Raw genomic sequence first — 230,686 nt, 5'->3', positions numbered from 1 at the left:
GATGATGTTCAAGAAGAGCGTTTTGAGAAGCTTAAAAAATGGCGCAAAGAAAAAGCCAAAGAGCTCGATGCTCCGGCCTTTGTGGTTTTCAGTGATCAGACTTTAAAACATCTGGCGATTAAAAATCCACGCAGTCTTGATGAAATGCGCTCCGTGTACGGCATTGGTGATGCCAAGCTTGAAAAGTTTGGCTGGGATGTTTTGGCCGAACTGACTTAAGCCTTTTTAGAAAGCAAAGAAGTCAGTTTCTCGGGCTGAAGGTTTTCAATAAACTCACAGACGATAGCACTTTTGCTGACTTTTAAAACGGTGGCGGGCAGATACTGATCCTGAATTTTGATAAGCACTGCAATCTTTGCAGGAAGATCCGCGACTGAAAACGGCGTGAACATCACAAAACCTTTTTCCGAAATTTTATAAATATGGCCAAAGATCACGCCATTTCCAAACTCCAGGGATGCAGGTAAGTTGGTGGCTTTATAGTTTTCTTTGTCAGACTTAAAAACAGAACGAAATAGCTTTACCATCGGAGCAATTTTCGTCCCCAATGCGGCCAAACATCAAGTCCCGTTCTTCAACGTAAAAGGTTTTTCTGTTCGGTGTAAACGAGCAAACGGATTGTTATATATCACTTTCGGTCTCACGAATTGATACTTTAAAAGACAAGTACCAAGTTGTCGGATGGCTGACATAATTCTTTTATGGAAACTCTTTTCTCTAAAGACCATATTGTCAAAACCCTGAAAGAAGCGCTGGAAGCGCATCCGCAAATCCAAGCAGCTTGGCTTGGTGGTTCTACGGCAACCGGATTTGAAGACGATCTTTCCGATACGGACATCGTTGCGATTTGTGAAAATCCTGGCATCGTTTTTCAGCAAATTGAAAAGGCACTGCCTGTTATTTCCTCCGTGAGCCATGTTTGGAAAGTCGAAGATTCCCCTTGGAAAAACTTTGCGCAAAAATTTTATGTTTTTGATGAGGGGCCTGAAACTTACTATATCGATGCCGGTGTTTTTCAAAGTTTGAATCCTCAAGACTATCAGGAGTTTTTCAATACGGATCGGCACGGAGACCCCGTCATTCTTTTTGATAAAAAGAATATTTTAAAAGAGGCTTCGAAGGCGCCCAAATATGAAACGCCTAAGAACCTGGATTTTAAAAACTGGATCGCCCGTTTTGAAGTCCTGTACCGCACTTTTTTGAAAGAAGCGGAGCGCGGAAAATTCATCGATAGTTTTATTTTTTATCAGCGTTTGGTGACGATGTGGGTGCAACTGCAAAGGCATTTGAAAACTCCACAGAAGCATGATTTTGGCATGCGCTATATCTATCGTGATTTTGAATTGTCAGAAGCAAAACTGATTGAAAAGTATTTGCAAGGAACAGATATCAAAACCTTCAAAGAGCAGGCGGCGGATATTCGGGCACGTGTTTTAACTCTGCAAAAAGAACAAGGATTGTAAAAAATGAAAGTTCTCGTTATCGGTGGCACAAGATATTTTGGAAAAAGATTGGTTCATTCTTTAATCAACGAAGGACATGAAATCTGGATAGTCTCTCGCGGGCAAGTGGAAGACGATTTCGGCGCCAAAGTGCATCGTCTAAAGGCAGATCGTAACAATAAGTCAGAGCTTGTTAAAGCTGTCGACAGACTTAAGTTCGATGTCGTGGTTGATCAAGTGTGCATGAATGCGGAACAAGCGAAGGCCGCTGTTGAGATCTTTGCGGAGAAGACTCCGTTCTACATTATGACTTCGACAATGTCCGTTTACAATTGGGGCGCAAATCTTCGTGAAGAAGAAGTGAATCCGTTCATGTACCACGCGCAAACTCCAAAAAACCCGATGGAAGAATACGCCGAAGGAAAAAGATCCGCAGAAAATGTTTTCGCGAATCAAAACTTTTTTAAATGGGCCTTTGCGCGTTTCCCTGTCGTTGTCGGCGAAGACGACTATACTTTGCGATTGTATAATCAAGTGAAGAGAGTCAAAGAGGGTTCTCCAATTTATTATCCGAACTTAGAAGCGCGTTTTTCATTTATCACTTCTGAAGATGCCGCAAGATCTTTGCTGTGGTTGATTCATGGAAGACGCGAAGGAATTTTCAATTTTGCATCAGAAGATGTTTTAAAACTCGGTGATCTCGTTGGAATGATTGAAAAGATGACTGGTAAAAAAGCCAACCTTTTAAAGGAACCCTCAGAAGAAGCTTGGTCTCCGTTTGGCATTCCTTCGGATTGGTTTATGAACGTCGAGAAAGCCAAAGCCGAAGGATTTCAAGCAAAGCCCCTCAAAGAGTGGATGGGGCCGCTTCTGCAGAAAATGAATTAAATATTATTTAAGTATTCGCCGATTTTCATAATAGTTTGCGTGGGGATTTCGTGTCCTCCACGGAAACTTTGCAAAGAGCCTTTCATTCCGGCTTGCGTGAGCAAAGTTTCAAGCTGGCGAGCTTGTTTGATTCCTAAAACAGGGTCCATTTCGCCATGACTTTGGAAGAAACGTTGGCCAGCGCGATTTGGAGCTAATTTTTTCCACTCTTCTTGGTGCAAAAGAGTTCCCGACATAATCACAAGACCTTTGGGAGTTTCCGGTGCACGCAAATAAAGTTCTGTGGCGAGCATGGCTCCCTGACTAAAACCGCCTAAAACAATTTGATTCCAAGGAACTTTAAGCTGACGGATCATTTCCATGGCAGCATCGTAAGCTTTCGGAAGACCTTTCGGCGTATCATTGCTGAAGTCGCGGTGTTCCCCACGCTCTGCAGCTCGCTGGATTTCCATCATATCAATCGTCCACCATGCGCGTCCCATCCAAGCGGGGCCAATAGGAACTTCCAAAATTCCATTCGGGAAAAGCCAGTTGTATGTTTGCTTGGTGGAGATCATTTCTCCTAAAGAAAACAGGTCATTGCAGTCGGCGCCAAAGCCGTGAAAAAAGAGCACCCAAGGCGCGTTATCGTCATTATTTATTTCTTGGCAATGTATCTTTCCGAGTTGTCTCATAACTCAGTCATACGCTATTCTTTCTAGCGAGTCTATGAAGCTAAACCAATTATTTTCTGTCTTTTCTGGCCTTCCTGAAGAGTCTCTTCCGCAAGATGTAGAGCTCTCTGGGATTTTTAACGATGCGCGCATGGTTGTGCCGGGATCGGTTTTTGTTGCAATTCGCGGCAGCAAGCTTGATGGACATAGTTTTATTCACGATGCGATCGCCAAAGGAGCGGCAGCTCTTGTTGTCGAAGATCGCACTACGGTTCCTACAGAGTTTTCTGGTTTTGTTTTGCAAGTTCCTAATACGCGCGAGGCTTTGGATATTTTAGCGAGTCGGTTTTATCTCGATCCAGGCCAGGAACTTTTCTGTGTCGGTGTGACGGGAACCAACGGAAAAACTTCTGTGACTTACATGACAGAAGCGATTTTAAACGAGGGCCGTATTCCTACCGGAGTGATCGGAACTGTGAATCATCATTTAGGCGATAAAGTTTGGCCTTCGGAGATGACAACACCGGATCCCATCTTTTTGCAAAAGCGTTTACGTGAGTTTCGTTCTGAGGGAGCACTGGCCGTGGCGATGGAAGTCTCCTCACACGCTTTGGATCAGAAGCGCGTTGATAGTGTTCCCTTTAACACCGTGATCTTTACAAATCTCACACGCGATCATCTCGATTATCACGGCACCATGGATCACTATCTTGAAGCCAAGCAAAGGCTTTTCACGGATCTTTTGTGGAAGACGGAAAAGCGTCCTTGTTACGCCATAATCAACACGGCAGATAAATATGGCCGCCGATTGCGCGTGGCAGACCCGGCAGTTCTTTGGACTTATGGAGCCAGTGATTCTGACATTCGCTATGAAATTCTAAAAATGGATTTCGCGCTGACGCATTTTAAAGTGCAAACTCCCTTGGGAGAAGGTGAAGTTCATCTGCCGATGTCAGGAATTCACAACGTGATGAATGCATTAGCGGCTTTGGGCGCAGGGCTTTCTGCGGGATTGCCTTTGTCAGTTTGTATTTCGGCGCTTAATAAATTCACCGGAGTGCCAGGACGTTTGCAGTCTGTTCCGAACGATCAAAATCTTTCTATTTTTGTGGATTATGCGCATTCTCCGGATGCTCTGGAAAATGTTCTAACGGCGATTCGCACTGTGCGTGAGAATTTAAAATCTTCTGCACGCATCTGGACAATCTTTGGTTGCGGCGGAGATCGCGATAAAGGCAAGCGTCCTTTGATGGCACAGATGTCTTTAAAATACTCTGACCAAGTCGTGATCACTTCGGACAATCCGCGCACCGAAGATCCGCAAGCGATTATCAAAGATATTTTGGTTGGAGTCGCGGGGGCTGATAAAGCCAAGACTTCCGTGATCGTGGATCGCAAGGAAGCCATTCATCAAACTATTCAAAAAGCTCAACCTGGCGATGTCATTCTCATCGCAGGCAAAGGGCACGAAGATTATCAGATTATAGGCAAAGACAAATTTCCTTTTAGCGACGTGAAAGTGGCAGAAGAGGCTTTGCAAGGGAGATAAAAACAATGAGAGCCATGGACGTGCAAACCATTGTCAGGGCCACGGGAGCACAAACGCTCAGCCTTGTTGAAAAGAATTTTGCGGGAATCGGAACAGATACACGCGCGGATTTAAAAGGACAGCTTTTTATTCCTCTAAAAGGGGACGCTTTTGATGCGCATCAGTTTTTAGAAAAGGCAGTTCAACAAGGGGCCACAGGTCTTCTTGTGCACGAAGAAAACGAGCAAGTGCAAAAGCTGAAGGGCCAAGTCACGATTCTGAAAGTGCCTGATACTTTGAAAGCTTTGCAGCGTTTGGGGACTTGGGCTCGTCGTGAATCTCACGCAAAAGTTTTAGGAATCACAGGTTCTAACGGAAAAACCACGACAAAAGAGTTTACAGCTGCTTTGTTAGGAACGACATTGAACGTTCACTACAACAAAGGAAGCTTTAACAATCATTGGGGTGTTCCGTTTACACTTTTGCAACTGCCACCAACTAAAGATGTGGCGATTGTTGAAATGGGAATGAATCATGCGGGCGAGCTCACAGAGTTGGTTCACATTGCAGAGCCTGACGTTGTTGTCTGCACGATGGTGGGACGCGCACACATGGAATTTTTTGGCACGATTGAAAAAGTCGCTGAAGCCAAAGAAGAAATTTACGAAGCAGCTGGTCCAAACACCATTCGCATCTATAATCTCGACAATGAGCAAACTCATAATATGTATGTGAAGGCTTGTGAAAAGTATGATCATTCAAAACTCATGACGTTTTCTTCCGAAGATCCTCGTGCCGATGTGCACTTGATGATCAGTTCCATGACGATGAGTGAACTTTCCGTGAAAGGAAAGATCGGCGGTAAAGAAGGTGCTGCCGTCGTGCAAGTGTTTGGTTCACAAAACTTAACGAATCTTATGGCGGCGGCGTCTTTGGGGCTTGCGGCAGGAATGACTCCAGAGGAAATCTGGAAAGGCCTTCCTGAATGTAAAACAAATTGGGGACGCAATCAGCTTGTGCATCTAAAATCCGGCGCACAGATGATCTTTGATGCTTACAATGCCAATCCCGACAGTATGAAAGCTTTGATCGACAATATGAAACTTCTCACAGTGTCTGGTCGTAAAGTCGGTGTTTTTGGGCAAATGCGTGAACTGGGTTCTGCTTCCGCATCTTTGCATGAAGAACTGGGAACGTGGGTCGGCGCTGCGGGTTTTGATAAAGTTTATTTTATCGGTGATGACTATGAAGCGTTCTCTCGCGGTTTGAGCAAAGTGGGATATCAAAATCCCACTTTGATCGAAAAAGACTTTAAGGACGCTTCCGGACAGGATCTAGCACAATATCTGAAAGCGGGGGATATTGCGGTGGTAAAAGCCTCACGAGGGACAAAGCTTGAACGCTTCGTTTTTCCTTGTGAGCCTTTGGACTTTTCGGAGAAACAGTAGATGTCGAAGTACGCGGAGTTTTAAAAGACTCCGGCGTACTTGCAAAGAGAGCTAGGTACATAAGCCTACTCCCATCTGTGTTGGAATTTTTCGATCTTATCAATCAATTCTTTTTTCTGTTCCGGTGTCAGAGTCTTATGAAGAGCTGCCACCTTATTCAGATATTTATCGATTTTAGAATTCATACGTTCTTGGCGAGCTTTGATGTGCTCTTTGATTTTGGCTTTATCAAGATCGTCGGCCAGAATCATGCTTTTGAAATCGTCTTTCATCGACTTGCGCAGATTTTTTTCTTCAGCAAAATCTTTCTTAAGTTCTGAAGTGATATCTGTGAGCAAAGCTTTTTGTTGAGCATTAAAATCAAGTTTATCAGCGATTTTCTCACTGATCGCGGTCATGCGTTCTTCAGGACTTTTATGGCAACCAGCTAGGAAGCCGACACTGCCAATCGCAAAAAGAATTCCTAAAACCTTGGGCCATCTTCTTCTGTAATGATGGTGGTGATGGTGATGATGTCTCATAATTATATCCTCCGTAGTGGTTGATTTCTGAAATCAGTGTAGGTGATTTGGGAGCCAAGGTGGTTTCTGAGGTGTTAATGATTGTAACAAATTGTAACTGCTTGATTATCTTGGGAAAAAGCCTTTAGCGCCAAGAGCTTTTGGATTATGATGGGCCTATGAATCGCATACTTCTGATCGATGACGATCAAAAATTAGGTGAACTTCTAAAGCAGTATTTCAATCAGTTTGAACTGCAGATCGTGCAATCAATATTGCCATCAGAAGGTTTGCAACTTCTTAAGAAAGATAAAATCGATGCGATTATTTTGGATGTGATGTTGCCGGAGATGGACGGCTTTGAGGTTTGTAAAAAAATTCGCAGTTTTAGTGAAGTGCCGATCTTAATGCTCACAGCGCGTGGAGAAACTTCCGACAAGGTTCTTGGTCTTGAGTTGGGTGTTGACGATTATCTACCAAAACCTTTTGAAGCTCGCGAGTTGGTTGCAAGAATTAAAAGCCTGATTCGTCGTTCAAAAAAATCCTCTTCGTCTTCTTCAGGAAAATTAAAATCAGGCAGTCTGCTTTTAGATACGCAGTTGCGAGCGGCTTTCCTTGAGGGTCAGAATTTAAATCTCAGTACCCATGAGTATGAACTTTTAAAACTGCTGATGTCGCATCCCGGGCAAAGTCTTTCTCGCGATCGTATTATGGATGATCTGCGCGGCGTGGATTGGGAAGCTTACAATCGCAGTATCGATGTGGCGATCAGTCGTCTTCGTCAAAAACTTAAAGACCCAGCGAGGTTGCCTGTGTTTTTAAGAACCGTATGGGGTGAAGGATACTGCTTTATTGCTCCTGTGGAGGAAGTTCTGTGAGAACACATCATCGTCATCGTGACGCTTACAAACACCATCATAAGAAACATCGCCTAAAGAAAAAGCTTCTTTTCCGGATCTTCTTTACGTTTATGCTGACGGCTGTTCTTATCATTGGCGGCCTTGGCTGGTTGGTTCATTCTTTAAAACCCGATCATGGTTTTTCTCCAGTGGCAGAAAAGAATGCGGTTTTTTATCTTTCAGCTCTTCAGCAAAAGTTAAATTCTTCGCTGAATGAAAAAGGCATCGAAGATCTGTATAAAGATCTAAATCTTTATGTCCGTGTCGAAGGATTTGAAAACTTAGCAGATCAAAAAGGACTTCCTAGTTTTTCTGAGATAGAAAAAGAAGATGAACATTATTCTCCCAAGGTGGCCGTTGGAAAACATCACGAATATTTCTTTGCGGAACTTAAAGGGGCGTCGCCACGTACAGCGTGGTTTGTCTCAGCCAAAGAAATCCCTCGCGGTTTTGCGTTTCCATTCGTGGCTGTGGCTGGATTTATTTTCTTAATTCTGATCATGAGCTTTTTGACGATTCGTTGGATGATGTCGCCGATCAAAGTTCTTATGACAGGTGTAAAGAGAATCTCGATGGGGGATTTAAAATACCGCATTAAAACTCGCCAGGGCGGGGAGTTCCAAGTTCTTGGTGAAGCATTTAATAATATGGCTGACGGACTTGAGAAAATGGTTGCCGCGAAAGAACAGCTTCTAAGAGACGTCAGTCACGAGCTGCGCAGTCCCTTAACTCGCGTGGGTGTGGCCGTTGATTTATTAAAAGACGAAACAATCAAGGGATCTATTAAAGATGACCTTAAAAAGATGGACGAACTTGTTTCGGAAATTTTGGAATCCTACCGCTTGCGTGAGGGAGCTTCGTCATTAAAAAAATCTCCGACAGATTTAACGGAACTTGTGACTCACGTGGTGGAGGATTATAAAGACTCCGCTCCTGGAGTTCGTCTAGAAAATCCTGAAAATGTGTCGATCGTGATTGATCCAATGCAAATCGAGCGTGTGCTAAGAAATTTAATTGAGAATGCGATTAAATATGCAAAACCTCAATCTGCACCGATTGTCGTGACGTTGAATTTAGAAAAAGGCGACTGCGTTCTAAGAGTGAAAGACGACGGTGTCGGTATTGCCGAAAAAGATTTGCCGCACATCTTTGAGCCTTTCTATCGCGCTGATGCTGCGAGATCGCCTGGAAAATCAGGGTTTGGATTAGGACTTGCGATTGCAAAAACAATTGTTGAGGCTCACGGCGGCCATATCTTTGCGACAAGCCAAATAGGCCAAGGCTCTGAGTTCACAATTCATTTACCATTAGAGTAAAGAAAGCGCGGGCTTGTCACCCGCGCTGATTGAAGAAATTAAGCTGGAAGATCAAAAAGAATCATTTCTGAATCTTCTGAAGCAGTGATAGCGGCAGTTGAGATGTCAGTAGCTGCGATCGCATCACCGGTTTGAATTGCCTCACCATTGACTTGCACAGAGCCCTTCACAAGTTGCAGCCAAAGCTTACGACCTGCAGGAACTTTAAAGTCTAAATCTTCGGATTTTTTAAGACGGGAAATATACACATTGGCATCTTGGTTGATATCAATGGAACCATTCACTCCGTCTTTAGAAATCACATGCACAAGCTTTTGCGAGTTTAATTCTTTCTCGAAGGACTTCTGACCATAGCCAGGTTTCACTCCGCGTTTTTCCGGCGTGATCCAGATTTGGAAGAAATGCGTTTCATCCTTATCTTGATCGTTGTACTCCGAGTGCATGACTCCTGTACCGGCACTCATGCGTTGCACTTCACCCGGTTTAATCACCGTGACATTTCCCATGGAGTCTCTATGGCGAAGGCCACCGGAGATCACATAAGAAATGATTTCCATATCTCTATGTGGATGAGTGTCGAATCCCGTGCCGCCGGCGATGCGGTCTTCATTGATCACACGCAAAGGGCCAAAGCCCATGTGTTGGGGATCGTAATACTCAGCGAAAGAAAAAGTGTGGCGGGATTTAAGCCATCCATGTTCCGCAAGGCCTCTGTCGTTGGATTTTCTGATTGTAAGCATAAAAGCCTCCTGATGAATCTAGTATCGGCTTTTTCCGTATTGAAAGAAATTATTTAGTTTCTATGTTCTATATAAATTATATTAATATAGTTTAAGGGTTTTCAGAGGGAGGTCTGTTTTGACCATAGATCAGCTTGAGACGTTAGAAATGATCGTAGAAAAGGGCAGTTTTAAGGCGGCCTCGGAACATTTACACAAGACGCAGCCAAGTTTGAGTGTCGCTATTAAAAAGCTCGAAGAAGAATTTGATCTGCAGCTTTTTAACCGCGAAGAGTATCGGCCAAAGCTTACTCCGGAAGGTTTGGTTTTTTACAACTGGGCGAAGCAATGTCTTTATTCGTTTCGAGAACTCAAGACCGTCGGAACAGAATTGGGATCCAAAAAAGTTGAACCCTTTTTAACGATTGTTTTAGATCCGTTAGTCCGTTTTGAAGTTTTAACAGGGATTTTTCAAGAGACAGTTTTAAGCAAGCATCCCACCGAAATGACTTTTCGTTCTGAGATCATGACCGTCGGAGAAGAGTTGTTGCTTTCTGGTGAGGCAGATTTTTCCATCTCTACAAAGTCCTCTGATAACGACAAAATTGAGAGTGTGCCTTTTGATCGAATTGAAATGATTCCGGTGATTGCAAAAACTTTGGCAAAAAAGCATCCGGGCCTGACGTACAAATCTTTAAAGACCTGTCCTCAAGTGATCGTTCTTTCGCAAGGTGATAAGAGCAGTCTTCTTAAGGATGCAAAAGGTTTCGTGGCGGATTCCAAAAAATGTTTTGTGACGGATCACAGTTTGAAACACAAAATGATCGTCAATGGTTTTGGTTGGGGACGGCTTGCACGCAATGAAGTTGAAACCGATCTAAAAAAAGGTCATTTGGTAGAGATTCGCGACGAAAATATAAAACCTTTTACGTTGGATCTACATATCATGCGCATTAAGCACAAACCTATGGGGCCTATGGCGCGCGCCGTGTGGGAACAGCTTTTACAGAATGCGACTTTGAAGAATTCTAAGAAATCTGGGAAAAGAAATTAGATTTTGATTTCCAAGTACTGGCGTTGAACTTCCGCAACGCCATACTTGCGCTCAAGTCGGCGCACGATAAAGTGCCCTCGTGCCATATCTTGAAAGTGATTCATAAAGATAACGTTAATACCAGCGCCACCCAATGCGCCGATGAAAGGCATCATCTGTGCCGCCACTTTTTCCGTAACGACCAATTGAAATCGAGAAGCAATGCTCGCAAGAAGCCGGACAAGAAGAGGCGCGCTTTCATTGGCAATACCTCTTTCAATAAAAACTTTTGCGGCATCCGTAAACGTTTTTGCTAAAGCCGCGCGAGTCATCAGATATCCCGATCCTGCCGCGTCATCCGAGGTCGAATATCCACCAAAGGCAAAAACTTCCAGGCAAGCAAACTTTGTTTCGGGATCGCTGATGTCTTCACCTTCACTTTGCGCAATATCAATAATCGAACGCATGATCAGTGTTGTAGAAATTGGAAGTTCTACGGCCAAAGCTAACGGCCCAAAAAATCCACCAAGCCCGCCAGTGCCAGCCACCATCGCCTTGTGCGCAAAGTTGTTCGACTCTTTGCCATGGTTTTTTTCCATCGTAGAAGCAGCGACTTCAAAAGCCACATGAATAGATTTCTCCGTCGCCTTATGAACAGTTGACTGAATTTTCTTAGGCAAAAGAGTCAGACCCTTCTCAACCGGAGCTCCCACCTTCGCCGCAATCCGCGCCGTGAGACTCGGCTTCTCAAGAAGCTCATTCGCCATTCGCAAAAATTGAAGATCTACTGCATCCATAAGCTTTATTATATGAAAATATAAGGCTAAGGTCCAACAATTGCGCTCACGTTGCTCCAATGGCTGACTCGATGTAAAATAACAATATATTTAGTTCGTAGGAGGGCGTGTGCAGTTCAAAAACGCAAAGTGGTTCGTTGTAGGTTTATTTTTGATTTCCGGAAGTATTTCCTCTGCAGCTTCGTTCACTCTTTCTAAAGGTGCGGGCTATCAGCTTGAACCTCTTTATGGTTATGAAACTGTCTATCGCGATTATCCATCTCCGCATCTCAATACACGCTTGATGTACGGTGCGCGTCTCACGGCGGGAACGGATTTGATTTCCGGGGAACTTGAATACACGAAAGCCTCTGACACGGAGGACTTCTCAACAGCTCCTGAAAAAATCAGAACGGAAGATGAAAAATTAAAACTCGGTGTGCGCTCGACATATCGATTTAATAATTTTTTCTTCGCGACGGGGCGACTTGGTGGACAAGCGACAAAAGAAATCCGCAAAGAAACTTCAGGTGGAGTTGAGACCACCAAAGAAGAACCCGTTAAATACAATCCTTATGCAGGTGCGTCTCTTGGTGTGAAGTTGGGGCCTATCTCAGTGAATGTCAGCTCGACTGTGATTTTCAGAGACGGCGCTGATATGTCAAAGAATGACTATCAAAATACCGTCTCTGTCGGAGTGGGTTACTAAATTCCGGCTTGGCCAACCAAGTAGGCGGCTCGTTGCAAAGCGGGATTGGTAAAGATCTCGCTCAAACTCCAAGTCATCGTGTCGTCATCACGTTTTAAGATTTGATCTAAAAGAACCAACAAATCTTCCGAAGTAACAATACCGACAACTTCGTCATTTTTCGTAATCAAGAAGGCCGAAACTTTTTCTTCAATCATTGCGTCGACAACATCTCGAATAGGCGTTTCGATGCTGAAAGTTTTTATGGGCGAGCTCATCAACTGCTGAACCTTTGTTTCTGGTCCCGGAGTTCTAAGCAAGTCTCTGTCTGAAAGCATTCCGACGATATACTCTTCCTCTGCATCCATCACCGGCAAATGACGAATCCAATAATTCGTCATCAAACGATAAGCCTCAGCTGCCGTCGCATCCTGACTGACGGTTACAATTTTTCGAGTCATATGATCTTTAAGAGCCATTTTCATGGAGCCTCCTTTACACTGTGATTCTACCACTTTGCGAGAGGCTGAACATGACCTCTGTCATATCTCACAATTTTCAAAAATACTTAATAAAATCAATGACTTATTAACTTTTCCTTGCATTTACAAAAGCAGATGTGCTAAACCCTTTAAGTTCCTAGCAAATTTAAATTTATAGGTCACAACAGGGGATCATCGCAGCATGCTTTATCAATGGCTTTATTCGATGGCGGATCAGTTTTCGCCACTGAACGTTTTTCGGTACATCACCGTTCGTACTTTCATCTCATTTTTCACAGCGTTTTTGTTGTGCTGGATGTGGGGTCCTCACTTCATTAAACGTTTGCAGATGAAACACTTTGGTCAAAGTATTCGTGATGACGGCCCTCAAACTCACAAGAAAAAAGCCGGAACGCCAACAATGGGTGGAGGTCTGATTCTTCTTTCCACTTTGATCCCATGTTTGTTGTGGGTGGATATGATGAATCCTTTGGTGTGGGCAGTGCTCATCATCACTTGGGGGTTTGGTTTGATCGGTTACATGGATGACTGGCTCAAAGTGAGTAAGAAAAATTCCAAAGGACTTTCCGGAAAAATCCGTTTGGCTGGAGAGTTTCTTATCAGTGGAGCTGTGATCGGATACCTTGTTCATTTCCACGGACTTAGCACTGCTGTGACAATTCCATTTGTGAAGTCGGTGTCTTTGGATATCGGTTACTTCTATATTCTATTCGGTGCTCTTGTTGTTGTTGGAACCGCCAACGCCGTGAATTTGACAGACGGTTTGGACGGTCTCGCAATTGTGCCAGTGATGATCTCGGCTGCGACCTTGGGACTTTTTGCTTATGTGACAGGTCACTATTCGATCGCCTCTTACTTGCAAATTCCTCACGTCGTCGGTGCGGGAGAGTTAACTCCAGTCGCAGCAACCATTGTTGCCGCAGGTATGGGGTTCTTATGGTTTAATGCCTATCCCGCGCAAGTGTTCATGGGGGACGTCGGTTCACTTTCCTTGGGTGGATTTCTAGGAACGATGGCGGTGATCACTCAAAATGAACTTTTGATGGTTGTCTTAGGCGGTGTTTTCGTGGTGGAAGCATTGTCCGTTATCACACAGGTGATTTCGTTTAAAATGACGGGGAAAAGGGTCTTTAAAATGGCGCCGATTCATCACCACTTTGAATTAGGCGGTTTAACAGAAACAAAGATCATTGTGCGTTTCTGGATTATTTCTATTTTATTAGCTGTATTAAGTCTTGCGACTCTGAAGTTGAGGTAACAAATGTATAAAGAGTTTAGTGAATTAAAAGATAAAAGAATTCTTGTCGTCGGTCTTGGTAAAACAGGTGCGTCTTTGGCGCACTTTCTTACTAAGCACGGCGCTCAAGTGACGGTGACGGATCACAAATCCAAGCCAGAGCTTTCAACTCAGTTGGAGCAATTAGGTGATTTGCCAATCAAGTTTGAATTGGGTGGTCACAGTCCAAAAACTTTCATTGCTCAAGACTTGGTGATTTTGTCTCCGGGTGTTCCAAGCAATTTGAAAATCTTTGATTACGCACGTTCTCAAGGAATCAAAATCACGGGAGAGTTTGAATTCTCTGCGGGATTCATTAAAGAGCCGATCATTGGTCTTACTGGAACAAACGGCAAAACGACTGTGGCGAAAATCACAGAGGCGATCCTGAAAGAATCCGGTATTAAAACTTGGGTCGGTGGCGCGAATGAAAAGCCATTGGTTGATTACTTGCGTTCAGATGAAAAAGCGCAAGTGGTGATCGCGGAAGTTTCAAGCTTCATGCTTGAGCATTGCGATACTTTCAATCCAATGAATATCGTTTTCACAAACTTGGCTGAAAACCATTTGGATCGTTATCGCTCAATGGAAGAATACGTGAATGCAAAAAGACGTATCTTCAAAAACACAAACCAAGCGACAACAAGCATCTTGAATGCTGATGACAACGCGGTTGTTGAATTGGCGCGTGATCCAGCGGTTCAACGTGGACGTATTTTCTACTTCTCCCGCAAGCCAGCTTTGGAACCACAAATCATGAACATCGGTGGTGCCGTGAATATCGGAGACGAAATCCGCGTGCGCACAGGTCCAGAGATTGAAAGCTTCACAATCAAGAACATGAAAATGCGCGGTAAGCATTCTGTTGAAAACGTGATGGCAGCGATCTTGGCATCACGCGAGCACGGTGCGACTCGTGAAGCGGTTCAGAAAGTGATCGATACTTTCACAGGTCTTCCTCATCGTATTGAATACGTGCGCAAAGTCGGCGGAGTTTTGTTCTACAACGACTCTAAGGCGACAAACGTGCACGCAGTTCTTCGCGCATTGGACACTTTCGATGAAAACGTGATTTTGATCGCCGGTGGTAAAGACACGAACTTGAACTACGAACCTCTTCGCAACGCCGTTAAGAGAAAGGTCAAGACCTTGATCTTAGTCGGGGAAGCGAAAGAGAGAATCAACCGCGACCTTGGTGATTTCTCTGAAACGTTCTTGATCGGAACTTTTGAAGAAGCGGTCTTGATCGCTTACCAAAAGTCGAGAATCGGTGACACAGTTTTGTTGTCTCCAGGTTGTTCGTCTTTTGACATGTTTGACAGTTTCGAAGAACGCGGCGATTATTTTAAAGAAATCGTGAGAAAGTTTCATTGATCGGCGAAAGCCGGTCCAATCAGACCGCCCAAGAGGGGCGGTCTTTTTCAATGCCAGGAGGGCCTCCCGTGTCTCAACGTCTTTTTATTCTTTTAACATCTTCTGTTCTTTTGCTTTCCGGATGTTCTTCTGCGTTTAAAGCTCGCCAAGAACAACGTGAAAAATTGGCAGCTAGCACAGGCATGTACTGTGAGTTTGTTAGCGGAGATCTTTTTCCGGATTTGGATGTTGAGTTGAACATGCAGATGGCTCGTCGCTGTGACTCGAACAAAAACTTTTCTATCACAAACTACAAGAACTCTTCGGATCAAACCGGCGTGATTTACTGCTGCTCAACAGCGGGACGTCGTGCAGCAGTGGCTCCGAAGAAGCCGATGACACCAGTAAACAAGCCTGAAGTGACTCAAGATGCAGATGCAGAAGTGATTTCCGAATAGTCCAGTCTTGTCAGTAGCATTGGACGATAAAAAGGACTTCTGAATATACTAAAGTTCGGGAGTCCTACTATGTTGAGATATTTGTCTAGCAGCTTGTTTTTAGCCATCATCACTCTTTTAGGGATCGGCCTCGTTCAAGTTTACTCTTCCAGTTTTATTTTCGCGATTGAGTCCTACGGTGATGGACTTTTCTTTTTTAAGCGACAATTGATTTTTGCGTTAGTAGCGTTTGCGGTTTTGATCGGTACGATTCACATCCCGTTTCGTTATATCGAAAAATACGGATGGGCTTTGTGGTTTGTAGCGACACTCGGTGTGCTTGCGACGTATGTTCCTGGCTTGGGTGTACGAGTTGGGGGAGCATTGCGCTGGATTCAACTTCCTCTGGGAATCCGTTTTGAGCCCGGTGAACTTCTTAAAATTTCTTTCAGTGTGTGGTTTGCAAGTCTCTTGGTAAGAAGAGAAAATCTTCTTTCCAAATTGAAGTGGCATTGGCTGCTTATTGCAATGGTGGCACCACTGGGGCTTTTGTTAAAACAACCTGACTTCGGAACTTTCGCAATCATCCTGATGGTTGGCGTGACTTTGCTTTTCGCTTTTGGTCTTCAGTGGAAATATATCATTGCGGCTCTTGGTGTTTTGATTCCTGCATTTTATTTCTTGGTCATGACAGTTCCTTATCGTCGTGCGCGTGTTCTTGCGTTCTTAGATCCATGGTCTGATCCCGCACAAAAAGGCTTTCAAGTGATTCAAAGTATGCTGAGCTTTCACTCGGGTGGATTGACAGGTGTGGGCCTAGGGCAAGGCCAAGGAAAGTTGTTCTTTCTTCCAGAGGCACACACGGATTTTACGTTGGCAGTATTCGGTGAAGAGATGGGTTTCATCGGTTTTATGATGTTACTGGCTCTTTATGGTTTTGTCGTTTTCCGTGGAATTCAAATCGCAGTGAAAGCTGAGGAGCCTTTTAAAAAAGCAATGGCTTTGGGTTTGTCAGTGACTTTTGGTCTGAGTGTCTTTATCAATGCAGGTGTGGTGATGGGACTTCTGCCAACGAAAGGTTTAACACTGCCTTTTCTCAGTTACGGCGGAAGCTCTTTGGTTTCACTTTGTTTTATGTTTGGTTTGATCCTCAATATTGAAAATTCATTTGAGGAAGATAAGTTTTCCCGCCGCTTCGGCTCGCGTTGGACAACATCGAAGGTGAAGAATTCATGATTAAAAGAACAATTGTGATCGCAGGTGGAGGTACCGGCGGACACATTTATCCGGGCATAGCGATTGCCCGTGCGATTCAAAAAGTAGATCCTACTGTTGAAGTCCATTTTGTTGGAACGGCCATGGGCCTAGAATCCAAGATCGTGCCTCGCGAAGGTTTCCCTTTGCACTTGATCGAATCCGGAAAGCTCAATGTCAAAAGTCCTATCGAAAGAATCAAAACTCTTTTAAAAATTCCTGTGGGTCTTTGGCAGTCTGTCCGTTTGTTAGGGCAATTAAAGCCGCTTTACGTAATTGGTGTTGGAGGTTATGCCTCGGGGCCTTTTGTGTTGGCAGCCAGCACCATTGGTTTTAACACAGCGATCTGGGAACCCAACGCCATGCCGGGAATGGCAAATCGTCTTTTAGCTCGCTTCGTTGATAAGTGTTTTGTGGTTTTTGCAGAAGCTAAAAAATATCTTAAAAATGATCAGGTGACTCAAGTCGGAATGCCCGTGCGTGAAGAAATTGAAAATGCAGTTCACGAGTCCCATAAAGATGAGAAATTTCATCTTTTGTCTTTTGGCGGCAGCCAAGGATCTCGCGTTATCAATTACTGTTTGAACGAAGCCATTATGTCTGGTGGTGATTGGGTTAAAGATCTTTCTGTTGTTCATCAGTTAGGCAAGTGGGATTACGAAACTGTGACTGCCAAATATCAAGGGGCGCCTTGCGAGGTCGAGCCTCATGAGTTCATTTATGACATGCCAAAGTACTATAAATGGGCGGATATCATCGTCAGTCGGGGGGGGGCTAGTTCTATTGCCGAGGCCGCCGCTTTTGGTATCATTCCGATCATCATTCCTCTTCCGGCAGCTGACAATCATCAGCAAAAGAATGCGGAGAGTTTGGTTGCGAAAAATGCAGGGCGCATGATCTTGCAGAAAGATTTAACTCCGGCTAGGTTGATCTCTGAGATCCAATCGCTGCGCAATGATAAAGAATTGCGTGAGCAGATGGTCAAAAATATAAAGTCTTTTTATATTCCTCAAGCGGCGACAACAATCGCAAAGGAAATATTGCAATGAAATTACAACACGCCAAATTTCATTTCGTAGGTATCGGCGGTATCGGTATGTGTGGTCTTGCGGAACTGCTTCACAATATCGGCGCAAAAGTTTCTGGCAGTGACATCTCTGAAAATGCAAATACGGAACGACTGAAAGAGTTGGGCGTTAAAGTTTTTAAAGGTCACGCCTCTTCCAATGTCGGTGATGCCGACGTCGTTGTTTACTCAAGTGCGATTCAATACGGAAATCCGGAAATCTCTGAAGCTCGCGCAAGACAAATCCCCTTGATCCCTCGTGCAGAAGCGCTGGCGGAAATTATGCGCATTAAACGCGGTATCGCGGTGGCGGGAACTCACGGAAAAACAACGACAACATCCATGACTTCAGCGATTTTCTTGGAGGCGGGTTTAAGTCCAACAATCGTCGTCGGTGGTCGTTTTGAACTTATTAAATCCACAGCGATGTTGGGTTCCGGAGAATGGCTTGTTGCTGAAGCCGATGAATCTGATGGAAGTTTCCATAAACTTTCTCCAGAAATTGCCATCATCACCAACGTGGACTCTGATCACTTAGATCACTTTAAAACTTTTGAAAACCTGCAAAAGAACTTCTATGACTTTGCTTTGAAAGTTCCATTCTATGGCAAAGTGATTGCGTGCGGCGATGATCCGATCATTCGCCAAATTTTTGAAAATTTCCCTAAGCGTATTTTATTCTACGGATTTGATGAAAAGAATGATTTAGTTCTTAGCGGTGAGCAAGGAAGTTATTCTTTGTATCGCAGTGACCGTTTGTTGGGCACAAGACATCTTGTGGGTGAATTCCAGCTTAAAGTTCCTGGCCGTCACAATGCTTTGAATGCGGTGGCTGCCATTTGCGCCGGTGTTGCCGCAGGAATTCCATTTGCAACATGCGCTAAAGGTTTGCAACGCTTTGAAGGCGTTGACCGTCGCTTCCACTTTAAAGGTGAAAAACGCGGTATCAAAGTTTATGACGACTACGGGCACCATCCCACAGAAGTGCGCGCAGTTCTTCAGGCGTTTCGAGAAAAATATCCAAAACAGCGTTTGGTGGTTTTCTTCCAACCGCATCGTTATTCCAGAACTCAACATTGCTGGCATGATTTCACAACGGCTTTCAAAGAAGCGGATGAAGTTTTGCTCACAGATATTTACGCGGCCGGAGAAGCTCCAATTCCTGGAGTGAGCAGCGAAAAGCTTGCCCAAGAGATGAAGCACGAGCGTGCACAGTATTTCTTGCGTGACGACAAAGCGACTCAAAAAGTTTTGGGTTTGCTTAAAGAGGGCGATGTGTTTGTCACCCTCGGCGCAGGAGACGGCTGGAAGCTCGGCCTTGATGTTTTAAATCAATTATAAAAGGGCTACTGGATTCTGTTCATGCAGTTCCAGTTGGCCTTAAATCTATTGCCTTGAATTTTCATCGAAGAAGCAAGAGCCAGACATTCAGAGCGACTGAGCTGGCTTTGATTTGCAAGCTTACTCCAACAATACCACCGAACATCATCGGAGTTTTCAGGATCGATATTTCTATCGGCGGCTTCAAGGCATGCCCCTAAATGAATTTCGCCAGTAAAGCGGGTCAAACACTGCCAATCCATTCCAGTTACACTTTGCGTTTCAAATTCGCGCGCGATCTGATGGCATTTTAAGGGCGAATCAATCTCCGTTTCAAATTCATTGTGGCAATACCAACGGTATCCATCGCGACCTTCTGCTGTCGATTTCTGTTTAGCTTCGTACAAACATGTCTGTACCCGAGGGCTCAATCTTTCCGAAGAAAGGGGTAGCTTTAAGAAGTAAGCCATATCTATGCGATCCCGGCGGGGCCATGAAGCTGACATATTGGCGATTGTGATTTTGTCATTCCAGCTGATACGTGAAGATAAAGCGCGAATAGCTTCACGACGCAATGATGAGTCCTGACTTGCAGTCATAGACTTTAGAACGTTTTCTATGTCTTCATCGTAACTTCCAAAACATTGACTGAGTCGTGGAAGAAACGGATTTCCTTCTGCAGAGGCACGAATCCAAGCGCCATGAAGTTCCGTGTTTTGCAGAAGATCTTTCATCGCACAAAATTGATCCGTCACTATGAAGTTTAGACCCGAAGCAAGCCTTTGACGCAGAAGTCTTTCTTGTTGGTCTTGTTTCACGACCGACGGAATAAGCCCAAGGCTTGCTTGTAAATCTAAAAACTGAAATTTCATTTTTAGCGGCAAAGATTTAGCCACGCCAATTTCTTCGAAGAAGCTTTGAAAATTTTGTCGAGCTTCGGTTGATGTTGTGACAGCTTCCTGAAGCAGGTGAAGAAATGAAGGGTTTTTGGTCGCTTCTAATAAAGGCTCGTAATATTTTTTTAAATTTGTTTTCTTGGATAAAAAGACGATGGCTTCTTTGTTTTGATCCTGATTTTGTGAATACGTCTTACAAGTTAAAGCGCGATAGTTGGGATCAACATCTTTAGCTGGCTGAACCATGCGGTAACTTGTTCCAGCAAAAACTTGTTTCAATCGATTCGTATCGGGGCCTTTATTAAAAAACACATCTTTGCTTGTGTTCTTTAACGATTGGCGAAGCAGGGGAGCAGCGACTTTGCCCAACGGGCCCGTGCTTGAAAAGCCATGCAGTCTTTCTACACCTTGAAAGGCGGAAGAAAAAATCTGACTGATGCTCATTCCATATTCCGAGTATCGAGCAAAAGCCACGCGCTCGGCGAGGTCACGGGGGAAACCATTGTGGATAAGAACTTCGACGTATTCTTCGATAGATCTTTTGTCTGGAGCTTTGGTAGACAGAGTGTTGCAGCCCATAAGAAAAACATCTTTAGGATGACTTAAAATTCCTGGACAAGAATTTTCGCAGCTCAATTTCTCAATTTCTTTTAAATCCAAAGTGGTGCTAACGCCTTCACCAAAAAACACACCACCAAAATGACCGGAGACAAGCAGGACGTCACATTGAATTCCAGACTGGCAAGCGCGAGCGAGCCATGAAGGATCCTTGTTCTCTGGAACAAGTTCCGTGATCTCTACATCCTGACCACCATACATATTTTTAAGAACTTCTTTTTCATCACTGGAGTTTAAAGTCATCGTGCAAATGCGCTTCGGCGCAGCCCCAGCGGAAAGAGCTGTAAAAATGAGAAGTCCTAAAATCGAAGCCATGAGTCTGATCATAGTCTTCTTTAGTGCAAGTTCGTATCCACGCTAGTGAATTGTAGAGCGCAGTTGGTGATCCATTCCTTTAACACGTGACGAAAAAGGCAGGTGAAGTCTCATTTTGAGACGCCTTTGTCTGGACTTCACCTTTGAATGCTTTTTAGAATACTAACAAACAAAGAAGGATTTTAAGGATGAAAAAATTTGTTTTAGTTGCGGGTCTTTTATTTCTGACAAGTTGTCAAACACCGAAAGAAAGTTCGTCGGTGATTCGTACGGCGAAAGAGCGTGACGATCATAGCACGGCAGAGGCCTTTGGGACTCAATTCGCGATCTCCACACAAGGTCGCTACGCTAGTAAAGCGGCCGAAGAAATTTTTGCTCAAGGTGGAAATATTATTGATGCCACGGTGGCGGCTTCATTTACGGTGTCTGTTGAAAGACCGCAGTCTACAGGAATTGGCGGCGGCGGATTTCTGCTTTTCCATGAAGCAAAAACAGGAAAGACTTACGCGATTGATTTTCGCGAAAGGGCCCCGCTGCGTGCGACTAAAAACATGTACGTGGGAAAAGATGGCAAGGCCAATACAGATCTATCACAGAACGGTGTCTTAGCTGTTGCAGTTCCAGGAATGGTGGCAGGACTTATCGAAATTCATAAAAAGTTTGGGTCCTTACCTCTTGAAAAAGTCGTGCAGCCCGCGATTCATTTGGCGGAAAATGGATTTCCCATTTATGAAGAATTTCATAAAGCCTTGGAAAATCGTGTCGAACAAATTCGTAAAGACCCTTCAGCAAAAGCGATCTTCCTCGATGCTTCAGGCAATGTTCCGGCTATTGGAACTGTGCTTGTGCAAAAAGACCTAGCGAAGACTTTGCAGCTTATCGCTAAAAAAGGAAAAGACGGTTTTTACAAGGGTTTCGTGGCGAAATCCATCGTCGATCTTTCTAAAAAGGAAAAAGGTTTAATCTCTTACAAAGATCTTTCTTCATACCAAGTGAAATGGCGTAAACCCGTTGAAGGAAACTTCGACGGCTACGAAGTCATTTCAATGCCGCCTCCAAGTTCGGGTGGAGTGCATGTTATTCAATTTTTGGATTTTCTTGAAAACGATCATCTCGCAAAACAAGGTTTTTTATCTAAAAACTCCATTCACCTGGCATCCTCTGCTTTGCAATCGTCATTCGCAGATCGCGCAAAATATTTGGGTGATCCGGATTTCACAAAAGTTCCTGTGCAGGGTTTGATTTCTCCGAAATATATTGAATCACGTCGCAAAGAAGTGCGCTTGGATCACGCAAGAAAACTTTCAGAAGTCGAAGCGGGAAATCCGGCTCCTTATGAATCCACAGAGACAACGCATATTTCACTGATGGATGACAAAGGAAATGCTGTAAGCACAACTCAAACGATCAATGGCTGGATGGGTTCGGGCGTTGTGGCTCCTGGAACAGGTGTTGTGCTTAACAATGAAATGGATGATTTCTCAGCCCAAGAGGGAAGTTCGAACTTGTTTGGTGCCATTGGTGGAAAACCCAATGCCATTGCTCCAAGGAAAACTCCACTTAGTAGCATGTCGCCAACAATTTTGATGAAAGACAACAAGCCTTTCATGGCTGTGGGTGCGCCGGGTGGAACACGCATTATCAGCTGTGTAGCGCAGACGATCTTAAACTACGTCGAATTCAAATTACCTCTTTACGATGCGGTGACAGCAATCCGCTATCATCATCAATGGCAACCGGATGTTCTTTACATCGATCCGCCGGGACCTTCCGCGGAAGTTTTAAAAGGACTTAAAGAAATGGGTTATGACGTAAAAATTGAACCTGTTCCGTGTTATGTGATGGCAGTAGCCAAAGAAGGCGATAAGCTTCATGGTGTCGCAGACCCGAGAGATATCGGAATCAGTATTGCAAAATAAATCAAAACAAAAAAGGCCGAGTGAAAACCCGGCCTTTTTATTTTAATTCATACGTAAAGCTTACGATGCATCATTCAGTGGTAAGAGGTCTTCATGATTTGTCGAAGGACGGTTTTGCGCCTGCACTTTCGGAATTGAAGGTGGAGGGGTTTTCGTCTTCGGCGTCATTTTGGTAGCTGTTTTTGTGGCGACTTCGTTGTTGTCACTGCGTTTGCCTTCAACAATCAAAATCAAATCTTGAACCATCGAGTGCATTTGTTGTGAGCGCTCTGAAAGAACTTCCGCATTCGAAGCACATTCGCCAGCAGCCGAAGCATTGTTTTGTGTCACGCGATCTAATTCATTGATCGACATATTGATCGAATTAACACCTTGAGCTTGCTCGGAGCTTGCCGTTGAAATTTCGATATTCAACGCTGTCAGTTTTTCGATTTGCTGAACGATTTCATTAAGCATCGCGCCGCTTGCTTGCACAACTTCATGGCCATTTTCAATTTTATCTACGCTGTCTTTGATAAGACCCGAAATTTCTTTGGCTGAGGTTGCACTTCGTTGCGCCAAAGCGCGGACGGCTTCGGCAACAACCGCGAATCCTTTGCCTTGTTCTCCGGCGCGAGCCGCTTCAACTGCAGCATTTAAAGCCAAAAGATTTGTTTGAAAGGCGATATCGTCGATAACGGTGATGATTTCTTCGATTTTTTTAGAACTTTTTGCGATTTCGTCCATGGAAAGAATCAGTTTCTCAACTTCCTCTTTGCCTGTGCGGGCTTTTCCTTGGGCGCGTTCTGCAAGGTTTCTTGCTTCGTTCGTGTGTTCAGCATTGAGCTTAATCATGCTCGACATTTCTTCTGTTGCTGAAGTCGTTTGTTGAATTGAGGCAGCGGCAGTAGCTGCGGCATTATTAAGATCTTGAGATGATTTCGTGATCTCGACACTTGCGTGTGCAACGCCAGTTCCAGTGTCTTGCAGCTTTTCTGCAATACCAGAAAGAGCTCTCATTGGTTTACTCAAGAACATAAACGCTAGAAATAAAGCGATGAATGAAAGACCTGTGGACCAACCGATAATGTACCAAGTGGCATTCATGGCTGCGGCTTTTACTTCTGCTTTGCTAGAGATCACGGCAAAACCGCCGTGCAGTTTTCCATCAGACCAATTTTCCATCGGATAACCTAGAATGTCTTTGCCATTCTTCCAAGGAGACGTCGCTGGATCACCATGGCAACTAAAGCAACCTTGCGAGGCCGTTAGACGGACCGGACGATACACAATTGTTTCAGTGTCTGTGGACACCATTTGCTCTTGCAGTTTTGGATCGGCTTCAAACTTTTTAAGAATTTCTAATTCTTGGGCTGTCGCGCGATTGTTAGGGTTGCGTGGCTCGTCAGAGAAGATGCGGAAAGTGTAGCCTTCTTCCTTTGCGCCCTCTGCGCCCACTTTCATCGCGGCAAAGATAGGGACTTGTTTTAAGATAGTGAGCTTCGCTTCTTTGGGGAGATTTCCGTCAGGATGTGTTGTTGTTGCTTTTTCAATGCTGGCTTCGAGGCCACCTTGGGAAGCTATGTAAGAACGAACAGCTTCCAAACGAGAAAGAATGGCTCTTGATTTTTCAATGAGTTGTTGTTCGCCTTGCCCAGAGATACGTGCAGAAGAGACAAAGACTGCGGCTGCGGTACAAATAACACAGGCGAAAACAATGCTCGCCATAACTTTCGTGTTGAACTTCATAATGTTAACGCTCCTTATTGATGTATCTCTTATCGAACCTGTGTTCGTGATACATTCGTTATAATGGTGCAATTGTCGGAGCGGTATTTATGAGTCTTCATCGGCCAAACGAGTGATTTGGAGTCTAAAATAAAAAATAATTGAAAATAAAATGACAGGCCGAGGACTTCGTAATTTTTCTGGATCAAGAAAATGAATAAGTTTTAATGCAGTTTCTGTTTATAAACTCTTATTTTCGAACGACTTTGGTCTTGTTTTGCGGACACCATTTCAAAGTTTGTTCGGATCTTGATAGTCTAAAATTCACGGCAGCAAAGGATTTGCGGAAAGATATTCAGTGAAGAAGCTCGTTTTACAACTCATCTTTGGATTTATTGTTCTTCCTGTTTCTGTAGCGGGAACTCTTTATTATCTGAACAAAAACGGATTCTTTAATATCAGCAAAGTCGAAGTCATTTTAGAAAATCCTCCTGTGGGCCAAGAGCAATTTTTAAAACCAAATGTCGATGCTCTTGAGGTGGCACTTGCAAAGTACAAAGGGATTTCTCTTTGGAATATCAAGCTTAAACAAATCTCGCGCGAAGTTTCTTCACAAAATTGGGTTGAAGGTTTGAACATCAAACGCAGTTGGCCTGCAACTTTGTCTGTGCGCGTGCGCCCGCATGAAGTGAAACTTCTCTTCATGTCGAAGAATGGAAAATTAGTTCCTATTATTAAAGATGGAAGTTTTTTAGATCCGATTGAATCCAAAGAAGCTCCCGATGTGGCTCTGTTAGAAGGTGAAACTTTTCTGAAGAAAACAGAGCTCAGAAAAAAAGCAGTGGATGTGATTGAACAAATTCCTGCTGAAGGATCGTTCAGTAAAAAAACAATTTCTGAAATTCGTTATGACAACAAAGAAGGTTTTTGGATGACCTTGATCAAAACCGGTGTGCAAGTAAAAATGGGTGAAGATCAAGTGGCACTAAAGGCTGCACGTGTAAGTCAGGTCGTAGATTATCTCGACTCCCGCCAGTTTGACGCTCGCGTCATAGATGCGAATCTGTCAAAGAAAGTCCTTGTCAGGTTGCGTAAGGATCCCTAAGCTTAAGTCTGGAGGACCGATTAAAGTCGAGCACATTTGGCTCGAATACCTTTTAAAATGATTTTAATTGGTGGTCCTACAACATAAGTTTAAGCATCCGTGAGGACTTAAGGATGAGTACATCAAAACCGAAAGCACCGGTATTGGCTGGCTTGGACATTGGTTCTACCAAAGTTTCATTCGTTATTGGAACAGTCAATCCCGACGGAAAAATCGAAGTTGCCGGCGTGGGCAGAGCCCCAAACACAGGCATTCGCCAAGGCGTTGTGGTCAATATTGAAGCCACAACCGAGTCTATTAAAAAAGCAAAAGAAGAAGCAGAACTGATGTCAGGCTACTCCATCTCTGAAGTATGGGTGGGAGTTGCTGGGACACATATTTCCTCTTTCGATTCCAAAGGCATGGTCGCAATTAAGAATCGCGAAGTCACTGCTTCTGAAATTGATCGCGTGATTGAAGCAGCAAAAGCGGTGGCAGTTCCTGCGGATCGCACAGTTCTTCACGTTCTTCCAAGAGAATTCAAAGTCGACGGACAAGATGGGATCACAGATCCTATCGGCATGTCGGGCATTCGTCTAGAAGCCAACGTGCACATCGTGACAGGCAGTCAAAGTGCCATCAACAACACAGTTAAATGCGTAGAAAAAGCAGGTCTTAAAATTGCCGGCCTTGTGCTGGGTCAATTGGCTTCTGCAACAGCCGTTATTTCTAACGACGAAAAAAATCTCGGCGTGTGTGTTGTCGACATGGGCGGCGGCGCTTGCAACGCTTTGTATTTTGTGAACGGAAGTGTGGCGCATTCATCGACAATTCCGGTGGGCGGTCAACACTTCACTCATGACGTGGCTGTAGGACTTAGAACTCCACAGTTTGCGGCAGAGTCTTTAAAAATTAAACATGGTTGCGCAATGGCTTCCATGGTGAATGAAAACGAAACTATCGAAGTCGAAGGTGTCGGCGGCAGAAAAGCCCGCGTGATTCCTCGTAAAGACTTGGCCGATGTTATTGAGGCCCGTGCAGAGGAAACTCTGAACTTGGTTGCCAATGACATTCGCATGAGTGGCGTGATGCCGATGTTGGGATCGGGAATTGTTCTTACAGGTGGCGCGAGTCAACTTGATGGCTTGGTGGAGATGGGTGAGTTTATTTTTGATATTCCGGTTCGCAGAGGTGCGCCTCGTGAAATCGGAGGGCTTACGGATGTTGTGAAGTCTGGAGAATTCTCAGCAGCTGTTGGATTGTTGTTGTACGCTTTGGGGCAAAAGAAAGATTTGCTTCATCACAATCAACAACAAGAAGTCAATATTGGTGAGTCGCTCGACGGTATCACTAAGAAGATCAAAGATTTTTTTGGACAGATTTTTTAATTTTACTCGGTGAGGGCTGGAGGCCCTTGATTCTGTGGGGAGGATCGAATGTTTGAATTAGAAGAAAATATCAATATAGGTGCAAACATTAAGGTAGTTGGCGTTGGCGGCGGCGGAAGTAATGCTGTTTCAACAATGATCGAATCCAACATGGCTGGTGTTGAATTCATCGTAGCAAATACAGACATCCAAGCTTTGAATGCAAATAAAGCGTCTAACAAAATTCAGTTGGGCCTTGATTTGACAAAAGGTCTTGGCGCAGGTGCAAACCCAGATGTGGGCCGCAGAGCTGCGATTGAATCTTACAATGAAATTGTTGAGAAATTGGAAGGCGCGGACATGGTGTTCGTCACTGCGGGTATGGGTGGCGGAACAGGGACAGGTGGCGCTCCGATTGTTGCGAAGATTGCGCGCGAACTTGGCGCATTGACAATCGGTGTAGTCACTAAGCCCTTCCTGTTTGAAGGTAAAAAACGCGGCAAGCACGCTGAAGGCGGTTTGTCTGAACTTAAAGACAATGTTGATACATTGATCGTGATCCCGAACCAAAAACTTCTTTCTGTAGCGGCAGAGAAAACTCCTCTTCTTGAGACATTCAAGAAAGCGGACGAAGTTCTTTTGCAAGCGGTAAAAGGGATCTCTGACCTTATCAATATCCGTGGTTTGATCAACTTGGACTTTGCGGATATCCGTACGGTGATGTCTTCTAAAGGTATCGCGATCATGGGGACTGGTTCTGCAAAAGGTGACAACCGTGCGGTAGAAGCAGCAACGGCAGCGATTTCTTCTCCTCTTCTTGAGAACGTAAAAATCGATGGCGCGACCGGCATCATCATCAACGTGACTGCAAGCTCAAGCTTGTCATTGTACGAAGTGAACGAAGCAACAACTTTGATCACGGAAGCGGCTCATGAAGATGCAGAAATCATCTTCGGTGCAGTTATCGACGACAACATGGGTGATGAAGTTCGAGTAACTGTGATCGCAACGGGTTTTGATTCTCACGACGTGAAACTTGTGAACGACATGGCACAAGTAAATCAAATGCAAAATTTCTTAAACCAACAAGCGGCTCAGTTTGGTGGTATGAATATGCAACAACAAATGATGCAAATGCCGCAGATGCCTCAAATGCCACAGATGCCTGTGATGCCGCAAATGCCTCAGTACCCACAAATGCCAGCGATGCCGACAATGCCTCAGATGCCACAAATGGCACCTGTTGAATTGCCACCGATCGCGGCTGTGCAATCTCAAGTGATGAATTTTACCCAACCTCCACAACAGGAGGTACCCCAGGTAACTGAGACTGTTGTTGTTCCACCAGTAGCTCCAGTGACTCCGCAAATGGCGCAACAAGCAGCACAAAACGTGATGCCACAAGCTCCGGTTCAACAATCGACTCCAGAAGTTGCAACACCAATTCAACCGCAAGTTGAAGCAGCTTCTCCTCGTGATTTGTTGCTGGCTAAAGCTCGTGCTTTCAAAGAAAGCCAAGAGTTGAAAGCTCGCCACAACAATCCAGAGCAATTGTCCATGAACGTAGATCATGAACAACAATCTTTGGAAGAGGCTCGTCGTATGGCGCGCGAGGTTCTTAGCTCTCCATTCTCTTCTCAAAACTTGGAAGTTCCTGCCTTCATCCGCAAGAAACAAGGTTTTGATTTGAAACAAGACTAGTGGAAGCCTGGTTCTTATCCGACATTCACTTAAAAACCGCAGAAGAGCGCAACGGACAAATCCTGTTGCGCTTTTTGCGTTCTTTGCGGGAGAAAAATCCGCAGGACATTCATCTTTTCCTTTTAGGTGACATCTTCGATCTTTGGGTCGGAGGCCACACTTATTTTGCCAGAAAATTTCAACCCCTCATGGATGCGCTTCGTGATCTCAAACAAGCCGGTGCGAAGATCACTTACATTGAAGGCAATCATGATGTGCACGTTGAAGGGTTCTTTCAAAAAAAGTTGGGCATCGAAGTTTTTGTCGAAGCTCAATATTATCTGATCGACGGCCTGCGCGTGCGTTTAGAGCACGGAGATCTGATTAACCTCAATGATGAAAAGTACTTGAAGTATCGCAGCATCATTCGTAATCCATTCATTAAACCCCTTGGAAACATTCTTCCAGGTCAGTTTTGGGATCATATCGGGAACAAAGCGAGCAAGAAAAGCCGCGCACGCAGCGGTCACTACCGCGTTTCCAATGAAGGACCGTTGATTGAAATGGTTCGTTCCCATGCGATCAAGGCTTATAAAGAAAAACCTTTTGATATGATCATCTCAGGGCACATGCACGTGTTTGATGATCACGTTGTCGAAGTGGATGGACACAAGGTTCGTTCGATCAACCTCGGCTCATGGTTTGAAGAGAAGGTCAAAGTCTTCTGCATCCGCCACGGCCACGGGGAATGGGTCTATATCTAATTATTTTTGATCTACTCTAAAAGAGGAATGCCGAGGTCGTTGAATTTTTGAACGCGACGGTTGTAGAGATCTACGACGTAAATATTTCCGTAGGAATCGCCCGCAATGTCGACGGGAACTGTGAATTGGCCGATGGCGGATCCTAGCTGGCCGAAGCTTGTGATGTAATTGCCGCCGCTGTCGTATTTGTCTACTTGGTTGGTGCTATAATTGGTTGCAAAGATGAAACCTGCTTCATTGGCGTAAACACCATAGCTCGGGCCATTTCCAAAGCTAAAAAGGAAGTTGCCTGCGGCATCGTATTTTAAAATTTTACTGAGCGAGACATCGGCCACAAAAATATTTCCGTCTTTATCAACGAAAAGGTTCACAGGTTGAGAGAGTTGTCCGGGGCCTCCGGAATTTCCGATCTCTTTTATGAAAGCACCTGTTTTATCCATCTTCTGCACCCGGTGATTGTTGATCTCCACGACGTAGATGTTGTCATCTTTGTCGATATGAATGCCGCCGGGACCATCGAGCTGTCCCGGTCCACTTCCTACAGTGGCAAGGGTCAGAAGGTAAGTGCCATCGGCGGAAAATTTCAAAATCTTATTTTGATTGGTATCTACCACAAAAATATTGCCGTCAGAATCAACGGCTGAATCAAATGCATATTGCAGTTGTCCAGGACCGGCGGCATTACTGCCAACTGTCGTCAGGTAATTTCCTTGAGGGTCAAACTTCACAACTCCTTGAGGTTTGGTGTTGTCGGGGGACTGTGCGACGTAGAAATTATTTTGTGAATCAATCCAGAGTCCCGTCGGCTGAGCCAAAACTTTTTCAGACTCTGGATAATCGGCAAATGATTTTTGATAGACACCGTTTTTATCCCAAAGTTCAATACGTTTTTTATCACCGTCAGCAATGTAAATTGAATCATTCGCATCAAAGAAAATAGAATAAGCAACTCCAATGGCATCATGTCCACCGGTATCACCTTTATATGTCGCTATATATGTGCCAGTGGAAGAAAATTTAATAATTTCTTTACGTGAGGCTTCGGAGATATAAATGTTTCCTAAGGAATCGACACTCACGCGGGCTGGTTGTTGTAATTGGCCGACACCGTTTCCCGCGACTCCAAATTTCATAGAGAAGGTTCCGGAAGAATTAAATTTTTGCACGCGGTGATTATTATAATCGGTTACAAAAACATTCAAACTGTCATCAACATACAACCCATAGGGACACTTTATTTGACCGTCACCCGTGCCCCAGCCTAAGCCAATATTTTTGTTGAATGTGCCATTGGGATTAAAAACTTGTACGCGGTTGTTACCGCAATCGGCAATATAAATAAGTCCGTTCTTATCTATGGTGAGATCTGTAGGTGAATCCAATTGTCCATTGGCGAACCCTGAAGAGCCGACTTTGCTTTGAAAGTTTCCATTACGGTCGAAAACTTTATAAGAATTCCCGGCGAGGACATAGATCAGATTGTTGTGAAGAACAGCCCGCACCGGATTTTGAAGTTGGTTGTCAGCAGTTCCGTTAGCCCCAAAACCGAGAACTAATTCATCCGTGGCAGGATCATACTCTTGAACGCCCATACTCGTTTCATTCGCATTTGTAACAAGCAAATGACCTTCTGGGGTTAACTCAACACTGAGGGGAAATGCGAAAGAATATTTCGTTTTATTAGCTAAAGGGAAATGTCCAGGAAGAGGACCAACGGGACCTGGATCGTTACTCGGTGGAGCTTGTATGGGAGCCAGAGAATCCAGCGGCAGCTCCGCTAGATTCATATCAAGAGTGCACCCCGTAAGAAGGAGCATTCCGAAAAGCAATTGGAAAAACCTGTCTACGTTCATGAATTCCCTAAGTTTATTCATGATCTTTTTCGGTTTTTAACAAGCTGGGCTAAAGCTATTCCAATAGAATCCGCATGAAATCTCAAAATGAGACGCTGGATATTAGCGTTCTGTCACCTTTGCACAGTAGTACTTGTTTATTGCGACCTTTAACTGAGGTTCGTTCTCACAAAGGGATTCATTCAATGCTTGACCGCGAAGGCGCGCATCACTGAGCACCATCACCATTTTTAAATATGTTGGAGTAAGAGTCTCGCGGATTTTAAGGACGACATCGCGATAAGGTTTGCCGGGATTTCCCGCTTCATAACCACGAGCGCACAGTTCTTTTTCAACAGACTCTGGCACAGAAGAATAAGTTCCGGCCCACAAACCCCAGAGGCCCGCAAGATAACCAGTGCGGTCTTCGCCGACAGTGCAGTGGAAGTACAAGCTTTTATTTTTTTGAACGGCCTGTTCAATGGTGCGCAATGCTTGAATGGTCATCGTGCAGGCACTTTTAAAATCGTGCAGATCTTTCCAAGGAAAGGAAACATGAGTGATGGAGCGTGGGGAGATTCCTAATTTTTGAAGAGCTTCTTGTTCTTTTAAAACTTCACCTTTGGTATCGGTTTTAAAAATCAAAAACTCGGTGACGCCAAGACTGATCAGCTCTTGCATTTGTTTTTGGTTGGCTGGCGCTTTTCCGCGAATCACTTGCGCCTCGCCAGATTTGTAAATGATGTGGGCGTTAGAGATAGAACTTCCTTCAACAGCCGCAAAAGAAAGTGAAGAAGCTAGTAAAATAAAAGAAAGAAGAAGTGTTTTCATGAAGAGCTTTTTATAGCAAATCTTCACAAAAACAAAATGGGCTTGATAAAAAATAATATTCTCTCAAGGAATAATATCGATTTCATTATTCCCTGAAAGGCATTTTATTCGTTTTGAGAGCTATTCTGTGAAGTTTTTGAAGTTCTCAAGGGAAGCGGAATCCAAAACGGATTTTGAGTCTTGTAAGGGTTCCTTGATGCGCAAGACTTTTCCTTTACGCAAGTAAACCATTTCAATGGTCTTTTCATTCTTACGAGCCGCTTCGCGAACGGCTTCCTTAAGATCCAGCATGCTGTGCACGCGTTTACCGCGGACCAACTTTAAAACATCGCCAGCGCGAACCTTAGTTTTAGTGTTCTTGGCATTTTCCACACCAAGAGCCGCACCATCAGCAAGGTCTGTCAAAGACGGAGCAAAAAGGACATTGATGTCTTTTCTTTGAGCCGTAGGGTAACAAAATCCCACCGTACGATAAGCTTGAACTTTTCCATCGGGAGACGGCGCTGATTCCGTAGAGCTATCAAAGTATTTAAATCCGCGCTTCAAGCAGGTTTCACCTACCACGCGACCGACATAAGAAATCACATAACGAGGTTTGGTGCCTTCTTTAATATTAGAGTGAACGTAGAACATGTCGTTATACTTTGTGTCCTCAAGACGAAATCCAAAATCGGACTGGGATTGTTGTTCTTTAAACTCCGTCGTTGTAGCGCAAGCGACTAAAGAAAAACATGTAATAGCAAATAAAATTTTCGACACACGAACCTCACTTGTGGACATCTTTTTATTACACGTGTTTTTGCTCTTAGAGCCAACTATTTTCCCATGAAGGTCTTGTGTCTAAAATAGTCGTTGTCCTTAAGTGAAGGAGCTTTCTAAAATAATTTCTCGGAGGCCTTATGAAGAAACTGTGTTTGCTGCTTTTGTCTCTCCCATGCTTTGGATGGTCCCAGAATAAACTTATTCATGGGAATAACGAATTCGCTTTTGATCTCTACAAAAAAGTCGCAGCCAAAGACGGAAATGTGTTCTTTTCGCCGTACAGTATTTCCGCCGCGTTGGCGATGACCAGTGCTGGCGCTAAAGGCAAGACACTTCAAGAAATGAACAAGGTTTTGTATCTGTCGGCTAAGGCTCACGATGAGTTTCAGTCTCTAGAAAAAGATATCAATGCAGCAGAAGGTTACAAACTCACCGTAGCAAATAGCGTATGGGTTGAAAAATCAGACTCTTTCAAAGAGCCGTTTCAAGAAATTGTAAAAACGAAATACAACGCTCACTTTGAAGCTTTGGACTTTAAAAATCAGCCAGATCCATCACGCCTTATCATCAACAAATGGGTGGAGCAAAAAACTCAAGATAAGATCAAGGATCTTTTACCTCCGGGCTCTATCAAAGGCGGAGAAACGGATTACACGGGTCTGGTGCTTGCCAATGCAATTTACTTTAAAGGAGATTGGCAAGCAAAGTTTAAAAAAGAAAACACATCAGACCGTGAATTTCACGTTTCGGCTAAAGAGACTCAGAAAACTTCTTTTATGAATATCAAAAGTCGTTTTCATTATGCGGAGGATGAGAAATTCCAGGTTTTGGAAATGCCCTATGAAGGTGGCGATGTTTCGATGGTGGTCTTTTTACCTCGCAAGGGAAAAGATCTTCATAAACTTATGCCGAAGTTTGACAGCAAATATTTTGCGAAGATCTTACAAAAGATCACAGACAGCCCGACGTCTGACGTGATTGTGGCATTGCCAAAGTTCAAGCATGAATTAAGTTTGGAACTAAAACCGGTTCTGCAAAAAATGGGTATGCCATTGGCGTTCACTCGAAAAGCAGACTTTACGTCCATTCGTGATCTGAAACCTGGAGAGTCTCTTTTCATCGATCAGGTTTATCACAAAGCTTTTGTGGCGGTGGATGAAAAAGGAACTGAAGCGGCGGCGGCAACGGCTGTTGTTATGTCAACCTTAGGAGCCGCGCTGCCCATGAAGGTTTATGAATTTATCGCCGATCATCCATTTATGTACGCGATCTATCATAAAAAATCCGGATCTATTTTATTCCTCGGGCGCTACGCTAAACCGTAGTTCTTGAAGGTCAATGAACCGACGTGCCACCAGCCAGAGAAGAAGAGAAGATAGGCGATGACTCCAGCGATCAATCCTGCAACCAACAGGATGATCACGGATTTTAAGAAGACCTTCATCGGCTCCGGAACTTCTTCCTCACCCTGGTCTTTTTTGTCTTCTGGAATGGTTTCCATAAAGAACTCCTTCAATTTAATTTTATTCGGAGTTTCAGACTTGTAAACCGATAGCGTGTCGATGTGCTTGAAAACATGAAAGGCTTCAGAAAAACAAAAGGCTCTCTTATCGAGAGCCTTTTGTAGGTGATCAAAACAATTTATTAAGAGCTTAGAAATTCATTGTGTAACCAATAAGACCTTGAACGCCTGACATTGTTGTTCTTAAGTCTGTGCCGTTTCTTTCAACTTCTTTGCTGCCGCCACACTGATCAATACCTGGAATATCGGTGCCAGTTGAACAGTTACCACCTGAAGAGATATTTCTTTCAATTGGTAGATAGCGAAGATTTCCTTCGACAGTTAAGCAGTGAGAGTCAGTGAAGCAAAAATCCACACCGATACCACCCATCGCACCAAACGCACTCCCTTTGAAGTCGAGATTTTTAGAGCCAGCAGTGATGGAGCCATTTAAGCTTCCGTATCCAAGACCTGTTTGCATATAGAATTTAATGAATGAATTCTCAAGAGGATAAATACGGAAAATAGGGAAGACTGTGTAACCGTTTAGATTGTATTCGTAATTTCCACCAGGGCCTGAGCCATCTGTTTTCTGCATAAAGTAAGAAGGACGGAATACAAACGCATACATCGTACCGCTAAAACGGTAACTCCAGTTGGCGTAAAATTCCCAAGCACTACCTAAATTTTTAACATTGGCGCCGGCGGCCACAGCATCATCAATCGCACCATTTAAATCATTTTGTCCCGCGGAAACAGTGGAGATACCGATACCTAATGCCATGTCTCCAGAAAGTCCGCGTCCGCCACCAAAACGTCTTTGCGCTTGAGCATCTTGTGCAGAGAGCACAGAAAAAAGAAGAACTGTCGAAAGAAAAAGACTTACTTTATTAAAAGTCCTCATGAGAATCCTCCTGATCCAAATAGACTCGCATCCTACGTTCTCTATTAGAGTCCTGTAATAAAGGTTCGTATTCAATACTCATTATAACCTTTTTGGACAAAGGACGGGACCTTCTTTGGTCGTGGGTTTATTATGAGACATTTTATTCTCTCTATGGGATGCTGCTTTTATGAAACATCTTGTAGAAAAGACACTCTCCACTCGTCAAATCTTCCGAGGCCGCTTTTTAAAAGTTGAACAGGATCAGGTGCAGGCTCCTGATGGAAAAACCTACGTTCGCGAATACATTTTGCATCCAGGCGCGGCAATGATGATTCCGCTTCTACCGAATGGAAACGTCGTGATGATTCATCAGTATCGTCACGCTGTAAAACAGGTCTTCTTAGAATTTCCTGCAGGAAAGCGCGATCACGGTGAGGAAACGATTTTAACGGCGCAGCGGGAGCTCAAAGAAGAAACTGGATATGAAGCCAAGGACTGGAAATTCCTGACCACAATTCATCCGGTGATTGGTTACTCTAATGAGCATATTGATTTGTACTTAGCGCGTGAATTGACTCTCGCTCAGCGGCAATTGGATCATGGCGAATTTATTGAGGTCGTCGAAGTAAAACCCGATGAACTTATGAAATATGTTCGTGAAGGAAAAGTTAGCGATGTGAAAACCCAGATCGGGGCTTTTTGGCTTGATAAAATCCTGCGCGGGGAGTGGAATTAAGAGGCAAGGAGCCTCTTATGCACATTCAATCCAAAGACAGTTTCAGAACGAAAGAAAAGCTTCACGTAGGAAATAAAAATTACTCAATCTTTAACCTACAGAAAATCTCGCATCCAAATATCAAAAAACTCCCGATCTCACTTAAAGTTCTTTTAGAAAATCTTTTGCGGCACGAAGATGGTCTTCATGTTGTGAAAGAAGATATCGACGCTATTTTAAGTCTTGATAAAAAATCCTTAAGCCGCGAAATTTCATTTTTTCCAGCGCGCGTATTGATGCAAGACTTCACCGGTGTTCCCGCCGTCGTCGATCTTGCAGCGATGCGAGACGCGATGAAAGCATTGGGCGGAGATCCGAAAAAAATCAATCCCCTGGTTCCCGTGGATCTCGTGATCGACCACTCCGTCATGGTCGATTCATTTGCCACTCCAAAATCATTTGATGAAAACGTGAAGATGGAATTTGAAAGAAATCACGAGCGTTATGTCTTCCTTAAATGGGGGCAGAGCGCATTCCAAAATTTCAAAGTCGTTCCTCCGGGTACAGGCATTTGCCATCAGGTCAATCTTGAATACTTGGGAAAAACAGTGTGGCATGCAAAAACAGATCAAGGTGAGATGGCTTTCCCGGATACTCTTGTCGGTACAGACAGTCATACAACGATGATCAACGGTCTTTCTGTTTTAGGTTGGGGTGTTGGTGGTATCGAAGCAGAAGCGGTGATGTTGGGCCAACCTTTGAGCATGTTGATTCCTGAAGTTGTAGGCTTCCGTCTTGAAGGAAAATTAAGAGAAGGCGCAACTGCGACAGATCTTGTTTTAGTGATCACACAAATGCTTCGTAAAAAAGGCGTGGTAGGTAAGTTTGTTGAATTCTACGGACCCGGTTTAGGATCCATGGCTTTAGCGGATCGTGCAACAATCGCTAACATGGCGCCAGAATATGGCGCGACTTGCGGATTCTTCCCGGTAGATGAAGAAACGCTTAAGTATCTTCGTCTTTCGGGCCGAGATGCCGACACGGTTTCTCTTGTTGAAAATTACGCGAAAACAACGGGCCTATGGCGCTCTGAAGAAGATGAAAAGCATTTCGCCTTCAATGACACTCTTCATTTAGATCTTTCTACCGTAGAGCCTTCCTTGGCAGGACCGAAGCGCCCGCAAGACCGCGTGCTTTTGAGCAACGCCAAAGAGGATTTTAAAAATCAATTGGTCGCAGGATTTCAAGTCGGCCGAGATAAAACAGCAAAAGATCACTCTTCTATTGCTGTTGAAGGTTCTAGCTATTCTGTAGGTCACGGTGACGTGGTGATCGCAGCGATTACAAGTTGCACGAACACATCGAATCCTTCCGTGATGATCGGTGCGGGCCTCGTGGCAAAGAAAGCCGTTGAAAAAGGTTTGCAAGTGAAACCTTGGGTTAAAACCTCCTTGGCTCCAGGATCGCAAGTCGTGACTGATTATTTAGAAAAATCGGGAATGCAAAAATATCTTGATGAATTAGGTTTTAATTTAGTCGGCTACGGTTGCACGACTTGTATCGGAAACTCAGGACCACTTCCTACGCCGATTGCAAATGCAGTTGAAAAAGGAAATTTAGTTGTCGCTTCAGTTCTTTCTGGAAATAGAAACTTTGAAGGTCGTATTAATCCTCATGTGAAAGCAAATTATCTGGCCTCGCCAATGCTTGTGGTGGCTCACGCACTCGCAGGAAGCATGGAAATTGATATCACGAAAGAGGCCTTGGGAAATGATACCCATGGAAAGCCTGTGTATTTGAAAGATATTTGGCCGACCAATCAAGAAATCCAAGACTTGGTGAATAAAACGGTTGAAACAAAAATGTTTGATTCTCGTTATGGCAATGTCTTTGCGGGTACCGAAGATTGGAAAAAAATCCAAACAACTTCCTCACAAACTTATTCGTGGGAGCAGAGCACTTACATCAAAAATCCTCCGTACTTTGAGGGTATGACTAAAACGCCTGAGAAACTGCATGACGTGCGTGACGGAAGAATTTTGGCCATCCTGGGTGACTCGATCACGACGGACCATATTTCTCCTGCCGGAAGTATTAAAAAAGATTCTCCCGCTGGAAAATATCTTATGGCTCACGGTGTGGAACCAAAAGATTTCAATTCGTATGGATCTCGCCGTGGAAATGATGACGTGATGGTGCGCGGAACTTTTGCGAACATTCGTATCAAGAATGAAATGCTTCAGGGTGTGGAAGGTGGAATGACGAAGCATATTCCTTCCGGAGAAGTGCTTTCCATTTACGATGCTTCTGTGAAGTATCAACAAGCCAACACACCTCTGGTCGTGGTTGCGGGTAAAGAATATGGAACAGGGTCGTCTCGTGACTGGGCCGCCAAGGGCACGCGCCTTTTGGGAGTCAAAGCGGTCATTGCAGAAAGCTTTGAGCGTATTCACCGTTCCAACTTGATCGGCATGGGCGTCTTGCCTTTGCAATTCCACGAGGGAACCAATCGCAAAACTTTAAACTTGGATGGCACTGAAACAATCAGTATTGCCGGTATTGAAGCTGGAATGAAACCACAACAAGATTTAAAAATCGTGATCACAAGAGCCAATGGCCAAAAAGAAGAAGCTGTCGTGCGCTCGCGCATCGACACCGCCGTCGAACTGGAGTACTACAAAAACGGCGGCATTCTTCACTATGTCCTACGCAAGTTAACATAACAGCAATAATCACAAATCCTCCTCTCATCCGGGGAGGATTGGTCTCTGTCGAACTTCTAAGCAGAAGTGCCACTTCCCGGTTCTTTCAAGAATTTCTTTAAACTAAAAAGCGCTTAGCTTTCCCAATAGCATGCTTGGACTTGGCAACAGAATTGCTCAAGGAATTTCGTCTATTTATATTAATGACCGATATGGGAGCTCTTATGAACGTAGTGAAGTATGGTGCCCTGGCGTTGACTTTGGTGATGAGCCAAACAGCCTCTGCCTCTTTTTGGGGTAAAGTCAAAAACGCCTTTAATGATTGCAAATATGACGAGACTGAATATCAACAGGTCTATCAATTTGAAAAAGAAACTACAGCGAAGTTGGATGAACACTTCACAGGTCGTTTCACTGAACAAGATTTCACGGATAAACCTTGGATGAAAGACTTTCGCTACGTGATCGTGGTGAACAAAGCTTCTCGTGGAGCTACGGCGCAAACGATGCGCGTTTATGAAAGCGGTCTCTTGATTCATCAAACGAAAGTTTCTACAGGTCGTGAGAACTTAGAACTGCGCCGTAAAAACAAAGTTTGTACGGGAGCACCTCCAAAATCTTATTGGTCACAAACACCAACGGGATTCTACACGCCGAAGTATCTTTCTAAAGATCACAAATCAAGCTCGTGGGATTCTGATATGCCATTTGCGATCTTCTTTGATCTCGACAATGGCTTAGCTCTTCACGAAGTGTATCCAAAGTATAAAGAATACTTGGGAAGCCGCGCTTCTGGCGGTTGCATCCGTCAAGATAAGGAAACAGCGGCTGCGATGTTTGAACGTGTTCAAGCGACAGAAGGCGCAACAGTTCCAATGGTGAATATCGATGGAACTCCAGTTTTGGATGAACAAGGTCGAGTGAAGTACGCGAACCAACAATTCTGGACAAGCGCACGCACAGGTGAAACTGTGAAGTTTAATACATTCAGCGCTTTGATTATTGTTGAAGACGTAAAAGAATAGCGGAAAAAAGACGAAATTAGTTTTAGGGTCGCAGGTTCTTAGACTTGCGACCCTTTTTTATTCTACTGGCCATTAACCATCAAAATAAACGCATATTCCGTGGCTGTATCTTTAAGCTGATCAAATCTTCCCGAAGCTCCGCCGTGACCTGATTCCATATCTGTTTTTAATAAAATCACAGAGTCACCTTTGTTGTTCTCACGCAGCTTAGAAACCCATTTCGCCGGTTCCCAGTATTGAACTTGAGAATCATGCAAGCCTGTCGTCACTAAAGTATTCGGATAAGCTTGCGGCTTCACGTTGTCGTAAGGGGAGTAAGACTTGATATAGTCATAAGCTGTTTTGTCGTTCGGATTTCCCCATTCGTCATATTCGGAAGTCGTGAGAGGAATACTTTCATCAAGCATCGTTGTGATAACATCAACAAACGGAACTTGCGCCACAATGCCGTGGTAAAGATCAGGACGCATATTCATGATCGCACCCATCAAAAGACCGCCAGCACTTCCACCCATAGCGTAAACGCGTTTGGGATCGGCGTATTTCGCTTTCACCAGAGCATCTGTGCAGTCGATGAAATCATAGAACGTATTTTTCTTTTTCAAAGTGCGACCGTTGTCATACCAGTCGCGACCCATTTCCGAGCCCCCGCGAATGTGCGCTTTTGCATAAATAAATCCACGATCCACCAAACTGAAGACGTCACTGCTAAACCAAGGGTCCATATTTGCACCGTAGGAACCGTAACCATAAATCAACATCGGTGCCGTTCCATCGAGCTTTTTATCTTTCTTCATAATTAAAGACACCGGAACTTGCGTGCCATCGCGAACGGTAAAGAAAACTCTTTCAGTGCGATACAAGTTGGCGTCATAGTTCGGAACTTCGTGGGTTTTCTTAAGCTCCTGCTGATGTGTCTTCATATTGATATCGTAAACCGAAGGTGGTCGGCGCATAGATTCATAATCAAAGCGCACCCACTCTGTATCGTACTCACGGTTGTCGCCAATGGAAGCTAAATAACTTTCATCAGCAAACGGAATATAATAAGAATGTTGTCCTTGGCGATCTGTGATCTGAATTTGTGTCAGTCCGTTTTTCCTTTCTTCAAGAACGAGATAGTTCTTAAAGACTGTGACATCTTGCAAATAAGTGTCTGGGCGGTGAGAAATCAGCTCTTTCCAGTCCTTAACTTGGGTGTGACCGATTTCTGCTGTCATCAACTTGTAGTTCTTCGCATTTTTATTGGAAATGATATAGAACTTGTCGCCACCGTCCGTCACAGAATACTCGTGTTCTCTTTCTCGGGGAGCAAACACCTTAAATGTATCATAAGGTTTGTTGGCATCCAGATACATCACTTCGGTCGTCAGTGTGCTTTGCGTACCGATATAGATGTATTTTTCTGAAAGAGATTTATAAACATAAGTGGAGAACGTGTCGTCCTTTTCATAATAGACCAGATCTTTCTTGTGCGTTTTTAAGCTGTAACGATAAATCTTTTCTGAGCGCAAAGTTTCTGGATGCTGTTCAGAATAAAAAATAGTTTCACTGTCATTGGCCCACACAACATTCGGACGAACATTTTCAATTTTATTCGGAAGCATCTTGCCGGTTTTTAAATCTTTAAAATATATCGTAAAGAAACGGCGACCGACCGTATCGACAGAGAAAGCCATCAGCTGTTGATTTGGACTTACCACAGGACCCGTGGACTGGTAAAAGCTGTGACCTTTCGCAAGTTCAGGAACATTGATCAGAATCTCTTCGGTTCCTTGCAAAGAACCTTTTCGACGGGTGAAGAGGGGATATTGTTGTCCGATTTCATAGCGACCTTGATAGTAATAATCACCGTCTTTAACGGGAGCCGAGGATTCATCTTCCTTTACGCGAGATTTGAGTTCTTGGAAAAGTTTTTCTTCTAAAGACTGAACCGGTTTCATCACTTCGGCCGTGTAAGCATTTTCTTTGTTTAGATAATCAATAACTTGAGGATTTTCTCTTTCGCGCAACCAGAAGTAATCGTCTTTGCGCAGGTCTTCGTGTTTGTTAAGTGTGACTGTTTTCTTTTGCGGCTTTGGATACTCGTGTGGAAACTTATGCATGCAAGAAACTCCCAAAAATAAAAAAGCATAAATAAATCTTTTCATGGGAGAAAGGCTAACACGAATCGCGGTCCCTGACACTAAAGAGGGACCGCGACTTAGGTCGAGTTAAGGACGGGCTTCGCGCGATGAAGAGGGACGGGCTGTTTTATCTTGTTGGGAGGTGGCTTTATTGAATTCTTCCAAGAACGTTGTTCTTGCGAACTCTTCAATCGAAGTTGCCGTGGTGTTGATTTTATCTCTTTGTAAAGTTCCCGCGATGGTTCCATTTGTAAAGGCTTCGGACATTTCATTATAAGCATCCGCCCAATCTTCCGAAAGTCCCGCACCGATAAAATAATTTCTCATTTCGGCCGGAGGAACTTCGACGTATTCCAATTCAGGTTTTCTGATGGTCTGTCCCAGAACGCGAATAACTTCATCAAACGTCAAATCGCGCTCCCCTAAAAGGTACTCAATATTGCGAGTTTTAAAATCCGGGTTCATCAATAAGAACGCCGCCCGCGCAGCAATGTCTCTTGTTGCCACCATAGGAAGAGGAATGTCTCCGGGAATGGTGCCGTAAAAACGATTCGTAGAAAGAATCGTGGGGATTCCGGTAAGAAGATTTTCCATAAAGTACGCGGGACGTAAATGCACGATATCGGCCTTTGTAACTTCATCCAAGCGTTGTTCTTGATCGTGAAGTCCTAAGACGGGTCCGGTGCCGCTTTCAAGGTCAGCGCCCACGCTGCTGAGGTTCACGATTTTCTTAACTCCAGCTTCCTCAATGGCCTCGGCAATAACTTCGCCGAATTTGTTTTGGAAGTAGCGCGCTTCGGGAGCGCTGACATTGGGTGGAATCATTGTAAAAACCGCGGAACAGCCTCGCATGGCATCTGATAAAACAGCCACGCTGTTGGCGTCACCCTCAACAAACTCGGCTCCTCGGAAGGCTTCTTTGTTGGGAAAGTGTCTGGCGTTGACTCGAACTTTTTGTCCGTTGGCTAAAAGGTGACTGACGATTTTAGAGCCAACATGGCCAGTAGCCCCCATAACGAGAATCATAAAAAAACCTCCTTGTGATCTTCCCATGGTAGGACTGAAGCAAGGAGGTCATGTACTTACAACTTATTAATTTAAGATTACGCCTTGGCGTCTGCCAAAAGTTGTTCTGCGTGAGCAACTGATGTTTTAGAAATCTTCTCACCGCTGATTAAACGCGCAATCTCTTGCACGCGATCTTTGGTTTTGAGTTCTGACACAAGCATCGACACAGAATCTTTTTGCGGAGATTTCTGAATAAAGAAGTGAATGTCACCAAAAGCCGCGACTTGTGGGAGATGCGTGACGCAAACCACTTGTTGTCCTTTAGCAATGGTCTTTAATTTTCTTCCGACTTTTTCAGCCGTTTCACCAGAAACTCCTGTATCGACTTCGTCAAAAAGATACGTGCGAGGTTGATTTGTAGAACCGACAACACGTTTTAATGACAACAAGATACGGCTTAACTCTCCACCGGAAGCAAACTTAGCCAAAGGACGTTTTACGTCTTTAGCAGAAGTCTGGCTTAAGAACTCAACGTCACTAATGCCTGTTGAAGAAAGCTCTGTCATTTTCTCAACGTTCACGTGGAAAGTAACACCTTTCATGTTCAGTTCAGCAAGCTCTGCATTCACGCTGTCTGCTAGAAGGTCAGCGCCTTTCATGCGGCGTTTGTGAAGATCTGCACCCAAAGCTTCAAGTTCTTTTAAGATAACCGCTGCTTCTTTTTTCAAAGATTCGATCTTCGTTTCTGAATTTTGCAAATTGGAGATTTCAATTTCCATCTCCATCAAAGCCTTCAAAATATCATCAACGCTTGTGCCGTATTTCTTTTGCAGCTTACGAAGATCGCTTAGGCGTCCTTCGGCTTCTTCAAGACGTTGCGGATCTGAATCAATTTTCGAAGCGTACTGACGAAGTTCGTAAACACTTTCATCAATCAAAGCTTTGGCTTGTTCTAAGTTATCAAGTTTTGCTGCGATTTGCGGATCAACACCGGAAAGCTCAAGACCTTTTTTAAGAACAGCGTTCAAACGGCTGATCGCGGAATCGTCATCTGTGTAAAGAGCGGCCTCGGCTTGGTCCACGAAAGAACCAATGCGCGAAGAGTTTTTAAGTTTCTTCACTTCAACTTCAAGTTCTTGGTCTTCCCCCGGAGAAAGATCCAAGTTCGCAATCTCGTCACGTTGATAAATCAAGAAATCCAAACGCTGCGCTTTTTGTTTGGCATCGCTTTCAAGTTTTTTGATTTCTTCAAAGATACCGTAATAGCGCGTGTATTTTTCCGTGAACAACAAACGCTTATCCCAAGTTCCTGAATACTGATCCAAAAGATCCAAGTGATAAGCTTTAGACATCAAGTTGCGGTTTTCATGCTGTCCCGTCATTTCAATGAGCGGTGCAGAGTGACCGGCTAACTCTACTAAAGGAGCCACGATGTCGCGTAAGCTATTCAAGGTGCTTAAGCTGCCGTTAAGATAAACTTTCGATTTGTCTCCAGCACTTAAAACGCGACGAACGATCAAAGTGTCTTCATCCACTTCAATGCCCATGTCCTTAAGATTTTCCATAATGTCAGGACGGCGGCTGATATCAAACGAACCTTCAATCGTCGCTTGAGAAGCGCCTGTACGAATCGTATCGCTAGAACCTTTACCGCCCATTAAAAGTGACAAGCTTTTTAGTAAAACGGATTTTCCCGCACCAGTTTCACCACTCAAGATGTTCAAACCATCTTTGAAAGTGATGTGCAAGTTTTCGATAATCGCAAAATTCGAAACCTTAAGCTCAAGCAACATAGTAACCCCTCAGAAGGTACGCCGTACCTTTTTGAAATGCAGCGCAAAATTAATTTCGATCCCCAAATTTAAGTTTCTCACGAAGAAGATGGAAGTAATTGTGATTTGCCTCGCGCACCATCCAATGATCGTAGCAAGAACGCGTCAAAATCACTTCGTCATCTGCTGTAAGTTCTGTAACCTTTTGTCCATCCATGATGAAATGCGCTTTTTGCGTTTTTCCATCAAGCTTAAACGAAAGTTCGCGGTCATCAGGGAAGATCAAAGGACGAGACGTCAAACTGTGCGGCGCCACAGGTGTTACGACAAACACCGGAGACTCAGGGTGAAGAATCGGTCCCCCCGCAGCCAGGTTGTACGCTGTTGATCCCGAAGGACTTGCCACGATAAAACCGTCGGCTTTAACTTCACTCACTAAAAACTTTTCTGAATAAATCGCTGTGTTGATCAATTGGCTCATTGAGCCTCTTTCGATCACAAAGTCATTCAGAGCGTGATACTCGCCCCGGACTTTTCCTTTACGCAAAATTTTTGCGAAAAGCATGGAGCGCGGACGAAGAACCATTTTTCCGGCCAAAGTTTTTTCAAGAATATCAAAAACAGATTCGGCATTATGGGCTGTCAAGAATCCCAAGAAGCCCATATTAAAACCGAGCAAAGGAACACTGCGGCCCTCAAGCAAACGAACGCCGCGCAAGTAAGTTCCATCACCGCCAAGGACGATCACAAGTTTGATCTCGTCCATTTGCTTTTTCGTTTTAGCGGCCTTCGTACCAGGGATCACTTTTTGTTCTGGAGCCGTATAGACTGCAAAACCGTGATCCTTCAAGTAGTCAGCAACTTTCTTAGCCATCGTCACAGCCTGAGCTGTTTCTAAGCGATAAACTAAAGCAATGCTGCTGCCTTCTTCGAGAACTAGTTTATCTTTTGCCATTTTGCCCATTAAATAAGTCCGTCACGTCTCAAAAGTGCATTTGGATCTGGCTCACGACCACGGAACTTTTTGTAAAGATCCATCGGGTGCTCAGTTCCGCCGCGGCTCAGGATATTGTCTTTGAACTTCTGAGCCACTTCGTGATTGAAGAGACCTTTTTCTTTGAAGTATTCAAAGGCATCAGCATCCAAAACTTCCGCCCATTTGTAAGAGTAATAACCTGCAGAGTAACCACCTGCAAAGATGTGGCTGAAGCTGCAAGAGTTATTTGCGCCTTCCACCTTAGGGAAGAGACGAGTTTCGGCCGTGGCCTTTTCCTCAAACGCATCCACGTCTTTGATTGTCGAAGGATCTGTGGAGTGCCATGCCATATCCATCATACCGAATTGAAGCTGACGGCAAGACATGTAACCCGCTTGGAATTTTTGTGAAGCTTTAAGCTTCGCAATCAAATCCGCAGGCATTGCTTCGTTTGTTTCATAGTGACGGGCAAAAAGATCCAAACCTTCTTTTTCTCCCACCCAGTTTTCCATGATTTGTGATGGAAGCTCTACGAAATCCCAATAAACATTCGTACCGCTCAAAGACGGATACGTGCACTCAGAAAGCATGCCGTGCAAAGCGTGGCCGAATTCATGGAACAAAGTGCGAACTTCGTCGTAAGTCAAAAGCGAAGGCTTCGTTGGAGTCGGCTTCGTAAAGTTACATACGATGCTCACGTGGGGACGCTTCATATCGCCGTTGATCAGGCCCTGGCCACGGAATTGAGTCATCCATGCGCCGCCTTTTTTCGTCTCGCGAGGGAAGAAGTCTGTGTAGAAAAGACCCATGTATTTGCCAGAAGCTTCTTCGTAAATTTCATACGCTTTTACTTCTGGATGGTAGACCGGGATCTCTTTGTTTTCTTTGAACGTCAAACCGTAAAGTTTTTTCGCGTGAGCAAAAACACCATCCACAACTTTTTCAAGTTGGAAGTACGGACGAAGATCTTCTTCATTGAAAGAATATTTTTCTTCTTTGAGTTTTTCAGAGTAGTAACCGAAGTCCCAAGGCTTGATATCAGTCACGCCATCTAATTTTTTTGCGAATTCAGTGACTTCTGCCAAATCTCTTTTTCCCGCGTCTTTGGAAGCCTTCAAAAGTTTTGTCAAAAACTCTGTCACTGTTTCAGGATTTTTCGCCATACGCTCTGCCAAAACAAAATCAGCATGAGTTTTGAAACCCAAAAGTTTAGCGCGTTTGTCGCGAAGCTGTACGATCTTTAAAACCGTGTCTTGGTTGTCAAAGTCGCCTTTGTAAGCACGGGAAGCGTAAGCTCTCCACATTTTTTCGCGAAGTGGACGGCTTTTCGCATAAGTCATGAAGGGCAGGTAGCTTGGGATGGAAAGAGTGAAGAGCCATTTGCCTTTTTGGCCTTTGGCTTCGGCCATCGCCGCCGCTCCTTCAAGGATGCTTTCTGGAAGACCTTCGACGTCTTCTTTTTTATCCAAGAACATTTCAAAAGCATTTGTCGCTTTCAAAACATTTTCAGAGAACTTCGGTCCAAGAACAGAAAGCTCTTGGTCGATGTGACGAAGAGTCTCTTTGTCTTTTTCATTCAAAAGCGCACCGTTGCGAGTGAAAGATAAATAAGTTTTTTCAAGCAAGCGAGTTTGCTCTTTGTTTAAGTTCAAAGAAGTACGCTTATCGTAAACAGCTTTCACGCGTTTAAAGATCTCATCATCCAAAGAAACGTCAGAAGCAAAAGCCGTGAGCTTTGGATAAATTTCTTTCGCCAAAGCTTGCAAAGACTCATCCGCATTGGCCACTTCCAGATTGCCGTAGATACCGGCGATTCTTTCTGGAAGCTCGGAAGCCGCTTCTAAAGCCGCGATCGTGTTTTCAAAATCAGGGGCTGCCGTATTGCTTTTGATTTTTGCCACGTTTTCTTTGGCAAGCTTAATGGCTTCATCAAGAGCAGGAACGTAATGCTCCACTTTGATCAAATCAAAGGGTGTCGCCTGGTCTTTGTTTGTGAAGGGTTTTAAGAGAGGATTTGTCGTATTCATGAGGGACCTCCAAGAGAGTTAAACAACTCTTCTTTTCTTTCATGAACCCGCCGGAAAATCAAAAGGTACCTGCTTCCCTTTGTGTCGATTCGGGGCGCGTCGCTTCCGAATCGACACAAAGGGAAGCAGGTACCTAAAAGGAAAGGGCCCTTGGTGGTTTTATCCGTCCAAGGGCCCGTGATATTGCGGCGTATTATTCCGTCAAAAGACGGTCGAGGAGAGCCGCTCTCGCTCTTTTAGTAATTTACGCAAACTCCAAGATTTGATCCGGAAAAGACAGGACGGCACGTCGCCCCTGCGCCGCACGTATTTCCCTGATCCAACAAACAGCTCTGAGTGAGGGTTCTCGAGCATTGTCCGTTAGTGCCACCTGGAATGTTTGAATATTGAGGATAATTGATCGTGGTTTGTGGAGCGGCAGTTGTGTAGCCCCAGCCATATTGCCACGTGAAGAACCAGCCTTGGTAAGGCTGAAGAAGTTGCGTGTTCACGCAACCAAGTCCCATAGTCGCATTGTAAATCGGTTGATAACCCGCGGGACAATTACAGAAACCATATTGATTGAAGTAGTTCGTGTAATCGTAAGCGTAGTTATACATTCCCGGATAAGGAATGAAACCGTAGTACTGGGTGTACCCAGTGTTATTGCAATACGCTTGACCGTTGATGCAACTCATTCCCAGCGGTGTTGTCACCGTGGTTGTCGTCGCACCATTGTCATTCCCTTGGCAGGCTGCCAAGAAAAGCGCAAAAATGAAAAACACCAGCCTTTTCATCGGGGGGCTCCTTCATAAAAAAATCATTCAACAAAGAGACAGAATCCAAGTTCTATGCCTTATGAGGAATTCTCCTGGAGCCCTTATATTCGAGAACAAGGGCAATTTTTCCATTCGAGGTGCCCCTTTTGGTCACCCTGCGCCGCAAAAGGATAGGCAGCGAAAACCGTATTTTGAAGTTTTTAGGGGTTGGCAGTCAGCACCTTTGTCTTTACCCTTAAAGAGTATGATTCGAAGGGAGTCGATCATGAAGTACATGGGATGTTTGATGGCCTTTCTTTTGGCCGTGCCCGCAATCGCAGCGGTGCCTGCACAAAAAAACAAGCCGACAGCGGCTGCAAAAATTCTTTCTGGCGAAGGTGTGAGCTTTGGCGGTCTTGCTGGAACGGGTTTCACAATGATGGATCTTCGTCGCACAGCGGACACAAAGAAAAAAATTGAGCGTGTGGTGATTGATGTCGGCGACATGAACGGCGGATTGGTTCGCGGTTGGCCGGGATACTACTATGCGGAGCTAAAAAAGAATCCACAGCGCCTGGTTATTGATTTCGCACAAATGCCAAATGCAAACATTGATCAAACGCAAATCGCATCTCGCTTCAAAGGTTCGATGGCGGTGATGAAGTCTTCCATGAGCTTAGATCCTGTCGACAGTTCTTTGAATCTGACTTTGGATTTAAAACCCAACACAAAAGTGCGCATGTACCAAGTGGCTGGCAAAAAAACGACGAGCAAAGTCGTTATTGATTTGATCACGGAGTAAAAGGCGATGTTTCGCTTTTTGCTTCCGCTCCTGATTTTAATTTCTTCTAGTGCTCAGGCGCGCGTTTTTGATATCAACAAAGAAACATTCGCGGCGTATTTCGCGGTCTCTGGTGGAGGTTCCCAAATCGGAACTTCCGCCGTGGACGGTGAAAGCGGCAGCGGTATTAGTTTCAGTGGCGGCTCCAAATACAATTACACCGGAGAGTTCGGATTTCTTTACTCTCGTCGTTTTGCAAGTCTTCGTTTTGGATTTGAAATTTTAAAACCGTCAGCGCTGGAGTCAACAGCCAGCAACGGAACGTCGGATTTGTATTCTGCAAAAAGTGATATCTTGGGTTACGTTCCCAAACTCACTTTAGAAGTGAACGTACACGGAACCAACGACAATCGTTCTTTTATTTCTCTGACGGCGGGCTCTGCCAGTGTCACGATGAAAAATGATTACGTTCTGACAGCAGCCGGGCAAGCCGCGTATGCGGGAGTGGCCGATCACAGTGTGGAAGCCAAAGGATCAGGAACTTTGTTGGCCGCTTCTTTGGGGTATGAAGGCATCATGACGGACACAACAACTGTTGTTGTTGAGTTTGGTTATCGACAATTGAAAATCGACAATTTGAAATACTCTAAAGATGTCACAACTTTTTCTGGTGCAAAAACCAGTGGAGATTCCGTGCTGACGTCCTCGGGTAACCAAAGAGATTTGGATTTTTCCGGCGGATTCATCTCGATTGGATTTCGCTTCTATATGTAGTGTCCAAATGGGGCCGTCTGAGCCCCTGGACAAAAGTCTTTCAGACGAGAATGTGCGCAAAAATAAACCAAAATTAAGATATCCTGGCTGAGCTTCAAGGAGTGACCAGCATGAGCGTTTTGTATCGTCTGAAGGGGCTTGAATATTCTTATCTTTGGAATAAACAACAAGTTCCCGTTCTTAAAGGCATTGATCTTGAGTTAGAAAAAGGCTGCTTCACTTGCATCGTCGGTCCTTCCGGAACTGGAAAGACAACTCTTTTAAATCTTTTAGGATTGATTGATACTCCTTCCAGCGGTCATATCGAATTTTCCGGCGAAGACGTCACTCACTTAAATGAAAATGAAAAAGAACAAGTTCGTTTGCATAAAGTCGGATTTATCTTTCAGGCCTTTTATTTGATTCCGACTTTGACGGTTTTAGAAAATACGTCGTACTTTTTGCCTTCTTTAGGGTACACGCACGCAAACGCGCAAAAAACGGCGATGGAGACTTTGGATCTTTTAGGTCTTGCAGATCATGCGAAGAAAAAACCTTTGGAATTATCCGGTGGTCAACGTCAGCGTGTAGCAATTGCCCGTGCGATTGCAAAAAAACCCGAAGTGGTTTTGGCGGACGAACCAACGGCGAATTTGGATTCTGTCACGGCTGAGAAAACCATTAATGCTTTTAAAGAATTGCAGAAAGCTGAAAACACCAGCTTTATTTTTTCGACCCACGATTCTCATCTGGTCAGTTTTGCAAAATCCGTTTATCGCATGAAAGACGGACAAATCGAGGGGAGAGCGTAATGTTGGAACTTATCAAAATCGCGTGGCGCAATCTTTTTAGAAATCCTCGCAGAACGCTCGCAAGTCTTTGCACGGTGGCTTTAGGAGCTGCTGGTCTTTTGATTTATCAGGGATTTAATACCGGAGTTATGAATCAATATCGTGAAGGTGTGATTCACGGTTATTATGGACACGGCCAAGTGTTTCCACCGAATTACTACGGTAAGGTGCACGAGCAACCTTGGAAACTTTGGTTTGAAAATCCTGAAACCGTGGAAGAACAAATACGTTCTTCTTCCGAAGTCGTGCAAGTTTTCCCGCGCGTGAGCTTTTATTCTTTCATCGTTAAAGGTGGCATCACTCTGGGTGGTAAAGGGGAGGGTGTGATCCCTGAGCGTGAAAACACGTTCTTTACTTCAATGAACTTTATCGCGGGAACCGATCTGCAACATCCTGATCAGATTATTTTAGGTAAAGGTTTGGCAGAAAGTATTGATGCGAAGGTTGGCGACACCGTGACGTTGCTAACACAAACAGTGAAGGGGCAATTGAACGGAGCGGATCTCACTGTGGCCGGGATTTTCTTTACCGGAAAGAAAGTGATTGATGACTCTTTCTATCGTGTGGATTTAAAACAGGCGCAACAACTCTTAGATACAAACCGTATTGAGATGTTCTCTTTAGCAACAAAAGGCGTTGGAGTTTGGGAGAAAGCCGAAAAGGAAATTCGCACGGCCAATCCTCAGCTAGATCCGATTCGTTTTGAAATTCTTGATAAAAACTATTATCAAAACTCAGTGGATTTTCTGCATGCGCAATTCACTTTCATTCGTTCTATCATCCTCGTGATCGTTGCGATGGGAATCTTTAATGTGATCTCTGTGGGACTTCTTGAAAGAGCGGGAGAGATGGGGGCTTTGCGAGCTAACGGTGAAAAACGCAGCCGTCTTTTTAGAATTCTTTTGGTTGAAAACAGTCTTTTGGGAATTTTGGGTGGCTTCTTGGGAATTTGTCTTGCGGTTTTGATCGATAAAACCTTGCTGGTGAAAGGTATTCCGATGCCACCAGCTCCGGGAATCACGCGGCAGTTTGTCGTGTTCTTGGATATTATGCCAAGCCACTACACTCAAGCCTTGTTGTTACCTATGATCGCGACGGTGCTAGCGAGTTTGTATCCAACAATCAAACTTTTGAAAAAATCTATTCCGGAACTTCTGCGCTCGACTTAGTTATTCGAGCGACATTGTTCCATCGGATTTAAATTTCTTTACATTGTTATTAAACTGATCGGCGACGAAGATGTCGCCGTTGCTGTCAGCGTAGATTCCGAAGGGCTGGCGGAAGTCTACATTTGTGAATTCAGAAATGTAGTCGCCGTTACTTTCATAAACTAAGATTTTATTTCCTGTGGCGTTGGCAACATAAATGCGCCCTGTATTTGGGTCGGCAGTGACTCCCAATGCCGTTCCGCTAATAGTTCCAGGTCCTGCATCACCAAAGGTGTCAATCACGGTGCCACTTGCATTGAGACGTTTTCCAATCGAAGTTGCGCCGTTAAAATCCATGATTAAAATACTTCCGTCAGGTTGACAGGAAACCCCAATAGGAATGGTGTATTGTCCTGCCGCAAATGAAGTGGGAACTCCCGTTGAAAGAGGAAGTTTGATCAATCCTCCTCCGCCTGCGTCGGCGATAAAAAGAGTGTCGTCTTTATCAATGGAAAGACCATAAGGTGTGGTGGCCGAGGGTACAGCCAGAAAGCCCTGAGCATTTCCATTGAAATCAAATTTAAAAACTTTGCCGCCGTTCATGAAGTCAGTCACGTAGATGGTGTTGTCGCTAGAAATAGCAATCGCTGTGTAGTAGGAACCTGACGTATTTCCAAATGTCGTTTGCCATTCACCTTTGGCATTGAACTTATGAATGCCATTGCCGGAACTTACAAAGAAAAAACCATCCTGAGACCGCGTGACACTGAAAGGATTTGAAATCAGCTTTTTATACTCTTTATGAAAAGCTCCGTCGGCGGCGTTGTAAAGAACTAAACTGTCGCGATATGCAAGATAGTAAAAGCCGTTGTACCTGGTGACGGACATAGTATTGCTATCGTACGGGGCTGATCCTCGTTCTGTTCCGTCGCGTGACCATTTCGGAGTGCCACTTCCGTCAAAGGCGGTGAACCGTCCCTCAGTACCCATCCGCTCCGTCAATACAAAACTTCCGTCAGCTTCACGCATGAGACCAGTGACGATTCCATTGGCAATATTCCTGGGCCAAGTGAATTTGGAATTAAAAGAGCCATTCGCGTTAAACTTTTGCAGACGGTTTGTCCATACGTCTACGACATAAACGGTTCCATCCGTTTCTACAAAAAAGGAATGTGTGCCATTGATTTCTCCGTCATTAGATCCTTGAATAGAACCATACGTCGTTTGTAGCACTCCGGCAGCATTGTATTTACGAATCTGGCTGAATGCGGAAATATAGATAGAGCCATCAGCCGCAACATAAGGATTTTCAGGGAATGCCACGGCTCCGCCGCCTTCGTCTGTGTACGTGATCACTTCGCCAAGAAAATTACCATTCATATCGAATTTTCTAACAAAGCGTGTGTCGTTGGGATTCGGATCATAGGAGCCGGTAATATAGATGATGCTGTTGCTATCAACTGTGAGTCCGGTAATTTGTGATACACCCGTAGGAGTGAATCTTTTGAGAAGAACTCCGGCATCTGTCGTGACGTAAATTTCATCGCTAAAAGAAACAAAGACGAAGCGACCCGCAGGGCCCGCTGTGATGTAGTTTTTAAATTCACCTGTAAAGGCAGGATCGCCTAAAGGGAATTGGCCTTTGAGAGTGGTCTTACCGGGCGATTCAGAGTTGAGATTTTTAGATCCTCCGAACATTTCTGCGTTGATGGAGCAGGCAGATAAAGCGAAGGAAAGGATAATCATTGTGAGGAAATTCAGCGACGTTCCGTTAGTCATTCATACTCTCTAGTTCGGGTTCTTACAATTTTTCGGGAAATTGCGAGAACCCCTAGAGAGTTGAGAGCCTTATTATGAGGTCCCTCTATTTTTATTGTTTCCGGCATGTTCCGGAAGCGCGTTAACTTCTCAAGCTGAGATGAATATATGAACTATTCGTCAGACTTTTCGACGTGGCTTTCAATGGCCTTCTTTGCCACGGTACCCGTAATACCGACCCATTCAGGAAGAAAAAACATAAAGAAGAGATACACGATCACAGAAAAAATCGACACGGCACCAATACCAAGGATGATCCAGCTTTCCATAGGTCACCTGCCTTTCACTGCTCATTATAAGGCGAAGATAGTGAAAGGGGTAGAGACTCACTTCTTGAAGGATAGCACAAACTTCCCATTTTATTTCCAAAACGAAGAATTATTGCTAGAATCGGGCAGGAGAAAAGTCATGCCTGTTCAGAATCCAAACAAATTAAAACTCCACCCTATGCACGCCTTTGGCGTCGTTGGAAATCTGCAAACGCCACTTCGAATTCAAAGATTTGAAGATCGTTTTGAACCTCTTGTGCCATTTCCGCACAAACACAGTTTTTATCATTTGGTCATCGTGACAGCAGGGCGCGGATGGCATGAGATCGACTTTCAAAGATATCCCATCGAGAAAGGCCGCGTATTTTTGATGAAACCGGCTCAGGTGCATTCGTGGGTCGTAGATAAAAACTCCAAGGGATTTGTGATTGAATTTGAGGAGGATATTTTAAGTTCGTTACCGGTCTATGCACCGAAGATAAAACATCTGCTTAAAAACCTGTCGGATAGTTTTTTGGTAAAATCCAAAACGGATTTGTTGAACTTGCAAAATCACTGTGAGTCCTTACTTAAGGAATATGAAGAAAAACAACGCGACTATGAAATGGCGCTTTCTCTATCTTTGTTTTTGCTGCTGATCGAATTTTCGCGATGGAGTGAATTAAAAGAATCTGCGATGTCACAAGTGGAAGGATTCGCGACAAAATATTTAAATCTCGTTGAAGACAACTATCGCGTGGAGCATGAAGTGGAATTCTATGCGAAGAAACTGGGGATGACTGCGAAAGCTTTAACGATGAAGATAACGCGAATGACAGGGCGTTCGGCGCGTGCTTTGATTCAAGAGCGTTTGATTTTGGAAAGCAAACGGCTCTTAGCCTATTCGGATTTGTCTATCACCGAAATTGCAGATGCATTGGGTTATCAAGACGCCAATTATTTTTCGCGGTTTTTCCGAATGAAAACGCAGAAAACTCCCGCTGCGTTTCGGCAATACGCAAAGAAAGTAACTTAAAAACTTCGCAATATTTCCTGGTAAATGACTTCGAAAAAGATCTGAGTGTGGTGTCACTGCAAATCGTCAACTCCCTAGACAGCGGTGCCAAAGTGACGATTTACGCAGCATTCTAGAGCGCCAGTTCTAATTTGTTCATGTTTCATCCTGAGTCGTGGTAGGTACGGTACTTGCTCTTCCGAACTATCGGAGTCAAAAAATTTATGAGAGTGTCCGTTCTTATTAACTCAAAAGCAGGTTCTGTGAATGCAGAACTCATTGAAGCGAAGGTGCGTGAATCTTTATTCCGCTGTGACCTTCGTTTCTGCCGTCCGCAGACGCTGACGGAGATGTGTGACTTCCTGCATGAGGAAAGAGAACAAAAAACGGATGCAATCATTATTTGTGGTGGTGATGGCACGATCAATGTGGCCTTGCAATGTCTGATGAAATGTCAGGATCTCACTCAAATTCCGCCGATCACTATTGTTCGTTCGGGAACTGCTAATGACTTGGCTCATGAAATTGGCGTGTCTCACCGTATTGATCACGCCGTTCGCAATATCTTTGAAGGTGTTGTTAAAAACATCGATGTCATCGAAATCGGTTCTGGAGATCTTAAGAAGTACATGCTGACAAACGGAGGTCTTGGACTTCCGGCGATGGCGGCGGAACTCGCTAATAAATTCAGATCCAATCTGCAAAATCTGGCGAGCTGTCCGAAAACGGCTAAAGCCTTCCGCTTCCTTGCAGAGAAAAGTTATTACGCCGTTAAAAAAATGGGACCAAGTGTGTATTCCATGATGACCGCAGAAGCGATTCGTACTTGGAATCCAGACGGGTGGGGTCTAGAAATTTCCATCCCCGGTAAAGTGAACGTAGAAACATCCTCTCCCATCGTATTGATCAACAATCAACAGAGCATTGGTGCGAGCTTTTTGCCGGCGCCATACACTTCAAATACCGATGGAACTGTGAATCTGCTTCTTTCGGAATCACGAAACGCTCCTGAACACACATTGGCAGCTTTGCACATTCGTCGTGGCAGTGTAGAAAAATCGCCGATTTTCAAATCATTTGAACTTAAAGAGTTCAGACTAAAGAGCCAGAACCCAGGTCGTTCTTTGACTTTTTTTGGGGATGGCGAGATCCTGCTCAGAGATGTTCAGGAGATTTCTGTTCGCTGCATACACCGCGGACTTCCTGTCATGGTAAGACAATAACTGGAGGTCTTCGTTGACCAGACCGCGCATCCTTGTAACCGGAGGCACAGGTTTTCTCGGGAAAAAAGTCATTCCTCTTCTTCGTGAAAAATTCGAAGTGGACGTGCTTTCCCGATCGGGCAAGACAGAAGTCCAGGGCGATCTAACTCAGTGGAATGCGGGACTCGATTTCGATTTCCTCAAAAATAAAAAATATTCTTTGTTTCTGCATATGGCGGGTCTTTATGACCTGACAGCTTCGAAGGTCGATTGTTACCAACACAATATCTCGACCATGGGCACAGCACTGAAAGTCGCTGAAGCTTTGAACATTCCTTTTTTCTTAAATACAAGCACGGTCGCTGCCGGAGTGAACTCAAGTCTCACTTCTGTAAAACCATTTGATTTGAATTTTTCAAAACCATTTCCTGATGCGTATTCTGAATCCAAAGCGTTAGGAGAGCAGGTTCTGCACAACTGGCCCGTACAAAACGTCAAAGGCCGTATCAATCTTCGCTTGGGAGTTTTGGTTGGCGACACGAAAACAGGAAGCATCGAACGTATCGATGGGCCTTATTATGCCGCTGAAGCTTTTAAGAAAATTAGAACGGTGATTGAATCTTTCCCTACAGCTGTGCCTCTTCCAGGAAATCCCAATGTGCGTTTGCCATTAGTTCCTGTGGATAAAGCGGCGGCGGCGATTGTGAAATTCTGCGAGTGGACATTGGCAGACAAGCCACAAGGGTATCTGAGCTATCACGTCACACCGACTTACGGACTTGGTGCAAAAGATTTTTATATTTCGGCACTGAAAAACCAAGCTATTCCCCACAAGGGTGTCGTCTTGGTTGATCAGATTTCTGAGGCATTGATTTTAAAAGTTTCGAAATTCCTCGCAAAGTTTCCTGAAGAAGAATTGTATTATCTGATGAACTTCCCAATCTATGACACGCAAACGACGCGTGAAATCCTAGGGGAGAACTGGTGTCCTGAGTTTAAAGAATACGAACAAACTTTCTGGAGCGGTTATGAAAAATTCGTATCGGATCGCTGAGATTAGTTTTGGTCGTCCTCATTGGGATACGGCTTATGAATTTGATTTCGAAGGAAAACACTTCGAAGTTCAAAGATTCAGTGCGAATTTTTCCGTTGAGACCGTTCGTCGTTTGATTGAAACCCTTCGCAACCAAGTCGATGCTTTTGCATTAACAAGTTTGCCACCCGTGATTAAACTTGATCAGAAAAGCTACGTGCATCGGCAATATTTGGAAATCATGGGCATTCCTTCTCCAGTGCCTTTGTGTGATGGAACGGGCTTGCGTGAAATCGCCAATATCAATTCATTGGTGAAACATATTGAAGCAGGGAGTATTCAGCCTGAGCGCGGCGTGTTTTTCCCATCGGCGGTTTTTTCTACGGAGCTTGAAGAATACATCCGCGATCGTTACCGCAAGTCGGTTTACATTGGCGATGCGTATTCTCTTTTGGGTGTGCCTTGGTTGATTCAACCTTTTCCGGGACTGATGACTCTTTCGAAATTGGTCCTTAATGTCGCCAACTTTAAAGATCTTCGTAAGAACACACCGCTGGCTGAAACAAAGCTCCAAAAAATGAGTCGCTCAACTTTGGCGGCGCAAGTTGAAAACATTCAGTATGTTTTCTGCGATCTTCCTTTCCTTTTGCTTTTTGATACCGCAACAGAGTTTGTGCGCGGAAAAGACTTGGTGATTTGGTCTTCGCATCCGTTGATGGAAGAGGAAGCGCGCAAATTTTCTCCAAGAAGCATCATAAATCTGTTCCCTGAAAGCTATCGTATTCATCCGTACATGAATTATTCGGTTTTGGATGCGACTTTGCGTTTGTCCCATGGAAGAACGGCACCACTTTCTATTGAAGAGTGGGAACAACTCATCACTGAAGACACCGAGATTCGCCAAACAGCACGCAAATACGTGATGACGAAGAAAACTTCCACGCAGATGAAGATTTCTCAAGGGATGAACAACGTTAAAAGTAAAGTTCTGCGTCGTGAAGAACCTGACTTTGCTTTCGTCGTTCACGCTCTTTCACATCGAGATATTCTGCGTGCGCCGGGCTTATCGATGTTTAAGCACATGCCTAAAGAGTGGAATGATCCATTTGATCGCATGTTCGCAAAAACGCCGAGTTTCGTTTACGGTCATATTAAAAATATTATCAGCGAAGAAACCGGACAACAGATCAACGGTATTATTTATGCTTTACCGGCGACTCCGAAGGTTCTAAAAACCACGGACCCTGAAGTGATTTATAAAAAGATCGAAAGCATTTGTTACGACGCCGCCAATCGCGGTGCAAAAATGATCGGTCTTGGCGCCTATACAAAAATTGTGGGCGATCAGGGAATTACCATCAATCAAAACAGTCCCATTCCGGTCACTACAGGAAACAGCTTAAGTGCTTCGGCCACTTTGTGGGGATTAAACGACGTCGTTAAAAAAATGGGTCTTCTTAAGAATGATCCAGAGACAGGTTTGGTTGATGGAATGGCCATGGTCATTGGCGCCACGGGCTCCATTGGTCAAGTGTCAGCAAAACTTTTAGGCCTTGTCTTTAAAAAAGTCTGCCTTGTTGCTCCTCGTATGGAGCGTCTGTTGGAACTCAAAGCAGCTATCGAGAAAATGTCTCCAAAGTGTGAAATCATCGTTACGACAGACGCCAACGAACTGGCCGGTGAAGCGGACGTTCTTGTGACAGCGACTTCGGCGATAGATCACAAAATTGTTGATGTGATGAAATTAAAACCGGGAGCCGTGGTTTGTGACTGCTCTCGTCCTTTGGATTTTGACATTGATGATGCAAAAAAACGTCCCGATGTTTTAATCATTGAATCCGGCGAACTTGTTTTGCCGGGTCCCGTTCAGCTCACGTGTGATATTGGTCTTCCGGGGAACACGGTCTATGCTTGTTTGGCAGAGACAGCTCTTTTAACTTTGGAAAAACGATACGAAGCTTTCACTATGGGACGCGATATAGAGTGGGACAAGGTGAAGCAGATTTATAAAATGGCTCAACGTCATGGGGTTCAATTGGCGGAGATCCAAGGACACACAGGTATTATTACCGATAAAGAAATTGAACTCACAAGACAGCTGGCATTATCAAAAAGAAAAAAATAGGGAGATGTCATGAAGACGTTTTTACTTTTGTGCGCGTTTGCGTTCTCCGTCCAAGCAGGGGCTCAGGAAAATCCGGAAGAGTGGCTAAAGAAGGCCGACAATATTCGCAATCCTTCCGCGTCTTATGAAATGAAAATCAAAGTTGAAACTTCTGAAAATACCTCTGTGTTTCAAGTGTATTTAAAAGGACAAGATAAAACCTTGATTGTGACCAAAGAGCCTGCGCGCGATAAAGGCCGCAATATGTTGATGCTCGATCGTGATTTTCATGCCTATGTGCCGAACTTAAAGCGTTCGATGCGTTTGTCTTTGGCGCAAAAACTTTCGGGCCAAGTGGCTAACGGGGATATTTCAAGAACTCGCTGGTACGGGGATTATACCGTCACAAAAGAAGGTGAAACGGCAAGTGAAGTGCAGCTTCTTTTAAAAGGCAATAAAGACAATCTCACTTATGCCTGGATTCGTTTGTGGCTTAAAAAAGGCTCATTTGAACCCTTGCGTGCAGAGTATTTGGGTCTGAATGGTAAGACGGTTCTAAAGCGTGCTAGTTTTGAAGATTATAAAAATATTGCAGGTGCTATGCGCCCGGGCACTTTGAAAATCGAAGATACCAATAAACAAGTCAGTTACATCCGTATCCTGGGGATGAATAAAAAAGACTACCCGGATTCCTTCTTTACAGTTCGTAATATGGAAAGCATGAAGTAGTGCGTTTCGGCGTTCTTCTTTTTCTTTTATTGAATACGGTCATTGCGCGCGCAGACCTCACGGGTGCTGCACGCTATGACTATATACAAGGAAAAGAAGAGGAGCTTGCCAATCGTTTGGTGGTGAAATCCAAACTAAACTCCAATGTCGGACCTTTTGGAATTTTCGTGGAGGGTTTTGGCGAGTTCGAGGGCAATGAAGATCAGGCTTTCATTCGCAGATCTCCTTCGCGCGGATATCTGCAAGAAGCTTATTTCGAATTTAAATTAGAATCGTTTTTTGTTCGTGTCGGAAGGCAAGCATTGCGTTGGAGCGAAAGTTGGACCTTGCCGTCATTAGATGTGTGGACGGGCCGTCGTTTTAATCGTTTGTTTTTTGATCCTCTTTCAGATCAGTTAACACATTCTACGGGAGCCTCTTTTTCTTATGCGAAAGAAAACTTCTCGGTGGAATTAGTTGGCATTGGAGAGCTTGCAGAAAATTTCTATCCGGTTCCCATTCCTGAAACGGAAAATGAAAAGAACACAAGCTTCGGAGGCCGTGTGAAATGGAATATGGGGGGCTTTGGCTTTTCGGCCATGAGCGCTCAAGTCCTTAAGAAATATTATTATGGTCTTTCAGGAAACTACGCTTTTGATACCGCCGTGCCGAAGTTTGAAGTGGGTTATATGAATGACACCACTCCGAATTTGCCAGTCAAACGCGATCAAATGTTTGCAAATATTGGCTGTGATTTATTTTTAGGAAATTGGATCATCTTGCCGCAGATCAGTTATTTTGAAGTCAACGGGCTTACTGAAAACGAAGCGCAAACGGCGTTTTATATGACGGCGCAGTGGAATCCCAATCGTCATGATATCCAAATGCAGGTTTATCAAAATCCTAAGAGTGAGGACGCTTTTGTGAGCGCCAGCTATGGATACAATCTCACAGATTATTTTACGGCATCGGCTTTTGTGCAAAATTATGAAGGCAAACAAGGCCTTTACAAAATCTACGAAGACATCACCGGGGGACTTGTGATGGGTGTGCGTTTTGAATTAACCGGCAATCTAGCATTTTAAGGAGTACGTGTGGCAAAAGAATACTTTTCAGATTTGAATTACACTTTGTCGAACGAAGACACACGCATCGAGTTTGACCTTTTACCCGAAGGCGCGGAACGAGTTTTCAGTATTGCGGGTTCGGGCGCACGCTGTTTGCCTTTGATTGCGAAAAATCCCAAATACTTAGACGTCATCGATATGTCGGTGAGTCAGCTTTATTTATGTGAACTGCGTTTGCAGGCGATGAAGACGCTCACTTACGAAGAATATCTTTTTTTGATGGGATATCGGGGAGCTCTTCAAGGTGGCAGTGATTCCGGCGATGACAGAGAGGTTTTATTTAATAAGCTGACATTGTCTGCAGAGGCGAAGTCCTACTGGGTTGAGCGTAAAGAAGGCTGGAAACCACACGGTTTTATTCTGCTCGGCCGTTGGGAATCTCACTTTCAAAAATTGGGATACTTATTTAGAGAAGTTCTGCAATGCGATTTCAGCAAAGTCTTTGAGGCTCAATCACTTAACGAACAAGTTGAGCTTTATGAAAAATACTGGCCAAAAATTCGCTGGAACAGTTTTATTCGTGTCGCGGCCAGCGAGTACGTTTTTAATAAGTTTTTATATAAAGGACATTTCTCTGGAAAGTCCGAGCATAAGACCGAGCAGCGTTCTCCATCGCAATTTATTATGGAAGAATTTAGTCGCATCTTTAAAACGCAATTGGTGCGCAAAAACTATTTCATGCAGATTTTGTTTTTAGGAAGAATTGCTTACGAAGAAGGCCTTCCGCTGGAAGCACATCAACATGTCGTTGAGGCCGTTAAAAAATCGAAAACCGAAATACGTTATTTAAACGGAAATCTTTTAGAGCATTTGCCGCAACATCCGTACGATTTCATCTCTTTGTCAGACACGATTTCTTATCTGGATGGCAAAGATGCCAATCAGATTTTGCAGAAACTTTCGAAAGAAACCAAATCCGGAAGCCAAATGGTGATTCGTTCTTTCATGCGCGCCCCGACTGCTATTGATGTGACGGGGTGGAAAGCCCTTGCTGACAAAGATCAGTGGGCGCAAAACAAAGACGGCACCGGTGTTTATCAATTTCATATCTTCATGAAGAGCTAGCCGAACAGAGGGCTGCCTTAAAAAGCAGTCCACTTTTTTGCAAACGTAGTAAACAATGACGAGTGTACAGGGAGCTTTATGAAACTTGCCGTTGTGTCTTTTGTCTTTTTCATTTCATCTTTTTCGGTAGCTGCCACGAAAGTGTCGCAAAATCTTTCTCCCAATGGAGGAGAGAGCGAAATACTTTTAGGTGTGGCGTACCTTTATCAAAAAGCGGGTGTTGATACCATTGGAGAAGCAAAGTTAAATGGTTACGCCGTAATCGGTAGCTATTACTACGGCACAACGGATGAACATGCCTTTGGTGTCACGCTGGGCTACGCTTCGTCAGAGACGAAAATGGACTACGTCTCGGCGACAGATATTACCACAAAATCAAAGGGTCTTACGGATATAAGAGTAGGCTATAAGGGAACTTATGGTCGTGATAACATCACATTTTTCACCAATATGGCTTTATCTCTACCAACAGAAAAAAGAAAATTTAACGAGGACAAAAATGAGGATAATGTTTCAACAGGACGTATCACTCCTCATGTCGAAGCGGGCTTGGTGAATGCTAAAGAAAATGTGTCTTTCGGAGCGCTTGTGGCTTTGGACTTTCCTTTTGAAGGTGATGCTGAAAATACAGAAAGTGGAATGACGACGGCGGGTAAATCGTCAGGCGGAAGCAAAGTTAAATTAGCGACTTTCGTGGAATTTAACAATATCGCTCATCCTAATATTGAACTGAGTTACAACTCCACAGATTCTACGACTTATAAATTTGGTACCACAACACGAAGATATTCTGACATCAAGATGGCTTCTTTAAATGTCTCCGGTCGTTTTGAAATAGTTCCTGGTTTTGAGTTGCTCCCGGAAGCCCAATACAACCGTCTTATGAACAAGCAAGACCTACAAATCGATACTTACGAAGATTATGGTTTTGGCCTCGCAGGTCGCTTTGTATTCTAGAGTTGTAACATAATTGAGACAGAGTTCGTCTCATCCTTAGTACTATTTAAGAGTCTCATTTTGAAACTCAAGGGCCCTTTAAAAAATACCGATATTTAAAGGGTCATGAACAAATGGGACGTTCGTAAAATCAACATTTTAGCGCCACTTTTACTATTTCTTGTCGGATGTTCTGACACGACTCCCTCGGTTTCTATCCTTCGTTCGATTGATGGCTTTGATTTTGTGACCACGAATGTGGTGACAGCAAGCATGCACTCCGTTCCTTTGCAGGCGAATTGCTCTGCGTTTGTTGGACAAGTGGAAATGAGTTTTGATGGCGGAGCCACATGGTTGCAACCCACAGCTTATGATCCTTCGGCAAAATCGAAATGTGAAAACGGCGCGTTTACCGTGACACTTTCAAATACGAAATCTCCGTGGAGTGGAATGAGTTTTACGAATGGCCAAGTGGTCTCTGTAAAGTTTCGTGCGCTTCCACGTATTGGCAGTTGGATTTACCGCACGGTGAATGTGAAGTATTCACCTTCGACACCGATCAGCCAAGAAGTTCTCGCAGGCTCACAAACGCAAACGGGAACAGGATTGATTTTGCACGGACGCGTGCGTTCGCAAGATCAACACATAGCTAATGGCGGTGGCTTTACTCTTAAAGGAAGGATTACTCAATGAAGTTAATTCTTTCTTTGTTCACCATGATCTTAGTTTCTCAAGCACAAGCGGTAGCACCGTCACCAGGTTCTCTTTTTACTTATGAAGGTGTGTTGACAGACTCCAGCGGTACGCCGATTACGACGGCACAAACTGTGACCTTCCAAGTGATCTATGGCTCTTCTTGTATTGTGTATGAAGAAACACAAACAGTCCCTCCAGGATCACAAGGCGAGTTCAGTGTAGTTGTCGGATCAGGATCAAGGACAGACACAACAACAAATACGGCTGCTCGTATTTTCGCTTCTTCTGGAAGTATCGAGTGTAGCGGGGCAAGCCCCGTCAGTGTGAGTGGTTTTGCGACAAGATCCTTGCACATCAAAGTGGGCTCGACGGATCTCACGCCGGATGTTGTGATTGGTAATATTCCGTTTGCCATCAACTCTCAAAAGCTAGCGGATAAGGGGCCTTCTGATTTTGTTCAGATAAATGGCACGGTCACGCAAACGGGAATCGAATCTGTTTTAAATATTTTCTCGACGCCTTCAACGAATGGACAAATTCTCATTGCCAACGGAGCCACTTACCAACCTGGTAATATCATCGCGGGTTCCGGTATCGCAGTGACTAGTGGTGCAGGATCTATTACGATCGCTGCGACAGGTAGCGGAGGTGGTGGCACAGTGACGAATGTGACAGCCAACGCTCCTTTGACTGTTACGAACGGAGCTACGACCCCGGCATTGAATCTTCCCAAAGCAGGTGCTGGAGCTGATGGTTATCTCAGTGCAGGCGATTGGAACTTATTTAATTTGAAATTAGGTACGGCTCTGTCTACCGGAAATGTTTGGGTGGGTAGCCCTGGAGGAGTGGCCACTGAAGTGCCTGTCTCTGGTGATGCCACTCTGACATCTTCAGGTGCGCTGTCGCTCACGAATGTGGGAACGCCCGGCAGTTACTATAAAGTGACAACCGATGCAAAAGGTCGGGTGACTGCGGGGGTGAATGCTCTTGCAGTAAGTGACATTCCAAATTTGGATTGGTCAAAAATCACGAGTGGAAAACCTACGACGTTGGCGGGTTACGGAATTACGGATGGAATTGAAAATTACGGTGGCACTCCGGGAATTAAATCTGGAACCGACACGTCAAAAGGTGCGGCGGGCACGGCGGGTCGATTGTATGTTGCAACGGACACGCAAAAAATCTATCGAGATAACGGTTCTACTTGGGATCTTCTAAGTTCCGGCGCAGCCAGTGGTGTAACGAGCGTCGGCACTGGGACGGGATTAACGGGCGGAACAATCACTTCTACTGGAGTTATCTCTCTTACAAATACTGCGGTGACACCAGGAAGCTACGGTTCTGCTACGCAAATTCCTACATTCACTGTGGATGCTCAAGGTCGCTTGACGGCGGCTTCGCAAATAACACTCGGTGGAGTCTCTCCAGGTGGAACAGCCGGTGGAGATCTTTCAGGATCATATCCAAATCCTTCCGTGGTTAAAATTCAAGGCAAGGATGTGAATGCAACCGCGCCGACCGCGGGGCAGGTTTTGCGATATAATGGAACGAACTGGTCTCCCACAGTTTTAAATTTAGCTTCTGACATTACAGGAACATTGGCCGTTTCAAACGGTGGTACAGGAGCGACAACGCCGACGGCCGCTCAAGTAAATTTGGGTTTGGGAAGCGCCGCAGTTAAAAACATAGGTTCAGTTTCGGGCAGTGTGCCTGTGATTGGTGTAAGCGGCATTACGAATAACTCAATGTGTACATCAGACGGAACGGGCTCTGTTATTTGTAACACGGCTATGCCTGTGAGTTCTCAGTGGGTCACGTCGGGTGCTAATGTGTCTTATACCGGTGGCAATGTGGGAATCGGAACAAATAATCCCGCAGTTCCTTTAGATGTGACAGGCACGACGCCTGTTGCGTTAAGCGTGAAAAGTTCCTCAACGCTGTTTTCCGGAATGAATATCGTCGATAGCGCAGGAACATCTGTTTACTCTTTGAGATCTTACAGCACGGGAAGTTCCTCTCCGGCTTCTGGGTCGTTTGCCATCGTGAATGGACCTAATCCAAGACTTGTCATTGATCCGGCTGGTAACTTGGGCCTTGGCACGAACACTCCGGGACAACCCCTTGCGATTTGGAATGAATTTACCGGCACTACAGGCGGTTATGGTGCAAATATCGATTTACGAACCTACGGTGGCGCCTCTGTTATTTATGGTGCTGGCTCTGGCGGGACGCGAGCCGCGCCGAATGCTCTTGCCCCGGACAACACCCTCTTGATTCTTTCGGGAGACGGATACGATGGCGCCAATTGGCCAAGTCAAAAAGCCACCATCAAGTTTAAAGCCGCTGGGAGTTGGGGGGGATCGAGTACTCCGACTTATATGACATTTAGTACGACGCCGATTGGTAGCACAAACCAGGCAGAAAGAATGCGTATTGATTCAAATGGTAATGTGGGAATCGGTATAACGAGTCCGGGTTATACGCTTCATGTGAATGGTCCTGCTGCGGGAACATCGGCATGGCAAACAACGTCCGATAGACGATATAAAAAGAACATTGAGGTATTGCCAGGAGCCTTGGCGAAAATTCTTCGACTCAGAGGTGTTTCGTTCCAATGGAGACAAGAAGATTTTCCATCTATGAAATTCATGGATGGTAATGACATCGGTGTTATTGCTCAGGAAGTAGAAGCTGTTTATCCAGAAGCAGTGACAACAGGAACTAACGGTTATAAAACGGTTGGCTATAGTAAGCTCGTTGCACCGCTGATCGAATCAACTAAAGAACTTTATGGCATGTGCAAAGCCAATGAAGAACAAGTTAAAATGCTTGAAAGAAAAATTGCGTCTTTGGAAGAAGCGGACAGCAAAAAAGAAAATCGCATCCGGACTCTTGAGAATGAAAATGAAGAATTGAAAAAAGATCTCAAGATGATCAAAGAAAAGTTAGGTCTTCAATAATTAGAATCTCGCTCTGAGACTCTCTCATCTCATACTCGAACGTTGCTCCCAGGTTTCTTTAATAATTTTTACAGTTTTGTTAAAATTATAAGTAGAGATTAAGAGGGACGTTGTATGGGAAAATCACTATTTATCGCGGCACTTCTATTTTCTTTGTCTGTGCAGGCAAAGAATCAACAAGATGACATTCGTTATAGAAAAGGAATGTTAAAAAAGATTTCCTGTTCTTTCTCCGGAATTAGCCGCACGAATACGGGTTCCTCTATAGGTTCGATAGATTTTCCTGCAGATCCGGCAAATACCGTGTGTGATCCTCTTTCAAATAATTCCAGTTCCTCTCCTGAAATGGGTCTTTTAGGTAAGCTTATTCTGCGTACGCCTGAAATGGGTGCGAAGGTGAACAGCGTTTTGGATTACTACAACAAAGGCCAGAAGCTGGATCAGAATTTGTATTTCGCTGACGTCAACGTTCCTACGCGTCCGTTTACAGAGGGATTTTCTGCGCAAAATGGCGATGTGCTCACGGATTCTCAGGGCAACAAGCTGATCGAAAACTTTGCGATAGAATATACTTCCGTCTTAAAACTCACAGACGCTGATAAAGAAGGTGATTATGAAATCGCGACGTTGTCGGATGATGGCTCCCGCGTTTTTATTAAAGAAGGTGATAAGTGGAATGAGTTGATCAACAACGACGGCAACCATTCGACTCGCATGGGCTGCCCTTATCGTACGATCAATTTAAAAAAAGATTCTGAAGTGCCCTTAAAAATTCTTTACTATCAGGGACCTCGCTATCACATCGCCAACGTTCTTATTTGGAAACTTCATAAAAAAGCGCACTCATGGAAAGAACCTTCGCATCACTCGCTTTGTGGTATTTCGACCAATAACTTTTTCTTTAACTCTAGCAATGGCAAAAGAATGCCGGCTATGACTATTCTTGAGAAGAGTGGTTGGAACGTTGTAGCTCCGGGCAATTTCAAAATGCCTGAAAGACAGCAGAATCCTTGCGTTGAAGAAAAATTGGCTATCAGCGATTTCCAAGTGACTTCCGCCGTGGCGCCGAATGCCACAATCACGTGGAAAACCACAGTTCCCGCAAGTAGTCAGCTGCATATCGTGAATATCTACACAGGAGAAGAGATCTTCACTCAGGTGGATAATAATCTTCTCACAGATCACACAGTGGAAATTTCCGGACTTGTTCACGGTATCTATTATCAAGTGCGTGCGATTTCGAAAGATGCAAAAGGCAATGAGGCTATGACCGCATTTATCAATTTGCTGCCATAGATTTTTCACTAATTCCGTCTCAGAAGTGTACACAGTTTTGACACTTCTGAGACGTCATTGAAGTCTTTTCACAAGCGAAGCCCAAAAATGTCGCTGATTCTTTAGGTCTTATTGCGGCTGTGATATGAATGCCCCCACTTTAATTTACAAGTGGGGTTGTATGAACCTAAAGCTTTTAGCAGGAGCCTTCCTTATCGTAGCGGGGGCTTGGTCTCAACACAGTAAAGCCTATTTTATCGCTTCAGAGCCGGCGCAGATTCGCGCAGGTGTTCCTACGGATGTCTTCGTCGCAGGCTTCGGTAACGATCAAGGCACGCAGTTTTTGAAAGCCGCGATCTTAGCCGCAAAGGTGTCTCGCGATCGTTTCCCACAAAGACAAAGAGTCATTATCAGTGCGGTGAACGAGTCGTTTGAAAATGAGAAAAACATGCTGGCGTCAGCAGGTTTTGGTTTCCGCAAAGCCGACAAAGACGACCTTGAAAAAGGGCGTTTGGTTTTAGCTCTCCAGTATTTGAATTCACCTGTGACATCGTTACAGTTCTTTGGTCACGCCAACACTTACAACGGTTTCCGTTTGCAATCTAAGACGGACCGCTTAGATCAAGAAGATGCAGAGTTTCCACAGATCGGAAGCGTACTAGCTCCGAATGCCTTCGTTGTTTTCCATTCTTGCAACTCAGGATGGCTTTTGGCTCCCGCGGCTGCAAAAATGTGGCGTCGTCCGGTGTTTGGAAGTTTCAATGCCGCCGATTTCCAAGAAATGATGACAGATGGCAAGTGGTATTATCATGATGTCGGCCAATATCCAGAAGGCTATAGCCGTATTGGAAATACGACGCGTATCACTCGTGGTAGCATTGAGTGCACAAGTCTTAAATGCATGCGTTTAAAACCTGTGAACGCCGCTTATCAAGATAGCTTCGGTAAATTCAGCAAAGGTTTGGGTTTCTATAAGGTGTTTTCAACAGTGGACAGCTTGATTCCTCAAGCTTTGATTCATTACACACTTTTAGTTCCTTCTATCACACCACTTTCTTTGCAATCTTCACGTGAAGAAGTTCTTTCCGTTGTAAAAGACTGGATGTGCCCAGGTGATAAGAGCGGGAACAGAAGAAATGCATGTGCGCAGGCTATTGATAATAAAACATTTGAATCCAACCGCACGCTTAATTTCTTCCAAGGCGATGCCGTAGCTTGTACAAATACGACGTGCTTCACGACGATAAAATGCAACGCCTTTAAAGCGATTGTTGGTGCTGTTCCATGTAAGACCAAAGAGTTGGATGATCAGCCTTCAACAGTTTTCAGTGATCAGATGAAGCAGATCATGAAGGGTCTTGATCAGTTCGAAAAAGGCCAATTGTCACTTTAGTTTGTAATTAAAGATGAAATGAAAAAGGGAGCTTTGAGCTCCCATTTTTTATTCTGTCAAAATGCGGATTTCGCCCTTTCCGGCGTCGATTCGCACGCGTTGTCCGGTTTTTAGTTTTGTCATTAGTCCTCCGGAGACCCCAACAATCGTCGGAAGTCCCAATTCGCGGGCTACAACGGCCGAGTGAGAAAGCAGACTTCCGCGCTCAATGAGAAGTCCTGAACAAGAAGGGTAAAGTGGAACCCATCCTGGATCGGTTCTGCCTGTAACGAGAATTTCTCCGTTCAATCCTTCTGCATCCTTCATGTTGTTTACAACACGAACGACACCTTCAATCACACCTGGGCAGCACGGAACTCCGTAAAGCACGTTGGGATCGTCAGATTGCGGAATTTCTCCGCGGAGCAAATCGCCGTCGGTAAGAACTTGCGGGAATTTGCACGCCACACCGGCCGCACCGAAACTCATAAAGCGATCCGGTGGTGGAAGAGATTCTTCATAACCTTTGAACTCTTCTTTACGAAGTTCAATGATTTTACGAAGCTCTAAGGAAACGGCACGACCTTCAATGAAGGCCATGATTTCTTCAACAGTGAGGAGGAAGATATCGCGTTCATTTTCTAGCTGACCCAAGCGAGTGAGTTGGTAGCCGATGCCTCTGAATAGATGGCGGGCGATACCGAAAATCTTGGTACGGGCAAAGCGCAGGTTCTCACGGTTGCGAACCGCTTTGCGGGCTTGATTTAGGATTCTAAAATAGAACCAGCGTTTAAATCCCGAAAGCTTTTGATTTACAAGAGCTTCAGCTTTATGGCGGATTTCAAGCTCGCGCTTTTCCATCTCTTCGATGTCGTAAGATTTCATGCGCACGTAGCTTTGAATGGCACCAATCGCAAAAGTCGGATCGTCGTGAAGATCTTGCGCTTCAAGTTTTAGTTCATTGATACAGCGGAAGCCATATTTGTCCAGGAAGTCGTCGACCTTGGCTTTAAACTCGGGATGATTTCCTTCAGTGAGTGTTTTCCAAGCGACATCAATCGGTGTTGCCAAAATCCATTCGCGTAAAGCGGGATTTCCTTTATCAACCCAAGCTGCGATTCTCATCAAAGTTTTTGTCGGCTCTGTGGATTCCAGATCACCTTGACCGCAAAGAAGGTCGTTTTGCAAAGAAGCTCCGTCATTGCCTTCAGCCACCCATTTTTCTGTGAGTTTTTTAAGAAGACCAAAGAAGACCATGCAAAGGTAGTCATTGATGATGGGCGCCTTCCAGTTTCGCAAAACTTCGCCATCTAAATATTCATAGAACTCACGCAGTTCATTCAAAGACATACTGCGGAAGTTCTTTTTGCGGGCGTCATTGTAGGTCGCTGTGAAATGAGTTTGGAATTCAGTCACAATGCTGTTGATACGTAAAAAGCGCCACAACGTCATCGTCAAAAGCCATGCCTTATGAGGAGGCGAATAACGCACCGGTGTTTTCATAAAATCAAACAGATGGGCAAACTCAGGTTTTAATCCTTGTTTAACCCCCATCATTGTTTCCATGAAAGCCTTATTGTCACTAGATCCTGGAAGCATCAAGATCAGCTTGTACCAATTGATCAAGTTATAATAGATATTCCCGCGAATCAGACCCAGCATATTGCGGAACATCTTTTCATTTTTATCAATCAAAGATTGCGGAACACCGATCACTTCGCAGAATTGAATATACACTTGACGATAAGCTTGGCTCGCAAAGCTGAACGTCAGTGGGGACGTTACACCCGAATAACTTTCAATAATGTTTGAGTTATCCCAAAGAGTGGCTTCGCTGCCATTGATGTGCGCATCGAAGAATTCTTCAGGCGGCAATGAAGTGATAGGGCGGGTTTGCACGCAGTAAAGCTTGCCGTTTTCAAAAGCCCATTCACAATCTTGAGGCGCTTCGAATTTCTTTTCTAATTCCAATGTAAGCTTAGAAACTTCTTTTACCTGAGTGTCTGTCAATGATGAAGCTTTGACTAAGTTTGCTTCGACGTGTGTTTTCACCAATCCACCTTCAGGGGCTTGGCGAAGGGCCTCGGGTTTATCTACGATATGAGGTTTAAAAGTAAGATCATTACGATGAACTTCATAGTGGTCGGCATCAAGCTCACCGCTCACGAGACCTTCTCCAAGTCCCCAGACGGAACTCACCAAAAGATGATCGCGGTCCAAAGCTTTGATTGGATTTCTAGAGAATGCCACACCCGCTGCGTCAGCATTCACCATTTTTTGAATGATAACGCCCATCGAAATTCCTTTGATTCCGATGTTTCGCTCAATACGGTAGGCAAGAGCTCTCTCTGAAAAAGCGGAAGCCCAGCATTTTTTTAAAGACAATGAAATCGCATCCATTCCTTTTTGAAAAAGATAGGACGAAAATTGCCCGGCAAAAGAGTTCTGTGCCGAGTCTTCATCAAGGCCACTGGATCGCACAGCTACGAACTGAGTAGTGAGCTGCGTTCTTGTAAGATTGGATTCAATTTCTTTAATTAAGGCCAAGGGAATCTGCGCCTTCAAAAAAGCGGCTTCGATATTCTCGGCACTTTTTCCTAACTGAGTCGGATCAATCAGACTGTCGGGATTTAAAGAGTTTGAAGAGATAAATTCTTCATAAGCTTCTGCACTGACGCAGAACCATTCCGGAACCGGAACTCCTTTTTGAGTGAGGCGAGCCATATTATAGGCTTTTCCTCCACCGGATTTTTTGAATACATCAAGAGTGTCTTCAGAAGTAAAAATTCGTTTCATATTAACCTCTTGTTAGCCAAAGGCTGAGTGGAATGACATATAAACTAATAAGCAGACACAGAGTTCCTGCAGTTTCGACAAGTTTGAACTTTGCTTCGTTTGTCATAAAGGCAAACCAAGATAGAAGCAACAAAGCGGAGCCCGCGATAAGACCAAATAAAACAACTTGTTCTTTCATCAAAATCGCCGCGATCCAGCTTACAAGCTGCAGGAAGATAAGAATAACCGCGACACCTTTTCTGCCATAGACAGACAAATAAGTTTTTAGAATAGGATGCGCCTTTGGATCCATTTTACGTGCGACTTCGTAAGTAAAGAAGCATCCCAAGATCACAAAGCCCGCAAGGTAAGCCAAATCCGAGTGAATGGCTTCAGGATTTAAAGAAGCTGCGGCATAGACTAAAAGCAAAACGATAATAATCTGATGAGTGCACGCATAAAGAAACGGTTTATTCGCAAGACTTTCACCGACGAAGAACTCTTTATACATCAAATAAAGATACAGAACGATCAAGGCGTAAGTAATGGCCGAAGCACCATTTAACAAAAAAGAAAGTCCGGCAAAGGCCCACATCACTATAAGCCCAGCATTAACGACTTTTTTCATCGCAGCAACACTGACAAGTCCGCGAGGTAAAGGGCGCTGCGGATGAGCCACCACATCCTTTGAATAATCTTTCAGTTCGTCCATCAAACGAAGTTCAATAAAGAAAAAAAGCAAACCGACAAAAGGAATGAGAAGTTTCCACGTCCACGGCGTTTGCATCACCGCTTTTGCTGTCATGACAAAGCCGCCAACAATCAGCGCATAAGAGGCCAAAGGCAAACGTTCTTTTATAAAACTAAGCCACGCTGTCATACTGTTTTACTCCCGCAAAATATCCTAATAAAGAAAGTCCCGCCATCAGAAGACCCAACTGAGGAATCCATTGTTGTTGAATAAAATAAGCACCTAAAGGGGGGCATAAAACTTGGGCCAAGGATTGAAGAGAATTAGAAAACCCCAACGCCAACCCTTCTTCTGATTTGTGCAAGCTTTTGGTGAGTCGGCTGGTCACCGTCGGACGAATCAAAGAGTTGCCAATTCCAAAAACTCCGCAAGCCACAAAAAATATAAAAACATTTTGGGAAAGACCAACACCGACGTAGCCCAGCAATGTAAGAATGAAACCTGTAGAACTTAGATTTTTATCGCCAAAACGTTTTTCCAGTTTCGGAAGCATAAAACCTTGAATAACGATGCCGATGACCCCGAGAGCTCCGAAAAGATAACCGATTTCAGACGGGCCGTATTTTTCTCCATGACTGTTGGTAAAGCGCATTTCCATGATGAGGCCCAAGCCCGAAATCAGAAAAGCAAACGAACAGAAAAAGAAAATAAACTGTAAAAAACACTGGCGAGGACGTGGTTGAAGAATAAACTTTTTGACAACGCTTCCTAACGCCGGACCTTTTCCTTTTGATGGAAGACCTTTGGGAAGCAGGACGGTTGTTAGCAAAATACTGACGCAAGAAAGCGCGAAGCTAGAATAAATCGGCACAGACCAATTGATTTTCGCCAAAGCTCCTGAAATAGCAGGGCCTATGGTTAAAGCGAGACCAAAAACCGCACCGAAAAGACCGAAAGCTTTGGTTCTGTTTTCATCCGCTGTGGAATCCGAAATCATGGCCTGTACCAAGGATAAATTTCCAGCGCCAATGCCCGAAAGAATGCGTGCAAAGAAAACAAACCCAACAGTTTGCGCTGAAGCGAGAAAGAAAAATCCGCTCGCCAAAAAGAACTGACTTAAAAGTAACAAAGTCTTTCGACCAAAACGGTCTGAAAGACGGCCTAATACAGGACTGAAAATGATTTGCATCGCTGCATAGGAAGCGGTGATGACTCCGGTTTCAAAGACGCTGGCTCCCAATTTGATCGCAAAGAACGGCAAAAGCGGAATGATCATCATCATTCCGAGGATGTCGACAAAGACAATCAAAAGAAGGGGAGTCAGACTTTTCCAATTCATCGCGGTGTGATTTTAATGTCCATCGTCGGGCCTGGCCATAAAGACCAAGTCGGTTTTGGTTTGATTTGCGAAAAATTCGTGATCTCAAATTTATATCTTTGTACAATGCGACTCATCGCAAAAGTCATTTCCATAAATGCAAACTGAAAACCGATGCATTTACGGGGACCACCACCGAACGGAATGTAAACTTGTTGATGGCGTCCTTTAAGGTTCTCCGGTAAAAAGCGATCGGGATTAAATGTCATTGCATTTTCCCAGAAATCACCTCGACGGTGCGCCACCCATACTCCTAAAAATACCGTAGAATCTTTTGGAATGGTGTAACCGCCAATCACGTCTTCTTCAAGGTTGTCGCGAGACATGATGTAGTTTTGAGGATAAAGGCGTAAAGTCTCCTCAATCACACGTTTGATGTAATTAAGATTTTGCAAATCCATAAAACCAGGTGAGCGACCTTGCAAAGCCGTATCGACTTCGGCTACGGCCTTTTGATAAATATCCTGATGGGCAAAAAGATTATAAAGAGTCCAGCTCATTGTGTTGCCGCTGGTATCTGTACCGCCCAAGAACATCGTCAAAACTTCATCGCGAAGTTGTTTGTCGGTCATTCTTGCGCCTGTTTCAGGATCTTCAGCATAGACAAGCATTGAAAGCAAAGTGCCTGAGGGATTTTCTCTTTGTCGTTCTTCGCGAATCATGCGGTAAACGACGCTGTCTAAGAATTCCATGGCCTTTTTAAATTTAATATTGGAAGGCAAAGGCAAAGATTCGGAAATATCCAAGGGATTCAGAGTACGATCGACAGTGAATTGAAGTGCGTATTTGAAAGCCTCAATGATGTCATTGATTTCTTTTTCAGGAACTTGAGAACCTAAAAGAGCGCGAGCCACGATTTCCATCGCAAGTCGTTGGAATTCTGTGGTGGCTTCAATCAGTTCGCCTTTTTTTCTTTTTTCATCCCAACGATCCAGCATTTTATCGACGTTGTGAACCATCAGTTCCGAAAGTCCGCTTAAGGCTTCGCGATGTAAATGCGGATTCATTTTACGACGTTGTGTCAGCCATTCTTCGCCTTCACTGGTAGCAAGACCTTTTCCAAGATAGCCGCTGGCTTTTTCAAAGGTGCGACCTTTCCAGTACTTTTTGTGGTGGCTTACCAAAACCTGCTGAAACAAATCAGGGTGAAAAATGATGTAGCTCGTGCGCACACCAAAGGGAAGCTTGACGATCTCGCCGTACTTGCGGTGAGTTTCTTCAAGATACTCCAGGCGATTCCAGATAAGTTTGTGAGTGTTCGCCGCAAATTCTAAAAATGAAGGTCCTGGTACTTTGCTCATAACGTTCCTTACAAGTCCTTTTTGTAAAGTGTGTATTCATGCGTCCACAGGTGTTTCTGTTTTTTACCGTAGGACTCGCTTTGATTTCCGGCCTTCACCAGGGCGGAAATAGTTTTTTCCAACCCCTTTGGTACAGCGGTGATAAGACAGTGGTGAAGCATGGCGTTTGAAAGACCATTTCCTCTTGCAACAGGATCAATGCCGACTGTTTTAAGGACGAAATAATCTTTTTCGATGACATTGAAAAAGTAACCAACATCTTCTCCACTCGGTGAGACTGCAAAAACAGCATGCTCTAAATTTTCTTTCTTAGCCAGAGGAACATAGAATTCTTTGAAATAGTCTAGGGGCACAGGCTCAAAGAGAAAATTCTTTTGAAAAGCCGCCATCGTAATACGGTGAAGAGAAGGAATATCTTTTTGCAGCATTTGTTCTGCGATCAAGGGTCTGAACGAAAAACCTTTTTGCAAAGCTTTTTCGTAGTCCGCCTTTGTACTCTCGAAAAGATCTTTCAGACCTGTGTATCCATTGGAGTGATAAGAAGCATAGTTTTGAAAACCAAACGATTCAAAATATTCAGAATAAGCACGAGGATGGTTTGGCTCCCAAGAAAAAACTTGTGGATCTTTCCAATCCGTGCGGAATCGGTAGGGAAGCCACGTGTTTAAATTCACAGGTCCTACCGCCGCTTTAACACCTTTTGAACGCAACCAGGAACTGGCTTTCTCTAAAAGAGAGTGCGCCGTTGATTTATCTTTTGCTTCAAAGAAACCAAGATAACCGTGATCTTTATAGAATGGCGATAAGTTCGCACCAATACGTCCAATGACGTTGTCATTCTCTGTGGCAATCCAGAATTCGCAAGGGAATGGTAATGGTCGACCGAGCAGAGCTTGAGTCCAAACTTCTGGCGCCATACCGAAGGCCTCTTCTGTTGTGCGCAAGAGAGAAGGTGCTTTCGCGAACAAAGAGTCAAACGCCGATTTATCTGATGTTTCAGAGCGAGCTAAAATTTTAAAGGTCATGAAGACCTGCCTTTTTTAAACTTTGTAAACGGTCAATACGGGCACGGTGTCTTCTGTCGCGAATAATTTTAGCTTCGTGCACGGCTTGAATGACCGGGAATGTTTTTTTAATATCCAATTCTTTGCCAATCAAATTTTCTCCGACTAAGCAAAGACCGGTTCGAGTTTTATGAAGAAACGCTTTGCTGGATTTTAAAAATGCGTAGACTTGTTGCTCAAGTTCAAAATCTTCCAAAGATTGCTGACTTCGGCCGGAGTACCACCAGCCTTTTTCATCAGAGACAATACGGTCACCCATTGAATGCCAAACATGTCCTTCTGAGTCTCTACGCTTGTTCTTTTTGTTTTCTTCCGCATTGCCAATGTATTCAGGGCAAACATGAGGGCCTGTCACCCAAAGGCCTGTGTCTTCAAATTTTGATTGAATATCAGATGCCGGATGACCGACGAAAAGCGTTTGGAAATATCCTTTCCCTTCAGAAAAAGAAACAGCTTTACGTGCATCTGCGTGAGCGACGGGTTCAGCTTCACTGCTTCCGTAAAGATGCTGAAACTGAGACTCGGGCCAACGTTTGAAAGCCTCTTTAAAAATCCATGTGTCCGTCAGTGCTCCACCGACATGAATGGATTTAAGCTCTGGTAAAACATTTTGATATTTGAAAAGCTCTAACAAAAATGCAGGGCCCGTTGTCAGGGTCACAGGTTGCTGCTCTTTGGGAAGGGCAAAGATGTGTTCAAGCTGGCTCTTCTTCCACTTCGGATTTACAATCACCGAGGTGCGGCCCGCTGCCAGATTCGCTAAAGCAAAGTTAGCAAATAAAGTCATATCGGGTCCTTCATGTTTTGAAAGTCCAAGGGAATGATCGAGAGCATGATATTGGTCAATGAGGTAGCCTTGATTGCGGCGCACGCCTTTGGGTTTTCCCGTAGTTCCCGTTGTGAAAGTGATAATCCCAGGAATCTGCGGATCGACGGATTCCGCTTTGAAATCAGAAGTCGGCTCTTTAAAAAGACTTGTTACGTGCATCCAGCGGGGAATATGGCGAATGGAAGAAACGCGAAGGCCCCAGGGATATCCCCACCAACGAGTCACAAAAAGTTTTGGTTTTACCAGATTAATAACGTGTTCAATATCTGTGACTGGCATCCACGGCTCGACCAGGATGACCGAAACTCCCATGCCTAAGGCAGCACAAATGATCGCATAAAGTTGGGGAGTCAAAGTTTCCAGAAGCAGCAGTGAATCTCCGGCTTTGAGATTCATTTTTCGCAAAGTGACTTGGGCTTTACCGCCGTGGTGCAGAAGCTCGGCAAAAGAAATCTGCTCCGTCGGAGAAAGCCAAATGGCCGTCCGCTCGGGATGTTCTTTTGCCTTTTGCGTGAAGAGCTCGACACAATTCATGGTGTCCCTAAGTCGTGTTAAACATACAATTCTTCGATTTTATCCTTAAATTTTTGATCCAACACTTTGCGCTTCACTTTCAAAGAAGGAGTAAGTTCCCCGCCTTCAATCGTGAATTCATTGGGAAGAACCAAATACTTTTTAATGCTTTCGTAACTTGCCAGTTGCGCATTGGCATCAGCGACGGCTTTGCGGGCAATATCTTGCACAAAAGAAGAATTCACCAAAGAATTCCAATCGCTGTAGCTGACATTTTTTTCTTTCGCCAATTGTTCAACGGAAGGGCGGTCCATCGTCAGCAAGGCCACGATGTATTTCTTCTGATCGCCATGGATATGCACATGCGCGATATATGGAGAAAGTTTTAACAAGCCTTCAAGGCGCTGAGGTGCTACGTATTTACCACCGGCCGTTTTAATCAAATCCTTTTTACGATCCGTGATTTTTAAATCACCACTGGGAAGAATTTCACCGATATCGCCGGTATGAAACCAACCGTCTGTGAAAGCTTCTTTCGTGGCTTCCGGGTTTTGATAGTATTCCTTCATCACCTTGTCGCTTTTAACTAAGATTTCTCCGTCTTCGGCAATTTTTAATTGCACTTCGCCAATCGGACGACCGACGCTGCCAAAGCGATAGTTAAAAGGTGTATTCACGGTGATCGCCGCGGTTGTTTCTGTCAGGCCATAACCTTCCAGAATTAAAATTCCTGCAGAGTGAAAGAACAAAGCGATGTCTTTTGAAATCGGAGCACCACCGCTAATAGCAAAACGCAAACGACCACCAAAAGCTTCCGTGATTTTTCCTAAAACCAGCTTGCGAGCCATTTCGTATTTTACCAAAAGATCCAAAGGCAGAATCTGTCCGCTCATTTTGTATTCGCCGACTTTTTTACCAATGGAAAGAGCCCAATTAAAGACTTTCATCTTCAATGGCTGTGTTTGTACTTGCGCCCAAATAGCCGCATAGATTTTTTCAAAAATACGCGGAACGGAAACCATGATAGTTGGACGAATTTCAGTAAGATTGCCCCGAATCTTTTCTAAGCTTTCAGCATACGCCATTGTAAAGCCGATATACAAATGACCCCAGTGTTCGATACGGCCCAAAATATGAGCATAGGGAAGGAAGCTCAGTGAAACGTCTTCTTCTTTGGCACCACAGAAGGGAAAGGCCTCTGAAACTTCACTGAAAGCCTGAAGGTGAGTAAGAACCACGCCCTTCGGCCTTCCGGTTGTTCCGGATGTATAAAGAATCGTTGCCGTGTCGGAAGCTACGATGGTTTCGCAAGTTCTACGATATTGATCGGGATGTTTGACCAAATAGTCTTGTCCCATCTTGTGCACACGATCCCAAGTGATTGCGTCAGGATTAGGGCAAGTGTTTTCGAAGACCACCAACTTTTCAATCGTCGGGCATTTGTCTTTAACAGTTTCGAAAATTTTCAAAGGGCCGCGAGTTTCACAAACCAAAACGCGTGCCTGACAGTTATTTAAAATATATTCAACATCTTCGGCCGTGTTGTTCTGATAAATAGGAACGGTGATCGCTTTGATACCGAAGATCGCAAGATCCATGACTGACCACTCGTAACGTGTATTCGCCATGATCGCAACTCTATCGCCTTCTTTGATCCCCATGGACAGAAGGGCAGACCCGACATTTTCTACATCTTGGTAATACTCGGGCCAAGTTTTTGAAGTCCACGAACCATTGGTTTTAAATTTCACAGCGGTGTGATTGGGATTGCGACCGCGCATGCTGAGAATAGAATGTCCCAAAGTGGTGGGCTTCGTCATGATGATAACTCCCAAGTTGCAAATGTATAACGAAGGGGATTACTTCAAATACAAGTCTAAAATTTTTCGTTGATCCGCAGGAACTGTGACAGTGGTTTCTGCTGAAAGTCCTGTGGTTTTATTGCGTGCTTGAATCTTAACACCGACTTCCGCTTGGATGAGATAAGCATCTCCGGAAGGTTTGATGTTAACAGGAACTCCGGCGATGCGAAGTTCAGGATTAGCTCCACCATTCACAATATTGATGATGACGGAAGCCACACGAGGAAGTCTTTGCATCGTTCCTGTGAATGAGTAAGCTTCATAAGTCGGAGTGATTGTTGTCACTAAATCCGTGTAACCTTCTTTAACAAGACGAAGGCTAAATGGTGTGTTTGCTTTCACAGTTTTACGCGCGGGAGTAAATTCACCTGTATCTACGCCATCAATAACAACGCGGGCACGGTCTGGATTACTGTAAAGCGTGACGGTGTATTCAGGAGATGTCGCAGACAAATCCGTTTGTTGAATACCGTTGTTGTTGCTGGCTTGGTTTTCTCCACCGGAAGTCACTGGCGCCATACCGACAGCGGTCGGTGCTTTGTTAGGAGATTTTTTCGAAACAAAATTATTAAATACCCACCAGCCTCCGATCATAAGGATCAAGCCGATCACAGCTTTCATCGCCATGCCCGTGATATTTTCTATCGACGATGCTGAGGACGCTGACTTCGGAATAGCCGGGCGAGTTCCCGCATATCCCCCAGAAGGAGTGCGAGTCATCGTGTTGTTGCCAGAGGCAAATGTTCCCGTAGCTTGCGTGCGAGTTTGCGTGATATTGGTATTCGTATGAGTGTTGGCTGGAGCCGCTCCCGTTGGACGTGGAGGTGGCTTTAAATTATCCAAGTTCACACGAATATCTGTGGAAGTATCTAGATTTAATTTATCATCATCACTGGCTTCTGCGGCTGTGGGGGCTGCTGCTGGAGGACGAGGTGCCGAGTTGCCGCGAAGATCCGTCTGTGTCACAACGGTTTTATCTTCCGGATTGTTTCCTTGGATTTTCGCGAACTCAACAAGCTTGCGGCGTTGTTCAAGGAAGGCCGCAGAAAATGCGTTCTTCATGAAAACGCTGAAATCGTGAGGAGAAAATTCAGGGTATTGCGTATTCAAGAAACGATTCAAATCACGGTGCAAGGCCGCCGCTGTTTGGTAGCGAAGGCTCTTATCTTTTGCCAAAGCTTTATTAACAATTCTTTCCAATTCCGGAGGAACGGAAGGATTGATCTTACGGATGGAAGGAACTTGGCACTCACGAATTTTTCTTAAGATCGCCGCTTCACTATTGGAAGTGAAAAGACGGTCATTGGCCAAAAGCTCCCAAAGAACGATACCTAAAGAGAAAATATCCGTGCGTGGGTCAATGGCTTGCCCGTCTGCTTGCTCGGGACTCATGTAGCCGTATTTTCCTTTAAGAGTTCCGGCTTTTGTAGCTTCGAGCTGTGTTTCTGCTTTAGCGATACCGAAGTCGATGATTTTTACTTCACCTTCAAAACTGACCATGATGTTTTGTGGACTCATGTCACGGTGAACGATGTTCAAAGGTTTTCCCGTTGTGCCGTCGATGCAGCGGTGAGCGTGATCAAGTCCGGCAGCCACTTCTTTCATCATGTAAACGATCTGTTCGATGATGAATTGTGTGTTGGACTTTTTAAGCTCATTGAGAATTTGGCGAAGATTTCTTCCTTCCACGTATTCCATGACAAGGAAGAACTGGCTTCTTTCCACACCGAAATCGTAAATTGAGACAACGTTTCCGTGATTCAGGTTCACGGCGATCTTTGCCTCTTCTTTAAACATCTCAATAAATTCTTGATGATCGGAATATTGGGGGAGGATGCGTTTGATAGCGACAAACTTATTGACGCCAACCGCTCCCGTTGACTTAGACAGGTACACTTCGGCCATGCCGCCTGCAGCGAGACGCTCTAGAAGAATGTACTTACCAAACTGCTCTACGGGCTGAGACATGAATTCCTGTTCCCCTTTGAGAAGTCTATCGGTAAAATAAAATTAATCCTTAAGGAGATTTGTCTATGAAATGGATAGGACTGACCGGAGGTATAGCTTGTGGCAAGAGCACCGTGAGCCGTATGCTTAGAGAACATTCCATTCCTGTCATTGATGCCGATGAAATTGCCAAAGAAGTCGTGAAATCAGGATCTCCTGGACTTAAGTCTGTCATCAACGCTTTCGGAAGCGACTTCCTTTTGGAAGATGGATCGTTGGATCGTCGCAAATTAGGACAACATGTTTTCGGTCATCCGGAACTTTTGCATCGCTTGGAAGGGATTCTTCATCCGTTGGTGCGCGAAGAAACGCGCCGTCGCCGTCGTCTGCTTGAGGGCATGAATGAGGCTTTGGCTGTTTACGATGTGCCTCTGCTTTTTGAAACCAAAGCTCAAGATCAGTTTGATGGAATCATTGTTGTGAGTTGTACAAAAGGGCAACAACGGGAACGTCTGCAACGTCGTAACAAATGGACCGACGATGAAATCGAGATGCGAATTGCCTCGCAAATTCCCATTCAATTTAAAGAGCAAGAAGCTGATTTTGTTTTGCACAACAATCGCGATGAGCAACATCTTTTAAAAGAAGTCGATCGTTTGCTGGCGTGGCTTGAGAATCAGAAAAAAGAAACTTAAAAAGAAAAATTATAACCGAATTGCGCAAAAATATCGGGTCCCGTGATCGCGTATCCGACACCAAATTCAGAGATAAAAATTTCTCCAAATCCAATCGAACCGCGCAGTCGCAGACGGCGGATTTCTACCAATCCGCCCAACTCTCCAGATCCTTCTAAAAACATATTTGCCGAAGCTCGCACATAGGGCATGTAAGTTTCTTCAGGACAGCAATACCAACGCCGTCCCACCGAGATGCCGACGAAATTCGCGTTGTTCACTTCAACTTGATAATCCCACACAGGGAGCGATTCGTTCATCGGAATATAGCGTAAGGCTAAAAACGGTCCCTGATGATATTCGTCGCTCTCAATGTAGTTTCCTCCCGCAAATCCCACGGAAGTGTTTAAGTAAAAAGTAGGGCGGTCCTTGATCATGGACGGGGTCACGGTTGCGAGCAAAGGATCATCTTCCGCGGAAAGCGGTGTCGTTTCTAAAGTGGTCGTTGTTTGAGGCGCTGCCAATGTGGCAAAACCGCTCAAGACCAAGGTCAAAAAAAAGAGAGGAAGAAAAACTCGCATAAGACAAAGTATAAATTATGTCTACAATCAAGTTAACGAAAAATTTGGAGGCAAAAATATGTCGAAGCGAGGATCGTTGTTCCTCACAGGCCTTATTGCACTGTTAACTGGACCTGTCGCATCCGCAGAGAGCATTAGCACGACCATTCATCATCACTATCAAGCGCCGCGTGCATTGGGGATGGGAGATGCTTTTGTTGCTGTTGCGAATGATTACACCGCGCTGTTTTACAACCCGGCGGGTTTGGCGAGAAGAGAAGACGGGCAGATCAATCTTTCCATGAGCTTTGCGGGAACTCCGGGGGCGATGGATTTTTACAATGAATACAAAGACATTGAAGAATCCAATAAGACGGAGTCTGAAAAGCAAACGGCGTATCTACAGCTTATTGAAAAACATTATGGTGATGTCTACTCAATTCGCGCAGCTCCACTTGAGGGCGTGTGGGTAAGACCCAATTGGGGAATGGCCTTTATTCCTTTGGATCTGAGTGTTGAGACCGCCATGCACAAACAAATTGGTCCGACACTTAATACGACTGTCTATGCGGATACAACTTTAGCTATGGGATACGGAGACGATCTTCACTGGTTTGACTATGGTCGTCTTTCTTGGGGTATTACTGGCAAGTTTGTGAATCGCGGATTCTTTAGTCAGCCTATCGCGGCGATTGATCTTGCGAAGAGTAGCGAGATTGTAAAGAAAGAAGATTTGCTTGAGGGCTACACCGTCGACGCAGACATTGGCTTGTTGTGGACACCTGAACTTCCTGATTCGGGGATTTGGTCAGTACTTCGTTTAGCGCGTCCTACATTTGGCGCCGTCGTTCGTAACGTCGGCGAAGTGGGCTTTGGACAAACTATGAAGCTCCTTAATAAAGAAAAACAGGATGGCACTCCCGAAAAACTTTATCGTGTGGTGGATTTAGGTTCTCGTTGGGAATATCCATCCATGTGGATTTTCGGTGGTCGTGGCGTTCTGGATGTGCGTGACCTGGGACATCCTGATTTCAATTGGAGAAAAGGTGTTCACTTGGGTTTTGAATTTGATTGGACCGTGAGCACATGGTGGAAAGGGCAGTACCGTGTGGGTTTAAGCCAAGGCTTCTGGACTGCAGGGTTGTCAGCAGAGCTTGGGATCTTCAATTTGGATCTTGTCAGTTATGCGGATGATGTGGGTACGAAGAATACACCGATTGAAAGCCGCGTGTATGCGACGCGCTTGAACTTGGATTTCTAAAGAATAGATTAAATTAAAAAAAAAGCCCGCTTAGGCGGGCTTTTTTATTTTTTGGAAGATGGCTTATTTAGTTTTTCCAGTTTTGTAGTAACTCTTTACCGATGGCAACAAGCTGATTTGGATCTGTTGTCGCAATATCGTAACCGGAGTTAGAGACTGCGGAAGTAATCTGGCCGCAAATCTCATCGTTTGTGCTAGTACCGGAACCGCAAGTCGATGTGTAGACAGTTTGAATTGAGGTTACGATAGATGTAACTGTGGCCTCAGCATCAGGATCGTTAGCATTAAGGCCCGTGATTAAATCATTAATAGATTGTGTAATTTCAGCTGTGTCACAACCTGAAAGGTCTGCACCACAAGAACCCATCGGTGCAATGCTTGCCAGTGTCGTCGCACTTTTTGCCATGGCTGCAATCAACTTCATTCCGGCACTTCCTGATTTATTGCAGTCGCTGAATGTTGAGTTGACGGCAGTCATACTTGGGAATGAAAGAGCAGACAGCATTCCCGCCGCACCTGCATTTCCGTTAATTGCATTTAAAGCGTTAGAAAGATTTTCCGGGCTTGTGACTTCCGCGCCGATAAATCCAGCAGCACAACGAAGGGCATAGGCTTTTTCGGAAGTCAGTCCGTCGATTTTGCTCATGCAGGCTGTTGCTGAAGAAGAGTCTGTCGCTTTGTCGAGGCAGAACTGCGCTTCTGCCAACATGTCTTTTTCTGTTTGCTCAGCTTCGCATCCTGTAAGTAAAGCTGCCAAGCCCATAGCTAGAATCGTCGCTGTTGCCTTATTGAACTGCATTGTCTTTCTCCTTCAGAGAGTCCGATAGATATAAATCCTTATCGGAATTACTACGTAGGTCTTAACTCATAAATGCATAGGAATGCGTTGCCTTTGAGATGGCTGGACTTTCGACGGTATTTTCTCAAAATGTCTCAATATGAGTCCGGGATCTGCCGATAAGTTTTTCGATATAGTTCGAAAACCTTTAGCGAGGTATCTATGAAAAGGATTTTGTGGATCGCGCTCATACAGATTTTCTTTGTGATGGCATTTGCCTACGATGCGAATGCGCGTGAGCGTCACAGTTTTTATTCAGGTGTTCGTTGCCTTGGAATGGGCGGCGCTTGTATTGCGGTTACGAATGATGAGACGGCTTTGCTGGTCAATCCCGCCGCTCTTGGAAAGCTTCGTGATTTTTATGGTACGATCATCGACCCCGAGGTGGAGTTCGGTTATCAAACACAAGGCTTCTATGGTGAAAAGACATTTGCAAATCCTTACAGCCTTGAAGACGTCGCTTCAGCTTTAGATAAAAAACGAAGTGCCTACTATCATGCCAAGGCTCAAGTTTTTCCTTCCTTCGTTGGAAGAAATTTCGGCATTGGTCTTTACGGTAACTATTTATTAGATGCGGAGATGTCGAATGATGGTTCGACAATTGATGCTTACTACCGCAACGACTTGGCGTTTGTTTTAGGATTCAACTTTCGTTTTTTTGATGGCCGAATCAAACTGGGTTTTAATACAAAACTCATCAGTCGTGTTGAGGTCGATAATCCCTCTCTCAGTTCGACGGGCCCTCTTTCTTACAGCTCCATTGCCAGTGAAGGTGTGGGTCTTTCAACGGATGTGGGTTTGATTCTTTCAGCTCCATGGCAGTATCTTCCAACAATCACTGCCGTTGTTCGTGATGTCGGCGGTACGAGTTTCGATCAGGCACATGGTGTCCGATTAGACACAGCGACTCGTCCCAATCTGGTAAAACAAGACGTAGATGTCGCTGCCGCAATCTTTCCTATACACACGAATTATCTCCGTTCCTCTTGGACGGTGGAGTACCGTGGCTTATTAACATCAGGTGATGAACCCGATAAAGCGAAGCTGCTTCATGCTGGGATGGAGTTCAACTTCGGAGATGTGTTCTTTCTTCGTGCCGGATATAATCAAAGGTATTGGACCGCTGGTATGGAATTGTCATCAGAACGTTTTCAGTGGCAGATCGCGAGTTACGGCGAAGAAGTCGGCACAGTTGACACACCTAAAGAAGACAGACGTTACACATTTAAGTTCGCGTACCGCTTTTAAGGATGAATATGAAGTGCAGAAACTTAATGATCATTCTCTTATGCCTTCTTCTGACCACCTCGTGTGGGCAGCCTAATGTATTAACTGAGTATTCCAACACGGACTCGGATGAAGCTTTGTATTTGGATGCAAAAAACAAAATGGATGATTTCGATTGGGATGGTGCCATTGATATCATGACCAATCAGCTTTCTGCTGGTTACCAGGCTCGAAACGACGTGAAAACAAGTCTGATGCATGCGTATGGCGGTAAATGCGGAATTTCTTTTTTTGATCTCATTCACAGCTTAAGCAATGTCAGTTCAACAAAAATGTTTGAGTTCGTTCTGCAACTTTATGCAAATAAAGTCGTGGATGTGACGGCGTGCGACCACGCTATCACAGTTCTTAAAAGCATTGGGGCGACAGCTGCTGAAAGAACAAATCAACAAAATGCTTTTGCGGCGATTCTTGGGCTCACTCGCATGGCGACTACAATCCATGCAAAGTTTGATACGGAGTCTTCGGGCTTAGGAAACGGCATTGTGGACGCCGGTGCGGATTCGTGCGTGATCGGAAATGGTGTCGGACAGCTTTCCGATGCTGACATGAATAGAATCATTGCTGGCTTAGGACTTGTGTTTGAAAATCTTTCGGCCCTTGGGGATCAGCTCACAGGCGGAACTGCGGGTTCTTCATTTGACGCGGCTAAAACTCTTTGCGAAACAGCGGTGCCGACTTTGGATAAGACGACACCACAATCTTTAGATCCGGGTGTTCCCGCTGGTATTAGTTGGACGGACTTAGGCCATACAAATCCGCCGACGTGGCCTGACTTGGGATTGCCTGCGGATATTGCAGATCCCATCAATTGTTTAAATACTGACGAATCAGCAGTGACAGATAAAATGCGTCGTATTTTTAGAAGAATGATTAAGGATGCCAATCTCGGTGTAGGAATGGCGGCTTCTTGTGACATTACGAATATGACTTTTGATTTGAATGCTCAATCGCCACCGAAAGTGGACGTTACAATCAACTGTTGTCCGGGGCTTGCGAAACCATGAGAATTTTGTTTCTTGTTTTTATGCTATTTTCAAGTCACTCCTGGGCGCAGTCTCTGGGAGATACCGCACGCTCTATCCGTGCTCGCGGAATGGGTGGCGTTTATATCCCGTTTGTGGGGGGAGCCGATGCTCTTTTCGTGAATCCTGCGGCTCTTGGAAAAGGTTCCGTTCTTGATATCAAGTTGATGGAGTTGACGGTAGGAACAAATACAGAACTCATTGAAAATCTCTCTGCGTTTCAAAACATTGATGCGAATGATCCGACGACGTTCAATCAGTTTTACGGAAAAAAAATGTGGGCACAAGCGACTGGTAAAGCTGCCGTTGCCCTGCCGTTCATTGCTCTGGGGTATTTAAACGACAGCGAAGTGTCCGTTGAATTGCACAATCCCGCATTTCCTCAGTTTGAAACTTACTTTAGAAATGACGAAGCAGTTTATTTAGGTTCGGCATTTCCGATTGGTCCCGCAACTTACGTGGGGATGAGTTTAAAAAGAGTCAATCGCTGGGGAGGAAACACTCAGGAGTTGGCTGTTTCTGACGTAGCGGATGCTTCGAGTCTTCAGGACATCGGAACTAATTTCCAAAATAAAGGAACTGGTTACGGATTGGATATAGCAATTTCAACGGAATTGCAGGCGCCTGTTTTAAAACCAACCTTAGCCCTGGTTTGGCAAGATGTTGGTAGTACCGCATTTAAACAAACAGCGGGAAGCGATGCTCCTCCTCATATCGAGCAGAATCTTACTTTTGGCGCAGGACTGGGTGTGGATTTGCCAGGTCTGGATTTGGCGTTGGGACTCGAAGCAAGACATTTGATGGAGCCTGATATTGAATTGGGAAAGAAAATCCATGTGGGTGCTGAGATTTCTTTGCCAATGATCGATTTACGCGCGGGTTATAATCAAGGATATCTCAGCTATGGCGCGGGAATTAATTTACTAATATTTCAGTTAGATGCAGTTAGTTACACAGAAGAGACGGGGTTCTACCCTGGTCAAGCTGGGGACGCTCGTTATATGGTGAGTCTCAGTTTTGATTTAAGCTTTGATGCTAACTTCAAATTCACGGATAATAACGGCAAGAAGAGAAAACTAAAACAACGCCGGTAATCCAGAAATGCTGCAAATTATTCCGATAGAAAGTCGATCTCAAATCACAGAGATCTTTGCGAAATACAATCCACGGGAACAGTCGTGGCTTGTTTCGGATTTGCGCACAAAGTTCGAACTTCAACAAAAAATTCTAGGACGCGAAGGTCAGTACGTCGACGAATCTGTTTTACGTGCGAGCGACCTTTGGAAAATTCTTTTAAAGCGTTTAGATCCAGGTCTGCGTTTGGTGAGCGATCCATTTGCAAGATCTCTTCTTAGAACAATCATGGATGAACATGCCGAAGTATTGGGCGTGAACTCCTCTGCCGAAGACACGGTCTTCTCTTATATCGATCAAATGGCGGCGATCATTTTCCATCCAGAAGGGACCACTCGTTTGGAGGAGTGGTTTGCGACACATCCTGAATCCATGAACCGTTGGAAAGAGTGGTATTTAAGAGCGCGTTTTTGTGCCCTTAAACTTTTGCAGGATCATCGCATTATCACGGCCGACTGGATCACGGCTTATCTGCAAAACTTCAACGAACTTGAAAGAGTGTGGAATATTCCATTGATTGTCGACCTCAGTGGTGAGATCTCTCGCGTAGAAGCTGAGATCTTGCGTGTGCTTTCTCGTTCTGTAGACGTGGTCGTTTTAGAACCCAATCCTTCTTGGAAGTCGGATTTTCATTTTCTTTTAAAGCCGTATGAAGATTTGCGAGCGCAAAGCCAGACAATTGAAACTTTACCTTCTGTCACCAAAAAAGAGAAGCGCATCGAAGTTCTGCGCTTTTCAGGAATGCTTGCAGAAATCAAACACAGCGTCGGACAAGTTCGTGAATGGTTGAACGCAGGAATCACGGCAGAGTCTATTGCCGTAATTGCTCCTGATATCGAAATTTATTGGCCTGTCTTGCAAGCCTATTTGGAAGAAGAAGGAATCCCGGCGCAAAAGGATATCACTCACAAAGCACAAAGCTTGCCTTCGGTCACTCGTTGGCTGGCATTGCTTCGTTCTAAGAGCGGCCGTCTTTCAAGTTCAGATTTGGAAATTTCTTTTTTTGATAAAGAAGAGTCGCAGCAGCTTCGCTATGAAGAATTTAGATCTTTGTTTAAAAGTCTGTATGTGAATGAAGATCTTGCACGCAATGATATCGTCTATAAAGTTTTCCACGAACAGTTAGATCTTACAGGTCTTTTGGGACGTGACGAGTTTGTTGCTAAGGCCCTGCTTTATTGGAATTCTTCAGAAACAGATATTGTACAAGTGGTTTTGCGTGAACTTCTACAAAACGCCACCAGCTCTACAAAACTGATTTGGAAAGAATGGCTGAGTTATCTTGAAAGTATTGTCGCCGCTAAAGAATACACTTTAGAAAAAGGAAATCCTCGCGGTGTGATGGTGACCAAGCTTATGTCTGCGCACAGTGAAAAAGCTCAGTATCGTATTTTCATTGGCTTGACGGACGAGTCCCTGCGCGGTCGAAACAAAACACAGCTTTCTGGTCAGGATTACTTCGAACTTGCAAAAGATATTGGTTTTTACTTAGACAATCCTGATCAAAGTGATCTTGAGTTTGAACTTCGTCTTTTAGCAGAAGCTGAAAGTACGGAAGATATTTACTGCTTTGGTGCTACGGATTTAAGTGGCTCTCTTTGTTCTCCGGCGACATTTTGGATGAGTCTTAAGGGTGATCACGAAAAAATTACTCTCCCAAAAGAAACTCGCTGGGATGAGCTTCAGCATTCTGAAGAGCGTGGCGGTCGCCCGTGGATTGTCTCGCGCAAAGAAAATATTCAAAAGCGCATTGCTCAGGATCTAGGAAAGTTAGAGCCTGAATTGATTTCGTCTTCCGAGCTTCCGCGCATTTCCGCTTCCGCAGTAGAAAGTTTCCTTGAGTGTCCTTTTATGTTTGCGGCGCAAAGATATTTTAAACTCAAAGATCTTCCTGATGTTGATTTAGATGTGGACCACCGCACACGTGGACAGTTAGCTCATGCTCTTTTTGAAAAGCTCACGGTCGAACCTATGCGCTTTGACTGGAAGGCAGAGGAGCTAGACCAGATCTTGGAAACTGTTCGGGTTGAAAAGAAACTTCTTTTTGCTGATGAGCGATTGTGGATTCCTTTAAAAAAGAAACACATCCAATTAGGTCTAAGATTCCTGGATTTTGAAAAACGCTGGCGTGAAGAATTTAAAAAGACTCGCACGCTTGCACGAGAAAAGCGTTTTGAGTTTTATTTTGATCCAAAAACGGAAGAGATCTCACGAGAACCGAAAGACAATTGCTTCCGTATCTCAGGGCAGATTGACCGTATTGACGGTGACGATAGCAATCACCTGGTTGTCGTGGATTACAAAAGCTCCGCCGGTGGAATTTCCGCCCACGGTTCATGGTTTAAAAACCGGGAACTTCAGTTGTTATTTTATATGTGGGTGATCGAAAAAGGTCTTCTTGAAGATATTGGCGGCGAGGTTATTGGTCTTTTCTACTATGTCTTTAGAAATTTTGAACGCAAAGGTTTTAAAATCGAAGATTTAGCGGGAATGCTTTATCCGGCCTCCAAGCGTAAAGATAAAAATGCCACGTTTGAGGCTAAAGAACGTTATATGTCGGAATTTAGCACGGTTTTGATGTCGACATTGGATCGAATTAAAAAAGGCGAATGCCAGGCGGAACCCGCTGAATATAAAACCTGTGTGAACTGCGAGTGGAGGCGACAATGTCGAGCACCACATCTGAATTAAAGAACACCATCCTGCGCGCAGGCGCAGGGGCGGGGAAAACGACGACTTTGACACAAACTTTTTTAAAGTTTGCGAGTGATTTTAAAAACAATAACGGAAAGTTCCCACGCATTGTTGTAACGACATTTACAAGAAAAGCCACACAAGAGCTTAAAGAAAGACTTCTGAGCAAAGCCTTGGACGACGGTCGTGATGATTTGTTTCAATACGTCAGTTCTAAATCCCAAGTTCAGATTTCGACAATTCACGGGGTGTTAAGTCTTTTCTTATCTCGCTATGGTTCTGCGATTGGATTAACTCCGGATTATAAAATCATGAGTGATTCGGAGATTCGTAAAGGCGCGCGTAAAATCATGCGCAAATATCTTTTAGAAAGTCCGCAATTGCAGGAACTTCTTGAAGAATATGATTTTCAAACTTTAGAAGGTGCTTTGCTAAAGTATTTTGGCGAAAACGTGATTTTCCCGCAGATGAAGTTTATCGCTAAAGACGAACTTCAAAAAGAAGCCGCGAAAATCGTTCAAGATATTTCTGGAAAGTTAAAGCGTGTTTGCACGGAGATCATGCAAGAGGCTTCCAATGAGAAATGGCAGGAATACGCACAGTCTCTTGCCGGTTTTGATTGGACAGTCTCAGACCAAAACTGGGATGGCTTTTTTGAAAGACTGGATAGCTTCTGGGAGTTCACTTCAAAGCCTGTTTTCCGTAAAGCGACTCCGCCGTTTTCATTAAGTCTCAACGAAGAACTGGAAACTTTGCGTGATCGCATTGACGTTCTTTTAAGTGAGCCTCGTTATCGTCCGGCGTTCTGGGAAAAGCATCAAAAGAACTGCGAGCTTTTTGAAGAACTCGCGCACAATTTCTGCAGGGACTTTATGCAAACCAAACTGGAAAACGGTTTGCTTTCGATGAGCGATCTTGAAACTTTGGCCTTTAAAATAATCCAGGGGTCACCTGAAGCTGCGAGTAAGTTTTCGCATGAATGGGATTTCTGGATGGTCGATGAGTATCAGGATACCAGTCCCGTTCAAGTGGAACTTCTTCGTCATTTGATTGGCGAAAAACCGTTGTTTGTCGTCGGAGACCCTCAGCAAAGTATTTATCTTTTCCGTGGGGCCCGTTCTGAAGTGTTCCAGGAAAAAGTACAGGAGATTCAAGATCAAGCGGGGGAAGTACAAATCAAACTCGTGAACTACCGTTCGTCTCCGGAGGTTCTTGAGTTTTTCAATCACTACTTTACGAAGCTCAGTCCTCAGTTTGCAGCTATGACTCCGGCCCCTGATAAAGTTAAAAAAGGAAATGACGAACCCGTCGTGCAAGTTCTTTTAACGGAGACCGGAGAAGATGACGAAACATCGGCGGAAGTTTTAACGACGGTGGCTAGAATTCAAGAGCTTTTGAATTCCGGTGTGAGTCCAGAGCAGATCTGTGTTTTGGGAAGAACTCATAAAACATTGGAAGACATTGCCAAAGTGGCGCAAGAGTACGGCGTTCCGTTGCAGCTTCATAGTGGCAGTGGATTTTATGAACGCCGTGAAGTTTTAGACGCTTTGGCGATGCTAAAGTTCTTAGTAAATCCTCACGACAATGCCAACTTTGTCGCTCTTTTAAGATCACCGTGGCTGATAATGAGTGACAGTGAAATTGCAAGTTACTGCCATAGTTATAAACATTCTTTTTGGAAAGAAGCCCTAAAGACCCTGGAACAAAAAGAAGAAAATCATCCGTTAAGAATTTTAAAAAATCTCTTAGCGCAAAGTGAGATCAAGGGACTTTCTTGGACGCTTAAAAAATCCTTGATTGATCTGGGGCTTTTTGATTACTCCGCAAAGATTGATTCCACAGGACGACGTGAAGCGAACTTGTGGAAAGTGGTTTCTTTATTAAGCCAGGAAGAGCGTCGACCTGGATTTAATTTTTTAGATTTCCTCGATTCAAGCCTGGAAACGCTTTCGGCTGACGAAGGTGGCGAGGACGCTGATGCAACTCCGGTGATTGAACCTAAGCGTGTGAACTTTATGACGGTGCACGCATCTAAAGGTTTGCAATTTGAGCAGGTGATTTTGCCGGGAATGGGACAAGATCCACGGAACAGTCATGCGCCTGTTTTGAGTATTCGTGAAAAAGATGGTCTGTGGTCTTTGAAGATTCGCAACGAAGAAACTCAGTCTATGGCCGGAAGTATTTTGGCGGAACAAATCACCGAAGAACTTCGTCACCGTGAAAGTGAAGAGTTCAATCGTGTTTTGTATGTGGCTTTGACACGTGCAAAATCCGGTGTGACTTTACTATGGGATAAAAAAATCGGGAAAAAATCTTGGGCGGCTCATTGTCCTCTCAATTTGGAAGAGGGTCTGCACCAGGAAAAAGATTTCGCCTATGTCGTGCGTGTTGAGAATGGTCAGCCACAAAAAATGGCGGAACAAGATCTTGCGCAAAAGGATTTACGGTCGTTGTGGCAAGCTCCGCAGAACGAAGAAAAAAGAAAATACATTTCTGTTACAGAATTAGTGGCTCCTGAAACCTTGACTGCAGAAACATACACTCCTAAAGCGGGACAATTGGGAACAGGTCTAGCTCGGGCTCAACAAGGGACCAATGCTCATCGTCTTTTTGAAGCTCTTAAATATACCTCTTATGAGGAGCTTTTGCGAATTTCTGATGAGGACTTGAAGAAACCACTTCAGTTCTTGGCGAACACTCAACAAATTCCACTTTTGGAAATCATTGAAAAAGGCCATGTCGAGTGGGGTTTTGCTCTAAAATATCAGGATTCCCTGATGCAAGGGCAGATCGATTTGTGGGGCATCGTGGGTGAAACGCTTTGGATGGTGGATTATAAAACCGGTTCGCAACGATATTCCGACACCGCTTTCAAACAATTGGAAGCCTATGCCTGGGCTTTATACCGTATGAAGTATTTGGGTGGAGTGAAAGACATTAAGCTTGCCGTCGTCTATCCAATGGATGAAGTGGTGAAGATTGAAAATGTCCGCAGCCAGGAAGAGATGAACATAAGAATGGAAAAACGCCTGCAAGATTTTTTAGTTGTCTAGATTCTGCGCGTTCCTTATCATTTTTATATGAAAACAAAACCATGGTCCCTGATCGTTCTTGCTTTGCTTCATGTGTTGGCTCCTTTAGGTAATCTTCTTTTGAATGCAGTTCGAGCGGGGAGGACGTTTCCGGCACAATTGCACTACTGGTTTGAAGTTTTGCCGAAGCCTTTGTTGTTCGTTTATGTTGGCGTTCCAATCCTTGCTGGAGTTTTTATCTACATTTGCAAACGTTGGAGCTACTGGGCGTATCTAGTGTGTCTTGCTATCATCTTTGCTTCGAATTTGTATAGCTACTGGACAAGCATGAACTGGAGCACACTGATTGCCTTGATCGTGGTTCTGCTCGTGGATCTTTTGATTGTCGCTTACTTCGTGGTGCCTTCCGTTCAGAAAATTTATTTCGATCCGCGTATGCGTTGGTGGGAAGCGGCACCACGTTACAACTTCAATCACGAAGCCGTGGTGAACGGTTCTAAGGCTTTCATCAAAAATCTTTCTCAAGGTGGAATGTTTATGACCTCGGGTCCTTCCTTGCAAGCCAATGACTCGTTGGAAATTTCTTGGAATTACGAGGGACAGGAAACAAAAGTTCTGGGTAAAGTGCTGTACAAATCTCCAGATGGTTTAAGCTGTGGAGTTCGTTTTCAACATACCCCGGAATCCCAAAGAGCCGTGAAAGACGTTATCGACAGTCTTCACGCGAAAAAACTCATTGTGGTGGAACGTTTGCCGGGACCTGAAGACAGTTTCGGAGTTTGGCTGAAAAAGCTTTTCACCAAAGGCGAAGGCCTTTTCCCAAAAACAAGAATTTAGAAATAAAAAAGGGAGTGTTGAACACTCCCTTTTATTTTTAGAAATCGATTTTTATTTAAGAACTTGATACTCGCAAAGAGCTTTGCCCTTTTTGCCAAGCCCAATCACTGGGCCTTCGAATGTCTTGCGAAGAACATAAGCTGTCTTTTTATCCGCAGAAAGTTTAATGGCTACGCTGTCGCTCACGCGCATTGCAGGAATGCCGATCAAGCTTTCACGACCGTTAAATGCAAAAGTTAAAGTGTCATCTTTTAACGTCACAGTGTCCTCACCCTTTGTTGTTGAAAGCGCTTCACCGTGGGAATATTTGACGTCGCGGCTTTTACCGTTGAGTTCAGCACTGATAATCGGGCCGTATTCAGTTATGTCAGAGCGGTAAAGATTGAGAAGACCGTTTTCTTCAACAACATCAAGGCCTTTATAGCAGAATGTTTCACCTTCTACTTGATCTTTAAGCAAGCGATAAGAACCAATAAAATCTTTAGCTCCAGCAAAAGCTGAAGACGTGCCGAGCAAAATCATACCTAACAAAATCGTCTTTTTCATAAACACTCCTAATTATTTAAATAAAACAAAAAAAATGCGCAGGTCCGGAGAGAGTGGACCCGCGCAGGAGAAACTTAAAGGTTATCTGTTGTACTCTGGGTTCGTCATGAGAGTGAGCATGTTCAAGAACTCAACGTTCTTCATGATGATACCGTAAGAGATCTCGATCTGAGTTCCGTCAACCAACTGACTAGCAGCATCGCCAAGTTGTGCAAGACCTTCCATGCCCTTAGTTTGGCTCATGGCTTTACCGATCTTATCAAGACCTGACTTGATCGCCTTTTGGTCAAGAGCAAACAATGGAAGAGCTTCAGCCAATTGGCCCGCTTGTTCAGCCACTTGTTGCGCGATCTGATCAGCACCTTGTTGTTGAGTCAACAACGCCACTGCCACACCGATCACTTGTTTGTTGAAACCAACCATGCCTTCGACTTGTCCTTCGATAGTCATTTGTGGATTTGCTTTCAACATTTCTTCAGAAACGATTTCACCTTTTTTGTTAAGCTCATTCAATTTCGCAATCAAATCAGCTTTTGCTTTTGCCACGTCTTCCGCTTTCTTACCTTGGCTCAACATATCCTGGAACTGAGCGATCACAACTTTTTCCATCAAAGGAGCGATGTCGCTTTCTTTTTGGATGAAGAAGTTTTTCTCAGCAGCCACTTGCAAGATCAAGTTCGATGCAATCGCATTATCCAAAGCCCAGTAGCTCAAGCGTGTCTTAGACTTGTCAGAAACACCCAACTGGCTAAGAACAACACGGTCACTTGGAGCTTTACCTACGCTGCTTCCTACTTTGAAGAAGTTAGCGAAGTTGTCTTTGTCTCTCAAAGTTGAAGCTTCAAGATTCAAGATACCATAGATACCTGCGTAAGCTCTCATCGCTGAAGTCACAGTCGCTTTTTCACCGCGAACTGGAGACAACGTTGCGTGTTCATTCGTAAACGTTGGTTGCAATTGATCCAACATCATTCCAGTTAGAGTGTTCACGAAGAAGCTTTCCTCTGCGCCCATGCCAAGGATGTACTTCTCGAAATCCAAGAACGAGAACTGGATGCTTTGAGAGTAGTATTTGTAATCAGGGTAGCCCTTCATAGTTAAGAAGTTCATCGCCATGATTTTATCGTACTCTACACCCACAGTGTCGATACGGTCTTCACGGATCGCAAGATCTTGAACCGCACGTTTTTCAACGATTTCAACGTCTGTGATTACTTTGCCAGTCTCTTCACCTTGCTCGTTTCTTTCTTTGTATTGGTAAGGTACTGCTACGAAACGGTCAGCACTTTCAAACAAAGAGTGAGCATCTGGAGTTTTGATAACTTGGTTGTAGAAGATGTACGCTTTCAATGATGCTTGAACGTAGTCGCCGATTTCTTCTTGTGTACCGTTTCTCAAAACAAGTTTGTAGAACAATTCATCCAAGTATTGACGCATTTGGAACATTGTTCCGATTGTACCACCGATCACACGACCCGCCATGCCCACGCCAAAGTTGTTGCGGTCCCAGCTGTGGTAGTTTTGCACGTAGTTTTCTTCGTAATCCAAAGCCAAGTTCTCAACGATTTCTTGAGCTGAAGTACCGTAGTCAAAGCGTTGGCACGTAGGTTCGTAACCAACATGGATGTCTGTGCAGTACTTGTATGGCTTCAAAAGACCATTGATTTGGTACTTGTTAAAGTTATTCCAACCATTCTTCGCAAAGTTTGCTTGGATAGCTTGAACCGTAATGAACTTATCGTTAACCAGAATTTTCGCAGCACCTTGTTTTTCAAGTTTTGCCTTAAACTCCGGAGTCACTTCCAAAAGACCCAAGTGAGAAGCTCTCAACGCGTGGATATCGTAAGTACCGATACCATCCCAGTTGAATTGGCTTGGCTCAAAGTAGTCCATGATAGAAGAGTAGTTACGTTTTGTTTCAGAACCGTCTTCGTTCGAGAAGTTTGCTTTATCGAATGAACCGATGAAGTTATGAGTTAAACCTTGAGAGTGACCCATTTCATGGCCCATATCGAAGAACAACGTCTGACGAAGAGCTTCTTTAAATGTTCTCGCCGTGAAGTTACGAGCCAAGCCATCACGCTCAGTCAACAAACAACCTGGAGAGTTTTTAAAGTGAGCATTCAATTGAGTGCGTACTGCACCTTTGCGAGCAGAAGCCTCAAGCTCTGCTTTTTGAGCAGGCGAAAGTTTCGCAGCTCTAGATGCTAACATTTCTTTTGCTACAAGGCCTTCCAATTCAACAGAATCCATTTGGCGGTTTTCCGCAAATTTACGAAGAACACGGTCAATCCATGCGCTTTCCATTTGTGGAGCCGAGTAGTTGAATTTACCAGCACCCAAAGATTTCATTTGTGCGACAGCTTTCTTCACTTCGCCTGAAGTCAAGTTCATGTTCTTCGCGTTTACGAAGACTTTCGCATCCGCTTTTTTACCTTGAGCCATATTCACAAGTTGTTTTGTGAATTGCGCAGCCACTTCAGCTTTTTGTTCAGCAGAAGCACCTGGTTTTGCAGCTTCTGCCGCTTTCTTTTGAGCCTCAGCTTCAGCTTGTTGTTGTTTAGACAACTCTTCCAAAGCTTGTTTCTTAAATTCTTTTTTCATATCAGCCCATTTTTGGCTGATCTTAAGGTTGCGTTGAGAACCTGCTACGTACTGTTGCAAGTTACCAGCGTAGATGATCAAAGAATCCGCTACAACGATACCCGAGCGTGGATTGAAACCAACTTGAGAAACCCCAAGAACGCCGTGGTTGCCGTTGAATTTGTTTTCAAAGTGAACGATGTTTTTATCAAGGTCACCGACTTTAGCTTCTACTCCAGCATCGCCAGAGAATTGGATCTCAACGTAACGACCTTTGCGCTCAAGAGCTGTGCCCTTGAAAGCTTGGTGGTAAGCGAAATCCCATGCGTTAACAACGTCCGTAGCCGTGTCTCTGTAAAGTTGGCGGATGTCCGCTGGCAAGTCTACAGAAGGCTCAAGACCAGTTACTGTATAAACAAGTGTTTTACCGTTACGGAAATCGTGAACAACAGGGAAGTTCATTTCTTGGCCTTCGCGACCAATCAAGCCTGTCTCTGTTGGGTTGATTTGACCGATAGTCCATACACCGTAACCCAATTCGTTTTGAGCGCGGAACGGAATTTTCGCTACGAAAGACTTATCCGTTGTACCGTCATTCAATTTGAAAGAAACGCGTTCTTTCAAGCGAGCCGTTACCTGGAAGTTCGCAGTTCCGTTATAATCGTTAGTTACATTGTACTCAGCAACACAGTGCAAACGAAGACCTGTAGAGTATCCGAAGCTGAAGTTCAAGATACCTTTATCAAGGTGCATATCGACATCAGAAACTTTCACGTCAGCGAAAGAATCAAAGCAAGGCTCATTGATCGAAGCGTACGGTGAGTAAGCTGTCGTCAAAGTGTTTTTTGTCCAGTCAAGTTCGATGAATTCCGCATCGACGCGAGAAGCAGGAACCAAGCGAGCCATAGAGTATTCAGCACCGGAAGCGTCTTTTGTGTCGTGCTTCAAGTATTTCACTGGGATCGACATCAACTCTTCAATGTCTGCATCGTTAGAACCTGATTTGTAGTTAACAAGCTTGTCAGCTTTACGAACAACAAGGCGAGATTCTTCCAATTCGAATTTAACGATCGTCAAGTTACCCGCCATACCTGGAGGGAAAATTGTCGTTACAGGAGCATCTTCAAGAGTACGTTTGAAGAAGAATTCTTTGCCTTTGATGTCAGCCACGCGGATTGTTGTGCGTGGATCCATTTCGTTATTATTTTCAACTTTCTTAGGTTGAACGTTTTGTTCAATTTGTACCAAACCTACGTTTTCACCGGCGCGAACTTCTTTGAAAGAGATTTTCGCATCTTGGTTGCCGTCGTAGTCAACTACTGGCAATTCAGGACGAACGTATTTTACAGGTACGTCGTAACGAAGGATAAGGATGCAATTCGCTTGTTCTGTCTCTGGAAGAGCTTTTTTGATTTCGTCAGAGCATTGGCGAACGTTGGATTTATTAGAACCCAATTTCAATTGTTGAACTTGAGAATCCGTCAGCTCAGTTTTACCCAACTGACCGATTTCGAATACATGAAGAGCGTCAACATCAAGAAGAGTCAATACGCGAGCATCATCTTTCGTGTTCACAGGGATTTGGAACTCATTCTTAAGTACACCTGCCGTCATGATCTTATTATTGATACGATCCATAACGAAAGTGCGGTCCATATCACCACGAGACGCAGGGTCAAGACCTACAGGGATACGGTCCGAAGGATTGATCGACATTGTGAAGTGAGTCGCCTCGCTCCAGTCTGTTGTCTTCAAACGCAATGTAGAAGTTTCTTCTTTAAGTTCGTTCTTTGTTCTTTGCAAAACACCGTAACCAGTGACTTTGAATTTGAAAAGTGGAACTAAGATATTAGAACCTTTTTTAGCCAAAGCCGTTGCTTTTTGAGCGCGAGTCTCTTTAAGCTTCGCCATCAAAGTTTTAACTTCAGCATTGTTCTTAGTTTTTTGAAGTTGTTTTTGCAAAAGAACTTCGTCTTTCACTTGAGCGAGTTGTTTCTCAAGGATCGACAATTCAGAAGCGTCGTTTACTACTTTATAAGCAGTCACGAATTGCTTATCAACAGAGAGAGCAATCGGGTAGGAGTGACCCGCTTGTCCTGTCATTTCTAAGCCTTTGAACATGTATTTCAAACGGTTCGGAACTTCGACGTCCGTTACCGCGACAACACCTTTTTCGGCTGTGGCTTTTGAAGACTCACCCAAGCTTAAGTTTGAAAGACGTTCGTCAGTTGAAACTTTCATCTGACTGTCTTTTTGCAAAGAATCTACTTCTGAAATTGAAAAGTTCGATTCTTGCGCATCTTCCGGCAGTGAGGCATCTCGCGTCTTTGTACAACCCGTAACAAAGAGGGCTAAGGCAACTAACGCTGTAAGAGCCTTTGCGAATTGCGACTTGTGAGTCATAGTTCTCTCCATTCCTAATTTGTCACTACCCATAACTCACATCGAATATATGAGCTTACGGGCAGAGACTCTCTCCTTAGGAGATACAAATGCACTGACAGTGCCACGGCAAAATGTCCCCGCGATGAATTTATTGCAATACACGATTTCTAGCCGTCAAAAGTTTAAACGGAGGACAATTAGGGGAAGTTTCAAAATGAGACATCACACGCTACTGATTTCATGCATGGGACCACTTCCGAATTTGGCGAAGCAGGGGGACCTGGCTCTATTCTTAGAGACACCCAAAAGGAGGGATCATGAAAGAGTTCGTTATATTTTGCTGTCTTTTATTTGCAGGCCTCAATGCCCAGGCTTTTAAAATCTATGGGGATGCCGTCAAAATTGGAGATGGTGCGGGAAGAACGTTTGTTGATATTGATGGAAATGGAAAACTGATTTCACTGGGAGTGGCCCTCTCGAATAAAGCTCTTCAGGGGCTTCCGCCACACATGCCGATGTCGAACTTTACTTTGAGTTTACCTTCTCTTGTAAATGTTCCTCCTTATAACCACATTGTGGTGAATTGGAATCCTCACGGACATGAACCTGATCCTATATACGGGATCCCGCACTTTGACGTGCATTTTTATTTTATTTCGCGAGAGATTCAAGAGGCGATCACTTGTGCCGGAGCTGATCACGCGGTTTGTATGGCAGCTTTAGATCCAAAAGAAATTCCACCTTTTTATGCTCCGACTCCTGACGGAGTTCCAACGATGGGATGGCACTGGATAGATCCTCGTTCGCCTGAATTTCACGGAAAGACTTTTACAGCGACCTATATCTATGGCGCTTATAATGGCAACATCAGTTTTGTGGAGCCCATGGTTACAAGAGACTTTTTGTTAAGCAAAAAGCCCTTCCAGAAAAATGTTCCAGTTCCCGAGGTCGTCGCGAACAAAGGATATTATCCTCAGACATATTCCATCGAGCATGATGCAAGCAAAAAAGCTTACTTTATCACTTTGAAAAATTTCGTGAAAAAAAATTAAAAAGCGAAAACTTTTCCGCAAGAAGGGGCGGCGATTCGTTGCACGAGTTGCTGCCCGCGCGCGATCAACAAAGAATTTGTCGACTGCTTTTCCCAGACAGAGCGCGCAGCTTCCGAAAAAGACACAGAATCATTTTGAGATTTTTGAAAAGCTAAATCAATCATAGCCAGCCACAGAAGAGCTTTATTACGCTCCATCTTCCATTGGGCTTCGCTCACCGGGAAATGCAGCTCCAGCGAGCGGGAAGCGTCGAATCTATTCTGATAGTTGTAAACACCCAGCGAGTTCACAGCGACCAACGGTGGCTTTGCAAACGCCACCTGGTCATCAATAAGAATCGTCCGTTGTGGATTCCAGTCAGGAATGCCTTGGTCGAGAACTTTTTTATAACGCGTTGAAAATGGCAGTGTCCCATCTTGAGAAATGACGGTGAGGTTTTCCTTGGAAAGCAGGCGGTGCGAAACCTCTAAAAGTGAACGCCCGTCAGAAAGAAATACGTTCTTCAAAAGAATTTCGTTGCGTGATCTTTCACCGCCGCTGAAAAAACTGATGCGCACTTCGGGATGTTTTATTAACAATGTTTCAATCACATCGGCCAAGTGATCCGTTGGACGATAGAGCTTTTCGTTGGCAGTTAAAGTTTGATTGTTTTTTTGGTTCGAGTCGTTGGCATCAACAGAATAAAAAGTCGTCCAATCAATATCAAAGACAATGTCAATAGGTGTCGGGGAGTTGGCGTGAGCCACCGGCTGGAAGCAGAGTAAGATTAAAAGTGCTACCAGCCACGCTTGCATATTTTCCTCTAGAAAATAACGGTCATTGAAGCGTAAACCAAAGAGTTGTTTTCGTCGATGAATTGCACGTTAGAGTCTGAACCATTTGGTTTGAGAGTTGACCCGCTGTTTGTATGACCGACAGCAAATGCCCATGTCGGATTGAATTGATAACCTAACTCCTGAGACATCTCGAAAGAATCTCTCATCACATTTTGGTAAGACCACGTATTTCTGTGAAGGAAGTCTGTCGATAAAGAAACGCCGGATTCCCAGCTATAACTTAAAGAAAGAGATTGGTTTGAGGAATATTGTGTGTTCACACGTCCATCAAGAGCCGTTTCGTATTGGTGAATGTTGCGAGCTGCACTGATAGAGCCAGAAACATCAAATCCCGTAATGAGACGGTCAGGATTTACGATCACACTTAAAGATGTTGAAAGAGACGTCGTCAAGTTTTGACGAACGTGAGAGTCTTTTGATGTTGGAACAACAGCACCCACGCGGTAACCAAGCAATAATGTCGAACCCATTTCAAACGGAGATCTGATAACGCTCACAGAAGTATCAGAAAAGTCATCGCTCTCTGGATATTTAAGATCTTGAGAATAGCCGCCTTGAATACGGACCGTGTAGTTTTCGCTGGCTTTTAAGTTGAAACGAAGCGCATAGTCCATTCCGTCTTTGCGGCTGCCATCTTTAAAATCATAAAGGCTTGCTGAGCGGCCGACGTTGATATAACCACTCCACAAACGGCCTTCTTTTTTAGGCTGTTGAACTACGAGTGAGGAGGTCACGGAAGCGTTATTATTCGCAAAAGCAGGGCCTGCCAATAAAACGGTCGCTAAAATTCCAAGAAGGGGACGAATAGCAAAAGACATAAGGATCTCCTCAAGGAGGTTCAAATTGCAGGGACGGTGCCACGATAAGCAGGGCCAGAATGCATCCAGAGACTTCGGACCTGTCAAAGGATTAGTCAGAGGACAATCGACGCCAATCTTCACGAAAGTCGCGTGTGATGAAAGACCTGTTCTGCCGATAAAAACGAAGCATGATCGTTCGTTCGTCTTTGATGATTTTATTTATAATTTTCTGTTCTTTGCCTCTGCAGGCAGCATCTGCGGATCTTGAACTTTTATACACAAAACAAATCGCTTGGACTGCAGCGAATTTGGAAGATCCCAAGGTGGTAAACTCTTTCCAAAGATCTTTTCAAGACCTTCTTGCAGATAAAGAGAAAATCAAACAGTTGCAAACCCCTGAAGGAAAAAAGCTTCTTCAGCAAGGAAAAAATCTTTTAAGTGTCGTGGCTCTGAAAGAGAGGCTCAGCAAGTGCCTTCTTTCCCATGCCGCCGCTCAAGGAGTTTCTCAAGCTTTAGCGAAGGCTCTGAATACACAAGTTTTAAACACGGGTGTTTGTGCTGAATCAATGGAAGCAGAAAAGAAACTGCAAAGTTTTAACAAAGAACTTGAAACCTCAATGCAAGAAGAAGCCAAAAAGAAAATTCTTGTCAATGCCTTTAAGCAGCTTCATTCAACCCAAAATTATTGGAAAGAAATTGCAAAAAAAGATTCCCTGGATCTTGCTGTTGAGTTGACAGACCGAGAGCGTGAACTTGCGACAAAACCTCCGCAGTCGGGAGCGGACCTGCTGCTTTATACAAAAGCTCTTCGCGATAGAAAAAACAAAGACGTTATTGTTCAGTCCGATGTCAAAAACGCTTTTAGCGAAGTGCAAACAGAACTAAAAAATCACGAAACTTATTTGCAGGAAGTTTCAAACAAGAAAGCCGACGAAGCTTTGCAAAATCTTTTGGTCACCAATCCTGCGGCGACGGCGCAGTTTCTGATGGAAAATCCAGGTGCGCTCGATATGGTCTGCAAAATTTTGCAGGATTACGACAAAAAAGCTCAGAATAGAGAAACCTTAGATAAAGCGATCTTCTGGGGAGGACTTGTTATCGGAGGAGTTCTTCTGGCAACAGGAATTGGTGCCGGAGTCGGTGCCGCCGTTCTTTCGGGAACAGCCGCAGCGGGAACTTTGACGACAGTCGCTGCTGGCGCTGCTCTAGCTGGTACCATTGCTGGCGGTGGAGAGGCTATTTACTCTTCAGCGAAAGCGCATGAATCGTTCATAGAGGCACAAAACTTAAGAGCGTCGGCTTTTGCGGAGGGATCGTCAAAAGAAGCTTTCTCGAAAGCAGATGAAGCAAAGAAGCAAGCTTATTCAGAGCTTGCGGATGCAGGCTTTTCAGCAGCCTCCATCATTCCTTTTGGTGCGGGTCTTAAAGTTATGAAAAATGCGGCACAGGCATCACGTCTTGGCTCTTACGCCAAGGTCGCCAAAGAAGGTGCAAAGGTCGAAGCTGAAAGTGTCAGATCTTTGGCGACCTCTTTAAAGGAAATTTCGTCAGACAAGAGCGTTCTTAAAGTTTTAGAGAACAGTCAAAAAAATGTCGACTCGGAAGAAATGGGAATGTTTTTAGGATATCTTTCGCACCTTCCACAAAACGAGCGCAAAGAAGTTTTAGAACTTATCAAAAAGAAACCTGAAAAAGTTCCGGATGCCATTCGTGAATCTTCGAAATCGGGAGTGTGCAAATGAAGTGGTTGATTCTTCTTGTCACATTGCTAAGTTTAAAAGCTTTTGCGCAAACGGCAGGCGAAGTTCGTCGTATTATGAATCCGCAAAGCAGTTTGTATGAAGTTTTAAACGTCAGCCCAAATGCGACGGATGATGAAATTCGCGCGGCTTACCGTCGTCTGATGAAGTCCTATCATCCGGATCGTTACTTAAATGAACCACAGAAATTGAAAGTGGCCACTGAAGTGATGAAGAAGATCAATATCACTCGTGACACGCTGATGGACCCGATAGCACGACGAAGATATGATGCCACCATAAAGACCGCACCAAAAGCAACGTCAACCAGAGCATCAACCACATCGACGACAAGCACTGCTAAAAAGTGGTCACCTCCGGATTTTGGAACAAGTGAAAAACCAACGACGCAGGAACCTCCAAAAACAGCTGAGAAGCCCAAGGAAGCACCGAAAGAACCTCGCGAAGCTCCTCGTGAAACGACCAGCGCTGCGAAGGAACCCAAAGTAGATCCTGCGCCACAGAAACCTCAAGTCTCCGAACCTCCGCCAAGAACTGAGGCCAAGGCCCCTGTACAAAAGGAGCCTATGGACTATCGCGCAAAACAAGCAGCGAAGTTTTATGAAGAGACCGCACGTTGTGGCGACGGTGCTTTCTTCAAACGTTTTGTAGATGTCATGTTGTAATCCCCACGTAAGGAAGCGACGAGCATTGACATGGCTTCCTGCCTTCGCGAGGATTGATCTGTGCAAAAAACAACTCGTGATTATATTATGATTTTTTCTGACGGCGCTTGCTCCGGAAATCCTGGACCAGGTGGCTGGGGAAGCATTGTCCTTTTTCCAACCAATCAGGTGCAAGAGCTCGGCGACGGTGAGCGTTCCACAACAAACAATCGAATGGAAATGACGGCCGCGTTAGAAGCTCTTAAATTTGTGCGCAATCAACCAGGTCAAATTCATTTCTATACGGATTCGACGTATCTGATTCGCGGAATCACACAGTGGATTTGGGGTTGGAAAAAAAGAAACTGGCAAACGGCCGAAGGTCAAGACGTTTCCAATCGCGATTTGTGGGAAGAGATTTCTCAGCTTGTGCAAGAGCGCGGCGCTCGCAATAAAATTGAGTGGAAATATTCTCGCGGCCACATCGGTATTCCCGGCAATGAACGCTGTGACCGTATTGCTGTCGCGTTTTCCAAAGATGATTATGTCAATTTGTACTCTGGATCTTTAGATAATTATTCTGTGAATTTATTGGAAGTCCCTGCAGACACGTCTCTTCCGGAGATGCGTCAACCCGGGGAAAAAAAAGAGGCCTTTAGTTATTTAAGCAACTTGGGCGGATTGGTTTATCGACACAAAGATTGGCCGTCTTGCCAAAAACGTGTGAGCGGTCAATCCGGTGCTAAGTTCAAAAAAGCAATGTCGGCCTCCGATGAAATTGAAATCCTCAAGACCTGGGGACTCAGTCCTCAAACTGTGATTAAGGAAGGATGAGCACATCATGGAGATTGTAAATCGTCATGTCTTAGTAACTGGTGCCAGTCGTGGAATCGGTAAAGCTTTCGCAAAAATGTGTGCGGAAGATAAAGCTCATTTGCATTTGGTTTTAAGAAAATCCGATGGCGACATTATCAAAGAAATGGAAAACGCCGGTGCGAAATCAGTTACGGTGTGGGAAGCCGATCTTTCTACGCGTGGAGGAGTTGAAGATTTAGTTCAACGTCTGAAAGACACGCCTGTGGATATTTTGTTTAATAACGCCGGCATGCTCACGGGCGGTTTGATTGAAGATCAGCCCATGGATGATATTTATAAAATGTTGCAAGTAAATGTGAATGCGCTCATTCACCTTACCCACGGCGTTTTGCCAGGAATGTTGCAACGAAAGCGTGGGAAAATTATTAATAATTCCAGCGTTTCCGCTTTCATGCATTTTCCTTGCGCTTCCACATACGCTGCCTCCAAAGCCGCTGTCGCTGCTTTCACAGACTGCATTCGCATGGAGTTGAAAGACACGGGTGTGACAACGCTGCTTCTTGTAACTCCCGGAATTAAAACTCGTATGTTTGACGAAATTGAAACTCTTTATTCTAAAAATTTCCAAATTCCGAATGAAGCTATTTCACCGGCAAAATATGCGCAGATGATTCGTGATGCGATTCTTCATGATTTAGTCGACATGGAGCCTTCGGGACTAACGGGTGTCGGCTTAAAAATCGCTAAATTTGCGAAGCCTCTTTTTGAGATAGAAGTCGCTCGCCGCTTTAAAAGATCCTAGGCGAACATGCAAAATGTGAATCTTACTTTCCGGTAAGGGTGCTTTATTCTACTAAGCAATATTCCGAGAAAGAGGGCAAGGATCAACGATGTTATTCTTTCGCTCTCTTATCTTATTTTTATTTCTCGGTGTGCTTGCTCAGCAGGTACCGGCCCAGCTGCAAGAAAAAGGAACAAAGAACACTTGCGAAAGACGTTTTTTAGTAGGGCTGAATAATTTTGAGCCCTTTGCCTATAGAGAGAACGGCCGCCTTCAGGGGCTGGCTCACGACCTTATCGTGATCATTAAAGACAAAATGGGTTGTCAGTTTATCGAGTCGGAACTGCCAAGACCTTCTGCGGTTGATCAAATCAATCACGGCCGCGTCGACGTTCTGGCTTTGATGGTGAGATCGTCCGAATATGAAACGGGTGGAAATTTTATCCCATTTTATAACAGTCAGCGCGAATTGACCGTAGCAAAGAAAGTTTTCGCTCGTGGGAAAAAAATCGAAGACTATTTGAACGATGAAAAAATCAAATTTGCCTATATGATCGGCAATAGATCCGTGATCTCAGAAAGTGAAGAGACTCGTCTTTTGAAAGCCTCCCGTTTGGTGGGTGTTCCGACTCCGGATAATGCTTTTCGACTTTTAAAAGAAGGACGGGTGCAGGCCGTACTGTTTTCAGCGTTAGTGACTTCTTATCATACAAAGAAACAGAAGATGGAAGATCAGGTTGAAAAAGTCGTGGATCTTTCCAAAAAGGTCCAAGTTGGACTTTATCTTTCTAAGCGCCGTGTAAGTGCTGCTGAGAAGCAGTCTTTTGAAAAGGCTTTGGATGAAATGAAAAAAGACGGAAGTTTCCTTCGCGTCTTTTCAAAATACATGAGTGAAGAAGAAGCTCTTCACCGTTTACAAAACTAAGGTTTAAATTCAAGAACTCCGGAGCCTACGGCGCCCGTGATTGTCATCTTCAAAGGTTTGCCTTCGATAGAGCGCATAGGCACGGGGAAGATCACGGAATAAGGCGTGTAGAAGCGGTTGTGATAAGGGTAAAGCCCTTCGATCTCTGCCAACTGCAATTTGATTTTCTTCGCTTTGCCTTCATAGCGTTTGCCATCAACATCCAAGAAAATTTTCCACATCGTATTGGCTTTGAAAAGGTCGTCGTTTTTTCTTTCAGGAGTATAAAAGCTCAAGAAAACTTCTGTCTCTTTGCTAAGGCGATTTTCGTAATTCGTTTTTTCTTCTGCGAATCTTTTTTCATCCCATTGATAAAGCATCGAGCCTTGTTGCAATTGAGCCGCTGCCACTTCTGAGTTGATAACCGTCGCTTCCATATCCAAAGTATTGTAAAAACCAGAATAGCGGCGCACTTTATCTGAATGCTTTTCGATGATACTCATGTAGTCACCTGTCGTCGGCATTGTATGGCCGGCAGGAGTCACCTCATAAGAAGCACAAGCTGTTAGAACTAAAAAAAGACCCAAAAGATATTTCATTATTTAGACTCCAAAAAACCATCCAAGAACTTTTTGATATCGGCAAAAACGGTGTTGCGGATGATGTCGTTGATCAATTCGTGTTTTGCGTTGGGATAGATGTAAATCTCTTTTTGCGCGCTTCCTAGTTTATCATAGAAAGCTTTCGCTTCTGAAGAGCTCACCACTTCATCGTTTTCAGCAATAATAAATAATGCCGGTTTGGTGATGTGACTCGCGCGAGGGCGAACAAACTCAAATGAATCCAAGAAACCCAAGAACGCTCCTGGCGACACACGCGTGTGGCGAAGGGCATCTTGTTCAAATTCACGAATCACATCAGGATCGCGAGTGAGCATTTCGTTTTTAAGCTCATTTCCCATTGTGATTTGTGGAAGAATTTTATTAAAGATCGTTGCCGCTTTGGATTTGTACAGAGGAACTGGAACGGAAAGTCCTAAAAGCGGGGAACTGACAATCATGCCTGTGTAATCGATATCTGAATTGCGCAATAAAGTTTTTAATTCAATCAAGGCGCCCATCGAGTGACAGAACAAAATCACAGGTCCTTTGCGAACCTTTTCTTCTTTCATCACCATGTCTAAGAAGATTTTGTAATCGCGGCAATAGTCATCAAACTCCGCCACGTAACCACGACGTCCTTCAGAGCGACCGTGACCGCGCAAATCCCAAGCGTAAAAACTCCATTTGTCGTTTTCAAATGCTTGCACTAAGCGGCTGTAAGATTCCGAATGTTCACCGTGACCGTGAGTGATGATGATCGTTCCTTGCGCTTCGGGATTTTCCCAAAGTTGAAAGAACAAATTGATGTCTTGATAACCTTTAAAGAAACCTTCTGATCTTTTGTACATACTGAGTTTAGCTTGCCGTGAGTGCTCTCACGGCGCAAGTCAAATCAGGCCCCGGACCACGATTGTATCGTGAGGTTGCGGGCTCTTTTCTGGATAGTCGATGTTATAGTGAATGCCTCGCGATTCATGGCGGCGCAAGGCGCACTCCACGGATAAATCGGCCACAATGGCAATGTTACGCAACTCCAAAATGTCCGAATGGATTTTCATGTTGGAGTAATATTCTTTTGTTTCAGACAGAATATTTTTAAGACGGTGCTGTGCTCTTTCCAGACGTTTGTTAGAGCGAAGAATTCCCATGTAGTTCCACATCAAGCGGCGAATCTCGTCCCACATGTGATTAATAACGATCATCTCATCATCATTGGATTCTTGCGGATGAGTCCAGGGCTTCGGTTCTTTTTTGAAAAATTCGTAACTAGCCCAGTGAGTTTTGATTTCTTCAGAGCAGTTGTGCGCCATCGTCAAACATTCCAAAAGTGAGTTGGAGGCCAAACGATTTGCGCCGTGAAGACCCGTGCATGCCGTTTCACCAATAGCCCACAAGCCTGGAACATCGGTGCGTCCATTCAAATCGGTCATCACTCCGCCGCACAGGTAATGAGCTGCGGGAACCACCGGAATAGGTTGCACACTCATGTCGATGCCGTACTCAAGACATTTATTAAAGATGGTCGGGAAACGATTTTTTAAAAACTCACGATCAAGTTTTGTCATGTCCAGGTAGACACACTCCGCACCGGTTTTTTTCATCTCGTTATCGATTGAACGAGCGACGACATCACGAGGCGCTAGCGAGCCGAGCTTGTGATACTTCGACATAAAAGCATTGCCTTTGCTGTCGATAAGAACGCCGCCTTCGCCGCGCAAAGCTTCTGAAATTAGGAAATTGCGAGACTCACGATGGAAAAGGCAAGTAGGATGGAATTGCATGAACTCCAAGTTCGCAATGCGTGCACCCACTCTGTAGGCCATCGCTATTCCATCACCGGTCGCGCCACTCCAATTGGAAGTGTAAAGATAAACTTTGCCAGCACCACCGGTCGCAAGAATGGTGTTCTTTGCTAAAAATGTATGCACCTCGTTATCATTTTTGTTGAGGGCATAACAACCGATGCATTGAACAGGATCCATGTCCTCAGCGTCGACTTCTTTGTTCACAATCAAGTCGATTGCGTAGAAACGCTCCATCAAAACAATGTTTGGATTTTCGCGAACGCGAGCCAAAAGAGTGCGATGAATTTCCAAGCCCGTTTGGTCTTCAAAGTGAAGAATGCGACGGAAGCTGTGTCCGCCTTCGCGCGTCAAATCAATTTCGTTAGTTTCCTCAGATCCGCGTTTGCGAACGTCAAAATGAACGCCCCAGTTTATCAAATCTTGAATGCGATCAGGGGCTTGCTCGACGTAGTTCCTGACGACAGTTTCTTTGCAGAGGCCAGCACCGGCCACCAAAGTATCCTGAATGTGAGACTCAAAACTGTCTTCCTCCGACATCACCGCCGAGATCCCGCCTTGGGCCATCGCGGAGTTCGTTCCTCCCGCAGTTTCTTTCGCAAGAATAATCACTTTTCCTTGCGAGGAAAGTTTGAGGGCCAAAGCCAGCCCGGCAGTGCCGGAACCAATAATCAAAACATCGGAACGATGAGTACTCATAGTGACGATCTTCTACTCCTTTTAATGGCATTTGCAAAGGACTCTTACTTGCATCTTATCACTTTCTAAAACTACAATAATATCAATGGGGTCGGTTTGTTGAGGCAGATCAAGAAGAGCTGCTTCAGCCTACGCGCATGGGCGCTACGGCACTGCCGGCCTCCGCCGCGGAGGGACTCGTTTAATGAAAGTAAAACTCATCGCCGTTTTAGTTGCCGTTGCAGCCGTATTTATTGGCGCAGTTTTATGGCGCACAGACAGCTTTGTGTATGGCGACCGGATGAGTTGGGTGGAAGCGCAAACGCGCACTCAGCTTGGTGCCATGAACCGCTCTTTAGCAACAGAACTTAAATCTTTGCAAAGAGTTGTTTCTACTTTCAGTGCGGATAATTTCCAAAAAGGAAAATTGAATTGGAATTCATTGGCGCCTTACTATGCGGCGGCGTCTTTTTCCGTGAGTGGTTCAAATCTTGAGCCGCAAGTTTTATTAACAAAAGAAAATTCTAAAGCGGCAAATTGGACAAAAGAGTTTGTAAAATCCGCAGTGGGTTCCATCGCGGGGCGCACTTCTGATTTGCGTTTTTACGTAAAACCTTTTCAAGATTCTCAACACGGTCGCTATGTGGCTTTGGTTTTCTTAGAGGGAAACAAAGCTTACGCCCTTATTGGCTCTGGCGAAGTTTTTCAATCTTTGATTGATGCACAAAGAGGTGCTTTGAGTTCTTTTTCGATTGTTACATCCACAGGTCTGACGGTCGGTCACTCGGTGCCTGAATACTTGGGAACGGTGATGCGTGACGATCCTGTTTTCAAAGATGCTCAACAAAGTGGTTCTTCGCATGGAAGCAACACTTACAAATTGAAAAGCGGTGATCTTTACGGAATGTATGAAATGGTTCCGCAAAGTAATTTGTTAGTTCTAAGTTCAGCGCCTTTAAATGAAACTATGAAAGGCCGCACAGGTCTTTGGTGGCAGTTCTTGCTCATGGGATGCGGTTTGGCTCTTGTTGGAATCGCGGGCTCTTTGCTCATCATCGTTCCTACGGAAAAGCAAATCGACAAGCTTGAAACGGAACTTGCGGAAGCCAAAGCAAAGCCAGCAGCTCCGGCAATTCCAGAAAAAGTCGTCGCTCTTGATCCTGAAGTGGCGCAAAAAGAAAAAGTGGAAGCGTCCATGCGTGTGGCTTCAGCGTTGGCCCATGAAATGCGCGGACCTTTGGCTTCCATTCTTGGTTATTCGCAAATGATTCTTGCCAAAGAACCAGGTGAAGATGTCACGCAAAGCACGGATTCGATCATCCGTGAAACAAGAGCGGCCCGTGGAATTCTTGACAAACTTTTGGGATACGCGGGCGAAGAAGTGAAAGAAAAGAATTCCATGAAAGTGGAAGGCCCGTTGGTGAAAGCGCTGAAAAGTCTGGAGCCACTCTTCGCTCAAAAAGGCGTGAAGCTTACGAAAAACATTCAAGACACTTCAGCAATTGATCTTCACGTCGATGCGATCATTCGTGCCATGACAAACATTCTGCAAAACTCTGTGGAAGCCATGGAACGAATGGCGAAAAAAGAAGTGAAAGTGGACTTGTTTGAAGATGCTGAAGGCATTCACATGGTGATTGAAGATTCCGGTGAAGGCATTGAGGCTGCGAACGTAGAAAAAATCTTTGATCCTTTCTTTACGACTCGTTCTTTCCATAATCACATGGGCTTAGGTCTTTCAGTGGCGTTTGGAATTTTAAAAGAACACGACGCCGAAGTTCGTGTGGAGTCGCAGCGTGGTCAGGGAACGAAGATGATCGTGCTCTTTAGAAAACTTCAAACTCAAGCTGTATTAAAAGCGCCGGAAGTAAAGGAAGAAGTAGTGATGATTTCTCCAGAGTTGCCTCAGTTGAAAGAAGAATCTGTTCATCGCGAAGAGGCGGAATTCCAGTTTGCCGAAGTGCGCGCACAAACACCGCCTCCATCGCCATTGGATGTGAACATCGACAATCTTTTAGAGCTTCCAGAAGCAACACCTGTTCATGACGCTGTTGAAACATCAGAACCGGAAACAGAAATGCCAACGGTTGTTGCGGCAGCTCCTGTCGTAGAAGCGCCTGCGGAGCCAGTGAAGCCAAATATTCCTCCACCGCCGAAAAAATCAGAGCCTGTGAGTTTGTTTAACGATGATGAATTAACGTTCATTGATGGATTCTTAGGAGAGGCACCAAAAGCCAAAGCGGCTCCGGCTCCTGTCGTTCAAGTTGTAGAAACGCCTGTTGTTGAAGAAGTGACGGCGGCACCAGTGGTTGCTGCGGCTGAAGGCTTGGGAACTCCAACGAGTGCGGAACTTGCCGCGATGGATGATGAACTAACTCCGGTGAATTTCATTGCTCCACCTAAAGGACCCGCGAAACAAAAAACTTCGAAGTTAGATGGTTATCACGTTGAGATTCGTCGACCTGGAAAGAGGATTTAATTGAATATTCGCGATTATAGTTCTCAGTTTACAGTTTATGTATTCACCACAGACGTGGATCTGGGGGCCTCTGCGAAAGTGTATCTTTCGCAAGCCGGATATGATGCTTATTACTTTCAAGATCCCGAAACTTTAGAACAAAGACTGCGAGAAAACCCTCCGCATCTTCTGGTATTTTCAACGGCGGCGTTGGCCGGATCATTAAGCGACTTTGTAACTCTGGTTCAGGAAATCAATGATGAGATTCGTTTCATCGCGATTTCTTCTGTGGGTCAGTTTGATATTTTAGCTCAGTACAACAGCCACGGTTTTGTCGATGTAATTTCCGATGAAAAAGCGGCTTTAGAGTCGCGCATTGTTTGGTCTGTCGATCGTGCCTGTGAAAAAATTTACCTGACTTATCAAAACGAGCAGCTTTTTGACGATCTCAATGCCACGAAAGAAAAAATGGAAGAGATTCATTCCGCAGCTGTCACGAGCATGAAGAAAGTGGAAGCCGAAAAAGTCGTGACTCCATCCATCGCGATGCGAATCACGGAGTATCGTACCGCTCAAAGCAAAGAAGACCTGATTCAAAAATATTTGAATCACCTTCAAGCAGGTACACTTTGCGTGTTCTTTAAATTCCTTCCTTCCGTGCGCTCCTTTGTGGCGACACATGCGCAAGGAATTCCAGCATCTGATATTCAAGGTGTCGGTGTTCAGCTTGAATCAAACGACATGAAAGATCTCAGCGCGCAAATGGCGATGGGTCTTTTGCCGGCGCGTTTTTCAGATATGCTTATTGAGGCTTTCAAATTCAATCCTCCGAAAGCTTTGCCTTTGTATGCGCATAATGCTTTGGAAGGCCTCTTTGTTTATTCGGGCAGTTTAACCTCGGGTGAAATTGCCACTCTCAATGAAGAATTCACTTTGATGTCTCTTTGTTACGTGAATTTCGCTTTGGAGAAAAAAGTAGACTCGTTGGAAGTTCAAGACTTCGTCACTGAACTCTACAATCGCAATTACTATCACAAAGTCTTGGGTGATGAAGTGTCGCGTGCGCGTCGCTTGAAGCAACCGATCTCGGTTGTGAAAGTGGCCCTGGACGATATTTATGAGATTGAGTCGTCTTTAGGAGAAGCGGTGAAAGATGAGTTGCTAAAATCAGTCGCAACGATCATCACTAAGACTAGCAGAACCAACGATGTGACTTGTCGAACGGCGGCCAATGAAATGGCGATGATCTTGCCTCACTGTCCGAAGAAGGGCGCTGCCTTACGTGCAGAACGCCTGCGCCGAATTATCGAAGGCACGTCGTTTATGGATAATGGAATGAAAGTTTCTATCAGCCTGGGAATCAGTGAGTATCCGTCTCTTTGCGATTCAGCGAAGACGTTGGATGAGTCAGCGACCAAAGCGTTGTTGCACATCACTGACAAAGGCGGAAATAAAATCTGTCTCTACAAGGCGCCTGAAACTCACCGACCTGAGTTTGAAGTTCCTGCAGAGTAGACAGCATAAACGGGAAATTAGATTTTAATGGAAATGTACCGTCGCACTTTTGCGGAAATTAATTTAGATCATTTAGCGCACAATGTTCGTGTGCTGCAGGAAGCATTTCCGAATAGATTCCTTTGTCCCATGGTCAAGGCCAATGCCTACGGACATGGTGACGCGCAATTGGCACTTTTTCTGGAAAAAAAAGGAATCAAACACCTGGGCGTGTGTTTGATCGAAGAAGGTCTTTTGCTTCGTGATTCTGGAGTGAAGGCTGAGATTTTGATCTTTCGCGGCTTTGATAGCGAGGGTGCAGAAAAAATTATTCAATACGGTATGACTCCGGTGGTGAGCACTTGGGAACATATCGAGCACCTTGAAGCTGTGGCGGCTTCACCTGTTGGCATTCACTTAAAATTTGATACGGGCATGAATCGTTTGGGATTCCGTCCGGAAGAAGCACAAAAACTTTTTGAGCGTTTGTGGCAGAATAAAAAAATCCGTTTGAAAGCTCTTGTGACTCATTTGTTTAACGGCGAAGACGCCGTTTCTGAAAAAGGGCACAGTGCTGAACAACTTCTTAAGCTTCATCACGTAAGCGAAGTTTTTAAACCGTTCGATATCTTCAGTCATTCCCTCAATAGCGCCGGAATTCTGAGTTTACTTGCTTTGCAAAAAAAGAGCGTTCCCGAGAACCATCCTTTGGTATTGCAAGAGTGGGGAATGCGACCGGGCCTGATGATTTACGGCTATAATCCATTAGCAGACAAAAACATCTGTGATTTAAAACCTGTGATGAGTTTGAAATCGCAAGTGGGAACTTACCGTCAAATCAAAACCGGAGAAACTGTTTCCTACAGCGGCACATGGAAAGCGCAAAGAGACTCTGTGATTGCTGTTGTGCCTATCGGTTATGCAGACGGTTACCACCGCATTCTTTCCAATCAAGGACACGTGCTCTTTGCAGGGCAACGCGTACCAGTGGTTGGAAATATTTGTATGGACTATCTGATGTTGGATGTGACAGATGTGGTGCAGGGAAAAGATCTCAAAGATTTTAAAGACCAGGAAGTCACACTATTTGGTTTTGGGTCCGATGGAAATTTTCTTTCACCTGAAGAGCTCGCTCAACAGGCAAAGACCATCACTTGGGAAATGCTCACAAGTGTCGGTGAAAGAGTGCCGCGTATTTATACCGGGGAGAAGGCGTAGTGGAAACTGCATCACACAATATATTCAGCTTTATTTCGGGAGTCGGCGCCTTTGCCTTGAAAATGACCCGCGGTGTGATCACTGAGACGGGGCGTGTGGTTTTATTTTTTAACGAAAGTGTGCGTTTGATTTTCGCAAAGCCGTCACGCTTTCCTGAAATCATTCGTCATATGGAATTCGTCGGCAATCAATCCATCGGTATTATTTGTCTGACGGGAATTTTCACAGGGTTGGCTTTGTCGTTCCAACTTTATTTGGGCTTTAAACTCTTCAATGCCGTGAACATGGTGGGCCCCACAGTGGCTCTGGGTATCACGCGTGAATTGGGACCGGTTTTGACAGGTCTTATTGTTGCTGCACGCGCAGGTGGTGCGATGGCGGCACGTTTGGGAACCATGCGCGTAAATGAACAAATCGATGCGCTTGACGTCATGGGTGTGAATACAAAACAGTATTTGATCTCTCCACGTATTGTCGCGGCTGTGATTTGCATGCCTTTGCTCGTTGCGGTTTTTGACTTCGTTGCGATGCTGGGAAGTTATTTTCTTTGTGTGAAACTCGTGCAACTTGACGAAGCCGTGTTCTGGCAAAAGATCGCGGATTTTATCGAGGTCAAACACATCAACGAAGGTCTTTTCAAAGGCATGGTCTTTGGAATTTACTTCGCAGTGATTTGCACCTTCCGTGGTTTTAATACGACGGGCGGAGCAAAAGGTGTGGGTGATGCCACAAACCAAGGCGTCGTGCAAAGCATGGTCGGTATCATTATTCTTGATTACTTCGTAACCAACTTGATTCGTTTCTACTACAACGTGATGGGAATTTCGTGATGAGTGTTGAATCCGCAGTCTCACTTCGTGACGTAAAAAAATCTTTCGATGGAGGAAAAGAGTTCATCCTTAAAGGGATCAACTTGGAAATTCCCAAGGGAAGTTTGACGGCGATCATCGGTTTTTCCGGAACCGGAAAAAGCGTGATGCTGAAACACTTGCTCGGTCTTTTCAAGCCGACGTCGGGCACAGTGGAAGTTTTAGGAACTGACATCAGTAAATTGTCTGAAGACGAATTGACGAAATTCCGCTGCAACTTCGGAGTTCTTTTTCAATCGGCCGCTTTGTTTGACGATATGACCGTTCTTGAAAATGTTTGTTTTCCTCTTTTTGAGCACCGTCGTGATTTGAAAGAGGCACAGGTCCTTCGTATAGCGGAAGAAAAACTTCTGCAAGTCGGTTTGGAGGCCAAACATTTTAACAAACTACCAAGCCAGATTTCCGGGGGAATGCAGAAGAGAACCGGTCTAGCTCGAGCTCTCGCCCTAGATCCAGAAATCTTGATCTATGATGAGCCGACCACGGGTTTAGATCCCATTCTGACGGAAATGGTGGATAATTTGATTCTGAGTACGCACAAATTAAGAGAAGGCACGACGTCTATCATGGTGTCCCATGACTTAGCCGCCGCGTTTAGGATTGCCGACCATATTGCGATGTTAGATAGTGGCCGGGTTCTATTATTTGGTACTCCAGAGGATTTCTTTAACACGGACATCGAGCTGGTAAAGAAATTCGTGAATAAAGGGATGAAACATCAATGAATTGGCTTCGCGCTGCAGAGTTTAAAGTAGGTGTCTTAGTGATCGTGGTAGGATCTTTGATCGCTATCATGTCCATGCGAGTGAGCGATGATCCATCCTATCTTGGTCGTTCAAAAAAAGCCTGGTTCCTTCTTCCCAATGCCGGTGGTCTTGTTAAAAACTCCGCAGTTCGTTCTGCAGGTATCCCGGTCGGTGTGATTAAAAACATCACTCTTCAAGATGGCAAAGCCCGTATTGATATCACTGTTAAATCCGATGTTGCTTTGACGACATCAGCATCTGTTGAAGTCAAAGCGCAAGGGATCTTGGGCGACAAGCACGTCGAAGTTTATCCGGGCTCACCAACAGATCCTCCTTTAGAAGACAACGCGCAGATCTTAACCGTGAAAGACGGCGGGTCTTTGGATAACTTGATGACTCAAGTTTCTGAAGTGACAACATCACTGAAAGAAGTCGCAAAAAATCTTCAAGAGGCGACTTCCGAAGACGGAACCCGTAAACATATCTTAGGTCGTATCGTTAAGAATATCGAAACACTCACGGGCGATCTGGCTCAGATGACAACCGAGAACAAAGATAAAATCGGTGACATCGTTGACGACGTTCACAGCATCACGACATCTCTTAAAGAAGTTATGAATGACAAGAGCGAAACAGGTTTGAAAGAAACTTGGAAGCGCTTGTCGAACTCAGTTAAAAACCTGGACGAGATCACCTCTAAAATCAACAAAGGTGAAGGCGCTATCGGTAAGCTTGTCAGCGATGAGCAAACAGCCGAAAACGTATCTTCAGCCATTGACGGTCTTAGCGGAATGCTTGATACCGCGACAAGAATCCAAACCGCATTTGATTTCAGAGCGGAATACTTAGGTGATGTTGGTAAAACGAAATCTTATATCGGGGTGCAAATCCAACCGGGTCTAGATCGTTATTACTATATCGCTGTGGTGGATGACCCAGCCGGTGTGGTTGAAACGACTCGCACACAGGTGACAGGAACGGGCGGCGGTGCTCCTTCTGATTACACGGAAGTTAAAACTTATCAGAACAAAATCAAATTCACGGTGCTCTTTGCGAAGAACTTTTGGGATCTTACGCTTAAAGGTGGTTTGATCGAGAACTCCGGTGGATTTGGTATTGATTACTTCTTCTTCCGTCGCAAATTGAAATTCACGATGGAAGCTTTCGACTTTAGTAAAACAAATGTCCGAAGCTCTCTTTCTTATACTTTGTATCGCGGTATTTACATTACCGGCGGTATCAATGATGCCTTCGATAAAGCGAATGCAAGATCCGGTTATTTGGGCGCGGGACTTTTCCTTACGAACGACGATCTTAAACTTCTCTTAACGAAGGCACCATTCTAAGTATGACAGCGGATGTAGGCAGCACCGAGAAAAATTGGTTGGTTAAATCCTCAACAAGGATTCTCGGTCCGTTTACGTTAGCTGAAGTCACGGAACATCTTCGCACAAAACAAATCTCCATCATTGATGAAGTTCGTCTGCCGGAAGGGCGTTGGAGTTATATCCGCGAAAACAAACTTTTCATGGATATCGTAAAAAACATCCGTGAAGAGCAAGATTCTCACTCTGAACAAACCATGACTCAGTCGATTGCCCAACACACGGCGATCACTCGCACTGACGTCATTCATATGACGGATGATTTAACGCCGACACCAGTGCCTCCGAATTTGGATCTGACTCCGCCACCAGTGCAACGTGATACGATGAAAGACGTGACACCAATGGTGGAGCCTCTAAGCACTCGTTCGGTCGCGGCACCAGCGGCTGCAAAAAGTTACGGGGCAACAGGAGATACGCGTCTTCAAGGAAAGCTTCGTCAGAAATCTAACGTTCTTCGTTGGAGCATGATTGTGGCGGCCATTGCGGTAGCCGGTGTTGTGATCTTTGGACTTTCGCAAAAAGATAAAAAGAAAAGCATGGGTTATGACGAACTCATGAATCAGGCGATTCGCTATAAAACTTTGGGGCTTTACGAAAAGTCTTTGCAGGCTTATCTCAAGGCCACAAAACTTAAAGAACCCGACGCGGAATCTCAGGTGCAAATGGCGTCTGTACTTATTTCTGAAGACCGTCAAAGTTTGATGGGACGAAGAATTTTGGAGCGGGCCCTTGTCCAGGAAGGTCGCAGTCGTGCGGAGATCGTAGATGCTTATCTGGGCATCGCCGTTTCTTACATGATGGACGGGGATCTAAAACAAGCCGAAGATACTTTGCAAAAAGCTATTGGTCATGAGCCCTTCAACGTTTCAGCGTTGTTGAATCTTGCGATCATTCAGCAGAAAAAAGGAAATTATGGCGAGGCCATGCGTGATTTCGATGCGATTTATCGCAAGAATCCGCAATCTGTTTTGGCTCTTTTTGGTCGCGCTCTTTCAACTGTTGAGTATGCAAAAGCGAATTCAGACTCCAATGCTCTTCAATCTCTGATTCGCGATATTAAAGCCAACGTTCAAAAAACAGGTTATTTGCGCCAAGAACTCTTGTTGTTTGTGGTTTATGCGCAAAGTATTTTGGGCGATGTCGATGGCGTAAATCAATCGGTCGTTCAATTTCTTAATCAAATGCCGGGACAAGCGCGCAACTACACGCATCCTTTGCATGTGGAGTGGCGTTTCACTCAGTGGGATTATCTAGAGAAATATTGCGCGGAAGTTTATCAAAAACAAAATCCGCATCCGGAACTAAAAGCTTTGCGTGCCGTGTGTTTAATGGAAGTCAATCGTGACTCTGATGCCGCCAAACTTTTGCAAGAGGCTTTGGCTGAAGCACCGAAAGATCCTTATGTGCTCGCAACTCAAGCCAGTTACCTGGCGAAAATCGGCCGTCTTCCCGAGGCGACAACGATATTAAAAATGCCGGAGTTGCAAACGCTGTCGGTAAAGAATCTTTTGTTAGGCGATATCTGTATTAATACTCAAGATATCACTTGTGCACAAAATGCTTACACGCAAGTTTACAATCAAGATCCAAAGAATGCCGTTGCTCTTTATGGTTTGGCTTGGGTGGTAATGCGTAACAACGATCGCACGAAAGCGTACGACTATGTCCGCGCAGGTCTGCAATCGGAACCTAACTTCTTACCGTTATTAGAGTTGAGGGATCAACTGGAGTACGAGTGATGAACTTGTTGCCTATAAGCCTTTTGCTCTTGGTCTTAGGTGGCTGTACGGGAAGTCCTGGATATCACGTCGAAGAATACCAAGAAATCAAATTTGAAGACTTAGCAGAAGATATCAAAATCCCAGCGAAGGCTTGGGACGCTCTTGAATTTAAATCCGCAGGTGGGCACGAAGAGGCCGCTCCTTCCGCAGGTGGGGAGCATGGTGCTCCAGCCGGAGGAGAACACTCTTCAACGAAGAATTTATTATTCTCTGAAGTCACAGTCTTTCTGGTCCAAAAAAATCCCGGCATTGTTGAAGGTGAAGCCGTTAAGATTCTTCTGCCAAAAGGCGGTGGCACGATTGATCTTTCTCGCTTTATCACAGGACAAAGAGGATCCTTCTACGTCGGTTTTGAATTTCCGGCCTTTGAAAAAGCCACTGCGAAAAAAGTTTTGTTTGTCAGCGGCACTCGCAAAAGAAGAATTGAGCAAAAAATCTTCGGTGCGGGTTGCAATCAGTTTTTCGATATCACTGATCGTTTCATGAAAGAAATGAAAGGCGAAGGTTTGAAAGTCAACACGACTCAAGAACGCTATTTAAGTGTTTTGGGTGGGACGTTTTTATTTTCAGCTCAACAAGGCAGTGACATTCACGTTGCGCAAGTGACGTTTAAAAACTCTCAGTACACGCCGCTTTTTTGTGAGGTGCCCTAATGGAAAGACAAAGTATTCACAGTCTTAAAGACAAAGACACTGTTGATTCTTGTTACCTCGTGAAAGAAAAAACAGTGGGGGTTGGCAAAAATGGCCGTCCCTTCATGGGCCTGCAGCTTGGAGATTCTTCAGGAAGCATTGATGCGCGTCTGTGGGATCGCGTGGATGAACTTGCCCGAGAATTTGAAGTTGGCGACGTTTTAAAAATCAAAGGCCAAGTGCAAATTTTCCAGAACCGCAAACAATTGATCGTGCATCGTCTGGAGCGTGTGGATTCTGCGACAGTGAATTTTGAAGATTTTATTCCTAAAGCTTCTAAGAATACCGAAGACATGATGGTCGAATTGCTACAAATGGTGCGCACAATGAAAAACGATCATTTGCGCCAGCTTGTTCTCGACACTTTGGAAGATCCTGAAATTCGTCCGATGATGCTCAAAGCTCCGGCGGCAAAATCCATTCACCATGCGTGGCTTGGTGGATTATTAGAGCATATCTTGTCGATTTCCAAAATCATGGATTTCATGGGTACACATTATCCGTTTTTGAATCGCGATCTGTTGCTCTTTGGCGGAATTTTTCACGATATCGGAAAACTGTGGGAGCTTTCCTACGACAATGGCATCTCTTACACCGATCGTGGCCGTTTGATCGGACATATGCAGATCGCGTGTGAATTGATAGATAAAAAGGCGTCTCGCATTTTGGGATTTAACGAAGAACTGCGTGACATTTGTAAGCATATTATCCTAAGTCATCATGGAAAGTTGGAATATGGTTCTCCGAAGAGACCTAAATTCCTGGAAGCCATGGTTGTTGCCATGGTGGATGATTTCGACAGCAAAGTGAGCACCCTAAAAACAATTGTCGATGCCGAGCGTGGTTCGGGTGAAAAGTGGTCTCGCTACAATGAACTTTTTGATAGGTACTTCCTGCTTGAAGACCTAAATGAGAAACTCAATGATTGATCGTATCCTGGAACTTCTGCGCACTTATAAAAACTATGACCCGGCGGCGAAATCTTTAATCGAGATCGCTGTTTTGTATCCAGGACCGAAGGCTTTGTTCTGTCATAGAATCGCGCATGCTCTTTATAAAAATCATTGGTATTTCCTCGCGCGATTGGTGGCAGAAATCTCTCGTTTGCTCACGGGCATTGAACTTCATCCAGGCGCCACTGTGGGAAAACGTCTCGTAATTGATCACGGCATGGGTGTGGTGATTGGTGAAACTGCGGTCATCGGTGATGATTGTATTATCTTTCACGGTGTGACTTTGGGCGGACTCAAATTTGATCCGGTGAAACGTCATCCCACTGTAGGCAATAAAGTTTTGATTGGAACGGGTGCGAAAGTTCTAGGTCCGATCACAGTCGGTGACGGTGCGATGATTGGTGCCAATGCCGTTGTCGTCAGAGACGTCCCACCAGGTGCAACGATGGTGGGACCGCTAGCCGTGCAAAAATAAAAACACGCGAGGTAAAAATGAAAACACTGGAGCAATGGTTTGCAGAATATGGTGAAAGCCATCAGCATCCCACAAATCAGTGGATTCATAAGATTTGCGTGCCTCTGATTTTCTTTTCCATCGTCGGTCTTTTGATTTTAATTCCGTACAGTTTGGGACCTTTGCGTGTCGGTGAAATCCTGATTGCCATCGCTTTAGGGTGGTATTTTACTTTGGGACCCAAGCCTTTCGTCGTGATGTTGGCACAATTGGCGATATGTTATGTCCTTTTTTATGCACTCCGCCAAGTGGCAGATCCACTAGTTCCGCTCATCGTTATATTTGTTCTGGCCTGGATCGGGCAGTTTTATGGGCACAAGGTTGAAGGGAAAAAGCCTTCATTTTTCAAAGACTTACAGTATCTGCTCGTCGGACCCTTGTGGGTCGTGAAGTTCCTATTTAAAGGCCGATTTTGATTCTCAACCCGTTTTCATAACTCAATACTAATATTAAAATCGTCGCTTGCTGCCCTGCTTCTCTGAGAGAATAGCTGGAGTTCTTAATCTAGCACGAAAGGAGTTCGGCTATGAAGCAGACAGAAACAATCCCGACGGCTCCAACAACGAACACACATCAAGAGAGCACAGGAACAACTGCTCCTGTTCGTAAACGCAACCGCCGTCGCCGTCTACCGAGCTGGTAAACGGCTAGGTCACTGTAACATCAGCTTTCTCTATAGCTTTCTCTATGCAAGGCAAAGATAAGTCTGATGTTACAGCGCCCTTTTTAATAAAGAGGCGCCTCTTCACATTGAGCGTCGGCTGTGAAGTTCACTTGTCCGATAGTTCCAAAGATTTCCCAGCCTTCTTGTTGGCGAGTCAAATAGCGTTCCGCCATATCATCAGCAGGCAGAGCAATCCAACCTTCATTGTAATCTTCAGAATCAATTTCAAGAGATTGAACTTCCCCTTTTGGAGAAGTCAAAACCAACTCTAAAGAGAATTTTTTTGCAGGGTCTTCGTAAGTGCGAACAATCGCGGAAGTGATATCGTCTTGATCGATATTTTTGCAGTTAAGAAGAACTTCAGAAGCCGCCATCGCTTTGAAACCGAAAAGAACAGTGGCAAGTGCAACAAATGTTTTCATCGTCATTTCCTTTGTTGGGGCGGGTTCTAACAAAGCTCTCTGTTACTTTCAACTTGTTTTCACTCTCATTTTCCTTTCATTCGGTTTTCTTCATACTTTCATTTCATCTAAAAAATCAGGAAACTCTGTTCTTTCTTTCAAGAGGCTTTTAAATCGTCTAACGACATTTGAAGGATCAGATTATGAAAAGAAAAGGCAAGACAGCGCGATTTAAAAGACAAAGACGACTTCTCACGGAACTTCCCGGTATGGGAAAAGCGGGTGCGTTGGAAAGACGCCCTTATCCTCCGGGTCAGCACGGCTTACAGCGCCGTAAGTATTCCGAATTCGCATTGCAATTGGAAGAAAAACAAAAACTTCGCTTCCACTATGGAATTCGCGAAGAGCAGTTTCGCCGCATGATTGTGAAAGCAAAAAAATCCGCTGCAACAAACTGGGTAGAAGCATTAGTCAACCTTTTGGAAAAACGTTTGGACAATGTTGTGTTTCGCTTGGGATTTGCTACGAGTATTTCCGCCGCAAAACAATTGGTGTCGCATGGAAAAGTTTTGGTGAACGGAAAGAAAGTAAACATCGCATCGCAAATCATTCGCGTGGGTGACAAGATCACTTTAAAACCGGAAGCCTACGAAAACCAAGTCTACATGCAGGCCAAACAAACTCCACGTTTGCCTTTGCCGACATTCATGATGAAAGAAGAAATCGGCGGTAAAGAAGAAGGTCGTTTGACGGATGAGCCGAATTTAGAAGCCGTGCCGTTTGCCTTCGAACCGGGACTTGTTATCGGTTACTACTCAATGAGGGGCTAATGAAAACTTCTAAGTTCATCGAAGCAGAGCAAATTGCTTTCGAAGAAGTGACGACGGATTGGGTGACTTTAAAACTCGGCGACGAAAAGTTCGTGATCGACGTGGATACTTTGTACGATCTGGCTTTTCGGAGTGCCGCGTTTCTTTCTTACCTTGAAAGTCGAGAAGAACAGCAAGCCTCCTGCGCTTGTGAAAATTCAGAACTGAAAGTTCATTGAGTCGCTTAAAGAAAGCCGGAAAAGTGTTCCCAAACGAGTCTGAAACATTGGAACGCGGATCTAATAAAAATAAAAATAGATATGGTCGAAAATCATTCGTCACTTTCTATTTTTCTTCAAGACGTTCTCGAGACGCGCCGTTTGCGTAATCCCAAATATTCTATGCGCGCTTTTGCCAGGGACTTAGGACTTTCCCCGGGACGTCTTTCTGATCTTCTTTCGGGCAGGCGTTTACCGGGTAAAGAACTGCGAAGTCGAATCGTCAATGCCCTCAAAATGTCCGAAGACGAATCAAAACAGTTTCTCAATCTGATTGAAAAACAAAAACTTTTGGTCGACGAAAAAGGGGACGCTCACCAACTGAGTGAAGACGAATTTGCTTTGATCGCGGATTGGGAAAATTACGCGGTCATGATGCTCATGGGAACTCATGATTTTAGATCTCACGAGCCGTGGATGGCAGAGCGTTTGGGAATCTCTGAATCGCGAATTCGCAAGGCTTTGGAGCGTTTGCATAGACTGAATTTAATTAAACTTGAAAAAGGATTGTGGGAAAGAACCCATCACCGCGTTACTACGACGCACGACGTGCCTTCACAGATTCTGCGGGAATCGCACAGGCAGATTTTAGAGCAGGCCATTGCGTCTTTAATGCAAGATGATCCGGCTATCCGCGATATTACATCTATTACGATCCCTTCCGACCCTGAAAAAATCCCGGAGGCGAAAAAAATCATCCGCGACTTCAGAAGAAAGATGACAAGGCTTCTTACCGAAGGTAGGTCTACGGAAGTTTATAATTTAAACATTCAATTGGTTCCGGTTACCAAGGTGAGGACGTAGTGCGTTTTTTAAGCTCAGTCATGGCAGTAGGTTTGGTGCTCTGGGGTGCTTTTGTTTGCGCTGACCCTAATGACTGGGCAGAGCGTGGTAACGGTGGGGACGTGATCGTGTGTCCACAATCGCCTCTTGGCAATCTTATGTATGACGCTTATGAAGCGGAAGTGCGTTACCAATTTAAGTTGATCTTTCCGGATCTGGAAGAACCTGAATGGCCTGATACGGGTGCTCCGAATTATGGTGATGAAATGTCTTTGGATTTCAGTCTGAAAATTGCCAAGGAACTGGTCCAGCGTATCGAAACGCAAGATCCCGTGCGCGCACAAAGATATTTTCAGTGGTTAGCGGAATTTAAAAACGACACACGCTTCTTACCTGAGGTGGAGTTGTTTGATATTCCTGACACAGGAATCGGTTTTATTCCGCCGCAATGCTCATTACATCAGCTCATCATTCAACGAACGCCTAAATTCCCTCAAGACCGTCGCTACATGGTGGCTTTGGATTATTGGCAGTGGATGCAACCCGAACAGCAAGCCGCCGCGATTTTACATGAAATTATTTACCGTGACTTGGCGGAGTCCAAAGCGTGGACGGGAACTTCAGAACCCGCACGTTATTTCAATGCTTTGATTCTTTCAGATGCTATTGGGCAAATGTCTCACGTTGAATATTTAAATATCACTCGCCGTATTTTTAACGGCAATTAAGACTAATTTCTACGGCGGCCTTTGGCTTCGGGAACTCCATCTGCTGGATCTTCGGGCCACTGATGCTTCGGATACTTGATTCGCAATTCTTTGCGAATCTCAGGATAACCGTTCTTCCAAAAACTTTCTAAGCTTGAGGTCACTTGCACCGGACGGAAATTCGGTCCCAAAAGATGCAGAGTCACGGGGATTTTTCCAAAATAAACTTTGGGAGTTTCCATCATGCCGAAAACTTCCTGGATGCGAACTTCCAGGTAGGGATTTTTATCAGAAGGGTAGATGACGGGGATTTTACTGCCGCTGGGAACTTCGATTTTCTCGGGAATTTCTTTTTTTAGTGTTTTAACAACATCACTTGGAAAAACGTTTTCAAAGAAAAAGACCAAATCTTTTTCCATCACCGTTTGCATTTTCTTTTCGCCTAATGACGCTTGCGTAAGAGCCTCTAGTTTCAAAGCTTCAAGATCTAAGTTCTGCGGCTCTTGGCGTTCTAAAAATTCAAAACGAGTCCACCAATGAGCAAGTTTTTCATTGGCCTTTAAGACAAGATCAAATTTATCGCTCAAAATCTGTGGAAGTTTTTCAGCAATTTCTTCGCTCGAAGCTGGAGTCAGTGTGGGTTCATCCAAAGGAAGTCCATGCAAAGAGCGATATTCGCGTGTGAAAAACTGTCCTTTTTCCTCAATGAATGTGACGTCGCGAGTTTTTTCGATTTTCTCTTTAAAGTTTTGCAAAATAAAATCTTTATCAAAACCGCAAGCCAAACTCACGATTGTTTCTGCGTCGGAACTTCCTTCGACGCCGTTAAGTGCAACAAAGAATTCCGACGTTTTCACCAGGCTTTCGGTTTGCAGTTTCACACCGCGACCGCCCACCATCAAAGCGCGTTCCGATTTTCCGCGACGACGGCACAGACGGTCGGCATAGGCTTTAAGTAGGATCTTTTTTGTAAGGGTCAAAGAATCTTCGTTGGAAGGTGCCGTTTGCGGTCCTAGTTTTTTCGCAAGGTCGGCGATTTGTCTTGCAGACTGATCTACGGTTTGCAGAGAGTAAAAAGAGGCTTCTCTTGGCGCTTTTTTATCGCGACGGAAGTGATGGAGCACTTCAAGGCGTGCCGCTAGATCATTTTCAAACTGATCGCCAATAAAATTGGCCACGGCTTCGCGCTTGAGAATATCTCGTTCTTGCAGAAGAGCTGCCATCTCTGAGGCAAGCTCGGTGGTTCCCATTTCCATTCCCACAAGCATAAGCTTTGCCAGGCGTACGGGGAGAGGGAAGTGGAGAATCTTTTTGCCAAGATCGGTGATTTTATTTTCGTTGCTAATTGCTCCCGCAATTCTTAAGAAGCGAACAGCATTTTGCAAAGCCACTGCCGGAGGTTTTTCAAACCAGCTAAAGGCTTCAAAGTCTGTGACACCTTGAGCGCTTAAGAACAGCAAACTTTCGGTAAGATCAATTCTTTGAATTTCAGCGATGTCGCTTTTATTGAATGACAGCTCATCCATTTTATTCCACAGGCGATAGCAAACACCCGGAAACTGACGTGCGGCTCGGCCCGCTCTTTGAATCGCGCTTGATAAACTGATACGGCCTAGTTCCAGGCGAGAAAATCCTGTGCGGTGATCTTGCTTCATATTTTTTGCAAGACCCGAATCGATAACCGTGTTCACACCATCTAAGGTTACCGAGGATTCAGCGATATTGGTCGAAAGAATAATTCTTTGTCGTGCGGATTTTTGCAGGGCTTTTCTTTGATCTTCCAGATTTAAAGAGCCATGCAATGGCACGATCTCGATATTTCTACTGTCGGCCCATCCTTGCAACGTATTTTGCGCGCGATCAATTTCACCAACGCCGGGAAGAAAGATCAAAATATCTTTGTCTGTTTGTGCTTGAGCTTCTTTTATCGTTTGCAAAAGGGTTTCGTAAAAAGACGGCAGCGTTTGGAGAAGCTGGGAACCTTTTTGATATCGCACATCCAATTCGAATAACTTTCCGGGTACGCTCACGACGGGACAGTGTCCAAGATAGTCGGCGATCTTTTCCGCTTCGAGTGTGGCTGACATCACAAGAATTTTAATATCCCGGCCAAGCTCCTGCAGTTCCCGTAAAAGTCCCAGCGCCAAATCAACGTGCATGGATCTTTCATGAAACTCATCCAGAATCACAAGATCCACGTCGGAAAGTTCAGGGTCTTGAATCATCTGTCTTGCTAATAAGGCTTCCGTCATAAAAATCAGACGGGTCTCTGGTGAAGTTTTATTTGCAAAACGAACTTGGTAACCGACTTCGCGACCGACTTGCCAACCTTGTTCTTCAGCGATGCGATGGGCGGCGGCGATAGCCGCCATTCTGCGCGGTTCAAGCACGATGACTTTTTTAGCCGTTACTTTTAGAAGGGCGGGGGGAAGTCTTGTTGTTTTACCCGCACCCGGTGCTGCCGTGATAACAAGATTCGTTCCCTTTTTGAGTTGTTCCTCAATCGCAGGAGTGAAGTCATCAATGGGAAGCGAGATCAAATTCGACATTATGCGGGATAAATAAGAAGCATGAACTCCGCTTTATCGAAACGAAGTCCGGAAATAAGTTTATCGATAGACCCTTCAAGAACGGCTTCATCTTCTTGAGACAGATTTAAAGTTAATAAAAATTTTCTGTGTGAGAAATGCTCTTTCATATCGTTGAGAGTCTTCTTCAAACGATAGGGAGTATCCATCACGATAATAGCGCGTTTTTCTTTGGTAAGTTCTTTTAAAGCCTTGGCGCGGGATTCTGTTTCTGCAGGTAAAAATCCGCGGAAGACAAACTCATCTAAACGCTGGCCGCTTAAGGAAAGAAGTCCCATCAAGGCAGAAGCGCCCAAAGCTGATTTTACAGGAACGTTCTTTTGGCGGCAGAGTCTAACAAGATCAGCTCCTGGATCACAAAACCCCGGAGTTCCACAGTCCGTCACTAAAGCCACATTCTTTTCCGCACACAAAGGAACCAAAGCCGCTTTGTCGTCAGGTGTGGAATGTTCATCTAAAACTTCGTAAGTCTTTCCTGTGATCCCATGAGCGCGCAAAAGTTTTGAAGCTTCCTTGGTGCTTTCGCAGATCACAACATCACAAGATTTTAAAATTTCTAACGCACGCAATGTGATTTCCGTTGTGTCGCCGATAGGGGTCGCAACCAGATAAAGCATTAGGATTCCTTTTGCGAAAGCAGAAAGTTCATAATACGAGGAAGGTCCTCGGGTGGTTCTGCTTTTCCTGCATGAGTGCTTTCAAAGAAAATCATTTCAACGTGAGGGCAGAACTGCATAAGATGGTGTAAATTCACCGGTTCATTTTCAAAGAAATAAATTTTGGCGTAGTCTTTCTTTTCGGCTTCGACAAAATAATCGGTTTTGAATTGGGCATCATCCATACTTCGATGCGGTTTTAAAACCAGTTTTGCACGCTCATGAAGAGGAAATCCCCATTGATGTAAAATCTCGACGGACCCAGTTCCCATTCTTTCCACGTCGCGACCCGTGAGATACACGATCTCAGCCTTCGCTCGATCTACGGCTTGAACAAACTCAATCGCGCCCTCGTAGGGGTTGTCGAATTGAAGATAATGGTTTGAGAAGAAATGTTTTTGCCAATACTCGCGAACAGCTTCTTGAAACTCAGGATGATGGCCATCAAGTCCAGCTCTTTGCAAAGCATTTTGAATGCCCCAATCCGTGCGCATAGTTTTGATTTTATTAAAAAGAGCGACCTGTTCAGGAAAGCGTTTTTGGTTGATGGGGGCGGCGGCGAAGTCGAGAAGAATTCGTTCTACGCGAGGACTGACATCAAAAAGAGTGGAGTCCAAATCAAAGACCACAAGGCTCTTTTTACCTTGTTTTGTGAGGTCCTGAATATTAACAAGAATCTGACTTAACATAACCATCCTGCACTCAGCGCCATCTAGCCATACAAGTCCAGTGAAATCAAAGACTTTTCTTGCCCGTCTCCAGTGATTTTCTATAATGAGTTGGGAGGCCACAACATGAAACGACTTCTCTCAACGATGGTCCTGATCGGCCTGTTTGCAGTGACAGGTTGTCAGTTTAAAAAAGATGCTCTTGGGACTGAGAAAAATCCCATTAAATTTCATCTTGTCCCTGCTGTTGATGCAAAGGTTCTCACGGACAATGCTAAAGTTCTTAAAGAATATTTAGAAAAAAACACGCCGTACAAATACGAAATCACAATTCCTCAATCGTTTGTCGCTGTCGTTGAAGCGTTCGGTACAAAAAGGGCCGACGTGGCTGCCATTAACACTTACGGATACTACCTTGCGCACAAACAATACGGTGCCGAAGCTCGTTTAACCGTCATTCGCTATGGCTCTGCCACTTATCAATCTCAATTCCTGGCGCGAGCGGATAGTAAAATCAAAACGCTAAGGGATCTTGCGGGAAAGAAAATTGCCTTTGTCGATCCGGCATCCACGTCGGGTTATCTCTTACCTTTAAAAACTTTGAAAGATCTTAAGATTGAACCTAAGGACATTGTGTTTGCAATGAAGCACGACTCTGTGGTGACGATGATTTATCAACGGCAGGTCGATGCAGGTGCGACTTACTACAGTCCTCCGCAGAATGGTCAGATCGAAGATGCGCGCCGTTTAGTAAAAACGCAATACCCTGATGTAGAACAAAAAGTAAAAATCATCGAATTGTCAGAACCCATCCCTAATGATCCGATTGCTTTCCGCAAAGATATGCCGGAAGAAATGAAAGAAAAAATCGTCGACACTCTTTTGCAGTTTGCCGCGACAGACGAAGGTAAAAAAGCTATTGACCTGATGTTGGGAGCGACGAATTTTAAGAAAGCCTCTGACAGTGATTATGACACCGTTCGCGAGATGTTAAGAACGTTGGCGCCAGAAGGGAAGTAAAGTGGGCACTCCGCTTTTAAGCGTGCGCAATTTAGTAAAAACTTATCCCGGCGGAGTGACGGCTTTAAAAAATGTCACTCTGGATGTACAGCAAGGAGAATTTCTTGTTGTCATTGGTTTAAGTGGTTCAGGTAAGTCAACGCTGCTTCGCTGTTTGAATCGACTGCAAGAGCCGACCTCGGGACAAATTCTTTTTGAGGGACGAGATATCGGTTCCTTGCAAAAAGCTCAGGACATTCGCTCTTTAAGAAAAAAGATGGGAATGATTTTTCAGCATTTCAATTTGATTCCGCGACAAAGTGTTTTAAAAAACGTGTTAATGGGACGTCTTTCTGAAAAATCCACGTGGCAAAGTTTGCTGGGAATTTTTTCTGAGGCAGAAAAGCAGGAAGCACTTAAAAATCTTAAACTTGTGGGTATTGGCGATAAGGCTTTGGTGCGCGCCGATCAGCTTTCTGGCGGACAAAAGCAACGCGTGGCCATCGCCAGAGCTTTGACACAAAATCCGATTTTACTTTTGGCGGATGAGCCGGTTTCGTCCTTGGATCCGGCGACTTGTCACGTGGTGATGGATTATCTTCGAAAAATCAATCAAGAGTTGGGGATCACGGTGATCGTGAATCTGCACTTTCTTTCTTTAGTGAGACAGTACGCAACTCGCGTGGTGGCATTAAAAGACGGGGAGCTGGTCTTTACCGGAAAACCTGAAGAGATCACCGAAGAATGGTTTCAACGAATTTACGGCGAAGGTGCCCATGATTTTTCGAAGAACGATCTTTGACGGAATTCTCTTTGCCTTTTTACTGGCAGTTCTTGCGGTGGCACTTTTTGTGTCTTCGGAAGAGCAGCTTTTGAATTTACAACTCGTCAGTTTAATTTCTGTCGCCTTCTTTGCGGTGGGCTGCGGAATCAGTGTTCTTCTTCGTAAGAATAAAGTCACGACGTTAGGGGATGTTCTCTTTAAAACGGCGGCTCCTACTTTAGCTGACAAAGCATGGTATCGTCGTTTTTGGGGTTGGCAGCTTCTTGTGAGTCTTGCGGTTGCATTTATTGTTGCCCTTCTTAAAACAGAGTTTTCGTTTATCGAAATTTTTGACGAGAACGGGTTTGCCGGAGCGGTGCGGTTATTTAAAGGCTTGCTTGATCCGAACTGGGCTGTGTTGCCTCGTGCAGTTTTAAATATCGTCGAGACGATTTTTATGGCGTTCTTGGCAACAAGCTTAGCGATTCCAGTGGCCTTTGTTTTAAGTTTTCTTTGTGCAAAAAACATCATGAAAGGTCCCTGGGCTCAAAGCGTGTACTTCGTGCTGCGAACAATGCTAAATATCACACGCTCCATTGAAGCTTTGATTTGGGCCATCATCTTTTCCGTGTGGGTGGGAATCGGTCCTTTCGCGGGAATGTTAGCCCTCATGGTTCACTCTGTAGCTTCATTGGCGAAGCAATATTCTGAAATGGTTGAAGCTGTTGAAGAAGGTCCCATCGAAGCCATTGAGTCAACAGGCGCTAATAAACTCCAAACAATTTGGTATGCGATTGTTCCTCAGGTGCTTTTGCCTTATATTTCATTTACGGTGTATCGCTGGGATATCAATGTGCGAATGGCGACGATCATCGGTCTTGTCGGTGGCGGCGGTATCGGAACGATGCTGGTGCAGTATCAAGGACAGGCGATGTGGCGTGAAGTAGGTTGCATCATCGCAGTGATTGCCGTTGTCGTGTGGGCTTTGGATCTTGCCTCAGCTCATATCCGTGAAGCTTTAAAATAGAGGTTCGTTATGTCAGAAGCTAGATACAAAGTCACTGTTCGTGAACATCATGTGGATTCTTATGGGCATATCAACAACGCCACATATTTGGAATTGTACGAGGAAGCCCGTTGGGAATTAATCACACCGCGAGGTTATGGCTTTAGCGAAATTCACAAATTGAAAAAGGGTCCCGTGATTTTAGAAGTGAATCTGAAATTCTTAAAAGAAATCCGCCTTCGCGAAAACATCACAATCACAACAAAGCTTGTGAATTACAAGGGCAAGATCGGCCAAATGCTTCAACAAATGGTAAAAGAAGACGGCACAGTCGCGAGCGAAGCTCTTTTCACCTTTGGCTTGTTTGACATGGTAGCAAGAAAATTAATCGAACCGACACCAGAGTGGAAAAAAGCTTTGGATATGGAATAAAGCCAGCTACGTTAAAAAGTTATGTGAGTTATTGGTTTAATTTAATTTACCAATAACTCTTCACGTTCTTATAACGATTGTCATAGCGAATTTCAGCAGTGGTCATGGGGCCACAGCGTTTGTAGCCATTCATTGCTTGTACTTGAATAGTATTCAAGCCATCACGAAGTTTGATGGTGATCTCATAGGTCTTTAAAATCTTTTTATTTCCATTGATAATCACGATATAGGATTCAAACCACGGCATGCTGTTCTTCAAAATCATCGTGACTTCCGGTTTTGCAAAATTCAAATAAGCGCGATCTTTATAGTCTTGCAGATCTTTCCAGTTCACCAATTTTCGGGGTGCTTTCGTTTCAAACTGAATATGACAAGCATTCAAAGGCGCATCAAAGATCTCGCGTTGAAAATAAGTTGGAGATTTATCTGCAAATCCTTGAAAAGTGATTGCTGGTTGTACGCCGTTTCTTTTGCAGCCGATATTTTTTAGATGCGACTGTTTTGAATAAAATGATTTCAAGCCACCGATTCGCGTCGACCAAATATATCTTCTCACAAAGTTCTTTAGTAACTTTAGATGAGCTTTGTTGTTCTTGATATAAGTCAGCGTGCGCTCAGTAAATTTAATGGTCGGATTTTTGCCAGTAACAATGAGTTCCGCAAGTTCGTTATAACTGAGGGGAGTGTTTCTGTTTAGAGCATATGCATGAATTTGAGGATCGATCCATACCCATTTACAAAGTTGATTGTCGAAATACTCCGCTGTCACATGTCCGTGCCCGGAGGAACCCAAATCAGGATGTTTCGTTCTGACATTCAGAACACGCGCTGGAATTCCTACGCTCTGGCAAAGCTGTACAAATACGGATGCAAACTGCACGCACGCAAAAGACGCTCCCTTGTCGGCCAATTTCAGAATGGTCAGAGCATCTTGCTTTTTAGGATTAGAATTAAACCCATCATGCCCCCAAGCCTCTGAAGTGAATTTCGCAATTTTAAGTGCCTGAACAAAATCGGTTTCGTGCTTTGAAAAAATCTTTTCAATCTTAGTATAAGATCGAAGCTTCTCAACTTCCTTATTTTTCAGAGGATCAAACGGCAGGTGGGCAATATTACCCAGTAAGTCAGGTTGTTGAAGAGAAGTAAGATAAATTCTTTTGGGTTTCTTAGTCATATTGTAAATACTCAAAGACAATAGCTCCACAGTGTCGTAGAGCCTTGATTTAATACTTTGGATTCATTAGCTTTAAAACATTTCCATCGGGATCTTCAAAAACAAGCATATGTCCCCAAGGCTGGTCCGCTTCATCAAGAATTTTTGCGCCCAGTTTCTCAAGCTTTTTTCGATCTTCAGGAACATTGTCAGATCTTAAAGTAAGTGTGGCTCCAGCGTGCGCACCGTGACTGTCTCTAGGAATTTGAGGAATCGGACCATCTTCAGGGTGAAGGCCAATCTTCACGCCATGACAATCAAGAGCGATCCAATACTCGCTTTCGTCAATGAGTTTCATGCCTAAGCCTTCAGTATAAAACTGAATGGCACGTTTCGGTTGAGTCACGCTGTAGTAAATATCTTGAACTCCGGTGATCATGAAAACTCCTTTTGAAAAATGATAAGTTTTAAGATTGGCATCGTCAGTAAAAATATTTGTGAAGTGATCGTTCTTCGGGACAATGTTGATTCAGCCTTGCGTTGAAATTATTTGTAATAAAAATTTCCTTGTGGGTAATTTGTTAGATTTTTATCCCTCCTTTGTTGATACATATTTTTCTTTACGAGAAGCTTCTTAATTTATTGAAAATGTCTTCTTAGGGGTCAAATTTGAAGCAAATGGACGCTTTTAATTAAACTCTTGAGATTGCCATTTCTCCTCTAAAAACCATCAAAATCGTGATGAAAAAGCTGTGGTATTGTACTGCCACGGCGGCAGTGAATCTTGTTGGAAGGCGTCGCGATGGTTTTCAGATGGAGGACAAAATGAATCTTAAAAGTTTAAATAAATTCGAGCTTGATCAAAGAATTAAATCATTGGTCGCGAAAGAACGCGAATTACTTCATGAAATTCTTCTGACTATTAAGGAAATAGACCAACGCAGACTGTATCTGGAATACGGTTTTGCCAATTTGTTTTTATACTTAGTCGAGGGTGTTGGCTATTCCGCGGGGAGTGCGCAACGTAGAATTGATGCTGCGAGATTGCTAAGCGAAGTTCCGACATTGGGAGAAAAGATCCAGTCGGGTGAAGTGAAACTTCATCAGGTATCACTTATACAAAAAGCCGCGCGAGATGTTTGTCTTTGACTATTTCAAAAGAACTTGCAGACAAAATTCAGCAAGCCCAGGCTCTTCTTTCCCATGCCATTTCTTCGAATGATATCGTGGATTACCTAGAATACGTGACCGATCGGGTAATTAAACAGAAAACATCTGTGCGACCACATTTTCAGGAGAAAGCCACTGCCACCGTGGAAGTAAAACCATTTTCTGCGAGAACTAGAAAAACAGTTATTAATAAAGATAAATGCTGTCGGTATAAAGATCCAAGCACTGGAAAACAATGTGGTGGCCGATGGTTTTTACAAATAGATCATAAGCAAAGTCGGTGGGCTAACGGTCAAAGCACTATCGAGAATGCTCAGCTTTTTTGTGCTCAACATAATAAAATGAAATATCGCCAAGAAGCCGGATTAAAATATCTTTCGCAGTGAATAGACGGTTTTATCTACGTCGCTTTCGCAATCGGCAGCGCAACCACCGTCAAATAAAATTTCCCTTTGCTTGTAGAAAAAGGAATCATCATTCCGGCGGAGCCCGTCGCGCAAGGCACGACTTGATCTGATCCTAAAAGCACGCGAGGAACTGTCATCTGAACGCCGTAGCTTGTGATTTCAGATTTGGCGTTACCAAAAATAATATTATTGATTTCGCCCACAGCATCTTGATTGTCTTTAGTAAGTTCTGTTTGTTCTTCCATCAACATCGTGGAAACAACTTCCAAAAAACTTCCCTTATCAAAAGAAATGCTCAAGTAACCCTGGAAGGACTGACTTTTAATATCAATCACAGAAGACACTTCGCCCATTAAACACTCTTGCGGAGATTTTGGGCCGGCTTTTTCCATTTTCACAGATGTCACACCAAATTGTTCAAGCACATTGGTTGTCGCTTTGATCACAGCATTGATCACGCGCACATCGACGGCATATTTCGTAGCCGCCGCTGCTGTGTTTGCGTCTTTAGCTTGTCCATGATGTTGCACATTTAGCACCGTGATCATGGCATTGATCAATTCTTCGGGAGTGACTGGCTTTTTAAAGAATTTAGAACTGCGCAAAGATTCAGGAAGATCAGAGGGATCTTTTTGCGAGATCACGATGACTTCAGCGTCCTGAGTATTCTTATAAGTATGAATGCCGTAAACAAAACCGCCATCCATCAAACGAGGGACTTCGGTGTCGATGATAACCATATCAAATTTTTGATTTTCCGACTTAATCGCAGCTTCCGCTCCGTCTTTTGCGCGCACCACGATAGGAGACACGCCGGAGTTCTCAAGCTGCTTAAGCAAAGGCTCTTTCACCGATTGCTCCAGTTCACAGTTATTATCAACAATGAGGATGTTTTTTCTAAGTTTCATTTCTTTCTTCTGTATAAAAACCATAAACTTCTATCGGTTTGAGAATGGAATTCTTAACGCCCAGTAATCTGATCGGCTTTCATGAGGATCCCTTTAACTTTATTTAGTTTAATTACAGAATGAAAAACGACTAAAAGTTCGACAAAAAATTTGAATCATTTTTCTTACAAATTGTCTAATTTCCTACAGTTAAGTCGAGTCTTGTTTGCGCCGATAGGTGGTCCAAGGAGTAACGGAACAATGGCAAAACAGTATTATCTTTCTAACAATGGGACTCATATCGGACCGTACACGCATGAGACAGTCTTAAAAAAGATCGAGGCCCAGGAACATCAATGGACTGATTACGTTTACGATGAAAACGTAGGTGAATGGATGATGCTACTTGAACACCCTGAGTTTGCGCAGAAACTAGCTCAGAAGCCGTCGGTTCGTCCAAGTGCGACACCTCTTCCAAAAGCGGGGTTTGCAAACGCTCTTAAGGACAAAGAGTGGTTTATTCTCAAAGAGGGAAATAACTACGGACCTTTCTGCCAGTTGGAGTTGATCCAAATGCTGCAGGAAAAAACTTTGTTTGAATACGATTACATCTGGCACGCAAAACTTCCTGCATGGAAACGTGTGGCTGAAGTAGAAGAGTTCTCTTCAGATAAAATCCGCGGAATGAAAGATTCCAAAGATGTCGACGTGGCAGAAATTTTCTTCCGTCGTCGTCATGCACGCGCTTCTTACGGTGCTTCTTTGATTGTGCATAACAATAAAACTGTATTCCGGGGTCAAGCTTTGGAAATCAGTGCCGGGGGAGCTGGTGTCTTGATTGATACTCCAAATTTACAGCCAGGCCAGTCTTTGTTCTTACATTTCCAACCCGGAGACGGCGTTCCTCCATTCAATGCGGTTTGCCAGATCGTGAGTAAGCAATTCGTGAAAGATGCTTCCAATGCAACAACAGCAGAGCCCGTAAAATACGGCGTGAAATTCACGACTCTGAGTCAATCGGCGCGTGAGTCGATTAAAAACTTCACGACTAAAGCGGCATAAGATTTTGTTTTCTATGAACGTGTTGAAAGAGGATTTATGAAAAAGGAATTTTCAGCTTTGTTGGCGGCCATGATGTCAACAGCTCTCATGGCTTGTTCTTCGGGTGTGCAGTTTGATCTTCCAGAAACGTCCGACAACTTTGATCAAAGTGTGACCTATAATAACAAAGTGGATATTCTTTGGATTGTTGATAACTCCTCTTCCATGTTGAAACATCAGCAAAATCTCAGCAACCAGGTTCCTGATCTGGTTGCGCGTTTGAATTCCCTCAAAATGGATTATCATATGGCGGTGGTGACGACGAGTATGGGAGGTCCAAATCCTGACGGCGGTCGCTTTATTGGAAGCCCGAAGTATGTGACATCTTCAACTCCTGATCTTGTGAATTCACTTAAGAACCGCATGATTGTGGGTGAAGCGGGCAGTAACAACGAGCGTGGTCTTGAGTCGATGGAAAATGCCTTGTCTTCAGGCTATCTTGCTAATGAAGGTAAGGGATTTTTTCGTAACGATGCTTTGTTAGTTGTGATCGCGCTATCAAATGAAGAAGATAAGAGTGTAGTTTCTAATCCCTCTCCATATTACACGGGTTTGCTTGATGGTCTCAAACGCCCCTGGGTCGATGGCTCAAGATCTTGGGTCTTTAACTTTATCGGGGTAACACCTACAAGTACAAACTGTACTACATTTAATGACTATTCAGAGGTAGGCTGGAGATTCATTGATTTAGTTAACGTCTCTGGCGGTGTTCAAGAGTCAATTTGTACATCTAGTTTGGGATCAGCCGTAACAAACATCCGCGCTCGCATCTATCAAATCCTCACAGACTTTAAACTTTCTAAAAAGCCTGTGATTGAATCCATCACGGTTACGATCAACGGCCAATCCGTTCCTCGTAGCAACGTGAACGGATGGGATTATATCGAGTCCATCAATGCCATTCGCTTCTACGGCTCCGCAGTTCCGGCAGCAGATGCATCCATCAAAGTGGACTTCAAACCTAAAGACGCAAACTGATAATAAAGGCCTTGGGCTTTCATAAGTTCTTCGTGAGAGCCCACTTCCGCAACTTCTCCGTGATCTAAAACGACAATGCGGTCACATTGCTGAATCGTCGAAAGACGGTGAGCAATGATAATGCTTGTGCGACCCTTGGTGATTTCCTTCGTCGCCTCTTGAATGATGTGCTCACTTTCAGAGTCGATATTTGCTGTCGCTTCATCCAGAATCAAAATATCCGGATTGAAAGCTAAGATGCGCGCAAATGCGATCAGCTGTCTTTCGCCGACAGACAAGTTGGAACCGCGTTCTTCCACTGTACTTAAAAGATCCCGACCTGTGCGCTTTAGAAGGCTCATATAGCCTGTTTTTTCACAAGCCTTCAGAATCTGTTCTTCAGTGATACGTGAATCACCTAGTCCGATATTATCGCGAATCGTTCCACGGAAGATAAAATTATCCTGCTGAACGACGCCGACATGGTGACGGATCTCTGTGCGAGGAATTCTTTCTAAAGCCAAGCCGTCGATAAAAATACTTTTCTCTGGCGCATCGTAAAATCTTTGCAGCAATGAAATGAACGTCGATTTTCCACTGCCAGTTCTTCCTACTAATGCGATGGATTCTCCGGCCTTGATTTGCAGAGAAATATTTTTTAGCACAAAAGGCAAATTGCTTTCGTACTGGAAATTCAAATTGCGAATTTCAATGTCACCCTTAACAACCTCAGGTGTTTGCAGATTTTCCAGTTCATACTCTTGCGGTTCATCCATCAAAGTGAAAATACGCTCGGCACTCGTTAAGGAGTTTTGGAATTGCTGATATTTCTCCAAAATTTCACGAAGAGGCGGGATGAAGTCTTGAATGTTCATCAAGAATGCCACCAAAGCACCAATCGCAATGGAGTTCTGCGCACTCAACAGTCCGCCAAAGTATAAAGCCGCTGTGATTGTCGTCGCATTAAAAAGATTCATAATCGGCTGCATCAGCGCATAGGCACGGATGGAGCGCATATTTGTATCGCGGTAATCAACGGAAAGAACGCCAAACTTTTCACGGTTGCGGAAAACGCGGTTGTAAAGCTGAACGACCTTGATGCCGTTCAAGTTTTCGGCCAAAAATGCATTGATCAACGATAATTTCTTTTTCTGTTCTCTTAAGATATCGCGGATGCGATTGCTTAAATAAAACGAAGCACCAATAAAAAATGGCGCTAAAACCAAGCTCACAAGAGTCAGTTTCCAAGAAATCAAAGCCAAAGCCACGACAACAGACATGATAATCACAAAATGCGTGAAGACCGAAATCACGCCATCAGTGAAAAGCTCGCCTAAAGACATCACGTCGTTCGTCAAACGAGTCACGATTCGACCTGTCGGCGTTTTATTGAAAAACTGCAAAGGCAGTCTTTGCACATGAGCCATTAAATCTTCGCGCAAATGAAAAAGCATTCTATTCCCGAAAAGTTGGAATAGAAAAACGTTCGCAAAAGAAAAGCAAGAACGGAAGATTTCTAAAATCAAATAAGCGTAAGCGACTTTCGTGAAAACGCTATAGTCTTTTTCCTTCACGCCGTGATCAATCGCATATCCAATCAAAGCAGGAATCAAACGCGCCACAATAGCGCCACCAGCGACAGCAAAGATCGCAGAAAAAAGTAATAACTTTTCGCGGCGAGCATAAGGCCACAGGCGTTTAAAAAGAACCGGGTAGGTGATCTTGGTTTTCACCAGGTCTTCATGCATGAAATTTTCACTCATGGTGATCTCCTTTCTCTTGGATTTGCACGGTTTTTTGGAATGTCGGGCTCACATTTAAAACTTCTTCGTAAGTGCCATGGGCTTCGACTTGGCCGTCTTTCAAAATCAACAAATGATTCACGGCCTTTAATGAAGACAGGCGATGAGCCACAATAATTCGGCTGGTTGTGGAATTGCTCTTCGCCAATTCTTCTTCAATGGCTTTTTCGGTGCGCGTATCCACAGCACTTAAAGAGTCATCCAAAACCAAGACGGGAGTTTTCATGATCAAACCGCGAGCAATAGTCAGACGTTGTTTTTGTCCGCCGGAAAGGTTGACACCTCTTTCGCCCAACTGTGAATCGTACTTGTGCGGTAAAGAATCAATTTCTTTACTGAGATCCACAATCTCCGTCATGCGTAATATTTCTTCTTCAGAGGCGCGTTCTTTAAGACCGAAGCTGACGTTCTCCGAAATGCTTTCACTAAATAAAAAAGCCTCTTGAGGAACAAGCAACAAAGTTTTCCGTAAAGACTCTTGAGAAATATTTTCGATCGACACTCCGTTAATAAGAATCTGTCCTTCTTCAAGCGGGTACATACGAGAAAGCAGATGAAGCAAAGTCGTTTTCCCGGCGCCAACAGGGCCCATGATTCCTAAGCTCTCGCCGGCATTTAAAGAAAAGGAAACGTTTTTCAAAACATAATGGTCACTGCCTTTATGTTTGTAAGAAACGTTTTTAAATTCCAAAGTTTTAAATTCAGCGATTTCGTAAGTGCCGTTATCAGGAATGTCTGTTTCTGTTTTAAGAACATCCTTAATGCGATCAAAGGAAGCATAACCTTTTTGGAAATAAGAAAAACCCATCCCCAAGGCTGTCATCGGCCAGACCATTTTTTGGATGTAGCGATGAAACGCCACGAAAGTTCCAATGGTCACAGCGCCAGAATAAATGTCATCCTTTGCGATGAACAATAAAATCACGCTGCCAGAAGTAACGCCAAACTCCATCACCGGAACAAAGAACGCATCAATGCGTGCGACTTTGTTACAAGCTTTTTCAAAAGCGGAACTGACACCGTTAAACAATGTTGTGCGGTTGTCCTCTTGAGCAAAACTTTTAATAACACGGATGCCGCCCACAGTTTCTTGAGCTACGCCGGTAAGTTCGGAAAAGCGGTCCTGTTGAGTTTTATAATTAGAATGAATAAGGCGCATCACTTTCCAGATAAGGAAAGGAACGATCGGAAGAAAGACCAACGTCTTCCAAGTCCAAGCCCAATTCATGGTCGCCATAATCGGGAGAATCACGGCGATGATAATCACACCATCAGCTAAAATCAAAAGTCCAGGGCCGATCGCTTGGCGAAATGATTGAACGTCATTAGTCAAAAGGCTCATCAACTCTCCCACTTGATTTTTGTGGAAAAAGTTTGGCCCCAGGGAAGTCACATGTCGGAAAAGTTTTTGACGAATATGTTCAGCTGCAAAAGTGTGAAAGCGCCCAAAGTTCGTGCGCCATCCGTAACGGCTGACGGCAAGTCCTGCCATCACCGCAAAGAAGATCAAACAAGTTTTGCCGATATTATTCAGCGGCACCTGCGCTTCGATCTGGTCAATGGCTGTTTTCATGATGAGTGGATACACACCATCCAGCGCATTCGTGATGATTAAAAAAACAATCCCCAAGCTGAAGGCTCGGGGATTGTTTTTAATGTAAAACCAAAGGGGACGATTAAAGAGGACTGAAGAGTCAGTGGTCGAACTTTGCATGCTCAAGGAGAGTATTTAATCCTGCTTGAGCCTGCAAGTGTTTTGAAACGACGTGGGATATTGCTCTTGGCGTCGTTCGTACGCTCTTTGCTCCCAGCCATAAAAGAAAGGTCTTTTGCTTGTTAAACGATCCACGATGAACTTGAGAATGCTCATAGAACCTCCTGCGTTCTCTTGCTAAGGATCGGCGGCTTGGTCTTATAATTCAATACCCTTGATTTAAGTACCATCATGTAATACCGTGGTTTTGGGGGTTGATATGTCACAAATTGACCAATTCTTGAATTCGCTGAAACGTGCGCTAAAAGCCAAGAACGTCTTGTATCGAGACTTGGCGAAAGCATTGAATTTGAGTGAGTCTAGCGTTAAGCGCATTCTCTCCAACAAAAGCTTAAGTCTGGAGCGCTTGGAAGAAATCTGCCGAGTAGCTGACATCAGTTTTTCTGAGGTCGTTAAATCCGCCAATTTAGAGGAAACGTCTCAGGTTTTCACTCTCACGGATGATCAGGAAAAAGCGCTGGCTGAAAACTCTCGTATGCTTCATTACTTTATGATGTTGCAAGAGGGAAAAACGCCGCAAAAAATCGAGCGGGAATATCAGATCTCCAGTTCTGAATCGAAAAAATATCTTTTTCAATTAGACCGTTTAAATCTCATCGAGCTTCATCCGCGCGACAAAGTGAAATTAAAGCGCCATGGCTTTTTGCGTTTCCGTCGAGACGGGCTTGTGGGGAAAGCTCTTTTTGAAAACACCAAAGCGCACTATCTTAATTATGATTTCCGTCCAGAAGACTACATTCGTTTTTCATTCTTAAAACTAAGCCCGCAGACTATGGCGAAGTACAAAACGAAGCTTGAAAAATTGATGTTGGAGATGCAAGAGGAATCGCGTTTTGAAAGTGAACACAATGTTTCCGTCGTGGATATGGGTGTTCTCTTTTCGTATCGTCCTTGGCAGCACTCCTATATGGGCGCGATTAAAAAGAAAGAATAGTGGCACTGGCTTTGCTTTTGATAAAACCAGGATAATTAAAGGGAGCACGAATGAGCTGGCAACGGATAAAAACCGCGATTTGTCAGGGTGACTTATTTATAGACAGTCACCGTCGATCCCTTATGGTTTTTCTTTTAGGACTTCTATTGCCTGCTATTGGACAAGCGGGCCTTAAAGATGTGAAGCCATGCTTATCCACGCACTTGCGTGAGGCCATCAAAATCAACGAACAAAGAGCCCCTGTGTACGAGCGACTTTCTCAGGGGCAGAGCCGCGCAATTTCTGAAATGCTGATCAAGGCCGAAAAAAAAGTTTTATGGGTGGCTCCTTTAGCAGATGCCTGGGCGGCTCCATATCAGCGAGCGGGCATTCCGATTCTGTGCGCGGATTTTATTGATATGTCGCACACACCAGCATTTCGTGCAGTCAACCCTGATGGAAAAGATTCGCTTCAACATTTTCATCCTGCACAAGCGCGCGAAATTTCAGAGCGCCTGAGGGAGCTTTTTAAAGCCAAAGATTATAACGGCATTGTTCGTTATGCTGATGAACAAGTGCAAGAACTCAACAGAGTCCCGCGCTATAACTGCATGGTCCGTCATGTCTTGGAATCCATTCGCCGAATGGCAGGTCTTGCTCCAATACATGACCGCAAAGCTCGCGAGAAACTGCATATCTCTTCATTGCTTTTGTCGAGAACAGTTTTGAAATCGCACATAAATCTCTTGAAAGAATCTTCTGAAATCGACGCGCTCGCAGCTCCTTTGCAAGCCGAAGCTTTGCCGATCATTTGCCAAGATGTGCCGCACATTCCTTGGCCCTGACACACCTTTCGGAAACTTAATTTGCTGATATTCGCACTTCCATTGAGAGTGTGACTATGGGTTCATTTGCGCGGGTTTTTTCGTTATGGATTTTTTTAGCGGTGGATCTGATCGCGACAACGGCGTGGGCGGATTCTTTATTCAATCGTCGTCTGGGAAATGGACGTTTCCTTTTTGACGTTGTGATGGAGCAAGGTGTTTCCCGGGAGCCCTTGGACTTAATCTTCCGAATGTACGATTACAACGAAGGGCGAATTCCGAATCTGACTTACACGGTGCTGGTTGATTATTCCCGGCCCTCGACGGAAAAAAGATTGTTTCTGATAAATCTTAGCAACGGCTCTGTTGAAAAATTCTATGTGGCCCATGGCATTCGCTCAGGCATTATCGAAACACGCAGCTTTTCAAATCTTCCGGATTCTTGGAAAAGTTCGTTGGGCTTTTATTTTGCCAAAGGTTCATACGTCAGTTCTAAGAACGGCATTTCACTTTATCTCGACGGTATTGATCGCTCGAATAATAACGCCAAACTGCGAACAATTGTTTTGCACGGCGCCTCTTACGTGAGTGAAGATTTTATTCAACGAAATGGACGACTTGGATGGAGCGAAGGATGTTTTGCCGTAGGACTTGAGTATGTGAATTACCTAATCAATCTTTTGCAAAACGGAAGTCTGCTTTTATCTTATCATAAAGACCTCATTGGATTTTCACGGCGTTATCCTTCCGAGCAAGCAATGGTCGGCGATGAAGTCGTTCCCCCAGGTGTGAACACAAATCGAACACCGGGAGAGGGTGGAGGACTTGACTGGATTCCTTCCGCTGTCTCATTCTGAAATAGAAATAATTAAACTTCCTCATAAACCCTCGAGAGTGCTTCAGGTTCTTAAGCAGATGCCGATCTTTTCCCATGCAATTTCATCCCCGGGGAGTACATGTATGTGGAATAAAGTCTGGAAGTCACAGAGTTACCGTTACAAAATATTAGCTCTTCTTGTCGTGGCGATCCTGCCTTTGTGGGCGATAGTTTTGTTTTACGTGCTGCCCTTGGTGCGTACCAATTTATATGAAGACCGCAAAACATCCATTCGTAATACCGTGGATATCGCGGGAAAAGTTTTAGAACACTATCACCAACTTGCGGAAGCCAAAGTCATCACTGATGAAGAAGCGCAGAAACAAGCCCTGCTTGCAGTTTCAAAACTCCGTTATAACGGCAATGAATATTTTTGGATCAACGATCTTCATCCCAAAATGATGATGCATCCGATTAAGCCGGAACTGAATGGCAAAGATCTTTCTGATATGAAAGATCCCGAAGGTCTTCGTTTGTTCGTAGAGTTTGCGCGCGTCGGACAAACTCCTGAAGGCGAAGGTTTTGTCAGATATCTGTGGCCGAAGCCGGGTTCACCTCAGCCAGAGCCAAAAATCAGTTTCGTAAGACAGTTTAAGCCGTGGAAATGGATCATTGGTAGTGGTGTATATGTGGATGACGTTGAAAAATCCGTGGCGCAGTTTCGTTCCAAAGTGATTATCAGTTTTTCATGCGCATTCGTTTTAGCTTTTGGTTTGTTCTTTGTTTTCGCCGGAAAGCTTATGAACTTTTTGGCAAAAACTGTGAATGACACGAACGATGCAAGCCAACAGGTTCTGGAAGCATCTAATATGCTTTCAAATGCAGGACAAAATGTCGCACAAGGCGCTGTGGAATCCGCAGCCCGTATTGAAGAAACACTGAACGCCGTTAAAGAATTAAATGACATCGTGAAAACCAATCAAGACCGCGCAAGAGCCGCAGCAGAACTTGCGAAAAATTCAGAAGCTGGTGCCTCTCAAGGCGCGGGCGAGGTTAAGCGCTTAATTGAATCCATCACGGTGATGTCAAAAATTTCTGGTGAGATCACGTCTGCCATGGACATCATTGACGATATCGCGTTTCAAACAAATCTTTTGGCTTTAAATGCGGCGGTAGAAGCCGCTCGTGCCGGAGAGCAGGGAAAAGGTTTTGCAGTTGTTGCCGAAGCTGTGCGCGGACTGGCGTTGAAGTCAGCCCAAGCTGCAAAAGAAGTTAAAACCGTGATCACAAGCAGTGTTACGCAAACCCAAGTGTCTTTAGAACTCGCAGAAAAAAGTGACAAAGTTTTAGATGGAATTGTGACCTCCGTGCAAAAGGTCAACGTGCTCAATCAAGAAATTGCTGAGACTTCTGCACAGCAATCCGAAGGCATTCGTTCCATTCACGATGCAATGGGATCTCTAGGACAGCAGACGCAAGCTTTCTCGGCGGCGGCAGAAGAAACAGCGGCGACGTCTGAAGAGATGTCAGCGCAAGCCAACACTCTTCAACACATGGTTCACCATATGGCTTCTGAAGTGATCGGAAGATCGGCAAAGAAGGCGGCTTAGGTTTCTAAAACCAAGACGTCTTCAATGATTCCCGCTCTCATGATTATTTGAAAAAGCTGCGTGATTTTTTCTGACGTTAAGACGTGAGAAAAACCCACCAGGGCCTGGGAAACGGATTTTCCTTCTTTAAGTTCCGTTAAAACCTGAGCTTCCACGTGATCAATTTTGTGCACGTAAATTTTCTTTTGCTTCTTATACACCAAAAGACTTTCAGGTGTTTGCCAGTGAATATCTTGAATTGTTCCCGAAGGATCATTGCGGCGTCGCCAAATTTCATAGATCGCATAAGGACTCTGAAAGATGTCCATGCCCTCAATGAAATGCACTTTGAAATCTTCTGAATTCAGCAATGCCTGAATTTCCTCGGCTGGAAAAGGATCTGATGTCGGCGTGTGATACATGTTTTTAAAAGTCCACTCAAAGCGCGCAAGATCATAGAGAAACGGATGAGCTGTGCCCAAAGAAGACATCTGCAAGTGCTCAGGGAATTCATGACCGTAATCAGAAAGATTGTACGAGCGTGAGGGTTGAGCGTTGATATACTTGCGACTGGCGTTGTGAAATTCATCTTCACCTAAAACCCACGAGGAAGCCTCATAAATTTCACGTAAGGCTCCGGTCAGACGGGCAACGTAGCCTTGGTGATAGACTTGAAAGGCTTGCTCCAAAGAAAGCGAGCCAACGGGTTTTAATTCTGCTTCCGCTTTGCCGTCGCTCACCTGGCCAGAGGCAATATTTCTTTTAAACAGGTTCAATGCTTCGTTCAGATTCATGTGAACTCTCCAAAATGTAAACAGCCTTCATCACTTCAACTTCAAGCTCATGGAAATCAGGAATGTCTTCATCTCGCTCAATAAGAATCGGCAGGTGGCGAATTTGTGGCGCCAAAATTTTAAATAAATTCCAAACAGGCTCCGGGATGTCCGTTGAGTGAGTGTCGAAAAGAAAATCGCCATAGTCCGAAGGCCCTGCCATGTGAACTTGCGCCACACGATCCATCGGAATGTGATTTAAAAAATAATGCGGATCAAATCCGTGATTGTAAGAATTTACGTAGACGTTGTTGATATCCAGAAGCAACCCGCAACCGGATCGGCGACTCACCTCACTCACAAAATCCCACTCGCTCATCTCATTGCGACGATAGCTGATGTAAGTCGATACGTTTTCTAAAATCAAAGGACGACGCAAAAAATTTTGTACGAAATCGATATTGTTTACCAAAGTCGCTAGACTGTCTTCCGTGAAGGGAAGGGGAAGAAGATCGTGCATATTCATATCTGATGTTCCCGTCCAGCAAAGATGATCGGAAACGATAAACGGTTCCACACGATCAATCAGATCACGAAGTTTTTGTAGATAGTCCAAACGAATACCTTCAGGAGAACCGATATTCATCGAAACGCCGTGAAGCGCGACAGGATAATCCTGACGAATGAGCTGGAGCATCTCCATCGGACGTCCACGCGAGTCCATGTAGTTTTCCGAGATCGCTTCAAACCACGCGACTTCGGTAGCAGGCCTTTGTTCTAAAAAAGAATAATGAGGAGGTCGTAGGCCCAACCCCACTTTGTGAGTGAATGATGACGGGTGCATTTTTCTTCCTTTAGTTATTTTTTTGCAGGGGCTTGAGGTTTTGCAACTTTGGCTTCGCCGTCGATTTTGATTTTAATATCATCACCGACCATCCATCCGCCTTTGTCGAGTTGCTTATTCCAAGTCATCCCGAAATCTTTACGATCAATCTTGGTTTCCGCATCAAAGCTCACCATGCGATTGCCCCAAGGGTCGGTCACGGCGCCGTTATAATTCACATCCAAAACAACGGGTTTCGTGATGCCGTGAATGGTGAGATCTCCGTGAACTTTTTTGGGCTTGTCTTTGTCGTATTCGACCTTCGTACTTTTGAAAGTTATATTGGGATACTTTTCAACGTCGAAAAAATTTTTACTGCGCAGATCTTTGTCGCGATCTTTTTCATTCGTATTAAGCGAAGCGGTTTTAATGGTGACCACGACGTTATCAAGTTTTTGAGACGTTTCATCAAAATCGAAACTGCCGTCAAACTGATCGAAGCGGCCGTTGACTTTGGAAACCACAAGGTGAGGAGCCTGAAAGGCGATATTCGTGTGAGCTTTATCCAGCTCGTATTTTGCGGCAAACGCGGAAGAAGAAAAAGCAGCGGTCGCTAAAAAAGAAAAAAGTAGAACGCGCATTTTAAATCCTTTCGGTTTAGTGCTCGTTCTACTTTTTTAGATGACCTTAACTTTTACAAATTAAGTTGCTGAAAGTTTTAGTAATTCATCAAAGCTTTTACATCAAGCTTGCCGCCTGACACAGTTTTGCCTTGCAATGCCGGGATCGCTTTCGCGGAACCTAAGATCGCCGCTTTCACTTCATGCCATGATTTGTTTGGATGAGCGGACCAGTAAAGAGCCGCTGCACCAGCAACGTGAGGAGTCGCCATAGACGTTCCATCCCAAGTCGCTTTGAATCCAAATTTATCAATAACAGTGTCAGAGTAACCTTGACCTACAACAGTCGAGAACACTTTCACGCCCGGCGCGCCGATATCAACAGTTTTCGCACCCCAGTTAGAGAAAGAACCCAATTTGTTGTTCACATCAAGTGCTGCAACAGAAATGATGTTTTCATGATCGTAAGACGCTGGGTAAGCAGGAAGCTTGTCCGTATCGTTATCATAACCAACACCTTTGTGTCCGTTACCCGCAGCAGCGATAAATAACACACCTTTATCTTGGCTGTATTGAATAGCATCGCGCAAAGCTTGGTTTTCTGGTGCGCCGGGCTCTTCGCCTTCAGAACCCCAAGAGTTGCTCAAAACTTTCGCGCCATTATCAACAGCGTAACGAATGGCTTTGATCGCATCTGCAGTTGTTCCGCCACCAGTCATACCGATGAAACGCAAAGACATGATTTTTACATTCGGAGCAACTCCGGCAATACCTTTGCCGTTATCACCGCGAGCTGCGACGTTACCCGCACAGTGAGTGCCGTGACCTGGATTTCCACCTTTGAACAAGCCATCCAAAGTATCTACGGCCAAATCGTAAGGTTTGTTGTCGTTACCAACAAAGTCCCAACCGATCATGTCGTCAACATAGCCGTTGCCGTCGTCATCAATACCGTTGTCTGGAATTTCGCGTGGGTTTCTCCACAAGTTTGGCAAAAGATCTTCGTGAGTATAATCAACACCTGTGTCGATCACAGCCACAATCATATCAGGACTGCCTTTAGTGATTTTCCAAGCGTCAACTACACCAATGTCGCGCATGCCCCATTGTTGGTTGAACAAAGGATCGGCACCCGTTGTGATTTGCGGAGCGTCAGGAATCGCCGGATTGTCTTGGCGAGCCATCGCGCGAAGCTGAGGATTTCTTGAAAGCATCTTCGCTAAAGCCGCGCGACGAAGAGGATCTTCAATTTTATAATCTTCTGGAATCGTGATTTTGTAGTTTGGTTGCACGTATTCAACCGCAGGATTTTTCTCAAGAGTTTGCAAATTCATGTGGCGTGGAGCTTGAACTCGAACCCATGATTCCGTCAATTTCTCGACTTTGGCGCCTTCCATTTGGAACTCAACGAAGCCAGGTGCCAATTTTATAAGCAAATCTTGCTTTTTTGAATTCGCTTGAGCGGAAATGCCCAACGCAACAATGGCAGAACTCACGTACAGAGCCATCTTTTTCATATGATTCCCTTCTCGAGGCCCCTCTGAAATCCCGTGTTGCATAACACTAGACTTCTCCTCGATTGATATTTGAGTGGAAATTAAAGTTTAGAAGTGAGTCGACTAGAGAATCAATTTCATTTGCCTTGTTACGGAATGGTGCGTTGAAGAAAATGGGGGAGCGTCCTATAATACATATCTAGTTGTCAGGACTACGGAAAATCAGTAATTACTTAATGATAGCTAAATGAAATTACAGAGGTGTTTTTATGCACAAAGATCAAGTGCAGGGTTCTGTGTCTCATCAAGGGGCCAGTGGAACTCAAGCCATAGATGACATGTCACGAGATGTTGCCTTCACATCAAGGCTCGATGCTTTGGTTGCGTGGGGACGAAAAAATTCTTTGTGGCCAATGCCTTACGGTACTGCTTGTTGCGGTATTGAATTCATGTCGGTGATGGGACCGAAGTACGACCTTGCACGTTTCGGTGCAGAGGTGGCGCGCTTCTCTCCTCGTCAGGCGGACTTGTTGGTTGTTGCAGGAACAATCACTGAAAAGATGGCTCCTGTTATCACTCGTATCTACCAACAAATGCTCGAGCCAAAATATGTGATCTCGATGGGTGCATGTGCAAGCTCTGGCGGATTCTATCGCGCTTATCACGTTCTTCAAGGCGTTGATAAGGTGATCCCTGTTGACGTTTATATTCCTGGTTGCCCTCCAACACCTGAAGCGGTGATGGATGGAATCATGGCTTTGCAACGTATGATTGCAACTCATCAACCTCGTCCTTGGAAGGACAACTGGAAGAGCCCTTATGAACAAGCTTGAGACTTTAAAACAAAACCTCGCGGGTAAATTCAATATCGGGAATTACAAATTCACTCACGCTGTGGGCGATGACGTTCTTGAAGTTCCAAAAGAAGACGTGCCTGCATTGCTAAAGCACTTCCGTGAAAGCGGACAGTTTGATTTCTTGATGGACGTTTGCGGTGTGGATTATCCAAACCGCGAAAAACGTTTTGACGTCGTTTATCACCTTTTCTCTTCAAAAGACGCTTCACGTTTGCGCGTGAAAGCTCAAGTGGGTGAGAACGAGTCCATCGGAACGGCGATCCCGGCTTACCGTGGTGCTGATTGGTTTGAGCGCGAAGCTTACGACATGTTCGGAATGAAATTCGACGGTCACATGAATCTTCGCCGTATCTTGACTCATCACCAATTCGTGGGACATCCGCTTCGTAAAGATTACGATGCGAATCTTCAACAACCTTGCACGAACTCTTTGCCGATTCATTTCAACAACGAACCGGGTTCTCCTGGTGATGTGTTGAATGATAAGTATGTTCCATTGAACATCGGTCCTGCGCATACAGCGATGCACGGAACTCTTCGTGTGATGGCAGAGATGGACGGCGAAACCATCGTTCGTTGCAACAACGAGATCGGTTATCTTCACCGCTGCTTTGAAAAAATGGCGGAGACTCATCCCTACAATCAAGTTATCCCTTACACAGACCGTTTGAACTACTGCTCAGCTCCGATGAACAACATTGGTTACTGTAAAGCGGTGGAGCGTTTGTTGGGTGTCGAAATCCCACCAAAAGCCCAAGCGATGCGCGTGATCCTGGCGGAACTTTCTCGTATCATCGACCACACGATTGCTATCGGTACTGGCGCGATGGACTTGGGAGCTTTGACTTCCTTCTTCTACATGTTCGGTCTTCGTGAACAAGTTTACGGTTTGTTCGAAAAACTTTGCGGAGCTCGTTTGACTGTATCTATGACTCGCGTCGGTGGTATGGCTCAAGACGCGCCTGAAGGTTGGTTCGACGAAGTTCTGGCTCTTTGCAAAGAAATTCGCAAAGGCACAGACGAAATGGCGAGCATGGTTGTCGACAATAAAATCTTCATCCAACGTACTCGTGGTATCTGTCCGGTTTCTGCGGCGGATGCGATTCAATGGGGTTATACAGGTCCCATGCTTCGTGCAACGGGCGTGAACTTGGATTTGCGTAAAGCGCAACCATACTATGGTTACGACTCTTTGGATTTCGACATCCCAGTAGGAACTTCCGGAGACATCTACGATCGTTACTTGGTTCGTTTCGAAGAAATGCGCCAATCTGTTCGTATCATTGAGCAAGTTGCGAAAAACGTTCCTGGTGGCGATTACACAATCCGCGACAAAGGCATCGTTCTTCCAGAGAAAAAAGACGTTTACGGAAACATCGAAGGTTTGATGAATCACTTCATGTTGATCATCAAGGGTCTTCGTCCTCCAGTGGGCGAAGTTTACGATGCGACAGAAGTGGCTAACGGTGAGTTGGGCTTCTATCTTGTGTCTGACGGCTCTGCGAATCCATACCGTTTGAAAGTTCGTCCACCATGCTTCGCGATCTACCAGTCTTTCCCGACTGTGGTTAAAGGCGCGATGCTTGCGGATGCGATTGCGACGGTAGCATCTATGAACCTTATCGCTGGCGAGCTGGACCGGTAGGTCACAGAGTGGAGCGGCCTCGGGCCGCGCAACTGGAGTAGTACTAAAGGAAAGATATGTTTAAACTAAGTGATCAAGGCTTGGCCGAAGTAAAAAAAGAACTCAATCGCTACGAAGCGAAAGATTCTGCGATCATTCCAAGCTTGTATATTGCGCAAAAAGAAAACAACGGATTCATCACTCCGGATATCATCCGTCACTTGTCTCAGGTGATGGATATTCCTGAAGCTCGTATCAACGAAGTTTTCAAATTCTATACAATGTTCAACCAAAAGCCTGTGGGTAAATACCACGTTCAAGTGTGCACGAATATTTCCTGTGCTCTTGAAGGCGGTCGTGAGATGGCGAAGCACATCTGCCACGAGTTGGGCGTGAAATTTGACGAAGTGACTTCAGATGGTCGTTTCACAGTTTCTAAAGTGGAGTGCTTGGGTTCTTGCGGAACCGCTCCAATGATGCAAGTGAACGACACTTATCATGAGAAACTCACTCCAGAGACAGCGATGAATCTGCTAAGAGGTATGAAATAATGGCTGAAGTAAAAATACTTACAGAATTCTATCACTTGCCTGAGTATCAAACTTTGGCTGGTTACAAAGCTAAAGGCGGTTATGAAACTTTGCCGAAAGCTTTGAAAATGCAACCTCAGCAAATCATCGACGAAGTGAAGGCTTCAGGTCTTCGCGGTCGTGGTGGCGCGGGTTTCCCAACGGGAATGAAATGGGGATTCTTGCCGAAAAACGGTGAGCCTCGTTACCTTCTTTGCAACGCCGATGAAGGGGAGCCTGGAACATTTAAAGACCGTATGATGATGGAGCGCGCTCCTCATCAATTGATCGAAGGTATGATTATTTCTGCTTTCGCGATCGGTTCTAATAAAGGTTATATCTACGTTCGTGGTGAATACGTTTACCCGATTGAATGCTTGTATAAAGCTATCAAAGAAGCGTATGCAGCGGGCCTTCTTGGTAAAAACATTTTGGGTTCAGGTTTTGACTTTGATCTTGATGTTTACCGTGGCGCCGGCGCTTACATCTGCGGTGAAGAAACTGGAATGATTTCTTCTTTGGAAGGCTTGAAAGGCCAACCAAAATTGAAGCCCCCATTCCCAGCGGTTCAAGGTTACTTGCGTAAACCAACAATCGTAAACAACGTGGAAACTTTGGCGGCTGTGACTTACATCATTAAAGATGGCGCACAGACTTACCGCAAACACGGCACTGAGAAATCTGCGGGAACAAAATTGTTCTCTGTTTCTGGTAACGTGATGAAGCCTGGTAACTACGAAGTTCCACTCGGTTATCCTTTGATGGATTTGATCATGAAAGAGTGCGGAGGCATGAAACCAGGTCGCCGTTTGAAAGCGATCATTCCTGGTGGCTCTTCAGCTCCTGTCTTGACAGCGGAAGAAGTGGCGAAAGCCAATCTGGATTACGAATCATTGGCGGGACTTGGCACAATGTTGGGTTCAGGCGCGGTGATCGTGATGGATGATTCTCAATGTATGGTTGATATGTTGGGAGTTTTGACTCACTTCTACGCTCACGAATCTTGCGGTCAGTGCACTCCTTGCCGTGAAGGTACAGGATGGCTTGATAAGATTCTTCACTCGATCTTGGAAGGCCGTGGCCGTCTTCAAGATATCGATTTGTTGATCAAAGTCGCTGACAACATGAAAGGTAAAACAATCTGCGCTCTTTCAGACGCTGCTGCTTTACCTGTATTGAGCTTTGTAACTAAATTTAGAGATGAATTTGAATTCTACGTTCGTGAAGGACGCTCGAAAGTAAAAGGAACGACATATGCCGAAATGCACCATTAATGGCAAAGAAGTCGAAGTAAAAGAAGGCACGTCGATCATCGAAGCCATGCAACAGTCTGGCGATCGTATCGCTCACTATTGCTGGCATCCAGGATTGTCAGTGGCCGGCGTATGCCGTCTTTGCATGGTGGAGATCGAAGGAAATCCACGCGTTCAAATCGCATGTAACACGATGGTTACTGAAGGTATGAAGATCAACAACACATCCGAGAAAGTTCGCGATGCTGTGAAGTGGGGACTTGATTTCCATTTGATCAACCATCCTTTGGATTGCCCTATCTGTGACCAAGCCGGTGAGTGTGGTCTTCAAGACCAATACATGGAGTACGGTAAGTACGATCCAGAAATGGCTGAACACAAACAAAAGAAACACAAAGTTGTCGATCTAGGACCTACAGTGGTTTTGGATTCTGAAAGATGTATTTTGTGCTCTCGCTGTGTTCGTTTCACAGAGGAAGTTTCTAAAACTAATGAACTAGGTCTTTTCAACCGTGGTGACCGTACTGAAATCGGTACGCACGACGGCATGCCTTTGGATAACAAATATTCACTGAACACCGTGGATATCTGCCCAGTAGGTGCTTTGACTTCCAAAGACTTCCGTTTCCGTCAGCGCGTTTGGTATCTCAAAGATGCTGAAACTATTTGTAACGGCTGCTCTACGGGTTGCAACGTGAAAGTATACTACAACAAGGAAGGTTTCTTCCGTGTGAAGCCTGTATACAACGAAAAAGTAAACGGTTACTGGATGTGCGATGAAGGTCGTGACATCTATAAGTTTGTGAACCGTGAACACCGCCTGTTGAAAGCGCAAGTTCGCAATGCTTCCGGCTGGACAGAAATGACAGCAGGGGCGGCGGCGAAAAATGCTTCTGAAGTTTTGAAAAACACTTCAGGTGATTCATTGGCTTTGGTTTTGACGGCGCAATACACAGTTGAAGAATTCGACGCGATTGTTTCTACATTCGTAAATGAATTTAAAACTAAAAAAGTATTCTTCTGGATCAACAACAAAGAAACTTTCGACAGCTTCGACGGTCTTCTTCTTCGCGGAGATAAAAACCCGAATACGAAAGGCTTGTTGAAAGTTCTTGAGAAGCACGGAATCACAGCGACTTGGGCGGATTTGTCTCAAGGTATCGCAAGTGGTTCTATCAAGACTGTTGTTGTTGCGGGCCCAGAAAACCAAGTGGTTTTCCCTGACTTCGCAGAGCGCGTGAAAGAGCTTTCTAAAGCTCACAACTTGATCTGGTTGCAAGCGGGTAAAAACGATGCGTTGATGGCTTTGGCTGGCAACGTATGGTTGATCCCAACAAAAACTTTCGTTGAAAAAGACGGAACTTTCATCAACCAAGCGGGTCTTGAACAAAAATTCAAGAAGGTAACAACAGTGGTTTCTGAGGCGTTGACGTTGACAGAAGCAGCATTGTTGCTTGCAGGTAAAAACTTGGCGATTCCAACAACAGCGCAACCGTTCATGCCGACAAATCAGCGTGCGGACCAAGTTGAATTGGAAGCTCGTAAGAAGAATGAATTTGTATTTAGAAGAGGTAGCCTATGAGCGTAATGCAAAACAACTCCGAAAAGTCGAAGTGGTATTTGCCAGGGGTGCTGGGTGGTCTTTCGATCACAATGAAGCACTTGCTGAAGAACCTCTTTAATCAAAAGAAGATGATGACTTTGAACTACCCAGAGGAGAAGTATGAATACTCTCCTCGCTTCAAAGGAAATCACGTTCTGACTGTTAAAAAAGACGGTTCTCTTCGTTGCACAGCTTGTATGTTGTGCGCGACAAACTGCCCGGCAGAATGTATCAAAATCACAGCGGCAGAACATAATGATCCAAGCGTTGAAAAATATCCGATCAGCTACGAGATCGATATCCTTCGCTGCGTATTCTGCGGTTTCTGCGAAGAAGCCTGCCCAGTAGACGCAATCCGCTTGGGACCTGAATGGCAAACACCTGCTGTGAACGGTGCTAACTTCATCTACGACATCAACTACTTGGCATACCGTCCAAACCTAAAAGGCGGCATCCAAACTCACGTCGACGACGAAGAAAGAAACAAAGCCGGCATCTAGGTGCCTCTGCGGCACCCTCCACAGGAGGGCCCACCGCAGTTTTTCTGGCAATACTGCATTAAAACCCTGGCTTCGGCCGGGGTTTTTCTTTTTAAAAAGTGCCTGCTTCTTTTTTGCACTACGCTGCGACAAATATTTTTTAGTTTGCTCACCTTAGTGTCCTCTTTCAGACTTTATAGAGAGGAACATCGTGGCTGGTAACAACAAAAGATATCTGGGATTAACGAAGAAAACGTGGGGAGCTATTTTTTCTGCGGCTTCATTCTTTTTAACGTACGCGGCCGCGCTTGCGACAAAATTGCTTTTTTGCGCGGAACTCACTCATATCAGTTTTTATTATTTCTTCTTTCCCGGTCTTTTGATGTTGGCATGGGACACACGAAAAAAGATGTTGGACGTTTCTGATACTCAAAAACAGAAAGCCACTTTACTTGTTAAGGTGTTTGCGGTCATTGTGATGGTGTTGCTCGTGGTTGGCTTCATATTGAGTCATTACGACTATGTTCCAATCCCGCAGTTTAAAGAATTTATCGACCAGTTAGCTGTCGTTCAATGTAAGGGAAAATAACAGGAGACTTGATGACCAAGGGAAGACTTGAAGCATTTAGCGACGGAGTTTTAGCAATCATTATCACCATTATGGTGTTGGAGTTAAAGGTTCCGCATGAGGGATCTCTGGAGGCTCTTCGCCCACTGGTTCCGGTCTTTTGCAGTTATGTCTTAAGTTTTATTTACGTCGGTATTTATTGGAACAATCATCACAACATGTTTCATTCAATTCAACACGTGAATGGAAAAGTGTTGTGGGCTAATTTGCATTTGCTCTTCTGGTTGTCGCTGATTCCTGTGGTCACAGCTTGGATGGGTGAGCATCCCCAAAAAAATTGGCCGGTGGCAATGTATGGCGCTGTTTTGTTCTTTGCGGGAATTGCCTATTATATTTTGACTCGAGCTTTACTTAGCACGGGGAAAAACACGGAATTTGCCAAAGCACTGGGAACAGACTTCAAAGGAAAAATCTCCGTCGTCATTTACGCTATTGCCATTGCTCTCTCATTTTGGATGCACTGGGTTTCATACGCGCTCTACATCGCCGTGGCCTGTCTCTGGTTCATCCCCGACAAACGCTTCGAACACTAAAAGGTGCCTGCTTCTTTTTTCTGGCTACAGAGCATTAAAGAGAGCCTTTTGGCTCTCTTTTTGTTTTCGACAAAGATATTTTAGTTGCTCACGCAAAAGTCCTCTTCCAGACTTTAGATATAGGAGGACTTTTATGAAAAAGCTCATCGTTATGATGTCTTTGCTTTTGGCTCCCATCGTGTCTTTGGCGGCAGGTGAGGTGCAAACATTTGCATTGCAAACTCAAGCACAAGATCAATATTACAACTACAGCTTTGGATCTATTTTCCAAAACTCGCGCGCTTTTGCTGATTTCACATTAACGGCAAACGGTCCTGATGCGACAGTGATCCGTCGTATTGTAATTCGCGGATTCGCTTACGATGCGACTTCAAATTGCCCTGAAGTTTTGATGCCGGGTCAAACGTGCACAACGCGCGTATTTTACTGGCCGACAACTCAAGGCCCTCATTGGGGAGAGCTTGCTTTCGTTTTGAACGACAGCAATATCTATATCCGTCTTTTTGGAAACACATTTCCTCGTTAGTAAAACAAAGAAGGGGAGGCTTCTTCAACGGCCTCTTCTTCTCCTGTCAAAGGGCAGCGAAGCACGGGTGTATAAACTGGAAACGCTCCCTGCAGATTTGATTCATACAAAACAATTTCATTCACATGGATCTTGCCGAAGCTTTTACGCTTAAACGGTGAAATCATATCTTTCACACTGCGCGGATTGCGAAGTCGTCCGATCGTAAGATGCGGAGAAAAAGCTCTTTCGTCAGGCTTCGTCAGAATTTGTTTTTCTAAAAGAGCTTGATCTAAGATTTCTTTAAACTCAGCGAGATATCTTTTCTTTTGAACTCCGAGCCAAATCACCCGCGCATCGTGTTCATTGGAGAATGCACCCATATCTTCGATCTTTAAATCAAACGGAGTAAACTGAGTGCAGACCGTTTGCAGTGTTTCGGCAATCAAGGGGAGTTCTTCTTCGGGCCGATCTCCTAAAAAGCTCACCGTGATATGGAAATTATCAATCGGCACCCACTTCACAGAGATTTCTCTGCGATCGGCATTGATCTTCAATTTTTTGAAGGTGGGAGGAAAGGTCTCGGCCAAAGGATCTGTGGCATTGAGAGCGAAGAAGAGTCTTTTATTCATAAAAAAGCCCCCTATAAAGATATTGTCTCTTTATGGAGGGCCTTTGTCATGACTTAATTTACGCTTTTTTGGGTTTAATAAGCAATGAGGCCACAATAGAGCCGCCTATGAAGAAAGCAATCACGGCGAGCGACACACCAATCGGGAAATGGCCGTCAAAAAGTTTATTCAACCAAACCATCTTAAGACCTACAAAAACAAGAACCGCAGCTAGACCATACTTCAAGAGATGGAATTTATCGACCACACCTGCAAGCAGGAAGTACAAAGATCTTAAACCAAGAATCGCAAAGATGTTTGAAGTGAACACGAGCAGAGGTTCATTCGTGATCGCAAAGATTGCAGGTACTGAATCCACCGCAAAAATCACGTCTGTAAATTCCAGGAAAACCAACGCCACAAAAAGAGGAGTCGCATATTTCAAACCATTTTCTTTAATAAAGAAATGATCCTCATGCATACGATCCGCGACACGAATATGCCGCTTCATAAACCGGATGATCCAGTTTTGCGACGGGTCTACTTCTTTGTCAGGTTGGAACATCATCTTGATACCAGTGATAATCAAGAACGCGCCGAAGATAATAACGACCGCTTGATATTGCATCAGCAAAGATCCCAGAGCGATAAAGATCGCGCGGAAAATCAAAGCACCGATGATTCCGTAAAATAAAACACGATGTTGGTATTTTGCAGGAACACCGAAGAATCCAAAGACGACAACGAAGACAAAGATGTTGTCAATCGAGAGAGATTTTTCAATGACATATCCGGTGAGGAACTGCAGCGAAACATTTTTAGCGACTTCGGCATCACCAAACTTGTGAAGGGAATAATAATAAAGACCTGCGTTAAATAACAGGGCGAGTGAAACCCATACGATAGACCACAACGTGGCTTCTTTAAAGCCTACAGTATGGGAGTGTTTGTGAAATACACCCAGGTCGAGGGCCAGCATTGCAATGACAAATGCTATGAAGCCTAAATAAAACCACCAATAATCGACAAACGGGAACAAAAGAGTCTGTGTCACGAAGAAACCTCCAAGACCCAGAGTATAAGCGCTTCCTCAATTTTTAAAAAATCGATAATCTTTAACAAGTTATTTGTTTTTAACGAAGAGGTCCGAATGCCTGTTAAAGTGGAAAATCAAATGCAGTGGCTTAACTATCATCACCTGCATTATTTTTATACCATAGCCAAAGAGGGCAGTATTGCCAAAGCGGCAGAGAAATTGAAAATCGGTCAACCCACATTGAGCACGCAGTTAAAACAACTGGAAGAGTCATTAGGCAAAAATCTTTTTGAAAGACGCAAGCAAAGACTGCACTTAAGCGAAGCCGGCAAGGTGGCTTATCAATACGCTGATCAAGTTTTTCAATTAGGATCTGAAATGGTGGAGGTCCTGCAAGATCGTCTGCAAAACAACCGTGTGCATGTGCAGATCGGAGCTTTGGACAGTGTCCCTAAGCACATCATTCTGGAAGTCATTCTTCAGGCTTACCAGCAGGGGAACTGCAATGTCTCTGTCCTTGAAGGGGCGGGTGGGGATTTATTGCGCGAGTTGGGTGCGCATCAAATCGACCTTCTTCTTTCCAACTATCCGCCAAACGTGGATTTTAAAACGGTGTATGCAAAATCCATTGCGAAATTAGATGTGGTGGTGTGTGCTTCTCCGAAATACAAACACTTGCGCAAAGATTTTCCGCATTCACTTGAAGGGCAGCCTTTTGTTTTTCCGACGGTCCACAGTAAATTACGTCGAGATCTCGATCATTATTTCTTAGTGAATGATATTCGTGTGGATAGAATCGCTGAGACTCAAGATACAAGCTTGCAAAAGCTTTTAGGCGCGGAAGGGGTCGGACTTATTCCCATTGCGGAGGTCGCAGCGTCGGATTTATTGAAAGAAAAAAAGCTCGTGGTTTTAGGGACTCTCAAAGGAGTCTATGAAGAGATCTGGTTGATGGCGGCAGATAGAAAGATTGATAATCCGATTGCCGCAAAACTGATGAAGGGCTTTTCTCTTTAAGCCCTTCAATATTAAAATCTATTTTTGCCAAACGCAGTTTACCTCAGCCCCGTCCACTTGATGACGGATTTGAATTTCGTTTGGAGTGATAACAGCGGCTGAAACTGTTTTAGAGCGCAATGTCCCTTTGCAATACTCTTCATTGATACGAACCAACAAAGTGTCGTTGCTGCGGTTTTGCACGCGGTTTTGTTCTCTGAACTCACAATCAGGATCGATGTCGGATTCGATATTGTGGATTGAATTTCCTACTTCGAAATCATAAAGGCCACCGATGGACAAACGCTTTGCCTGCAAATCACTTTCAGAAATCGAAAGACTTCTGCACAGAGCCTTCTCTCCCGAAGTCAGTTGGTATTTTCCCGCTTCCAAGAAAGCGGCTTTTTGCGCGTGAGCTGAAAAACTAAGGAACGTTAAAGCGACTGCTAAAGTAGTTCTGATATTTAGAAACATAAGCTTAGTCTCCTCATGTGTGGCATCAATTGAGTGTTACCGCGACGAACTGGTCCCCAATAACTCATCGAATTGACTCCGGCCGTTCTTCCTTTAGATAACTGTGTTTGCATCATAATGTCGATAGAGCATCGTGCCTGGCCTTCGGCTGTTCCGATGTTGCTGCAAGCAGCTCCGCGCCATGCGCGCACGTTGCGGTCTCTTTCAAGAGCCCACATGCCGTAACCTTCGCGAGGATTCAAGACACGCAAGTTGCCGGCTTTGTCTCTGTAAGTCGTGCCATGTTTCTGTGTTAGGTTGCAACTGGATTCTTCTTTTGCCAAGGCTGTCCAGAACCAAGTCCAAGCGTGAAGTTTTTGTGACTTAGAAAGAGTATTGAACTTCGGGCAGAAACTTCCTAGGGCATTATTCGCTGTGAAGTAACCTGCGTATTTAGACTCAGCCATGATAGAAAAAACACTTTGTCCTTGAGGACCGAGTTCGCCTTCGGCATTCATCAAATTAGAACATGCTTTCGACATCCCACGAGTTGTTGGAGGGCGAAGCAGTGAGCGCTGTCCCGCCACCGGAGAAATCGAGCAATTCACACAGGCTGGTTCGCCTGCAGTTTTTAAAGACTTATTAGATTGACCAATCAATTCCACCGCTGTGCGACCCGAATCCGTGCGAGCTTGCGTGTCGCGAGTTGTTTGAACTCCGCGGGCTTTTTCAACAGAAGCCACCGCGCGGGATTTGCCCCAACCTTGAGGAACTGTTTCATAAAGAGCTAAATCAGAATCACTGAGTTTATGGTAGACCCAAAAGACGCTATTGGCATGGTTGCCGTTAAGCACCTTGATACGCAAACCATAATTACCCGAAGGAAGTTTTTTATACTCGAGGATCTCGCCGCGAGTTCCTGCTTGCAAAGTCTCTGCAATATTATTGGAGCTTGCCGTAAACGACGCTGAAGTGCGCCCGTTAAGATAGCTTTCAAGCTCAACGTATTTTTCCTTTCCGGTAAATCCGGCAAGGAGCATCGTGCCTAAAAGACCCGCTACGAATGGTTTGTATATCTTCAAAATCTTCATACCAGGAGGTATTGCAAGGAGCGTTCAAGTTCGAAAAGATCACAAAAGATCAGTGATTATCGAAATTTAACCCGGCGGTGTCTCAAGATGAGATTCTCAAACGGAGAACGATTTCGGAAGAGTGTCACTGGGCTGTCCAAAGTATTTGCATTCATCACAGCGCTTCGTTAGTCTTAGCTGAGGTGTTGCGAAGGCGCCTTGATCCCAAAGAGCTTCTCACTTCGATTTATTTAAAAATCATCTTTAGTAAAACGAGGTTTTTGTGAAGTTCACAAGTTATCAAAAAGCAGTGATTGCCATTCTAACGTTTCTTCAGTTCACGGTTATTTTAGATTTTATGATTTTGTCTCCGTTAGGGGCGGCTTTGATGCCGGCATTGAAAATCAGTCCGACACAGTTTGGGTTGGTGGTTTCGGTGTATGCGGTGAGTGCGGGGATTTCTGGATTTTTAGCGGCGGGGTTTGCCGATCGCTATGACCGAAAAAAATTACTTTTGTTTTTCTATGTCGGATTTATCTTAGGAACTTTATTCTGCGGCTTGGCCCCCAATTTCCATATGCTGCTTGCCGCTCGCATGGTCACAGGACTTTTCGGTGGAGTTTTGGGCGCGATCTGCGGAGCCATCGCTACGGATTTATTTGAATATGAATTGCGCGGTCGCGTGATGGGCTTAATGCAAACAGCGTTTGCTGCGAGCCAAATTTTGGGAATTCCTGCCGGACTTTATTTGTCTAACTTGTGGGGATGGCACGCGCCGTTTCTAATGATTGTTGTCTTTGGATCTGTCGCAGGTGTTTTAATTTGGATGTATCTTAAGCCCGTGGATGGTCACTTGCACTTGCAAGCTGAGCGCAGTCCTTTACGTCATCTGACAGAAACAGTGAAGACACCACAGTATCTTTTGGCTTATGTGACCATGGCTCTTTTGACGACGGGAGGCTTTATGCTGATGCCGTTTTCAAGTGCCTATACGGTGAATAACTTGGGAATCTCGATGGCTCAGCTTCCTATCATTTATTTGATTTCTGGAATCTGTGCGATCGTAATCGGTCCGATGATTGGTAAGGCAAGCGATAATTTTGGAAAGTATAAAGTGTTTATCGTCGGATCTTTGCTGATGATGGTGATGGTTGTTATTTATACGAACCTGGGAATTACACCGTTGCCAATGGTGATTCTAATTAATGCCATTATGTTCTTAGGTGTTTTCTCCCGTATGATTCCAGCACAAACGTTGATGTCGGCGATTCCGTCTCCGGCCAATCGTGGTGCTTTCATGTCGGTGAGTTCTTCCATCCAGTCTGTGTCCGGTGGTATCGCCTCTGTGATTGCGGGTCTGATTGTTGTTGAGGGAGCCAATGGTTCTATCGAGCATTTCGACACCTTGGGATACATTATTGTCGGTGTGATCTGTGTCACATTGTCGATGATGTATATGATTAACAAGAATGTTGCGATGAAAGTCGAAGCTAAGCCGTAGTCGTTTGTAAGTCCGCCAGTTCAAATCCGCACTGGCGGCATTTCATCACAAAAATACCTTGAGCATTGGTATCCAAGTACAAAACAGAGTCTGCACAGTGAGGGCAGTGACTTGTATTGGTTTCTTTTTTAGTATCAGGTGGACGAATCAGTTCAAAAACGAAATGCTGATCGCCTTCAAAACCTTTAATCACACGCTCTCCGATATTTCGGACCTGATAGTTTTCTGCCATCAAACATTGAGCGATGTCGGAATCAATAAGAATTTGATTGGGTTCGGCTAAGTTCGTTAAACGAGAGGCAAAAGGAAGGGGAGCGCCAATCGCCGTGTAAGAACGGAAGAATTTTTTATTTCCATAAAAACCGACATTCGCATAACCCGAAGAAATGCCAATGCGGATTTGCATCTCTTTTTTCCAGTTCATCAAATAGAATTCGCGGTCTTGGTTCAAAGCTTCGCGAACTTCAAGAGCGGCTAAGCACGTGCGCTGAATGAAATCTCCATAGCGGATCGGATCATTCGCAAACGCCAAAATTCCGTCACCTTGGAATTTATCAATCGTGATGTCGTATTTTAAAAAGATCGTAACGACCGTGTCCATGAAGCGCGCCAGAACTAAATCCACTTTGGCTTGATCTAAACGGACAACGCGTTCTGTAGAGCCTACGATGTCGACGAATATTGCGCAAATCTGCGAACGGCGCACACCTTTTTCAATATCGACTCGTCCATCGCGGATGGCTTGAACGACTTGTGGGCTGAACTGTGTGCTTAAAGTATTTAAACGAACGGCTTCTTCTGTTTTCGTGCGGATAACGTTATCGCGATTGGCGATCTCGGCTTTCAATGCCAATCGGCTGTTGATTTCTCGGATGCGCAATTGCTCGTGAAAGAATCGAATCAAAAAACAAATGATGATCGCGCCAACGATAAAGAAAGAATTAAGAACAATCGACCAGATATCTTGAAGATTTTGTGCTCTAGTTAAAACGATCGCGTAATAGGGAAGATAGATCGCTAAAGCTGTACAAAGAAAAAATCCCATAGAAAATGGAATAAAAGACAGTCCGCCGATAGCCACCAGATTTAAACCAGCATAATAACCAGTTCCTACATCGGGAATCATTGCGATCATCACGTTGATTGGTAACGCAACAAGACCCACATAGAGAGCCGAAAATATTTGTGCGCGGCGGGCACTTTGCTCTCTTTTGGATTCGTACTTAGCAAGAAAACAAAGTGGAATGATCGTCAAGCGCAACGCCAGAAAAGGCCATTTGTATTGAGGAACGTAAATGAGATCCGCAATCCAGAAGGCTAAAAAGAGCGGTATGGCCATCCAATTTGCGATGACCCGCAAGACCGATCTAATTTCATCTAGCACTTCCGACTCACGCAACTGAGCCGTCGTGATCTCATTTCCAATAATCAAACGTCAACGTCCTTATTTTTGAATCACAACAAAAAGGTTCACTCCAAGAGGTTCTTTTTCAACCCACACTTTAGAGCCCATGCCTTTAAAGATTCTCAAAAGATCTTCTTCAGATCTGTAAATCAAATGCCAATCAAGAACGAGCTCCATAAATGGAACACACGGATTGTCTTTACTGAAGTTACCGATCACAACGCGACCCCCTGGTTTTACAGAGGCCAACATTTTTTGTGCCGCCATTTGCGCGACAGGTTCTGTGAAATAATCAAAAAGACCCGCAGAGTAGATCAAGTCATAATCTTGTTCAGGGCAGCCGGCCGCAATCACATTGCGAATCGCCATATTATTGAACTTGAATTTAAAACCAGAGCGAACGAAGCGTTCTACAGAGTGAAGCTGTCTTTGCGCGTGCTTTAAAGACTCTTCATCTTGATCCAAGCACGTGAACTCAGCGGGGCGGCCATAGAACTGGTTTCCATTTTGCAGGAAGATCTGTTGCTCCATCGCAGGACCGCTGGCTACAGAAAGAATTTTTAAAGGTTGTTTCGCAGGAGTGTCATTGAAAAGTTGTGTGATCTTTTCAAAAAGGTACTGACCTCGGTTTTTAACTGCGGCCCCAGCAGGCTCGTCGATAAAATACTTGTGCATGCATTGGTCGAACAATGTTTTACCCACAAGCTCATCACGATATAGGTGATTCATCATCTCGTAATCACCCGCATAACCACGAGGCTTGTAATAAGCACGGCTTGCAAACGGAGCACCATAAACCAGGTGACCGATTTGTTCACGAGCAAACTGAGTCGCCCATTTCAATTGGTCCGGAGTAAAGTTTTTAATAAGCTGTGGCACTTGAGAGTACTTCGCAGGAATGCACTGGCCCAGATATTCTGCGACAGTATCGGCAATCGTCAGACGATAATCTTGCGCTTCTTTCCAGTTATCAACGGGAGTCTCCGCTTCGAGCTTATCAATTTTCGTTTTTAGTTTTTCAAGCCAATCCTTCATTTCGTAAACGAAGGTTTTAAATTCAGCAGGAAGTTGTGCAAGGTCGCGAGCATATTGCGTTTGTTCGGCAATCACTTCTGAAGAGACTTCCAAAGCTTTGATGCGGTCGACTTTCAATGGTTCACCCAAAACTTCAAAGCCGACAATCATTTCGCCTGTAGCAGATTTCGCATGATCTTCTGCTCGCGCCCAACGAAGGCCCACATTTTGAGTTTGAATATTTTTATAAAGAACGTTGGCTTCAATGTGCGGATTTTTTTCAAACCAAGCTTTCAAATCTTGAAACTCTGTGGCTGAAACCAGAACCGCGCAACCAAAAGAACTGATGTTAAGCATTTCAAGTTGGCGACCGTTGAAATCAAGGAAGCAGGAACCGGGCTCTAGAGCTGTGCGGTCTTGACGAATCACTTTCTTGCGATTGTGTTCATCAATATGGAAAAATTCTTGCTTCATAGCTGCATCACTCATGCTGTCTCCTCAACGTTGTCGAACTCTTGTTAGAAAAATAAGCACTTCTCTTATCGTACTCTTGGCGGATGAAGTTGATGGACTTAGGTAGAGTGAGCGTCTTCTTTCTGTAAACATTTTTTACGCGGAACACACCTAAGTCGAGTTACAGAATTCCGAGGAATATCCGAATAGTGACTGAATTATTTAAGGAGATTTGCATGAAGAAAAAGATTCTTCTTTATGGTTTTGCAGCTTTGACGATGGCTGGTTGCAAAAGTCAGCCCACGCATCCTGAGATCGGAACGTATCGTAATCCTGCAAACACTCAGGAACTTATTAGCGGAAGCCAAAAGGTTTTAAATGATATTTCAAACCCGCAGATCTTCAATCCTGCGACCTGCGCAAAGTTCGTGAATCAAGTGACGGATTATCTTTATTATCTACCGGCTGACCACTTTATTCCAAAAACACCGCAAGAGGTCGAGGCTTTAAAAACTCACGGCTCTGAGGTGATGGATACGATTTTCCAAATCCGCGTGGTCTTGCATGACAAACTTCGTGAGTTTGATTCTCGCAACGAGCTTTCTAAAGACTGTATTCAAAAGATCCGTGAAGGATTTCAGTATGCGCGTTTTTCTGAAGAGTATCTTTTAGAGTGGCTCTTTAGAAACAAGGTTTATGATTTCAAAGCAACACCGATCATGGCGAATTCAAGACCGAACACGTGGACAAATCCAAGATATGCCGGTTTTGAACTTAAGAGCGGTGACGTAATGCTTGTCCGTGGAAAATCCCACGTCTCTGCGATGATCGCGCGTATTGGTGACGAGGAGGGAAATTTCTCTCACTTAGCCATCGTGGGTGAAGATAAAGCTGGCAAAAAATACGTCGTTGAAGCTTTGATTCAGTATGGAACAATTGTGACTCCACTTGAAAAATGGAGACAGCAAGAAGATGCCCGTGTGGCTTTGTACCGTCAACCTGATGAAGCGTTGGCAAAAAAAGCGGCACGAAAAATCTATGACAAAGCTCAGGGCGCCTTGGATCAGAAAAAAGGCATCCGCTACGACTTTGCGATGGATGATGACGATTATTCGACGCTCTTCTGTTCAGAGGTCATTCGTTATGCCTATGATATGGCTTCAGACAAAAAGTTCATTATTCCAAAGTATCGCAGCACGGTGACGAAGTTTAAAAACTCCGAATATCCAAAATCTTTGGGTGTAACGAAAACTTCATTGTTTGCTCCTTATGACATTGAAGTGGACCCTCGCTTTGATTTGATCGCGGAACACCGTTTCTATCCGCTTCTTCGTCAAGTGCGCATGCAAGACGCGGTTTTACAGAGCGTCTACTCTTGGATGATCGAAAAGGATTATTCTTTCCACTGGGCGCCTCAGCATTCCGTGAAAGCATATCTTGCAAAATTCGTTCGTCAGTTCGGAATGGTGGCAGACACTCTTCCAAAATATATGCCTATTGATTCAATTAAAACGAATGTGCAGTTTGAAGCAGTCGCGAAAACTCTAGAGAAAAATATCTATGAGAAGGAAGCCGAGTTTTACAAGCAAAAAGGTTATCTGCCGTCCTTCCAGGACATGATGGTTATTAATGAACAATACCGTCGTCAGGATTGTGAGAAGCATTTAGCGGCGAGAAATAAAGTAAGCGAGTCGTATGATGATCGCAACGTTGCGGATCTTTCGAAGTTTCACTACTTCTTCTATAACAAGGCGAATACTTGTAAATAGGCCAGGTGAGCTAATTTAGAAAATAAAAAACCCCACAATTTCTTGTGGGGTTTTTTATTTTTATCTTTTTAAAATCTTAAACAGATCTCAAGCACACTTGCCATTGTTTCATTCCCATTTGGAATTCTAGCTTGGCAATTTCTAGCTCTCGTCTAAGTTCCGCCAACTTGTGATCGTAAGCCTCTTTAAGTTCTTCACGCTTACGAGCAGCATCAAGTTTAAACTGTTCGTAGTCTTCGCGGATTTTCTTCATCTTGTTTTGCGCTTCCAAGATTTTCTCTTTCATCGCAAGCAATTTTTCTTCCGCAAATCCGTGCTTCGTCATTTCAGCAGCTTCCGCCTGAAGACGCGCTTTCAAAATTTCCGCGTTGGAAATCTGACGAAGTTTCGTGGCAAGACCCATCAAGTTCAAAGAGCGAATCACCCATTTAGTTGGATCCCAGTGATACCACTTGATTCCATTGCGGTAGTCGATTTGGAATTTGTGATGGAAGTTGTGGTAGCCTTCTCCGTGAGTCAAAACCGCTACGAACCAAGAGTCGCGGGCAGAGATCTCTTTAGAGTAAGTTTGTTTGCCCAAGGTGTGGCACAAAGAGTTTACGAAGAAAGTGCTTTGTTGAGTCAAAGCGATGCGAAGGCCTCCGCCGATCACAAGACCACCCAACCATGAGCCCATCATCCAACCAATTAAAGTAGGAATAGCGAAACCTGTGATGATCGCCAGTGGCACATAATATTTGTGCTGGAATTTCACCATCCAATCTTTTTCAAGATCAGGAGCTTGGATTTTTTGATCTACAGAATCTTTAAAGAACAGCCAACCCATGTGGGCATACCAGAAACCTTCATTGATGTTGTAAGGATCTTTTTCTCCATCAATGTGCGTGTGGTGGCGGCGATGGTCTGAAGACCATTTCAATGCAGAGCCTTGAAAGCCAGACGCACCAACAAGCAAGAACAAAGCTTTGGCCATGGGATGCGCATCATAACTTTTATGTGAAAAGAGGCGGTGGTATCCCGCTGTGATACTAAGGTTTGTGGCAGCTGCGAAAACAAGTGCGAAAAGAAGAATGCCCCACTGAAAACCATAATAATAAAAATAAATCGGAGTCAGAATCAATGTGACCAGTGGATTGAGGATCAGGAATAAAGCCACAGGCCATTCGATACGTTTTTTTGTCATTAGCACCTCTCACAATAAAGTCTAGCAGAGGTGCTTAGATTTCGACACTTAAATAGAAAAGCCAAGGATAAATTTAGCGTAAGTGCCGCTCATATTGATATCTTGAGTAGGCGCGTTACCAGTCGAGTCCTTTGCATCGTTCCATCGAAAATCGAGGTAACCGATTTCAGCTCCAACAGAGAAGCCAATGAGCTTTAATCCACCTTCTAGACCCACGCTGTAAGATTTCACGGAATCTGCTGAAAAATCAGCTTTCTTCACGCCGCCATCCTCTGCTTTTAATTTCGTTGAATGAGAAATTCCATATGTGAGAATCGGGCCCAAATAAATAAAATTATCAATGGGACGCCAATTGAGAATCAGCGCAGTGCGTGTGTAATCCGCTTTAAAATCAACTCCACCTGAACTTGCCGTGAGGCCCATGTTTTCATAGCGAATTCCCACTCCGGGAATCAAAGGAATTGGCAATGTTAAAATGGCGTCGGCACCAAGTCCATAAGTGGGAACAATGCTGGGTGCAGGTGCGGAACATGTTGGACACAGAGGGCCTAAATCTGCGTTTGTCGCAAGTAAGCCGTAAGAAACACGTGCCTCAAAAAGAGCATGTGCCTGAGAGCTTAACAAAACGCTGACAATTGTGACGGACAAAAGAGAAAGGATCTTTTTCATTCTGAAACTCCTGAAAACGTCTTCCTAGTGTAATGTTCTAGTTCTAGATACACAAATCAGGTCTTAAAATAAGACCTTTGTCGCACTCTCTTTTGTGAGGGAATCTGATAAATTTTTAAGAAGTATGTTCATCGATGTTGTGCGCCCGGAATCCTGGGAAGAATTAAATGATCAAGTGAAGTCTTCCTTAGGATTGGATGCGCGCCTGCGTGTTCGAAGTTTTCAAGGAATCGGTCAGGCCGTTTTTGAAATCGCACAAGGCACCGCGCAATTTATGTCGCACAAAAAATCCATTGGCGTGATCTTAGGACAAACTTCCGTTTTTGAAAGTCTTCTTCCGTACTATTACAAAGAAACTTATGAAGTAAATGCGTTGTCGCATTTAAAACTTACAGACGTAAAAGAATGGGTCGAGAGTCTTAAGAAGGACACCAACTTTGTGTTATTCAGTGAAGATCATCCGGTGACGGGGGAGCTTTATCCTTTTGCCGATGAACTTGATAAGCTTTTAAATGAGAAGCGTATTTTTTCTTTCCGCGTTTCGCATGCTCGACATTTTTATCAGGCAACAGAGATTCGTCCTTACACGGCTCGTCTTTGTTCCTATACGCCTCAGGCCGCTATTGCTGTGTTGGGTGAGAGATTTAGATCTCCTTCTTTGCTGGCGCAAAATATGACGTGGGATAAAGAAGAATTTTTAAAAACAATCATGGATGCACGCTCGGTGCGTTCGCAAAATCCTCCGCTCGTAGAAAAATTCGAAAAAGATATTGCATCTGTGGCTACGCCGTTTTTAAAGCAGGGAGCGCACGTTTGTTTGATCGCGCTGTGTGTGTCTTTGCAGATGCTAGTGCGGAAGCTGTTGCCGAAGTTTTGTTTAAAAAATTAGGTCTTTCTTCTGAACAAGGTTGGCAGAAGCTTTCCAGCACAAACATGTGTCACTGGTCGGTGATTAAAATGTTCCGTCACTGGTGGGAACCAAGTCCATCACAAGAACAGTTGCGTGGAATGTTGATCGTAGGGCCCGAACTTTTGAATACGACAGACTTTGCCAAGCTTTTGGAAACTTCTTATCAAGAAGTCAAAGCTCAGCAAAGTTGGAGTGTTTAAATTAAGTTAATACGGCTAAATCCGCTGGATTAAACCCAGTTAAATCCGCGAATCTTTCTTCCTTCACTTTTTTAACCCACATTGGATCAGATAAAAGCGCTCTACCGACAGCAACCAAATCAAAATCTCCGCGATCCAATCGGCGAGTTAATTCTTCCAGTGATCCTGCTTCAGCACTTTGACCTTTAAAACTTTGGATAAAATCCACATTGCTCAGGCCCACTGAACCCACCGTGATTGTCGGTTTGCCTGTGATCTTTTTTGCCCAGCCTGCAAAGTTCAAATCAGAATCTGCAAACTCCGGCTCCCAAAATCTTCTTTGTGAGCAGTGGAAAATATCAACGCCCGCTTCACTCAAAGGAAGCAGCCACTCCTCCATTTCCTTCGGAGTCTGTGCAAGTTTTGCTTCGTAGTTTTGTTGTTTCCACTGAGACAAACGAAGAAGAATCGGGAAGTCGGGTCCCACTTTTGCTCTGATAGCTTTAATGACTTCAATTCCAAAACGACTTCTTTCTTTAATAGAAGATCCGCCAAATTCATCTTTGCGCGTGTTCATTCCATCCCAGAAAAATTGATCAATCAAATAGCCGTGAGCACCGTGAACTTCCACAGTATCGAATCCCAGATTTTTTGCATCAAGAGCCGCTTGTGCGTAAGCCTCGATCGTCGTGTGAATGTCTTCAAGGCTCATATCAGCAGGGCCCTCAAAAGGAGTCGGTGGAAGCCATCCTGATTGGTGAGGCTTCATTTTTCCCATATGCCAAATTTGTGGAGCCATTTTCCCACCGGCTTCATGAACGGCATCAATCACGACTTTCCATTTTTTAAGAGAGTTTTCACCATGAAAACGAGGAACATTGTTGTCATTCGAAGACGCAGGTCTATTGATGACGGTTCCTTCTGAAAGAATCAAGCCTACTTCGCCCTGAGCGCGGCGTTGATAATATTTGGCGACATCTTCCGTAGGAATCCCGTTCGGAGACTTCGATCGCGTCATCGGCGCCATCACGATGCGATTTTTTAATTGCAGATTTTTATATTGGAAGGGCTTAAATAATGAGTGGTCTTTCATTTTGGTTCCTCTGTTATTGAAAAATTCTTTTAAATGTTACTATTATTGTCACGTTTTTTACAGAAGGCGATTCGACACGTCCGGTCTCAATAATGAAAGAATACTTTTTTCAGGAGTTCTTATAAGATAAGCCTAAGTAAAACCACGAAGGATTTGTGACGCAAGGACAAGACCGCTTTATCATTTTAAGAAAGATCAAATATTCCGAGGCGGATTTGATTATTCATGCACTTTCGCCAAAAGGTGAGAAGCTGTCTTTTATTGCGCGCGGAGCTTTGAAAAGTAAGAAGCGCTTTGGCGGGGGAGTTCTTGAGCCCTCGCACTTTGTGACCTTCACGTACAAGCAAGCCGCCGATGAAGGACAGCTCAACGTTCTTCAAGAAGCAACCTTGATCAATGATTTCCCTGGAATTCGCAAAGACTATGATCATCTTGAATTGGCCTTGCATGCGTTAGAGTGTGTGAGCAAGGTGAGTCAAGAAGGGGATAAGAATTCAGAATTTTTATTCAACCTTCTCGGCAATACTTTAAAAGCGATCGAGACCGCCCAAGATCCCTTAGTTTTAAAAATGCATTTCTATTTAAAATTCTTACTTCAACAAGGTGTGGTGAATGCAGAACCTTGGATGGCTCCATTTTTAAAAGCCAATCTTGCAGATACAAATCAATTGGTGAATTACCGTCAGACGGTGGATGATGAACTCTACAATGTCGAGCAGATGGTGAAGCACTATCTGGAGCACGCGACGCTTTAGCCGCTCTTTTTTCCCAGCGGATGCATCTTTTCCATCGTGCGCGCCAGTTGATCAATGCCTAAGTGGGTGTATTTTTCCGTCGCTTGCAGGCTTTCATGGCCCAATAATTCTTGCAGAGTTCTTAAGTTGGCTCCGCTGCTCAGAAGATGAGTGGCAAAGCTGTGTCTTAAAGCATGTGGATGAAGTGGCTTTAACAGCCCCGCACGAATTCCGCTTTGACGAACCATCTCGTACGCCGTGCGTGTGTTCAGAGGTTTTTCTCCGAAAACAAATTCATCAAAAGAACTTTCTTTTTTCCATCTCTGCAAAACCTCCACAGTCAGTGAAGGAAGTGCGACGACTCTTTCTTTGGAACCTTTTCCTTTGACGCGCAAAATTTTCTGTCCCAATTGAAGATCAGACCATTTGAGATGGCACGCTTCACTCACGCGCAGTCCTCCGCCGTACAAAAGCAGAAACAGAACTTTTTCTTTCAGCGGAATTTCTTTGTGCGTATCAAAACTGTTAAGCACAGAGAGAGCTTCATCGACACTTAAAAAATGCGGCAGCTTCTTCGGAACTTTGGGACTGGCGATTTGCAGGGAAAGATCTCTCTCTGTAAGGCCCTGATCAAAGGCCCAGGAGAAGAAGCTTTTTAGTGTGGCTGCTTTGCGATTGCGGGAGGCCAAGGATAAGTGAGCCCATCCATTGAAGGCTCCGCGGGCGGTGGCCAGAAGGTCGGCCTCGCTCCAGCTTTTTGATGAAAGCGAGTGATATTCATAATTAAAAGCCTGGTTCAAATCCAATTTGTAGCTTTTGATCGTAAGCGGGGAGGCTGACTTAATAAAAGTCATGTATTTCAGATACTTATCGATATTTTCGGCCAGTTTAAAAGCCTTCGCCATGACCTGAAATCCTATTAGTTTTAGCTAAAACCCTAAAATTAATATAACGCCATGCAAAATTTTACTTGCAAATCTTACACGACCAAGGTTATAACTCAATGCGTTGCTGCGGCGTATCAAGTTGAGATATTCAATTTGAGACGCCCACCCAAGCTTTCTTTTTAAAGTACGTTTACCGAAAGGTGGAGCCAATGAACGATAACAACTCAACGACCGTTTTGCCCTCTTCTCAGAATGCAAACCAAGTCATGTGGAACACAAACCAAACTTCAAAAGTTTTGGAAAACAAGACCATCGTCTATCAATCTGAAGTGATGGGAAGTCTCATGAAGATGATCGATCGCGTGGCTCCTTCTAACGCGAACATCTTGGTGTTGGGTGAGTCTGGAACAGGTAAAGAGCTTATCGCTCGTTCTATCCACGATCGTTCAGGTCGTAAGAACAAACCGTTTGTTGCCATCAACTGCGGTGCTCTTCGTGAGACTCTCCTTGAGTCAGAACTTTTCGGTCACGAAAAAGGTTCTTTCACTGGCGCTTACAATCGTAAAATCGGTTTGGCTGAAGCGGCGAGCGGCGGAACTTTGTTCCTTGATGAAATCGGTGAGTTGGATCCGGCTATCCAAGCTAAACTTCTTCGTTTCATCCAAGAAGGTGAAGTTTACCGCGTCGGTGGTAAAGACCCTATCAAAGTTGATATCCGTTTGATCTGTGCGACGAACAGAGAGTTGGATCAAGAAGTTATCAAAGGCAACTTCCGTGAAGACTTGTTCTATCGTATCAACACAATCGTAGTAAGTGCTCCGCCTCTTCGCCGTCGTAAAGAAGACATTCCGGCGTTGGTGAATCACTTCTTGAACAACTCTCAACATGCTTATTTGAATCGCGGTCGTTCTGTGAATGAAGAAGCGATGAAAGCCCTTGTGCGTTACGACTGGCCAGGAAATATCCGTGAGCTTCAAAACGTGTGCGAAAGACTTCAGATCTTGTCTGAAGGCCACATGATCATGCTTAACGATATTCCAGAAAACATCCGTAACGGTGAGATGGAAAAAGACATTATTGATTACGATCCACAAATGACTTTGCACGAGCTAGAAAAGCGTTACATCTTGAAAGCTCTTGCTCACTTCGGTGGAAACAAAACTCAAGCTGCTAACAACTTGGGTATCACGATCAAGACTCTTTATAACAAACTTCACGAATACGGTGAGTTTGAAAAATTCGCGGTTCACACAAAACCGATGAAGTAATTCCGAAAGTTCCTAGCATAGCCCGGAGTGGTTTTCTCTCTTCCCACTCCGGGTTTTGTTATGCCCTGAGGAGGTTTTCATGAAATGGCTATCAATTATTCTTTCACTACTTTTTGTGGCGGGATGCTCGTTTAAAAAAGATGGTAGTGATACTGCGAAAACTTTAAATTCAAATGAGAAAGAGATTCTTGCGAATACTCTTTCTTCAAATTTCGATAAACTGGCGTTGGCGATTTCGACCAATGATAGCAAACTATTTTACTCAGTTCTTAAGGTTTCAAGCCGCGCTGATTTAAATAAACTGAGTTCTGGCGGCCGTTCCCTTTTGGAAATGGCTTTGGACGGAAATTACCACGATTATTTTAGAGATTTATTAGACGCCGGCGCATCTCCATTCAGACCGACTTACGGAGCTTCGAGGCTGGGGAATGCGCGTATAGAGAAAAGAGAACTTCGAGAGTTAGTGGTGAAGAGTCAAAGAAAATTACTCGCTGAGGCCACACTTGTGTGCATCAAAAATGACTTGCAAATTCTTGAACAGTTTCTTGAAGACAACTATATTCCTCCGACTCAAAGTGTTTGCGGTACGTTGAATTTATTTGAATACTATCTTGATAAAACTGTAGTGGACAGGTCTTTAAAAATACACTTCGTTTATAAATATGTAACGGAAGCTCAAAGAAATGAAAGTTATTTTATCTATGTTGGTTTTAAAAACGCTGACAAAGAGCTTCTTTCTTTAGTAGGTGAGCAGTGCTCAAGGTTCGATCGTGTTGTGAGCATAAACTTGATTTTCAGCTGGCTAAAGAATCGTCCTCTGGATCGCGTACTTTCCTCTTTTGTTGCATTAAAAGAAACTCTGAGTTCCCTGGAGCTTCGAGCTGAAACTGTAGGTGCGCCTTTACCACCGCCACCGCCTCCGCAAGAGCAGGATGCAGATGATGATATAAAGCCAGTACCAACAGCATTATTTACTGAGAACCCGGAAATTGTCGCTTATGTTAAAGAGTTAGTCAGGGCTAGGGTGGCTGAAGCCCATGATTTTGAGAGGGAAGTCGTGGCTCAACAGTTGCAAGAGTTGGGACTGAATTAAGAGGATTATATGAAAAAGTTAATCTTGGCTGTTCTATCCGTCACCACTGCTTCAAGCATTTCCAATGCCTATATCATTCAAGGTACTCAGCGTGCTATGACTCCTCAGGAAGAAACTTGCTCAATGTATCTTTATCAAAAATTGAGTACTCATGAATCCAAGACTGATCTTGCTTGTATGCAGGGACGCACTGATTTCCAATTTAGAGATTGCACTATCGGTTTGACGAACGATCTGGATTCTATTTTGCGTGCCAATGGAGGTCCGCATCCGGATAATGTTATCTATGCTTCTCAAGCATGCTTGTACTCAAACGGTAGGGGCGACCGTGAGTTCCGAAACTGTACTCTTGAGTTTACAAAGAATATATCTAAGAAAGATTTTGATACAGCGGGCCTTTTGTGCTCGAGAAATGAGACACGCAGTCAAGTCCAACAATGTACATTGTCATTATCAAGATATCTCGTCGGTGTTACTGAAGATCGAAATTTCGATTACCGCTCATACGCTTTAGGGCTCTGCCAAGGAACTATTAATCCGTCCTATTCATCATGTGTAATCGACCTTTACTCCCGCGGCGGTCAAGAAATCGAAAATTCAAGACTTGCGACAGATGCTCATCGTTTGTGCCGCAATAATACCAACCAAGAATTGAATAAGTGTATTATCAGCGCTTATAACAATGACGGTTTGTCTGGTGTTCAGGCAGCTCGCGTGTGCTTGGAGAAATTTGACCCCGTAGCCAAAGCCCGTCGTGAAGCAGAGCTTCGCCGTATCGAAGAAGACAAACGCAGACAAGCTGAAGAAGCTCGTCGTGCAGCCGAACAGCGTGCGGCAGAGCAACGTCGTTTGGATGAACAACGTCGCCAGGAAGAACAGCGTCGTCAATCTGCGGATCAACAGCAGCAACGCACTCAAGAGCAAAAACGCCAAGAAGAATTACGTCGTCAGCAAGAAGAGCAACGCAAGAAAGACGAAGAAGCTCGTAAGAAAAAAGAGGAAGAAGAAAAGAAGAAACAACAAGAGCAGCAAAAGCAACCATCGAATCCACCAGCAAATAACGGTGGTGGAGTGATTGTAGATCTTCCGGCTTTTGAGTAACAATAATTTAAGAAAAAGCCCGATATTTTTATCGGGCTTAATGCATTTAAAAAAATCCCTGAGTCGTTATAGTCAAATTTGCATTTTTTTATTTATCGAGTTTTCTAACTCTGCAACATACTTTTTAAACTCTTTGATGTTATTCGTTTTTTTCCAGGTTGCTGGTATAAAATATTCGGACTCACTAGAAGTCTTAAGGAATTTGTGAGTTTTTTGGATTGCCTCTTGGGCTAATTCCAAATTATTAATCTTTTCAGCTGCAAATGCCATTGTGATGAATGGAAGTGAGGATTCGAATTCGTCAAATCTTTCTCCTAATGCTTGAATGTATTGTTCATAGAGCTCCAAAGCTTTTTCTTCTTGCCCTGTTTTTTCAAAACAGAAGGCCCTTCCAAAGATATTCACGGTGCTTTCGTCGTCTTCTGAAGACTTAACGTTTTTTAGAATGAAATCATAGTAGCCTTCGCGAATTAGAATCTCAGTCGCACGAATTCTCGGCATTTCATGTAATAATTGAAACCATTCTCCGGCGCTCTTGCAATATGAACAATCTTTCTCTATCTCCTTAACGATTTCCACTCCTGCTTTCATAGTTATAAAATCTTTTAAGGTTTCTAATGAAGGGTAGTTGGTCGGAGCATAATTATTTATAGCCTTGAGTTCTTTCAGGCGGTCTTTTTTTAACAGCTCTTTTCCGATGTCGTTTTCTTGCAAAACAAGAATCACCGAATATAGGTCTTTAAGAAAATTTAACAGCGAGTTTCTGTTTGAATAGTATTTTTCCCAGAATGCAAAATACGCGTCTAATACTTCCTTATTTGGAGCGGAAGCAAATAAAGAATAGCTAATGTCATGAACTAATATCTTAAAACTATTTGGATTTCTTTGATCGATTTCATCAGAAAGATTGGCGTATGACTTTAGGAGAGGATCAGCGGGGAGAATTGAGTGTTCTTTTTCTGCATAGAACAAAACAGGTATGCATTCAGAAAGAGAAAGACTCGGGTAGTGGTAAACTAGCAGACTAGGGAATGACCCAAAGGCTTCTTTGTAGAGATTGATTCTCTCTGTGAACATTTGATCCTTCCCCCAGGGAAGACCTGCGGGTACGTTTGAGGCAACCAGTATTGTTGATATATTTGATTGTCTAAAAGAATTTACAACTTTTGCAGTTCCCCTAATGTTTTGATCATTTAATGATGACAATGTGACCACTTGATCAGCTAAATACTTTGTACAAACTCCGCCGACTTCTGTGATTCCTGTTCTGGAGTCTATAAAGATATGATCGGGTTGGTCAAATTCGTGCGCCAATTGTTTTTTAAAATTTGCTAAAATCGCAGCACCGGCATTATTTTCAAAAATACTTGCCCAGTTTAGTGCTGATAACTTTCTGGAGTAATCCGCTTTTGAAGTATTTCCCGCCCCAATAAACCAAATCTGACCTTCGATGTTTTTTAATCCCAGATCTTTACCGGAAACAGCACGCGATTTTAAGTTCGGTATTTCATTAGAATTTACTGCCTCATATAAATACTCAAGGATGCCATCTCTGTTTTCTAGCTCGACGTCTACTGAGTAATGTTTGGCAATTTCTTTTACATAAGGCCAGATTCCAGGAGCTTCAAGGTCGAAATCAATCACAACAACTCGATCTCCTTCAATTGCTCTATGAAGAGCAGAATTAATCAGAGCACTGGTGCGTCCGACACCGCCTTTATAAGAATAAAATGTCGTAAAATAGGGCTTGAAGACCTTCAATGTATTATTTCCTCGCAAAGGATGTTATTGAATGTAGATTCTTTGCTGTATGTTTCCTGTTCGGAAGTACTCAAAAACTTAAACTTTTTCATTTCAGAATTTTTAGATGCATAATTACTTGATCTGCCTTTGAGGGTTTTCATTTCGTCTAATAAAGCTGTGTTCTTTGCCGTGATTTTGATTAAGTTAAAAACTGATAAGCTTGGAACCTTTTTGCCGCCTATGAGGCTCGACAAATATACTTCCGAAATTCCGATATCGTCTGCCAACTCCTTCTGGCTTAATTTTGAATTCTCTTTTAGCTTTCGAAGGAATTCTTTTGTTGCGCTAAGTACAGAATCTTTTAAAAAAATGTCTAAACTACGTGCTGCTTCAGGATTGATAAACATTTCTCCGCATTTTGAACATACCGGGAGGTAGTAGTTGCTTAAAACAGGGACTTCGGAAAACCACTTCCATTGAAAGGTCTTTCCTTTAATATTTTTTTTCTCGACCAACCCGCCACAAACTGGGCATTGCATTTTTTTGTTCATTTTTTTCCTCCGGAGTATGCCGGAATTTTTCCAGACTGTGTTGTTAGTTCTTCCTCTGTTGGGTGAAAAGACAGATTGTTTACGAACTCGCCTTTTCTGCCCAGATTGTCTTTATCTATACAAAACTTGATATACCATGGAATCGCATCAATAATTTTTCCATAAACATCACATTCAAGGGAGTTGATAGTTCGTGTATGCGCAAAGTTGGATTTATCTAGTTCCAGTATTTCTTTAGTGATTTTTTTTATGGCGTCTGAAGGTCCACACTTGTAAATTCTTTGCACAAAATCCAAAGCCCTAGTCTTTGTGGCTTCAATTTTATTTTGTTCCGTTAGCTTTTTAACTTTAGCGAGATGATTTGCCGGTGGAACATGTGCAGGTTTTACTTTCCTATGAACTCTTGTTTTTGCCAACTCTACCTACCCATTATCGGATATCATACCAGAAAATTAAACTCAATTTAAGTGTGGATACGAAAATGACAATAATATTAATATAATATTAATTACAAAGGCGTCCCCTTTTAATACATTACGGCAAATGAGTTAATAAATAAATATTTGTTTTTTGCGGCGCGACTTAAGTCGTTATTGGTCTTAGAAAACAAAACCCGGTCTTCCACCGGGTTTTGTTTTTCGCACAAATCAAAAATAAAAACTATTTCGCAGAAGGCTCATAAAGCTTCGCATACAAACGCACAAATCTCACCGTGCGCTTCACGAGTTCTTCTTTCGTTGTCTCGTGCAGAATACATTCAAAGAAAAACATTCCGTCCATATAAGTATCAATATCTTGGCAAAGCTCTTCAACATTGGCACCGGCCTTGATCTTTCCTTGCGCAGCCAGCATTTCCATACGGGCGATTAGGCGTGCATCCAGCTGCATGGGAATTGTCTCGGTCACGCGCTTTTTAAATTTCTTATTTACTAATGCTTGAGAGAAAATAATTTTTGCGAAGTCCTCGTGAGTACAACCTTCTTGAATGCGGTCTTTCACGTAAGCTTCAAGTTCGTCGGCCAAAGTGTCATGAAGAGGGTAGGGAAGTTCGCGAGTGTTCATCTCTTCAAGAAACTTTTCGATAATCGCAACAAGAAGACCTTCTTTGCCGTCAAAATAACGTGCGATCAGGGATTCATTTACGTCGGCTTTTTTCGCAATCATTCGAGTGGTTGCGCCGTCAAAGCCCAGCTTTGAGAACATCTCTAAGCCCGCGTGAATAAGGCGGTCCTCGGAAGCCGAACGGTCCCTTTTTTTACTCTTAACATGAGCTGGACTTTCGTCTTTATGCGTTTTTGTTTGAGATGTTTCCGTCATTGAAAACCTCCTGAAAATTAACTAAATACTTAAAAGTACTTAACTTTATATAATGTATCATAAGCCTTTGTCTAGATCAAGAAAGTAATTGATTGCATACTTAATCCTCATATTGTAGGTTAAGTATGTAAGCGATTACTTAACGGAGAGCACTTATGAAGAAATCCGATGTACTGAAATTCTCTAGTCTCACGCTGATTTTTGCAGCCCTTCTCGCTGGAAACTCAGCTTCTGCCCTCTCACTCAATGAGTATTTGGGGCAAGTTCAACAACAAAGTTCTGGGTATAAAGCAAGCAGTGAGCAGGCCGAAGCGTCGGCGCTGAAATCACGCGAAGCTGATTTGATTTTTACTCCGCGTCTGTTCGCCAATGCGCGAATTGGACACGATGGTAAAGAGCAATTTGGTTCGGCGATTACCTACGACCGTCTCAAAATGCAAAACTATTCCTTGGGTGTTTCTCAAGATTTTAGCTTTGGTCTGCAGACCAAATTGTCTTACGCCTTAGATAAGATCCAGGTGGAGGGAGCAACTCTTCCGGCGGGAATGGGCGATACATTTTGGACAGCGACTCCAACGTTGGAATTAACAATGCCTTTATGGGCGAATGGTTTCGGTCGTTCGGCTCGCGCGAATGAAGATCTTACTCGTCAACAAAACAAAGCGGAACAATACGGAGCTCAGGCGCAAAACCAAGGATATATGGTAGAGGCGGAAGCGGCTTACTGGAGATTGTCTTCAGCTCAAGAAGTCGTGCAAGTGCAAACACGTGCTCTTAAAAATGCACAGGGCATTTTAGATTATGTGAGTCGCAAAGCTCGCATGAACTTGGGCGAAAACGCAGACGTTCTTCAAGCCAAAGCTTTGGTTGAAGCAACGACTTATCAATTGCAACTTGCACAGAACCAAGAAAAGTCAGCACGCCGCGCTTTCAATACATACATCAATAAAGGAGCTGAAGAATCCGTTCCTTCTTTGGATAGTATCAACTATGGAAGCCTCGAAAAGGTCGCGGTTCCTACTGCGAAGCCAGGCGATCGCTACGATGTGAAGGCGGCCGAAGCGCAAGCTCGTTTGGCCAAATCATCAGCGAAACTTGTTGCTGAAAGAAACAAACCGAGTGTTGATCTTTACGGAAGTTATGCACTGAACGGTCGCGATGAAGAAATGAATGAGGCGATGAAAAATGCCGGATACACACAGCACGATACAGCGTTTGTCGGTGTTCGCATGAGCATGCCTTTGAATTTCTCTGCAACGTCCGATGCTAAAGCGGGTGCTTTGAAAGCGCAAAGAGCGGCAGAGCTTTCTTATCAATATAAACAGTTCACTCAAGAACAAGACTGGACAAACTTGGTTCAGCAATTGGGTGAAGCAAAAGAAAATCTTCGTTTGGCGACGAACATCGTGAACGCACAAAAAGCCAAATTGGAGAACGAGAGAACACGTCTTCGCCAAGGAAGAACTACGACATATCAAGTTCTTCTCTTTGAACAGGACTTCTCTCAATCTGAAGTGAACCGCGTGCAAGCGGCTTCTCAGATCCTTGGATTACAGGCACAAATTAAACTTTATCAAGCTTCTTCTTCTGAAGGAGGTATCTAATCATGAGCTTACCTAAGATATCCATTAGCAGACCTATTTTTATTACGTGTGTGACAATCGCCCTTGTGGTGGTGGGTTGGGCCTCCTTCAAATCCATGAGCGTGGATTTGTTCCCGGATGTCAGTATCCCTGTCGTCACAGTTCAAACGACTTACCGTGGTGCCGGTCCTTCTGAGATCGAAACTTTGGTGAGCCGTCCTATTGAAGAAGAGGTCAGTACCATTTCCGGTATTAAACGTCTGACTTCAAAAAGTTTGGAAGGTGTTTCACAAGTTATCGTTGAGTTTAACAGCAGCGTTGACGTGAAATACGCCGAACAACAAGTGCGCGATAAAGTAAATATCGCAAAACCAAAACTTCCCGATGAAGTCGACGATCCGGTAATTAAAAAATTCGACCCGTCGGATACGCCTATCATCATGGTGTCTTTGACAGCCAATGGTTTAGGGGACGCGCAACTTTTTGATATCGCCGATCAATTTATCAAACCTCGTTTGGAACAAGTGAACAACGTCGGTGCGATTGAGATCTTTGGTGGTCGTGAAAGAGAAATTCACGTTCTATTAGATCGCAACAAATTGAAAGCCCGCGAAGTGTCTGTGAGCCAAGTGGCAGGACAAGTCGGTGCTTCAGGGGAAAACATTCCAAGCGGTAAAGTGGAACAAGGCGGGAAAGAACTTGTGTTCCGCGGTCTTGGGGAATTTAAATCCGTTCCCGAGGTGGCTGACACTCTTGTGAATCTTTACGGAAACGAAGTTCCAACACGTGTTGCAGATCTTGGAAAAGTTGTTGATACGCTTGAAGATGAAAAATCTCGTGCGTTCGTAAATGGTAACAAGGCTCTTTTCTTGCAAGTGTATCGTCAATCAGGTTCCAACACAGTTAAAGTGGCTGACGACGTTATCAAGCAACTTGAAAAACTAAAGCCTGAACTTGCAAAAATGGAAGGGGCTCCTCAAGTTCAACTTGTAACGAATGCTTCTATTAAAATTAAAAACAATATCTATGACGTGAATGAAACGATCATTATCGGTATCATCCTCACAGTCATTACGGTGTTCTTCTTCTTAGGAAGTGCGCGTTCAACACTGATCACGGCGCTTTCTTTACCGATCTCCTTGATTGGTGCCTTCATGATTATGAAGGTGGCAGGGTTTTCAATTAATATCGTTTCGATGCTCGCATTGACATTGGCCGTAGGTCTTTTGATCGACGACGCGATCGTGGTTATTGAGAATATCTACCGTCGTATGGAGCTCGGAGAGGATTCACTCACTGCGGCTGAAAAAGGAACGACCGAAATCCAAATGGCGGTCATGGCTATCACTCTGGTGGTGATCGCGGTGTTCGTGCCAGTGGGTACGATGTCAGGAACGATTGGTCAGTTCTTAAAACAATTCGGTATGACTGTCGTGTTCTCGATGATGATCAGTTGGTTTGTGGCGATGACCATCATCCCTATGCTGACTGCTTACTTCGGTGGTAGTGGCCATGGTGGCGGTCATAAGCCTGCTTCAAATGGTCTTTACGATAAAACTTTAGGCCGTCTTGTAAAAGGTTTCGACCGTTTCCAAGGTTGGTTGGAAGTCATTTACGAAAAACTTCTTCGTGTGACTCTTCGCCATCCATTGATGACGATTGGTGCGACGTTCATGGTGTTTGTTCTCAGTATTTACACTGTGACAAAAGTTCCAGGCGCGTTCATCACGGACGACGATAGCGGTGAGTTCACAGTGACTCTTGAAATGCAACCAGGCACAAGCTTGGATGGTATGAACAAGGTCGGTGACGAGGTTGATAAAATCATCCGTGCGAATTCAGAAGTGGATTACACAGCGATGATTATCGGAAGCCTTTACGGTGAGTCTAATAAATCGACTTTCTACGTACGTATGAAGGACGGTAAAGCTCGTAACGGTTACACAACGGAAGCTTTCCGCGATAAAGTCCGTAAGCAATTGGCAGGCTTTGTTGAAAATGCAAATCCTGTTGTGAAAAAATACGATGCAACAGGTGGGATGGGTGGACAACCATTCATGTTGAATATCATCTCTGCAGATCCAAAAGCTCTTGAGGAAGCAGGAACAAAAATTCTTGCAAAACTTAAAGCCGATCCTCGTTTGAAAGACGTGGATACAAACTTCCGTCCCGGTAAACCCGAGATGCAAGTTCACTTAAAACCAGGTGCCGCAAAACAATACGGTATCAACACGAAAACAATGGGTGAGGAACTTCGTGCGCAAGTCGAAGGTTTCACTCCAGCGAAATTCCGTGAAAAAGGGCGTGAGTATGAAGTCCGCGTGCGCTTGATGCCTGAGCAACGTGACTTGAAAGAAAGCTTCAACCAAGTTTACGTTCCAAACGTAAATAGAAAGCTTGTCCGCTTGTCTGACGTAGCCACAGGTGACTTGGCTTCCGGTCCGGCTTCGATTGAACGTCAAGACCGCGGTCGTTACATTCAAATCACAGCAGGTCTTGCTCCGGGCGTGGGTCTTAGCGAAGTGGTGAACGATGCCGTGAAAGCGATGACAACTGGTGATACAGCATTCCCTTCAAGCGTTCGTTTCTCTTGGGGTGGTGATGCTGAGAACATGCAAGAGCTTGCAACTTCAACAGTTCTAGCGTTGGGCTTTGCGATCATGTTCATCTACTTGATCCTTTCAAGCTTGTATGAATCATTCATCACGCCAATCACAATCATGGTGGCGTTGCCGCTGGCTCTGTGTGGTGCCTTCCTTGGTTTGTTTGTGATGAAAGAGACAATGACGATCTTTGCGATCTTCGGTTTCTTTATGTTGATCGGGGTCGCCGGTAAAAACGGTATCTTGCTTGTCGACTACACAAGACAAATGATGGCGACAGGTAAAGAAAGAGGCGAAGCCTTGGTCGAAGCTGGTAAAACACGTCTTCGTCCGATTTTGATGACGTCCTTCGCGTTGATTGCCGGTACATTGCCAGTAGCGATTGGTTTGAATGAAGCTTCGAAATCTCGTACCGCGATGGGTGTTGCGATTATCGGTGGTATGATTTCATCGACAATTCTGACATTGATCGTAGTCCCTGCAGTATTCACTTATGTGGATCGCTTCAGAGTATGGGCAAACAACATCGGTGGACGTTTGACATCGAATAAAAAAGAAAAACAAGACAGACACGTTGAAGTGAAAGTTGCAGGCCCTGAAGGATCTGTTTCAGAATCCACAGACTTGGGTCTTTCAGAAAGCTAATTGGAGGTTATTATGGCTAAGTTATTTATTCAGAACCTACCTTCGAAAGAGGAATTTAAAGCAGCAGCGACGCGATTGCACGAAGAAGTGGATTCCAGCGCTCTGTACACGAACTTGTTATTCATGAAGGTTGCAACGGAGTTAGAGAACTATCTGGATGGCTTGCTAGCTCCTTACAATCTTTCCAGTGGACGCTTTACGCTTTTATATCTTTTGAGTGATGCTCCCGAGGGCCTTATGCCCTCGGAGTTGTCGCAAAGAGTAGGTGTCACGCAGGCAACGATTTCCGGATTGATTAACAGTCTTGAAAAGGCCGAGTTGATCAAACGCGAACTTCACCAAAAAGACGGACGCTCTTTTGTCATTAAGCTCGCTGATAAAGGTGAAGCTTTGATTAAAGAAATCTTTCCGCAGTGGGCGCCGAAAGTGGCGGCCTTCTGGAATCAGGTGTCGGTGGAAGAAAGATCAGATCTGAACGGTATTTTAGATAGAATGGTGAAGAATACATCTATGCTGAGTTAGCATCCTTATATTCTCCATCTCCCAAATCGAAAGATTGGAGATAGGTATGAAACGCTTTTTGACAGTTGTTGTAGCAGGATTTTTGTTAAGCTGTGCCCCTCTTAAGAACTCTCCGTTTTCAGAAGAAACAGAGAGTTCGGTTTCTAACTTAAACGGGCAATATCTTGGTTCTTTAAAGAACAGTCCTTTGTTTTATGAACCCGCCGATGAAGTCACCTTCGGCGTTTTTTCTGACAGTCATCAAAATTATGCAGCTCTCGAAGATTGGGTGAAAGACGCCAACTCGATGGATTTCGACTTTGTGGTAAGCCTGGGTGATTTCACGAATCAGGGACTTAATTTTGAGTACGATGCTTATCTATCGTTGATTTCTCCTTTGCGTGTGCCTTTGGTTACGGTGCTGGGCAATCATGACTCTGTCGGTAGAGGCAAGTTGTTATATAAGCGGCTTTTCGGTCCGTATAACTTCCATTTCGATCATAAAGGATATCGCTTTGTTATTTTTAATAACAATCGTTTGGATTTTATTGACGAAAAAATTGAATGGGATTGGTTGGCTCAAGAGGTCCGTTCAAGTCCATTGCCCATTGTTTTGCTTATGCATGTTGATCCTGACAACGACGAGTATTTTACCTCTCAAGACAAAGAAATCTTTTGGGATATTGTACGGGACTCATCTGTTCGTTTGATTATGAATGGACATAAGCACGTTTATCACACGGAAGTAAAAGCAGGGATATTGCGCCATCAGGTCGAGCGTTTAGAACGCGGACGCTGGTCGCGAATCACTCTCAAGGAGGACGAGGTTGTTGTAGAACAATGTTTAAGAAAAGAGTGTAAGTATGAAACTCAGAAAGATTATCATTCTGGTTCTGAGCTTATGGAGTGAGTTGGCTGTTGCTCAATGGGGTGTCGCTTATGGAACGGGTTCGTACATGGGTGACCGGCATTTCGGAGTAGCCTACACATCAGAATCGGGAAATCACAATACGGTTTTTACCTATGGAACGACTCCGGGTATTTTGGGCAGCGACGTTCAACAGCTCAATCTTAAATATATTTATTCGCCTTTTCATTCTTCATACCAGGAAATCGAAACGAATTGGTTAGGTGTGGGTTTCTTGGTCAGTCGTTGTTTGTGCGATGAGATGTTTATAAAGAACTCGGGTGTTTATCCCGAGGACAACTATTACGATGAAACGGCTTATCGTTTGGGATTGGTATTCGCGACAACAGTGCAGTGGAAAAATTGGGAAGCTTACTGGGATTGGACGTTGTTGGATCAAATAGCGATCGCTGTCTACAACAACGACCGCTTTGCCAATAAAGCAAGGTCATATTGGGCCGGCGGTTTTGGGGTGAGGTATTACTTTTGAGAACCGCGCCCTTGTTCACATATTAACGATGGATCTAAATTCGGTGTTTTTTTTAGGGCTTCCAGGGATTGTGTGAGCAGATGTCTGAGGTGCAGCTCACAGTTTTCCGAAGATTCAAAAGAGACGAATTTTTTTTGGCGACCATCAAGGTTTTTGGTAGAAAATCCCTGCTGTGTCTGCCATTCGCCCTGATCGTTCATCTTATATATCGTCACCCCGATACTTTGAAAAAGGAAAAGGCCTTCGTATTTTACAAGAACTTTTTGGTTCTTATAAGGTAAAGCGAGCTGACAGATTCTATGAACGTCTTGCCAGAGGTCTTCAGAAATAGCGAGATAGGCAGAGTTAAAACTCTCAAAAACCTTCGTCATATTTTTTTCTGAAACTATTGAAAACTGAAATTTCGCCGCGGGGTCCGTGCATAGGTTCTCAAGAGATTGAACATCGAGATTTTCACGAATAAGTGCCTTAAGTTCGTCGTGAGACGCTGATGAAAAAAACCGGCCAATAAGAGGGCGGACTTGTTTGGATTTTTGCTGGCAGCCGTTTTCATCGCACGTGATTTTTGCAAGACCATAAAGCCCTTCGTGAATCAAGAGGGCGGCTTTGGATTCGAGAGACATCTTACCCCAAGCCGTTTTTGAAAGATAAATTGTCTTGTAATAGCGTACGGCTATTTGAATTCGCTGTGATTCTGGAACCGTGGGGCTGTCGTTTGCGAGAAGCTCCAGCATATCGACGAAAAGATAATTGTATTTTTCAAGGGCTTGCATAGTAGCAAACCCCAATCCTGGAAACGTCATTTCAATATCAGTCAGTTTTTGTAGCACCAAACTTTTTTCAGAAGAAAATTGTTTTGCAAGTGTGGTGTTATTCCACGCCCCAAGCAAGGAGGTTGAAATTTGCGAACCAAATCGAGGATGCAGGTGCGCCCCTTGTTCATATAAATCGCGCACATAAACTTGATCATCGACTAAAACGCCTTCTCCACCATTTCCAATACGTACATAAGCAGGAGATGAAAGTGGAGCAAGCAAAGCTAAAATAAAGACGGTTCTAAGTAACATCACCTTCTCCTAATCCCATGGGGAATAATTGCACCGACAAACGAAAAACCTGGTCGTTGTCCTTGTCTCGATTGAGTATATGAGCCAAACGGTCCGTGAAGTCGCGAATTTCTTTTTTAATCTCTTGCACAGCTTCGGAGCTTCCTGCGACCGTAATTGTTTGAAACTCGCGTTGTAGAACTGGAAACTTCTCTAAAGCTTTTTTGGCTAAATCCAAATTCGACTTATGAAGCAGACGGATGGTTTCACTTGAAATATCATCTGTGGTTGCAAGGTATTCCGAGGGACGCTTAATGGATCCGTCAGTAGACTTAATAAGGAAACGTCGGCGAAGCAGATCTTGAACAATGGTGTCCACGTCAGCTTTTTTTATTCCCAGTTTTTTAGAGATCTTCAGAGCGGAGTCGGCGAGGTCCGGAACATCAAAGCAGCAAAGGATAGGCCAGTAGGCCCAATGTTCAACAGGCAATCCTGAAAGGTCTTCAATAGGTTTGGTTTGTGTGGCGCTTGAACGAAATCTCATCAAAGCCAGAATTCTTTTACGTTCTGTCGGTTTAAGATTCATTTTTGCCAGAACGCGAAGAGCCCACTCCTCGGATATATTCCAAACCTTAGAACCTTTGATAAGCGCGGAAGCAGGGCCGGGCGCAATATTAAGATTTCTAGCAAGAGCCCTCATTGAGTACCGGGGATTTTTTCTTTTCTGTTTTTGGTAATACTCTCGCAATAGATTTAAAAATTCGTCCTGCCAATGTGCCATAAGTGGTTATGCTCTATCGACGATTTTCGACGGTCAAGAGTACGGCAAAACAATACGGTCGCTCAGCGATGAGATGAGTTTAAAGAACACCTTTGCAGGTGCATATATAATCTTGATAAACATTCATTCTGTCACCGTGAGGTCCGCAGCTTCCTCCTGTATGAGTTTTTCCAACGGGCTCACAACTCACTGTTTGAGCGGGGCAACAGTTAGCGCCTCTTATCGAAGCAACGCTGCCTCCTCCGCCGGAGTCTGAGCAACCAACCGTGACGCTACCTCGACACTGATAGTTTGAGGCCACAGCCGGGGCAGCCGGTACTGCACACAGCATTTTTCCTTGAGCATCAAATCCCGTCATGGTTTCTCCATTCGGACACTGACCGACGGATGCAAGCAGGCGTTGTTTTAGATTTGAAATATCACAGACCGAGGTTGTTTCGTTGAAAGTTCCCCCAAGGCTTGCGCATGCCGAACTGGCAATACCGGTTCCATCTTCACTGATAAAGCAACTCGTGATCGTTTGTGTAGCATCATCAACACGCAAGAATATTTTGCCCAGCGTTTTTGATTTGTATATGTTTTTGCGTCCGTTGGTTGCTTGCGCCTGGAGAGATAAATCTCCAGCATAAAGAGTTTCTCCCGCGAAGGAAGCCACAGCCTTGGTGATATTGTTTAAACTAAAAGACTGAACCGTGAGATTCCAATTTTGCAAGGTAACCCCTTGAGCGACAACGCTGGCAGGATTTGCAGGATTCAGTCTTACGCTGATATTGCGAGAAGTTGCAGTAGGATTAAAGCTTCTACGACCCACTTCAAATGAAGCATTGCAAAGACTGGGAGTAGAGATTTGTTGACGGATCACTTGTGCCAGTGTCAGCTCATCATTTTTGCTTTGCAATGTCTGGTTCTCCATCCACATGTCTTTGACCAAACCGGCAAAAGCAAGCCCAAGGATGCCTAAGAGCATGGCTCCCATTAAGGCTTGAACAATCATAAATCCCTTATTTCCAAGTGGTCTCATGAGCAGCGCCTCCTCACAAGTTCATCGGTTCAAGATGAAAAACACTCCAGTTAGGGGTTTAGTTTTTGATCTCTGTGAAAGAGCGATTTATTTCTTAAGAAGAAGCTTTGCCTCGCGTTGAACCTTGCGAATGATGGCGGGATCCATTCTTGCGGGACGTGGGTTTAGATTCGACAGTCTTTCGACTAAAATGGACGAAATTAAAAAATCACGAAGGCGTTTATCATCAGCAGGTATAATATTCCAAGGCGCATCCGGATGATGACTTTTCTTTAGAGCGATATTGTAGGCCTTAATATATCGTTTCCAATGTTCTCTTTCACGCAGATCGCTCATTGAAAACTTCCAATGCTTGGCAGGGTTATCGATTCTTTCCAAAATTCTTTTAGCCTGCTCGGTGGGACTGATATGCAGAAAGAATTTGAAAATGATAACACCCTCTGTGCTCAGCATTTTTTCAAAGTTCACAATGTCTTTAAGACGTTGCTTGAGCTTATGAGGCGGCAGAAAGTGATGCACGTAAGGAACGATGAAATCTTCGTAGTGACTGCGATTGAAAATCGCGATCTCGCCTCGTTTAGGAGACTCTTTGTGAATGCGCCAAAGGTAGTCGTGGGCTTTTTCAATTTCAGTGGGAGGCTTAAAGGAAACGACTCTGACGCCTTGCGGATTCGTACTGCTGAAAACATGTTTCACAGTTCCGTCTTTTCCAGAAGTATCAAGGCCTTGTAGAATAATAAGAATTTTGTGATTGGATTCTGCAAAAATCAGTTCTTGCAGGTCCGAAAGTTTATCTGTGAGCTTGTCGATTTCTTTTTCTAGGTCATCTTTATCGCCCGAAAAATATTTCGAGGCATCCGTTGAACAATCTTTTAAATCTTTATCCTTTGGAAAAAAAAGCTCTTCTTTAATTTTCTTGGAATTTTTGCTCATGTCATAGTTTAGCTGAGCTTCTATAAGACGAACAATGTTTAATCACAGGGAAGGTTAAATTCCCTGTGATGGAACAGTGCTAAAATAAGTATTTGAAATTTAGAACGGCGGAACCGATGGTGCCAGTGTTTTTTTCCGAACTGCTTCCAGACGTTACGTTAAGTTCTGTTGTTACTGCGCGCCCGATGTATTCAATAACAAAGTGATCGTTAATAATCCAACCCACACCGAGGTGCGCTCCGAAGCCATTTTTTAGTTCGATTGAGTCCATGGGGGTCGCAGATGTGAATTTTGTCATTCCATAGACGAGGGCCAATGGGATGTAAAAAGATTCCCAACGATAAGCCGTTCCCGCATAAAGAAAATTGGTTTGGTACTTTGAAACCCCTGAAGATGTCGAAATCGGAAAACCGTTAATAGTTCCCGATTTTAATTTGCGCTCCTGGCCGATCTGAATTCCACTAATGAAACCCCATGAATTTTTCGGTGTATTCCACGCGTCGACGCCAAATTCCGCGGAACTATCATACTCAAGTTTATAATCTGTCGAATAGGGTGTTCCAGAGTTGATTCCGGTTCCCGTCATCTTAACTTGATAGTTGGGACTGTAGCCGACACTAAGACCGAATTGCCAATCAGCGAAAGCGGAACTAGAAGTTCCGACAAACAAAAACAAGAACGAAATAATACTCTTCACGACTCCTCCATAGTTTTCTATGAAAGCATTATTCGTGCGGATAAGTAAACTATTGTATGTTTTATCTGGACTTAGGTGAGACAAAATAAAAAGTCCGAATTTTCATTCGGACTTTTTATCAAAGATTTGTTAAAAAATTAGTACTTATCTTTATTAAGATCGTAGCAAGAGAAAGTGCCGCCGTTAGGCAATGTAAGTTCATAGCTGTCGTCGCTATTTTGCGCAAGGATTTCGCCGGTTTTAGAATTGTAAACAGTGCCGACAGGGTTGTCGCCTGGGTAAGTGCGCACTTCAAGATAAACTTGGCCTGTTGTTTTAGAAGTGTATTTCACGATGTAAAGATCGTTGAAGCTTTCTTCGCCATCTTTGCCGAACATTTTTTGAAGATCAGCAAGAGTGAGATTTTTATTCGGTTCTTGGTTGTAACCAGCGATGTAGTTATTAATCAAAGAAAGGTGGAACGCAGAAATCGTTTTAGTCTTTCTAATGTCGAAAATGGTTTCTTCCGTGAACTGCGCTTCTGCTTCCTCCGCGATTTCAAGAGCGCACAACTCCACGTGAGCCGGTGTTGTTGTCGCCAAAGCAAATTTAGAAAGCATTAAGACAGAAAGAAAAAGAATGATTTTGTTCATGGTAAGTCTCCGTGGTTTGTTTCGCATGTAGAAGTACCGTTCTCCTCATCATTTATCCAATAAATCGTTATAAAGTAAATATTCGTTATATGAATAACGCCTGGACGGCCTTACGAACATCGTTTTCATCGTGATAAAGTCCAAAGCCAAAGCGCAGACGTGTCCCGCGAGAATCCGTCTTTAAATGGTTTTTCGCCAGAGATTTGACCATTTCCTGAGTCTTTTCAGTAGAAGGAAGCTCAAAAGTAAGAAAATGCCCGTGGTGAGCTGAGGCTGGTCCACGAAGAAGGCTTTGCGGATTCACCAGCGGATGCGGTTTTTTCTGAAGCTCTGCTAAAAACAGTTCCTGATTCTTTTGAACAAAGCCGTGAATTTTTTCAACAGTCAGGCCTTCAGACTTAAATTTTTCAAGCACCGCGATCAAACGGTAAAGAGCCGAAAAGTCCATCGTACTTCCCGCATATTGAAGAGCATCAGTAGGGTAGCCCACTTGATTTCCAACGGCGGATAGGTGTGAAAGCTCTGCAAACCAACCTGTATGGAAAGGGCGGTGGCGGGTTCCAGACGGCACATACATAAAGCAGGCGCCCTCACCACCTTGAGCATACTTGTAAGAGCCAGCAATATAAAACGCACGATCCTCAATGGCCGAAAGACTCAAAGGCACCGCCATAAAGCTGTGATAACCATCAATCGCAAAGATCGCATTGGCTGGAGCTTTCTTTGCAAAGCTCTCGACATCGCAAGAAAGGCCGGAATTAAAAAACACGTGGCTTACAAAAATAAGATCCCAAGGTCCTGAAGCCATTTCTTTTTCAAACCGCGCATTGAAAGTTTCAATGGGAAGAGTCGGCACTTTCACGATTTCAAAATTAGGGAACTCCGCCAAACGATTGATTTGGCGATCGAAGCTGTAAAACTCGGAATCTGTCGTAAGCACGCGAACTTTTTTGTTCCAATCCAGAGAGCTTAAAAGGCGAAAAACAAATTCATGCGTGTTCGGAGCAAAGACAATCTGTTCCGGTTTTGAAAGATGTAAAACTTCGGAAATCAATTTCTGCGCGTGAGGAATTTTTTTTGAAAAGATATAATTCCATTTATCGTCGACGAACTGACAAGAATCGTCCCAGTATTGAAGGTGAGCGTCTCTGGAAACATCCGGCCAGTAGTGATGGCTGTGACAGGCAAAGTGAAGTTCTTGTGCGTGGGCCTCTAAGAAGCGGCGATAAAGGTGTTTGTACATAAGTCCTCGCAGAAATAAAAAAAGCGCTCTTTCTAGGGAGCGCTTTTTAATATCTAAATTTTCATTAGATTAGAAGTAGCCTTCGTCATCGCCGAAGTCGTCATCTTCATCGTCTTCGTCGTCGTCATCGCTAGTTTCTTTTTTCTTAAGAAGGTCATCGTCGCCTTCTTCTTCATCTTCTTCTTCGAATGAACCAACTTCGTCAGACTCTTCGTCTTCGCCTTCATCTTCCCATTCGTCGTCTTCAGAAGTTGAAGTTTCGTCTTCGATATCGATCATGTTGTCCATGTCTGCTTCGTCTTCGAACTCAGAAGACATTTCGTCGATAGCTGGAGTTGTTGGTTTTAAAACCTCAACTGCGGCTGCGCCAACAACAGCGGCTTTAGCTGCTTTTTCTTTTTTAGGAGCTGCTTTTTTAGCAGCAGGCTTCTTCGCAGGTTTAGCAGCTTTTTTAGTGGCTGCTTTTTTAGCGGGCTTAGCGGCCTTTTTTGTAACAGCTTTCTTCGCTGGTTTAGTAGCTTTTTTTGTAGCCGCTTTTTTAGCAGGCTTTGCTGTTTTCTTAGTTGCTTTTTTTGCAGCAGCTTTTTTAGCAGGTTTCGCTGCTTTTTTAGCTACTTTTTTCTTCGCTGGTTTTGCTTTTTTCTTTGCCATTGATTCGCTCCTAAAATGCTGGTTCAAAAATGATTGCCCCCTTAGACTAGCGAGATTTAAGGGGGCAGGCAAATCAAAATAGAGCGAGTTTTTATCGGTCTTGTTTAGTTGATAATTCCACTCAAATGGTCGTCGATAATTTTCGCGAGGTCATTGGGAAGGATAAACGAAAGAAAGAGACCTCCGTTATTGGCCCCGGCCTTCGGAACGATGGTGAAATAACCCAAAGTTCTTGTCCCAGCCTTGTTTTTAATCGGTGCCGTAATTCCCAAATACTCCGGAAAGAAAGAGCTTTCCATGAACATTCCGACCGCATTCACGCCGAAATAAAGGTAGATCTTGTTGTCCGAGTTCTGATTAAGCCCCAGGGCTAGTGATGGGAACTCTCCGCTTGGCATCATTGGAAGAGCGCGTCCGCCTGGAAGACTGTTCGCAGGAGGCAATGTCACCTTGTCTTTGACGATGAGTTTCAACGGAATGCTCACGGCCACGCGCGCTTTCTGCTGAGAGTCCAGAACGGTTTGAATTTTGACCCCTTTAACATTTGGGACATCTATATAGATATTGCTGAAAGGTCCTGGAGGAAGGGGAAGGTAAAGAAGTAGCGCGTTATTGTTTTTGTCTAGAGCGATGACTTGCTCATTTTCATACGAAGTCCCGCCAACGATGCCAGACATTTCCAATTTGTCATAAGCGCTCGGAGGTTTTGGAGTCGGCGTCGTGCCTTGTCCTGAATTATCGCTGGAACCTTGGCTTGTATTTCCACCCGCTGCCGGTAGAGTTTGAAAACCGTCTTTACTGCAAGCTGCAAGAAGGGTGGTGGTAGCGATCAGTGCAACCATCAGGCTTGTTGTTTTAGAAATGTTCATAATATTCCTCCATGCTTCGTACATAATATTTCGGAGGAAATTCTCCTGGACTTTAGCTAAATATTTGAAATTATTGGTAAAAAAGTTTTACACTTTTTTGATGATGGAAATATTCAAACAGGGTCCTGTAAAAAGAGTGAGCGAATTTTTTTGAAATGGGAGCAAATGAAAAACCCGATGATTTCTCATCGGGTTTTATTTTAGTATCTATATATCTTGAGCTACTCCAGTTTCGGGCGACGTCGTCGTCCTACACACTGTGCGCGTCCGCGCCTTAGCCGATCAACTTAAGAGCCAATTGGTTAGATTGGTTAGCTTGCGCCAAAGTTGAAGTACCAGCTTGCAACAAGATGTTGTTACGAGTCATCTCTGAAGATGCTTGAGCAACGTCTGTGTCACGGATACGGCTGTTAGCAGCTGACAAGTTCTCTTGAGCGACACCCAAGTTGTCTACTGTTGAAGTCAATCTGTTTTGGAGCGCACCAAGGTTAGCGCGAGTTCCAGAGATTGAAGTCTGAGCGTTATCCAACAGACCCAAAGCTTCTTGAGCTCCCTCTTTAGAAGAGAAGTCAATACCACCGATTCCAAGAGCATCCAACGTAGCTACGTTTTCACCAGCGTTGAAAGAGATACGATCTTCTTCTTGGTTGTTGAACAAACCAACTTGGAAATCAAACTTCGGAGATGAACCATCAAGAAGTTTAGTAGTACCCCAAGTAGTTACAGAAGCGATACGTTGAACTTCAGATTTCAATTGCTGAACCTCTTTATTCAACATGCCACGCTCTGTTTCACCAACAGTGTCAGAAGCCGCTTGGATTCCCAACTCACGAAGACGAACCACGATGTTACCGATTTCGTTCAAGCCACCCTCAGCAGTTTGAACCATTGAGATACCGTCGTTCGCATTTCGTTGAGCTTGTGCTGCAGAACGAATCTGAGCTTTCAAGCCTTCAGAAATCGCAAGACCTGCTGCATCGTCAGCCGCTTTATTGATACGGCTACCAGAAGCAAGTTTCGCCATAGAATCGTTGATTTGTCTTTGCGAACCAACGAGGTTTCTTTGTGCGTTGATCGCTGCCATGTTTGTTGTTACTCTCATTCCCATTTTAAATTCCTCCGTTAATATTTATTTTTCATTTTCAATACCCTCCTTGATTTGTTTTGTTTGGCTTGGCAGAACCTACTCTGCTTTGCCGAGCACTGACATCCGAGTCTGTGCTAATTGAATGGCCTTTATTGTTTTCTCTCCGGCTTAGAGAGAGTCGCTGGTTAAGTCCGCATTTCAGAGCTTCGCTCTTTCATGCTCCTGCGCCCAGCGCGCGAACAATCTGTTGTTCTACTTACGTCATCCTTGAAGGCCCTCCTTTCGGTTCTACAGAGAGAGTGACCTTCTCTCTCTGACTCCTTCTGAGTGAATCGTTGATGCGTATATGATCGGGATTTGAGACGTTCTCTTGACAGGACGTCCGGCGGGTTTTGTTTTATTTCTACAATACTAGTCTAAGGATAGATCGGGGTTTCAGGACGTAAGATTGTCCTGAGTCAGTTAGATACAATACTTTCAGAGGGAAAAATCGTGATTTGCTAGACGGAAGCTCAGTCAATTTCTAGAAAGCGACAAAAGGCCATATTGCCAGCGAGTTCATATTGATGAAACTGTTCCGCTTTTAAATGATGCGAAGGATTGTAGCCAATGGTGCAGACGTTCTTGTCTCCATCATAGTGGGAGCAATCTTCACAAGAAAAGCGTGTGTCATATTTCATAAAATCGCGCGGGTTCACAGTGTCTTTTTTGATAGACGGCGTAAGACGGGGCTGTGACTTTTTTCCCTTGGGATTTACGATTCCTGGCATCTCAGTTCCTTAATAAATAATCCTCTATTGACAAAGTCAAAATAGGACTCATTCTTTATTTCAGATGGAGGGATTATGAGCAACGATATTGAAAAAATGACGCGAAAAAGTCAGGAAGCCATGCAAGCGGCGGCCCGACTGGCCGAGCGTAAGAACAGCCCCTCTGTGGAGCCGGAACATTTGCTAACGGAGCTAGTACAGCAATCCGAAGGCATTGTTCCGCGTTTATTGGACAAATTAAACGTGGCGCAAGCACAGTTCTTAACGGAACTTCGCACGCGCATGGATAAGTTTCCTCAAGTCACCGGTGGCGGGCAAAAACTTTTTGCGGGCCCTCGTTTAGAAAAGGTCTTTAAAGCGGCGGAAGCCGAGGCCGAAGCTTGGGGTGATGCCTATATTTCTACAGAGCATTTCTTTTTAGGAATGTTGAAATCCGGCGATGCCGAGTTGAATGCTCTTTTTAAAAAATCAAAGATCAACGCGGATGCCGTGAAAACAGCCTTGGAAGAAATGCGCGGCAATCAAAAGGTCACGGATGATGAGCCTGAAAACAAGTACGAGATTTTAAAAAAATACGCTCGTGATTTAACGGCTCTGGCGGCAGAAGGAAAGTTAGATCCTGTCGTAGGGCGTGACGAAGAAATTCGTCGTGTCGTGCAGGTTCTTTCGCGTAGAACAAAAAACAATCCGGTTCTTATCGGTGAGCCCGGCGTTGGTAAAACAGCCATCGCGGAAGGTTTGGCTTTAAGAATCATCAAGCACGACGTCCCTGATAACCTGATTGGCAAAAAACTCATGTCTTTGGATATGGGGGCTTTGATCGCGGGAGCCAAATACCGTGGTGAGTTTGAAGACCGTTTGAAAGCAGTCATCAAAGAAGTCACATCCAGCGACGGACAAATCATTTTATTCATCGATGAATTGCACACGCTTGTGGGTGCCGGAAAAACCGAAGGCGCCATGGATGCTGGGCAGTTGTTAAAACCGGCCTTGGCGCGTGGTGAGTTGCGCTGTATTGGTGCAACGACTTTGGATGAGTATCGCAAGTACATCGAAAAAGATGCGGCTCTTGAACGTCGTTTCCAAACCGTGATGGTGGAAGAACCAAGCGTTGATGATGCGATCACGATCTTGCGTGGTCTGAAAGAGAAATACGAAGTCCATCATGGTATTCGTATTACGGATGCGGCGTTGGTATCGGCGGTGAAGTTATCTCATCGTTACATCACGAATCGTTTCTTGCCGGATAAGGCGATTGATTTGATCGACGAAGCGGCAAGTAAGCTTGGTATTGAAACACGCTCGGTTCCTGAAGAAGTGGATAAAATTGAGCGTGAGTTGATGCAGCTTCGAATTGAAAAAGAAGCTTTGAAAAAAGAAAAAGATGAAAGTGCCAAAGAGCGCTTGGCTGTGATTGATAAGGAGATCGCAGACCTTAATGCCAAAAACCAACTCTTGCGTGAACAGTGGGAGTTTGAAAAAGGCGGCATTGATCAGATTAAAAAACTCAAAGCGGATATTGAGGACTTGAAAGTTGCAATCTCCAAAGCCGAACGCGAAGGGGATTTAGGAAAAGCGGCTGAATTGAAATACGGCAAACTTCCTGAGACGGAAAAGAAACTCAAAACTTTTGAAGAGCGCAGCAAAGAACAAAAAGCTTCTGAAAACCGCATGCTCAAAGAAGAAGTCGGTCCCGAAGATGTGGCCGAAGTTGTGGCAAAGTGGACAGGCATTCCTGTTAGCAAGATGCTTGAAAGCGAATCACAAAAACTTCTCAATATGGAAGATGAGCTTAAAAAACGCGTTGTCGGACAAGATCACGCGTTGACGATTGTTGCCGATGCGATCCGCAGAGCCCGTGCTGAAATCTCGGACCCGAATCGTCCTATTGGAACATTTATGTTCTTAGGACCAACGGGTGTCGGTAAAACCGAAACTGTAAAAGCTCTGGCTGAATTTTTGTTCGACGATGAACAAGCGGTTGTGCGCATTGATATGAGTGAGTACATGGAAAAACATGCGGTCGCTCGTTTGATCGGTGCACCTCCGGGATACGTGGGTTACGAAGAAGGCGGTCAGTTGACGGAAGCCGTTCGTCGCAGACCTTATAGCGTCGTCTTGCTTGATGAAGTTGAGAAAGCGCATTCGGATGTGTTTAACATCTTGTTGCAGGTTCTTGATGATGGTCGTTTGACCGATGGTCAAGGTCGTACCGTAGACTTTAAAAATACGGTCTTGATCATGACATCCAACGTAGGCTCGCAGTCTATTTTGGACAGCCACATGAGCGAGACGGACAAACGGGAAGCCGTGATGGAAGCTTTAAGAGAGCGTTTCCGTCCTGAGTTCCTCAACCGTATTGATGAAGTCGTGATGTTTAACTCTTTGGGTGAATCGCAAATCGGCGGTATCGTAAAAGTGCAGCTTGATCTTGTAGCGCAAAGACTTAAAGCGAAGAAAATCAACATCGACTTTGACCCGTCGGCAGTGAACTTCTTAGCGAAGAAAGGTTACGACCCGGTTTACGGAGCAAGACCTTTGAAGCGTGTGATTCAAACAGAACTTTTGAATCCGCTTTCTAAAGAAATCATCTCTGGCAAAATCAAAGCTGGAGACACAGTGCACGTTAAAGGCTCGGACTCAGGCTTAACATTCTAAAAACAGGGCTCCTGCAAATCTGTAGGGGCCTTTTTCATTTCTAAAAACAGTTTGACCTTTCTCAGTGGGGCTTTTCACAATAGAGATATGAAAAAATCAATTTTAGTTTTCATGATGATTTGTGGAATGGCAGTCAGCTCTTGGGCGCAGTCGCGCGTGACTTATGATCTTAGTGGTGCTTCGGGAACGCGCGATGATGAATCATTCAGCGAAATTCATTTGGGACTCAATTGGTATATTCACGATTGGTTGAATTGGCGCAACTCCATCTTCACGCAATTTGGAACTGATATTAATACGGTTTACGGTTTGGATACGGCGGCTTTGTTTAACTGGGAAGCCTACACGCAAGGACGAGGCTTAGGGATCGAACTCTTCGCGGGCCCCGGTTTGCGTTTTGCGACGGAAGACTCCAATGCGGTTTTTGGAAAAGCGGGGATCACTTTTGGTTTGGGCGGACTTCGTCTTGGTGGCGGCATTCAAGCGTTTCACTATTTCGAAGATCGTCATGATAAACAAGACCGCATCCTCAACAAAGACGAAACTCAATACTTTATCACGGTCTCTGGCGGTGGCAGTTTTTAAGCTGCCACCACGTCCGTTACACTAATCACCAACAACGATCAATTTCATTTCACCGTTGCAAGTCAATGTCGCGTGAACCCAGCAATCAGCGCCTGGTCCGCAAAGCCAGTAATACAAAGAACCACTTTGGTAACGATTGTTTCTCGCGTCCCAATATGTTTGTAACAAAACTTGGGAAAGATGAGTCTTCGTGATGCAACCTTGATTCGGACGGCCTTTGCACAAGCCGACGTTGTATTGCTGTTTTAATTCACTAAGGATTGTTCTGTCTTGATTGAGTAAAACTTCACGAGCTTCGTCTTGTGAAAGACACGTTTCGTTGGCATGCGCAGTAAACGCGACAAGAGATAGAAGAACTAGCACAAATTTTTTCATAGCAGACTCCTAGGTTTTGAGGGTTAAACCACATCGCGTGGAAAATCCTCAAGTCAAGATTCTGTTCGTATGGCGATCGAGTAGGAATTTCATTTTTCACAGAGTGAAAAACATGTGGACACTCTTGTCGCAGACGCGAGTGTTCCCATAAAAAAGGTTGAACAAAAGAGTCTAATGTTTCGACAAGCGAAAATTTTTTTGTAAATCGAAATTTTTTACCTTCACAGTAAATTCATGCACTTAGCGTGTCTCAAGGTAAGACCGGTTTTAGTTTTGCAAGTGTCGTCAATAACTTAGCTCTGGTTTAAGGTCCAGCCCATCTACTCCGTATACTGTGCATGAAACCTCCGCACGTATTTGTGGAAAGGGAAAGACATGAAATCGCAGAGCACGAATTGGTCTAAGAAAATTTTTAAAGCATCCATCATGGTGGCTGGTGCTGCAATGACCATGGGTAACCAGAAGTGTGAACAAAAACCACCAGAGGTTCCCGCACGCGCGCTGAAAAAAATCGTAGAGCTTGGTGCTATCAGATCAAGTCCGATCATCTTTCCTGGCGGAAGTGCTTTCGATTTTCAATTTGTCGCGAATCAACAAATCTACGGCGTGCTATTGGATAGCAAGGAATTTACATTGAAGTATAATCCGCCGATCGCGGTCCCTCCGCAGGAAGCAAGACCGGGGGATGTGGGCTTCTTCAATCTGACTAAAGCGGACGGTCAGATGATGAAAGCCTTCGCGCAAGCTGCAGGTAAAGACAACTACAACGTACAATACGCAAAGACAGCGTGGTGTATGGTGAATATCCCGCAAGCGAAAATCGCGGGCTCCGTAAATTCCTTTGAATTGATCGGTGGAGGTGGAATCACTTTGGGTTTCACTCCCGCAGGAGCGTTGCCAGTGAATGGTTTAAGCTCTGCAGGATTCAATGTTGAGTTTGCACAATTAGATTTATCGATGGTGGCAATGCGTCCTCTGACATCTAAAGCGATGGCGGCTGCGAATGTGACATCGAAACAAACAAAAACCAAAGTGAGCTTTGGTTTGAACTTTGGTGCTTTCTCGATTGGCCCGAGTGCTTACTATCAAACGCCTCTCGCGCAAGTCACAAAGAATGCACTTACAAAAGCTGTGGGCGATCTAAACGGACAGCTTAAATCAGAAGAGTGGTATACACGCGTTCTTGCCAATCACGACACACACTTGGTGATCGTTGGTGGTTTGGATGTGAAGTTAGAACCAGGTGACCAGTTGCTCGTTTACAACGAAGACTACTACTGGGAAGGCGAGCCTTGTGATTCCCGTTACCTTGGTGGTGGCGCGCAGGCAGGTTCGGCTGTGGCGAAAATTGAAATCGACTGGGTCGGTGACGAGATCTCTCGCGGTCGCGTGATTGAGCAAAACGATGAAAACGCGGTGATCGGCGCAAAAGTGAAACTCTTTAAGTTCCACGATGCGAACTACAAACCGCAAGATCCAGGTGTGCAACCGGTAAATCCTTCGAATCCAAACAACGGCAATAGCGGCACTCCGCAAACGCCTTCAAAACCAGGTCGTGGCTAAGACCTCTAGCTGGTTTTTATTAGATCTGGCGTCATGGCTAGAACAATGTGCAAACATGACGCCCTTTCCTTGCCAATATAGAGGCAAAAGTGTAGGTTTCAGGCATTCAAGCTTGAGGCCTTTATGTTTTCTGGAATCGTAGAATCTGTGATGCCGATTGTGAGCTCCCAAGAGCTTCCGAATGCGTATCGTATTAAAGTTAAAAAACCTAGTAAATTCAATGATATAAAACTTGGCGACAGCATCGCTTGTGACGGCGTTTGTTTGACCGTGGAAGCCTTTGATGATGAGCAAATGACCTTTGCTTTGGCGGCAGAGACGATCAAAGTTTTGAACTGGAATCCGCAAAGCTGGATCGGTAAGCAAATGAATCTTGAAAGATCATTGCGTTTTGGCGATCGCATTCATGGTCACCTTGTTACGGGCCACGTTGACAGCCTGGGCACTGTGACTCGCGCTTCTCTTGAAGGCGAATCTTTTTTCCTCGATGTGAAAGTCAAAAACACGATTCTGCCTTTTGTTTGGAAAAAGGGGAGTGTGACTTTGAACGGCGTGAGTCTCACGGTGAATGAACTGAATAACGATACCGTATCTGTGTGTTTGATTCCTGAAACCTTAAAGCGCACAAACTTGGGCGATCTTAAAGTCGGTTCAGTTGTGAATGTAGAGCCTGATTACATGGCTCGTGCGATTCAACGTTCTTTGGAAGTTAGGAAAGATTAAAATGTCTTTTAATACCATCCCTGAAATCATCGAAGATATTCGTAATGGAAAAATGGTCATCCTGGTTGATGACGAAGATCGTGAGAACGAAGGTGATTTGATCCTTGCGACAGATCACGTAACAACTCAGGCTGTGAACTTTATGATCACAGAGGCGCGCGGTCTTGTGTGCTTAACTGTGACAGCTCAACAAATCGAGCGCTTGCAATTGCCTTTGATGGTTCGTGATGACATGAACTTTGCGCCGAACAAAACAGCTTTCACAGTGAGTATCGAAGCGGCGGAAGGAATCTCGACAGGTATTTCTGCGGCAGACCGTGCGCACACTTTGAAAGTGGCGGCGAATCCCCACGCAAAACCTTCAGACATTCACATGCCTGGTCACATCTTCCCAATTCGTGCACAGCAAGGTGGCGTATTGAAACGTGCCGGTCACACGGAAGCCAGTGTGGATTTGGCTCGCTTGGCGGGTCTTAATCCTGCAGCGGTTATCTGTGAAGTGATGAATCCAGATGGCACGATGGCTCGCGTGAATGATCTTAAAGACTTCGCAAAAAAACACAGCATCAAAATCGGCACGATCGTGGATTTGATCGCGTATCGCTTAGCGAATGAAACTTTGGTGGAAGAAATCGCTTCCATGGATTTGCCTCCTTCATTTGGCAAAGACATGAAAGCGCGTGTTTTCAGAAGCACTGTGGACGGACTTGAGCACTTGGTGATTCAAAAAGGCGAAATCACTCCAGAGAAAGAAACATTGGTCCGCGTTCACGTGGATAACTTCACTCGTGATTTTATGGCGGTTCTACAAAGAGGCGCTTCCACGGTTCTTGAAAGCATTAAGCTTATCAATGAACAACCCAGTGGCGCTTTCGTTTTGCTTCGTGGAAACAACCGCACACAAGGTCTTGTACAAGAGTTGCAAGTTCTTGCAGGTATGGATGACGTTCGTCCTCCGACGCCGCTGATGGATGAAAGAGATTACGGTATCGGCGCACAGATCCTTCGTGAAATCGGAGCTCGCAAAGTTCGTCTTTTGACGAACAAACCGGAAAAGAAAGTCGGCTTAAAAGCTTTTGATATTGAGATTGTTGAAATTGTCGCTATTGAAAATGTAAAGGGGCATAAGTAATGGGAACTATCAAAGTCGGTGTTGTCACAGCACGCTTTAACAACGAGATCACTGAAAAACTAGAAGAAGGCGCGATCAACTACCTAGAGTCTTGTGACGGGGTTGAGATCTTCGCAGCTCTCGTTCCTGGTGCTGTGGAATTGCCTCTGGCTTGCCAAGCTTTCTTGGATGCGGGTTGCGATGGTGTTGTGGCTTTGGGCGCGGTGATCCGTGGTGAAACTTCTCACTATGACTATGTCTGCAACTCTGTGACTGACGGTATCACTCGCTTGATGTTGGACTATAAAAAGCCGATCGGTTTTGGCGTTTTGACGACAGAAAACGACGAGCAAGCCCTTGATAGAGCTGGTGGTAAACACGGCAATAAAGGTGAGGAAGCCGCACAAGTCGTGATGGAAATGATCGGTCTAACGAACGAGATTCCTGCTGCTTTGAAAACAGCTTCCATGATGGCCAAGGCAAAACCTGCGAAGTCCGCGAAAAAGGCTTCAAAGCCTGCGGCAAAAGCGCAAAAAAATAAGAAAAAAACTAGAAAATAATGGCATGGTCCCTCTTGAGGGACTAGCATGGTGGTGTGATGGAAAATACACCGCAAAACGACGAATTTCTTCCTCCTGGTCCTCAGGAATTTAAAAAACGACGCCGCGAGATTTTATTGGTTCTTGTGGTGTCGTTTCTTTTTGGCCTTCTCACTTGGTTTGAGATCCGCCTTTTTGCGACAAGCCAGCAGCTTCCGTTTGTTCACAGTATTTTCTTTTTTGGTCTCGTAAACTTTAACATCATTCTGCTTTTACTTTTGCTTTTCATGATCTTCCGAAACGTCGTGAAGGTTTTCGTGGAAAGGCAGGGCCGAGTCTTCGGAAGCAGCCTGAAAGCAAAACTGATCGCGGCCTTTGTGACGTTCAGCTTCGTTCCGACAGTGCTGATGTTTATTATCTCGGTGTTTTATATCAACTCAAGTTTTGATAAGTGGTTCAGTGCGAAGATGGCGGGTGTTTTAAAAAGCTCCATCGAAGTCACGAATGCTTATTATTTTAATGCGAAGAAAAAGAACTATCACTTCGCCCATCAGATTGCCGATGCGATTCGTCCTCTGAAAAATCAAAACGAGATTAAAAACCGAATTGATCATCTTAGAAAAGAATTTAGCTTAGACGCGGTGGAATACTATCCATCGCTTTTTGGAAAGCGCGCCGTCGTGTCTGCCGAAGACGACACAGTTCCAACAGTGCCGGCAGTGTCGCTGGAGTTCTTGCAAAAAGGGATCAAGCTTCAAGCCGAGGCCAGTATCATCCATCAATTCGGAGATGGAAACTTAGTTCGCGTGATCGTGCCGGTGCAAGAAGGTGCTGAAAAAGGCGCTGTCGTTGTTTCAAGTTTCTTGCCGTTGTCGCTCATTTCTAAAATGAATGATATCTCGACGGCCTATGACGAATTCCGCGATATCAATCCGCTCGAATATCCTTTGAAGTCTATTTACTTGTACATCTTGGTCTTGATGACCTTCGTGATCTTGCTTGCAGCGACGTGGTTTGGATTTTATCTCGCAAAACAACTTTCGATTCCGATTGTGCAATTGGGACGCGCCACTCGTCGAGTAGCGGGCGGGGACTATACGCCTTTGCAAATTCAAGCCGGCTCTGAAGAGATCAACGATCTGATTTCAAGCTTTAACTCGATGACAGTGACTCTTGAAAAAACCCTGGAAGAACTGGATCAGCATGCGCGTTACACAGACACGGTTCTTAAGAACGTCAGCGCTGGTGTGATCTCCGTTGATGAAATGGGTCAGGTTACGACCATCAATCGTCACGCGGCTCAGTTGTTAAAGATCGATGCTGAAAAATACATCGGAAAATCTGTGCGTGATCTTTTGACGTTAGAGTACTTCAGAACTTTTGCTGAACTACAAAAAACGATGATCGATCACAAGATCGAAAGTATTCAGAAAGAACTTCGTTTGAACATCCAAGGAGAGGCGTTGCCGCTTCTCATGACTCTTTCCATTCTAAAAGATGAAAAGGGACAGGAGATGGGTAAGATCTTGGTGTTCGACGATTTGACTCCGATTGCAAATGCACAAAGAGCGGCGGCTTGGACGGAAGTGGCCCGTCGTATCGCGCATGAAATTAAAAATCCTCTGACGCCGATTAAATTGTCTGCGGAACGTCTGCAAAGAAAATTCGGTGCTTCGATCACAGATCCGGCTTTCAGCGAATGTACGACGATGATTGTAAAACAGGTGGATGGTCTTAAAAATCTGGTGAATGAGTTCAGCAACTTTGCTCGTCTGCCACAAGCGCGCCCTGTGGTTGCGAATCTCAACAGCGTTGTTGAAGAATCCATCGGGCTTTATCGTCAGGCGCATCCGCAAGTTCGATTTGATTTTAGAAAAGACGAAGAACTTCCCGATTTCAAATTTGACCCGGATCAGATCAAGCGTGTTCTTGTAAATTTGGTCGACAACTCGGTTTCTGCTGTTGCAAAAGAGCCACAGGCCACAGTGGAAATCGTGACTCGATACGACAAGGATATCAAAACCGTGCGTTTAACGGTGGCTGATAACGGGGAAGGTATTCCTGCAGCAGATCGAAGTCGCATTTTTGAGCCATACTACTCTACAAAAGAAGGCGGAACTGGGCTAGGCTTAGCCATTGTGAAAAGGATCATTGAAGACCATAATGGATTCATTCGAGCGACAGCCAATGAACCCAAAGGGGTGAAGATGGTGATCGAAATGCCTGTCAATGAAGTAGGTGCATGGAAACCTGCTGGCGAATAGAAAGAAGGTTCCGGTGACGGCTCAAAATACTAAAATTCTTATTATCGATGACGAAGCTCCCATTCGTGATGTTTTGTCTGCGTCTTTGAAAGACGAAGGCTATCAAGTGGCGTTTGCTCACGACGGTGAAACAGGCTTGCAAGCCATTCGTGATTTCCAACCCGACATCGTTTTCCAAGATATCTGGATGCCAGGTAAGTACGACGGTATTGAAGTCTTAACGATGGCTCGTAAAGAGTTTCCGCATCTAGAGTTCATCATGATCTCTGGACACGGAACAATTGAGACTGCGGTAAAGTCGACAAAATTAGGTGCATGGGATTTTATCGAGAAGCCTTTATCGATGGATAAAATTCTTATCACGATCACGAACATCTTAAGCTTCCAACAACAAAAAGAAGAGAAAGTTCTTTTGTTGAACAAACTTCGTAAGTCGATCGCTTTGATCGGTGAAGCTCCTTCGATTGTGCAAACAAAGCAAATCATCGCGCGTGTAGCACCAACAAACTCGTGGGTTCTAATCCAAGGGGAAGCGGGAACTGGAAAAGAACTTGTCGCTCAAAATATTCACTACATGAGTGCACGTGCCAGCCGTCCGTTTGTTGAAATCAACTGCGGTGGAATTCCTGAAGATCTTTTGGAATCAGAAATCTTCGGAATCGAAAAAGGTGCAATGCCTGGGGTTGACCGCGTAAAAAAAGGAAAGCTTGATTTAGCTCAAGGCGGAACTCTTTATATCGCAGAAATCTGTGAGATGAATATGGCCGCGCAAGGAAAGCTTCTTAGCTACTTGGATGAAAAGAAATACTCTCGCGTCGGTGGTCATGAGTTGATCGAAAACGACGTGCGCGTGATCGCAGCGTCTTCTAAAGATCTTGAAAAAGAAGTTAAAGAAGGCCGCTTCCGTGAAGATCTTTATTATCGCTTAAACGTGATTCCATTCCGCGTGCCGGCTTTGCGTGAGCATATGGAAGATATCCCGGTGTTGGTGTCCTTCTTCTCTGACAATGTTTCCAGAGAAAGCGGATATCCAAAGAAAGCGTTTTCTGAAAAAGCCATTGAGAAAATGACTTCCTACCAATGGCCAGGGAACGTGAGAGAGCTAAAAAACTTTATTGAACGTGTGTATATTTTAACTCCAAGTGAGTTTGTGGATGTGCACGATCTGCGCTTTGCGGGTCTTATCGACAAAGACGATGAGAAGGCCGTTGAGATGCAAGATCTTTCCACTTTCAGAGAAGCCCGTGCGCAATTTGAAAAAGAATATCTATTACGCAAGATTTCTGAAAATAACGGAAACATCAGTAAAACTGCGGAAGTCATTGGTCTTGAAAGAAGTTACCTTCACAGAAAGATCAAAGCCTACGGTATTGATACAAAAGACAACTAAGAAAGAGACAAGAGATGTCAGATACAGCTATTACGCCAACGCGCGCGCAAAATTATCCTGAGTGGTACCAACAAGTCATCGTCGCTGCCGACATGGCGGAAAATTCTCCCGTTCGTGGTTGCATGGTGATCAAGCCTTGGGGTTACGCTGTTTGGGAAAACATGCAAGCCGTTCTAGATCGCATGTTCAAAGACACGGGCCACGTGAATGCCTACTTTCCATTGTTGATTCCATTAAGCTTCCTAGAAAAAGAAGCTGCTCACGTGGAAGGTTTCGCGAAAGAGTGTGCGGTTGTGACCCATCACCGTTTGAAAGGTGACGGCAACGGCAAGCTTGTGCCAGATGGCGAGCTTGAAGAGCCACTTATCATTCGTCCAACGAGTGAAACAATCATCGGTCACCAATTCGCGAAATGGGTGAAGTCTTATCGTGATCTTCCAATCTTGGTAAACCAATGGTGTAACGTGATGAGATGGGAAATGCGCACACGCATGTTCCTTCGTACAGCGGAATTCCTATGGCAAGAAGGCCATACGGTTCATGCGACAGCAAAAGAAGCCCAAGAAGAAACTTTGCAGATGTTGGATGTTTATTCTGACTTTGCCGAGAACTACATGGCAATGCCCGTGATTAAGGGTATGAAAACGCCGGACGAAAGATTCCCGGGTGCGGTGGATACCTATACGATCGAAGCATTGATGCAAGATCGTAAAGCGTTGCAAGCAGGAACGTCTCACTTCTTAGGTCAAAATTTTGCGAAAGCTTCTGAGATCAAGTATCTCAGCGCTGAAGGTAAAGAAGAGTTTGCATGGACAACATCTTGGGGTGTTTCAACTCGCTTGATTGGCGGTTTGATCATGACTCACTCTGATGATAATGGATTTATTGCTCCACCAAGGATTGCGCCTTTGCATGTGGTGATCATTCCAATCTACCGCAATGACGAAGAAAAAGCTCAGGTGCTTGAATACGTTCAATCGCTGGCGAAAGATTTGAAGCAACAAAATTACGTGGGCTCTTCAATCCGTGTGAAAATCGACGATCGCGATATGCGCGGTGGTGAGAAAGCATGGCAGTACATTAAACAAGGTGTCCCTGTCAGAGTCGAAGTCGGTCCTCGTGATATGGCCAAAGGCGAAGTGTTCGTCGGTCGTCGTGACCGTGGTCCAAAAGAAAAAGCGTCTCAAGCAAGAAACGCGTTTGTTGAAAATATCGGAAATCTTTTGCAAGAGATCCAAGACGGTCTTTTTGAAAGAGCTAAAAAATTCCGCGATGACAACATCAAGCTCATCACAAACTTGCAAGACTTTGAAAAGCACTTTGCAGGGGATGAAGCTTCTGCACCTGGTTTCGCGATGGTTCCATGGTGTGAAGAAGGCATCGGTCATGAGCTTCTTGCGAAACTTAAAGTCACTCCACGCTGTATTCCATTGAAACAAGAACCGGTGAAAGGAACTTGTATCTTCTCTGGAAAACCGGCAACGAAGTGGGTTTTGTTCGCGAAATCTTACTAAGAAGAGATTGAAATCCAGATAGGGAAAGCCTGCGAGAAACCGCAGGCTTTTTTTATTTCACACAGCGGACGTTCACATCAGCGGCGTATCCAGCCCAACCCCAGGAACCGTCAACAAGGCTTAAAATAATATATTTATCCAACTCCGTGTATTGCGTGCGAGTCCAAAGGTAGTCTTCAGATTTAGAAAGACCCAGGAACCAACCCAACTCGTCGGCAGAAGGAAGGCGCCACCCTTTAAAAGAATCTCCGTTGCAAGGCGTACCGTCAGCTCGCAGCTCACAAACGGAGTTCAGTGTCCGGCAATAATTTGCGGCATCGACAAGATTCATTTTATTGGAGCTTTCCGACGACACCATTTCGGGTCCGGAAAGCGCGAGATTTTTTATAGATGCATGCGTAGGAATGGCAAAAAGAAGTGCGCAGAGAAACGTGCAGGAAGTCACTAACGAAATTGTTTTCATAAAAACCCCCTACAGCAAGACTGCGTCTAATTTGCTGAAAAGGGTACTTTCATTCCTGATATTTTAGACGGGGCCAGTGTTAAAACTATTCGCGGGGAGTGTCTTGCCCTTGGAAGAAATAACGAATTCCGATGGCGATTCCATATTGGTCGGAAAACTCGTCATGCTTTTTTGTCAAAGCCCACGAGTAACGGCCCTCGGCCACCAAAGCGTAGCGGCCGCGGCTCCAGAGTTCCGTCTGCAAGCCAAAATCTAATCCGGTTTCAGCATTTTCTTCGGCATAAGTGGCAACAGCATTCCCTTGAGGAAAAGTATTGAAGATTTTTTCGGCATCTCCCAAAGGATAGGAAGTGTATAGGGACATGGAGGCACTTAACCAGGGTTTGAGCCAACGGCGATAACCTGCCGAAACGTGAACGACTTGTGATTTTTCTGCTACCGTATATCCGCTGTCGCGGCGATAGAATATTTTATTCATGAAGATTGTCGTGATCTCAAGACTGCCACGATCATTGACGTCACCTAAAATCACCCAATAAAGGCCGCCGGAATCGTAGCTCGTTCTTGCACCTTCGCCGTCGTAGTTTGTTTTAAAAACATAGGGAGCTAAGACAGTATGGACGTTTCCCCTTTGCGGTGTATAAGCGTGGGCGGAATTCGCAAAAGGAAAAAATAAAATAAAGGACAAAATAGCAAGAATCAGTTTACAGTAGTCCATGTAAGGAGATTAAATTTTGAGCGGGAAAATACAATCAAAAAAGCTCCAAGTCATGTTGAGGCTCAAAGTCCTTTTGTGTCTCTTTGTGGCTAGTATTTCCGCTCCTGTCGATGCTAAGGAATATCTTCTGGATCACGCTGAGCCAGATGCTCCCGAAAGCCTTGAGCAATCCATGATTCGCGGAAACATTTCTGTGGCCCAATGGTTCAATGGCGTTGCTGACGGTCTTGATTTGTTCTTGGCCGGGGAACGTTACACGAAAAAGCCCAATGAGACTTCGGTGACGTTGGAATCTTCCGGTTTTTACAATGAGGCCGATGGGGCTTCGGGCGCAATTAACTTTAATGTCGATTTACGACTTCCCAATGTGGAAGAGTATTGGCAGCTGACTTTCACAAGTTATGACGAAACCGAAGATCGAAGTGCGAGAACAAGATATTTACGTCAAACACCGAGAGAAAGAAACATCGGTGCTTCCGTGGGACTTTTCAAAAAACTTGGTGAAGTCAAAACCTCTTTCCGCCCGCGCATCGCTTTTGAAGGAACGCCGGCGATTTCTCACTCGCTTAAATTTGAAAGTGTGGCGGAACGTCGGTCTTATAGAATCAATCCTGAACTTGAATTCTATGCAACTCCAAGTAAAGGTGCAGGGCTTTTTCAGTCCCTTAACTTTAACTGGGAATTAACAAAAATGTACTCCGTCACTCTTATCAACGAAGGTGACTATCAAAGCCGACCGCATATCTACACAGTCACCAACGGTGTGTCTTTAGGGCAGCAGTTTAACAAACGCATGTCACTGGCCTACAATACTTTTGTGACCTCTATCAATCGTCCCAACTATCAATTGGATGCTTACAACTTTTCCGTGACCTGGCACCATGTCGTTTATAAAAAAATTCTTGAGTACAGGGTGATCCCCAACTTGGATTTTACGCAAAAACGCAATTTTGCCATGAATCCGGGAGTCAACGTCAGTATCGACATTAATTTCTAGAACGTGTCTTTTATCTTCCTTTTTTCAAGTCGTTGAACTTCGTCGCGAAGTGCTTACAGTAAATAGAACTGAATAAACAAAGGAGAGACTGATGAAGTTCCTATTGCTCTCGTTCTTTTTATTTGTTTTCTCTTTGCGCGCGACTGCAGAAGATTTACAGGCGCCCGCAGAAATTTCTGAGGCGTTGGGTCTGCCGCAGCCTCAATACACCAGCCAGGTTCGGACTCTGGCAGAGTTTCAACAAGTCGAAGCGATGAATATTTTTTCAGAGTTTCCTATTGTTCTGGTGATCAATAAAAAAGCCTCAGGCCCCGGCGCGCAGCGAATGAAAGTGTACGAATACGGAAGCCTGACCGCAGAATGGAAAACCTCCACGGGGCGCGAGCGTTGGGAAACAGCGAAAAGTGGAAGAACATATTTCACCGGAACACCTACGGGTTACTATTATCCCTATGAATTGATTCGCAATGGCTGGTCAGAGACATGGGATGCTCCTATGGAATTTAGTGTTTTCTTTAATGGTGGTGTCGCCGTTCACGCAACGACTTCCAATCATTATAGCGAGCTTGGGTATCGGGCTTCAGGAGGCTGTGTTCGTTTGCACCGTAACAATGCCTCTTATATTTACGAAAAAATTCTGCAGGCGGGCCGTGGTTTGGTGCCGATCATCAATCAAAGCGGCATGGTTTCTCGCGATCGCTATGGACGTCCTTTGCGCGCCGTTAAGTGGAGAACCCTTATCATTGTCGAAGATATTTGATTAAAGAGCGGCGCGGGCCGTCTCGATCACCAAGATGCCGCTGAGGGTGTCTTGGTGGTATGTTGGAATAAACCAGTGAAGCTGACTGTAGACGTGAAGACGTTCCAGTGTTTCTTTTTCGCGAATGGAATGCTCTTTGAAATTCAGCTTCATCGACGCGGGACTTTTCAGGAATTCCGTTACTTTTTCCGCCGTTGCAACGTGATCTTCTTCGCGTCGTTCATAGAGGTGATACCATTTACGACAATAGAGATCTTCTAATGTGTAGCTAGAAAGTTCGAAGAAGCGAAAGCTTCTAAAAATTTGCAACTGTGATAAATTATAGATTTCAGTCAAGTGATAGGGTTCTATAAGGTCAAGATCTTCACTTTTTACAGAGTAACCGAACTCTTTCAAAGCTATTTCTGTCATCAGGCGAGTGTTTTTAAGAGTGCCACCCGCGTTTTTCACATTGATGCAGATTCGATGAAAGGTTTCAAGATCCCGAATAACATCTTCTTGCTCGTTGTCTGAAAGCATATGGAAGTAGGGCAGCGAAGGACTGGCATAAGGCCGAAACAGAATTCCTTCTTCAAAGATCAACGCAGCGATTTTTTCGCTAAAGGCCTTAAAACTGTGGGATCTGCTTTCGCTGAGTTTTTTCGTCGTCATTGCAGTGCCATCATACTGGACGTTGGCGCATTTCACAAACTAAGATAAAGAAAGTTATGAGTACGACCCTTATTGAGGAATTTGAAAAACACCGCGAGATCTCACCCGAGGGGGCGACGTTTTTAACGGAGTTAGAAGCGTCCATTGGAAAAGATCTTTGGCTCAGTGCGGGCGGGCACTGGGCGAAAATTTCCATTGTGAAATTTCGTCGTGTCGCTATGGAAAAATTGGCGGCAGAGCTTCGCGGAAATTCAAGGGACGATTATAAAAATGCGTGGACTGAAGTTGTCCGCGATTTTCATCAGGGTTTTTGGGGCGAGCATCGTCTGGGAAAAAAAGAAAAGAAGCCGCGCACGGAAGAGCAGATTATTTTCTGGGAACTTTTTTCTTACATTTGGATTCTTTTGCAGGCCCTATTCATAGTCAAAACTTTGATTTTCTATCTGGGACTTAAATCCGCTCAAGAAGGCACCACAGACGGAAAAATTTCCGTTGCCTTGGCGATGTTGTTTTCATTTGTCTCGCTGGGGTGGTTTGCCTACCGCAAATCCAAAAATTCGAATAAGACTGAGGCAATGAAATTTGTAGGGTGGATTGTTTTAGGCATTCTCTTGGGTCCTTCACTTTTCAATGTGGGCATGCCTTCTTGGTTCTCCTCCGTTTCTCAGGCCGCGGGCGGACTCTTTTTGTTTTTTGCAGGATGGGAAATGCGTTTTTTAAATCTAAAAAGAGACGTGCGTTTTTATTCCATTCTCTTTGTCGGTTCTTTTGTTTTTCCATGTGTTGTGGGTTATTTCTTGCTGGGACAGAAAATGTTTCTAGCCTTGGCGATGGGAATTTCCGCTTTGCCCGTGGCAATTCAGCTTCTCAAAGAAAAAGGTCTTTACGGAACTCTTCTGGCGAAGCGAACAATTACGCTAGCAAGTCTTTGTGATATCTGTCCGTGGATTATTTTAATTTTTCTTTTACCAAAACAGGACATCAAAGCTTGGGTCCTCAGTCACTGGGTGGTGCTTGCATTTTTCGTAGGTCTTGCTGTCGGACGCTTTAAGACTTTGCAGATGACTCCGGCCATTCTGAATTTGCAGATGTGGGGACTAGCTCCCTTCTTCTTTGTTGGACTGGGTTGGAAGGTGGATATCGTTGAGCTATTCTCATTGCCGGTGTTCTTAACTCTATTGGCTGTGGCCATTGTGACAAAGAGTCTGGGAACTTACGTGGCTTCACGCTGTGCCGGAGAACCTCATCAAAGCGCCATGGACCTGGCTGTTCTTCTAAACGCCCGAGGAGCGATGGAAGTTTTGGCGGCGCATTTTGCTTATCGGGCTGGGCTGATTGATGGAGCTTCTTTTGCGGGATTGGTTCTAGTTGGCATCATCACATCATTGATGGCGGTACCACTCGTGCGAAAGGCTAAGGCGCCTCATTCAGAATCAGTCGATAACTGCGTTGAACGTTGTTGATAAGTTTAAGAATAGCATTTCCTGGAGTTGCAGAAGCCCGGCCATCCGAAAGACTCGCAACGATCGCATCCAGTTTTGTCGCAAAGCTCATGGGCAAATATCCGTGGGCTCCCAGAATCCAATCGGTCAATAAAACAGAGGTTCTGCCGTTAGCGTCGTCAAAAGGATGAATGCTGACAAGCCAATACTGGCAAAGAGCGGCTTGAATCAAGGGATTGGAATCCGACTTCAGATTTAAAATTTCTTTGAAACCATCAAGAGCGTTTTCTAGATCTTCCAAGGGACAAGCTTCAATGGGGCCTAAAAAGATTCGTTTTTCGCGCAAAGTGCCCTGGGGTTTTCCAAGAAGAAGAGCATTGATCTGCATGATGTCTTCCCAACTGGGAAGCTGATCCGTCTGAATTTTTTGAGCGACATAAATATTAGCCTGCTGCCAGCTTTCGACGTCGCCTTTTTTAAGTGTGCCTGAGGATTTCAGACGAAAGGGTGCTAAACGCAAAAGACCTTCCTGCCATTTTTCAGCGGGAAGGTCTTCGGTTTTTTGACGGAGCTCTTCGAGAATATCCAACTGCTTTTGAATCTCGGCAGATTCAGAATCCGTTGGTTTTCTGGAAAGACGCTCGATAAAGTCAGACATTATTTTTCTACTGGTGCTTCAACCATTGGAATGTCGTAGCCGAAAGAAAGCCACTCTGACTTCCCATCGTTGTAAATGTGATTGATTTCAACTTTCAAATCAGCAGCGATTTTCAAAGTCATGTTCGCTGTTTTGTTGGTCAAGATTTCCACTTCGTAGCTGTCAGCTGAACACAAAGTTTGCGTCGAGTTGCAACCGTAGATTTGATATTTGTTGCCGTTCTTTTTATCTTTGTTCGTCATATCCAAAAGAACTTCGCCGTCATCACCTGTCAAAGGCACGATTGTTTTGTACTGATGATCTTGATAGCTGTGTGTGTATTCATCGCTTTCAAAGTACAAAGAGCCTGTCATTTCACCGTGAAGCAAGTTGCTGTAAGTCGGAGTCATGGGTTCTTGTTGCAGGTACAAGTAGATGTGGCCCAGGATCACTTCGCCTTTGTCGTTGGTGTGACGAGCTTGCAGGTCCAATTTTAATTTGAATGTCTTTGCAAATTGTTGCTCCACGATGGTGGATCTTGCAAGAGCCTGTTGTGGAAAGCTCACTGTGCTTGCCATACCTGCAGTCAAAGTCAATACGCTCGCTAAAAGTTCCTTTTTCATAAAAACTCCTTAGAGGGGAAATGTTGGGTTTCAGGAGTCTTATACACGATAGGAAGTAAATATAATAATAGAATAAAAACATTTAATATATACAATTTTGATATATATTAAAGACAGGCTTTTTAGACGAGGTTTGCGATGCTCAACTGGAATTTCCTGGAAACTTTTGTGGTGCTTTCCGAGAATTTAAACTTTAGCGAGACGGCCAAAATCCTCAATACGGCGCAACCCGTGGTCTCACGGCAAATTAAAATGCTGGAGGAGAATTTAGGATATGCTCTTTTCCTGCGTTCTAAGAAAAGTGTGGCTTTGTCGCCGGAAGGCTTGGAGCTGAAGCGGAAACTCGGGCCTCTTGTCGAAGAAATCAAAAGAGTTCTAATTTTAGACAGAAGTGAAAATAGTACCCTCTTGAAAATCAATATCCGGATGGGAAGCATGTACGAGGCTGGCCAGCTTTTGCTTCTCCCTAAGGTCGCTCAGTTCTTAGAAGTTCACCCAGAGTCCACAATTCACGTCTCCCTAATGTCAACGTCCCTAGTGAATGATCAGGTTGCTAAGGGAATTCTGGATTTTGGATTTGTCTATGAGTTGAGTGAGCGCAAATCCGTGAAGGCCTTTGCGGTGACTCAGGATATCCCTGTCATGATTGCAGATAAGAAAGCTGCGGCAAATTGGCGAAAGCAGGAGCGGTATAATTTTATCGGCTATCGTGAAAACGATCTCTATTTAAAAGGGTTTCTCGAGAGACATTTAAATAAAACGGAAATGTCCAAGGTGCGCTATCTTTCCAGTGTGAACTCTCACGGCGCCATTATTGACCTAGTTCGCAAACAACATGGCATGTCCGTCATTCCGAAAACCAGCGCGGTTCGCGCCGTGGAAAAAGGATATGTAGAAATTGTTGAGCAGGACAAAAAGCCGCAGACGCTTTATTTGATTTGCCACGAACAAATATTAATAGATAAGCGTAAGAAGGTATTTCTGGATTACTTGCTGAAGCAGTTCAAAGACGCAAAGAGTTGAATTGTTAGGATTGTGTTAGGGCTCTTGACCAAACTCTGTCACGGTCGATAGCCTTGGCCATCCAATCATAACTTTTGAGTTTGAGAGAGTATGGCTCAGCGAGTGTTCTTAGAATCATTCTTAAGGAAAAAAGTGCTCTACTGGCCTCCGTCGGGAGGAAGTCCGCTTCGTGTGTCCGAATACCCGAAGTGTCACCAAAAAAAATTGAATATCGATATTAATAAATTAAACGGCGTCCATGTGACGCCGTTTTGTTTTTTCAAGGGAGTGTAGCCGATGTGTGGAGTTGTTGGTCTGATCGGTGAAGAAAAAGCAGGCGAAAAACTCTATCCCGCATTATTTGCTCTTCAGCATCGCGGTCAGGACGCGGCTGGAATTCTTAGCTATGATTTTGAACGCTCGCAGTTTCATCTCGAAAAAGATTTGGGGCTGGTCGAAGATGTTTTCACTCCCGAGCGCATGCAACGCCTTAAAGGTTCCATGGCGTTGGGACACACGCGCTACTCGACAATTGGCACTGTTGATAAAGAAGATTTGCAGCCGCTGTTCTTAAGCTATCCTTATGGTATAGGCATGATTCACAACGGAAATGTCACTAATTATGACGAAGTCGTGGATTACCTTCGCAATCGCAAACTGCGTTGGACTTTCAGCCGTAACGATCTTGAAATTCTTTTGCATATGACAGCCGTAGGACTTGCTTCACGTAAAGAACTGCAAAACATTCCGGAAAATCTAGCGGCCTCCGTGAAAGAACTTTTAGAGCAAGTCCAAGGTGCCTACAGCGCTATCGGAATGCTTGCAGAGCAAGGTATGTTCGCTTTCTGTGATGCCAACGGAATCAGACCGTTGCTGATTGGACGAAAGAAAAAAGGGGATAAGTACAGTTACTGTTTTGCCTCTGAAAAACAGGTTTTTTTCGGCTTAGGCTTTGAATACTGGCGCGATCTGCGTCCTGGTGAATTGGTTCTTGTCGACCGGGATCTCAATCTTCATTCGTTTTTGTTAAGTGAGAAAAAAGCTCGTCCTTGTATGTTTGAATGGATCTATTTTGCAGGATCAGAAACAGAATGGCACGGGCGTCCTGTCTATGAAGTGCGTTTGAATTTAGGAAAAATTTTAGCGGAAGAATGTATCGCCAAGGGCCTTGATGTGGATGTGGTGGCTCCTGTGCCGGACACCTCACGTGCGGCTGCGTGTCGTTTAGCCGAAGTTTTGGAAAAACCTTATCGCGAAGTTTTAATTAAGAACCGTTATGTGCAACGCAGTTTCATAGTCAACCAACCTGAATTGCGCAAGATGATGGTGAACTTAAAACTGTCTCCGGTGGAAAGTGAAATCCGCGGGAAAAAAGTTCTTTTGGTTGATGACAGTATCGTGAGAGGTACAACTTCAGCCCGCATCATTCGTCTTCTGCGCGAAGCAGGCGCTGAGAAAGTTTATCTCGCTTCGACGTGTCCTCCAATTCGTCATCCCTGTTTTTATGGCATTGATTTCCCAGAGGGCGAAGCTCTGGTCGCTCATAAAAAGAGCGAAGAAGAAGTGGCGAAAATTCTTGAGGTCGATGGTCTTGTCTTTTTGCCGTTAAATCGTCTGAAAGAAGGCATTGGTCTTAAGGATCTTTGCAGTGCTTGTTTAGACGGTGATTATCCCGTTCCAGTTTCAACCGAAAAATTTATGAAAACCCGCAAGACAAATATTGGCGGTGATGGAAAAAATGAGGTGCCTCTATGAAGATTCAAGTTCTTTTTGGCAGTGCCAGTGATGAACGTGTGTATGGTCCTTTATGTCGATCATTGGAAAAATGTGGCGAAGTTAAAATGGAAGTCGCTTCGGCTCACAGAAATCCAGACCGAGTTCATGAAATCGTGAAAGGCTGCGGAGCCGATGTTTTTGTCGCAGGAGCAGGTCTTGCGGCTCACTTACCGGGAGTTGTGGCTTCGTTAACAAATAAACCTGTTTTCGGAATTGCAGTAAATGGAGCTTTTGCAGGGCTGGATTCATTCTTGTCTATTGTACAGATGCCAAAAGGTGTCCCAGTAATGGCGGTCACAGAAGAAAACGCCGGCAGCATTGCTGATCTGCTTTTACGTTGGAAAAATCTTCCTTCAGATAAAATCTATCTGCACTGGAATCGCAATCTGGAATCTTATTCGCCGATTCAAAAAGCCCTTGATGAAATTCAAACTCAAAGTGGGGCAGAAATTATTTGGACGGCGGCCCCAGAAGATCGCTGTGTCGGAGAAATCGTGAGCCCTTGGGAGCTACCTAAAGTCAATGGTCTTAACTTATTCCTCTGTGAAAAAGTGCAGCTGACAAGCTCCAATCTCGCTTTGGATTTTTTCGCAAAGGCCCGTCACGCCGGAGCGTGGGTTGGAGCGAACAATATCGGAAACTTTGTTCTTCAATGGAAAAAACTTGTTGAGACAGGAAAAAGCGCATGGAACTAATCTACAAAGGCTCAGTCAAAGATCTTTATAAAAAAGAATCCCATCTGGTTTTTCAATACAGCAATCGTTATTCTATTTTCGATTGGGGGGAGATGCCGGATGAAGTTCCCTATAAAGGAGAAGCCTTGGCTTCAATGGCAGCTTCCTTTTTTGAATACTTGGCAAAAAAGGGAATTCCGTCGCATTTTGTTTCTTCTGTTGCAGCCAATGCAATCGAAGTGCAATCAGTCAATGTTCTTCGTCCCAAGTGGATTGAAGGCCGATATGATTATTCTATTTATGAGGATGTTCCCACAAACTGTCTTGTTCCTTTGGAAGTGATTTTCAGAAAACACTTAGGGCAAGGAAATTCTTTGGAAGGGCGTCTAAAGAAAAATCCTGATTATCTTGAAGATTTGGGTTTAGAGAAAATCCCAAACGGAGAAGCCAGCTTCACTCCGCCGTTGATTGAGTTCTCAACAAAACTTGAAAGCTCGGATCGCTATTTAACTCGTCAAGAAATCGCAGAAATGGAAATTCTGTCTCATGAAGAATTGCAAAATCTGCGTACGCAGACACAAATGGTGGCGATGGAGCTTGATAAGCTCTTTGCATCGTTTGGTGTGAAGCTTTGGGATGGAAAATTAGAATATGCTTTTGGAAATAAAGGACCCTCTGGAGCACGGACGCTCCTTCTTGTAGACTCTATCGGTCCTGATGAATTGCGTTTAACTTATGAAGGCCTGCCTTTATCTAAAGAATTCCTGCGCCAGCTTTATCGCAACACTTCTTGGAGCGATGCTGTGAAAAATGCGAAAGATTTGGCGCAAGAACGAAAAACGCAGGATTGGAAAGCGATTTGCGTAAAAGAATTAAGTGAAACGCCGAAGTCTTTATCCAAAGAGCAGATTGAAGTCAGTTCATTGTTGTATCAATCCTTGGCAAATGAAATTGCAGCTCTTGTTGGAAGAACGAAGCCTTTCTCTGAAGAATTCACTTTAAAACTTTGGCACCAAAAAGCGCAGAAGGTTTTGGAGAAGTCTTTATGAAAGTCGTCGTCGTCGGAAAAGGCGGAAGAGAACACGCTTTAGCAAAAAAACTCAAAGAGTCTTCTTTAGTGACAGAGCTTTGGGTGTGCCCGGGAAATCCCGGTATTGCTCAAGTGGGAATTTCTTGTGCGCCTTTTGAAAGTCCAGAAATGATCGAGAGATTTTGTCTTGAAAATAAAGTCTCTTTGGTTGTTGTAGGACCCGAGGCGGCGATTCTTTCGGATTTAAAAAAGAATCTGGAGGCGCAAGGCATTCCTTGTTTTGCACCCTCTAGAACTGTCGCTGAACTGGAGTCCTCGAAACTTTTCTGTAAAGGGATTCTTCACGATGCGCAGGTTCCAACAGCAAAATGTGCGGTGAGTTACACGAAAGCCGATGCAGTTCTCGCTGTTGAAAAGCATGACTTCTCATCGCCTCTGGTTGTGAAAGCCGACGGCCTTGCGCAAGGCAAGGGTGTGTGGGTTTGTGAAAGCCGCGCGAAGGCTATGGAAGCCGTCGAAACATTGGGAACTCAGTTTGGATATCCTCTTTTATTAGAAGAATGTTTGATCGGAAAAGAACTCTCTGCCTTTGCTCTGTGTGATGGCAGAGATTTTGTTTTGTTAGGAACGGCCTGCGACTACAAGCGCATCACTCCGGACCCATTTAGTGCAAACACCGGTGGAATGGGGGCTTATAGTCCTTGTGATTTTATTTCTCAAGATGAAGAAAAAACCATCCGTGATATTTTCGCCAAGACTTTGACATGTTTAGAGTCAAAAAAGATGCCTTATCAGGGGTTTCTTTTTGCAGGTCTTATGAAAACGGATCAAGGAATTTACGTTCTCGAATACAATGTGCGTATGGGAGATCCTGAAACGCAGGCGTTGCTTCCAAGAATCAAAACGGATCTTTTAAAATTGATTGTATCTGCCGTGACTCACGAGCTTAAAAATCAAACGTGTGAACTTTCTAAGAAAACGTCAGTTCATGTCGTGGCCGTGAGCCAGGGTTATCCGCAAACACAAATGCTTTTAGGAAATCCTATTTCATATCCAGAAAAAGCAAATATGGCGTCGGACCTTTACTTTGCTGGAGTGAGCGAAAAACAAAATCATCTCGTCAATTCAGGAGGTCGCGTTTTAGGTGTTACCTCCCTTGCCGACTCCAAACAAGCGGCTCGTGCTCAGGCGTATCAGGATATGCGTAAGATTTCTTTTGAAGGCATGTATATGAGAGAGGACATCGGACTATGAGACCTCCGCGTATTGCCATTTTTGCTTCCGGTAAGGGCTCTAATGCTATGGCCTTAATTCAGAAAGCCAAAGTCTTTTCTGAAGGACAAGTCGAAATCAGTTTTGTTCTTTCAGACAAAACAGATGCACTTGTTTTAGAGAAAGCAAAAAACGACGGCATACGCACGTACTTAGTTCCTAAGAGGTCTGACAAAAAATCTCATGAAAAAGAAATCCTCGGCCTTGTGCGTGAACATCGCATAGATTGGATTTTCCTTGCGGGGTATATGCGCCTTTTGTCTGCGGATTTTTTAAAGACATTTTCAGAGTGGCATAATGGCGCCTCTCAAGTCGTCAACATCCATCCTTCTTTGCTTCCTGCCTATCCTGGGGTGGACTCTATCGCACGCGCTTATCAAGATGAGGTCCCCTTAAGCGGAGTCAGTATCCATTTAGTCGATGAAGGAATGGATACAGGTTTGATTTTAGCTCAAGAATCTTTGGTGCGAAATTCTCAGGATTCTTTAGAGGCTTGGGAAGCGCGTATTCATGAATTAGAACATCGTATGTACACAGGCTTTCTCGAGAGTCTTGCGACTTTTCAAAGAAGAACCGTTTATTTTCAGGAGAATCCGTAATGCAAAGAATATCTGTGCGAAGTCTCTATGACCACAGTGCCGAAAAAGCTCTAAAAAAAGCCTTTGAAAAAGAAGCACCCATTGCGGATTTACGACTAAGACGTGTGTACTGGCTCCTAGAAAAAAAACCGGGATTCGGGAAAGAACTACGTTTGGATTCTTTGATGGATAAAATCTTTTTTGATCCTATCGCTGAAGAAATCCAACACGGTTTTGGTCCCTTTAATGAAACGGCTACTTATGTTGAAGTTCGTTTCTTGGCGGGAGTGACGGACAATCTTGCTCGTTCTGCGACTGAAGCGTTAATGCTCTTTGCACCAGAGTTTCAACAATCGTGGCAAGAGTTTGGGATCGAGGCGCACAGCGGTTGGGGAATTGAAATTCACGGTGATTTTTCTCAAAAACAAATTGAGAAGGTTTTGTTTCAATCGCTCGCAAATCCATTGCTCAACAAAGTCGAAAGTCTTCGTGGAGCGGAATTAAAGAAAAACAATCCATGGCAGAAATTCCAAACCTTTTGGCAAGCGCCACAAATGGAAAAGCGCGAGCTTCTTCTTTTTGATTTAAAAGCGGACGTCTTAAACAAAATCAATCAAGAGCGTGGACTGGCTTTGAGTGATGAAGAAATTCAAACGATCATCACGCATTTTTCTTCTGCAGGAGTTCAAAATGAAAGAGCTCGTCTTGGTTGGAATGGAAAAATCACTGAGGTGGAACTGGAGTGTCTGGCCCAAACATGGAGCGAACACTGCAAGCACAAGATTTTTGCTGCCGAAGTGGAATACTCTGAAGAGTCAGGTAATCTTCCTGCTCTTGGTAATAAAAAGATCACAAGCCTTTATAAAAGCTATATTCAAAAAGCGACCAAAGATCTTGAGAACTGCGGTTATCTGGTTTCGGTTTTTAAAGACAACGGCGGTATCGTTGATTTCGATAAAAACGTCAACATCTGCGTGAAAGTAGAAACGCACAACAGTCCGTCAGCTTTAGATCCTTTTGGCGGTGCACTCACGGGCATCCTCGGTGTGAATCGCGACATTCTTGGATGCGGCTTGGGCGCAAAACCCATTGCGAATACCGACGTTTTCTGCCTTTCTAAAAAAGATCTTTTCCCTGGCGCCGATTCACCAAAAAGACCCGAGTTATTGAAAGATCCCGGCGTTATCTTCCGCGGAGTTCATCAAGGCGTCGAAGAGGGCGGAAATCAAAGTGGCATTCCAACCATCAACGGAAGTTTTTATTTCGCGAGCGAATTTGCAGCGAAGCCGTTAATCTTCGTTGGCTCTTTGGGAGTCATGCCAAAAACAGTGCAGGGACGTCCCTCTGAGAAAAAAGAAATTGCGGCTGGAGATTTGATCGTTGTCGCTGGGGGCCGCTTAGGAAAAGACGGTGTTCATGGCGCGACATTTAGTTCTTTAGCATTGCACGACCAAGTCTCTTCGAACGTTGTGCAAATTGGGGATAGCATCACACAAAAACGTCTTTTGGATTTCACTCTGCAAGCTCGTGACAAAGGCTGGATTCAAGCTATCACCGATAACGGAGCAGGTGGTGTCAGTTCTTCCATTGGAGAAATGGCGCAATTTTCTGGTGGCGCTCGGATGGACTTAAGCAAGCATCCGCTGAAGTATGACAATCTTGAATATTGGGAAATGCTTATCAGTGAATCGCAAGAACGCATGTCTTATGCAGTGAAACCAGCGCATCTTAAGCAATTCCTTTCTTTAGCGCATGATATGGGCGTTGAAGCGAGCGTTCTTGGTGAATTCACAAATAGTGGCGTTTTCGAAGTCCATTATGCAGAAACGCCGCTAGCTTCTTTGGAATTGCACTTCCTTCACGAAGGTTTAAGTCGAATGAAGTTAAAAGCTCACTTCGATGGACCCAAAACATACCAGGAATATCATCGCGAAACGCCAAAGAAAAAAATGCCTGAAGCGACAGCTGAAGGTCTTTTGACAGCGTTAAAACAGGTTCTGGCGTCTCCGAACGTGGCCTCACGTGAACCTATCGTTCGTTATTACGATCATGAAGTTCAAGGAGCGACTCGCCTTAAACCTTACGGTGGAAAAACTCAACAAGGGGCCAACGATGCGGGCGTCATAGATCTCGCCGTTCATGGTGGAGAAGAAAACAACGCCGTCGCCGTTTCCAACGGCCTTTGCCCACAATACTCGTACTATGACACGTATTTGATGGCGCAAAAAGCAGTGGATGAAGCTGTCAGAAACTTAGTCGCAACAGGTGTAAATCCATCGCGTATGGCTTTGGTGGACAATTTCTGCTGGCCTGATCCTATTGCAAAGCAAAGCAATCCCGATGCTTCTCACAAAATGGCGCAATTAGTACGTGCGTGTGAAGGACTCTACAATGCGGCTCAGTCTTTCAAAGCTCCCTTTGTCAGCGGTAAAGACAGCATGAAGAATGATTTTATCGGTAAGACAAAATCAGGAGACACCGTCAAAATCTCTGTTCCGCCAACAGTGTTAGTGACAGCCATTGGTCAAGTTCCTGACGCTCAAAAAACAACTCCGGGCTTTTTTCAAAAAGCAGGTGATGAAATTTATGTTCTCGGAACTTTGACACAAAGTTTGTGCGGATCTGCTCTTGCACAAGAGTTTACTGAAGAAAAAGTGCTCAACCCGGAATATCCAGATTTAAATGCGAATGCCGCTCTTTATGAAAAAATCTATCAAGGCATTCAAAAAGGATACCTTTCATCCTGTCATGACATATCTGAAGGCGGTTTGATGGGGGCTTTGGTAGAGTCCTGCTTCGGGAATGATCTCGGTGCGGATGTAAATTTCAACACTCTGACATGGAATCAATTATGGTCTGAAACAGGGTCAGTCTTTATTGTCAGCGTTCCCCCAAATCAAAAAACGTCATTTGAAAATCATTTTAAAGGACATGTTTTGCATTTGGGAAAAGTCACAGCTTCTTCTCAGCTTAAGTACAAATTTGCCGGGACAGAAATGCAAACGCCGTTAAAAGATATTCAAACTATCTGGGCTCAAGGAGTGCAAAATGTCTATGAAGCCTAAGTTCTTAGTCCTGTGGGGCGACGGAATTAACTGTGAAAATGAAACTTCTCGCGCAATTGAGCTTGCTGGTGGTGAAGCTTGCAAAGTTCATGTGAACGAACTTTTAAAAAATCCAAAGAGTTTGCAAAACTACAAAGCGATGGTTTTTCCAGGAGGATTTTCTTTCGGTGATCATCTGGGGAGCGGGCAAATCCTGGCCCTAAAATTAGAAAATACTTTGAAAGCAGAATTGCAAAGCTTCGTAAAAACAAAACCGGTTCTAGGAATTTGCAATGGCTTTCAAACCTTGGTGCGACTGGGCCTTCTTCCTGATGCTGATTTTCAAAGAAGCTGTGCTTTGGTGAAAAACGAACAAGGACATTTTATCGACCGTTGGGTGGAACTTGAAAGAGATGAAAAATCCCCTTGTGTATGGACGAAAACGCTCCCTCAAGATTTTGTTCTTCCGATCCGTCACGGAGAAGGTCGCTTCGTCTGCCAAGATGAAAAAACTTTGCACCGTCTTCAAACAAATCACCAAACAGTTTTAAAATACAAAGAAAACGTGAACGGTGCAGCAGCGCAGATCGCCGGGGTTTGTGATGCTTCCGGTTTGGTATTTGCGCTTATGCCGCATCCTGAAGCCGCTCTTCACGATTGGCATTTGCCTTTTGAAGGAAAAGCGTGGGGTTTGGAATTTTTTAAAAGTGCCGTGAATTATTTAAGGAGTGAAAGATGACATCCATTCGCAGAGCTCTTTTGAGCGTCTCTGATAAAACAGGTTTGCTTCCATTGGCTAAAGCTCTTGCCGCAAAAAATGTAGAACTCATTGCCAGCGGTGGCACAGCAAAAGCTTTGATGGAAGCAGGACTTAAAGTCACTCCAGTAGAAACCTTAAGTGGCAAAGGCGAAGCTTTTCAAGGTCGCATGAAAACCATCAGTTTTGAAATCGCTTCATCGTTGTTATTTCGTCGAGAAGATCCGCAGGACATTGAACAAGCCGCAAAGCTGGGCATCAGTCCCATTGATTTGGTCGTCGTGAACTTATATCCGTTTCATGAAACGCTAAAAAAACAAGCGGGCTTCGAGGAGTGCATTGAAAACATCGACATCGGAGGCCCGACACTTCTACGTGCCGGAGCAAAAAACTTTCGCTCAGTCACAGTTCTTTGCGAACCTTCTCAATACGAAGAATTCCAAAAAGAATTCACAGAAAAGAATGGAACAACAAGTTTTGAGTTCCGTCAAAAATGTGCGGCTCGCGTTTATACCATGACATCATTTTATGATTTAGCCATCGCAGGCTTTTTAACTCAAAGTACAGGGGACGCCTTACGCTACGGCGAAAATCCTCATCAAAAAGCCTTTGTGATGAAAGATCCTTTCCAAGAGGGGATCGCACATGCGCGTTCCCTTCAGGGGAAAGAGATGTCTTACAACAACTATCTGGATTCCGACTTTGCTCTAAAGACTTTGCAAGACGTGCACGGTTGGCAGGGAAATAAATCTTTACCAACAGCAGTCGTCGTGAAACATAATACGCCCTGCGGATTGGCGGTTGCAGAAACTCCACTCCGTGCTTTGGAAAAAGCCTGGAAAGGGGACGAGAAAAGTTCTTTCGGCGGAATCATCGCTCTAAATTTCCCAGTGACAGAAGAAGTCGCCGCCTTCTTTTCAGAAAAATTCGTTGAAGTGATTTTGGCTCCTTCTTTCGCAGAAGGTGCCCGCGAAAAATTAAAGAAAAACTGCCGAGTGATGGAAGTAAATCTGAAAACAAAACCTTCGTGGAATGTGCGTTCTATTGAAGGCGGTCTTCTTGTTCAAGAGCAGGACACTTTCGATCTTTCGCAAAGCAAAGTCGTCACAAAAAATAATTTTGCCGAAGATAAAAAACAACTCGCAGGATTTGCGATGCTTGCCGTGAAAAATTTAAAAAGCAACGCCATCGCTTTATGCCGCCAAGAAGGTCCTGAGTTTGAGCTTCTCACGATGGGTTCAGGTCAAACCAACCGTATTGATTGCATCGAAAAACTGGTCACTTCAAGGCTGCAAGACAAAAACATCAAAGATGTCTCCGACGTGGTTTTAGCTTCCGATGCATTTTTCCCTTTTGCCGACTCTGTGCAAGTCGCAGCCAAACTCGGGGTGAAATACATCGTTCAACCAGGGGGCTCCGTTAAAGACAATGAAGTGATCGCAGAAGCCGACAAACTAGGAATCGCGATGATGTTCACGGGTCGTCGCCACTTCCTGCACTGAAGGTACGCCGTACCTTTTTGAAACGCAGCACGCTACGAATTTGGATTTAGAAACTGAGGAGATAAAAATGTCTAAGTCGATTGATTATAAAACTTCCGGTGTTGACGTTCACAAAGCCGATGCCTTTGTAGATCGTATCAAATCATTAGTCCCTACGACTTTTAACGATCAAGTTTTGCAGGGAATCGGCGGATTCGCCGCAGTTTACAAACTGAACGACAAAAAATATCTCGCATCTTGCACTGACGGTGTTGGTACCAAACTCAAACTCGCGCAAAAAGTAGATAAACATCACGGCATCGGCATCGACTTAGTCGCAATGTGTGTGAATGATCTTCTCTGTGTAGGCGCACGTCCGATGTTTTTCCTAGACTATATGGCCTTCGGAAAACTCGACACGCGTGTCAGCGAAGAATTGATCGCTGGCATGGTTGACGGCTGCAAACAGTCCGGCATGGCCTTAATCGGTGGAGAAACCGCAGAAATGCCCGGCGTTTACCAAGACGGAGAATATGATCTTGCAGGTTTCAGCGTCGGAGATCTTACACCTGAAGAAATGTTCTCAGAGGAGCGCATGAGTGAAGGCGATGTTCTTATCGGTCTCGCTTCAAGTGGATTTCACTCCAACGGCTATTCTCTTTTACGCAAACTTGTGAAGGACGAAGAAACGGAACTCATGAAAGAACTTCTTGAGCCCACAAAAATCTACGTGCAAATCTTCGAGGATCTGCGCAAAAAATTTCCCACAGCCTTGCTCGCAACAGCCCACATGACGGGCGGGGGCCTCGACAACATTCCGCGCATGAGCGAAAACTTCGATTACGAAATCAATTACTGGCCGACGACAGCCGAAATAGCTCCGGTCTTTAAAACAATCTTGCAAAGAGTCGACATTCCAAAGGAAGAACTCTTCCGCACCTTCAATATGGGAGTGGGCTTCACTCTTCTAGTAAAAAAAGACCAAGCGGTTTCTGTTTTAAGCCACTTGCATGAAAACAAAGTCAAAGCCTGGCGCCTAGGAGAAATACGCCAAGGCCAAGGTCAAATTGAGATGACTGCGGCATGGTCGTGAAATAGTCCCAGTAAAAAATAAGCTCCACAAGTTCTGTGGAGCTTTATTTTTTGCGGAGGCTGTCTTCCCTCCGTTTTTAAAAATACTGTGGCTTAAGAAGTTAAAATTCCCAAAC

210 protein-coding genes (2 of these 210 only partly in view) are annotated in these 230,686 nt (G+C 44.4%); 126 read left to right on the top strand and 84 right to left on the bottom strand.

What is annotated here, in order from left to right:
- Positions 1-219: the 3' end of a RecQ family ATP-dependent DNA helicase gene (locus AAAA78_RS14945; protein ID WP_340592853.1), read on the top strand. Its footprint begins 1,338 nt before the window's first position; 219 of the gene's 1,557 nt are visible here — the last part of the coding sequence; its start codon lies off the left edge, out of view; the stop codon is at positions 217-219.
- Here AAAA78_RS14945 and AAAA78_RS14940 read toward each other — a convergent pair.
- A complete protein-coding gene (locus tag AAAA78_RS14940; protein ID WP_340592852.1) occupies positions 216-527 on the bottom strand; it encodes a hypothetical protein in 312 nt (103 codons plus the stop codon). The two genes, AAAA78_RS14945 and AAAA78_RS14940, sit on opposite strands and share 4 nt — an antisense overlap.
- 174 nt (positions 528-701) lie before the next feature.
- Here AAAA78_RS14940 and AAAA78_RS14935 point away from each other — a divergent pair, with 174 nt between their 5' ends.
- On the top strand, positions 702-1,463 hold the full coding sequence (locus AAAA78_RS14935; protein ID WP_340592851.1) for a hypothetical protein: 762 nt from the start codon (positions 702-704) through the stop codon (positions 1,461-1,463).
- 3 nt (positions 1,464-1,466) lie between these two features.
- On the top strand, positions 1,467-2,330 hold the full coding sequence (locus tag AAAA78_RS14930; protein WP_340592850.1) for an NAD-dependent epimerase/dehydratase family protein: 864 nt from the start codon (positions 1,467-1,469) through the stop codon (positions 2,328-2,330).
- On the opposite strand, the gene AAAA78_RS14925 is transcribed toward AAAA78_RS14930, so the two are convergent.
- Complete coding sequence (locus tag AAAA78_RS14925; RefSeq protein WP_340592849.1) at positions 2,327-3,004, bottom strand: alpha/beta hydrolase; 678 nt, start codon at positions 3,002-3,004, stop codon at positions 2,327-2,329. The two genes, AAAA78_RS14930 and AAAA78_RS14925, sit on opposite strands and share 4 nt — an antisense overlap.
- 34 nt (positions 3,005-3,038) lie before the next feature.
- Here AAAA78_RS14925 and AAAA78_RS14920 point away from each other — a divergent pair, with 34 nt between their 5' ends.
- Positions 3,039-4,532, top strand: coding sequence for a UDP-N-acetylmuramoyl-L-alanyl-D-glutamate--2,6-diaminopimelate ligase (locus tag AAAA78_RS14920; protein WP_340592848.1), 1,494 nt, complete (start codon positions 3,039-3,041; stop codon positions 4,530-4,532).
- A 5-nt stretch (positions 4,533-4,537) separates the two neighbouring features.
- On the top strand, positions 4,538-5,959 hold the full coding sequence (locus AAAA78_RS14915; RefSeq protein WP_340592846.1) for a UDP-N-acetylmuramoyl-tripeptide--D-alanyl-D-alanine ligase: 1,422 nt from the start codon (positions 4,538-4,540) through the stop codon (positions 5,957-5,959).
- Positions 5,960-6,024: 65 nt separating this feature from the next.
- Here AAAA78_RS14915 and AAAA78_RS14910 read toward each other — a convergent pair whose 3' ends face one another.
- A complete protein-coding gene (locus AAAA78_RS14910; protein ID WP_340592845.1) occupies positions 6,025-6,480 on the bottom strand; it encodes a Spy/CpxP family protein refolding chaperone in 456 nt (151 codons plus the stop codon).
- A 158-nt stretch (positions 6,481-6,638) separates the two neighbouring features.
- On the opposite strand from AAAA78_RS14910, the gene AAAA78_RS14905 reads away from it, so the two are divergent.
- Entirely contained in the window at positions 6,639-7,337 is a 699-nt protein-coding gene (locus AAAA78_RS14905; protein WP_340592844.1) for a response regulator transcription factor, read from the top strand.
- The gene (locus AAAA78_RS14900; RefSeq protein WP_340592843.1) at positions 7,334-8,674 is read left to right on the top strand and encodes a HAMP domain-containing sensor histidine kinase; all 1,341 of its coding nucleotides are present in this window, start codon (positions 7,334-7,336) and stop codon (positions 8,672-8,674) included. Before AAAA78_RS14905 ends, AAAA78_RS14900 begins: the two co-directional genes overlap by 4 nt.
- 38 nt (positions 8,675-8,712) lie before the next feature.
- Here the strand turns inward: AAAA78_RS14900 and AAAA78_RS14895 are convergent, their stop codons facing one another.
- Positions 8,713-9,414, bottom strand: coding sequence for a pirin family protein (locus tag AAAA78_RS14895; protein ID WP_340592841.1), 702 nt, complete (start codon positions 9,412-9,414; stop codon positions 8,713-8,715).
- Positions 9,415-9,532: 118 nt separating this feature from the next.
- Between AAAA78_RS14895 and AAAA78_RS14890 the strand changes: the two genes are divergently transcribed.
- Complete coding sequence (locus AAAA78_RS14890; RefSeq protein ID WP_340592840.1) at positions 9,533-10,447, top strand: LysR family transcriptional regulator; 915 nt, start codon at positions 9,533-9,535, stop codon at positions 10,445-10,447.
- On the opposite strand, the gene AAAA78_RS14885 is transcribed toward AAAA78_RS14890, so the two are convergent.
- Positions 10,444-11,223: an EcsC family protein gene (locus AAAA78_RS14885; RefSeq protein ID WP_340592839.1), complete on the bottom strand. Its 780-nt coding sequence runs from the start codon at positions 11,221-11,223 to the stop codon at positions 10,444-10,446. The genes AAAA78_RS14890 and AAAA78_RS14885 overlap by 4 nt on opposite strands.
- Positions 11,224-11,332: 109 nt before the next feature.
- Between AAAA78_RS14885 and AAAA78_RS14880 the strand changes: the two genes are divergently transcribed.
- Positions 11,333-11,911: a hypothetical protein gene (locus AAAA78_RS14880; protein ID WP_340592838.1), complete on the top strand. Its 579-nt coding sequence runs from the start codon at positions 11,333-11,335 to the stop codon at positions 11,909-11,911.
- Here the strand turns inward: AAAA78_RS14880 and AAAA78_RS14875 are convergent.
- Positions 11,908-12,375: a CBS domain-containing protein gene (locus tag AAAA78_RS14875; RefSeq protein WP_340592837.1), complete on the bottom strand. Its 468-nt coding sequence runs from the start codon at positions 12,373-12,375 to the stop codon at positions 11,908-11,910. The two genes, AAAA78_RS14880 and AAAA78_RS14875, sit on opposite strands and share 4 nt — an antisense overlap.
- A 199-nt stretch (positions 12,376-12,574) precedes the next feature.
- Here AAAA78_RS14875 and mraY point away from each other — a divergent pair, with 199 nt between their 5' ends.
- The 6 genes from mraY to murC all read left to right on the top strand — a co-directional run bounded on the left by mraY (position 12,575) and on the right by murC (position 19,120).
- Positions 12,575-13,651 (top strand): phospho-N-acetylmuramoyl-pentapeptide-transferase, encoded by a 1,077-nt coding sequence (mraY, locus tag AAAA78_RS14870; RefSeq protein ID WP_340592836.1) that lies wholly within the window; start codon positions 12,575-12,577, stop codon positions 13,649-13,651.
- A 3-nt stretch (positions 13,652-13,654) separates the two neighbouring features.
- Positions 13,655-15,043, top strand: a complete 1,389-nt coding sequence (murD, locus tag AAAA78_RS14865) for a UDP-N-acetylmuramoyl-L-alanine--D-glutamate ligase (RefSeq protein ID WP_295898957.1) — start codon at positions 13,655-13,657, stop codon at positions 15,041-15,043.
- Between the two features lie 68 nt (positions 15,044-15,111).
- Positions 15,112-15,480, top strand: a complete 369-nt coding sequence (locus AAAA78_RS14860) for a hypothetical protein (protein WP_340592834.1) — start codon at positions 15,112-15,114, stop codon at positions 15,478-15,480.
- A 69-nt stretch (positions 15,481-15,549) separates the two neighbouring features.
- Positions 15,550-16,695: a putative lipid II flippase FtsW gene (gene ftsW, locus AAAA78_RS14855; RefSeq protein ID WP_340592833.1), complete on the top strand. Its 1,146-nt coding sequence runs from the start codon at positions 15,550-15,552 to the stop codon at positions 16,693-16,695.
- Positions 16,692-17,762, top strand: a complete 1,071-nt coding sequence (gene murG / locus AAAA78_RS14850) for an undecaprenyldiphospho-muramoylpentapeptide beta-N-acetylglucosaminyltransferase (RefSeq protein WP_340592832.1) — start codon at positions 16,692-16,694, stop codon at positions 17,760-17,762. The genes ftsW and murG overlap by 4 nt, the downstream gene beginning before the upstream one ends.
- Positions 17,759-19,120, top strand: coding sequence for a UDP-N-acetylmuramate--L-alanine ligase (gene murC / locus AAAA78_RS14845; protein ID WP_340592831.1), 1,362 nt, complete (start codon positions 17,759-17,761; stop codon positions 19,118-19,120). The genes murG and murC overlap by 4 nt, the downstream gene beginning before the upstream one ends.
- 5 nt (positions 19,121-19,125) lie before the next feature.
- On the opposite strand, the gene AAAA78_RS14840 is transcribed toward murC, so the two are convergent.
- The gene (locus AAAA78_RS14840; protein ID WP_340592830.1) at positions 19,126-20,940 is read right to left on the bottom strand and encodes a hypothetical protein; all 1,815 of its coding nucleotides are present in this window, start codon (positions 20,938-20,940) and stop codon (positions 19,126-19,128) included.
- A 176-nt stretch (positions 20,941-21,116) separates the two neighbouring features.
- Between AAAA78_RS14840 and ggt the strand changes: the two genes are divergently transcribed.
- On the top strand, positions 21,117-22,847 hold the full coding sequence (ggt, locus tag AAAA78_RS14835; protein WP_340592829.1) for a gamma-glutamyltransferase: 1,731 nt from the start codon (positions 21,117-21,119) through the stop codon (positions 22,845-22,847).
- A 60-nt stretch (positions 22,848-22,907) separates the two neighbouring features.
- On the opposite strand, the gene AAAA78_RS14830 is transcribed toward ggt, so the two are convergent.
- Positions 22,908-24,575, bottom strand: a complete 1,668-nt coding sequence (locus AAAA78_RS14830) for a methyl-accepting chemotaxis protein (protein ID WP_340592828.1) — start codon at positions 24,573-24,575, stop codon at positions 22,908-22,910.
- A 337-nt stretch (positions 24,576-24,912) separates the two neighbouring features.
- On the opposite strand from AAAA78_RS14830, the gene AAAA78_RS14825 reads away from it, so the two are divergent.
- From AAAA78_RS14825 to AAAA78_RS14810, 4 genes are all read left to right on the top strand, one after another.
- Positions 24,913-25,659: a cell division protein FtsQ/DivIB gene (locus AAAA78_RS14825; RefSeq protein WP_340592827.1), complete on the top strand. Its 747-nt coding sequence runs from the start codon at positions 24,913-24,915 to the stop codon at positions 25,657-25,659.
- A gap of 113 nt (positions 25,660-25,772) precedes the next feature.
- Positions 25,773-27,026 carry a cell division protein FtsA gene (gene ftsA / locus AAAA78_RS14820; RefSeq protein ID WP_295905802.1) on the top strand — a complete coding sequence of 418 codons (1,254 nt, stop codon included), beginning with the start codon at positions 25,773-25,775 and terminating at the stop codon, positions 27,024-27,026.
- A 48-nt stretch (positions 27,027-27,074) separates the two neighbouring features.
- Positions 27,075-28,706 (top strand): cell division protein FtsZ, encoded by a 1,632-nt coding sequence (ftsZ, locus tag AAAA78_RS14815; protein ID WP_340592826.1) that lies wholly within the window; start codon positions 27,075-27,077, stop codon positions 28,704-28,706.
- Positions 28,706-29,449, top strand: a complete 744-nt coding sequence (locus AAAA78_RS14810; protein WP_340592825.1) for a UDP-2,3-diacylglucosamine diphosphatase — start codon at positions 28,706-28,708, stop codon at positions 29,447-29,449. The genes ftsZ and AAAA78_RS14810 overlap by 1 nt, the downstream gene beginning before the upstream one ends.
- A gap of 11 nt (positions 29,450-29,460) precedes the next feature.
- On the opposite strand, the gene AAAA78_RS14805 is transcribed toward AAAA78_RS14810, so the two are convergent.
- From AAAA78_RS14805 to AAAA78_RS14795, 3 genes are all read right to left on the bottom strand, one after another.
- Positions 29,461-31,323 (bottom strand): 6-bladed beta-propeller, encoded by a 1,863-nt coding sequence (locus AAAA78_RS14805; RefSeq protein WP_340592824.1) that lies wholly within the window; start codon positions 31,321-31,323, stop codon positions 29,461-29,463.
- 81 nt (positions 31,324-31,404) lie between these two features.
- Positions 31,405-32,112, bottom strand: coding sequence for a tyrosine-protein phosphatase (locus AAAA78_RS14800; RefSeq protein ID WP_340592822.1), 708 nt, complete (start codon positions 32,110-32,112; stop codon positions 31,405-31,407).
- A 120-nt stretch (positions 32,113-32,232) separates the two neighbouring features.
- On the bottom strand, positions 32,233-32,871 hold the full coding sequence (locus AAAA78_RS14795; protein ID WP_340592821.1) for a hypothetical protein: 639 nt from the start codon (positions 32,869-32,871) through the stop codon (positions 32,233-32,235).
- A gap of 140 nt (positions 32,872-33,011) precedes the next feature.
- On the opposite strand from AAAA78_RS14795, the gene AAAA78_RS14790 reads away from it, so the two are divergent.
- Positions 33,012-34,199, top strand: a complete 1,188-nt coding sequence (locus AAAA78_RS14790) for a serpin family protein (RefSeq protein WP_340592820.1) — start codon at positions 33,012-33,014, stop codon at positions 34,197-34,199.
- Here AAAA78_RS14790 and AAAA78_RS14785 read toward each other — a convergent pair.
- Complete coding sequence (locus AAAA78_RS14785; RefSeq protein ID WP_340592819.1) at positions 34,184-34,375, bottom strand: hypothetical protein; 192 nt, start codon at positions 34,373-34,375, stop codon at positions 34,184-34,186. The genes AAAA78_RS14790 and AAAA78_RS14785 overlap by 16 nt on opposite strands.
- Before the next feature lie 151 nt (positions 34,376-34,526).
- The gene (locus tag AAAA78_RS14780; protein ID WP_340592818.1) at positions 34,527-35,279 is read right to left on the bottom strand and encodes a hypothetical protein; all 753 of its coding nucleotides are present in this window, start codon (positions 35,277-35,279) and stop codon (positions 34,527-34,529) included.
- A gap of 169 nt (positions 35,280-35,448) precedes the next feature.
- Between AAAA78_RS14780 and AAAA78_RS14775 the strand changes: the two genes are divergently transcribed.
- The 3 genes from AAAA78_RS14775 to AAAA78_RS14765 all read left to right on the top strand — a co-directional run bounded on the left by AAAA78_RS14775 (position 35,449) and on the right by AAAA78_RS14765 (position 39,703).
- Complete coding sequence (locus AAAA78_RS14775; RefSeq protein ID WP_340592817.1) at positions 35,449-35,997, top strand: NUDIX hydrolase; 549 nt, start codon at positions 35,449-35,451, stop codon at positions 35,995-35,997.
- A 17-nt stretch (positions 35,998-36,014) separates the two neighbouring features.
- Complete coding sequence (acnA, locus tag AAAA78_RS14770) at positions 36,015-38,699, top strand: aconitate hydratase AcnA (protein WP_340592816.1); 2,685 nt, start codon at positions 36,015-36,017, stop codon at positions 38,697-38,699.
- Positions 38,700-38,902: 203 nt separating this feature from the next.
- On the top strand, positions 38,903-39,703 hold the full coding sequence (locus AAAA78_RS14765; protein ID WP_340592815.1) for a L,D-transpeptidase: 801 nt from the start codon (positions 38,903-38,905) through the stop codon (positions 39,701-39,703).
- 62 nt (positions 39,704-39,765) lie between these two features.
- Here the strand turns inward: AAAA78_RS14765 and AAAA78_RS14760 are convergent, their stop codons facing one another.
- From AAAA78_RS14760 to AAAA78_RS14735, 6 genes are all read right to left on the bottom strand, one after another.
- Positions 39,766-41,808 (bottom strand): S9 family peptidase, encoded by a 2,043-nt coding sequence (locus AAAA78_RS14760; protein WP_340592813.1) that lies wholly within the window; start codon positions 41,806-41,808, stop codon positions 39,766-39,768.
- A gap of 108 nt (positions 41,809-41,916) precedes the next feature.
- Positions 41,917-42,855, bottom strand: a complete 939-nt coding sequence (locus AAAA78_RS14755; protein ID WP_340592812.1) for an NmrA family NAD(P)-binding protein — start codon at positions 42,853-42,855, stop codon at positions 41,917-41,919.
- 77 nt (positions 42,856-42,932) lie between these two features.
- Positions 42,933-44,630 (bottom strand): DNA repair protein RecN, encoded by a 1,698-nt coding sequence (recN, locus tag AAAA78_RS14750; protein WP_340592811.1) that lies wholly within the window; start codon positions 44,628-44,630, stop codon positions 42,933-42,935.
- A 49-nt stretch (positions 44,631-44,679) separates the two neighbouring features.
- The gene (locus AAAA78_RS14745; RefSeq protein ID WP_340592810.1) at positions 44,680-45,564 is read right to left on the bottom strand and encodes an NAD(+)/NADH kinase; all 885 of its coding nucleotides are present in this window, start codon (positions 45,562-45,564) and stop codon (positions 44,680-44,682) included.
- A gap of 8 nt (positions 45,565-45,572) precedes the next feature.
- On the bottom strand, positions 45,573-47,612 hold the full coding sequence (locus AAAA78_RS14740; RefSeq protein WP_340592809.1) for a M3 family metallopeptidase: 2,040 nt from the start codon (positions 47,610-47,612) through the stop codon (positions 45,573-45,575).
- A gap of 236 nt (positions 47,613-47,848) precedes the next feature.
- On the bottom strand, positions 47,849-48,388 hold the full coding sequence (locus AAAA78_RS14735; RefSeq protein ID WP_340592808.1) for a hypothetical protein: 540 nt from the start codon (positions 48,386-48,388) through the stop codon (positions 47,849-47,851).
- A gap of 247 nt (positions 48,389-48,635) precedes the next feature.
- Here AAAA78_RS14735 and AAAA78_RS14730 point away from each other — a divergent pair, with 247 nt between their 5' ends.
- The 4 genes from AAAA78_RS14730 (at position 48,636) to AAAA78_RS14715 (ending at position 51,903) form a co-directional block, all read left to right on the top strand.
- A complete protein-coding gene (locus AAAA78_RS14730) occupies positions 48,636-49,151 on the top strand; it encodes a hypothetical protein (RefSeq protein WP_340592807.1) in 516 nt (171 codons plus the stop codon).
- A gap of 6 nt (positions 49,152-49,157) precedes the next feature.
- Positions 49,158-49,904 carry a hypothetical protein gene (locus AAAA78_RS14725; protein ID WP_340592806.1) on the top strand — a complete coding sequence of 249 codons (747 nt, stop codon included), beginning with the start codon at positions 49,158-49,160 and terminating at the stop codon, positions 49,902-49,904.
- A gap of 110 nt (positions 49,905-50,014) precedes the next feature.
- Positions 50,015-50,695: an ABC transporter ATP-binding protein gene (locus tag AAAA78_RS14720; protein ID WP_340592805.1), complete on the top strand. Its 681-nt coding sequence runs from the start codon at positions 50,015-50,017 to the stop codon at positions 50,693-50,695.
- On the top strand, positions 50,695-51,903 hold the full coding sequence (locus tag AAAA78_RS14715; RefSeq protein WP_340592803.1) for an ABC transporter permease: 1,209 nt from the start codon (positions 50,695-50,697) through the stop codon (positions 51,901-51,903). Before AAAA78_RS14720 ends, AAAA78_RS14715 begins: the two co-directional genes overlap by 1 nt.
- Here AAAA78_RS14715 and AAAA78_RS14710 read toward each other — a convergent pair whose 3' ends face one another.
- On the bottom strand, positions 51,904-53,661 hold the full coding sequence (locus AAAA78_RS14710) for an NHL repeat-containing protein (RefSeq protein WP_340592802.1): 1,758 nt from the start codon (positions 53,659-53,661) through the stop codon (positions 51,904-51,906). It lies immediately after the preceding gene.
- A 152-nt stretch (positions 53,662-53,813) separates the two neighbouring features.
- On the bottom strand, positions 53,814-53,969 hold the full coding sequence (locus tag AAAA78_RS14705; RefSeq protein WP_340592801.1) for a hypothetical protein: 156 nt from the start codon (positions 53,967-53,969) through the stop codon (positions 53,814-53,816).
- A gap of 139 nt (positions 53,970-54,108) precedes the next feature.
- Between AAAA78_RS14705 and AAAA78_RS14700 the strand changes: the two genes are divergently transcribed.
- The 12 genes from AAAA78_RS14700 to AAAA78_RS14645 all read left to right on the top strand — a co-directional run bounded on the left by AAAA78_RS14700 (position 54,109) and on the right by AAAA78_RS14645 (position 69,462).
- Positions 54,109-54,984, top strand: coding sequence for a helix-turn-helix domain-containing protein (locus AAAA78_RS14700; protein WP_340592800.1), 876 nt, complete (start codon positions 54,109-54,111; stop codon positions 54,982-54,984).
- A gap of 203 nt (positions 54,985-55,187) precedes the next feature.
- Positions 55,188-56,186 (top strand): diacylglycerol/lipid kinase family protein, encoded by a 999-nt coding sequence (locus AAAA78_RS14695; RefSeq protein WP_340592799.1) that lies wholly within the window; start codon positions 55,188-55,190, stop codon positions 56,184-56,186.
- A 13-nt stretch (positions 56,187-56,199) separates the two neighbouring features.
- Positions 56,200-57,219 (top strand): SDR family oxidoreductase, encoded by a 1,020-nt coding sequence (locus tag AAAA78_RS14690; RefSeq protein ID WP_340592797.1) that lies wholly within the window; start codon positions 56,200-56,202, stop codon positions 57,217-57,219.
- Entirely contained in the window at positions 57,194-59,323 is a 2,130-nt protein-coding gene (locus AAAA78_RS14685) for a dehydrogenase (RefSeq protein ID WP_340592796.1), read from the top strand. Before AAAA78_RS14690 ends, AAAA78_RS14685 begins: the two co-directional genes overlap by 26 nt.
- Before the next feature lie 9 nt (positions 59,324-59,332).
- Complete coding sequence (locus AAAA78_RS14680) at positions 59,333-60,031, top strand: outer membrane lipoprotein-sorting protein (RefSeq protein WP_295905087.1); 699 nt, start codon at positions 59,333-59,335, stop codon at positions 60,029-60,031.
- Complete coding sequence (locus tag AAAA78_RS14675; RefSeq protein ID WP_340592794.1) at positions 60,031-61,095, top strand: hypothetical protein; 1,065 nt, start codon at positions 60,031-60,033, stop codon at positions 61,093-61,095. Before AAAA78_RS14680 ends, AAAA78_RS14675 begins: the two co-directional genes overlap by 1 nt.
- A gap of 9 nt (positions 61,096-61,104) precedes the next feature.
- Positions 61,105-62,202 (top strand): DUF3419 family protein, encoded by a 1,098-nt coding sequence (locus AAAA78_RS14670; protein WP_340592792.1) that lies wholly within the window; start codon positions 61,105-61,107, stop codon positions 62,200-62,202.
- Positions 62,203-62,280: 78 nt separating this feature from the next.
- Positions 62,281-63,159, top strand: coding sequence for a hypothetical protein (locus AAAA78_RS14665; RefSeq protein WP_340592791.1), 879 nt, complete (start codon positions 62,281-62,283; stop codon positions 63,157-63,159).
- 105 nt (positions 63,160-63,264) lie between these two features.
- Positions 63,265-63,831: a hypothetical protein gene (locus tag AAAA78_RS14660; RefSeq protein WP_340592789.1), complete on the top strand. Its 567-nt coding sequence runs from the start codon at positions 63,265-63,267 to the stop codon at positions 63,829-63,831.
- A complete protein-coding gene (locus AAAA78_RS14655) occupies positions 63,828-66,794 on the top strand; it encodes a tail fiber domain-containing protein (protein ID WP_340592788.1) in 2,967 nt (988 codons plus the stop codon). The genes AAAA78_RS14660 and AAAA78_RS14655 overlap by 4 nt, the downstream gene beginning before the upstream one ends.
- A 114-nt stretch (positions 66,795-66,908) precedes the next feature.
- Positions 66,909-68,090 (top strand): PA14 domain-containing protein, encoded by a 1,182-nt coding sequence (locus AAAA78_RS14650; RefSeq protein ID WP_340592787.1) that lies wholly within the window; start codon positions 66,909-66,911, stop codon positions 68,088-68,090.
- A gap of 160 nt (positions 68,091-68,250) precedes the next feature.
- Entirely contained in the window at positions 68,251-69,462 is a 1,212-nt protein-coding gene (locus tag AAAA78_RS14645; protein ID WP_340592786.1) for a hypothetical protein, read from the top strand.
- Positions 69,463-69,510: 48 nt separating this feature from the next.
- Here the strand turns inward: AAAA78_RS14645 and AAAA78_RS14640 are convergent, their stop codons facing one another.
- Genes AAAA78_RS14640 through AAAA78_RS14605 form a run of 8 tightly spaced genes read right to left on the bottom strand, consistent with a single transcriptional unit; the run spans position 69,511 to position 81,822 of the window.
- Positions 69,511-72,237 (bottom strand): phosphoenolpyruvate synthase, encoded by a 2,727-nt coding sequence (locus tag AAAA78_RS14640; RefSeq protein ID WP_340592785.1) that lies wholly within the window; start codon positions 72,235-72,237, stop codon positions 69,511-69,513.
- A gap of 1 nt (position 72,238) precedes the next feature.
- Positions 72,239-73,096, bottom strand: a complete 858-nt coding sequence (locus AAAA78_RS14635) for a hypothetical protein (protein WP_340592784.1) — start codon at positions 73,094-73,096, stop codon at positions 72,239-72,241.
- Complete coding sequence (locus AAAA78_RS14630; RefSeq protein WP_340592783.1) at positions 73,080-74,246, bottom strand: MFS transporter; 1,167 nt, start codon at positions 74,244-74,246, stop codon at positions 73,080-73,082. Before AAAA78_RS14630 ends, AAAA78_RS14635 begins: the two co-directional genes overlap by 17 nt.
- Positions 74,243-75,586, bottom strand: a complete 1,344-nt coding sequence (locus tag AAAA78_RS14625; RefSeq protein WP_340592782.1) for a cytochrome P450 — start codon at positions 75,584-75,586, stop codon at positions 74,243-74,245. Before AAAA78_RS14625 ends, AAAA78_RS14630 begins: the two co-directional genes overlap by 4 nt.
- A gap of 8 nt (positions 75,587-75,594) precedes the next feature.
- Positions 75,595-76,611 (bottom strand): hypothetical protein, encoded by a 1,017-nt coding sequence (locus tag AAAA78_RS14620; RefSeq protein WP_340592781.1) that lies wholly within the window; start codon positions 76,609-76,611, stop codon positions 75,595-75,597.
- The gene (locus AAAA78_RS14615; protein ID WP_340592780.1) at positions 76,601-78,013 is read right to left on the bottom strand and encodes an AMP-binding protein; all 1,413 of its coding nucleotides are present in this window, start codon (positions 78,011-78,013) and stop codon (positions 76,601-76,603) included. The genes AAAA78_RS14620 and AAAA78_RS14615 overlap by 11 nt, the downstream gene beginning before the upstream one ends.
- Positions 78,014-78,030: 17 nt before the next feature.
- Positions 78,031-79,812 carry an AMP-dependent synthetase/ligase gene (locus tag AAAA78_RS14610; RefSeq protein ID WP_340592777.1) on the bottom strand — a complete coding sequence of 594 codons (1,782 nt, stop codon included), beginning with the start codon at positions 79,810-79,812 and terminating at the stop codon, positions 78,031-78,033.
- Positions 79,813-79,851: 39 nt separating this feature from the next.
- Positions 79,852-81,822, bottom strand: a complete 1,971-nt coding sequence (locus AAAA78_RS14605) for a serine/threonine-protein kinase (protein WP_340592776.1) — start codon at positions 81,820-81,822, stop codon at positions 79,852-79,854.
- Positions 81,823-81,887: 65 nt separating this feature from the next.
- Between AAAA78_RS14605 and coaE the strand changes: the two genes are divergently transcribed.
- Positions 81,888-82,496 carry a dephospho-CoA kinase gene (gene coaE, locus AAAA78_RS14600; RefSeq protein ID WP_340592774.1) on the top strand — a complete coding sequence of 203 codons (609 nt, stop codon included), beginning with the start codon at positions 81,888-81,890 and terminating at the stop codon, positions 82,494-82,496.
- Here the strand turns inward: coaE and AAAA78_RS14595 are convergent.
- Positions 82,493-83,056, bottom strand: coding sequence for a hypothetical protein (locus AAAA78_RS14595; RefSeq protein ID WP_340592773.1), 564 nt, complete (start codon positions 83,054-83,056; stop codon positions 82,493-82,495). The genes coaE and AAAA78_RS14595 overlap by 4 nt on opposite strands.
- Before the next feature lie 58 nt (positions 83,057-83,114).
- Between AAAA78_RS14595 and AAAA78_RS14590 the strand changes: the two genes are divergently transcribed.
- Positions 83,115-84,296, top strand: coding sequence for a hypothetical protein (locus tag AAAA78_RS14590; protein ID WP_340592771.1), 1,182 nt, complete (start codon positions 83,115-83,117; stop codon positions 84,294-84,296).
- 67 nt (positions 84,297-84,363) lie between these two features.
- On the opposite strand, the gene AAAA78_RS14585 is transcribed toward AAAA78_RS14590, so the two are convergent.
- Positions 84,364-85,095: a hypothetical protein gene (locus tag AAAA78_RS14585; RefSeq protein WP_340592769.1), complete on the bottom strand. Its 732-nt coding sequence runs from the start codon at positions 85,093-85,095 to the stop codon at positions 84,364-84,366.
- A gap of 201 nt (positions 85,096-85,296) precedes the next feature.
- On the opposite strand from AAAA78_RS14585, the gene AAAA78_RS14580 reads away from it, so the two are divergent.
- The 6 genes from AAAA78_RS14580 to AAAA78_RS14555 are packed head-to-tail and all read left to right on the top strand — an operon-like array spanning position 85,297 to position 95,143.
- Positions 85,297-86,382 (top strand): hypothetical protein, encoded by a 1,086-nt coding sequence (locus AAAA78_RS14580; protein WP_340592768.1) that lies wholly within the window; start codon positions 85,297-85,299, stop codon positions 86,380-86,382.
- 26 nt (positions 86,383-86,408) lie between these two features.
- Entirely contained in the window at positions 86,409-87,428 is a 1,020-nt protein-coding gene (locus tag AAAA78_RS14575; protein ID WP_340592766.1) for a hypothetical protein, read from the top strand.
- Complete coding sequence (locus AAAA78_RS14570; protein WP_340592765.1) at positions 87,425-88,540, top strand: hypothetical protein; 1,116 nt, start codon at positions 87,425-87,427, stop codon at positions 88,538-88,540. Before AAAA78_RS14575 ends, AAAA78_RS14570 begins: the two co-directional genes overlap by 4 nt.
- Positions 88,541-88,547: 7 nt before the next feature.
- Positions 88,548-91,271 carry a PD-(D/E)XK nuclease family protein gene (locus tag AAAA78_RS14565; RefSeq protein WP_340592763.1) on the top strand — a complete coding sequence of 908 codons (2,724 nt, stop codon included), beginning with the start codon at positions 88,548-88,550 and terminating at the stop codon, positions 91,269-91,271.
- Complete coding sequence (locus tag AAAA78_RS14560; protein ID WP_340592761.1) at positions 91,247-94,327, top strand: UvrD-helicase domain-containing protein; 3,081 nt, start codon at positions 91,247-91,249, stop codon at positions 94,325-94,327. The genes AAAA78_RS14565 and AAAA78_RS14560 overlap by 25 nt, the downstream gene beginning before the upstream one ends.
- A 27-nt stretch (positions 94,328-94,354) precedes the next feature.
- Positions 94,355-95,143, top strand: coding sequence for a PilZ domain-containing protein (locus AAAA78_RS14555; RefSeq protein WP_340592760.1), 789 nt, complete (start codon positions 94,355-94,357; stop codon positions 95,141-95,143).
- A gap of 51 nt (positions 95,144-95,194) precedes the next feature.
- Here AAAA78_RS14555 and AAAA78_RS14550 read toward each other — a convergent pair whose 3' ends face one another.
- Together AAAA78_RS14550 and AAAA78_RS14545 are read right to left on the bottom strand one after the other, a co-directional pair.
- Positions 95,195-95,689 (bottom strand): hypothetical protein, encoded by a 495-nt coding sequence (locus AAAA78_RS14550; protein WP_295899459.1) that lies wholly within the window; start codon positions 95,687-95,689, stop codon positions 95,195-95,197.
- An 81-nt stretch (positions 95,690-95,770) separates the two neighbouring features.
- Positions 95,771-100,675 carry a zinc-dependent metalloprotease gene (locus AAAA78_RS14545; RefSeq protein ID WP_340592759.1) on the bottom strand — a complete coding sequence of 1,635 codons (4,905 nt, stop codon included), beginning with the start codon at positions 100,673-100,675 and terminating at the stop codon, positions 95,771-95,773.
- Between the two features lie 299 nt (positions 100,676-100,974).
- Here AAAA78_RS14545 and AAAA78_RS14540 point away from each other — a divergent pair, with 299 nt between their 5' ends.
- The gene (locus AAAA78_RS14540; protein WP_340592758.1) at positions 100,975-101,709 is read left to right on the top strand and encodes a DUF5602 domain-containing protein; all 735 of its coding nucleotides are present in this window, start codon (positions 100,975-100,977) and stop codon (positions 101,707-101,709) included.
- Here AAAA78_RS14540 and AAAA78_RS14535 read toward each other — a convergent pair.
- A complete protein-coding gene (locus AAAA78_RS14535) occupies positions 101,706-102,503 on the bottom strand; it encodes a hypothetical protein (RefSeq protein ID WP_340592757.1) in 798 nt (265 codons plus the stop codon). The two genes, AAAA78_RS14540 and AAAA78_RS14535, sit on opposite strands and share 4 nt — an antisense overlap.
- A gap of 8 nt (positions 102,504-102,511) precedes the next feature.
- Positions 102,512-103,363, bottom strand: coding sequence for a hypothetical protein (locus AAAA78_RS14530; protein WP_340592756.1), 852 nt, complete (start codon positions 103,361-103,363; stop codon positions 102,512-102,514).
- Positions 103,364-103,533: 170 nt separating this feature from the next.
- On the opposite strand from AAAA78_RS14530, the gene AAAA78_RS14525 reads away from it, so the two are divergent.
- From AAAA78_RS14525 to AAAA78_RS14505, 5 genes are all read left to right on the top strand, one after another.
- On the top strand, positions 103,534-105,087 hold the full coding sequence (locus AAAA78_RS14525; protein ID WP_340592755.1) for a tolA protein: 1,554 nt from the start codon (positions 103,534-103,536) through the stop codon (positions 105,085-105,087).
- Positions 105,084-105,770, top strand: a complete 687-nt coding sequence (locus tag AAAA78_RS14520) for a J domain-containing protein (protein ID WP_340592754.1) — start codon at positions 105,084-105,086, stop codon at positions 105,768-105,770. Before AAAA78_RS14525 ends, AAAA78_RS14520 begins: the two co-directional genes overlap by 4 nt.
- A 60-nt stretch (positions 105,771-105,830) precedes the next feature.
- A complete protein-coding gene (gene rnhA / locus AAAA78_RS14515; protein WP_340592753.1) occupies positions 105,831-106,583 on the top strand; it encodes a ribonuclease HI in 753 nt (250 codons plus the stop codon).
- Positions 106,584-106,590: 7 nt separating this feature from the next.
- Complete coding sequence (locus tag AAAA78_RS14510; RefSeq protein WP_340592752.1) at positions 106,591-107,367, top strand: SDR family NAD(P)-dependent oxidoreductase; 777 nt, start codon at positions 106,591-106,593, stop codon at positions 107,365-107,367.
- Positions 107,368-107,455: 88 nt separating this feature from the next.
- Positions 107,456-108,271 (top strand): substrate-binding periplasmic protein, encoded by an 816-nt coding sequence (locus AAAA78_RS14505; protein WP_340592751.1) that lies wholly within the window; start codon positions 107,456-107,458, stop codon positions 108,269-108,271.
- Here the strand turns inward: AAAA78_RS14505 and AAAA78_RS14500 are convergent.
- From AAAA78_RS14500 to nadB, 3 genes are read right to left on the bottom strand one after another with little or no spacing between them, the layout of a single operon-like run.
- Positions 108,268-108,849 carry a hypothetical protein gene (locus AAAA78_RS14500; RefSeq protein ID WP_340592750.1) on the bottom strand — a complete coding sequence of 194 codons (582 nt, stop codon included), beginning with the start codon at positions 108,847-108,849 and terminating at the stop codon, positions 108,268-108,270. The genes AAAA78_RS14505 and AAAA78_RS14500 overlap by 4 nt on opposite strands.
- Positions 108,849-109,700 carry an alpha/beta hydrolase gene (locus AAAA78_RS14495; protein ID WP_340592749.1) on the bottom strand — a complete coding sequence of 284 codons (852 nt, stop codon included), beginning with the start codon at positions 109,698-109,700 and terminating at the stop codon, positions 108,849-108,851. Before AAAA78_RS14495 ends, AAAA78_RS14500 begins: the two co-directional genes overlap by 1 nt.
- A 39-nt stretch (positions 109,701-109,739) precedes the next feature.
- Positions 109,740-111,353, bottom strand: a complete 1,614-nt coding sequence (nadB, locus tag AAAA78_RS14490; RefSeq protein ID WP_340592748.1) for an L-aspartate oxidase — start codon at positions 111,351-111,353, stop codon at positions 109,740-109,742.
- A gap of 184 nt (positions 111,354-111,537) precedes the next feature.
- Here nadB and AAAA78_RS14485 point away from each other — a divergent pair, with 184 nt between their 5' ends.
- Genes AAAA78_RS14485 through AAAA78_RS14435 form a run of 11 tightly spaced genes read left to right on the top strand, consistent with a single transcriptional unit; the run spans position 111,538 to position 123,861 of the window.
- A complete protein-coding gene (locus AAAA78_RS14485) occupies positions 111,538-113,811 on the top strand; it encodes a sensor histidine kinase (protein ID WP_340592747.1) in 2,274 nt (757 codons plus the stop codon).
- Positions 113,812-115,305, top strand: coding sequence for a GGDEF domain-containing protein (locus tag AAAA78_RS14480; protein WP_340592746.1), 1,494 nt, complete (start codon positions 113,812-113,814; stop codon positions 115,303-115,305). It begins immediately after the preceding gene.
- Positions 115,306-115,332: 27 nt separating this feature from the next.
- A complete protein-coding gene (gene alr / locus AAAA78_RS14475) occupies positions 115,333-116,502 on the top strand; it encodes an alanine racemase (protein WP_340592745.1) in 1,170 nt (389 codons plus the stop codon).
- Complete coding sequence (locus AAAA78_RS14470) at positions 116,502-117,332, top strand: MlaE family ABC transporter permease (protein WP_295906137.1); 831 nt, start codon at positions 116,502-116,504, stop codon at positions 117,330-117,332. The genes alr and AAAA78_RS14470 overlap by 1 nt, the downstream gene beginning before the upstream one ends.
- Positions 117,332-118,096, top strand: a complete 765-nt coding sequence (locus AAAA78_RS14465) for an ABC transporter ATP-binding protein (RefSeq protein WP_295906139.1) — start codon at positions 117,332-117,334, stop codon at positions 118,094-118,096. Before AAAA78_RS14470 ends, AAAA78_RS14465 begins: the two co-directional genes overlap by 1 nt.
- Entirely contained in the window at positions 118,093-119,463 is a 1,371-nt protein-coding gene (locus AAAA78_RS14460; RefSeq protein WP_295906141.1) for an MlaD family protein, read from the top strand. Before AAAA78_RS14465 ends, AAAA78_RS14460 begins: the two co-directional genes overlap by 4 nt.
- 2 nt (positions 119,464-119,465) lie before the next feature.
- Complete coding sequence (locus AAAA78_RS14455; RefSeq protein WP_340592744.1) at positions 119,466-121,244, top strand: tetratricopeptide repeat protein; 1,779 nt, start codon at positions 119,466-119,468, stop codon at positions 121,242-121,244.
- Positions 121,244-121,939, top strand: a complete 696-nt coding sequence (locus tag AAAA78_RS14450) for a hypothetical protein (RefSeq protein ID WP_340593641.1) — start codon at positions 121,244-121,246, stop codon at positions 121,937-121,939. Before AAAA78_RS14455 ends, AAAA78_RS14450 begins: the two co-directional genes overlap by 1 nt.
- Positions 121,939-122,907, top strand: coding sequence for a 3'-5' exoribonuclease YhaM family protein (locus AAAA78_RS14445; RefSeq protein WP_340592742.1), 969 nt, complete (start codon positions 121,939-121,941; stop codon positions 122,905-122,907). Before AAAA78_RS14450 ends, AAAA78_RS14445 begins: the two co-directional genes overlap by 1 nt.
- Complete coding sequence (gene epsC, locus AAAA78_RS14440; RefSeq protein WP_340592741.1) at positions 122,900-123,406, top strand: serine O-acetyltransferase EpsC; 507 nt, start codon at positions 122,900-122,902, stop codon at positions 123,404-123,406. Before AAAA78_RS14445 ends, epsC begins: the two co-directional genes overlap by 8 nt.
- A gap of 17 nt (positions 123,407-123,423) precedes the next feature.
- Positions 123,424-123,861 (top strand): Mpo1 family 2-hydroxy fatty acid dioxygenase, encoded by a 438-nt coding sequence (locus tag AAAA78_RS14435; RefSeq protein WP_340592740.1) that lies wholly within the window; start codon positions 123,424-123,426, stop codon positions 123,859-123,861.
- Positions 123,862-124,171: 310 nt separating this feature from the next.
- Here the strand turns inward: AAAA78_RS14435 and AAAA78_RS14430 are convergent, their stop codons facing one another.
- The gene (locus AAAA78_RS14430; protein WP_340592738.1) at positions 124,172-124,531 is read right to left on the bottom strand and encodes a hypothetical protein; all 360 of its coding nucleotides are present in this window, start codon (positions 124,529-124,531) and stop codon (positions 124,172-124,174) included.
- Positions 124,532-124,713: 182 nt separating this feature from the next.
- On the opposite strand from AAAA78_RS14430, the gene rpsD reads away from it, so the two are divergent.
- From rpsD to AAAA78_RS14410, 4 genes are all read left to right on the top strand, one after another.
- A complete protein-coding gene (gene rpsD / locus AAAA78_RS14425) occupies positions 124,714-125,340 on the top strand; it encodes a 30S ribosomal protein S4 (protein WP_340592737.1) in 627 nt (208 codons plus the stop codon).
- A complete protein-coding gene (locus AAAA78_RS14420; protein ID WP_340592736.1) occupies positions 125,340-125,558 on the top strand; it encodes a hypothetical protein in 219 nt (72 codons plus the stop codon). The genes rpsD and AAAA78_RS14420 overlap by 1 nt, the downstream gene beginning before the upstream one ends.
- 81 nt (positions 125,559-125,639) lie before the next feature.
- On the top strand, positions 125,640-126,401 hold the full coding sequence (locus AAAA78_RS14415; protein WP_340592735.1) for a TIGR02147 family protein: 762 nt from the start codon (positions 125,640-125,642) through the stop codon (positions 126,399-126,401).
- The gene (locus AAAA78_RS14410) at positions 126,401-127,108 is read left to right on the top strand and encodes a hypothetical protein (protein WP_340592733.1); all 708 of its coding nucleotides are present in this window, start codon (positions 126,401-126,403) and stop codon (positions 127,106-127,108) included. Before AAAA78_RS14415 ends, AAAA78_RS14410 begins: the two co-directional genes overlap by 1 nt.
- A gap of 2 nt (positions 127,109-127,110) precedes the next feature.
- Here the strand turns inward: AAAA78_RS14410 and hrpB are convergent, their stop codons facing one another.
- Genes hrpB through AAAA78_RS14395 form a run of 3 tightly spaced genes read right to left on the bottom strand, consistent with a single transcriptional unit; the run spans position 127,111 to position 131,020 of the window.
- On the bottom strand, positions 127,111-129,636 hold the full coding sequence (hrpB, locus tag AAAA78_RS14405) for an ATP-dependent helicase HrpB (RefSeq protein ID WP_340592731.1): 2,526 nt from the start codon (positions 129,634-129,636) through the stop codon (positions 127,111-127,113).
- A complete protein-coding gene (locus AAAA78_RS14400) occupies positions 129,636-130,292 on the bottom strand; it encodes an SAM-dependent methyltransferase (RefSeq protein ID WP_340592729.1) in 657 nt (218 codons plus the stop codon). The genes hrpB and AAAA78_RS14400 overlap by 1 nt, the downstream gene beginning before the upstream one ends.
- Positions 130,292-131,020, bottom strand: a complete 729-nt coding sequence (locus AAAA78_RS14395; protein WP_340592728.1) for an HAD family hydrolase — start codon at positions 131,018-131,020, stop codon at positions 130,292-130,294. Before AAAA78_RS14395 ends, AAAA78_RS14400 begins: the two co-directional genes overlap by 1 nt.
- Before the next feature lie 105 nt (positions 131,021-131,125).
- Between AAAA78_RS14395 and AAAA78_RS14390 the strand changes: the two genes are divergently transcribed.
- From AAAA78_RS14390 to AAAA78_RS14375, 4 genes are read left to right on the top strand one after another with little or no spacing between them, the layout of a single operon-like run.
- Positions 131,126-132,019 carry a phosphate/phosphite/phosphonate ABC transporter substrate-binding protein gene (locus AAAA78_RS14390; RefSeq protein ID WP_340592726.1) on the top strand — a complete coding sequence of 298 codons (894 nt, stop codon included), beginning with the start codon at positions 131,126-131,128 and terminating at the stop codon, positions 132,017-132,019.
- Position 132,020: 1 nt separating this feature from the next.
- Positions 132,021-132,800, top strand: coding sequence for a phosphonate ABC transporter ATP-binding protein (gene phnC / locus AAAA78_RS14385; RefSeq protein ID WP_340592725.1), 780 nt, complete (start codon positions 132,021-132,023; stop codon positions 132,798-132,800).
- Positions 132,775-133,788, top strand: a complete 1,014-nt coding sequence (phnE, locus tag AAAA78_RS14380) for a phosphonate ABC transporter, permease protein PhnE (protein WP_340592724.1) — start codon at positions 132,775-132,777, stop codon at positions 133,786-133,788. The genes phnC and phnE overlap by 26 nt, the downstream gene beginning before the upstream one ends.
- A gap of 9 nt (positions 133,789-133,797) precedes the next feature.
- Entirely contained in the window at positions 133,798-134,199 is a 402-nt protein-coding gene (locus AAAA78_RS14375) for an acyl-CoA thioesterase (protein ID WP_340592723.1), read from the top strand.
- A gap of 46 nt (positions 134,200-134,245) precedes the next feature.
- Here AAAA78_RS14375 and AAAA78_RS14370 read toward each other — a convergent pair whose 3' ends face one another.
- Together AAAA78_RS14370 and AAAA78_RS14365 are read right to left on the bottom strand one after the other, a co-directional pair.
- Positions 134,246-135,373 (bottom strand): transglutaminase-like domain-containing protein, encoded by a 1,128-nt coding sequence (locus AAAA78_RS14370; RefSeq protein ID WP_340592722.1) that lies wholly within the window; start codon positions 135,371-135,373, stop codon positions 134,246-134,248.
- Positions 135,374-135,422: 49 nt separating this feature from the next.
- On the bottom strand, positions 135,423-135,791 hold the full coding sequence (locus AAAA78_RS14365; protein WP_340592720.1) for a VOC family protein: 369 nt from the start codon (positions 135,789-135,791) through the stop codon (positions 135,423-135,425).
- Positions 135,792-136,093: 302 nt separating this feature from the next.
- Here AAAA78_RS14365 and AAAA78_RS14360 point away from each other — a divergent pair, with 302 nt between their 5' ends.
- Together AAAA78_RS14360 and AAAA78_RS14355 are read left to right on the top strand one after the other, a co-directional pair.
- On the top strand, positions 136,094-136,501 hold the full coding sequence (locus AAAA78_RS14360; protein WP_340592719.1) for a hypothetical protein: 408 nt from the start codon (positions 136,094-136,096) through the stop codon (positions 136,499-136,501).
- Positions 136,498-136,908 carry a hypothetical protein gene (locus AAAA78_RS14355; protein ID WP_340592718.1) on the top strand — a complete coding sequence of 137 codons (411 nt, stop codon included), beginning with the start codon at positions 136,498-136,500 and terminating at the stop codon, positions 136,906-136,908. The genes AAAA78_RS14360 and AAAA78_RS14355 overlap by 4 nt, the downstream gene beginning before the upstream one ends.
- Positions 136,909-136,922: 14 nt before the next feature.
- Here AAAA78_RS14355 and AAAA78_RS14350 read toward each other — a convergent pair whose 3' ends face one another.
- Positions 136,923-137,837, bottom strand: a complete 915-nt coding sequence (locus AAAA78_RS14350; RefSeq protein WP_340592717.1) for a chemotaxis protein CheX — start codon at positions 137,835-137,837, stop codon at positions 136,923-136,925.
- Between the two features lie 240 nt (positions 137,838-138,077).
- On the opposite strand from AAAA78_RS14350, the gene AAAA78_RS14345 reads away from it, so the two are divergent.
- Positions 138,078-138,878, top strand: coding sequence for a GYF domain-containing protein (locus AAAA78_RS14345; protein WP_340592716.1), 801 nt, complete (start codon positions 138,078-138,080; stop codon positions 138,876-138,878).
- A gap of 36 nt (positions 138,879-138,914) precedes the next feature.
- Positions 138,915-139,895 carry a hypothetical protein gene (locus AAAA78_RS14340; protein WP_340592715.1) on the top strand — a complete coding sequence of 327 codons (981 nt, stop codon included), beginning with the start codon at positions 138,915-138,917 and terminating at the stop codon, positions 139,893-139,895.
- Here the strand turns inward: AAAA78_RS14340 and AAAA78_RS14335 are convergent.
- From AAAA78_RS14335 to AAAA78_RS14325, 3 genes are read right to left on the bottom strand one after another with little or no spacing between them, the layout of a single operon-like run.
- Positions 139,826-141,637 (bottom strand): ABC transporter ATP-binding protein, encoded by a 1,812-nt coding sequence (locus AAAA78_RS14335; protein ID WP_340592714.1) that lies wholly within the window; start codon positions 141,635-141,637, stop codon positions 139,826-139,828. The two genes, AAAA78_RS14340 and AAAA78_RS14335, sit on opposite strands and share 70 nt — an antisense overlap.
- Positions 141,630-143,390 carry an ABC transporter ATP-binding protein gene (locus AAAA78_RS14330; protein WP_340592713.1) on the bottom strand — a complete coding sequence of 587 codons (1,761 nt, stop codon included), beginning with the start codon at positions 143,388-143,390 and terminating at the stop codon, positions 141,630-141,632. Before AAAA78_RS14330 ends, AAAA78_RS14335 begins: the two co-directional genes overlap by 8 nt.
- A 15-nt stretch (positions 143,391-143,405) precedes the next feature.
- The gene (locus AAAA78_RS14325) at positions 143,406-143,546 is read right to left on the bottom strand and encodes a hypothetical protein (protein ID WP_340592712.1); all 141 of its coding nucleotides are present in this window, start codon (positions 143,544-143,546) and stop codon (positions 143,406-143,408) included.
- 103 nt (positions 143,547-143,649) lie between these two features.
- On the opposite strand from AAAA78_RS14325, the gene AAAA78_RS14320 reads away from it, so the two are divergent.
- From AAAA78_RS14320 to AAAA78_RS14305, 4 genes are all read left to right on the top strand, one after another.
- Complete coding sequence (locus tag AAAA78_RS14320; RefSeq protein ID WP_295902885.1) at positions 143,650-144,384, top strand: helix-turn-helix domain-containing protein; 735 nt, start codon at positions 143,650-143,652, stop codon at positions 144,382-144,384.
- A gap of 122 nt (positions 144,385-144,506) precedes the next feature.
- Positions 144,507-145,208, top strand: a complete 702-nt coding sequence (locus AAAA78_RS14315; protein ID WP_340592711.1) for a hypothetical protein — start codon at positions 144,507-144,509, stop codon at positions 145,206-145,208.
- Between the two features lie 56 nt (positions 145,209-145,264).
- Complete coding sequence (locus AAAA78_RS14310) at positions 145,265-146,044, top strand: murein L,D-transpeptidase catalytic domain family protein (protein WP_340592710.1); 780 nt, start codon at positions 145,265-145,267, stop codon at positions 146,042-146,044.
- A gap of 103 nt (positions 146,045-146,147) precedes the next feature.
- On the top strand, positions 146,148-147,614 hold the full coding sequence (locus AAAA78_RS14305) for a cache domain-containing protein (RefSeq protein ID WP_340592709.1): 1,467 nt from the start codon (positions 146,148-146,150) through the stop codon (positions 147,612-147,614).
- Here the strand turns inward: AAAA78_RS14305 and AAAA78_RS14300 are convergent.
- From AAAA78_RS14300 to AAAA78_RS14285, 4 genes are all read right to left on the bottom strand, one after another.
- On the bottom strand, positions 147,611-148,387 hold the full coding sequence (locus tag AAAA78_RS14300; protein ID WP_340592707.1) for a DNA-binding domain-containing protein: 777 nt from the start codon (positions 148,385-148,387) through the stop codon (positions 147,611-147,613). The two genes, AAAA78_RS14305 and AAAA78_RS14300, sit on opposite strands and share 4 nt — an antisense overlap.
- Positions 148,356-149,210: an MNIO family bufferin maturase gene (gene bufB / locus AAAA78_RS14295; protein WP_340592706.1), complete on the bottom strand. Its 855-nt coding sequence runs from the start codon at positions 149,208-149,210 to the stop codon at positions 148,356-148,358. The genes AAAA78_RS14300 and bufB overlap by 32 nt, the downstream gene beginning before the upstream one ends.
- A gap of 14 nt (positions 149,211-149,224) precedes the next feature.
- Positions 149,225-149,830: a YceI family protein gene (locus AAAA78_RS14290; protein WP_340592704.1), complete on the bottom strand. Its 606-nt coding sequence runs from the start codon at positions 149,828-149,830 to the stop codon at positions 149,225-149,227.
- A 77-nt stretch (positions 149,831-149,907) separates the two neighbouring features.
- The gene (locus AAAA78_RS14285) at positions 149,908-151,326 is read right to left on the bottom strand and encodes a S8 family peptidase (protein WP_340592703.1); all 1,419 of its coding nucleotides are present in this window, start codon (positions 151,324-151,326) and stop codon (positions 149,908-149,910) included.
- Positions 151,327-151,643: 317 nt separating this feature from the next.
- On the opposite strand from AAAA78_RS14285, the gene AAAA78_RS14280 reads away from it, so the two are divergent.
- The 9 genes from AAAA78_RS14280 to AAAA78_RS14240 all read left to right on the top strand — a co-directional run bounded on the left by AAAA78_RS14280 (position 151,644) and on the right by AAAA78_RS14240 (position 159,377).
- Positions 151,644-152,138, top strand: a complete 495-nt coding sequence (locus tag AAAA78_RS14280; RefSeq protein ID WP_295904899.1) for an NADH-quinone oxidoreductase subunit B — start codon at positions 151,644-151,646, stop codon at positions 152,136-152,138.
- Positions 152,125-153,807 carry an NADH dehydrogenase (quinone) subunit D gene (gene nuoD / locus AAAA78_RS14275; RefSeq protein ID WP_340592701.1) on the top strand — a complete coding sequence of 561 codons (1,683 nt, stop codon included), beginning with the start codon at positions 152,125-152,127 and terminating at the stop codon, positions 153,805-153,807. The genes AAAA78_RS14280 and nuoD overlap by 14 nt, the downstream gene beginning before the upstream one ends.
- Before the next feature lie 56 nt (positions 153,808-153,863).
- Entirely contained in the window at positions 153,864-154,337 is a 474-nt protein-coding gene (locus AAAA78_RS14270; RefSeq protein WP_340592700.1) for a complex I 24 kDa subunit family protein, read from the top strand.
- Positions 154,337-155,629, top strand: coding sequence for an NADH-quinone oxidoreductase subunit NuoF (gene nuoF / locus AAAA78_RS14265; protein WP_340592698.1), 1,293 nt, complete (start codon positions 154,337-154,339; stop codon positions 155,627-155,629). The genes AAAA78_RS14270 and nuoF overlap by 1 nt, the downstream gene beginning before the upstream one ends.
- Positions 155,610-157,190, top strand: a complete 1,581-nt coding sequence (locus tag AAAA78_RS14260; RefSeq protein WP_340592697.1) for a 2Fe-2S iron-sulfur cluster-binding protein — start codon at positions 155,610-155,612, stop codon at positions 157,188-157,190. Before nuoF ends, AAAA78_RS14260 begins: the two co-directional genes overlap by 20 nt.
- Positions 157,187-157,711, top strand: a complete 525-nt coding sequence (locus AAAA78_RS14255; protein ID WP_340592696.1) for a NuoI/complex I 23 kDa subunit family protein — start codon at positions 157,187-157,189, stop codon at positions 157,709-157,711. The genes AAAA78_RS14260 and AAAA78_RS14255 overlap by 4 nt, the downstream gene beginning before the upstream one ends.
- Positions 157,712-157,901: 190 nt before the next feature.
- Positions 157,902-158,279, top strand: coding sequence for a hypothetical protein (locus AAAA78_RS14250; RefSeq protein WP_340592695.1), 378 nt, complete (start codon positions 157,902-157,904; stop codon positions 158,277-158,279).
- Positions 158,280-158,290: 11 nt separating this feature from the next.
- Positions 158,291-158,851, top strand: coding sequence for a TMEM175 family protein (locus AAAA78_RS14245; RefSeq protein ID WP_340592694.1), 561 nt, complete (start codon positions 158,291-158,293; stop codon positions 158,849-158,851).
- Positions 158,852-158,984: 133 nt separating this feature from the next.
- Positions 158,985-159,377, top strand: coding sequence for a hypothetical protein (locus tag AAAA78_RS14240; RefSeq protein ID WP_340592693.1), 393 nt, complete (start codon positions 158,985-158,987; stop codon positions 159,375-159,377).
- Here the strand turns inward: AAAA78_RS14240 and thpR are convergent.
- Positions 159,374-159,988 carry an RNA 2',3'-cyclic phosphodiesterase gene (gene thpR / locus AAAA78_RS14235; protein ID WP_340592692.1) on the bottom strand — a complete coding sequence of 205 codons (615 nt, stop codon included), beginning with the start codon at positions 159,986-159,988 and terminating at the stop codon, positions 159,374-159,376. The genes AAAA78_RS14240 and thpR overlap by 4 nt on opposite strands.
- Positions 159,989-160,046: 58 nt before the next feature.
- A complete protein-coding gene (locus AAAA78_RS14230; RefSeq protein WP_340592691.1) occupies positions 160,047-161,021 on the bottom strand; it encodes a TerC family protein in 975 nt (324 codons plus the stop codon).
- Positions 161,022-161,117: 96 nt separating this feature from the next.
- Between AAAA78_RS14230 and AAAA78_RS14225 the strand changes: the two genes are divergently transcribed.
- Positions 161,118-162,020, top strand: a complete 903-nt coding sequence (locus AAAA78_RS14225; protein ID WP_340592690.1) for a LysR family transcriptional regulator — start codon at positions 161,118-161,120, stop codon at positions 162,018-162,020.
- A gap of 18 nt (positions 162,021-162,038) precedes the next feature.
- Here the strand turns inward: AAAA78_RS14225 and AAAA78_RS14220 are convergent, their stop codons facing one another.
- Entirely contained in the window at positions 162,039-162,473 is a 435-nt protein-coding gene (locus AAAA78_RS14220; RefSeq protein ID WP_340592689.1) for a hypothetical protein, read from the bottom strand.
- Positions 162,464-163,543 carry a hypothetical protein gene (locus tag AAAA78_RS14215; RefSeq protein WP_340592688.1) on the bottom strand — a complete coding sequence of 360 codons (1,080 nt, stop codon included), beginning with the start codon at positions 163,541-163,543 and terminating at the stop codon, positions 162,464-162,466. The genes AAAA78_RS14220 and AAAA78_RS14215 overlap by 10 nt, the downstream gene beginning before the upstream one ends.
- A 262-nt stretch (positions 163,544-163,805) precedes the next feature.
- On the opposite strand from AAAA78_RS14215, the gene AAAA78_RS14210 reads away from it, so the two are divergent.
- Positions 163,806-165,023, top strand: a complete 1,218-nt coding sequence (locus AAAA78_RS14210; protein WP_340592687.1) for an MFS transporter — start codon at positions 163,806-163,808, stop codon at positions 165,021-165,023.
- Here the strand turns inward: AAAA78_RS14210 and AAAA78_RS14205 are convergent.
- Positions 165,013-166,455: an adenylate/guanylate cyclase domain-containing protein gene (locus AAAA78_RS14205; protein WP_340592686.1), complete on the bottom strand. Its 1,443-nt coding sequence runs from the start codon at positions 166,453-166,455 to the stop codon at positions 165,013-165,015. The two genes, AAAA78_RS14210 and AAAA78_RS14205, sit on opposite strands and share 11 nt — an antisense overlap.
- Positions 166,456-166,467: 12 nt before the next feature.
- On the bottom strand, positions 166,468-167,931 hold the full coding sequence (locus AAAA78_RS14200) for a class I SAM-dependent methyltransferase (RefSeq protein WP_340592685.1): 1,464 nt from the start codon (positions 167,929-167,931) through the stop codon (positions 166,468-166,470).
- A 200-nt stretch (positions 167,932-168,131) separates the two neighbouring features.
- Between AAAA78_RS14200 and AAAA78_RS14195 the strand changes: the two genes are divergently transcribed.
- Positions 168,132-169,664 carry a YiiX/YebB-like N1pC/P60 family cysteine hydrolase gene (locus tag AAAA78_RS14195; RefSeq protein WP_340592684.1) on the top strand — a complete coding sequence of 511 codons (1,533 nt, stop codon included), beginning with the start codon at positions 168,132-168,134 and terminating at the stop codon, positions 169,662-169,664.
- Positions 169,665-169,740: 76 nt separating this feature from the next.
- Here AAAA78_RS14195 and AAAA78_RS14190 read toward each other — a convergent pair whose 3' ends face one another.
- Both AAAA78_RS14190 and AAAA78_RS14185 read right to left on the bottom strand, forming a co-directional pair.
- Positions 169,741-170,847 (bottom strand): fatty acid desaturase, encoded by a 1,107-nt coding sequence (locus AAAA78_RS14190; protein WP_340592683.1) that lies wholly within the window; start codon positions 170,845-170,847, stop codon positions 169,741-169,743.
- 48 nt (positions 170,848-170,895) lie between these two features.
- Positions 170,896-171,516: a hypothetical protein gene (locus tag AAAA78_RS14185; RefSeq protein ID WP_340592682.1), complete on the bottom strand. Its 621-nt coding sequence runs from the start codon at positions 171,514-171,516 to the stop codon at positions 170,896-170,898.
- 124 nt (positions 171,517-171,640) lie between these two features.
- On the opposite strand from AAAA78_RS14185, the gene AAAA78_RS14180 reads away from it, so the two are divergent.
- Together AAAA78_RS14180 and AAAA78_RS14175 are read left to right on the top strand one after the other, a co-directional pair.
- Positions 171,641-172,405, top strand: coding sequence for a hypothetical protein (locus tag AAAA78_RS14180; protein WP_340592681.1), 765 nt, complete (start codon positions 171,641-171,643; stop codon positions 172,403-172,405).
- The gene (locus tag AAAA78_RS14175; protein WP_340592680.1) at positions 172,390-172,626 is read left to right on the top strand and encodes a hypothetical protein; all 237 of its coding nucleotides are present in this window, start codon (positions 172,390-172,392) and stop codon (positions 172,624-172,626) included. Before AAAA78_RS14180 ends, AAAA78_RS14175 begins: the two co-directional genes overlap by 16 nt.
- A 1-nt stretch (position 172,627) precedes the next feature.
- Here the strand turns inward: AAAA78_RS14175 and AAAA78_RS14170 are convergent, their stop codons facing one another.
- A complete protein-coding gene (locus AAAA78_RS14170) occupies positions 172,628-173,698 on the bottom strand; it encodes an NADH:flavin oxidoreductase (protein ID WP_340592679.1) in 1,071 nt (356 codons plus the stop codon).
- A 155-nt stretch (positions 173,699-173,853) separates the two neighbouring features.
- Between AAAA78_RS14170 and recO the strand changes: the two genes are divergently transcribed.
- Entirely contained in the window at positions 173,854-174,453 is a 600-nt protein-coding gene (gene recO / locus AAAA78_RS14165) for a DNA repair protein RecO (RefSeq protein ID WP_295900554.1), read from the top strand.
- Here the strand turns inward: recO and AAAA78_RS14160 are convergent.
- Positions 174,450-175,337: a tyrosine-type recombinase/integrase gene (locus tag AAAA78_RS14160; RefSeq protein WP_340592678.1), complete on the bottom strand. Its 888-nt coding sequence runs from the start codon at positions 175,335-175,337 to the stop codon at positions 174,450-174,452. The genes recO and AAAA78_RS14160 overlap by 4 nt on opposite strands.
- A 191-nt stretch (positions 175,338-175,528) precedes the next feature.
- Here AAAA78_RS14160 and AAAA78_RS14155 point away from each other — a divergent pair, with 191 nt between their 5' ends.
- The 3 genes from AAAA78_RS14155 (at position 175,529) to AAAA78_RS14145 (ending at position 178,781) form a co-directional block, all read left to right on the top strand.
- Positions 175,529-176,587 carry a sigma-54 interaction domain-containing protein gene (locus AAAA78_RS14155; RefSeq protein ID WP_295900550.1) on the top strand — a complete coding sequence of 353 codons (1,059 nt, stop codon included), beginning with the start codon at positions 175,529-175,531 and terminating at the stop codon, positions 176,585-176,587.
- A 79-nt stretch (positions 176,588-176,666) separates the two neighbouring features.
- Positions 176,667-177,680, top strand: coding sequence for a hypothetical protein (locus tag AAAA78_RS14150; RefSeq protein ID WP_340592677.1), 1,014 nt, complete (start codon positions 176,667-176,669; stop codon positions 177,678-177,680).
- 9 nt (positions 177,681-177,689) lie between these two features.
- Positions 177,690-178,781: a hypothetical protein gene (locus tag AAAA78_RS14145; RefSeq protein ID WP_340592676.1), complete on the top strand. Its 1,092-nt coding sequence runs from the start codon at positions 177,690-177,692 to the stop codon at positions 178,779-178,781.
- Between the two features lie 72 nt (positions 178,782-178,853).
- Here the strand turns inward: AAAA78_RS14145 and AAAA78_RS14140 are convergent, their stop codons facing one another.
- From AAAA78_RS14140 to AAAA78_RS14125, 4 genes are all read right to left on the bottom strand, one after another.
- Positions 178,854-180,542: a KGGVGR-motif variant AAA ATPase gene (locus tag AAAA78_RS14140; protein ID WP_340592675.1), complete on the bottom strand. Its 1,689-nt coding sequence runs from the start codon at positions 180,540-180,542 to the stop codon at positions 178,854-178,856.
- Positions 180,539-181,075 carry a type II toxin-antitoxin system MqsA family antitoxin gene (locus tag AAAA78_RS14135; protein ID WP_340592674.1) on the bottom strand — a complete coding sequence of 179 codons (537 nt, stop codon included), beginning with the start codon at positions 181,073-181,075 and terminating at the stop codon, positions 180,539-180,541. Before AAAA78_RS14135 ends, AAAA78_RS14140 begins: the two co-directional genes overlap by 4 nt.
- Complete coding sequence (locus tag AAAA78_RS14130; RefSeq protein WP_340592673.1) at positions 181,072-181,491, bottom strand: hypothetical protein; 420 nt, start codon at positions 181,489-181,491, stop codon at positions 181,072-181,074. Before AAAA78_RS14130 ends, AAAA78_RS14135 begins: the two co-directional genes overlap by 4 nt.
- 244 nt (positions 181,492-181,735) lie before the next feature.
- On the bottom strand, positions 181,736-182,392 hold the full coding sequence (locus AAAA78_RS14125) for a TetR/AcrR family transcriptional regulator (RefSeq protein WP_340592672.1): 657 nt from the start codon (positions 182,390-182,392) through the stop codon (positions 181,736-181,738).
- 155 nt (positions 182,393-182,547) lie between these two features.
- On the opposite strand from AAAA78_RS14125, the gene AAAA78_RS14120 reads away from it, so the two are divergent.
- From AAAA78_RS14120 to AAAA78_RS14100, 5 genes are read left to right on the top strand one after another with little or no spacing between them, the layout of a single operon-like run.
- A complete protein-coding gene (locus AAAA78_RS14120; protein WP_340592671.1) occupies positions 182,548-183,996 on the top strand; it encodes a TolC family protein in 1,449 nt (482 codons plus the stop codon).
- A gap of 2 nt (positions 183,997-183,998) precedes the next feature.
- Positions 183,999-187,223, top strand: coding sequence for an efflux RND transporter permease subunit (locus AAAA78_RS14115; protein ID WP_340592670.1), 3,225 nt, complete (start codon positions 183,999-184,001; stop codon positions 187,221-187,223).
- Positions 187,224-187,235: 12 nt separating this feature from the next.
- Positions 187,236-187,745 (top strand): MarR family winged helix-turn-helix transcriptional regulator, encoded by a 510-nt coding sequence (locus AAAA78_RS14110; protein ID WP_340592669.1) that lies wholly within the window; start codon positions 187,236-187,238, stop codon positions 187,743-187,745.
- A 46-nt stretch (positions 187,746-187,791) separates the two neighbouring features.
- Complete coding sequence (locus AAAA78_RS14105) at positions 187,792-188,634, top strand: metallophosphoesterase family protein (protein ID WP_340592668.1); 843 nt, start codon at positions 187,792-187,794, stop codon at positions 188,632-188,634.
- Complete coding sequence (locus tag AAAA78_RS14100) at positions 188,588-189,121, top strand: hypothetical protein (RefSeq protein ID WP_340592667.1); 534 nt, start codon at positions 188,588-188,590, stop codon at positions 189,119-189,121. The genes AAAA78_RS14105 and AAAA78_RS14100 overlap by 47 nt, the downstream gene beginning before the upstream one ends.
- Here AAAA78_RS14100 and AAAA78_RS14095 read toward each other — a convergent pair.
- From AAAA78_RS14095 to AAAA78_RS14045, 11 genes are all read right to left on the bottom strand, one after another.
- Complete coding sequence (locus AAAA78_RS14095) at positions 189,112-190,188, bottom strand: hypothetical protein (protein ID WP_340592666.1); 1,077 nt, start codon at positions 190,186-190,188, stop codon at positions 189,112-189,114. The genes AAAA78_RS14100 and AAAA78_RS14095 overlap by 10 nt on opposite strands.
- Positions 190,178-190,867, bottom strand: coding sequence for a DUF4423 domain-containing protein (locus AAAA78_RS14090; RefSeq protein ID WP_340592665.1), 690 nt, complete (start codon positions 190,865-190,867; stop codon positions 190,178-190,180). The genes AAAA78_RS14095 and AAAA78_RS14090 overlap by 11 nt, the downstream gene beginning before the upstream one ends.
- A 160-nt stretch (positions 190,868-191,027) precedes the next feature.
- A complete protein-coding gene (locus tag AAAA78_RS14085) occupies positions 191,028-191,969 on the bottom strand; it encodes a hypothetical protein (protein ID WP_340592664.1) in 942 nt (313 codons plus the stop codon).
- A gap of 87 nt (positions 191,970-192,056) precedes the next feature.
- Positions 192,057-192,902, bottom strand: coding sequence for a PPK2 family polyphosphate kinase (locus tag AAAA78_RS14080; RefSeq protein WP_340592663.1), 846 nt, complete (start codon positions 192,900-192,902; stop codon positions 192,057-192,059).
- Between the two features lie 79 nt (positions 192,903-192,981).
- On the bottom strand, positions 192,982-193,599 hold the full coding sequence (locus tag AAAA78_RS14075; RefSeq protein WP_340592662.1) for a hypothetical protein: 618 nt from the start codon (positions 193,597-193,599) through the stop codon (positions 192,982-192,984).
- A 137-nt stretch (positions 193,600-193,736) separates the two neighbouring features.
- Positions 193,737-194,231 carry a hypothetical protein gene (locus AAAA78_RS14070; protein WP_340592661.1) on the bottom strand — a complete coding sequence of 165 codons (495 nt, stop codon included), beginning with the start codon at positions 194,229-194,231 and terminating at the stop codon, positions 193,737-193,739.
- An 85-nt stretch (positions 194,232-194,316) separates the two neighbouring features.
- Positions 194,317-195,474 (bottom strand): aminotransferase class V-fold PLP-dependent enzyme, encoded by a 1,158-nt coding sequence (locus AAAA78_RS14065; protein WP_340592660.1) that lies wholly within the window; start codon positions 195,472-195,474, stop codon positions 194,317-194,319.
- Between the two features lie 69 nt (positions 195,475-195,543).
- Positions 195,544-196,125, bottom strand: coding sequence for a hypothetical protein (locus tag AAAA78_RS14060; RefSeq protein WP_340592659.1), 582 nt, complete (start codon positions 196,123-196,125; stop codon positions 195,544-195,546).
- A 104-nt stretch (positions 196,126-196,229) separates the two neighbouring features.
- Positions 196,230-196,994: a hypothetical protein gene (locus tag AAAA78_RS14055; RefSeq protein WP_340592658.1), complete on the bottom strand. Its 765-nt coding sequence runs from the start codon at positions 196,992-196,994 to the stop codon at positions 196,230-196,232.
- A gap of 274 nt (positions 196,995-197,268) precedes the next feature.
- Positions 197,269-198,102, bottom strand: a complete 834-nt coding sequence (locus tag AAAA78_RS14050; protein ID WP_340592657.1) for a flagellin N-terminal helical domain-containing protein — start codon at positions 198,100-198,102, stop codon at positions 197,269-197,271.
- Positions 198,103-198,593: 491 nt separating this feature from the next.
- On the bottom strand, positions 198,594-198,851 hold the full coding sequence (locus tag AAAA78_RS14045) for a hypothetical protein (RefSeq protein WP_340592656.1): 258 nt from the start codon (positions 198,849-198,851) through the stop codon (positions 198,594-198,596).
- A gap of 75 nt (positions 198,852-198,926) precedes the next feature.
- Between AAAA78_RS14045 and clpB the strand changes: the two genes are divergently transcribed.
- Together clpB and AAAA78_RS14035 are read left to right on the top strand one after the other, a co-directional pair.
- A complete protein-coding gene (gene clpB, locus AAAA78_RS14040) occupies positions 198,927-201,509 on the top strand; it encodes an ATP-dependent chaperone ClpB (RefSeq protein WP_340592655.1) in 2,583 nt (860 codons plus the stop codon).
- 87 nt (positions 201,510-201,596) lie between these two features.
- Positions 201,597-202,094 carry a hypothetical protein gene (locus tag AAAA78_RS14035; RefSeq protein WP_340592654.1) on the top strand — a complete coding sequence of 166 codons (498 nt, stop codon included), beginning with the start codon at positions 201,597-201,599 and terminating at the stop codon, positions 202,092-202,094.
- 21 nt (positions 202,095-202,115) lie between these two features.
- Here the strand turns inward: AAAA78_RS14035 and AAAA78_RS14030 are convergent, their stop codons facing one another.
- Entirely contained in the window at positions 202,116-202,469 is a 354-nt protein-coding gene (locus AAAA78_RS14030) for a hypothetical protein (protein ID WP_340592653.1), read from the bottom strand.
- 375 nt (positions 202,470-202,844) lie between these two features.
- On the opposite strand from AAAA78_RS14030, the gene AAAA78_RS14025 reads away from it, so the two are divergent.
- From AAAA78_RS14025 to proS, 7 genes are all read left to right on the top strand, one after another.
- Entirely contained in the window at positions 202,845-204,032 is a 1,188-nt protein-coding gene (locus AAAA78_RS14025; RefSeq protein WP_295904062.1) for a hypothetical protein, read from the top strand.
- 123 nt (positions 204,033-204,155) lie between these two features.
- Positions 204,156-204,755, top strand: a complete 600-nt coding sequence (locus AAAA78_RS14020) for a riboflavin synthase (RefSeq protein WP_340592652.1) — start codon at positions 204,156-204,158, stop codon at positions 204,753-204,755.
- A 1-nt stretch (position 204,756) separates the two neighbouring features.
- Positions 204,757-205,887, top strand: a complete 1,131-nt coding sequence (ribB, locus tag AAAA78_RS14015; RefSeq protein ID WP_340592651.1) for a 3,4-dihydroxy-2-butanone-4-phosphate synthase — start codon at positions 204,757-204,759, stop codon at positions 205,885-205,887.
- Complete coding sequence (gene ribH / locus AAAA78_RS14010) at positions 205,887-206,426, top strand: 6,7-dimethyl-8-ribityllumazine synthase (RefSeq protein WP_295904054.1); 540 nt, start codon at positions 205,887-205,889, stop codon at positions 206,424-206,426. Before ribB ends, ribH begins: the two co-directional genes overlap by 1 nt.
- Positions 206,427-206,464: 38 nt before the next feature.
- On the top strand, positions 206,465-208,669 hold the full coding sequence (locus tag AAAA78_RS14005; RefSeq protein WP_340593639.1) for a sensor histidine kinase: 2,205 nt from the start codon (positions 206,465-206,467) through the stop codon (positions 208,667-208,669).
- 13 nt (positions 208,670-208,682) lie between these two features.
- Positions 208,683-210,059, top strand: a complete 1,377-nt coding sequence (locus tag AAAA78_RS14000) for a sigma-54-dependent transcriptional regulator (RefSeq protein WP_340592650.1) — start codon at positions 208,683-208,685, stop codon at positions 210,057-210,059.
- A gap of 14 nt (positions 210,060-210,073) precedes the next feature.
- Positions 210,074-211,573, top strand: a complete 1,500-nt coding sequence (gene proS, locus AAAA78_RS13995; RefSeq protein WP_340592649.1) for a proline--tRNA ligase — start codon at positions 210,074-210,076, stop codon at positions 211,571-211,573.
- Between the two features lie 52 nt (positions 211,574-211,625).
- On the opposite strand, the gene AAAA78_RS13990 is transcribed toward proS, so the two are convergent.
- Positions 211,626-212,036: a hypothetical protein gene (locus AAAA78_RS13990; RefSeq protein ID WP_340592648.1), complete on the bottom strand. Its 411-nt coding sequence runs from the start codon at positions 212,034-212,036 to the stop codon at positions 211,626-211,628.
- Positions 212,037-212,121: 85 nt separating this feature from the next.
- Positions 212,122-212,754: a hypothetical protein gene (locus AAAA78_RS13985; RefSeq protein ID WP_340592647.1), complete on the bottom strand. Its 633-nt coding sequence runs from the start codon at positions 212,752-212,754 to the stop codon at positions 212,122-212,124.
- Positions 212,755-212,839: 85 nt separating this feature from the next.
- Here AAAA78_RS13985 and AAAA78_RS13980 point away from each other — a divergent pair, with 85 nt between their 5' ends.
- Positions 212,840-213,751, top strand: coding sequence for a hypothetical protein (locus AAAA78_RS13980; RefSeq protein WP_340592646.1), 912 nt, complete (start codon positions 212,840-212,842; stop codon positions 213,749-213,751).
- A gap of 91 nt (positions 213,752-213,842) precedes the next feature.
- Complete coding sequence (locus AAAA78_RS13975; RefSeq protein WP_340592645.1) at positions 213,843-214,511, top strand: L,D-transpeptidase; 669 nt, start codon at positions 213,843-213,845, stop codon at positions 214,509-214,511.
- On the opposite strand, the gene AAAA78_RS13970 is transcribed toward AAAA78_RS13975, so the two are convergent.
- On the bottom strand, positions 214,512-215,198 hold the full coding sequence (locus AAAA78_RS13970; protein WP_340592644.1) for a hypothetical protein: 687 nt from the start codon (positions 215,196-215,198) through the stop codon (positions 214,512-214,514). It abuts the gene before it with no gap.
- Positions 215,199-215,218: 20 nt separating this feature from the next.
- On the opposite strand from AAAA78_RS13970, the gene AAAA78_RS13965 reads away from it, so the two are divergent.
- Positions 215,219-216,625, top strand: coding sequence for a cation:proton antiporter (locus tag AAAA78_RS13965; RefSeq protein WP_340592643.1), 1,407 nt, complete (start codon positions 215,219-215,221; stop codon positions 216,623-216,625).
- Here AAAA78_RS13965 and AAAA78_RS13960 read toward each other — a convergent pair.
- Together AAAA78_RS13960 and AAAA78_RS13955 are read right to left on the bottom strand one after the other, a co-directional pair.
- Positions 216,576-217,262 carry a Fic family protein gene (locus AAAA78_RS13960; RefSeq protein ID WP_340592642.1) on the bottom strand — a complete coding sequence of 229 codons (687 nt, stop codon included), beginning with the start codon at positions 217,260-217,262 and terminating at the stop codon, positions 216,576-216,578. The two genes, AAAA78_RS13965 and AAAA78_RS13960, sit on opposite strands and share 50 nt — an antisense overlap.
- Positions 217,262-217,864 carry a hypothetical protein gene (locus AAAA78_RS13955; protein ID WP_340592641.1) on the bottom strand — a complete coding sequence of 201 codons (603 nt, stop codon included), beginning with the start codon at positions 217,862-217,864 and terminating at the stop codon, positions 217,262-217,264. The genes AAAA78_RS13960 and AAAA78_RS13955 overlap by 1 nt, the downstream gene beginning before the upstream one ends.
- Positions 217,865-218,002: 138 nt before the next feature.
- On the opposite strand from AAAA78_RS13955, the gene AAAA78_RS13950 reads away from it, so the two are divergent.
- The 10 genes from AAAA78_RS13950 (at position 218,003) to purM (ending at position 230,571) form a co-directional block, all read left to right on the top strand.
- Complete coding sequence (locus tag AAAA78_RS13950; protein ID WP_340592640.1) at positions 218,003-218,887, top strand: LysR family transcriptional regulator; 885 nt, start codon at positions 218,003-218,005, stop codon at positions 218,885-218,887.
- Between the two features lie 276 nt (positions 218,888-219,163).
- The gene (gene purF / locus AAAA78_RS13945) at positions 219,164-220,621 is read left to right on the top strand and encodes an amidophosphoribosyltransferase (RefSeq protein WP_340592639.1); all 1,458 of its coding nucleotides are present in this window, start codon (positions 219,164-219,166) and stop codon (positions 220,619-220,621) included.
- Complete coding sequence (locus AAAA78_RS13940) at positions 220,618-221,337, top strand: AIR carboxylase family protein (protein ID WP_340592638.1); 720 nt, start codon at positions 220,618-220,620, stop codon at positions 221,335-221,337. The genes purF and AAAA78_RS13940 overlap by 4 nt, the downstream gene beginning before the upstream one ends.
- Positions 221,328-222,365 (top strand): phosphoribosylaminoimidazolesuccinocarboxamide synthase, encoded by a 1,038-nt coding sequence (locus AAAA78_RS13935; protein WP_340592637.1) that lies wholly within the window; start codon positions 221,328-221,330, stop codon positions 222,363-222,365. Before AAAA78_RS13940 ends, AAAA78_RS13935 begins: the two co-directional genes overlap by 10 nt.
- Positions 222,362-223,600: a phosphoribosylamine--glycine ligase gene (gene purD, locus AAAA78_RS13930; RefSeq protein ID WP_340592636.1), complete on the top strand. Its 1,239-nt coding sequence runs from the start codon at positions 222,362-222,364 to the stop codon at positions 223,598-223,600. The genes AAAA78_RS13935 and purD overlap by 4 nt, the downstream gene beginning before the upstream one ends.
- Positions 223,597-224,217, top strand: a complete 621-nt coding sequence (gene purN, locus AAAA78_RS13925; RefSeq protein ID WP_340592635.1) for a phosphoribosylglycinamide formyltransferase — start codon at positions 223,597-223,599, stop codon at positions 224,215-224,217. Before purD ends, purN begins: the two co-directional genes overlap by 4 nt.
- A complete protein-coding gene (locus AAAA78_RS13920) occupies positions 224,217-227,261 on the top strand; it encodes a phosphoribosylformylglycinamidine synthase subunit PurL (protein ID WP_340592634.1) in 3,045 nt (1,014 codons plus the stop codon). The genes purN and AAAA78_RS13920 overlap by 1 nt, the downstream gene beginning before the upstream one ends.
- Positions 227,245-227,979: a phosphoribosylformylglycinamidine synthase subunit PurQ gene (locus tag AAAA78_RS13915; RefSeq protein WP_340592633.1), complete on the top strand. Its 735-nt coding sequence runs from the start codon at positions 227,245-227,247 to the stop codon at positions 227,977-227,979. Before AAAA78_RS13920 ends, AAAA78_RS13915 begins: the two co-directional genes overlap by 17 nt.
- Positions 227,976-229,499 carry a bifunctional phosphoribosylaminoimidazolecarboxamide formyltransferase/IMP cyclohydrolase gene (gene purH / locus AAAA78_RS13910; protein WP_340592632.1) on the top strand — a complete coding sequence of 508 codons (1,524 nt, stop codon included), beginning with the start codon at positions 227,976-227,978 and terminating at the stop codon, positions 229,497-229,499. The genes AAAA78_RS13915 and purH overlap by 4 nt, the downstream gene beginning before the upstream one ends.
- Before the next feature lie 67 nt (positions 229,500-229,566).
- Positions 229,567-230,571, top strand: a complete 1,005-nt coding sequence (gene purM, locus AAAA78_RS13905) for a phosphoribosylformylglycinamidine cyclo-ligase (RefSeq protein WP_340592631.1) — start codon at positions 229,567-229,569, stop codon at positions 230,569-230,571.
- Positions 230,572-230,671: 100 nt separating this feature from the next.
- On the opposite strand, the gene AAAA78_RS13900 is transcribed toward purM, so the two are convergent.
- Positions 230,672-230,686 carry the 3' portion of a choice-of-anchor D domain-containing protein gene (locus AAAA78_RS13900; RefSeq protein ID WP_340592630.1) on the bottom strand. It continues 417 nt past the right edge of the window, so the window shows 15 of its 432 coding nt (coding positions 418-432); its start codon lies beyond the right edge, outside the window; its stop codon occupies positions 230,672-230,674.

The organism is Bdellovibrio sp. BCCA, assembly GCF_037996825.1.
Taxonomy (GTDB): Bacteria; Bdellovibrionota; Bdellovibrionia; order Bdellovibrionales; family Bdellovibrionaceae; genus Bdellovibrio.
The sequence above is the reverse complement of the archived record's forward strand: the minus strand, read 5'-3'. Positions and strand labels throughout refer to the sequence as shown.

Excerpts from the sequence above, each read along its gene's own strand:
- AAAA78_RS14940 (WP_340592852.1), bottom strand. The coding sequence starts at position 527 with ATGGTAAAGCTATTTCGTTCTGTTTTTAAGTCTGACAAAGAAAACTAT.
- AAAA78_RS14935 (WP_340592851.1), top strand. The coding sequence starts at position 702 with ATGGAAACTCTTTTCTCTAAAGACCATATTGTCAAAACCCTGAAAGAA.
- AAAA78_RS14930 (WP_340592850.1), top strand. The coding sequence starts at position 1,467 with ATGAAAGTTCTCGTTATCGGTGGCACAAGATATTTTGGAAAAAGATTG.
- AAAA78_RS14925 (WP_340592849.1), bottom strand. The coding sequence starts at position 3,004 with ATGAGACAACTCGGAAAGATACATTGCCAAGAAATAAATAATGACGAT.
- AAAA78_RS14920 (WP_340592848.1), top strand. The coding sequence starts at position 3,039 with ATGAAGCTAAACCAATTATTTTCTGTCTTTTCTGGCCTTCCTGAAGAG.
- AAAA78_RS14915 (WP_340592846.1), top strand. The coding sequence starts at position 4,538 with ATGAGAGCCATGGACGTGCAAACCATTGTCAGGGCCACGGGAGCACAA.
- AAAA78_RS14910 (WP_340592845.1), bottom strand. The coding sequence starts at position 6,480 with ATGAGACATCATCACCATCACCACCATCATTACAGAAGAAGATGGCCC.
- AAAA78_RS14905 (WP_340592844.1), top strand. The coding sequence starts at position 6,639 with ATGAATCGCATACTTCTGATCGATGACGATCAAAAATTAGGTGAACTT.
- AAAA78_RS14895 (WP_340592841.1), bottom strand. The coding sequence starts at position 9,414 with ATGCTTACAATCAGAAAATCCAACGACAGAGGCCTTGCGGAACATGGA.
- AAAA78_RS14885 (WP_340592839.1), bottom strand. The coding sequence starts at position 11,223 with ATGGATGCAGTAGATCTTCAATTTTTGCGAATGGCGAATGAGCTTCTT.
- AAAA78_RS14875 (WP_340592837.1), bottom strand. The coding sequence starts at position 12,375 with ATGAAAATGGCTCTTAAAGATCATATGACTCGAAAAATTGTAACCGTC.
- mraY (WP_340592836.1), top strand. The coding sequence starts at position 12,575 with ATGCTTTATCAATGGCTTTATTCGATGGCGGATCAGTTTTCGCCACTG.
- murD (WP_295898957.1), top strand. The coding sequence starts at position 13,655 with ATGTATAAAGAGTTTAGTGAATTAAAAGATAAAAGAATTCTTGTCGTC.
- ftsW (WP_340592833.1), top strand. The coding sequence starts at position 15,550 with ATGTTGAGATATTTGTCTAGCAGCTTGTTTTTAGCCATCATCACTCTT.
- murG (WP_340592832.1), top strand. The coding sequence starts at position 16,692 with ATGATTAAAAGAACAATTGTGATCGCAGGTGGAGGTACCGGCGGACAC.
- murC (WP_340592831.1), top strand. The coding sequence starts at position 17,759 with ATGAAATTACAACACGCCAAATTTCATTTCGTAGGTATCGGCGGTATC.
- AAAA78_RS14840 (WP_340592830.1), bottom strand. The coding sequence starts at position 20,940 with ATGATCAGACTCATGGCTTCGATTTTAGGACTTCTCATTTTTACAGCT.
- ggt (WP_340592829.1), top strand. The coding sequence starts at position 21,117 with ATGAAAAAATTTGTTTTAGTTGCGGGTCTTTTATTTCTGACAAGTTGT.
- AAAA78_RS14830 (WP_340592828.1), bottom strand. The coding sequence starts at position 24,575 with ATGAAGTTCAACACGAAAGTTATGGCGAGCATTGTTTTCGCCTGTGTT.
- ftsA (WP_295905802.1), top strand. The coding sequence starts at position 25,773 with ATGAGTACATCAAAACCGAAAGCACCGGTATTGGCTGGCTTGGACATT.
- ftsZ (WP_340592826.1), top strand. The coding sequence starts at position 27,075 with ATGTTTGAATTAGAAGAAAATATCAATATAGGTGCAAACATTAAGGTA.
- AAAA78_RS14805 (WP_340592824.1), bottom strand. The coding sequence starts at position 31,323 with ATGAATAAACTTAGGGAATTCATGAACGTAGACAGGTTTTTCCAATTG.
- AAAA78_RS14800 (WP_340592822.1), bottom strand. The coding sequence starts at position 32,112 with ATGAAAACACTTCTTCTTTCTTTTATTTTACTAGCTTCTTCACTTTCT.
- AAAA78_RS14790 (WP_340592820.1), top strand. The coding sequence starts at position 33,012 with ATGAAGAAACTGTGTTTGCTGCTTTTGTCTCTCCCATGCTTTGGATGG.
- AAAA78_RS14785 (WP_340592819.1), bottom strand. The coding sequence starts at position 34,375 with ATGGAAACCATTCCAGAAGACAAAAAAGACCAGGGTGAGGAAGAAGTT.
- AAAA78_RS14780 (WP_340592818.1), bottom strand. The coding sequence starts at position 35,279 with ATGAGGACTTTTAATAAAGTAAGTCTTTTTCTTTCGACAGTTCTTCTT.
- AAAA78_RS14775 (WP_340592817.1), top strand. The coding sequence starts at position 35,449 with ATGAAACATCTTGTAGAAAAGACACTCTCCACTCGTCAAATCTTCCGA.
- acnA (WP_340592816.1), top strand. The coding sequence starts at position 36,015 with ATGCACATTCAATCCAAAGACAGTTTCAGAACGAAAGAAAAGCTTCAC.
- AAAA78_RS14765 (WP_340592815.1), top strand. The coding sequence starts at position 38,903 with ATGAACGTAGTGAAGTATGGTGCCCTGGCGTTGACTTTGGTGATGAGC.
- AAAA78_RS14760 (WP_340592813.1), bottom strand. The coding sequence starts at position 41,808 with ATGCATAAGTTTCCACACGAGTATCCAAAGCCGCAAAAGAAAACAGTC.
- AAAA78_RS14755 (WP_340592812.1), bottom strand. The coding sequence starts at position 42,855 with ATGATTCTCGTTATGGGGGCTACTGGCCATGTTGGCTCTAAAATCGTC.
- recN (WP_340592811.1), bottom strand. The coding sequence starts at position 44,630 with ATGTTGCTTGAGCTTAAGGTTTCGAATTTTGCGATTATCGAAAACTTG.
- AAAA78_RS14745 (WP_340592810.1), bottom strand. The coding sequence starts at position 45,564 with ATGGCAAAAGATAAACTAGTTCTCGAAGAAGGCAGCAGCATTGCTTTA.
- AAAA78_RS14740 (WP_340592809.1), bottom strand. The coding sequence starts at position 47,612 with ATGAATACGACAAATCCTCTCTTAAAACCCTTCACAAACAAAGACCAG.
- AAAA78_RS14735 (WP_340592808.1), bottom strand. The coding sequence starts at position 48,388 with ATGAAAAGGCTGGTGTTTTTCATTTTTGCGCTTTTCTTGGCAGCCTGC.
- AAAA78_RS14730 (WP_340592807.1), top strand. The coding sequence starts at position 48,636 with ATGAAGTACATGGGATGTTTGATGGCCTTTCTTTTGGCCGTGCCCGCA.
- AAAA78_RS14725 (WP_340592806.1), top strand. The coding sequence starts at position 49,158 with ATGTTTCGCTTTTTGCTTCCGCTCCTGATTTTAATTTCTTCTAGTGCT.
- AAAA78_RS14720 (WP_340592805.1), top strand. The coding sequence starts at position 50,015 with ATGAGCGTTTTGTATCGTCTGAAGGGGCTTGAATATTCTTATCTTTGG.
- AAAA78_RS14715 (WP_340592803.1), top strand. The coding sequence starts at position 50,695 with ATGTTGGAACTTATCAAAATCGCGTGGCGCAATCTTTTTAGAAATCCT.
- AAAA78_RS14710 (WP_340592802.1), bottom strand. The coding sequence starts at position 53,661 with ATGACTAACGGAACGTCGCTGAATTTCCTCACAATGATTATCCTTTCC.
- AAAA78_RS14705 (WP_340592801.1), bottom strand. The coding sequence starts at position 53,969 with ATGGAAAGCTGGATCATCCTTGGTATTGGTGCCGTGTCGATTTTTTCT.
- AAAA78_RS14700 (WP_340592800.1), top strand. The coding sequence starts at position 54,109 with ATGCCTGTTCAGAATCCAAACAAATTAAAACTCCACCCTATGCACGCC.
- AAAA78_RS14695 (WP_340592799.1), top strand. The coding sequence starts at position 55,188 with ATGAGAGTGTCCGTTCTTATTAACTCAAAAGCAGGTTCTGTGAATGCA.
- AAAA78_RS14685 (WP_340592796.1), top strand. The coding sequence starts at position 57,194 with ATGAAAAATTCGTATCGGATCGCTGAGATTAGTTTTGGTCGTCCTCAT.
- AAAA78_RS14680 (WP_295905087.1), top strand. The coding sequence starts at position 59,333 with ATGAAGACGTTTTTACTTTTGTGCGCGTTTGCGTTCTCCGTCCAAGCA.
- AAAA78_RS14665 (WP_340592791.1), top strand. The coding sequence starts at position 62,281 with ATGAAACTTGCCGTTGTGTCTTTTGTCTTTTTCATTTCATCTTTTTCG.
- AAAA78_RS14660 (WP_340592789.1), top strand. The coding sequence starts at position 63,265 with ATGAACAAATGGGACGTTCGTAAAATCAACATTTTAGCGCCACTTTTA.
- AAAA78_RS14655 (WP_340592788.1), top strand. The coding sequence starts at position 63,828 with ATGAAGTTAATTCTTTCTTTGTTCACCATGATCTTAGTTTCTCAAGCA.
- AAAA78_RS14650 (WP_340592787.1), top strand. The coding sequence starts at position 66,909 with ATGGGAAAATCACTATTTATCGCGGCACTTCTATTTTCTTTGTCTGTG.
- AAAA78_RS14645 (WP_340592786.1), top strand. The coding sequence starts at position 68,251 with ATGAACCTAAAGCTTTTAGCAGGAGCCTTCCTTATCGTAGCGGGGGCT.
- AAAA78_RS14640 (WP_340592785.1), bottom strand. The coding sequence starts at position 72,237 with ATGAAACGAATTTTTACTTCTGAAGACACTCTTGATGTATTCAAAAAA.
- AAAA78_RS14635 (WP_340592784.1), bottom strand. The coding sequence starts at position 73,096 with ATGACAGCGTGGCTTAGTTTTATAAAAGAACGTTTGCCTTTGGCCTCT.
- AAAA78_RS14630 (WP_340592783.1), bottom strand. The coding sequence starts at position 74,246 with ATGAATTGGAAAAGTCTGACTCCCCTTCTTTTGATTGTCTTTGTCGAC.
- AAAA78_RS14625 (WP_340592782.1), bottom strand. The coding sequence starts at position 75,586 with ATGAGCAAAGTACCAGGACCTTCATTTTTAGAATTTGCGGCGAACACT.
- AAAA78_RS14620 (WP_340592781.1), bottom strand. The coding sequence starts at position 76,611 with ATGACCTTTAAAATTTTAGCTCGCTCTGAAACATCAGATAAATCGGCG.
- AAAA78_RS14615 (WP_340592780.1), bottom strand. The coding sequence starts at position 78,013 with ATGAATTGTGTCGAGCTCTTCACGCAAAAGGCAAAAGAACATCCCGAG.
- AAAA78_RS14610 (WP_340592777.1), bottom strand. The coding sequence starts at position 79,812 with ATGACGAAGCCCACCACTTTGGGACATTCTATTCTCAGCATGCGCGGT.
- AAAA78_RS14605 (WP_340592776.1), bottom strand. The coding sequence starts at position 81,822 with ATGTCTCAGCCCGTAGAGCAGTTTGGTAAGTACATTCTTCTAGAGCGT.
- coaE (WP_340592774.1), top strand. The coding sequence starts at position 81,888 with ATGAAATGGATAGGACTGACCGGAGGTATAGCTTGTGGCAAGAGCACC.
- AAAA78_RS14595 (WP_340592773.1), bottom strand. The coding sequence starts at position 83,056 with ATGCGAGTTTTTCTTCCTCTCTTTTTTTTGACCTTGGTCTTGAGCGGT.
- AAAA78_RS14590 (WP_340592771.1), top strand. The coding sequence starts at position 83,115 with ATGTCGAAGCGAGGATCGTTGTTCCTCACAGGCCTTATTGCACTGTTA.
- AAAA78_RS14585 (WP_340592769.1), bottom strand. The coding sequence starts at position 85,095 with ATGCAGTTCAATAAGGCAACAGCGACGATTCTAGCTATGGGCTTGGCA.
- AAAA78_RS14580 (WP_340592768.1), top strand. The coding sequence starts at position 85,297 with ATGAAAAGGATTTTGTGGATCGCGCTCATACAGATTTTCTTTGTGATG.
- AAAA78_RS14575 (WP_340592766.1), top strand. The coding sequence starts at position 86,409 with ATGATCATTCTCTTATGCCTTCTTCTGACCACCTCGTGTGGGCAGCCT.
- AAAA78_RS14570 (WP_340592765.1), top strand. The coding sequence starts at position 87,425 with ATGAGAATTTTGTTTCTTGTTTTTATGCTATTTTCAAGTCACTCCTGG.
- AAAA78_RS14565 (WP_340592763.1), top strand. The coding sequence starts at position 88,548 with ATGCTGCAAATTATTCCGATAGAAAGTCGATCTCAAATCACAGAGATC.
- AAAA78_RS14560 (WP_340592761.1), top strand. The coding sequence starts at position 91,247 with ATGTCGAGCACCACATCTGAATTAAAGAACACCATCCTGCGCGCAGGC.
- AAAA78_RS14555 (WP_340592760.1), top strand. The coding sequence starts at position 94,355 with ATGAAAACAAAACCATGGTCCCTGATCGTTCTTGCTTTGCTTCATGTG.
- AAAA78_RS14550 (WP_295899459.1), bottom strand. The coding sequence starts at position 95,689 with ATGAAAAAGACGATTTTGTTAGGTATGATTTTGCTCGGCACGTCTTCA.
- AAAA78_RS14545 (WP_340592759.1), bottom strand. The coding sequence starts at position 100,675 with ATGACTCACAAGTCGCAATTCGCAAAGGCTCTTACAGCGTTAGTTGCC.
- AAAA78_RS14540 (WP_340592758.1), top strand. The coding sequence starts at position 100,975 with ATGAAAGAGTTCGTTATATTTTGCTGTCTTTTATTTGCAGGCCTCAAT.
- AAAA78_RS14535 (WP_340592757.1), bottom strand. The coding sequence starts at position 102,503 with ATGCAAGCGTGGCTGGTAGCACTTTTAATCTTACTCTGCTTCCAGCCG.
- AAAA78_RS14530 (WP_340592756.1), bottom strand. The coding sequence starts at position 103,363 with ATGTCTTTTGCTATTCGTCCCCTTCTTGGAATTTTAGCGACCGTTTTA.
- AAAA78_RS14525 (WP_340592755.1), top strand. The coding sequence starts at position 103,534 with ATGATCGTTCGTTCGTCTTTGATGATTTTATTTATAATTTTCTGTTCT.
- AAAA78_RS14520 (WP_340592754.1), top strand. The coding sequence starts at position 105,084 with ATGAAGTGGTTGATTCTTCTTGTCACATTGCTAAGTTTAAAAGCTTTT.
- AAAA78_RS14510 (WP_340592752.1), top strand. The coding sequence starts at position 106,591 with ATGGAGATTGTAAATCGTCATGTCTTAGTAACTGGTGCCAGTCGTGGA.
- AAAA78_RS14505 (WP_340592751.1), top strand. The coding sequence starts at position 107,456 with ATGTTATTCTTTCGCTCTCTTATCTTATTTTTATTTCTCGGTGTGCTT.
- AAAA78_RS14500 (WP_340592750.1), bottom strand. The coding sequence starts at position 108,849 with ATGAAATATCTTTTGGGTCTTTTTTTAGTTCTAACAGCTTGTGCTTCT.
- AAAA78_RS14495 (WP_340592749.1), bottom strand. The coding sequence starts at position 109,700 with ATGTACAAAAGATCAGAAGGTTTCTTTAAAGGTTATCAAGACATCAAT.
- nadB (WP_340592748.1), bottom strand. The coding sequence starts at position 111,353 with ATGAGTACTCATCGTTCCGATGTTTTGATTATTGGTTCCGGCACTGCC.
- AAAA78_RS14485 (WP_340592747.1), top strand. The coding sequence starts at position 111,538 with ATGAAAGTAAAACTCATCGCCGTTTTAGTTGCCGTTGCAGCCGTATTT.
- alr (WP_340592745.1), top strand. The coding sequence starts at position 115,333 with ATGGAAATGTACCGTCGCACTTTTGCGGAAATTAATTTAGATCATTTA.
- AAAA78_RS14465 (WP_295906139.1), top strand. The coding sequence starts at position 117,332 with ATGAGTGTTGAATCCGCAGTCTCACTTCGTGACGTAAAAAAATCTTTC.
- AAAA78_RS14460 (WP_295906141.1), top strand. The coding sequence starts at position 118,093 with ATGAATTGGCTTCGCGCTGCAGAGTTTAAAGTAGGTGTCTTAGTGATC.
- AAAA78_RS14455 (WP_340592744.1), top strand. The coding sequence starts at position 119,466 with ATGACAGCGGATGTAGGCAGCACCGAGAAAAATTGGTTGGTTAAATCC.
- AAAA78_RS14450 (WP_340593641.1), top strand. The coding sequence starts at position 121,244 with ATGAACTTGTTGCCTATAAGCCTTTTGCTCTTGGTCTTAGGTGGCTGT.
- AAAA78_RS14445 (WP_340592742.1), top strand. The coding sequence starts at position 121,939 with ATGGAAAGACAAAGTATTCACAGTCTTAAAGACAAAGACACTGTTGAT.
- epsC (WP_340592741.1), top strand. The coding sequence starts at position 122,900 with ATGATTGATCGTATCCTGGAACTTCTGCGCACTTATAAAAACTATGAC.
- AAAA78_RS14435 (WP_340592740.1), top strand. The coding sequence starts at position 123,424 with ATGAAAACACTGGAGCAATGGTTTGCAGAATATGGTGAAAGCCATCAG.
- AAAA78_RS14430 (WP_340592738.1), bottom strand. The coding sequence starts at position 124,531 with ATGAAAACATTTGTTGCACTTGCCACTGTTCTTTTCGGTTTCAAAGCG.
- rpsD (WP_340592737.1), top strand. The coding sequence starts at position 124,714 with ATGAAAAGAAAAGGCAAGACAGCGCGATTTAAAAGACAAAGACGACTT.
- AAAA78_RS14420 (WP_340592736.1), top strand. The coding sequence starts at position 125,340 with ATGAAAACTTCTAAGTTCATCGAAGCAGAGCAAATTGCTTTCGAAGAA.
- AAAA78_RS14415 (WP_340592735.1), top strand. The coding sequence starts at position 125,640 with ATGGTCGAAAATCATTCGTCACTTTCTATTTTTCTTCAAGACGTTCTC.
- hrpB (WP_340592731.1), bottom strand. The coding sequence starts at position 129,636 with ATGTCGAATTTGATCTCGCTTCCCATTGATGACTTCACTCCTGCGATT.
- AAAA78_RS14400 (WP_340592729.1), bottom strand. The coding sequence starts at position 130,292 with ATGCTTTATCTGGTTGCGACCCCTATCGGCGACACAACGGAAATCACA.
- AAAA78_RS14395 (WP_340592728.1), bottom strand. The coding sequence starts at position 131,020 with ATGTTAAGTCAGATTCTTGTTAATATTCAGGACCTCACAAAACAAGGT.
- AAAA78_RS14390 (WP_340592726.1), top strand. The coding sequence starts at position 131,126 with ATGAAACGACTTCTCTCAACGATGGTCCTGATCGGCCTGTTTGCAGTG.
- phnE (WP_340592724.1), top strand. The coding sequence starts at position 132,775 with ATGATTTTTCGAAGAACGATCTTTGACGGAATTCTCTTTGCCTTTTTA.
- AAAA78_RS14375 (WP_340592723.1), top strand. The coding sequence starts at position 133,798 with ATGTCAGAAGCTAGATACAAAGTCACTGTTCGTGAACATCATGTGGAT.
- AAAA78_RS14370 (WP_340592722.1), bottom strand. The coding sequence starts at position 135,373 with ATGACTAAGAAACCCAAAAGAATTTATCTTACTTCTCTTCAACAACCT.
- AAAA78_RS14365 (WP_340592720.1), bottom strand. The coding sequence starts at position 135,791 with ATGATCACCGGAGTTCAAGATATTTACTACAGCGTGACTCAACCGAAA.
- AAAA78_RS14360 (WP_340592719.1), top strand. The coding sequence starts at position 136,094 with ATGAAAAAGCTGTGGTATTGTACTGCCACGGCGGCAGTGAATCTTGTT.
- AAAA78_RS14350 (WP_340592717.1), bottom strand. The coding sequence starts at position 137,837 with ATGAAACTTAGAAAAAACATCCTCATTGTTGATAATAACTGTGAACTG.
- AAAA78_RS14345 (WP_340592716.1), top strand. The coding sequence starts at position 138,078 with ATGGCAAAACAGTATTATCTTTCTAACAATGGGACTCATATCGGACCG.
- AAAA78_RS14340 (WP_340592715.1), top strand. The coding sequence starts at position 138,915 with ATGAAAAAGGAATTTTCAGCTTTGTTGGCGGCCATGATGTCAACAGCT.
- AAAA78_RS14335 (WP_340592714.1), bottom strand. The coding sequence starts at position 141,637 with ATGAGTGAAAATTTCATGCATGAAGACCTGGTGAAAACCAAGATCACC.
- AAAA78_RS14330 (WP_340592713.1), bottom strand. The coding sequence starts at position 143,390 with ATGCAAAGTTCGACCACTGACTCTTCAGTCCTCTTTAATCGTCCCCTT.
- AAAA78_RS14325 (WP_340592712.1), bottom strand. The coding sequence starts at position 143,546 with ATGAGCATTCTCAAGTTCATCGTGGATCGTTTAACAAGCAAAAGACCT.
- AAAA78_RS14320 (WP_295902885.1), top strand. The coding sequence starts at position 143,650 with ATGTCACAAATTGACCAATTCTTGAATTCGCTGAAACGTGCGCTAAAA.
- AAAA78_RS14315 (WP_340592711.1), top strand. The coding sequence starts at position 144,507 with ATGGTTTTTCTTTTAGGACTTCTATTGCCTGCTATTGGACAAGCGGGC.
- AAAA78_RS14310 (WP_340592710.1), top strand. The coding sequence starts at position 145,265 with ATGGGTTCATTTGCGCGGGTTTTTTCGTTATGGATTTTTTTAGCGGTG.
- AAAA78_RS14305 (WP_340592709.1), top strand. The coding sequence starts at position 146,148 with ATGTGGAATAAAGTCTGGAAGTCACAGAGTTACCGTTACAAAATATTA.
- AAAA78_RS14300 (WP_340592707.1), bottom strand. The coding sequence starts at position 148,387 with ATGAATCTGAACGAAGCATTGAACCTGTTTAAAAGAAATATTGCCTCT.
- bufB (WP_340592706.1), bottom strand. The coding sequence starts at position 149,210 with ATGCACCCGTCATCATTCACTCACAAAGTGGGGTTGGGCCTACGACCT.
- AAAA78_RS14290 (WP_340592704.1), bottom strand. The coding sequence starts at position 149,830 with ATGCGCGTTCTACTTTTTTCTTTTTTAGCGACCGCTGCTTTTTCTTCT.
- AAAA78_RS14285 (WP_340592703.1), bottom strand. The coding sequence starts at position 151,326 with ATGAAAAAGATGGCTCTGTACGTGAGTTCTGCCATTGTTGCGTTGGGC.
- AAAA78_RS14280 (WP_295904899.1), top strand. The coding sequence starts at position 151,644 with ATGTCACGAGATGTTGCCTTCACATCAAGGCTCGATGCTTTGGTTGCG.
- nuoD (WP_340592701.1), top strand. The coding sequence starts at position 152,125 with ATGAACAAGCTTGAGACTTTAAAACAAAACCTCGCGGGTAAATTCAAT.
- AAAA78_RS14270 (WP_340592700.1), top strand. The coding sequence starts at position 153,864 with ATGTTTAAACTAAGTGATCAAGGCTTGGCCGAAGTAAAAAAAGAACTC.
- nuoF (WP_340592698.1), top strand. The coding sequence starts at position 154,337 with ATGGCTGAAGTAAAAATACTTACAGAATTCTATCACTTGCCTGAGTAT.
- AAAA78_RS14260 (WP_340592697.1), top strand. The coding sequence starts at position 155,610 with ATGCCGAAATGCACCATTAATGGCAAAGAAGTCGAAGTAAAAGAAGGC.
- AAAA78_RS14255 (WP_340592696.1), top strand. The coding sequence starts at position 157,187 with ATGAGCGTAATGCAAAACAACTCCGAAAAGTCGAAGTGGTATTTGCCA.
- AAAA78_RS14245 (WP_340592694.1), top strand. The coding sequence starts at position 158,291 with ATGACCAAGGGAAGACTTGAAGCATTTAGCGACGGAGTTTTAGCAATC.
- AAAA78_RS14240 (WP_340592693.1), top strand. The coding sequence starts at position 158,985 with ATGAAAAAGCTCATCGTTATGATGTCTTTGCTTTTGGCTCCCATCGTG.
- thpR (WP_340592692.1), bottom strand. The coding sequence starts at position 159,988 with ATGAATAAAAGACTCTTCTTCGCTCTCAATGCCACAGATCCTTTGGCC.
- AAAA78_RS14225 (WP_340592690.1), top strand. The coding sequence starts at position 161,118 with ATGCCTGTTAAAGTGGAAAATCAAATGCAGTGGCTTAACTATCATCAC.
- AAAA78_RS14220 (WP_340592689.1), bottom strand. The coding sequence starts at position 162,473 with ATGTTTCTAAATATCAGAACTACTTTAGCAGTCGCTTTAACGTTCCTT.
- AAAA78_RS14215 (WP_340592688.1), bottom strand. The coding sequence starts at position 163,543 with ATGAAGATTTTGAAGATATACAAACCATTCGTAGCGGGTCTTTTAGGC.
- AAAA78_RS14200 (WP_340592685.1), bottom strand. The coding sequence starts at position 167,931 with ATGAGTGATGCAGCTATGAAGCAAGAATTTTTCCATATTGATGAACAC.
- AAAA78_RS14195 (WP_340592684.1), top strand. The coding sequence starts at position 168,132 with ATGAAGAAAAAGATTCTTCTTTATGGTTTTGCAGCTTTGACGATGGCT.
- AAAA78_RS14190 (WP_340592683.1), bottom strand. The coding sequence starts at position 170,847 with ATGACAAAAAAACGTATCGAATGGCCTGTGGCTTTATTCCTGATCCTC.
- AAAA78_RS14185 (WP_340592682.1), bottom strand. The coding sequence starts at position 171,516 with ATGAAAAAGATCCTTTCTCTTTTGTCCGTCACAATTGTCAGCGTTTTG.
- AAAA78_RS14180 (WP_340592681.1), top strand. The coding sequence starts at position 171,641 with ATGTTCATCGATGTTGTGCGCCCGGAATCCTGGGAAGAATTAAATGAT.
- AAAA78_RS14170 (WP_340592679.1), bottom strand. The coding sequence starts at position 173,698 with ATGAAAGACCACTCATTATTTAAGCCCTTCCAATATAAAAATCTGCAA.
- AAAA78_RS14160 (WP_340592678.1), bottom strand. The coding sequence starts at position 175,337 with ATGGCGAAGGCTTTTAAACTGGCCGAAAATATCGATAAGTATCTGAAA.
- AAAA78_RS14155 (WP_295900550.1), top strand. The coding sequence starts at position 175,529 with ATGAACGATAACAACTCAACGACCGTTTTGCCCTCTTCTCAGAATGCA.
- AAAA78_RS14150 (WP_340592677.1), top strand. The coding sequence starts at position 176,667 with ATGAAATGGCTATCAATTATTCTTTCACTACTTTTTGTGGCGGGATGC.
- AAAA78_RS14145 (WP_340592676.1), top strand. The coding sequence starts at position 177,690 with ATGAAAAAGTTAATCTTGGCTGTTCTATCCGTCACCACTGCTTCAAGC.
- AAAA78_RS14135 (WP_340592674.1), bottom strand. The coding sequence starts at position 181,075 with ATGAACAAAAAAATGCAATGCCCAGTTTGTGGCGGGTTGGTCGAGAAA.
- AAAA78_RS14125 (WP_340592672.1), bottom strand. The coding sequence starts at position 182,392 with ATGACGGAAACATCTCAAACAAAAACGCATAAAGACGAAAGTCCAGCT.
- AAAA78_RS14120 (WP_340592671.1), top strand. The coding sequence starts at position 182,548 with ATGAAGAAATCCGATGTACTGAAATTCTCTAGTCTCACGCTGATTTTT.
- AAAA78_RS14115 (WP_340592670.1), top strand. The coding sequence starts at position 183,999 with ATGAGCTTACCTAAGATATCCATTAGCAGACCTATTTTTATTACGTGT.
- AAAA78_RS14110 (WP_340592669.1), top strand. The coding sequence starts at position 187,236 with ATGGCTAAGTTATTTATTCAGAACCTACCTTCGAAAGAGGAATTTAAA.
- AAAA78_RS14105 (WP_340592668.1), top strand. The coding sequence starts at position 187,792 with ATGAAACGCTTTTTGACAGTTGTTGTAGCAGGATTTTTGTTAAGCTGT.
- AAAA78_RS14100 (WP_340592667.1), top strand. The coding sequence starts at position 188,588 with ATGAAACTCAGAAAGATTATCATTCTGGTTCTGAGCTTATGGAGTGAG.
- AAAA78_RS14095 (WP_340592666.1), bottom strand. The coding sequence starts at position 190,188 with ATGTTACTTAGAACCGTCTTTATTTTAGCTTTGCTTGCTCCACTTTCA.
- AAAA78_RS14090 (WP_340592665.1), bottom strand. The coding sequence starts at position 190,867 with ATGAGGGCTCTTGCTAGAAATCTTAATATTGCGCCCGGCCCTGCTTCC.
- AAAA78_RS14085 (WP_340592664.1), bottom strand. The coding sequence starts at position 191,969 with ATGAGACCACTTGGAAATAAGGGATTTATGATTGTTCAAGCCTTAATG.
- AAAA78_RS14080 (WP_340592663.1), bottom strand. The coding sequence starts at position 192,902 with ATGAGCAAAAATTCCAAGAAAATTAAAGAAGAGCTTTTTTTTCCAAAG.
- AAAA78_RS14070 (WP_340592661.1), bottom strand. The coding sequence starts at position 194,231 with ATGAACAAAATCATTCTTTTTCTTTCTGTCTTAATGCTTTCTAAATTT.
- AAAA78_RS14065 (WP_340592660.1), bottom strand. The coding sequence starts at position 195,474 with ATGTACAAACACCTTTATCGCCGCTTCTTAGAGGCCCACGCACAAGAA.
- AAAA78_RS14060 (WP_340592659.1), bottom strand. The coding sequence starts at position 196,125 with ATGGCAAAGAAAAAAGCAAAACCAGCGAAGAAAAAAGTAGCTAAAAAA.
- AAAA78_RS14055 (WP_340592658.1), bottom strand. The coding sequence starts at position 196,994 with ATGAACATTTCTAAAACAACAAGCCTGATGGTTGCACTGATCGCTACC.
- AAAA78_RS14050 (WP_340592657.1), bottom strand. The coding sequence starts at position 198,102 with ATGGGAATGAGAGTAACAACAAACATGGCAGCGATCAACGCACAAAGA.
- AAAA78_RS14045 (WP_340592656.1), bottom strand. The coding sequence starts at position 198,851 with ATGCCAGGAATCGTAAATCCCAAGGGAAAAAAGTCACAGCCCCGTCTT.
- clpB (WP_340592655.1), top strand. The coding sequence starts at position 198,927 with ATGAGCAACGATATTGAAAAAATGACGCGAAAAAGTCAGGAAGCCATG.
- AAAA78_RS14035 (WP_340592654.1), top strand. The coding sequence starts at position 201,597 with ATGAAAAAATCAATTTTAGTTTTCATGATGATTTGTGGAATGGCAGTC.
- AAAA78_RS14030 (WP_340592653.1), bottom strand. The coding sequence starts at position 202,469 with ATGAAAAAATTTGTGCTAGTTCTTCTATCTCTTGTCGCGTTTACTGCG.
- AAAA78_RS14025 (WP_295904062.1), top strand. The coding sequence starts at position 202,845 with ATGAAATCGCAGAGCACGAATTGGTCTAAGAAAATTTTTAAAGCATCC.
- AAAA78_RS14020 (WP_340592652.1), top strand. The coding sequence starts at position 204,156 with ATGTTTTCTGGAATCGTAGAATCTGTGATGCCGATTGTGAGCTCCCAA.
- ribB (WP_340592651.1), top strand. The coding sequence starts at position 204,757 with ATGTCTTTTAATACCATCCCTGAAATCATCGAAGATATTCGTAATGGA.
- ribH (WP_295904054.1), top strand. The coding sequence starts at position 205,887 with ATGGGAACTATCAAAGTCGGTGTTGTCACAGCACGCTTTAACAACGAG.
- AAAA78_RS14005 (WP_340593639.1), top strand. The coding sequence starts at position 206,465 with ATGGAAAATACACCGCAAAACGACGAATTTCTTCCTCCTGGTCCTCAG.
- proS (WP_340592649.1), top strand. The coding sequence starts at position 210,074 with ATGTCAGATACAGCTATTACGCCAACGCGCGCGCAAAATTATCCTGAG.
- AAAA78_RS13990 (WP_340592648.1), bottom strand. The coding sequence starts at position 212,036 with ATGAAAACAATTTCGTTAGTGACTTCCTGCACGTTTCTCTGCGCACTT.
- AAAA78_RS13985 (WP_340592647.1), bottom strand. The coding sequence starts at position 212,754 with ATGGACTACTGTAAACTGATTCTTGCTATTTTGTCCTTTATTTTATTT.
- AAAA78_RS13975 (WP_340592645.1), top strand. The coding sequence starts at position 213,843 with ATGAAGTTCCTATTGCTCTCGTTCTTTTTATTTGTTTTCTCTTTGCGC.
- AAAA78_RS13965 (WP_340592643.1), top strand. The coding sequence starts at position 215,219 with ATGAGTACGACCCTTATTGAGGAATTTGAAAAACACCGCGAGATCTCA.
- AAAA78_RS13960 (WP_340592642.1), bottom strand. The coding sequence starts at position 217,262 with ATGTCTGACTTTATCGAGCGTCTTTCCAGAAAACCAACGGATTCTGAA.
- AAAA78_RS13955 (WP_340592641.1), bottom strand. The coding sequence starts at position 217,864 with ATGAAAAAGGAACTTTTAGCGAGCGTATTGACTTTGACTGCAGGTATG.
- AAAA78_RS13950 (WP_340592640.1), top strand. The coding sequence starts at position 218,003 with ATGCTCAACTGGAATTTCCTGGAAACTTTTGTGGTGCTTTCCGAGAAT.
- purF (WP_340592639.1), top strand. The coding sequence starts at position 219,164 with ATGTGTGGAGTTGTTGGTCTGATCGGTGAAGAAAAAGCAGGCGAAAAA.
- AAAA78_RS13940 (WP_340592638.1), top strand. The coding sequence starts at position 220,618 with ATGAAGATTCAAGTTCTTTTTGGCAGTGCCAGTGATGAACGTGTGTAT.
- AAAA78_RS13935 (WP_340592637.1), top strand. The coding sequence starts at position 221,328 with ATGGAACTAATCTACAAAGGCTCAGTCAAAGATCTTTATAAAAAAGAA.
- purD (WP_340592636.1), top strand. The coding sequence starts at position 222,362 with ATGAAAGTCGTCGTCGTCGGAAAAGGCGGAAGAGAACACGCTTTAGCA.
- purN (WP_340592635.1), top strand. The coding sequence starts at position 223,597 with ATGAGACCTCCGCGTATTGCCATTTTTGCTTCCGGTAAGGGCTCTAAT.
- AAAA78_RS13920 (WP_340592634.1), top strand. The coding sequence starts at position 224,217 with ATGCAAAGAATATCTGTGCGAAGTCTCTATGACCACAGTGCCGAAAAA.
- AAAA78_RS13915 (WP_340592633.1), top strand. The coding sequence starts at position 227,245 with ATGTCTATGAAGCCTAAGTTCTTAGTCCTGTGGGGCGACGGAATTAAC.
- purH (WP_340592632.1), top strand. The coding sequence starts at position 227,976 with ATGACATCCATTCGCAGAGCTCTTTTGAGCGTCTCTGATAAAACAGGT.
- purM (WP_340592631.1), top strand. The coding sequence starts at position 229,567 with ATGTCTAAGTCGATTGATTATAAAACTTCCGGTGTTGACGTTCACAAA.